Here is a 230686-nt window from a genome sequence, read left to right on the forward strand (position 1 = left end):
CAGTGGAAGGTGAATCAACATGCGACGCATTCCTGGAAGAATCAACTTAGGTAAAGGTGAATATGGGTAAAGCTCTTGTCATCGTTGAGTCCCCGGCAAAAGCCAAAACGATCAACAAGTATCTGGGTAATGACTACGTGGTGAAATCCAGCGTGGGTCATATCCGTGATTTGCCGACCAGTGGCTCAGCAGCTAAAAAGAGCGCCGACTCTACCTCCACCAAAACGGCTAAAAAGCCCAAAAAGGATGAACGTGGCGCTCTCGTCAACCGTATGGGGGTTGATCCGTGGCACAACTGGGATGCGCACTATGAAGTGCTGCCCGGTAAAGAGAAGGTCGTCTCTGAACTGAAACAGTTGGCGGAAAAAGCCGACCACATCTATCTCGCAACCGACCTTGACCGCGAAGGGGAAGCCATTGCATGGCACCTGCGGGAAGTGATCGGCGGCGATGACGCGCGCTACAGTCGCGTAGTCTTTAACGAAATAACCAAAAATGCCATTCGCCAGGCGTTTGAACAGCCGGGCGAGCTGAATATTAACAGGGTCAACGCCCAGCAAGCGCGCCGCTTTATGGACCGCGTGGTAGGCTATATGGTCTCGCCGCTGCTGTGGAAAAAGATCGCCCGTGGTTTGTCGGCAGGTCGCGTTCAGTCTGTCGCGGTCCGTCTGGTCGTTGAGCGCGAGCGCGAGATTAAAGCGTTTGTTCCGGAAGAGTTCTGGGAAATTGACGCTAATACGACGACGCCGTCTGGCGAGGCGCTACCGCTACAGGTCACGCATCAGAACGACAAGCCATTCCGGCCGGTAAATCGCGAGCAGACGCTTGCCGCCGTCAGCTTGTTGGAAAAAGCGCGCTATAGCGTACTGGAGCGTGAAGACAAACCGACCAGCAGCAAACCTGGCGCGCCGTTTATCACCTCCACGCTACAACAGGCGGCCAGCACCCGGCTGGGCTTTGGCGTGAAGAAAACCATGATGATGGCGCAGCGTCTGTATGAGGCGGGCTACATCACCTATATGCGTACAGACTCCACCAACCTGAGTCAGGATGCGGTCAACATGGTGCGTGGTTATATTGGCGATAATTTCGGCAAGAAATACCTGCCGGATAACCCGAACCAGTACGCCAGCAAAGAAAACTCTCAGGAAGCGCACGAAGCGATCCGTCCTTCCGACGTTGCTGTCATGGCGGAGTCGCTGAAAGACATGGAGGCTGACGCGCAGAAGTTGTATCAACTAATTTGGCGTCAGTTTGTCGCCTGTCAGATGACGCCAGCGCAATATGACTCTACTACGCTTACCGTTGGCGCAGGCGAATTCCGTCTGAAAGCGCGTGGGCGTATTTTGCGCTTTGACGGCTGGACAAAAGTGATGCCGGCGCTGCGTAAAGGCGATGAAGATCGCACATTGCCTGCCGTGAATAAGGGCGATGCGCTGACGCTAGTTGAATTGACGCCTGCTCAGCACTTTACTAAACCGCCAGCCCGGTTTAGCGAGGCTTCTCTGGTTAAAGAGCTTGAGAAGCGCGGTATTGGTCGTCCGTCTACCTATGCGTCGATTATCTCGACCATTCAGGATCGCGGCTATGTTCGCGTTGAAAACCGTCGCTTCTATGCGGAAAAAATGGGTGAAATCGTCACCGATCGGCTGGAAGAAAACTTCCGCGAATTGATGAACTACGATTTTACCGCGCAGATGGAAGATAGTCTGGATCAGGTTGCAAATCACCAGGCCGAGTGGAAAGCGGTGCTGGATAACTTCTTCAGCGATTTTACTCAGCAGCTCGATAAAGCCGAGAAAGATCCGGAAGAAGGGGGGATGCGTCCTAACCAGATGGTGCTGACCAGCATCGACTGTCCAACCTGTGGCCGTAAAATGGGAATTCGTACTGCCAGTACGGGGGTTTTCCTTGGATGTTCAGGTTATGCGCTTTCGCCGAAAGAGCGTTGTAAAACGACCATTAACCTGGTGCCGGAAAATGAAGTTCTGAACGTGCTGGAAGGCGACGACGCCGAAACCAACGCCCTGCGCGCCAAACGTCGCTGTCAGAAGTGCGGTACGGCGATGGACAGCTATCTGATCGATCCGAAGCGTAAATTGCATGTGTGTGGTAATAACCCGACCTGTGACGGCTACGAGATTGAAGAAGGCGAGTTCCGCATCAAAGGGTATGACGGCCCGATCGTTGAGTGTGAGAAATGTGGTTCCGAAATGCACCTGAAAATGGGGCGTTTTGGTAAGTACATGGCCTGTACTAACGACGAATGTAAAAATACCCGTAAGATCTTGCGTAACGGCGAAGTTGCGCCGCCGAAGGAAGATCCTGTTCCATTGCCGGAACTGCCGTGTGAAAAATCGGACGCGTACTTTGTGCTGCGCGATGGTGCCGCAGGGATATTCCTGGCGGCCAATACGTTCCCGAAATCACGCGAAACGCGCGCGCCATTAGTCGAGGAGCTATACCGGTTCCGCGATCGCCTGCCGGAAAAACTGCGTTATCTGGCGGATGCGCCGCAGCAGGATCCGGAAGGCAATAAAACCGTTGTTCGCTTTAGCCGCAAAACAAAACAGCAGTACGTTGCGGCGGAAAAAGACGGGAAGGCGACGGGATGGTCAGCGTTCTTCGTCGACGGCAAGTGGGTTGAAGGCAAGAAATAACCCCTGCCTGTCGTCACTATAGTCAAGCGGGCCGCGTAAGCGGCCCTTTTTTATATACCCTTCATATTTAAAGTGGCTTATGTGTTGGCTACGGATTACTCGGCCCATCCATGGGCTTCGTCCTGACGGGCCGTCGCACGCGACGTTCAAATCTGCTCCCGGCAGATTTGTCGCTCATCCCAGTCACCTTATGCTCCTGGGGACTCACTCTCTTGCCGCCTTTAAGCACTCGAATTATTTTGGGTATAGCGGCCTTATTATTTTCTCGCGCTGGCTATACAGTTCAGATATAAATGATATAGTGGTTATAGTTAACACCTTTTTTATTATTAAATCGTATTAGCAGCCCGATTAAGTCTGCAGATAAACGATGGCCTGATGGCGCTAATCTGGATGATGTATTATGAAATTGCAGCAGCTTCGTTACATTGTTGAAGTGGTTAATCATAACCTTAACGTCTCCTCTACCGCTGAGGGGTTGTATACTTCCCAGCCGGGGATCAGCAAGCAGGTTAGGATGCTGGAAGATGAGCTTGGCATCCAGATTTTCGCCCGCAGCGGTAAGCATCTGACTCAGGTGACGCCCGCAGGACAGGAGATTATTCGTATTGCGCGTGAGGTGCTTTCCAAAGTCGATGCCATTAAGTCGGTCGCCGGCGAGCACACCTGGCCGGATAAAGGCTCGCTCTATATTGCCACTACCCATACTCAGGCGCGTTACGCATTGCCAGGCGTGATTAAAGGCTTCATCGAGCGTTATCCGCGCGTTTCGCTGCATATGCACCAGGGGTCGCCAACGCAGATTGCGGAAGCGGTATCGAAAGGGAACGCCGATTTCGCGATTGCCACGGAAGCGCTGCATTTATATGACGATCTGGTGATGTTGCCATGCTATCACTGGAACCGTTCGATAGTGGTGACGCCGGATCATCCATTGGCGGCAACGTCTTCCGTAACGATTGAAGCGCTGGCGAAGTATCCGCTGGTGACGTATACCTTCGGCTTTACCGGGCGTTCCGAACTGGATACCGCTTTTAATCGCGCAGGGTTAACGCCGCGGATCGTCTTTACTGCAACCGATGCGGATGTGATTAAAACGTATGTCAGGTTGGGGCTGGGCGTTGGCGTCATTGCCAGCATGGCGGTCGATCCGCTTGCCGATCCTGATTTAGTGCGGATTGACGCGCACGATATTTTTAGCCACAGCACCACAAAAATTGGTTTTCGCCGTAGTACTTTTTTACGCAGCTATATGTACGATTTTATCCAGCGTTTTGCGCCGCATCTGACGCGTGATGTGGTGGATACGGCGGTGGCGTTGCGTTCTAATGAAGAAATTGAAGCGATGTTTCAGGATATAAAGCTGCCTGAAAAGTAATAGCACCGTCGGTTTGCGTCGTAGTGGCATGGCAGACAAAGCCGCTTTTTGCAATATCCCTCAAAGTATTACGGGTAATGATCAGCAAAATAGTGTTGAATTACCCGTCCCGCCAGTTTCTTTTTCCAAATAGTTATCTTGAGTCAAAAGATTGATTTATTCACTGGCAACGATTCGTAAATTGACTGGATTTTTGACTAAAGTTTATTTAGGATTTGTCTCATCTGATGATTAATTGTACCGATTGTTTGGTGCTGAAATGATAAGTGATACCGATAGCATGAGGTTAGTAATGCCTTCTGAAAACCAGGAACCGCGCCGCGACCCTGAGCTCAAACGTAAAGCATGGCTGGCGGTTTTTGTGGGTTCTGCGTTGTTCTGGGTAGTGGTAGCGCTTGTTATCTGGCATTGGTGGGGTTAAGTGAGCATTACGTCGGAACGCGAGCGCGTGGTCGCGCCCCCGATTCAATCTTGTGACGATGATAACACCCCGGATACGACCGTTTTCCGGTCTGTTCCGCAACACTGGACGCTCACACCGCAGCAGCGGGCATTTATTGATGCTTTTGCTGACGAGGTGTCACAAAAATAATATTCGTCTTTTTATTGGCGTTACTGTTTTATTAACGCTGTCTTATTACACCGCAGCAACCGTGTGCTGAGCGCCTCTCAGTATTGATTAAACACAGTTGGTGTCGCCTATGTTAACGTCAAATATAAAGTATTGGTCATGGACTGGCGCGTTTATATTATCGCTACTGTTCTGGGCCGAGTTAATCTGGATTGCCGTCTAATCTCGTCAAAGCCCGATAATGCGCTATTTATCGGGCTTTTTCATCTTCGCTCCTCGCCTGTTAGGTTTCTCCTCTTTTAGCAATTTGGGTTGTTATCAAAACGTTACATTTTGTTTGTGTTATCTTTAATACAACCCTGTGGAGAATCAGGGTAACGCAACCCTGTCATTTAAGGAGGAGCTATGTCGTCAACCCTACGAGAAGCCAGTAAGGATACATTGCAGGCCAAAGATAAAACGTATCATTACTACAGTCTGCCGCTGGCTGCCAAATCCCTGGGCGATATCGCCCGTTTGCCCAAATCACTTAAAGTGTTACTGGAAAACCTGTTGCGCTGGCAGGACGGCGAGTCTGTGACTGATGAAGATATTCAGGCGCTGGCCGGTTGGCTTAAAAATGCCCATGCCGATCGTGAAATTGCCTGGCGGCCCGCCCGTGTCCTGATGCAGGACTTTACCGGCGTGCCTGCCGTTGTCGACCTGGCGGCGATGCGTGAAGCCGTTAAACGCCTTGGCGGCGATACGTCGAAAGTGAACCCGTTATCGCCGGTTGATCTGGTTATTGACCACTCTGTGACGGTCGATCATTTCGGCGATGACGATGCGTTTGAAGAAAACGTGCGGCTGGAAATGGAACGTAACCATGAGCGTTATATGTTCCTGAAATGGGGAAAGCAGGCATTCAGCCGTTTCAGCGTGGTGCCGCCCGGAACTGGCATTTGCCATCAGGTTAACCTGGAATACCTGGGTAAAGCCGTCTGGAGCGAATTACAGGACGGGGAGTGGATTGCTTACCCGGACTCGCTGGTGGGGACTGACTCCCATACGACCATGATTAATGGTCTGGGCGTATTGGGGTGGGGCGTGGGCGGTATTGAAGCGGAAGCGGCGATGCTTGGTCAGCCCGTGTCGATGCTTATCCCGGATGTCGTCGGCTTTAAGTTAACCGGTAAACTTCGGGAGGGGATCACCGCCACTGACCTGGTGCTAACCGTCACGCAAATGCTGCGTAAGCATGGCGTCGTGGGTAAATTTGTTGAATTTTATGGTGATGGTCTGGATTCGCTGCCGTTGGCGGATCGCGCGACCATCGCTAATATGTCGCCGGAATATGGCGCCACCTGTGGTTTCTTCCCTATTGACGCCATCACCCTGGAATATATGCGATTAAGCGGACGTAGCGACGATCTGGTCGAGCTGGTTGAAACCTACGCGAAGGCGCAGGGAATGTGGCGTAATCCCGGAGACGAACCGGTATTTACCAGTACGCTGGAACTGGATATGGGCGATGTCGAGGCCAGCCTGGCCGGGCCGAAACGCCCGCAGGATCGCGTGGCGTTAGGCGATGTGCCGAAAGCCTTTGCCGCCAGCGCCGAGCTGGAGCTGAATACCGCGCAAAGAGATCGCCAGCCGGTTGACTATACGATGAACGGACAGCCATATCAGCTTCCGGATGGCGCTGTCGTCATTGCCGCCATCACCTCCTGTACGAATACCTCGAATCCCAGCGTGCTGATGGCGGCGGGATTACTGGCGAAAAAAGCAGTAACGCTGGGGTTGAAGCGCCAACCGTGGGTCAAGGCTTCTCTGGCGCCGGGGTCAAAAGTGGTATCTGACTATCTGGCGCAGGCCAAACTTACGCCTTATCTGGATGAGCTCGGTTTTAACCTGGTCGGTTATGGCTGTACGACCTGTATCGGGAACTCCGGTCCGTTGCCGGAGCCTATTGAGACCGCGATTAAAAAAGGCGATCTGACGGTAGGGGCCGTGCTTTCCGGTAACCGAAATTTTGAAGGGCGTATCCATCCGCTGGTGAAAACGAACTGGCTGGCGTCGCCGCCGCTGGTGGTGGCGTATGCGCTGGCCGGAAACATGAATATTAACCTCGCGACAGACCCGCTGGGGTACGATCGTAAAGGCGATCCGGTATACCTGAAGGATATCTGGCCTTCGGCGCAGGAAATTGCCCGCGCCGTTGAACTGGTATCATCGGATATGTTCCGTAAAGAGTATGCGGAAGTGTTTGAGGGCACGGAAGAATGGAAATCGATTCAGGTTGAATCGTCCGATACCTACGGCTGGCAGTCGGACTCAACCTATATTCGCCTGTCGCCTTTCTTTGATGAAATGCAGGCCCAGCCTGCGCCAGTCAAAGATATCCACGGCGCGCGTATCCTGGCGATGCTGGGGGATTCGGTAACGACCGACCATATTTCTCCGGCCGGCAGTATCAAGCCGGACAGTCCCGCCGGACGCTATCTGCAAAACCACGGCGTTGAGCGGAAGGATTTTAACTCCTATGGATCACGGCGCGGCAACCATGAAGTGATGATGCGCGGTACGTTCGCCAATATTCGTATTCGCAACGAAATGCTGCCCGGCGTCGAAGGTGGGATGACGCGGCATTTGCCGGGTACGGAAGCGATGTCGATTTATGATGCCGCGATGCTCTACCAGCGGGAAAAAACGCCGCTGGCGGTAATTGCCGGGAAAGAGTATGGGTCAGGATCGAGCCGTGACTGGGCGGCAAAAGGCCCGCGGCTGTTAGGTATTCGCGTGGTGATCGCCGAGTCGTTCGAACGTATCCACCGCTCAAACCTGATTGGGATGGGGATCCTGCCGCTGGAGTTTCCACAGGGCGTAACGCGTAAAACGCTGGGACTGACCGGGGAAGAGGTGATTGATATCGCGGATCTGCAAAATCTGCGCCCTGGCGCGACCATTCCGGTTATGTTAACGAGAGCGGACGGCAGCAAAGAAACGGTACCTTGTCGCTGTCGCATTGATACCGCCACCGAGCTGACTTACTACCAGAATGACGGCATATTGCACTATGTCATTAGAAATATGCTGAACTAAAGCCGTTTATCGGGCCTGCCGTAAACAGGCAGGCCCGCGCTTTAATACCGGTGGCTTACTTGCTTAGCAGGTGGCCCATTTTGGCCGCTTTAGTATCGAGATAATGCTCATTATTTGGATTACGACCCACAATGAGCGGAACGCGTTCCACGATATTAATTCCCGCCTCGGTCAGTATTTCGACTTTCTTCGGATTATTGGTCAGCAGGCGAACTTCATCCACGCCGAGTAATTTGAACATATCCGCGCACAGGGTGAAATCACGCTCATCGGCGGCAAAGCCGAGCTGATGATTGGCCTCCACCGTGTCATAGCCTTGATCCTGTAACGCATAAGCGCGAATTTTATTAAGCAGGCCGATATTGCGGCCTTCCTGACGGTGGTAAATCAGAATACCGCGTCCTTCTTCCGCAATATGCGTCAGCGCGGCTTCCAGTTGAAAACCACAGTCACAGCGCAGACTAAAAAGCGCGTCCCCGGTAAGACATTCGGAATGAACGCGAGCCAGTACCGGCGTTTTACCTGAAATATCGCCAAAAACCAGCGCGGCATGGTCGTGTCCGGTTGCCAGTTCTTCAAATCCCACCATCAGAAAGTCACCCAATGGGGTTGGCAGTTTGGCTTCTGCCACACGTTTAAGCTGCATGTATTTCTCCAGATTATGCTGACGCCTGCGGTGTCGTCGCCTGTTGGATTGTATCCCGCTATTTTGCCATAAGGCGGCGGTCATCACCTAATCACTACCACGTAATTGCTCAGGAATGGCACAAATTTGTCAATTTTCCAGTCCGGCGAGAATTTTCAGTTATGATTGTGATACTTACTTATAAAAGGAGCATCCATGCTTTCAATTGCGAAGCGCACCGCGGCAGGAGCCGCCCTGTTGCTTATCATGCCGCTTGCCGTATGGGTATCAGGCTGGCAGTGGCAGCCAGGACATCAGGTCTGGTGGCTAAAAACGCTATTCTGGATAACGGAAACCGTGACCAAACCCTGGGGCGTTATCACGCATGTGATTCTTTGTGGATGGTTCTTATGGTGCCTGCGATTTCGCCTGCGCGCCGCCATTATGCTGTTTGCGATTCTCGGTGGGGCGATTATCGTCGGGCAGGGCGTGAAGTCATGGGTAAAGGAGCGCGTACAGGAGCCGCGGCCATTTGTGGTCTGGCTTGAAAAAACGCACCATATTCCTGTCGATGAGTTCTACACTTTAAAGCGTACAGAACGCGGACATTTAGTGAAAGAGCAGTTGGCCGGGCAACAGAACATCCCCGTTTTCCTGCGTCAGCACTGGCAAAAAGAGACGGGCTTTGCGTTTCCCTCCGGACACACCATGTTTGCAGCGAGCTGGGCGCTTTTGGCCGTGGGTCTGTTATGGCCGCGCAGACGGACTTTCACTATCGCGTTTTTGTTAGTCTGGGCGACCGGCGTAATGGGCAGCCGTTTGCTTCTGGGAATGCACTGGCCGCGAGATTTAGTGGTCGCCACGCTTATCTCCTGGCTATTAGTTACCCTGGCGACCTGGCTGGCGCAGCGAATTTGCGGGCCGCTTATGCCGCCTCGTGAAGAAGCGCAAGAAATTGCTGAACGCGAGCAGGAAAGCTGACAACGGTTGATTTTCTGACTATTGCCCTTAAATCATCTGATGGCAGGCGCATTTCCATTTCGCGCGAGGCGGGAAAATGGTAATTTAGAAGGCTGGATGCGGTAAGTTGGACACGATTTATTCGCGTAAACCACATAACGGGAAGTAATGTGAAATATTTACTCATTTTCTTACTGGTATTGGCGATTTTTGTTATTTCGGTGACGCTGGGCGCGCAGAATGATCAACAGGTGACGTTTAACTACCTGCTGGCGCAAGGGGAGTATCGTATCTCCACGTTGCTTGCTGTGTTGTTCGCCGTCGGTTTTGCGATTGGCTGGCTGATTTGCGGCCTGTTCTGGCTGCGGGTCCGCGTTTCCCTTGCCCGCGCTGAGCGTAAAATTAAACGACTGGAAAACAAGCTCTCGCCAGCAACCGACGTTGCGGTCCCTGCCGATTCGTCGGTTGTAAAGGAATAATCATTTATGTTGGAGTTGTTATTTCTGCTGTTGCCTGTAGCCGCTGCCTATGGGTGGTATATGGGTCGCAGAAGTGCGCAACAAACAAAACAGGATGAAGCTAACCGCCTGTCGCGCGATTATGTCGCAGGGGTTAACTTCCTGCTGAGTAACCAACAAGATAAAGCGGTGGATCTGTTCCTCGATATGCTTAAAGAGGATACCGGCACCGTTGAGGCTCATCTCACTCTCGGTAATCTGTTTCGCTCACGAGGCGAAGTCGATCGCGCCATTCGTATTCATCAAACGCTCATGGAAAGCGCTTCATTGACCTATGAACAGCGTTTACTGGCTGTTCAGCAACTGGGGCGCGACTATATGGCCGCCGGTTTATATGACCGCGCGGAAGATATGTTTAACCAACTTACCGACGAAACGGAATTTCGCGTAGGCGCGTTACAGCAGCTCTTGCAAATCTATCAGCTAACCAGCGACTGGCAAAAGGCGATCGAAGTAGCAGAACGGCTGGTGAAACTAGGCAAAGATAAACAACGTATTGAAATCGCCCATTTTTACTGTGAGTTAGCGTTACAGCAGATGGGCAACGACGACATGGATCGCGCGATGGCGTTGCTGAAAAAAGGTGCCGCCGCAGATAAAAATAGCGCCCGGGTGTCTATCATGATGGGGCGCGTTTATATGGCGAGAGGGGATTACGCCAAAGCGGTCGAAAGCCTGCAACGTGTGATCGTTCAGGATAAAGAGCTGGTCAGCGAAACGCTGGAGATGCTGCAAACCTGTTATCAACAGCTCGGTAAAAATGCCGAGTGGGCGGAGTTTTTACGTCGCGCCGTTGAGGAGAATACCGGTGCTGGCGCTGAGTTAATGCTTGCCGATATTCTGGAAGCGCGTGAAGGTAGTGACGCTGCTCAAGTCTATATCACGCGTCAGCTACAGCGACATCCTACCATGCGGGTGTTCCATAAGCTGATGGATTACCATCTCAACGAGGCGGAAGAAGGGCGAGCGAAAGAAAGCCTGATGGTACTGCGTGATATGGTTGGCGAGCAGGTGCGCAGTAAACCGCGGTATCGTTGTCAGAAATGCGGTTTTACCGCCTATACCTTGTACTGGCACTGTCCGTCCTGCCGGGCATGGTCGACCATTAAACCTATTCGCGGACTTGATGGGCAGTAGTATATAAAAAAAGCTTCACTTTAGTTACAACATACTTAATGATGTAAAGCTAGAAACGACGCTGGCATCGGCGACCAGGGCTTATCAGGTTGTCAATCGAACCTGTTAATTTCCCTGCGCCGCAGGTAGAATGCACGCCGTTTATCCAATTTGCGCCACTTCCGGTGCCCATCATCAAGAAGGTCTGGTCATGACGTTTACTGCTTCATCTTCTTCCCGCGCTATTACTGAATCGCCTGTCGTTGTGGCGTTGGATTACCATGAACGCGATAAAGCCCTGGCGTTTGTCGATAAAATCGATCCTCGCGATTGTCGCTTAAAAGTGGGCAAAGAGATGTTCACGCTGTTTGGTCCACAGCTCGTTCGGGATCTCCAGCAACGTGGGTTTGATGTCTTTCTTGATCTAAAATTTCATGATATTCCTAACACCACGGCCCGGGCAGTCGCCGCAGCGGCAGACCTGGGCGTCTGGATGGTAAACGTTCACGCGTCTGGCGGGGCGAGAATGATGGCCGCAGCGCGCGACGCGCTGGCGCCATTCGGTAAAGATGCGCCGTTGCTCATTGCCGTGACCGTGTTGACCAGTATGGAAACCAGCGATCTGCGCGATCTGGGCGTGACGTTGTCACCGGCGGAACATGCGGAGCGGCTGGCGCGCCTGACGCAGCAATGCGGGCTGGATGGCGTGGTCTGTTCCGCTCAGGAAGCGGTCAGATTTAAACAGGTCTTTGGCGCTGCATTTAAGCTGGTGACGCCGGGCATTCGGCCCGCAGGCAGCGAGGCAGGCGATCAGCGACGCATTATGACGCCCGAACAGGCATTATCCGCCGGCGTCGACTATATGGTGATTGGCCGCCCGGTTACGCAATCGGTAGATCCGGCGCAAACGCTGAAGGATATTAACGCGTCACTGAAACGGGAGGCATAATGAGCGATTCCAATAGTCGTCTGGTTTATTCAACACAGACGGGGCGCATTGAAGAACCTAAAACGGCGCCGGTTCGTCCCAAAGGGGATGGTGTCGTTCGCATTCAGCGTCAAACCAGTGGCCGTAAAGGTAAAGGCGTATGTTTGATTACCGGTATCGAGATGCATGATGCGGAATTAACCAAACTGGCGGCTGAACTGAAGAAAAAATGCGGCTGCGGCGGGGCAGTAAAAGAAGGAATTATTGAAATTCAGGGTGATAAACGCGACTTGATAAAATCATTGCTGGAAGCTAAAGGAATGAAAGTAAAATTAGCTGGCGGCTAATGAAAACGCCACGGTTGTAAATTACCGTGGCGTGAAAGTCAACTTTGTCTATTTTTGTAATCCAGACCTGAAAAGAATAAACGTATTATTTTGAGCCGTTCAATATTTAAACGTCTGGATTATTTTCCAACCTGGTGACCAATCACGCCGCCGACCGCCGCGCCGCCCAGGGTGCCTAATGTACTGCCGTCCGTTAACACTGCGCCGCCTAACGCCCCCGCACCTGCGCCAATAGCCGTGTTGCGATCGCGCTTGGACCAGTTTGAGCAGGCGCTCAGAGACATTGCTACGGTGATTGCCAGCACAGCAGCGGCCATTTTTTTGCTCGTCATAAACATAATACTCTCTCCTGAATTAACGATTCACGGAATTAAGCTCACTATAACTATAGTTAAAATAAAACCTGTTAAGAGATTTTCCGTAAAACCTGATTGCGCAGGGGTATATCACGCAGGTGATAGTCACTTCCTGTTATTTCGCTAATATTAATTTTACGATGTTACGCTCGTTACAACAGGTAAATAGTCTTAATTGGGATGTCAGAAAAGTCTTAGAGAGAGGATGATTTGCCATAGGGCAAACCATCAGGAAATATTTTAAACGGATGAGCCAATAACATTGACTAGCAGCCCCGCATGTTCTAACTGCATTTGATCGCTGGCGGAAATTTTGGAATCCGTAATGACACGATGGAAGCGAGAGAGCGGGCCCAGGGGATAGGGATGCACACAGCCAAATTTGGAGCTGTCGGTGAGGACAATCGCTTCTGAGCCTTTTTCCAGAACAGCGTTAACCACATCCGATCGCATCATGTCGCGTCCGGTAAAACCGGTATCAGCCTGCCAGCCATCAATACCGATAAATGCTTTGCTGAAATGCACTTGATGGATAAACTGTCGCGTCAACGGCCCTACCATGCTTTCACTTTTTTTCTGATAGATTCCACCAAGGAGAATGACTTCGCAAGGGGTCTCTTTGAGCAGGTGCGCGATATAACTGCTCACGGTGATGATCGTGACATCTTTTTGTTCCGCCAGCGTCCGGGCCAATAGCGCATTGCTGCTGCCATTTTCAATAAAAACGGATTCCCCTGGACTGACCAGCGAGGCGGCGAACTCCGCCAGTCGGCGTTTTAGCGTGTAGTTCGTCATCATGCGAGTCTCTACGTCATCGCTCTCAAGCGAAACGGCGAAACCGTGCGCACGGCGTAAATAGCTCTGCTTTTCCAGGGTATTCAGATCCTGACGAATCGTGACTTCAGATACGCCGGTAATTTTCGCCAGTTCAGCAACGCTCATCTGGCCTTTATCAACCACCATTTGCAAAATTGATTGTTGTCGGGAGTTCATAGTATTAATTTTATTCGTTAAGAGGAGTCAACAGACAGTCAGAGAGCCGGGAAGGGCTAACGGCCATCCCGGACAAATAATCGCTATCAGATTTCCCAGGGCGACCCGGGAGCCTGGGATGGCGAGATACCGTCTTTAACCTGATCTAACAGCTCTGCTCTCAATATTTCAAGGTTATTGATGGCCGAGTGGTAATCGCCAGCAACAAGGATATCCAGCACGGTATCAATGCGTGCGGCAATTCGTTGTGCTTCGATATCAGACATGTTTGTCATCCTTAATGTCAGAAAAGGTTTCAATTCATGATGCAGAAATTAATCTGAAAAGAGAAGGGAAAAATAGGGCTATGCCTGTCTGCACAGGCTGTTCTCCCTATTATCGTCGCCATTAACGCATTTTTTTCGTCTGATAACGTTTGTACCAGCGTTCAAAAGAAACGGCGGGCATAGGTTTGGCGAATAAAAAGCCCTGTCGTTCATTGACGCCGTTTTTTGTCAGGAAGGCATCTTCTTTAGCATTTTCTACACCTTCGGCAATCACTTGTAAATTTAGCGCCTGAGCCACCGCGACAATCGCCCTAACCAGAGATTGCGACAGCGGTTGCTTATGGATATCTCTGACGAAAGCCTGATCCAGTTTAACGGCATCAATAGGGAACCGGGCGAGTTGAGAAAGCGAAGAATACCCGGTGCCAAAATCATCCAGATGAATCTGGGCGCCGAGCTGACTAAATTGCTGGATAACCGATAGCGCCAGCGTGTCGTTTTCGATCAGGCAGCTTTCCGTTAGCTCGACATCGATCGGGCAATACTCAAAATTCAGATCGTACAAAGCCTGTTTAAGCGCAGTAAAAAGCGTCTGGTCGGCCAGTTGTCGCGCCGAAAAGTTAACGGCTACGCGCAAGTTAATCCCTTTATCGCGCCATTTCGCAATCTGGCGAACCACATCCAGAATCACCCAGCGGCCCAGCGGGACGATGAGTCCTGACTCTTCGGCGTATGAGATGAACTCCAGCGGCGGAATTAATCCGCGTTCCGGCGATTGCCAGCGTACCAGCGCTTCCAGGCTACGTACTTCGCCGCGCCAGGTAATTTTGGGCTGATAGTGAATAAGTAACTGGTCGTTTTCCAGCGCTTTTCGCAGGTTTGTATCCAGCCAGTGATAGTCAAATACGCGCTGATTCATTTCCGGCGAAAAAACGCAGAACTGACCGCGGCCGCCTTCTTTGGCGTTATACATTGCGGTGTCGGCAGTGCGAATGAGACTTTCGCTGTCCTGTCCGTGCCGGGGGGCCAACGAAATGCCAATGGCGCATCCCGTGTAAACTTCAATGAGTCCAATACGAAACGGTTGCCGCAGACGGGTAAGAATTCGTGAGGCTACTGCTTCCAGCGCGGCCTGAGACGTATGGGCAGCGAGGACAATGAATTCATCTCCCCCCAGTCTGGCCAGCAATTGATCTTCCTCCAGACAACTCAACAGCGCCAGCGAAACGGCCTGTAGGAGCTGATCGCCAAACATATGCCCATAGGCGTCATTAATTTTCTTGAAATTATCCAGATCGAGATAAACGATACCCACCTGCGACTCCCCAGCCGAGGCAATAGCATGATTAATAAATTCATGAATAGCATTGCGATTGGGCAGGCCGGTGACGGTGTCTGTATTCGCCAGTATGCGTAAACGCTCCTGAGCCCGCCTTTCTTCGGTGATATCCGTGCCTGCGCAGATCAGGAAAATTTCGTTTTTTCCGCTGCCGTTATGGACGAATTTATTACGAAATAAGAACAGGCGTTGGCCTTTACGGGTCTTTATCCAGCGTTCGATTTCATAGGCATTGCCATTGCGAAAAAAATTCTCAATGTAGTGCCGGGAGGCAACCGCCTCCCGGCGACTCATAAATAATTTAAAGACGCTTTGACCAATTACATCTCGCTCTTTTAAGCCCGTGTACTCTTCGCATGACTGATTAAATCGACAGATTTTTCCCTGACTATCCAGTATCGCAATGACTGAGTTGGCTTCTGATACGATTTGCTCGGCAAAAGAGAGCTCCTGCGCCTGCGTTGGCGCGACGGCAGGCGTATCAGGCCAGGTTGCCAGGCTGCCAGCCCATTCACGGTTATTAATCTTACGGCCTACCAGGTGTACTACGGTAACCTGTTTTTCTATCAACAACGTTATCAGCAGACTGGACGTAATCGCCGTTATTTCCCGGATACGCCCGGCTTGCTCCGGCGATAGCTCGACCGTTTTTTCTGTATCCGTTTCACCTGTCGGGGAGAGATACAGCACGTTGCGGTTATCAGCCAGACGCCAGTGAGAGTGAAGGGGACTTAGCGCCGTTTGTTCCTGAATCTGTTTCATCATGCATACCATCCCATTTAAGCGCCAGGTGCCCGAAAAGAAAGGTTAGCCATGTTATAAATAAGGGTAATTATGGCTGAACGTATTGTTTTATCTATGTATTCATATGTAATCCAGATTCTGGAAAAAGCATAGTCGCCAGCTAAAAATAACAAGAAATGGGGCGCTTGAATAAGATTAAACGCAGAGCATGACGGAAGGGAGAAGAAGAAAAGAAACGGCCTTTGCCTTCTCAGCAAAGGCCGTTGAGCGAGCTAAGCGTGGTTACGCTGCCGGTCGGGCAATAATGCTGCGGGTTTCCATGCGAACTTCCGCAATAGTGACATCAATGACATCCGTCACTTTATAAACCGTCTCACCTTTAATCTGTACCGTACCGTTTTCCTGGCTGCATACCAGTTCATCGCGAACGGCGTGCAGGAACGGGGCAGGGATAAAGGCGATAGCGCCGTTATCGACCAGTCGCACACGCATACCACCGCGGCTGACGTCAATAATTTCTGCCGCGAAACGGGTATTTGTCCCCGCCTTATCGTTAAGGAAGCGTGCATATAACCAGTCGCCGACATCGCGCTCCGCCATACGGTTCAGGCGACGGCGTTCCGCCATTTGCTGGGTGATATCTTCCTGCGGACGCGCAATAGCTTCCCCCTTGATGACCGCTTTCAGCAGGCGATGGTTAATCATATCGCCATACTTACGGATGGGAGAAGTCCAGGTGGCGTAAGCCTCAAGACCAAGACCGAAATGCGGTCCCGGCTCGGTGCTGATTTCCGCAAAAGACTGGAAGCGACGAATGCGGCTGTCAAGGAAACCGGAGGGCTGCGCATCCAGTTCGCGACGCAGTTTACAGAAGCCTTCCAGCGTCAGCACCTCTTCGGCATCGACATGCAGACCATGCGTTTTCAGCAGTGCGGTCAGCGCGTCGGCATTCGCGGGATCGAAGCCCGTATGTACGTTGTAAATACCGAAACCGAGCTTATCGCGCAGTACGCGCGCGGCGCAAAGGTTAGCGGCGATCATCGACTCTTCTACGATACGGTTAGCGATACGGCGCGGTTCCGCCACAATATCCAATACTTCGCCTTTTTCGCCAAGCACAAAGCGATAATCCGGGCGGTCTTTAAAGACTAACGCATGATGATGACGCCACTCACTGCGGCTTAGACAAATACGGTGCAACAGACGAATCTGCTGGGCAATGCCTTCGTTATCCGGCTGCCAGGTGCCGTTATTTTCCAGCCAGTCGGAGACATTGTCGTACGCCAGCTTGGCCTTCGATTCGATCGTGGCCGCAAAAAAGGCGATATCATCGTCAATGGTGCCGTCTGCGGCGATTATCATGCGACAGGCGAGCGCCGGACGCACTTCGTTGGCGCGCAGCGAGCACAGATCGTCAGACAGCTCACGCGGCAGCATAGGAATATTGAAGCCCGGCAGGTAGTTGGTGAAGGCGCGAATTTTCGCGGCGTTATCCAGCTTACTGCCTTCGGCAATCCAGGCGGTAGGATCGGCGATAGCCACCGTAAGCTGGAGTCTGCCGTCCGCTAATTCCTCAGCATAAAGCGCGTCATCCATATCTTCAGTGCTGGCGCTATCGATAGTGACGAAATTCAGCGCGGTAAGATCCTGGCGCTCCAGCCCTTCGTCCAGCATCTCCGTCGCTACGCCGTTCGGCGCTTCTTTTTCCAGGTTGTGGCGGGCAAGCGTAACCCACCAGGGAACAAAGTGATCGTCGGCAAAGGTGATGTACTGCGTTAAATCGGCGTAAAACGAACGGTCGCCTTTAAGTGGATGGCGGCGCATTTCGGCAACCGCCCAGTCACCTTCTTTGAACTCATGCTGAACGCCGCGCGCGGCGCGGCAGGGAATCGCGTCTTTCAGCAACGGATGATCCGGCACGATGGACAGGCGGTCATTTTTACCCTGAACTTTTCCCACAAAGCGCGTCAGGAACGGTTCGATCAGTTCTTCCGGCTCGGCAGACTCCCGTTCTTTTTCCGTGTGGATGACCGCGACGATACGATCGCCATGCATCACTTTTTTCATCTGCGGCGGAGGAATGAAATAGCTTTTTTGCGCGTCAACCTCAAGGAAGCCAAAGCCTTTTTCCGTGGCTTTTACGACCCCTTCAGCGCGCGGCGTCTGGGAATGCAGTTGCTGTTTAAGCTGCGCTAGCAGCGGGTTGTCCTGAAACATATTCGTCTATTTTCGTAGCCAAAAGAGCGGCTGACAGTTTTACGCGATTCTGCCTGGCGCAGCAAGCGCTCTTTCTGTAATGGATGAGTTAATAGGTTTCGCCCAACGCGATTTTTAAACGATTTAACCATCCGCACACGCCGCACCAGCCTAACATATTAATGGCCTGCTCCGATGAAACTCCCCTGGTGAGTAGCGGGAAAAAATGCGCGGCGCTAAAGCGATCGGGCGCTCTGGTGAGCCATTGTATCGCCTGTGTCAGCGCAGGCTCAAGTTCCCAACGAGCGATGTCGTCGTCTTCCTGGCGTAACGTGATGACAGCGCGACGCCACGCGCCAGGTTGGGTTGCCTGTTCGTTAAAGCAGGCGGCGCTGCCGTTGATACGTGATGTGAGGAGCGTGATAAGTGGAAGTAAAGAGGGGGGCGACGCAGTGTGTAATGTGCTGGTCAGTATGCGTTCGAGTAACGCGAATGAAGACGGATCGCGCATGAGTACCGGCGCCATCATTTGGCATTGTGAAGACGAATATTGCCGCTGAACTTTGGTATGGGCGGGAGGATATTCTACCAGACTGGCGGCGGGCCGCCATATCGTCTGGGGGTTTTGAAACCGCGCGGCCCTGGCAAAGCGCTGCATCTCCTGGCCGGGCAGTTCGCGCACGGGCAGACGGCAAAACGCCTGAAATATCGCCGCTACCCGCGCCTGAAAACCGATAAACCCAATGATCTGATTGATGAGTACGGTATCCCGGGTGGTTAATCCCACCTCTGCAAGTTGTTCGCGGGCCCGCGTATTGATAACGGAGGGGGAGCCGGCAAGCTGACGAGCGTATTGCGTAATTTGCGCCAGCCGTTGATTGCTCTCTCTTGAGGCATCAGGGCCGGGTAGCGGCGCCAGACGCGCGGCATAATAGCGGCACAAACGCTGAACCCCAAATACCTGAGCGGCGGTCAGCGCGGTGCTCATACGTTCATAGGCGCTAAACGTATGAAGCCGGTCGTTGAGAACCGTGCGGGGAAATAAGACATCCGCCAACTGGCGAGCTGGCTTTAACCATGATTCAAAAGGCGTCAACGCGGTTTTTGCTACCGCTAAATCCAGTAAAAATCGATCGTTAACATACGCGGCTTCCGGCATCAGCGAAAGCGGGGTTTGTGACGACATAGTGGATTGTGTTTCATGATACCAGTGGCTTTTACCCGCTTTTCGGCATTGTTCCATAGGGTTTCCCGAGGATGAAATGGCGATCGATAATGATTCGGCGTCGGATCGTTTATGCTGGATTATCCTGGCGTATGCGGGAAAGGGATGAAAGATTGTTAGGTGATAACAAATATCAGAACGCTATATAACGAGATGAGTGGTGAGTGAGGGGAATGGGGCAGCACAGCCGTGCTGCCCGCTAATAAACTTAATGCGCTTATTTGAGTTCCAGTTCATTCATTGCCGCAATGCTGAACCCGCCGTCAACATGGACGACTTCGCCAGAAATGCCTGCCGAGAGATCGGAGCACAGAAACGCCGCTGAGTTACCCACATCTTCAATGGTCACGGTGCGACGAATTGGCGTAACGGCTTCACAATGCGCCAACATTTTACGGAAGTCTTTAATACCGGACGCCGCCAGCGTGCGGATTGGACCCGCAGAGATGGCGTTGACGCGAACCCCTTCCGGTCCCATAGCATTTGCCATATAACGCACGTTAGCTTCCAGAGAGGCTTTCGCCAGACCCATGACATTGTAGTTCGGGATGGCGCGCTCCGCTCCCAGATAAGACAAGGTCAACAGCGCAGAACCAGGATTCAGCATGGTGCGGCAGGCTTTCGCCATGGCAACAAAGCTGTAAGAGCTAATATCGTGAGCGATTTTAAAGCCTTCGCGGGTAACCGCATTAACATAATCGCCGTCCAGCTGATCGCCAGGCGCGAAACCGATCGAGTGTACGAAACCGTCAAATTTCGGCCAAACGTTACCCAGCTCTGCAAACATAGCGTCAATGCTGGCATCTTCAGCGACATCACACGGTAAAACGATGCTGGAACCCAGCTGGGCAGCAAATTCTTCTACGCGGCCTTTCAGTTTGTCGTTCTGGTAGGTGAACGCCAGTTCAGCTCCTTCGCGGTGCATCGCCTGTGCGATACCGTAGGCGATGGACAGTTTACTGGCCACGCCAGTGACCAGAATGCGCTTACCGGAAAGAAAACCCATAGCTTTAATCCTTATAGTCATTGCTTATTTTTTGCTTTTACGAACAATGGTTAACAGCAACTTTTCAACATTATTCGAAATTAGTCTGAAATTATATCCCACTCCTGACCCCGTGTGTCACGCTATTTTTCCGCCGCTATCTCCGGCAGGTGACGTTCTAAAACCACACGGTAACGAAGTCCCTGAGGATTTTGAGCACTCCCCAGGGCCAAGCTGGCAAATCAAAGAGTCTAATGGGACAGGCCCTACGCTGCAGTATACCAGCTGGTGTAAGGTTCGCCTCATCCAACCAGAGAGAGACACCGGGACGGATAGCAAGTACGCATAGCGATGCGCCTTCCACCAGACAAATAAAGGTTCTGTAGGAAGCCTGAATATTCATCCGAATGGTTTTCCTCACCTATTAACGATGTTATGGACATGTAACTTTAACCAGCAAATGCTTAACAAAAATAATTTCTTTTTTAGGCGCTGTAGGTTTTCTCTATTTATTGATACAGAGTAATACTGAATATGAAAAATTTTTGAAATCAGGTGATTACAGTAGTTACAAATCGGGTTTTTATATGTTTGCATGTGTATTATAATAAATTTTCAGAGGATGAGGCATATGCCGTTTACATTTCAGATCGGAAATCATAGTTGCCAGATATCAGAAAGGTATTTAAGAGATATCATTGATCATAAAAAAGAGCATGTTTTTTCAACGTATGAGAAATTCATAGATTTTTTCAGGAATATATTTACCAGGCGAAGTTTAATTTCTGATTATAAAGAGATATATGATCTACTGTGCCAAAAAAACGAGCGTCCCGATATTTCGAAGCCTTTCTCGCTACGACCATTTTCGAGGCGAGATGAAGACTGTACACGATGGCGCCCCCTTCTTGGATATATTAAACTTATTGATGCCTCCAGACCTGAAACAATGGATAAATACACTGTAGAGGTATTAGCACATCAAGAAAATATGTTACTACTACAGATGTTTTACGATGGAGTATTAGTGACCGAGACGGAGTGTTCTGAACATTGCGTCGATTTTTTAAAAGAAACGATGTTTAATTATAATAACGGGGAAATTACGCTTGCCGCTTTGGGTAATGATAATCTACCGCCGAGCGAGGCAGGTAGTAATGGAATCTATGAGGCTTTTGAGCAACGTTTGATAGACTTCCTGACCACGCCCGCCATGGCGTCTGGTGATGAGAGCGGCGCTACTGATCAGACGGATGCATCACAACCAGCGGCAATAGAGGCGTTTATTAACTCGTCGGAGTTTAAAAAAAATATTCGCATGCGTGATATTGAAAAAAATAAAATAGGTAGCGGAAGTTATGGGACAGTCTATCTGTTAAATGATGAGTTTGTTGTTAAGATTCCAATTAATGAGCGGGGAATAAAAGTGGATGTTAACTCTCCGGAACATCGTAATTGTCATCCTGATCGTGTCAGTAAGTATTTGAACATGGCCAATGGCGACAAGGATTTTTCTCGTTCGGCCATCATGAATATTAATGGTAAAGACGTTACGGTTTTAGTTTCAAAATATATTGAAGGTCAGGAGTTCGATATTGAAGATGAAGATAACTATAGAATGGCGGAGGCGCTTCTTGAATCCCGGGGGGTTTATATGCATGATATAGATAACTTAGGTAATATTCTGGTTAAAGAGGGGGTACTTTTCTTTGTGGATGGCGATCAAATCGTGCTGTCACAAGAATCCCGGCAACAGCGAAGCGTTTCCCTTGCAACAAGGCAACTGGAAGAGCAAATTAAGGCCCGTTACCTGATAAAATTAAAGCAGGCCGAGACCGAAGGAAATACTGAAGATATTGAATATTATAAGTCACTTATTACAGAGCTTGATGAGTTAATCGGAGAGGAAGAACAGACACCTGCGTCAGGAAGACGTTTTAAACTAGCCGCGCCGGAGGAAGGGACTCTTGTGGCTAAGGTATTAAAGGATGAATTAAAAAAATAGCATTTAGTTCCGTTCTTTTCTGCGAATCGCCGGGGCTCATTCGCTACAGATTTGCCGATCAATTATTGAGAGTTGCTATTCGTTTAAAAGTCGTTCGGGGGATCTGGACAGCCTGCAGCGGAGATGCAACTCGCAAGTGGATGAAATGCCTCGCGATGATGCAACAACATTAACTCGCCTTGATTTTTCCCCTCTACCTGGCAAGAAGACCCCGGCTTTACGGATGGTCTCTTGCCGTCGTATTAGCGTTGTTTGGCGTAGTATGTAAATTTCCTTATAGCAATAGAAGAACATTCTCAAAACATAAAATTAGCAAGTTATCATGAAGTTAACATATATTGTTTTTTTCGATCATTTTTTATATATTGATCGTTTTTATTGATTGATTTGCGTTAAAAGCGCATTATCAGGGAGTTAAGATCAAGTGGAGTGGTCACATGCGCTATTTTTTTATGGCAGAGCCGATAAGGGCAATGGAGGGGGATTTACTGGGTGTCGAAATCACTACCCATTTTGCATCGTCGCCCGCTCGTCCGCTACACCCTGAGTTTGTTATCTCGTCATGGGACAATTCGCAGAAGCGCCGTTTTCTGCTTGATCTGTTGCGGACAATCGCGGCCAAACATGGCTGGTTTCTACGCCACGGCCTGTTCTGTATCGTAAATATCGATCGGGGTATGGCGCAGCTTGTCCTTCAGGACAAAGATATTCGCGCATTACTACACGCCATGCTATTTGTGGAGCTGCAGGTCGCTGAACATTTTTCATGTCAAGATAACGTCTTAGTCGATCCTTTAATACACGCGCTTCATAAACAACCTAATCCATTATGGCTGGGCGACCTGGGCGTAGGGAACGCAACCGCTGCGCCATTAGTTTGCGGGTGTTTTAGCGGCGTAAAACTTGATCGCAGCTTTTTTGTCTCACAAATTGAAAAAATGACGTTTCCGCTGCTTGTCAAACATATCCGGCGTTATTGTGACAAGATCGTGGTGGGTGGCCAGGAAAACACACGCTATTTGCCAGTGTTAAAAACGGCAGGCATTTGGGCAACCCAGGGCACGTTATTTGCTTCCGTTGCGTTAGAAGAGGTTGAAACATTGCTGTTGGGCAGTCGCATGAACACCCTCAGAGAATCAAACTGAGGGTATTTGTTTCGCTTAGCGATCCTTTCGCCATGCGTCAGCGGTCAGCGCCTCGCCAAAATGGCCTGCGATTAAACGGCGGGTAAGCTCATGTAGCGGAGAGGCGAGCACATCGGCGGTGCTGCCGCGTTCAACCACTTCCCCCTGATGCATCACTAATACCTGATCGCTAATATGCTTCATCATGCCGATATGCTGCGTGACATAGATATAGGAGATGCCTTGTTTTTCCTGCAATTCAAGCATCAGATTGATGAGCTGCGAGCGCATGGACATATCAAGCGAAGCCAGCGCTTCGTCCGCGATAATGACTTTAGGGCGTAAAATCAGCGCGCGGGCCAGGCCCAGACGCTGTTTCTGCCCCGGTGCCAGCATATGCGGGTAGTAGCTCACGTGATCGGGCAATAGCCCCACCATACGCATCGTCTCGACAATCTGTTTGCGCCGCTGTTCCGGCTCCAGATCGGTATTAAGGCGCAGGGGGAAGTCAAGGATCTGCGAAATACGTTGACGTGGATTCAGTGACGTTGAGGGGTCCTGAAAAATCATTCGAATACGTTGGCTTCGAAACGAATAGTCGCCGTAATGCAGGGGATGATCGTCAATAAGAAGCTCGCCGCTGGTGGGTTCAATCATGCCGGCCAGCATCTTTGCCAGCGTGGATTTGCCGGAACCGTTTTCGCCAATAATGGCCAGAGTCTGACGCTCACGAAGCGTAAAGCTTAATGGTTTCACGGCGTCGACGGTCTGGCGGCGAAACCATCCTGTCCGGTAGCGAAAGGTTTTACTCAGGTTGCGCACTTCAAGCAGAGTTTCCACCATATCACTCTCTCTCCATATTCAGCGGAAAATGACAGGCATAGAGATGATTTTTCGCGCCGGTTAAGCGTGGCGTGATAATGCATTCTCGTTGCGCGTAAGGGCAGCGCGGCCCCAGACGACAACCTATCGGTAACTGCTCCAGTAGCGGGATCGCGCCCGGCAGCGTATTCAGACGGCTTTTATGCGGCATCGCGCTGCCAAAATCCGGAATCGCGCGGATAAGCGCCTGCGTATAAGGATGATGTGGCGTCGTCACCAGATCTTTACTTGGCGCGGTTTCTACCGTCTGGCCGCAGTATAAAACGTTGATTTTGTCAGCCCACTGACTCAGCATTTGCAGGTCGTGGCTAATCAACAGAATGGTGGTATTACTGTTTTGATTCAGTCGGGTCAGCAGGCGAAAAATTTGCGCCTGCGTCGTTGGTTCCATTGAGTTGGTGGGTTCATCAGCGATCAGGAGTCGCGGTTGATTCGCCAGCGCGATAGCGATCATGACTTTCTGACACTCGCCATCGGTCAGTTCATAGGGAAAACTGCGCATCGCGTCTTTATGATCTTTAATTCCCACCCGGTGCAGTAATTCAATAGCACGCCGTTTACGCCAGCCTAAACGCTGCCACCAGCGGCCTTTATAGGTCCAGGCGGGAATATTTTGCATTAGCTGGCGGCCGACGCGTTCGGAAGGATCAAGGCACGACTGCGGCTCCTGGAAGATCATCGACACATTATGCCCGACCAGCTTACGCCGTTCACGAGAGGAGAGGCGCAGCAGATCGATATCATCAAAACGCATACGGTCGGCAGTGACTCGCCAGTTGTCTTTCGCGACGCCGCAAATAGCTTTAGCAATCAAGCTCTTTCCGGAACCCGATTCACCTACCAGGCCGCGAATTTCGCCTTCGCTTAATGTCATACTGACGCGATCGACCGCTTTTACCCAACCTTCGCTGGTTTTAAATTCAATGGTGAGATTGCGGATATCCAGTAACGGCATTATTCCACCCCCGCAATAATCGCACGACGAATCCCATCTCCGAGCAGGTTTACCAGTAAAACACTGAGCGTTATCGCCGCGCCGGGTAGCATAACGGTCCACGGCGCGACATAGATTAGCTCCAGCGCATCTCCCAACATGGCGCCCCATTCAGGAGAGGGAAGCTGCGCGCCGAGATCTAAAAATCCCAGCGCGGCGATGTCCAGAATCGCCATCGACAGCGCCCGGGTAATTTCGGTGACCAGACCGGCGGTAATATTCGGTAAAATGGCGAACCACAGAATATTCAGCGTTGTCGCGCCATCCAGACGGGCGGCAATGACGTACTCTTTTTCCAGTTCATCATGCACCATGCTATAGACAGAACGTACCATTCGCGGCAACAGGGCCAGCCAGACGGCAAACATCGCGTGTGACAGATGTGGGCCGGCAAATGCCACGACGATAATCGCCAGCAAGAGCGAAGGGATGGAAAGCAGCGTGTCCAGAATATGGTTCAGTACGGCAGAGCGTAAACCGTGCGTCGCGCCTGCCACTACGCCGAGGACTAATCCACATAGCGTAGCCGCCAGCGTTACGATAAACGCGCCGCCGACCGTGGGCGCCGCGCCGCTTAACAGGCGGCTCAGCACATCGCGCCCCAGATCGTCAGTCCCCAGAAAAAAGGAGACTTCGCCATAGCGTGACCAGGAGGGCGGCAGTAGCTGATAGCCCAAAAATTGCTGATCGATACCATAGGGCGCGATCCAGCCGCCAAAAATACACAACAACGCCAGACCGGCGCATCCATACAGACCCACCATCGCAGGCGCGTCGCTATAAAATTTGCGCCAGGCAGTACGCAGGGTGCCTGGCGGGCGCTTTTCGCTGTAGACGCTATCGTAAGGCATATTTACTCGTTTTATTTTTGTTTACCATGCTTTATGTCTTTTGAAATTTTAAAACATTATCAATTAGTTATCGAGCGTTGGGGTTTTAATTTTGTGCACTTTGAGGTTATCAATTATGCAAAATGTGTAAACTAATGTGCATATCCTCTCATGGAGTGTACACATTGCTTGCCGATACAAAATTAAGAAAGGCTCCTGCAAAAAAAGAGACCAAATCAAGGTCATCTCAGACGCTCATGGTCTCAATGTCAGGCTCTCTACATCCGGCAGTATAACATTCTTTTACCGATACAGATGGAACGGGAACGCTGCTCAACTGACGATTGGCGATTATCCAACCATATCACTATCTCATGCCAGGGAACGCCGTCAGTACTTTAGATCATGGTTAACTGAGGGACTCGATCCTCGTCGCCAGATGGTACTGGAGAAGAAGAAAAAAACAGAAGCGTTAACCGTAAAAGAACATACGACTACTGGGAGAAGTTTTAGCACTGTACGGAATTTGGGCCAGGGTCATTAAGACCGACAGTGGCGGCTGGCGCCAGTTCGGAGTATGGCGCGATCAGGATGTTGCGGTATTAGTCTCTGGGAGGTTCACAATAAGACAGATCGGAATACTCCGGCATGGGGTGTTGCGTCTTAAACCGCTGCAGCGGGTCAGCAGGGGGAATTATATTTATTAGCTCAGATGTGAGCTGACAGTTACCGATTATTTATACAGTAACTGTCAGTTTACAATATCGCAAAAACATTAACAAAAATATAATTTTGATGATAACCCCTTGATCTACCCAAAAGTAATAGAGCTGAGTTTATGATTTAATCTATAGGACTTTCCAGCGTTACTCTTACGGACTTTCTTTTTACAGTGATAGTTGGCGGGATCGTCGTGCTTCTAAGATGTGTAAATGGGATTTCACCAGCATAAAATACACCAGCACCATGGTAACCAGAAACTTTGACATCTATGTAGCCTCTACTCCAGATCTCATTAGCAACCCTCTCTATAAAAGTATCACGTTCTCCAAACACCATTCGTTCAAAGAAACCAGCATTTCTATTCGCTTTATCTATGTCCTCCTTTTTAAAACTATTAGGCTCTCTTTTATCTGCGGAATAACAACTACTAATCCTTATATCCTTTATAACCTCTAAAACTTTATTAGCAACCAGAATATCAACCAGTTGTTTTGCAGAAAAAACAGAGTCGCCACTGGCTAGAACATTAGTGCCTGCTGCACCATGACCGGTAATATAGACCTTTTTAAACGCACTTAATGTGATCTCATCTAGTATGAGGTTTTCTTGCTGCCGTGCAACAATACCTACAGCTGCTCCGCAATTTACATCATTAGTGTATTGTTGCAGATCAATGTGACTCGAAAGAGTTTTATAATGAGTGCTGATTGTTTTTTCAAATTCGGACGCTGCGTCTTTACTTATAAAAACACCAGGATATAAGTGCTTCCCAGAAAAAACTCTGGATATTTGTTGTCCCAGCATATGCAGGCAAGCCGATTTGTTGAAGCCTTTCTCTCCCATTACTAACAAGAAACCACTTTTTTGCTCAACCTGTGAAATATTATAAGCAATATTAGCTACCCTAATAATATCTTTGGCTAGGTTAGTTGCGCCATTTCCGAAGTGGCAGTGCCGGGGGCTGTCCCTCTAATATTGAGAATCGCGGCAGAAATAGGTTTCATCATATTCACCTCTCATGTAGTGATAATGGTTATTATGTGATATTTACTTTTTAATATTTATTTGTTATCACTTACCTGCTGTCCAGTCAATATTAATACATGATTACGCCTATTTTTACATTAATTTTACTGGTGCGGGATTGTATGATCTTGTTATTACTCAACGTAAGCCTCTGTTTATATATAATAAAATTGGAGAAATCTGTTGACTGTATTTTATTTACATTAATATAAATATGCTATGAATTATTACGCATGCATAATCTAACGTTATTAGATGCTATATCCGTAACCGGGTCTGAGGTGAGCATGGCTAAATTACCGCGCCGTAAATGCAAAGTTTGCCGGGAATGGTTTTCTCCTGCTTACAGCAACGTTGTCTGGTGCTGTCCTGAACATGGCGCTATCTACGCGCTGGAACTGCGTGCCAGGCGTATCAGGGATAAATACCAGACGGATAAAGCCGAACGCCAGGCGAACGCCGCAGTTTAAGGATAGGCATTGTGTGATTACGGGGATTTTCGTGCCCGTAAACCAGGGAGGTTTGTTTTTCTAATTTTATCCAGCGAGACGTAAAGTATGACTGAGCTATGGTTAGCACTCGGTTTAACACATTAGGTGGTTTGCCTGATAGTTTCTGTGGGAGGGGGTATGATAAAAAAGTAATATTATTTTTAGTGTTTTTCTGATTATGCAAGTGCCGTTGGTTTTGTATATCGTGTTGACTCGAGACCTTCAGATGTGATTTTTCGGGATGGTTTTGCTTCGCACGGTAATAACAGGAATCTTCAGCAACATATAAGAGATGACTCCTGTGCATCCGGTAGTCGAGACAGTACTATATTGCGACTATCTCAGATATTAATGAGTCTTATAATATAGCACGATTATATTACTCCAGAGCAACATTTAGCGGCAGGTTGTACAGATACAGAATCCGTGCAGACAATAGTTTCTACAGCCTTCCGCCGTCTGTTGCTTATATTGAGTTATGTGGTATCCAGTTTGGTCATTTTGAGCGAGTGATGATGCGGTTACAAAGTGAGTATGTATCTGTAAATTCTATCCCAATTGAAAATATCCATGAAGCAGTTGAGCTTGTTTACGAGAGAAATGCAAGTATGGTAAATATTGTTGGAGTGGATTATGAAAAAGAAATTAAAGGTTCTGACTCTTGCTCTTGCGTCATTATCCAGTGTTTGTTATGCAGCTATGGCTGATTATGATACGTATGTGAGTAATGTTCAGATTAAAAACCTGTCTTATGGTGTGTATACGTCAGGGGATAAGGAAACTCAGTTTTTTTGTATCGAACTGAAGCGCGGGAGTGAGGCTATTAGTGTCAATGCCATGTGTAAAGTGGATGTGTACGGGAATCATAAACAGGGGTTTGATAACATGCTAAATATAGCAAAGTATTATTATACAACAGGGGGGGATGTAAGGATATATTATAAAGAGAATGTTTGGCGCGACCCCGATTTCAAAAGTGCATTCTCTTCCAGGGAATTAATTGCGATAACTACTTGTAGCTCATCAAGTTATTGTATGGGGCCTATGTTGACAAATTAAATGTTGCTGGGTATTAAACGCTCTAAAGAACAGGCTTAATCTTGTTGGTGAGACGGTCTGAACCTTTATCAGGTTCCTGTATGGCTGTAGCGATCTGTGGGGCAACGATATTTAGACTGTTTACTGGAGCGGATTTTGGGATTGTATTTTGAGCATTTGCGGGAACGTTGTTCGTGGCAACAATGCCGCAGATACTGTCACCCCAAAGCACTCCTTCAAGCTTCTGACAATTGTGGGTGGTTTGTTTGATGGAGTGCCTCTTAAGATTAGAACTCTCACCATAAAGGCTGCGCATTTACGTGGCCTTTTTCGTATTCAGCCTCACGGGAAACACTCACTACGCGCTTTGTTGGATAAATCCAGCCCGTGAAGCCTGCTCCTTTTAGTCAGGACGTTATCAGAAGGGGACACACTGGTTGTATGGAAGCTTGATCGCCTGGGTCACAGTATGCGTCATCTGGTCGTTCTGGTAGAAGAATTGCGCGAACGCGGCGTTAATTTCCACAGCCTGACCGACAGCAGCATAGACACGTCGACGCCAATGGGGCGATTCTTCTTTCATGTCATGGGCACACTCGATGAAATGGAACGTGAATTGATTGTGGAAAGAACCCGCGCTGGACTGGAAGCGACAAGGGAGAGGGGGTGTAATGGTGGCCGACGACCGAAACTAACATTGGAACAATAGGCGCAGGCCGGGCGTTTGATTGGGGCTGGCGTACCGCGACAGCAGGTAGCGATACGTAGTGAAACCCGGAGGCGCTGATACAGAAGATAAATCTCCGGCAATCATCATCGAAGCATGGACTGCCGGAGAAAGTAGAAAACAAAGTGTATATATTTGTGTACTAAAAAACGAACTTATCACAAAAATAAAAGCATAACTTTTTGATTTAATGATATTTTTATTGTTTCTTATCGTAAGGCATACCATTCCTTATGTTTCAGAGGGTTAGCCATAGCACCCAAAATATCGGAAATCACATTGACCACAATAACCAGCGACCCAATGACCATCACGCCAGCGGAAATAGCGGCATAGTCCTGCTGACGAATGGCGTGAATTAACCATCGTCCCAGCCCTGGCCAGCTGAAAACCATTTCGGTAATCATCGCCAGCGTTAACATGGTTGAAAACTGCAGGCCAAGACGGGGAATGACCGGCGGCAGCGCATTATGCAACACGTGACGGCGTAAAATCGTAAAGCGCGACAAGCCGCGCGTGGCCGCCGCTTTAACGTAGTTCTGATCGTAGACCTCAATAGTGCTGATTCGCATCAGGCGGATCACTTCTGTGGTCGGCGCGACGGAAAGCGTGAGCACCGGTAAAACCATATGTCGTATGGCGCTCATCACCATTTCATCGCGCCACGGCGAATCTGAAATCCAGGCGTCAATGATGGCGAAACCGGTAACCGGTTTAACTTCATAAAGTAGGTCAAATCGCCCGGATACCGGCAGCCACCCCAGCGTGAGCGAAAAGAACAGTGTGAGCAGAAGCGCCAGCCAGAAAACCGGAATTGAGAAACCTAATAGCGCCAGCGCGCTGATAAAACGATCCGGCCATTTGCTACGCGTCACGCCAGCCAGCATCCCGACCGGGATGCCGACCATCAGCGCAAAACCAAAGGCGAGAATGCACAGCTCCATCGTGGCGGGAAACACCTCTTTAAGCTGTTCGGAGATCAGTTGGCCGTTAATGCTGGACACGCCAAAGTCCCAGTGCAGCAGACCGTTGAACCAGAAAACCCAGGCATTCCATAATGATGCGCCTTGTAGCGGCGCGTGCGGCGTAAAATAGCTCAGGCTAAAGCCGATAAAGGTCAGGAAGAATAGCGTCACCAGCAACAGCAATAACCGACGCAGGGTGAAGATAATCATGGTTTTTTCACCTCTTCGTGTTTTTCGCGGGAGACGCCGGCAAAAGACGCATTGCCGAACGGGCTTAACACCAGCCCTTTAATATCGTAGCGGTAAGCCTGCAGGCGTAGTGATGATGCCAGCGGCAGTATCGGCAGCTCTTTCTCCAGGATATTCTGCGCTTCCTCATACGCTTCTATGCGCGAAGCCAACTGCTGCGACGACAGTGCTTTACGCAGCACGCTGTCAAATTCAGGGTTACACCAGTGGGCGAAATTGGTTTGCGAATTGATGGCCGCACAGCTTAACAGCGGTCTGAAAAAGCTATCCGGATCGTTGCTGTCCGTGGCCCAGCCGGATAAGGTCAGATCGTGATTCATATCCATCAGGCGCGCCTCCTGAAAACGACCTTCAACCGGCACAATGACCACTTTTACGCCAACCTGCGCCATATCTGCCTGAATAAGCTCCGCCGTTTTTAGCGGACTTGGGTTCCAGGCCTGAGAACTGGTCGGCACCCAGAGATGCAGCGTAAGATTCTCAATGCCCAGCGCTTTTAGCTGTTCGCGCGATTTTTCCGGATTGTACTCCGTAATTTTGGCATCGTTATCGTAAGCCCATGAGGCTCTCGGTAAAATGGAGGCTGCGGTTTCTGCCGTGCCGTAATAAATCGACTGCATCAGGCGCTGGTTGTTGATCGATAAGGCCAGCGCATGGCGCACTGCGGGATTATTCAACGGCGGCTTATCGGTGTTAAAGGCCAGATAGGCGATATTCATCCCCGGGCGCAACGTCAGGCGCAAACGCGGATCGTCGCGTAAAATAGTTAGCTGGCTGGCGGCGGGCCAGGCCAGAACATCGCATTCACCGGTCAGTAATTTTGATAAACGCCCGGTACCGCCGGAGCCTAAATCTACCACCACTTGCGGCATCAGCGGTTTGCCGCGCCAAAACCCATCGTGGCGCTGGAGACGAATAAACTGCCCGGCACGGTACTCCGAAAGCTGGAAAGGCCCGGTGCCGACCGGTTGGCGGTCTAGCAGTTCCTGACGATCTTTTCGGCTAAGCTGCGCGGCGTACTCAGCGGACATGACGGAAGCGTAGTGTGTAGCCAGATGCCATAAAAAGGAGGCGTCTGGCTGCGTCAGGCGAAACTCAACGGTGTTATTGTCCAGCTTACGCACGCTTTTTACATTGTCGGCGAACTGTAGGCTATCAAAGTAGGGGAAGCTACTGCCGTTAATGTTATGCCACGGATGTCGACGATCGAAAATCCGCTGAAAGGTAAAGACAACATCATCAGCATTGAGTTTTCGGGTCGGCGTAAACCAGGCGGTTTTTTGAAAGGAAACGTCGCGGCGCAGGTGAAAACGGTACGTTGCCCCGTTATCCAGCACTTCCCAGCTTTCTGCCAGCTCTGGGACTAAACGATAAGTATAGGGATCGACATCCAACAGGCGGTCATATAACTGGGCGGCCAGGGTATCGACGATGAGGCCGCTGCTCGCTTTTTGCGGATTAAAGGTGTTGACCTGCCCGCTGACACAATACACAAAGCCGCTATCGCGAATATCTGCACTCGCAGTTTGTTCGGGCGCAGTCGCAGCCGTAGCCTGACTACTCAGTAGACCCGCTATCACGATCAGAGACGATAAAACCAGGCGCATAATAGTTAAGTTTTTGAAGTTCAATTTGCAAAGTGTATCGCACTTCGGCCCGCCACGTAAAAATGTCGGTGGATAACTGGCGTAAATGTCGTCAATTAGCCGGAGAAATAGCTAAAGCTGATGCTTTTTAAGCAAGGCGCGAAACTGGTGGTAGGTGAGTGCCAGCAAATCGGCGGCTCGTTTCTGGTTAAATTTCGCCTGCTGTAAGCTACGTTGCAGCAGCGCTTTTTCCTGTTGTAGTTGAAACTCCCGCAACTTGAGCGGCAGGTCGGGCGTGGCGGTTGCCGATGGCAGGGCGGGCGCGGGCGGTTCGGCGGGATGGCGTTGAAAAGGATCGATAACAATTTCATCCAAAGGATGTTCACTGCTGCCGTGGCGATACACTGAACGTTCGACTACGTTTTTCAGCTCGCGGACATTACCCGGCCAGGCGTAATGCAACAACGTTTCTTTTGCCCGATCGGTAAAACCGGGAAATAAGGGCAGACGTAGTTCACGACACATCTGAATAGCAAAATGCTCGGCCATCAGCATGATATCGCTCTGGCGTTCGCGCAGCGGCGGCAGTTGTACAACATCAAAAGCCAGCCTGTCGAGCAGATCGGCACGAAATGTTCCTTCCTTTACCATGGCGGGTAAATCGGCATTGGTGGCGCATACTAATCGCACATTAACCTGTAACGGCTGGCTGCCGCCGACGCGCTCTAGCTCGCCATATTCAATCACCCGCAGCAGCTTTTCCTGGACCAGCATCGGCGCTGTCGCCAGTTCATCCAAAAACAGCGTGCCGCCATCGGCGCGTTCAAAGCGACCGGGATGACGTTTTTGCGCCCCGGTAAAAGCGCCCGCTTCATGACCAAACAGTTCGGAGTCCAGCAGATTTTCGTTAAGCGCCGCGCAGTTAAGCGAGATAAGCGGCCCCTGCCAGCGTGAAGAGAGATAGTGCAGGCGATTGGCGATAAGTTCTTTACCCGTACCGCGTTCGCCAATAATCAGCACTGGCTTATCCAGCGGCGCGAGCCGGGAGACTTGTTCCAGTACTTCAAGAAAACGGTTTGCCTCGCCGAGCAGGTTATCTTTAAATTCAGCCATGATGAAAATCGCCACTTGTTAGTGTTTTTCACCACTTTATCCTTTTTTGCTGGCGAGGTAAAACAAAAAAATTTCTTTATTATCAGTCACATGAAAAGTTGGCACGCAAATTGTATTAATCATGTAGCAGGGCATCGCCCGTTATCAGAACATTATGTGAGGATTGAATTATGGGTATTTTTTCTCGTTTTGCCGACATCGTGAACGCCAATATCAATGCGTTGTTGGAAAAAGCGGAAGATCCGCAGAAGCTGGTGCGCCTGATGATTCAGGAGATGGAAGATACGCTGGTGGAGGTTCGCTCGAACTCCGCGCGTGCTTTAGCGGAAAAGAAACAGTTATCCCGTCGTATTGAACAGGCCACGACTCAGCAGATCGAGTGGCAGGAAAAAGCGGAACTGGCTCTGCGCAAAGATAAAGACGATCTGGCGCGCGCCGCATTGATTGAAAAACAAAAGCTGACCGATTTAATTGCTACGCTTGAACAGGAAGTCACGCTGGTGGATGACACGCTGGCGCGCATGAAGAAAGAGATTGGCGAGCTGGAAAACAAACTCAGCGAAACACGCGCTCGCCAGCAGGCGCTGATGCTGCGTCATCAGGCGGCGAGTTCTTCCCGCGATGTCCGTCGTCAGCTTGACAGCGGCAAACTGGATGAAGCCATGGCGCGGTTTGAATCCTTTGAACGTCGTATCGATCAAATGGAAGCGGAAGCGGAAAGCCATCGTTTTGGTAAGCAGCAATCGCTGGACCAACAGTTTGCCAACCTGAAAGCCGATGATGAAATCAGCGAGCAGCTGGCGCAGTTGAAAGCCAAAATGAAGCAAGATAATCAATAATGACAATGGCGGCGCCGATACGCGCCGTCGCTCATCAGCTTTAGGTGTAAGGAGAACGCATGAGCGCGCTATTTCTGGCCATCCCGTTAACCATTTTTGTGTTGTTTGTGTTACCGATTTGGCTGTGGCTGCATTACAGCAACCGCGCCGGTCGGGGAGAACTTTCGCAAAGCGAGCAGCAACGCTTACTGCAACTCACAGACGATGCGCAACGTATGCGCGAGCGCATTCAGGCGCTGGAAGACATTCTTGATGCAGAGCATCCGAACTGGAGAGAGCGCTAATGGGTGGAATCAATCTTAATAAAAAACTATGGCGTATGCCGCAAAAGGGCATGGTACGTGGCGTTTGCGCCGGGATCGCCGACTACCTTGATGTACCGGTAAAACTGGTGCGTATTCTGGTCGTGCTGTCGATTTTCTTTGGGCTGGCGTTTTTTACCGTAGTGGCCTATATCGTTCTGTCTTTTGTACTGGACCCTATGCCGGATAATCTGGCCGCAGGCAAACCGCAGCCGACCAGCGGCGAACTGCTGGATACCGTAGACAGAGAGCTTGCCGCAGGCGAAAAGCGTTTGCGAGAAATGGAACGCTACGTCACGTCAGATACGTTCACACTGCGTAGTCGTTTCCGTCAACTGTAAGTGATATATCGGGAAGGTGAAGATGAATACTCGCTGGCAACGCGCCGGGCAGAAGGTGAAGCCCGGCTTCAAAATAGCAGGTAAGCTGGTTCTGTTGACCGCGTTACGCTACGGGCCTGCCGGCGTGGCGGGATGGGCGGTAAAATCCGTCGCCCGTCGTCCGCTAAAAATGTTGCTGGCGTTTGCGCTGGAGCCAGTACTTCGTAAGGTGGCGAATAAAATTTCGCAGCGTTACAAATAGCGAGTCTGGTCATAATATTTCGTTAAGCTCTGGCGTATAGTGTGTGCGAAATACATTACGTGTCAGGACGGAAGTATGTTGAAAAAAGGAATATTTGCGTTAGCGCTATTCGTAGCCATGCCGCTTTATGCCGCAGAATACTGGATAGATGTCCGCATTCCGGAACAATATCAGCGTGAGCATATTCAGGGCGCGATTAATATCCCATTGAAGGAGATTAAATCTCATATCGAAACGGTAGTTCCAGACAGGAACGATACGGTAAAGTTATATTGCAACTCCGGGCGACAGTCGGGCATGGCAAAACAAATGTTGCTTGATATGGGGTATACGCACGCGATGAATATGGGCGGCATCAGTCGTCTTGATATGCCGAAAGTAAAAAATAGATAATCTATTGCTCAATACTCATACTAACCGCGGCGCTTAATGCGCCGTTGTTGATCTCTCCGGGTAGTTGATAATAACGTTTTTGCACATATCTATAACGCAGGCTCGTTATTATTTTTTCTTCTCTTCAGGCTCAACAGGATGTCAATGAAGCGACTTAAAACTGAACTCAACGCGCTGGTCAATCGTGGGGTAGACAGGCATTTGCGTCTTGCCGTAACCGGGTTGAGCCGCAGCGGTAAAACAGCGTTTATCACGGCGATGGTTAACCAGTTGCTTAATGTCCACGCGGGCGCGCGCTTACCGTTGCTCAGCGCGGTACGCGAAGAACGCCTGCTTGGCGTAAAGCGCGTGCCTCAACGTGATTTTGGTATTCCCCGTTTTACCTACGACGAGGGGATACTTCAGCTTTATGGCAATCCTCCCGCATGGCCCACACCGACGCGCGGCGTCAGTGAGATTCGGCTGGCGTTGCGCTATCGCTCAAACGACTCGCTGCTGCGCCATTTTAAAGATACCTCGACATTGTATCTGGAGATTGTGGACTATCCAGGGGAATGGTTACTCGATCTGCCCATGCTGGCTCAGGATTATTTAAGCTGGTCCCGTCAGATGAACGGCTTGTTACAAGGACAACGCGCTGAGTGGGCCGCAAAATGGCGGCAACTTTGCGACGGGCTCGATCCGCTGGCGCCCGCCGATGAAAACCGGCTGGCGGAGATTGCCGCCGCCTGGACGGATTATTTGCATCAGTGTAAATCGCAGGGATTGCATTTTATTCAGCCTGGACGGTTTGTTTTGCCGGGCGATATGGCGGGTGCGCCAGCGTTGCAGTTTTTCCCGTGGCCGGATGTAGACGCCTTCGGCGAGTCAAAACTGGCGCAGGCGGATAAGCAGACCAACGCTGGAATGCTGCGCGAACGCTTTAACTACTATTGTGAAAAAGTGGTCAAGGGGTTCTACAAAAATCATTTTCTACGCTTTGATCGCCAGATTGTGCTGGTCGACTGTCTGCAACCGCTTAATAGCGGGCCGCAGGCGTTTAATGATATGCGTCTCGCTTTAACGCAGCTGATGCAAAGTTTTCACTATGGTCAGCGAACTCTGTTTCGCCGCCTGTTTTCGCCGGTGATTGACAAATTGCTGTTCGCCGCGACGAAAGCCGACCATGTCACCCTCGACCAACATGCCAATATGGTGGCCTTGCTCCAGCAGCTTATTCAGGATGCCTGGCAAAATGCCGCGTTTGAAGGCATTAGTATGGATTGCCTGGGGCTGGCGTCGGTACAGGCGACCACCAGCGGCGTGATTGAGGTCAACGGTGAAAAAATCCCGGCTTTACGTGGAAACCGTTTGAGTGACGGCGCGCCGTTAACCGTGTACCCCGGCGAAGTGCCTTCGCGTTTGCCGGGGCAAGCGTTTTGGGATAGTCAGGGTTTTCAGTTCGAAGCCTTTCGTCCGCAGGTGATGGATGTTGATAAACCGTTACCGCATATTCGTCTGGACGCTGCGCTGGAGTTTTTAATAGGAGATAAGCTGCGATGAGCGAACCGTTAAAACCGCGTATTGATTTTGCAGAACCGCTAAAGGAGGAACCTACGTCGGCCTTCAAAGCGCAGCAAACTTTCAGCGAAGCGGAGTCGCGTACATTTGCGCCTGCAGCTATCGATGAGCGCCCGGAAGACGAAGGCGTGGCAGAAGCGGCGGTCGATGCCGCGCTGCGTCCCAAACGCAGCCTGTGGCGTAAAATGGTGATGGGAGGGCTGGTGCTGTTTGGCGCGAGCGTGGTCGGGCAAGGCGTACAGTGGACAATGAATGCCTGGCAAACTCAGGACTGGGTCGCTTTAGGCGGCTGTGCCGCAGGCGCGCTGATCGTTGGCGCTGGCGTAGGATCGGTGGTCACGGAGTGGCGGCGATTATGGCGCTTGCGCCAGCGGGCGCATGAGCGGGATGAAGCGCGTGAACTGTTACATAGCCATAGCGTCGGGAAAGGTCGCGCATTTTGCGAAAAACTGGCGCAGCAGGCGGGGATTGATCAATCACATCCGGCATTACAACGTTGGTATGCCGCTATTCACGAAACGCAAAACGACAGGGAAATCGTCGGTTTGTATGCGCATCTGGTACAGCCGGTACTTGACGCGCAGGCGCGACGTGAGATTAGCCGTTTCGCCGCGGAATCGACTTTGATGATCGCCGTCAGCCCGTTAGCGTTGGTGGATATGGCGTTTATTGCCTGGCGTAATTTACGCCTGATTAACCGTATCGCAACGCTGTATGGCATTGAACTTGGTTATTACAGCCGCCTTCGTCTGTTCCGTCTGGTGTTGCTGAATATCGCGTTCGCGGGAGCCAGTGAGCTGGTGCGTGAAGTCGGTATGGACTGGATGTCTCAGGATCTGGCCGCACGCCTGTCCACGCGCGCGGCGCAGGGGATTGGCGCAGGTCTCCTTACTGCTCGACTGGGAATAAAAGCGATGGAGCTATGTCGGCCATTGCCGTGGATCGACAACGATAAACCACGTCTCGGTGATTTTCGTCGTCAGCTTATCGGTCAGCTAAAAGAGACGTTACAAAAGAGTAAGTCGTCGCCTGAGAAATGACTTTCCACAGGGCGCTGACTGCCTGGCTTTACGCCACAGCGCCCGTTTTTCCGTCATGCTGTCAATATTTGTTGACAGAATCCTTCCTGCCAGCCGAATAGTGGCTTATCATCTATTTAATGGTTCATTATTCAGGTGAAGGTTCCCATGCGTCTGGAAGTCTTTTGTGAAGACCGACTTGGTCTGACCCGCGAATTACTTGATTTACTGGTGTTACGTAGCATTGATTTACGCGGAATCGAGATTGATCCCATTGGGCGAATTTATCTTAATTTTGCTGAGCTGGAATTCACCGACTTCAGCAGCCTGATGGCCGAAATCCGCCGTATTTCCGGCGTAACGGATGTCCGTACCGTTCCCTGGATGCCGTCCGAACGTGAACATCTGGCCCTGAGCGCGCTGCTTGAGGCGTTGCCGGAGCCGGTGCTCTCATTGGATATGAAGAGTAAAGTGGAGATGGCGAACCCGGCGAGTTGTCAGCTTTTTGCCCAGATCCAGGAGCGAATGCGGCACCATACCGCCGCACAATTAATCAACGGCTTCAATTTTCAGCGCTGGCTGGACGGTAACCCGCAAAGCTCCCATAACGAACATGTCGTGATCAACGGGCAAAACTTCCTGATGGAGATTACGCCGGTACATTTACAAAACGAAAATGACGAATACGTGTTGACCGGGGCGGTCGTGATGTTGCGTTCCACGATTCGTATGGGGCAGCAGCTACAGAATTTGTCCACGCAGGATCTGAGCGCGTTTAGTCAGATTATTGCCGTGAGCGCAAAGATGAAGCACGTCGTTGAGCAGGCGCGCAAACTGGCGATGCTCAGCGCGCCGCTGCTGATTACCGGCGATACGGGAACCGGCAAAGATCTTTTCGCCTATGCCTGTCATCAGGCAAGCCCTCGTTCAGCGAAGCCGTATCTGGCGCTCAACTGCGCTTCAATCCCGGAAGATGCGGTAGAAAGCGAACTATTTGGCCATGCGCCGGAAGGTAAAAAAGGCTTTTTTGAACAGGCGAATGGCGGCTCGGTGCTGCTGGATGAAATTGGTGAAATGTCGCCGCGTATGCAGGCGAAGCTGCTACGTTTTCTCAATGATGGTACGTTCCGTCGCGTCGGCGAAGATCACGAAATTCATGTTGATGTCCGCGTTATCTGCGCCACGCAGAAAAATCTGGTGGAGCTGGTGCAAAAAGGACTGTTCCGCGAAGATCTCTATTATCGACTTAACGTTCTGACGCTTAATTTGCCGCCGTTGCGCGATTGTCCGCAGGATATTATGCCGTTGACCGAACTGTTCGTGGCGCGTTTTGCCGACGAACAGGGCGTTCCGCGACCGAAACTTTCTGCCGATCTGAGTACGGTCCTCACTCGTTACGGCTGGCCGGGTAACGTTCGCCAGCTTAAAAATGCGATTTACCGGGCGCTGACGCAACTGGAAGGGTATGAGCTGCGTCCGCAGGATATCCTGCTGCCTGACTACGATGCCGCGACGGTGGCAGTCGGCGAAGATGCGATGGAAGGTTCGCTGGATGACATTACCAGTCGTTTTGAACGTTCTGTCCTGACCCAGCTTTATCGTAGCTATCCGAGTACGCGTAAACTGGCGAAACGGTTGGGGGTATCGCATACAGCGATTGCCAATAAGCTGCGTGAATATGGTCTGAGCCAGAAGAAGGGTGAAGAGTAGAAAAAAAGAAGGCCTCTGGATAGAGGCCTTCTTGTGACAAAAGAGCACCGCCTGTAGCACTGACAAACGTAGCGCCAGCAGTCGCGGCTTATGCCTTCAGGACATTAAGCGCGGCGTCGTAATCCGGCTCGTGGGTGATTTCATCCACCAACTGGCTGAAAATAACGTTGTCGTTTTCGTCAAGCACGATGACTGCGCGCGCCGCCAAACCTTTCAGCGGGCCGTCAACGATTTCGACGCCGTAGTTTTTCAGAAACTCGTTATTACGCAGAGTGGAAAGCGTAATAACGTTGCTCAGGCCTTCCGCGCCGCAAAAACGCGACTGTGCAAAAGGCAGGTCAGCAGAAACGCACAATACGACGGTATTCTCCACTTCTGTGGCCAGTTGATTAAACTTACGAACTGATGCGGCGCATACGCCAGTATCAATGCTTGGGAAAATATTCAGCACTTTGCGTTTGCCTGCATATTGGCTGAGGGAAACGTCAGACAAATCTTTTGCGACAAGAGTAAAAGCCTGTGCTTTGCTACCAGCCTGCGGAATAACGTTGGCAACGGTGACCGGGTTACCCTGGAAATGTACAGTCTGTGACATAATTATGTTCCTATTTACTTATAGTTAACGTCGAAATCCAGTTTAAGTCATTATTCATTAACACGGCAAATACTATTTGTAGCAAGCCGCGTCCGGCGCTATCAGAGGGGAAGAGATGAGATCTGTTAAGGTATATGAGGAAACCTGGCCGTTGCATACGCCTTTCGTTATTGCGCGTGGTAGCCGAAGCGAAGCGCATGTTGTCGTTGTCGAACTGGAAGAAGAGGGCGTAAAAGGCATCGGGGAATGTACGCCATATCCACGTTATGGTGAAAGTGATGCCTCGGTCATGGCGCAAATCATGAGTATTGTGCCTCAGTTGGAAAACGGGCTGACTCGCGAAGCATTGCAGAAACTGTTGCCGGCAGGCGCGGCGCGCAACGCGGTGGATAGCGCCTTATGGGATTTGCAGGCCCGCCAGCGGCAGCAAAGCCTTGCCGGGCTGCTCGGCGTGACGCTGTCCCCGGTTTTTACTACCGCGCAAACGGTAGTGATAGGCACGCCGGAACAGATGGCAGCCAGTGCGGCGGCACTATGGGAAAAAGGGGCGACGTTGCTGAAAATCAAACTCGATGCTCGTCTGATTAGCGAACGTATGGTGGCGATCCGCGCGGCGGTGCCGGAGGCGACGCTCATTGTGGACGCCAATGAATCGTGGCGTCCGGAGGGGCTGGCGGCGCGTTGTCAGTTACTGGCGGATCTGAATGTCGCGATGCTGGAGCAGCCGCTGCCCGCGCAGGATGACGCCGCCCTGGAAAATTTTATTCATCCGTTGCCCATCTGTGCAGATGAGAGCTGCCATACTCGCAGTAGTCTGAAAGCCCTGACGGGGCGCTACGATATGATTAACATTAAGCTGGATAAAACCGGCGGTCTGACCGAGGCGCTGGCGCTGGCAACGGAGGCGCGGGAGCAAGGATTCGGCCTGATGCTGGGCTGTATGCTCTGTACATCAAGAGCGATTAGCGCCGCGCTGCCGCTTATGCCGCAGGTGAGCTTCGCCGATCTTGATGGCCCAACATGGCTGGCGGTTGATGTTGAGCCCGCGCTACGCTTTACGACGGGTCAACTCCATCTTTAGGATGCCAGCGGAGCAGATTCGACATAGCCAGCAGGTATTTTTCGCTGGCTTCATCGGCAGAAACAGGGGGAAACTCGGCGGTAATGCAGTGCAGGTTGAGGTCGGCGCACCAGCTGCCAAACGAACCGGGCGTTTCGTAACCAACGCTGGTCACCAGCGGCAACGCAAACGCATCGGCCAGCCACTCGCCTAGCTCGCTGCGACGTGGATCTTCAATGCAGGCTAGCGGATCGTGAAAAGAGACGACCCAGGCGGGTTGGAGTCGATGTATTAACTGGCAAAGCGCCTGGGTTTCCGGTTCTGAGCCGGGATGGTCGCCGGTTAGCAGCACGACATCACGCTCTTGCGCGCGGCTATTCCAGCGATAAACTGTTTCACCCGCTTTCCAGTTGGCGGCGGGAAAGTTACGGTTTAAATCAATGCCATTTGCATTTGCCCTTAATCCTAGTTGACAGCCATCAGGATTAACGGCAAGTACGACATGATGACGGCGAAGGGAAGGATTTAAGGTGCGTAACGCACAGGAGAGCGTCACCACGGATGAGGTTTCATCCCCGTGGGTGCCAGCCAGTATCAGGCCGCTTTCGCGATCGGCGGCAGGCGCCGGAAACCAGATTAGCGGTGCGCCTAGTAGCGAACGTCCATAATGTTCAGTGCCTGGCGGAAATGCGCCGCGCTCGGCACGGGGGCGGGTGACAGTCATACATGTTTCCCGAAGCTGAGACCAGTAGGGTAATCATCGTAGTGTTGTGTAAAACCCGCCGATTATCAAATGGTTTCTATTTACCCTCTTGTATGGCGCGATATCAACTTTCTGGCGGAAGATAATTGCATTTCTTTCTGCTGAAACAAATAATTACGTTGTCATTTAACTCATCTTTGAGGAACTTCTATGAGGCATTCTGTTTCAGTAACCTGTTGTGCGCTGTTGGTTAGCAGCTTTTCCCTGGCATATGCTGCGGATGTTCCCGGCGGAACGGTACTGGCAGAGAAACAAGAACTGGTGCGTCATATCAAAGATGAGCCCGCTTCGTTAGATCCAGCGAAAGCCGTTGGGCTGCCTGAAATTCAGGTGATCCGCGATCTGTTTGAAGGGCTGGTTAACCAGAACGAAAAGGGTGAAATTATCCCTGGCGTCGCCAGCCAGTGGAAGAGCAATGATAATCGTATCTGGACGTTTACGTTGCGGGATAATGCGCAATGGGCCGATGGAACGCCGGTGACCGCCCAGGATTTTGTCTATAGCTGGCAACGTCTCGTTGATCCCAAAACGCTTTCCCCCTTCGCCTGGTTTGCCGCTCTGGCTGGCATCACTAATGCGCAAGCCATTATCGACGGTAAAGCCACGCCGGATCAGCTTGGCGTCAGTGCCGTGGACGCGCACACTTTGCGTATTCAGCTTGACAAGCCGTTGCCCTGGTTTGCCAGTCTGACCGCCAGTTTTGCCTTTTATCCGGTCCAAAAAGCGAATGTTGAAAGCGGTAAAGACTGGATGAAGCCGGGAAAACTGATCGGCAATGGCGCGTATGTGCTTAAAGAGCGCGTGGTAAATGAAAAACTTGTGGTCGTGCCTAATACGCATTACTGGGATAACGCGAAAACGGTACTGCAAAAAGTGACATTTTTACCCATTAACCAGGAGTCGGCTGCGACGAAACGTTATCTTGCCGGTGATATTGATATCACCGAATCTTTCCCTAAAAATATGTACCAGAAATTATTGAAGGATATTCCAGGGCAAGTTTATACGCCGCCGCAATTAGGGACTTATTATTATGCGTTTAATACGCAGAAAGGGCCGACGGCGGATTCCCGCGTTCGTCTGGCGCTAAGTATGACCATTGATCGCCGTTTGATGGCGGAAAAAGTCTTAGGTACCGGTGAAAAACCGGCCTGGCATTTTACACCGGATGTCACGGCAGGATTTAAGCCCGATCCTTCACCGTTTGAACAAATGAGCCAGGAAGAACTTAATGCCCAGGCGAAAACATTGCTGCGTGCAGCAGGCTACGGATCGCAGAAGCCGCTTAAATTAACCCTGCTTTACAATACCTCAGAAAACCATCAGAAAATCGCGATTGCGGTGGCGTCAATGTGGAAGAAAAATCTGGGGGTGGATGTGAAATTGCAAAACCAGGAGTGGAAAACGTATATCGACAGCCGGAATACCGGTAATTTTGATGTTATTCGCGCCTCCTGGGTGGGTGATTACAACGAACCGTCGGCTTTCTTATCCTTATTAACGTCCACGCATACGGGGAATATTTCACGCTTTACTAATCCGACTTATGACAAAATCCTGACGCAAGCGACGATGGAAAATACCGCCGAAGCGCGTAACGCGGATTACAATGCAGCGGAGAAAATTTTAACGGAACAAGCGCCTATAGCGCCTATTTATCAGTATACCAATGGCCGGTTAATTAAACCGTGGGTAAAGGGATACCCCATTACTAACCCGGAAGATGTGGCCTATAGCCGTACGATGTATATCGTGAAGCACTGATGCGTACTGGTTACCTTTTGATGAAAGGTAACCACGCCCGCCGCCTGATGCCGCCGTTCTCATTGGTGTGTTTTCAGCCAGGCGGCAATATCCTGTGTCGGCAGATGATGTTGTGCATTCCAGGTGTCACTCATCGGCCACCACATACCGTCACCACGCGCAAAGGCGACGCGATAGCGCAGCATTGGGTCATGCGGATGTAAACGGAGCTGCTCCTGTAAGTCAGGTAGCGTCAATACGCCTCGGGTAAAAGTTTGCTGCGTCACGCGTTCGACCGTTTCCGCCAGTTTTGCATAAGAGGTCGTTTCCCCCGCGACAAAGACGACTTCGTTAGTGATACGCGGCTGATGCAGATAAATTTCAGTGGTCAGGCGACCAATATCCGCAGGCGACGTGACGGTGACCTGCATTTCCCATCCGCCGAGGGCATTGATGGTTTTTTTGGCTAAGTTGACCACATCAAAGGCCGGTTCGAAGAGAAAAGAGGTAAATATACCGGTTGAAACAATCACCCACTCTGTGACGTTTTGCTCGCGCAAAAGCGTCCTGACGTCATACTGTTCGTCCCACACCGGCTGGCCGCTGCCTTTGCCGACCACATCGTAATTCACGCCAAACTGCCAGGGGAAATAGCGCTTAACGCCCGCCTCCAGTACCGCGCGGGTGATTTTTATCTGGGTACCCGCACCGGCGACAAACCCCATACAATTGATGATCGTATCAAAACCGCGGAATTGATCTTTTAACGCTGCAACCGAACTGCCCGCGATGTCGACCGGGATAAACCGCGCACCGACATCTGCCAGTTGTTGATGAATGCTGGAACGTCGTTTGCTCTGTTTATCCCTGGATCGCCCTGACACAATAACGCTAACGGAACCATTACGCTGTGTGACCGCCGGAACCAACGACGCCAGCACTGACGCCCCCAGTTGTCCCGCGCCCAGCACCAATACTTTTTCACCTACCTGATTATTGGATTGTTTCATTTGCCCCTCTCTGTGTTGGTTCACCTGTAGATTAAAGATTACGTCAGGGTTCTGCGTTCGATAAGACGCCGAAGACGGGTTAGACTGTTCTGATAAATGGGATAATTGGCGGGGGGAAAATGGACAAGCTGGAAGCGATGCAGGTCTATGTTTGCGTAGTGGATACCCATAGTTTTATCAGAGCCGCCGAAGTGCTGGGCGTGCCGCGCTCAACGGTATCGCGGGTGGTTAAAGAACTGGAATCCTGGCTTAAGATTCAGCTTTTGCAACGTACAACCCGCAAACTTAGCGTGACCGCAGAGGGGCGGCGTTACTACGAAGAGTGCAAAAGAGTACTGGCAGATATCGCGGCCATGGAGTCGTCATTTCCCGGCCGGGCGGCACAACCCAAAGGGCGTTTTAAAGTAGGGATGCCGCAATCTCTCGCCCGGCATTGCATTATTCCCACGCTCCCGGCCTTTTTGCGCCAGTATCCGGAGCTGGAGCTGATACTTTGTTCCAGCGATAGCGTGGAGGATATTATCCTGCAAGGGTATGACTGCGTGATTCGGGCCGGCAGGATCGATGATTCCACCACGCTGGTTGCCCGTCCGCTCGCCAGCTTTAACTGGGTGATAGCAGCATCGCCCACTTACATTGAGCGTTACGGTAGCCCTGAAAATTTAGATGATCTGCAAAAACACCATGCGGTCGGCTACCTGAACCACCGCACTGGGCGTACCACCGACTGGTTTTTTACGCGTGAGGGGAAGGATTACGCGATGCGGGTGCAGGAGACGCTGGTTGTCGATGATACGGACGCTTATATTCAGGCCGGAATACAGGGGCTGGGGTTAATTCGCGTCGCCAGCTATCTGGTTGCGCCGTATCTGCACAGTGGGGCGCTGGTGACCTGCATGGACAACCATTCTTATGATTTGCCGCTTGCGCTGGTCTATCCGCAAAACAGGTTTCTGCCGCCTACGGTACGCGCTTTTTATGACTGGTGCAAAACGGCGCTGAGCCAGCCGGAGTCTCTTCGCTAAAAAATATTATTCCGGATATCGCATTGCCTGTTTAGAAAACTTTTTCACAGACGGTCAAAATGACGGTACTGGTTTTGACGCATAAGTAAAAGGCATTATCAAACAGGTGCTACACGGCGAGGATATAGCAAGCACTGAACGTTTGGATGCAATAAAAAATCTGTACAACTGTTATTAATGAACTTTTTGTATAAATATAATCGGATTTAACAATACTCATTGTACCTGTCTTTTGCTCTTATCATGGCGTCTTTACGACGAAAGGGTGCTTTAGCGTGGAATATTCAATATTAAGTAACAACCTTAAAATGCCTATGGTGGGTTTTGGTGTTTTTAAGGTAACCGACAAAGAAGAATGCCAGCAGTCAGTGTTAAGCGCTATTCGCAGCGGTTATCGTCTTATCGATACCGCTGCGGTATACGGCAATGAAGATGCCGTTGGTGACGCTGTTCGTGAAGCCATCGCGACAGGTCTGTGTACCCGTGAGGAGTTATTTATTACTTCTAAACTGTGGGTGCAAGATATGGCTAACTACGATCTGGCCAAAGCAGGTATTGACGCGTCGCTGAAAAAATCCGGGTTAGATTATTTTGATCTGTATTTATTGCATCAGGCCATGGGCGATTATTTTAGTGCGTGGCGCGCGCTGGAAGACGCTTATGAAGCCGGTAAACTAAAAGCCATTGGCGTATCCAACTTCTATGCGCATGTATTAGCCAACTTCTGTGAAACCGTCAGAATTACGCCAATGGTAAACCAGGTCGAATTGCATCCATACTTTGCACAACCCGCCGCGCTGGAAACCATGAAGCATTATAACGTTCAGCCTGAAGCGTGGGCGCCGTTAGGCGGCGGGAGACATAAACCGTATGAAAATGAAATGCTTGAAAGGATTGCCGATGCCCATCAAAAAACCATCGCTCAGGTTGTCCTGCGTTGGAACGTGCAGCGTGGCGTCACGGTTATTCCTAAATCCACTCGACAGGAACGTATTGAAGAGAACTTTACCATCTGGGATTTCTCACTAACGGATAACGAAATGGCTCAAATCAACACACTTGATTTAGGCTATGTTGGCGAAGCGGTGAAGCATTTTAATCCCGAATTTGTTCGCGGTTGTCTTGGCGTTAAAATCCACGATTGATCCCGGCGCTTGCGGATGTTTTCTCGCATGAACAGCTTCTAACACGGTTGCCGGAGCGTAGACGGCAACCGTATGATATTCGCCTGGCCGTCAGGCGCCGAAGGCACCATCGATGGTGTGCATCGCGCCGGTGACGAAAGAGGCTTCCGGACCGGCAAGCCATGCCACCATTCCAGCCACTTCTTCAGGTCTTCCGTGTCGTTTGATCGCCATGAAACTGTGCATCAGCTCTTTCATGGGGCCATCTTCCGGATTGATGTCGGTATCAATGGGGCCTGGCTGCACCACATTTATCGTAATCCCGCGGGGGCCAAAATCACGGGCCAGGCCGCGCGCCAGCCCTTGCAGGGCTGATTTACTGGCGGCGTACGCGGCCATTCCCGGTACGGGCATCCGATCGCCATTCACGGAACCGATAATAATAATGCGTCCACCTTCCGGCATGTTGCGGGCTGCTTCGACTGACGCATGGTAAGGTGCATGGATATTAATTCGGAACAAACGATCTATCGCATCGCTATCTTGTTCCAGCGCATCGCCGAAGAGAGCGATGCCCGCATTGACGACCAGAATATCCAGCGGTCCGTACTCACGCACGAGGCTGATGACGGCATCACGATCGGCGCTATCCGTCTGGATGGCGGTGCTACCGGTTTCTGCTGCCAGTTTTTCGGCGGCTTCACGCGATCCGGCGTAGCTGAAAACGACCGATGCGCCGTCAGCGCTAAAGCGTCGTACAATAGCCGCGCCGATACCACGACTTCCCCCTAAAACCAGTACAGATTTGTTGCGAAATAGCGTCATCAGGATGTCCTTTATGATATTGTAGTAACCACTACAATATGCGTAATGAAATCATGCCGTCAAGGAGTTATGTAGTAATGACTACAAAACATAGCCGAACGCCGGGTCGCCCTCGCCAGTTCGATCCGGAGCAAGCCATTGAAACCGCTCAACACTTATTTCATTCGCGCGGCTACGACGCGGTGAGCGTAGCGGATCTGACAAAAGCGTTCGGGATCAATCCTCCCAGTTTCTATGCGGCGTTTGGCAGCAAGCTGGGGCTGTATACCCGCGTATTAAAGCGTTACAGGATGACCGACGCGATTCCGCTCGGGGCGCTTCTGCGTCACGATCGCCCGACCGCGAAGTGCCTTATTGATGTGCTGATGGAAGCGGCAAGACGTTACGTTGCCGATCCTGATGCCACCGGATGTCTGGTTCTGGAGGGCGCTCATTGTAACGATAAACCGGCACGAGAGGCCGCCTGCGAGTTTTACATCGCTGCTGAAAACCTGATTCGCACTTATGTCGCCATGCGGTATCCGCAAGAGGCTGACCGGATGACTGACTTTATGGGGACGCTAATGGCGGGGCTTTCCGCCAAGGCGCGAGCGGGGTATAGCCTGGAGCGTCTTCAGGAGAGCGTACTTCTGGCTGGAGATGTGCTGGAGCGATTACTACCGGATTAACGCAGCGCATCAAAAAACCTGAGCCAATCAGTACGGGCAAACAGGGAGCAATAGCCCTAATCATCCATCTTGCCGTTGCGGTATTCGGTAAAGTACATCAAAAATAGAGGTGTCAGGGAAACGAGAGATGCAAAAATGTAGTCTTATTACGGTACTTAGCTTATCAGTGTTGATGCTAGCCGGATGTACAACGACCTATACCATGACGACCCGGACGGGAGAGATTATTGAAACGCAGGGTAAGCCGGAGGTTGACACCGCAACCGGAATGACGAAATACGCTGATGCTTATGGTTATCATCGCGTCATTAAAACCAGTGAAATAGTGCAGACGACAGAAGACGCATCGAAACTGGACTGGTAATGCGCTAAAGCAGTTGGGAGGCCGTGTCCTGTATGGGTACCGGACAGTTTCTGGGCCTGAATTGAATAGAGTGCCTGTATAGCCGAATTCCGGGTCTCAGCTTGATTTGTGTCGTCAGTTATTTGGTTGTTCCCTGTATATTGAAGGTAAACAGTACTCATGGCTAACGGTCTGTTTTGGATTGCTAACTATCCCGGATTCTGCGCGTTTTATTTAGTCACAACCGTGGTTAAGAATATTTTGGGTCAGACTTACACGCCGGGTATTAAGATAATCCGTCGCATAGAGAGCTTGATCGGCATCATTCGGTTCAAGAAGAAACGGCGTGACTTTAGGTATGAGATCAGCAAACAGGTTATATTGATCCACAGAGGCAAAATGCCGGGTAGCGCTGGCCCAGGGCATTCGCATCAGCTCTGCGTAAGAAGGGGATAGTTGAACAGGCAAATCAAATTCTTTCAGATTAGCAAGCATCTCCTTACTCATATAAAATGTGACCCTGTTTTGCGAAAAGGTGTTAAGCACTTCCTTCAGTCGTTTAACTTTTGCTTCTTTACTCATGCTATTATCAAAAAAACGTGGTGAAAGCATAATAGCAATCGATGCATTTGGTGAAATAACATTATGTAGTGGTTTCAGGGCTACAACAATCTGATCGTTTGTGAAGATACGCTGCGTACCAGAAGAGGTAGTATAGTTTCCACCCAGCCAGATCACATAATCCGTTGTTTTGAGGGGAAGCGCTTTTTCCGGTATATTACCCCTGTCAGGTGCCACCGTTTCAATTGCTAGTGAGTCTTGTCCCCAGACATTATTTATTTTAGAACTCAAAAAATTATATTCTGAAATGTTCCTTAGTTTTAGTAGAGTTATCTGTGAACGGGTAAAAAAGAGATTGAATCTCACTTTGTTCTGCAATTGCCGAAGTAATCTGAGCGTGTTCTGATCGATCAGATGAGTATACAGACCAACAGTTTTTCCGGAAAGTATTGCTGAGGCATTGTTCGCAAGAAGCATTTCTTTTATAGCTCCTTGCCCAATAATCAGTACGCAACTGTATTTTTCTGGTCTGATTTTATCTATGGGGATATCGGTAAGATTGACCAGGTCAGGAGTGCCATGCCGCCAATTATCATGAATGACTGTGGCTCCGGAGGCGTCTCCTCCGGCTCCCCTGGTGATAATAAGAGGAGGGGGGGTACTGGCATGTGCGATATACGAAAAACAAGCTACCATTGCTAGCGCTGAGTTTCTGATGGTTGTATACATATCGTCTGCCCTGATTTCGAAAATATGAATAATGTCTCCTCTTATAATGTACATCAAAAAGAGAACATTTTAATTAAACGTTATCTCAACGAGATAAAAGGTTAGCACAGGAAAGTATAGAGAGAATGTAATCATACCAACATTATAGATGTGGGAGCATGAAGGCCCCGCAAGCCGCCCGGCCAGCATACTCCCATTAATAGTTAAAGTATGGACTTTGCTTTTACCGTAAACTGTAGCCAATATGACCTGATCACTACACCGTACAGTACTGTCAGAAATCTGTCCACGGCGTCGCGTGCACGCAAGTTATTTTCTCAATCCTTTCAAAACGTTAACTTATTTAATAGTCACTTATTTTATCAGAATCAATACTGAGAGTTTTATTACCGCTCTGAAAAGAGAAGGCTTTTCAGATGAAATACGTGGATGGTACGAAGTCATTACAGTACAGGGATATAATAATAAAGATCGACAATGGATTCATTATTCTGTTGCTTTTGGACGGATGCCAAATGGAAGTATTCAATATCTTCTCCTTCTCTCCTGATAAGATTCAGTTTTGGCAATATACACATATATATTGTATTGGAAAATTGTTGATATTTTTCCTTATGACCAACGAAATGGAATTTTGCATATTTACCACATTTTATTACCCTCGACATGGGTATTTTGCCTCCATCGACGGAATTATGTTCCATACCAAAAAAACTGCTTACGGCGATGACCTGGTCATTGGTATTATCCGGCTTAAAAGACGAGAGACAATACACATTTTCGCCCCACGTTCTGAGCGTCTCATGAATGATTTTCCATTTTATAGGCGACGCTTTTTTAGGAAGGTCATTTGTTGCGATCTGATGAGATGTTTGAAATCCGAAAATTTCTTTTGACGTAAGCTGACAAATTTCGAACTGATAATGCTCATCACAGTCAAGCCAGTAGGGAGGCCGTAGGTTTCTGAGATCCCAGAAATCAGCCTTGCGATAGTTATTGGGATTGACACCAAATGTTTTTTTGAACTCTCGACTATAGGACTGCACTGAATCAAACCCCATTCTGAACGCGATATCTGTGACCGACTGAGAGGTCAGCTTTAGCAGAGTGGCGCTTCTGCTCAACTTGCGTTGTCTGATATATTTTCCGATAGAGACTCCACACTTTTCTTTAAAAAAATCCTGCAAACTCCTTCGCGAATAACCTGTTATAACAACCAGCTTTTCAATATCAATCCTCTCTTCAAGATTTTTTTCTATTTGCTCTAATACTGAGATTATTATGGCTTTTTTCATCATCATTCCTCTTTATTGAAGCCGAAAATATAAACATTTAAGGTATTTGACATACTGAGTTATTAAACTAGTGGGGTTGTTAGCTTTTCTGGCAAAACAAGAAATATTTAAATTGCTTGACGTTTTTGAATAAACTTTACACTTGGAGATCGGTTTTTGCCAGTAAAGCTAAGTAATTAGCATGGCGAAGGGCATAATTTCACAGGCGGTTAAAATGATTGAATAACCCTGAATTTTTAGCTCGTGAGATTATAAATCTCGTAATTATTTCTAATGATTTAATAAAAGGGAATTGTTTTGTACTTCAAAAAATCTTTATTAGCGTTAGCGATTTGTGCATCCGTGGTCTCAGTAGAGGCGGTGGCGAATACCAGAGCCAATGATATGGCTTCTTCTGCTACACCTGCTTCTGTTGGTCACCGTCCTGTGGCAACTACTAATGCAAAAAAGATAGAAGTGTCTGGGGAACTGACGACCGGTTCAACCCTCCAGATAGCAGATGTTTTTATTGAGGATGAGGATGGGGATCTCTTATCGCTGGATAAAATGAATAATGCCGACGATATTAAATGGTACCTGGTGGATAATGAGGCCGCCGATCCTTCTGGAACCCCGGCGGCAACCGGGACGGCTTTTACCATTCCTGCTGATGCAGGCGGTAAAAAAATTAAAATCGTTTACCGGATTAAGACGGCAACGGGGACGCCGGATAGTGCATTCTTGCCTGCCACTGTCTTATTAACTTCTTCATCTTCTGGCGTGGGCGGCGACTCCGCCGCAGACGGTACAATTTCTAATAAGCTACGTTCTGTCACTATCAATGTGGTGAATGAAAGTGGTAAACCGACTGATGAACTCAACGGTACCAATGACGCCAACACTCCAGTGGTGGGCGGCACCCTTGAAGCGGTACTGGAATGTGCCGCCACAGCGGCGGCTGAGTGTGAGGTCAGTAATTATAATTTTACCTGGCAGATGGCGGATGCCGGGACACCAGATAAGTTCACCGATCTGAATAATACTAACGCTGAAAAACATAAATATATTATTAAGGGAACTGAGCAGAATAAACTGTTCCGTGTCCACGTTACGCCTAAAACGACGAAAACCACGCCGGAGAATAAACGCGCTATCCGTCGCTGATGGTTATCGCTAAATAAACCTCTTATTTAAATACTCCCTCTGCCAGGCAGGGGGATATAGCAGGAGACAATAAAGTGGTTTTTTCTAAAAAACCCATTACTAAATATATAACCTGGGCCATTGTTACCAGTCAGATTCCACTCCCGGTCATCGCTGATAACGATAATGAAATTCAGTCGTGGATTGCGGGGACGGCATCGTCTATTTCTCCGCATCTGCAGGAGGGTACGCTGGAGGATTATGCCAAAGGAAAAATAAAGGCATTACCAGGGCAAGCCGCTAATCATCTGGTGAACGAGGGGATGAAGAGCGCTTTTCCGGAGATTATTTTCCGTGGTGGCGTCAATCTTGAAGATGGCGCGAAATATCGCTCATCAGAGTTCGATATGTTTATTCCCGTCCAGGAAACAACATCGTCTTTACTCTTTGGCCAGCTTGGCTTTCGCGACCACGACAGCAGCCGTTTCGATGGCCGCACCTATGTTAACGTTGGTGTGGGTTATCGCCAGGAGGTCAATGGATGGCTGCTCGGCGTCAATACGTTTCTGGATGCCGACATCCGTTATTCCCACTTACGTGGCGGCATTGGCGGGGAAGTCTATAAAGACAGTCTGGCCTTTTCCGGCAACTATTATTTCCCTCTCACCGGCTGGAAAACGTCAGCAGTTCATGTATTACATGATGAGCGTCCGGCATATGGCTTTGATCTGCGAACAAAAGGCACGCTTCCCGATTTTCCCTGGTTCAGTGGCGAGCTGACATATGAACAGTATTACGGGGATAAAGTTGATCTATTGGGTAACGGTACATTAAGCCGGAATCCCCGCGCCGCAGGTGCGGCGCTGGTCTGGAATCCTGTCCCCTTGCTTGAGGTCAGAGCAGGATATCGGGACGCCGGTAACGGCGGATCGCAGGCAGAGGGAGGTCTGAGAGTCAACTACTCCTTCGGTACGCCGTTACATGAACAGCTTGATTACCGCAACGTTGGGGCGCCGTCAAATACGACTAATCGGCGTGCCTTTGTCGATCGTAATTACGATATCGTCATGGCGTATCGGGAGCAGGCCAGTAAAATCCGCATTACGGCAATGCCAGTGTCAGGCCTGTCCGGGACGCTGGTGACATTAATGGCGACGGTAGATAGCCGTTACCCGATTGAGAAGGTTGAGTGGTCGGGTGATGCGGAGCTTCTCGCCGGGCTCCAGCTTCAGGGGAGTCTGGGCAGCGGCCTTATCCTTCCACAACTTCCGCTGACGGCGACCGACGGTCAGGAGTATAGCCTTTATTTAACGGTGACTGACAGCCGGGGTACTCGCGTGACCTCCGAGCGTATCCCGGTAAGGGTGACACAGGATGAGACCAGTTTCCGTTCCTGGATAAATGTTATCAATGACGATGTTCAGGTTGAGGATGGCAACTTTGTTGTCAGTACGCCGCTTCCCGCCGGAGAAGAGGGGAAGGTTATTGAGTGGCACTACGTGCGCGAGCGCTCTGAAGAGGAGTGGGCGTCGCTCAAACCACGTAATATTAAGTATCAATCAGATACGCCGGGTCTGGCATTTAAAGCGCTCGGTGGTAGAGAGCGTGACGGCCATTGGGTTGAACGGGTTCTGGTGACCCATATCGGCGATGATGCCCGCTCGCTCAAATTACATATTGAAGCAAGCGGACCAGACGATAAACATCCGGTGAAGGGTACCGTACTACTACAAGCGCAGTCAGACAGTATTGCGCAGAAGGTCACTTCTGTGGAGGTGCTTTTTACGCCGGGTACTGAAGAAGCCAACGGAAGCGTTACCGCGCCAGTCGTCGGAACGGAAATGCGAGCCAGAACGCTTTGTATAAATAACACGGACTGTACTGATGCGTTTAATTATCAGTGGGAAATCTCGGATGAAATGAAATCCTGGCAATCCGTACCGGGGGCGACAAAAGCCACCTGGCTTATCCCTTATAGCCTTAACGGGGAATCGCTACAGAATAAATATATTCGCGTCAGAATTATTTCTGATAAAGAAAATGCTAAGAGTTCTACCGCAGCATCTGATGCGAATTAATGTTTTAAAAAGGATCAACAGTGCGTATGTCGAAACATAATCTTATTATCTATAGCCTGCTTCTGGCGGCTGCGCCGATAAGCGTCTTGGCGGATTCGTCGACAACGTCCGCGGCAACCGTCGGGATGTTTTCTCCTCCTACGGCGCCGAGCGTTGGGCACAGGCCTAGTTCGCCGTTGAGTGATTATGGGTTGGAATTGAATGGGGATTATGGATATTTTGAATCATATATACCTATACCAGGCATGCTTTTAAAAGCAAGAATGGTTGGGAGAGTCAGTGATCTTGATTCTGAAAAATATCAAGCTAATGAAACGGCTACCACAGTATGTACGTATTATCGCGTTGAGAAAGATGACTCACAGCATGAGCTTCTACGTGAAAAGCCGTGTAAATATGAAATTGTTATCAGCGAGGATAATGTAGGTTCGAAGATAAGAATTGAGCATTATAACGAAACAGATATGGTCTCAGCACCAGGATATACGCCTGTGCCGATGGTTTCTGAACTCCATTCTATTGAAACAAAACGTATAGTTAAATTGAGTAAAGATTTATCTGTCATTAGTGCAGATAAATCTTTACTGATGCCAGGAGAGAGTGCTGTTGTGAAAATTATTGTTAAAGATATAAATAATAACCCCATATCTAATCTCAATCTCCAGTGTGGGCATTTTTCAACAGGAAGTTGGAATAGTCGATGCGATATCAAAGCCGGGGGTAATCCCGGAGAGTATCTTCAGACGGTAACTTATAACGGAGGTTCAAATGGAGAGTTGAAATTGACATATAAATATTTTGGGGAATTGATTAAAGATAAATTTACTATCTCCGGGACAATAAAAAAGTAGAGTAAAAACAGCAATGAATAATGGGTTGGCTTTTATTTCACTGCTCTTATTATGGATGTTGACTTGGTTCTTTAGTAGATTGCTAAATAATTATTATGGCTAAAATAATACAAACGTTAAAAGGAGAACTTTTTATGACACCAGCAACAACACAAGATTATATCTCATTGGGTCAGGAACACGCTGTCACCTTTGGCAAAACGCAGCTGACCCTCAAACCCGGTATACTGGCTGAAGGCAAACCATTACCCTGCACAAAGGGGCTGGTGAGCCATAATTTATTACCGGGTTACTGTATCCCGGGGATAAAAAAGCGGATTATTGTCGTCCCGTCACTGGATACGCCGGTTTGTGAATGGCAGGTAAAAGACTATAGTGACCGCCTTAAATCAGCGGGTAGCCACTCAAACCGGGCGGTATATGTGCTGAGTATGGATACGCCATTTGCTCAGGCCCGTTTTATTCGGGAACATGATATTCATCCCGGCATAACCTTTTTTTCTGACTACGCTTGCCGCCAGTTTTTGGATAATTCCGGGCTGAAAATTAATGAGCTCAGTATTTTTGCCAGAGCGTTGATAGAGTGCGATGAAAACAATGTGGTTACGCGTGTTAGTGTACCACGAGATATCACTCATCTTCCTGTTTACTAATCACTTATATCAGCACGCCCCTGCACAGAGAACCGAATAACCGGCAATGCAGGGGCGCAGGCATTCTCTTGTGTGCCCCCACATTTAATACATATACTATTGCATCACGCATAAGGAACTGAAAATGATGCCAGCGGATGGGGCAGGTTAACGTTATGGCACCCCTGAATTTCTGCAATAATCGTCTGGTAACCGGAAAGCCACTTATGACTTTGTGATTTGGCCTGCTGGTGCTGTAAATTATTTATCAATAGCTCCATTGATTCGCGGGTCTGCCAGTAATAATTATTAACCATTCTTCCGCTGGCGGCATCGGTATAGCTTTCCATCCCAATATAGCCATCAATAGACTGCGTATAGCGCTCAATCCAGCCATCCAGTTGATAAAACTCTTCGTCGTACTCTTTTTTTTCGAAAATAAAACTTGTCAGAAACAGCGACATGGTATTTCTCCTGTTACGCAATATCAATCAGACACCCATCAACGTGGATTCAAAACGTAAACCTGGCATCATTTTTTCAAGGCCGTCAGTCAGCATGTTTCCTGCCGCGTACAATTCATCAACCGGCATTTCCGGCAAGCTTTCAAGGATAAACCACATCGCTTTATCTGAAGCGCTTAGTCGGGTACGTACTCCCTGACGCCAGTTCCAGCGCCGACAGGTGACGCCTCTGTCATCGCGCCAGATAACTTCGCCCGGTTCTGGCGACTCGGTGACGGGTTGTCCTTCTTTCAGGGTATCAAATGTTTCACTTCCGTCTGCGAAAACCAGCCGCGGCGATCCACAATAAGCCGCGCTATTTTCGCCGCCTACCGGTACGGCATAGCGCAGGCTCACGGCGTTATAAAGATCAACGACCGGGTCCAGCGCCGCCATTGTTCCATCCTTCAACACGCGTTTTCGTAGCGCTTCAGCCGAGCAGGGGGTGCGCTTTGGTTTTGCGCCGAATGCTTTAAACACCGCATTCCAGGCGTCTATATGCGCCTGTGCCCACGCCGGTTGTCCGTTGATTACGGCCTGACAGGCCTCTTTTAACGCGATTTCTCCGACCTGCGCATCGCGAATCGGAGCGGCAATAACATTAATACTTAATGCACGAAAGCCGGGAGCGATACGGGCCAGTTCCGGGCTGATTGACGGTAACATAGAAGACATCGCATAATCCTGTAATGACTATTTTCTTCTATGATATCGACCAATGACCAAAAAAGTCAACTTATCGACCACGGCGGGCGCCGACGTCAGCACGATAAATGAAGCTGTTTCCCAACGTATCAAACAATTTCGTAGCCAAAAAAAGATGTCACTGGATGAGCTTGCGCGGCGTTCCGGCGTCAGTAAAGGAATGCTGGTGGAAATTGAAGGCTGTAAAGCCAATCCAAGCATTGCGCTGTTATGTAAGATCGCGGCGGCAATGGGAGTGTCCGTGGCGGATTTTGTCAACGTCGCCAGCGAGCCGATGGTCCATCTTATCGACCGGGATGCTATTCCGGTGTTGTGGCGCGGCGAGAAAGGCGGCAGCGCAAAACTGATGGCGGGAACCAGCGGGCCGGATATGCTGGAACTCTGGCAATGGATAATGCATCCTGGTGAACAGTTTGAATCGGCAGGGCATCCGGCAGACACCTGTGAATTACTGTTTGTTAATCAGGGAACACTGACATTAACAGTCAACGGTAGACGCTTTATTATTCGGGAGGGCTGCTCCGCTGTAGCCAGAACCGACATGCCTCATGCCTACGTTAATGACACTAATGAGGTGCTTGAATTTACCATGACGGTGAATGAAAAGAGCCGTTGATCACCGTAAGGCGCTAACAACCCGTCATCCGGACAGAGAAGCCTCGGTGCCCGATAAGCGTTATCGGGCACCGGCTATCTTTTATTTTGTCGCAGGCGCGGTCTCCGGGTCATCGATATAGAGCGTCTGGCTTGGGAAGGCGAAGTCAGCGCCGTTTTCCTGGACAATCGCAATAATTTTCAGGTAAACATCCTGCTGTACGGCAAGCCATTCCTGCCATACTGTTGTTTTGGTAAAGCAATACACCATAATATTCAGCGAAGAGTCGGCGAATTCATTAAAATAGACCAACAGCGTCTGTTTCTGATCGATATCTCTGTGCGCCTGCAACATGTTTCTGATAGCGTCAACAATGAGGCCAATTTTGTCGGCATCTTCGTAACGTAATCCAATAACCGTTTTTATTCGACGGTTGGTCATCCGTCCCGGATTCTCAACGCTAATGGATGAAAAGACGGAATTAGGCACGTACAACGGGCGGTGGTCGAATGTGTTAATTCGCGTAATTCGCCAGCCGATTTCGGCGACCGTACCTTCGATATTTCTGTCAGGAGAACGAATCCAGTCTCCGATACTGAAGGGGCGATCGAAATAGAGCATAATACCGGAGAAAAAATTGCTCAGGACATCTTTGCCCGCCATACCAACAGCGATACCGCCGATACCGCCAAAGGTCAGCAGACCGGACAGACTCATGCCAAAATGTTCGCCATACAATAAGACAATCGCGACAATAATGGTTATTTTTATGACCCGTGCCAGAATACGGGTACTGGTGACATCTCTACCTTTATTGACCTGTGCTTTTTCAAATTGGTTAATAATCAGGAAAAGTTTTATCGTCAGAATAAGCGCAATGAGCGAGGTGCAGATAAAATCAATGACCCCGGAAGAGATAAAACGCAAATTATAATCTTCAATAGCATTATTCAGGATGCTCCCGATGGTCCCAATAATAATCGCGTAAATAAAAAACTGTGCCGCATGGAACGTGAATCCTTTCTTCCACTGTACGTTACGGCTGAGCCAAAATCTCACGACCAGCAACGCCATGCCGCAACTGAAAAGTATCGCCAGATTAAATGCGTTTTTGAGAAAAAATTCAGTGAACATTATTGTTTTCCGCTCCTTCCTACGATAACAGCTCAGAATGACCTGATTAACAGGTATTTTACCCAGGATAAACGCGTAGATCATCGATAAGTAAAAAGAAGAAATAGTGCTATCAGCTTTAATCTCAGTAGTTTACTTTTTATGTAAATACAATGTCACGTTTTATAGGGCAGACATCGCGTGATTGTCATGATATTGTTGCTATCAGGTAACAAAGCCATCTGTAAAGGACAATACTATGATCATGATGAAGCTGAAATCGGCGAAGGGGAAAAAATTTCTGTTATGCCTGCTGGCAGTGTTTATCGTTGCGGCATCGGTGGTAACGCGCGCGACTATCGGCGGTGTGATTGAGCAATATCATATTCCACTGTCCGAGTGGACAAGCTCTATGTATGCCATTCAGTCGGCAATGATTTTCGTTTACAGTCTGGTGTTCACTATTCTGCTGGCGATTCCTTTGGGGATCTATTTCCTCGGCGGAGATGAGTAACAGGAATAGGGTATTGGCCGGATGGCAGCGCCATCCGGCAGGACGGAAGAGGGATTAATCGTCCTCGTCGTCCAGTTCAACCGGTGTTTGATATTCATCAGGCTTAATGACTAACAGGTCGCAGCGCAGATGGTCAATGACCTGTTCGGCCGTGTTCCCCAAAAACGCGGCCGAGAGTCCGGTACGTCCAACGGTGCCAAGCACAACGATCCCCGCCTGGAGATGTTCGGCAAGATCCGGGATAACTTCTTCCGGCAAGCCTTTTTCTACATGCGTAACTTTTTCATCGATGCTGAATTTCTGGCGCAGCGCTTTCATCGCCAGTAAATGCTGGCCTCTGATGGCGTCGTTATACACGCTGGGATCAAATTCCGGCAGCTCAATGGCGATATTGATTGGCGTAACGGGGTAGGCGCCGACCAGGTGTACTTCGGTATGATTAACCTGCTCCGCCAATTGTAAGGTCTCTTTTACCAGCTTTTCGTTGAGAGCATTGTGATAGGGCTCTTCGCTTGCCAGGTTCACGGCGACCAGGGCTTTGCCGCCTTCTGGCCACGGCTGATCTTTGACCATCCACACGGGGCTTGGGCATTTACGCAGCAAATGCCAGTCGGTAGGGGTAAAAATGACCGCTTCCAGTCGATCGTGCTGATGCGCCATTTTCAACACCAGATCGTGGCTGCCGGCGATAACCTCCTGGATGATGGCCTCAAAGGGACGATTGTGCCAGACCACTTTAATTTCAATGGGGACACCGGCTTCAAGATAATATTTCGCCTGCTCACGTATCCAGGCTGTGCGTTGACTTATTACGCCCTGACGCATTGCGGTGCGTTCGTCAGGAGAAAGCAGGGTCGTCATCTCATACGAGAAATCGTAAATAGGCAGGAAAGCTTTAATTTTGCCGCCAATCCGTTGATGCAAATAAACTGCTCGCCGTAATGCGGGTTGGTCGTCCTGATTGGGATCGATGACCACCAGCATATTTTGATACATAGCCATACAGGGTCTCCTTACAACTGTCATCGCAGTTTGTAACTAAAGAGTAACTCAAATATGGTGAATGAAACAGAGGAAGCGCTTCTGCCAGATCAATAAATGAGAAAAATTTAACGATATGGCAGAAGATAACATCAATGGTTTAGCTGACGTTTAAGCGACGTTGCGGGTATGACCGGCGGGGGCCGCCAGCGCATCGCTGTTTTCAATAGTAATATACTTACCTTTCACCGCCAGCATACCGCTTTTCTGGAAACGCCCCAGCAGACGGCTAATGGTTTCGACCGTTAAGCCAAGATAGTTGCCGATATCGCCGCGGGTCATCGTCAGGCGGAATTCACGCGGTGAAAAACCACGCTGCGCAAAGCGGCGGGACAGGTTGTAAATAAACGCAGCCAGACGTTCTTCGGCGTTCTTCTTCGACAATAACAGGATCATATCCTGATCGCCTTTAATTTCACCGCTCATCAGACGCATCATTTGCTGACGCAGGTTAGGCATTTTGCCGGACAGGTCATCCAGTGTCTCAAAGGGTATTTCACATACCATTGAGGTTTCCAGCGCCTGTGCAAAGCTCGGATGATGACCGCTGCCAATGGCGTCAAAACCCACCAGGTCGCCTGCTAAATGGAATCCAGTAATCTGCTCATCGCCTTGTTCGGTAATGGTGTAGCTCTTAATCGTTCCGGAGCGGATAGCATAGAGCGATTTCAATTCATCACCTGCTTTAAACAGAGTTTGCCCTTTCTGAATGGGCTTTTTGCGCTCGATGATATTATCAAGCTGATCAAGCTCATGCTCGTTAAGTGTGAACGGGATGCAAAGCTGGCTGATACTGCAATCCTGGCAATGGATAGCACAACCGCCAGACTGAATGCGCCGTATAATTCGCTTTTCCGGGATCATAGGTCTGCTCAAGCCGTAATTGATATTTGTCAATTTTAACATCTTTTTGGTGAGCGCGTAAGTCTGAGCTATCCCGGAGAAGGAATAATTCAAGTATAAGTTTGATGAATACTTTTATCTATTTGAAAATACGTAATTTATTTGTTGTCGCTTTACATAAAAGTGTGACCGATAAGGCACTTTTTGCCTGTATATTCATAATAAAAGATAGCCTTCATGGCGTAATAGCCACTCTTTTCGCTGCACGCCACCGGCGTATCCGGTCAGAGTGCCGTTACGCCCAATGACGCGATGGCAGGGAACAACAATACTGATGGGGTTAGCGCCATTCGCAGCACCGACTGCGCGTGCGGCGCCCGGTCGTCCCAGTTGCGCCGCCAGCTGACCATAGTGCATCACCTGCCCGCAGGGGATAGCGCGCAACGCCTGCCATACTTCCCGTTGAAAAGGTGTGCCCCCCGTTGCGGTTTCCAGGGTATCAATTACGGCGAGATTGCCTGCAAAATAATCTGCAAGCTTATCGCTGAGTCCACCGGGGTTAGTCGCAGAAAGGCGTTCATAGCCTTCGTGACGGTAGTGGATATTTAGCAGTTGCTCCATACGATCGCGGTACTGTTCCCACTCAATGGCCCGCAGTCGAAACTGCTCATCGCAAACCACCCATAACGGTCCTAATGGCGTGGCTATCTTCTCTTCAAGTAATCTCAGCATCCGTTCTCTCACATCGTCTTAATCTAACGTAAGAGACAAGATATCATGCCAGGAATACCCGCAACCATACTCCTTAAAAGATAGTCAGGGATAACACATTTAGCGCCAGTAATATCGTTGGCGGAGAAAAAGAGAGCCGGGCGAGGCGGTTAATTGCCTTACATTGTCGCTGTTATTGGAAATAACTGTAAACCGTTGTCGGTATAACAGGGCACGGTTATGATAACGGCAGTCGCAAAAACGCTGGAGGATGAACCATGAACCTTGACGATAAAGCGCTGTTTCTTGACGCCATGGAGGATGTCCAGCCGCTGAAACACCATACTGATGTACACTGGCAGCCAACGCGTAATCTTAAAACGCCCCAGCGTATCGACACGCTTCAGCTTGATAATTTCCTGACGACGGGCTTTCTGGATATTCTGCCGCTGAATGAACCGCTGGAATTTCGTCGGGAAGGATTGCAGCAGGGTGTCATCGACAAGTTACGCAGTGGGAAATACCCTCAGCAGGCCAGCCTCAATTTGTTACGCCAGCCGGTCGAAACGTGCCGAAAAATGCTGTTTCGTTTTATCCTGGAGGCGCAGAAAGAGGGGTTGCGTAATGTCCTGATCATTCATGGTAAAGGGCGAGAGGCGAAGTCGCATGCCAATATCGTCCGAAGCTATGTGGCCCGCTGGTTGACAGAGTTTGAGGATGTACAGGCTTATTGTTCGGCGCTACCGCACCATGGCGGTGTCGGGGCATGTTATGTCGCGTTACGTAAAACAGTGCAGGCTAAACAGGATAACTGGGAGCGCCATGCGAAGCGTAGTCGGTAAATCGTTGCCGCTGGCGAACAGGACCGCCAGCGCAAGCTCGCGCGAACCCGATTTTATGCCTGATATAACGCCTCATCCAAATGCTCAGGATTCTGCAAGAGAACGGGCGATAACGCTGTCCGCGGTAATAACACGCAGAAACAGTCATTCGCTTATTTAAGCGTCTATTAAAATATACTGGCTTTCGACTTAACTATTAAGCAGAAAATGGTGATAAGTACATCACTTGTCAATATGGATGGATGAATATCCTGGCATAGCGAATATAGGTAATTTTATCTGTTGCACTAAGGGAAATGGCGATGGTCTGGTATTGAATATGGAGAATGTCAAAGAAACGAATGGCAATAGATATCTGAAATGCTATAAAAATAAAACCTGTCTCCTATCCTGGTTGTAGGCCGTCAAAAATGTTGAGAAATATCAGCGTCAGGACATGCATTATTCTATTTATGGTATGTACGTTTCTTTTGGTGGATACTTTACAAATAGCTTTTCTGCACGATCTCCCTATTTTAATTACGTGTAATATCATTTATCTGATCTCGGCATTACTGCTTTGGTGGTATATGACCTGCTATCTGGTAGTGCCGATTAATACCGTGAAGAAAAGTATTGAAGAGGTCGCAGCAGGAAACTTGTCTATTCATATCTCCGAATTTGGCAATAATTGCGCCGGACGACTCATCCCCGGGATTAATAGCCTGTCGGAGAATATTTCCGCGCTGGTACGTGAAATCAGATCCTCTTCGCAAACGGCAATGACCCTTTCCGAACAACTGGCGGCGCGCAGTCTGTCGCTATCCGTAAAGACGGAACAGCAGTCGGCCTCGCTAATTCAAACTGCCGCCAGTATGGATGAAATGGCGGCGAGTACCAAAAACAATGCGGATAATACCCGAATGGCGAGCATACAGGCGGATTGTGCAACCCAATGCGCCCGTAAAGGCGGTGAATTAATGGTGCGGGTTACAGAAAATATGCGTTCTATTACCGACTGTGCCTCGCAGATGACGGAGATTATTTCATTGATTGACGGTATCGCATTCCAGACTAATATTCTGGCGCTTAACGCGGCGGTAGAGGCTGCGCGGGCGGGCGATCATGGAAAAGGTTTCTCCGTGGTGGCCGGGGAAGTGCGTAATCTGGCGCATCGTAGCGCCGAGGCGGCAAAAAGTATCAAGGCGCTGATCGACGTTACGCATGACAATGTGCGGCAGGGGGCCGCCATAGTGCAGGAGGCTGAAAAAAATATGCGGGAGATTGTTGGCGGCTCCGGGCAATTAAACGTGCTGATGAATGAAATTTCCACCACCACGCGGGAGCAGGAAAGGGGCATTAACCAGATAACCCTGGCGTTGAGCGATCTGGAAAGCGCAACCCATAGCAATGTCTTAATGGTTGAAGCGCTATCTGCTTCTTCGGATGTTTTAAAGGCGCAGGTGATCGAGTTACAGACTAAAACCGACAAATTTCGTTTAAGCCAGCCGGGTTACAGTGAACATGCGCTGACGCGCTCTCATGTATCATCTCTTTCGACCATCACCAGGCGCGGCCAGGCCTGATAATACATGTTTGGTAAGCGCCTGTTGCTAAGGCGCTTTTTCCGCACGTTCCCGTCATTCTTTTTGCGCAATGAGAAAATGAGAGATTGCTTAACCTTTCCCGAAAGCTAGACTAACGGCATGAGAGTTGTAACGTGGAGGCGCTGTGGAAGCCATTAAGGGATCGGATGTGAACGTGCCGGATGCCGTTTTCGCATGGCTACTGGATGGTCGTGGTGGAGTAAAACCGCTCGAAGATAATGATGTGATCGATAGTCAGCATCCCTGTTGGCTACATCTTAATTATACCCACCCGGACAGCGCCCGCTGGTTGGCTTCAACGCCTTTACTCCCCAATAACGTGCGTGATGCGCTGGCTGGTGAAAGCTCGCGCCCGCGCGTAAGTCGTTTGGGGGAAGGGACGCTCATTACGCTGCGCTGTATTAATGGCAGTACTGACGAACGCCCGGATCAATTAGTGGCAATGCGTTTATATATGGACGAGCGATTCATTGTGTCTACCCGTCAGCGAAAGGTTCTGGCGCTGGACGATGTGGTCAGTGATTTGCAGGAGGGCACCGGGCCCGTAGATTGCGGCGGCTGGTTAGTGGATGTGTGCGATGCGTTAACCGATCACGCCAGTGAATTTATTGAAGAGCTACACGATAAAATTATCGATCTGGAAGATAATCTTCTCGACCAGCAAATCCCACCGCGCGGTTTCCTCGCATTGCTACGTAAACAGCTAATTGTTATGCGTCGCTATATGGCGCCGCAGCGCGACGTCTATGCCCGGCTTGCGAGTGAACGGCTGCCGTGGATGAGCGACGATCACCGGCGCAGAATGCAGGATATCGCCGACAGGCTGGGAAGGGGGTTGGATGAAATTGACGCTTGTATCGCGCGTACTGGCATCATGGCGGATGAAATTGCCCAGGTGATGCAGGAGTCTCTGGCGCGCAGAACTTATACCATGTCGCTTATGGCGATGGTTTTTCTGCCCAGCACCTTTTTAACAGGGTTATTTGGCGTTAACCTGGGCGGTATTCCTGGCGGCGGATGGCGGTTCGGCTTTTCTCTGTTTTGTATTCTGTTAGTTGTCCTGATCGGTGGTGTTACTTTATGGTTGCATCGCAGTAAATGGTTGTAACAAAAGCGCTTTTCAGACCATTTCGTATGAAAAAACGCCGAGAAATTTGAGCGAAGTCAATAAACCATCTACCTATTCGGGGCAATATCTCTCTCGCAGGTGAATGCAACGTCAAGCGATGGGCGTTGCGCTCCATATTGTCTTACTTCCTTTTTTGAATTACTGCATAGCACAATTGATTCGTACGACGCCGACTTAGATTAGTCGGCTTTTTTTTGCCTGTAGAATATCTGCGTCTACCCTTTAAGAGTCTGAATGACATTCTGGAGGGTAATATGAGCTGTCTTTTGACCTTATTATATCTACACTCGTCCTTGTCGGACCCGATTCCCACTGACCCTGTTCCCATTCCTGAGCCGCTTCCCCGTCCTCAGCCGATGCCCGACCCGCCGCCGGACGAAGAACCGATTAAAATGTCGCATCAAACGCGCGGATCTGCGAGGATACGCGCCTGCTGACTATGAGTCGTTACCGCGAGAGTAAATTGTGACCGCTTTTTCAACCCTGAATGTTTTGCCCGCCGCCCAGCTCAATAACCTTACTGAGCTGGGCTATCTTGAGATGACGCCTGTTCAGGCCGCAGCATTACCCGTCATTCTGGCGGGAAATGATGTGCGTGTGCAGGCCAGGACCGGTAGCGGCAAAACGGCGGCGTTTGGTCTTGGGCTCTTGCATCGAATTGATGTCACTCTGTTCCAGACACAGGCATTAGTGCTGTGTCCGACGCGGGAGCTGGCGGATCAGGTTGCCGGAGAGTTACGTCGCCTGGCCCGTTTTCTGCCAAATACCAAAATTCTGACCTTGTGTGGCGGGCAACCCTTTGGCGCACAGCGCGACTCGCTTCAGCACGCTCCGCATATCATTGTCGCGACGCCGGGGCGCCTGCTGGATCATTTACAAAAAGAAACCGTATCGCTGGATGCGCTGCACATTCTGGTAATGGATGAAGCAGACCGAATGCTGGACATGGGATTCAGTGACGCCATTGATGAGGTGATCCGCTTTGCGCCTGAGACGCGCCAGACGTTATTGTTTTCAGCAACCTGGCCTGACGCCATTGCGGCGATTAGCGGTCGTGTACAGCAGCAGCCAATACGTATTGAAATCGATACGGTAGATGCGCTACCGGCTATCGAACAACAGTTCTTCGAAACGTCTGCGCATGAAAAAATTTCGCTGCTACAAACGTTGCTTAGCCAGCATCAGCCAGCGTCCTGCGTGGTGTTTTGCAATACCAAAAAAGATTGTCAGGCCGTTTGTGATGCGCTTAATGCGGTAGGACAAAGCGCGTTGGCGCTCCACGGCGATCTGGAACAACGCGACCGCGACCAGACGTTGGTGCGTTTTGCAAATGGCAGCGCGCGCATTCTGGTTGCCACCGACGTTGCCGCGCGAGGGTTAGATATTAAATCGCTCGAACTGGTGGTTAACTATGAGCTGGCCTGGGACCCGGAGGTGCATGTCCATCGTATTGGCCGTACGGCGCGCGCGGGAAGTAGCGGTCTGGCGATCAGTTTCTGCGCGCCGGAAGAGGCGCAGCGGGCAAATATTCTTTCAGAAATGCTGCAACTCAAACTGAACTGGCTGAATGCGCCCGCCCGGCAGTCGTTGCTCCCTCTGGCCGCAGAGATGGCTACCCTATGTATTGACGGCGGCAAAAAAGCGAAAATGCGTCCGGGAGATATTTTAGGCGCGCTGACCGGCGATATTGGATTAGACGGGGCGGATATCGGCAAAATTAACGTGCATCCCATGCACGTTTACGTCGCCGTACGTCAAGCAGTAGCGCAAAAAGCCTGGAAGCAGTTGCAAAACGGGAAGATCAAAGGCAAGTCATGCCGGGTACGGCTATTAAAATGATCGATAGTATGGCGTCTCAGCGGAGTGCTGAGACGCCTGCAGATTATTTCACTTCGATAACATCAAGCCGCAACGCCTCTAAGGAGGTGTCATCTTCTTCCGGCTGCCAGCCAGCGGGCTGCAAGGGAATCTCTTCACGATCGAACGCTAAATCGCCGCCGTCGACGACCTCGGAACCGTGAGTGATCCCTTTGAAATCGAACAGGTTAGTGTCACAAAGGTGAGACGGCACGACATTCTGCATGGCGCTAAACATCGTCTCGATCCGTCCAGGATAGCGTTTATCCCAGTCGCGTAGCATGTCGGCAATCACCTGGCGTTGCAGGTTGGGTTGCGAACCGCACAGATTACAAGGAATGATAGGAAAGGCTTTGGCCTCAGCAAAACGGATAATATCTTTCTCGCGGCAGTAAGCCAGCGGGCGGATCACGATATGTTTGCCGTCATCGCTCATCAGCTTCGGCGGCATCCCTTTCATTTTTCCGCCATAGAACATATTCAGAAACAGGGTTTGCAGAATATCGTCGCGATGGTGGCCCAGGGCGATTTTGGTCGCGCCCAATTCAGTCGCCGTACGATACAGGATACCCCGACGTAAACGCGAGCACAGCGAGCAGGTGGTTTTTCCTTCCGGAATCTTTTCTTTCACAATGCCATAGGTGTTTTCTTCGACGATTTTATATTCTACGCCCAGCTGCTCAAGGTAGGCTGGCAGGATATGCTCCGGAAAACCTGGCTGCTTTTGATCGAGGTTGACGGCGACCAGTGAAAAATTGATCGGAGCGCTTTGCTGCAAATTACGTAAAATTTCCAGCATCGTATAGCTATCTTTGCCGCCAGAAAGGCAAACCATAATGCGATCGCCTTCTTCAATCATATTAAAATCGGCAATCGCTTCGCCAACGTTACGGCGCAGGCGCTTTTGCAACTTGTTCAGGTTGTATTGTTCTTTCTTTGTATTCTTTTGAATTTCTTGCATTATTTCAGTTCTCTGGTACTAAATGGGGCAAATTGGGGGCAAACTTTGCAACTACGATAACCGCGCATTCAACATCGCTACCTGTTCGTCGTTCATGTCATCAATCCACATACCGTAAATTTCATACACCATCTGCGCAGTTTCATGCCCCATTTGGCCGGCTATAAATGCCGGGTTCGCTCCTGCCGTCAACAGCCAGCAGGCAAAAGTATGTCGCGTATGGTACGGATTACGGCGACGAATGCCAGCACGTTTTAATAGAGATAGTACCTTCGGATATTGTCAACTGTATACATCATGCAGCCAGGTCCGTTAAGAAGTGACGGGCTCAACTGAAATTCAGGCGCTGCTGCGTCCTGATGATGGTACGTTTCAAGTGGTTCCGTGGGGTGAACCGGGACAGGTGTAAAATGATATTCGGCACACCCTTTTTGCTCTTTTATTGGTGATATAAAATACGGTATCAGTATTTTATTATCTACTAAGATAGTGCAGAGTGTTTAATTATCGTTGGGTAAGATCAGTTTACCGTATACTATTTAAAATTTTCTTGCCTATTCTGGTGGTCGTATTGAATTAAAAATAGCCTGTTTCATATGTACAGTTCAGACAAATTATTTGCGATGAGAATTGCTACCTGATATCTACATCTTATGATGTATACCATAATTCTGGCTGGAGAACGTAATGCGTATAACAGTAAGTGATATATCAACCAGAGAATCACAGCAGACGGTACAGATACAAGCTATCAGAAGTTGGGATACCATACCGTACCTTTCAATGTTGGATGGACTTTATCAGGACGATATCTTTCATGAGCAAATATCTAATTTACCAGAAGAATATATTAAGCTGGATGAGATGGCCAAAGATGAAGAAAAGAACAGCTTAAATATTTATGAATTCTTCTTTGAGCCAACACATGAAATTATATGTGAAGAAATCCAATCAACATTGGATTTTTATTATTCAAATAGCGCAACCTTCCGTAGGCTGGTTAATTATAAAGTAGAGCGCAGTATCAATGACGATGTAGATACCAATAAATGCGAGGTAAAGATATCTCTAAATTACAGTTACGAAAATATTGATGGGGGGCGAGGATGTTTATCGCTTCCATTTGATCAAAACGGCTATCCAATTCCCCCTGACTTTCACAACTGTGTAAATGGAATCACATCAAAAAAATTGTTGTTAGATCTATTTCTAAAACATATTTTGCACGATCATTTAAATGCAAGCGGTGAAGTTGCAAACGTTTACGCTAATGTTATTTATAAAGAGATTGATCCCGCTGCAATTGCACATACATCGTCGTGTTTTTCTCAGGTAACGATGAGTGGTGAACATGAGCTATTTAATGTAGATAGCGTAACTGTTCCACCTAAAAGCACTGAGCAAATTATATTTGAGGGAAAGGAAATTCAAAGGGAAATTTTCTTATCTTCTCATAGCGGCAATCATTTTCAGCCAGTAATCATTCATAAAATGGACAGGAGTATTAAAAATATTGCAGTAACTAGTTTGTTATTATCATCAAGATTAGCAGTAACATCTGGTGATTATAGGATAAAAAATGGTAATTCAGAAGGTGAGAATGATTTTTTACCCGTTAAAGAATTACAAAGATATGAAAGGGCTCTCCCGGAGGATCATCCTGCCCCAAATACGGAGCCTCATCCGCTGGGTAAGGTGTTAGATGGTCTATTTGATCACTATACATCTGTTGCAGGAGGACACCTTGTCGCAGTACTCAAACTACTTGGAAAAGAACAAGAGGCAAATAGTTATAAAAGAGGCTATCATGAATTACTTGCATTTTCTCAAACTGGGCAGTGGACGCATGATGGAAGAGCTATTGCTGCTGAATATATGTTTAAAGGTCTTTTAGTTCATTTAAGTGATAAACTCATTATTCTCGGTGAGGGAAGTTTCGTTTCTTTTTTATCTTTTGTAAGAGAAAACATCCAACACCAATATAAAATATATGAGCTAATAGCGCGTGATATGCTGGTTCATCCTTTGCATTTCAGCACTGAGTCTGCACCACCCATGATAGACAGGCCTTTATGGACAATGGAAAGCCATTATACGAAAGTCCTGTATGAAAAGTTTCCTGACATTTCTGGTTCAAGCTTTGAGGTTTTCTATGGTAAGGAAGCTATTATTACAGCGTTAGAAATAGTATCTTTCGATAGACAAGAAAGAGGAAAGAGCGCTTTTAATAAAAAAAGGATGAGTCATCTTTATAAGCTAGTTCAATTAGTGATACACCATTTATCCAGCAATGGTGGTGATAGAGTATTGCTTAGCCCTGAAGGCATAAAAAATAATTTTATTATTATGCGCCATATTATTTTTTGGTGTGCAAAGATAACGGGGCCAATTAACGATAAAAAAATAAACGCAATAGCAAGAAAAATTGTGGTTAATAATAAATTTTCCAACGGTGTTAAATCAATACTTCCCAAAAGCAACGATCCTTTAATTTCGTTAATGAAAGCCGCGATCAATAAGCAGCTAAACTGGGCGGAGAAATATTATCGAGCAGAGACTCATATGAAGGAACATATGCAGGAGTGTGACATTTTAGGACTAATGGACACCAACAAAATGGTGCGAGAGGCCGTTATTGGGCTTATTCACGAGATCAGTGATATTGCGCAAAGCAGCTGGCTGACATTAGAAGAACAACATGAGAGACAGGCTCAGGCTCTCGAATCGTTCAAGGAGAAGCTTTCCTCCATGAATGGCGGGCAAGAATTCGTTTATGCATTTAATAAGATTATTCAGGAGGGGTTGGGAGGATTAATTGAGCTGAGTTTTGATCTTGATGATACTATACATCATCGCACAACTTCCTCATTAAGTCCGGCTGCAAGGGCAGGACTTCACCTCTTAGGAACGGTCTGGAATATTGTAATGGGTCTTGTCCCTGGTTTTAACGCTCTGGCTGGTACCAGCAGTATTCTTAACCGGGCTGTTGTGGAAAACTCTGCGGATGTATGCGGTTACGTACAGGATATTGTACGTATCGGTATGGAGGCTGTTCCTGTTGCTGGAGCGAAGTTCACAGAAAGAGCGGCAAATGCAAAGTATACGGGCCTCCGATTTGTTGAAGATAAAATACAAAGAGGTGTAGTACGGGCGCCGATTCAAAAGGGGAGTAATTATAAAACTATAGAGTCAATAGAAAATACAGATTTTATTTATCAAAAGAGTAGTCAGAAAGTTCTTGAGTTAGGTCCAGCAGGAAACGATGGGCTCTATCGCGCTACAGGTTTTGATAAACAAACGTATGGTTATTACAAACCGTCAGGAGAAGGCTTTTACAGAAAGCAAGCCTCATATCCACCGCTGTCATCGGAAGCGCCTAATACGATAAAATATGGCGACAGAGAGCTCGTTTTAACTAAAGAACCCGGTTCAGAAACGTATCGGGCAACCTATTCGGATAGCGGAAAAGATTCAGCCATGACATTTTACCGATCTTCTGATGGAAGATTTTATCAGGCGTCTGGGCTGAAAGGTGGGGGGCTTATTCGCCATATTGATAAGCCTTATTCAGAGTTAAGAGAAGGAGACGCGGGTTATGATGAAGAACTTCTGGATATTACGGATGATTCCCCCCTACTGGAAGACATACTGGCCTCCCTGTCAGAAGATTTATACCCTACATCAGAAGAAAATGTACAAGGTATTTATAAGAAATACCAGAGTGGGGATGCTGCAGCAGGGGAGACCGAAGTTGTATTATGCCGAGGTACAATAGGTCCGCAGGCTGAAAATATTGTTAGTTTTAAAACGGCAGGCGGTATTGAGGGGGGCGATGCAGAGGTATTGCCTGTCTCTGCTGAAATAGCCAAAGAGCAGGTTCGAAGTGGAAGAATCGTACCTGAATATACCACGGATCTTAGTGTTGCAGACAGGTTCAGCAGGGAGCATTATCTTATTATCGTTAGGGCAAAAGTCAAATATCTTACACGAGGTAGCGTCAGTGAAAGCGGCTGGGTTATGCCAAAAAAAACACCAGTGGACCCTGTTGGTATAATTGACAGGACATATGGTAAAGCAGAAAATACGGGGCAGGCAAACGCTTCTAAGTAATCATAAATCCTGAACAAGTTTATTGTTTTTATCTCTTGTGTATGAAAGATTGCTTTTATACTTTAAATAATTCGACTTGCAGGAAGGCGGCAAGCGAGCGGATCCCCAGGAGCTTACTCAAGTAAGTGACTGGGGTAAGGGAACACAGCCGCAGCACATGCAACTTGAAGTATGTTATGGCAAGATACGCAATGGTTCAAAAGCGTCTTTATTCTGTCATCCGTATTAATTAAGATGTCATCACGCTCAGAAAAATATCGGAACGAAGAGATGTATGACTAAAGAAGCTGTAATCTTTCTATTTATCGCCATCGTGGTAGAAGTTATCGCCACGATCTCATTAAAATTATCGGATAGTTTTACGCGTCTGGTACCGAGCCTCGTTACCATCATCGGATATTGTATCGCGTTCTGGTGCCTTACCATCCCAATGCGAACCATCCCTGCGGGTATCATTTATGCCATTTGGTCTGGGGTAGGGATTGTTCTTATTGGATTGATAGGATGGTTATTTCTCGGCCAAAAACTGGATATGCCGGCTATTATTGGCATGTTGCTTATCATCTGCGGCGTAATCGTAATCAATCTGTTTTCAAAAAGTGTCAGTCACTAGGCGATGATGATTGATTTGAGCCCGCACTCTCTTATGCGGGCTCGGGTATTTAGCGTACCACCAGTACGGAGCATTCCGCATGACGCACAACGGCTGCGGCGTTGGAACCCAACAGATAGGTAGTAATATCCGGGCGATGCGAGGCGATAATCACCATATCGGCCGGTAATTTTTTTGCCATTTCCAGAATCTTATCTTTAGGAGAGCCTTCTGCAACGTGAGCCTGCACGCGGTCCGCAGGAAGGTTGAATTTCTTGATAATCGCTTCCAGTTGAGATTTGGCTTCGGCTTTCAAATCGTCCATTGCGGGAAGCTCTGCTGAATAAGCCAGTCCCAGTGAAGCGTAATAGGGCAAAGACGGGATTACAGTCAAAAAGTGCACTTTAGCGTCGTCAATCTTTGCTTCAGCTTCAACATGCGAAATCACGCGTTGAGTTAATTCTGAATCTGAAATATCGATGGGTACAAGAATCGTTCTGTTCATAAAACCTCCTGTTTAAGTATCCACTGAAATTCTACTCCCTAAAGGCACTTTATGTACAATGACATACGTCACATTTTAGGTGCTGCTCCACGATACTCTGCGGGGACTACCTACAGGGGAGGGCGACGTAATATTACGCGTATTCCACGTAAATAATCAGCGAGTTGACGTTAAAACGTTATTTCTGCCTTGTCAGGAAAGACCTAAAAAGAGATGTTACCGTTTAATTCAATAATTAATGAAATAATTCGCAGTGAAATAGATATAATTTATACGAATGCTTTTGGGGGTATTATACGAAATAAAAATTATACAATATCATTCGGTTACGATATTCTACGCCTGTTATATGCCTTTATTGTCACATATTCATTTTGTCGCTGGGCCATTGCGTTAACCTTTGCTTTCCAGCGTATAAATTGACAAGCCCGAACGGATGTTCGGGCTTTTTTTGTTTCCAGGTTAATCCTTAGAATATTTTTTAATCTGCGCCGGGTTTTTCCGCTTTTCCTGCCAGCAAGGCAAGAAAATCATAGCGTTTTTGCAAATCCAATGCGGCATCTCGCCATAATTGTTCAGCTACTTCAGGCTGTTGCGCATTCAGGCGACGGAAACGCTGTTCATTAAGCAACGTTTCCGCAAGCGCATCTGACGGTGGCCGAGAGTCCAGAGCCAGCGGCGGTTTGCCTTCATCCGCACGGCGGGGATCAAAGCGGTATAACGGCCAGAAACCGGTCGCCGTTAACTGGCGCATCTGGTCATGGCTTAGCGCCAGATCGTAGCCATGTTCTTCACAGGGGCTATAGGCAATGATCAGCGACGGTCCTGGCCAGGCTTCGGCCTCCTGGATGGCTTTCACCGTCTGGTTTAACTGCGCGCCCAGCGAGATTTGCGCGACATAAACATGACCATACATCATCATGCTGACACCAAGATCTTTACGGGCTTTACGCTTGCCATGTTCGCCAAACTTAGTGACGGCGCCAAGCGGCGTCGCCTTTGACGCCTGGCCGCCAGTATTGGAGTAACACTGCGTATCCAGAACCAGAATATTGACATTCTCCGTCAGGCTTAACACATGGTCTAAACCGCCAAAGCCGATGTCGTATGCCCAACCATCGCCGCCAATCAGCCAGATTGATTTTTCTACCAGCGCATCAGCATCCTTTAACAGTTCCTCTGCGCCCGCAACCGATTTCAGATGTTGGCGTAATGCGGCGACCTGCTCACGCCGAACGTCAGGCGTTGCTTCGGCATGCAGCGCATCGTTTAATTCCGCCGGAATGCGATCGGCGAATTGCGCCAGTAAACGCATGACGCGCGCCCGGTGCTGATCCACGCTCAGACGGAAACCGAGACCAAATTCCGCGTTATCTTCAAATAACGAATTCGCCCATGCCGGGCCGCGTCCGTTGGCATCGGTGGTATAAGGCGTTGAGGGCAAATTACCGCCGTAAATAGAGGAACACCCCGTGGCGTTAGCGATTAACATTCTGTCGCCATATAACTGAGTCAGCAGTTTAATATACGGCGTTTCACCGCAGCCGGAACAGGCACCGGAATATTCAAACAGCGGTGTAATGAGCTGCGACGTGCGGATATCAATCCGTTCCAGTTTGCTGCGATCGATTTCCGGTAAGTCGAGGAAAAAGTCATAATTCACTTTCTCTTCTTCCACATGCTCAAGGCGCGACATCATGTTAATCGCCTTGATCTGTGGATTTTGCCGATCTTTAGCCGGGCAGACCTCTACGCATAAATTACAGCCAGTACAGTCTTCCGGCGCGACCTGCAGCACATATTTCTGGCCGCGCATATCGCGGGACTTCACGTCCAGCGAATGCAGACTGGCTGGCGCGTTCTCCATCGCCTGCGGGGAAACGACTTTCGCACGAATCGCCGAGTGAGGGCAGGCGGCGACGCAGTGATTACATTGTGTACACAGCTCCTCTTTCCAGACAGGAATCTCTTCGGCGATATTGCGCTTTTCCCAGCGGGTGGTGCCCATTGGCCATGTTCCGTCCGGCGGCAGGGCGGAAACAGGCAGTGCGTCGCCGAGGCCCGCCAACATGGCGGCGGTAACGGTTTTCACGAAATCCGGCGCGGCGTCGGAGACAACCGGCGGGCGATGCGCGCTGTGCGGATTAACCGCCTGCAACGGCACTTCCGCCAGCGATTCCTGCGCCAGAGCCAATGCCTGCCAGTTACGCTCAACCAGATCCTGACCTTTGCTGCTATAGCTTTTGGCAATCGCGCCCTGCAGCTCAACCAGGGCGCTATCGCCCGGAAGAATATGCGTCAGGTGGAAGAAAGCCATTTGCATGACGGTATTGATGCGGGCGCCAAGTCCACATTCGCGGGCGATTTTCGCCGCGTTAACCACGTAAAAACGCGCCTTTTTCTGATTCAACACCGCCTGAACTTCTTGCGGCAGACGCGACCAGACCTCGTCGGCGCTGTACGGCGTATTAAGCAGAAAGATACCGCCGGGCTTCAGACGCTCCGCCATCTGATATTTATCGATAAACTGTAATTGATGGCAGCCGACAAAATCCGCCTGAGCAATTAAGTAAGCGGAACGAATGGGTTTTTCGCTGACGCGCAGGTGCGATACCGTGAGCCCGCCAGCTTTTTTAGAGTCATAAACGAAATAACCTTGCGCATACCACGGCGTAGAATTACCGATAATTTTAATATTATTTTTCGTGGCGGATACGCTGCCGTCGCTTCCCAGACCGTAAAATAACGCTTCAAGTTTAGCGCTGCCGGGCAGGGTATTTTCCGGTAATGGCAGCGAGAGATTAGTGACGTCATCATAAATGCCCACTGTAAACCGTGGTTTGGGTTTCGCGCGGCTGAGTTCATTAAAGACCGCCAGTACGCACGCCGGGCCGAACTCTTTGGATGATAGCCCATAACGGCCGCCAATGGTGCGCGGCAACGTTTCGCGCTCGCCATTATTAAAGGCTTCCGCCAGTGCGGTCATCACGTCCAGATAAAGCGGCTCGGCCTGCGCGCCAGGCTCTTTGGTGCGATCCAGCACGGCGATAGCGCGAACGGTTTCCGGTAATGCCTGTAACAAATGTTTGGCGGAGAAGGGGCGGAACAGACGGACTTTCAGAACGCCGACCTTTTCTCCGCGTATCAGTAGCTCGTCCACGACCTCTTCGCAGGTGCCGAGGGCGGAGCCCATCATAATGATGACGCGTTCAGCCTGGGGATGGCCATAATATTCAAATGGCTGGTACTGACGGCCCGTAGCGTCGCCAAATGCCTTCATCGCCTCTTCAACATGATCATAAACGGCGTTGTACCACGGGTTGGTCGCTTCGCGAGACTGGAAGTAGGTGTCCGGATTCGCTGAAGTTCCACGAATCACCGGATGTTCCGGATTCAGCGCGCGGGCGCGGTGAGCGTCGATCTCCGCCTGCGGCATCAGGTTCAGAATGGTTTCATCCGTTAGCGGTATAATTTTGTTGATTTCATGCGATGTACGGAAGCCATCAAAAAAATGAATAAACGGAACGCGGCTTTTCAGCGTAGCCCTGTGCGCGATCAGCGCAAAATCCTGCGCTTCCTGAACGCTGGCGGCGCATAACATCGCGCAGCCTGTCTGGCGGACCGCCATCACATCGGAATGGTCGCCAAAAATAGAAAGCGCGTGTGTGGCGACGGTGCGCGCGGCAACGTGCAGTACAAACGGCGTGAGCTGCCCCGCCAGTTTATACAGCGTTGGAATCATCAGCAGCAGCCCCTGCGATGATGTAAATGACGTGGAAAGCGAACCGGTTTGTAACGCACCGTGAACGGCGGCGATCGCGCCGCCTTCCGACTGCATCTCTACCACACGCGGCGTATCGCCCCAGACATTTTTAAGCCCATTACCGGCCCAGGCATCCGCTTGTTCAGCCATTGTTGAACTGGGCGTAATCGGGTAAATGGCGATAACCTCGCTGGTACGGAACGCCACCGACGCTACCGCGCCATTACCGTCAATTGTTTGCATATGACACCCTTACATTGCGCAAAAAAGAGGGACACGCATAATCGTGAGCGCATCCTGTAGTTATCCTTTTATTTTAGCAAAGCCCTTCAAGCCCCATTTTCGCTTTTGTGTCCCTGGCGGGAGGAGAATGGCGATTTCTTGCCGAAAAGACGTAAAAAATTGCCAATAAATGTTAATGAAGCGCATAAATGCGCGCTTTGCCTCTCGACGCGTCAGTTTCTGCTGCCTATTATTTAGGGCGGTGTCGTTTGGATGAATAAACAGAGGGGAGAGAAATGCGCGCAGCGTTTTGGGTGGGATGTGCCGCGTTATTATTGTCGGCTTGCAGTAGCGAACCTGTTCAGCAGGCAACCGCGGCGCATGTTTCGCCAGGGATGAAAGCGGCGATGTCCAGCGCCGGCGAAGCGAATTGCGCTATGATTGGCGGTTCGCTTTCAGCGGCCCGGCAGCTTGATGGTTCAGTAATTGGTATGTGCGCGCTCCCCAACGGCAAACGTTGTAGCGAACAGTCGCTTGCCGCCGGAAGCTGCGGGAGTTATTAAGCGCGGCGTTTCGCCTGACGCGTATAACTTTTCACTTAATGGCTTAGTGCGCTAAATCTGCCAGTTTATACATTAGCGTTGTTTCTGCCGTCGCCAGCGTTAATTGGTTCGCGGTTAAATCGACCTGTGCGCCTTTGCTGAAGAGCTCGCTGAGGGTACCGTCCAGCGCATTAAGCTGCGGATCGGCGCACATCATTCGGGTCATCGCTAAATTTTTCACTTTTAATTCGCCGTCCGACAGTTTTCCTTCGCCGGTGAATTGATTGCACATTTTGCCAGATACCGTCATGTCCTCGCCAAAGCTGAGCTCCGGGCCGGTGACCGTTTTACCGTTTACGCTTTCCAGAACAAAGCGGTGGTGCTCCAGTTGCTCGCGTTTGACGGACACTTTTCCACTGCTCACGCACCCTGTGATTATGATGCTCAGGGCGACCAGCGTGACGATTTTCTTCATTGATATTCTCTGTAATCTGATAGTTAACACTGACTATAGTAATAATATGACCGGATAGATCTTCAGGGGTTATCCGAAAATGCTCCCCTGAGCGCAGGGGAGCGACAGGATTAGAACAGCGCGTTCGGGCAGGCTTCGCCCTTCTCAAGCTGGCTTAAGTTTTGTAGCGTGGTTTCAGAGATGCTGATCAGCGCTTCTGCGGTCAGGAATGCCTGGTGCCCCGTAAACAGTACGTTATGGCAGGCCGACAGACGGCGGAAAACATCATCCTGGATAACATCGTTTGACTTATCTTCAAAGAACAGGTCGCGTTCGTTTTCATACACATCCATCCCCAGCGAGCCGATTTTCTGATTCTTCAGAGCTTCGATAGCCGCCTGGGAATCAATCAGCGCGCCACGACTGGTATTAATGACCATAACGCCATTTTTCATTTGGTCGAATGCCGCATGGTTCAGTAAATGGTAGTTTTCCGGCGTGAGCGGGCAGTGCAGGGAAATGACATCCGATTCGGCAAACAACGTTTGCAGATCCACATACTCGACGCCGAGGTCAAGCGCGGCGGTGCTGGGATAGGGATCAAACGCCAGTAAACGCATTCCGAAGCCTTTCAGGATACGCAGCGCGGCGACGCCGATTTTACCGGTACCAATGACGCCAGCGGTTTTTCCGTGCATGGTAAAGCCGGTCAGTCCCTCAAGGGAAAAGTTAGCGTCGCGGGTGCGTTGATAAGCGCGGTGAATACGGCGGTTCAATGTCATCATCATGCCAATCGCATGTTCAGCGACGGCTTCCGGAGAATAAGCCGGCACGCGGACCACCTGCAAACCGAGCTCTTTAGCGGCATCCAGGTCGACATTATTAAATCCGGCGCAACGCAGCGCGATGTATTTCACGCCGTGTTTTTTCAGCTCTTCCAGTACCGGTCGGCTCCCGTCGTCATTCACGAAGATACAAACTGCCTCACATCCATTGGCGGTTTTCGCCGTTTTCTCGGTCAGCAGAAAATCAAAAAACTCCAGTTCAAAACCGAACGCTTCGTTCACTTGCTGTAGATATTTCTTGTCATACTGTTTGGTACTATAGACGGCGAGTTTCATATGACCTTCTCCAGTGATGTTAGAATCACACAAATATACTTAAAATTATCTTACAAAAAATCAAAAATAATTGATAGTCATACATATAATGAATAATTTTAGGTTATCATTCTCCACAACGCCTCAAATAGCCGGAGGGCGCCCCTGCAACATGCATAACGCATCACCCGCTTGCAACATGAACTATTAGGCTATGTACGGGCAATCATGCCAAAATAAAGAGATAGCCGACTGAATTTTTCGTTAAATCAGGAAATTAATGGCCCATGAAGGGTAAATATAAAGCCGCCCTTGCGCTACTGTTACTGCTGATTCTTGTCCCTCTGACGCTACTGATGACCCTCGGGCTGTGGGTTCCCACTCTGGCGGGAATTTGGCTACCCGTCGGTACCCGTATCGCTCTGGAACAAAGTCCACGCTTGACACGTCATGGGTTAGTGATTCCCGATCTTCGCTATCTGGTCAATGATTGTTCGTTAGCGCATATTACCCAGGCGGAACTGACGCATCCCAGCCGTTGGTTGCTGAATATTAAAAGCCTTAAACTGGATGCCGCGTGCCTGGCGAAACTGCCCGCTTCGGAAGCTTCTCCCGCCGCGCCGCGTACGCTGGCGCAGTGGCAGTCAATGCTGCCCAATACCTGGATTAACATTGATAATGTCATTCTCGCGCCCTGGCCGGAATGGCAGGGCAAGCTGGCGATCTCCATGACGCCGCTCATTCAGCAGATACGTTATCAGGGCGAAAAAGTAAAATTTCAAGGGCAGTTACGCGGTCAGGCATTGACGGTGAGCCAACTGGAGATCGCCGCGCTGGCCAACCAGCCTCCCGTTAGCCTGGCGGGGGAGTTTATGTTGCCGCTGGTACCGGATGGCCTGCCGGTCAGCGGTCATGCGGCAGCGACCTTGCGTCTGCCGCAGGAACCGTCGCTGGTGGATGCGGAACTGGAGTGGCGTGATAACGCCGGACAGCTCATCGTGATGGCGCGAGGTAATCCTGACCCGATTCTCGATCTCCCCTGGGCGGTAACGCGTCAGCGGCTTACCATCAGCGATGGCCGCTGGAACTGGCCATATCAGGGATTCCCCTTGAGCGGACGTCTGGCTTTTAATATCGATAACTGGCAAGCCGGGCCGGATAATGCGCGAGTCAGCGGACGCCTGAATATTCTGACCCAGGGCGATGCCGGTAAAGCGAACGCTGTACTGACTATCGGCCCGGGAAAACTCAGCATGGACAGCAGTGAGATGCCTCTACAGCTTACCGGCGAGGCTAAACAGAAGGATTTAATCTTTTATGCCGTATTGCCCGCTATGTTCCGCGGCAGTCTGGCCGATCCGCAGCTCACCTTTGCACCTGGCGCATTGCTACGCTCGCGCGGACGGGTGATTGATGCGTTAGATATTGATGAAATTCGTTGGCCGCTGGCGGGCGTTAAGGTGACGCCGCGCGGCGTTGATGGTCGATTACAGGCTATTTTACGGGCGCATGAAAATGAGATGGGCGATTTCGTTCTTCATCTTGATGGCCTGGCGAATGATTTTCTCCCTGATGCTGGTCGCTGGCGGTGGCGCTATTGGGGGCAAGGAAGCTTTACGCCAATGCGCGCCCGCTGGGATATTGCCGGACATGGCGAATGGCATGATAACACCATCAGGTTGACCAGTTTGTCCACCGGTTTTGATCAGTTGCACTATGGCGCAATGACTGTCACATCGCCAAGACTGGTGCTGAATAAACCCATTGTCTGGGTTCGCGACGCCACAACGCCGTCGCTACAGGGCGCGCTGTCTCTGGAGGCGGGAAAAACCGTATTTACCAGCGGGAGCGTGCTGCCGCCTTCTACCATTAATTTTAGCGTTGAAGGGCGCGAGCCAACCCTGTTCCAGTTTAAAGGCGACCTTCGGGCGGGGGCGATAGGACCGGTACGGCTGAATGGGCGCTGGGATGGCGAACGCCTTCGCGGACAGGCCTGGTGGCCGAAGCAGTCGCTTATCGTTTTCCAGCCGTTGCTTCCACCAAACTGGAAAATGACGCTGCGCGAAGGCTCACTGTATGCGCAGGTGGCTTTTTCCGCCGCACAGGGGCAGGGGTTTGAAGCTGGTGGACACGGCGTGTTAAAAGGCGGTAGCGCCTGGATGCCGGATAACAAAATCAACGGCGTCGATTTCATTCTGCCATTTCGCTTCCACAACGGCGCGTGGCAATTGGGGACGCGCGGGCCCGTCTCGCTGCGTATTGCCGGGATAGTCAACCAGGTCACGGCGAAAAATATCACCGCTGATTTACAGGGCGGTTATCCCTGGAGCGAGTCGAATCCATTACTGCTAAGCGATGTCAGCGTAGACGTGCTGGGCGGTCAAATCATTATGAAACAGTTGCGAATGCCGCAGCACGACCCGGCGCTTTTGCGGGTGCAAAATATTTCATCCAGCGAATTGATTAGCGCCATAAATCCAAAGCAATTCGCCATGTCTGGTCCGGTTAGCGGCGCGCTGCCGCTGTGGCTGAACAATGAAAAATGGATAATCAAAGATGGCTGGCTTACGAATCCCGGGCCAATGACGTTGCGCATCGATAAAGATACTGCGGATGCGGTGGTGAAGGATAATGTCACGGCAGGCTCGGCGATCAACTGGCTACGTTATATGGAGATTACGCATTCGTGGACGAAAATTAACGTTGATAACCTGGGCGTACTAACGATGCAGGCGGCCATTACCGGCAAAAGCCGGGTAGATGGTAAAACCGCGATCGTTAACTTGAACTATACCCATGAAGAAAATGTGTTTACGCTGTGGCGCAGTTTGCGTTTTGGCGACAATTTACAGGCATGGCTTGAACAAAATACAGCGTTGCCGCAACCTCCTTGCCGGAAAGACAAGGACTGTGAGGATAAATAATGAAAATGAGTATTGCCATGCTGTCAGCGCTTGCGTCATTTATCGTGGTGGGCTGCACGCCACGTATTGAAGTCGCCGCGCCGGAACAGCCGATTACCATCAACATGAATGTAAAGATCGAGCATGAAATACATATCAAAGTCGATAAAGACGTTGAAGAACTCCTGAAATCACGCAGCGATCTATTCTGAGGCCATAATGAAAAAGTATTTAATACTATGGGTGCTGACGCTGAGCTTGCTCACACCTTCTGTGTGGGCCTTAACCCTGGACGAAGCGCGCACGCAGGGCCGGGTCGGGGAAACGCTGAATGGCTATCTGGTGGCCTTAAAGAATGATGCCGAAACCCAGAAGCTGGTGCTTGATATCAATCATGCCCGCCGCGCCAGTTATCAGCAGTTAGCGGATAGCAATCATCTTCCCGTGGACGAGGTGGCGAAGATGGCAGGGCAAAAACTGGTTGAGCGTGCCAGGCCGGGAGAATATGTCCAGGGAATTAATGGCAAATGGATGCGTAAATAACCGCTTCCCGACAATTTTTTTACCGCAAAATGCATTTTTATATTGGTAATTTCTGAATATGAAGGTCGTATTTATATTAGGCGAACCGGAAGGCTATTTCTATACTGTTGGCTGGTATCACTATTCGCGAGAGTAACCAGGTATGACGTCTGAAAAGTTATCTGCTGCCTGCCATTGTGGCAGCGTCGTGTTTACCGTTCAACTTAGCGATGGCTTTCATACCGCCAGGCGCTGCAACTGTTCGTTTTGCCGGATGCGCGGAGCGGTGGCAGTGTCTGCGCCGCTATCGGGTATTAAAGTGCTAAAAGGGCAGGATAAGCTTACCGAATATCGCTTCAATACGGGCAAGGCGGTGCATTTTTTCTGTTCGGTATGCGGGATATATACTTTTCATCAACGTCGATCCAATCCCGATCAATATGGGGTCAATGTGGCGTGCATCGAAAATGTGTCGCCTTTTGATTTCGCCTGCGTTGAAGTCAATGATGGGGTAACGCATCCCAGCGATGGCGGCAGTAGCGGCGTGGTAGGATATTTGCGCTACGAACCGAAGAAGTCACCTCCCGTCGAAACGGGAGGCAAAAATATTTAAGCGGCCACTACGCTGTCAATCGCAGCTTTTGCATCGGCCTGAGCTTTAGCCGCCACTTCCGGCCCGTAGGCGATGCCTTCGGCAAAGACAAAATTCACGTCGGTAATACCGATAAAACCAAGGAACACTTTCAGGTAAGGCGCAATCAAATCCGTCGGGGTGTCTTTATGGATACCGCCGCGACTGGAGAGAACCACCGCGCGTTTACCGGTTACCAGACCTTCCGGGCCTTTTTCGGTATAGCGGAAAGTGATACCGGCGCGGGCAATCAGATCAAAGTAGTTTTTCAGCTGCGTCGGGATATTGAAATTGTACATCGGTGCCGCAATAACGATGACGTCGTGGGCTTTCAGTTCAGCAATGAGTTCATCAGACAGCGCCAGAGCGTCCTGTTGACGTGGCGTTAAAGGCGCATCGCCCGGACGCATCGCGCCCACCAGCTCGCCATCCAGCACCGGAACAGGGTTGGCCGCCAGATCGCGGACAGTAATTTCATCTGCGACGTGTTTTTCGCGCCATTGTTCAATAAAATAGTCAGTCAACTGACCAGACTGAGAGTACCCTGCCAGAATACTGGATTTAAGAACTAATACCTTGCTCATGGGTGTTTCCTTTTATGTGTTTGAAGGGGCGTGCCCCGTTGCTTGTTGACACTTTATTCACAAATATGTCGCAGGGATAGCGCAATATATCGAACCCTTTGTTCGAAATTATTGAACAACACAAAAAAAGCCCCAATGTGGTACTCTATACCTATCATTTAAAACGATTTTAAACAGGCAGAATGCTGCCCAAGAGCTTTATGACTGAACAATCTACGTTGACGCTTCAGGTGTTACAGCAGCGGCTGGATGCACTGATGCTGCGCGACAAACAGCGCTTTGCTCGCCGCCTGCATGGCGTAAAGAAAGTAAAAAATCCTGATGCGCAACAGGCTATTTTCCAGACGATGGCGAAAGAAATTGAACAGGCTGCGGCGCAGGTCGCTCTACGCGAAGCGGCGCGCCCCTCAATCACTTATCCGCAAAATTTACCTGTTAGCCAGAAAAAACAGGACATTCTGGAAGCGATCCGCGATCATCAGGTGGTGATCGTGGCAGGGGAAACCGGTTCCGGTAAAACCACCCAGTTGCCGAAAATTTGTATGGAACTGGGACGCGGAATTAAAGGACTTATTGGACATACTCAGCCGCGTCGCCTGGCGGCGCGCACCGTTGCTAACCGCATTGCCGAAGAGTTGCAAACGGAGCCTGGCGGCTGCATCGGCTATAAAGTTCGTTTCAGCGATCATGTCAGTAGCAACACCATGGTCAAACTGATGACGGACGGTATCCTGCTGGCGGAAATCCAGCAGGACAGGCTATTGATGCAGTATGACACCATCATTATTGATGAAGCGCATGAACGCAGTCTGAATATTGACTTCTTGCTCGGCTATTTGAAAGAGCTTCTGCCGCGTCGCCCCGATCTGAAAGTGATTATTACCTCTGCGACCATCGACCCGGAACGCTTCTCGCGCCACTTTAATAACGCGCCGATTATCGAAGTCTCTGGCCGAACGTATCCCGTAGAAGTTCGTTATCGCCCCATCGTGGAAGAGGCTGACGACACTGAACGCGATCAGCTACAGGCAATTTTCGACGCTGTTGATGAACTGGGGCGTGAAAGTCCCGGCGATATTCTGATTTTTATGAGCGGAGAGCGGGAAATCCGCGATACCGCCGACGCCCTGAACAAGCTGAACTTACGGCATACCGAAGTGTTGCCGCTGTATGCACGCTTGTCGAACAGCGAACAGAACCGCGTTTTCCAGTCGCACAGCGGACGCCGTATCGTGCTGGCGACTAACGTGGCGGAAACCTCGCTGACGGTGCCGGGTATCAAGTATGTGATCGATCCTGGCACTGCGCGCATCAGCCGCTACAGCTACCGCACTAAAGTGCAGCGCCTGCCGATTGAACCGATCTCACAGGCTTCCGCCAACCAGCGTAAAGGGCGTTGCGGACGCGTATCGGAAGGGATCTGCATTCGTCTGTATTCGGAAGATGACTTTTTGTCACGTCCGGAATTTACCGACCCGGAAATTCTACGTACCAACCTGGCGTCGGTTATTTTGCAGATGACCGCCCTGGGGCTGGGTGACATCGCTGCCTTCCCGTTTGTTGAAGCGCCGGATAAGCGCAATATTCAGGATGGCGTGCGTTTGTTGGAAGAGCTGGGGGCGATTACCGCCGACGAACAGCAAACGGCATATAAGCTGACGCCGCTAGGCCGACAATTATCTCAGCTGCCGGTCGACCCGCGCCTGGCGCGTATGGTTCTGGAAGCGCAAAAGCATGGCTGTGTGCGCGAAGCGATGATCATTACTTCCGCACTCTCTATTCAGGATCCGCGCGAGCGCCCAGTGGACAAGCAGCAGGCTTCCGATGAGAAACACCGGCGCTTCCATGATAAGGAGTCCGATTTTCTGGCGTTTGTTAACCTGTGGAATTACCTCGGCGAGCAACAAAAGGCCCTGTCGTCGAATCAATTCCGCCGTCTGTGTCGCACCGACTATCTGAACTATTTACGCGTGCGTGAGTGGCAGGATATCTATACCCAACTGCGTCAGGTGGTAAAAGAACTGGGGATTCCGGTAAACAGCGAACCCGCAGAATACCGGGAAATTCACGTTGCGTTGTTAACGGGGCTGTTGTCGCATATCGGGATGAAAGATGCCGATAAACAAGAGTACACCGGCGCGCGTAACGCCCGATTCTCTATTTTCCCCGGTTCCGGTTTATTCAAAAAACCGCCGAAATGGACAATGGTCGCAGAACTGGTGGAGACCAGCCGTTTGTGGGGGCGCATCGCTGCCCGCATTGAGCCAGAATGGGTGGAACCGGTAGCCCAGCACCTGATTAAACGTTCATATAGCGAACCGCACTGGGAGCGGGCGCAAGGCGCGGTGATGGCGACGGAAAAGGTTACTGTCTACGGTCTGCCGATTGTCGCCGCGCGCAAGGTGAATTACAGCCAGATTGACCCGGCGTTGTGTCGCGAGTTGTTCATCCGCCATGCGCTGGTGGAGGGGGACTGGCAAACCCGTCATGCCTTCTTCCGTGAGAATCTAAAATTGCGTGCGGAAGTCGAGGAACTTGAGCACAAATCTCGCCGCCGCGATATCCTGGTGGATGACGATACCCTGTTTGAGTTTTATGACCAGCGTATTAGCCATGACGTTATTTCCGCCCGCCACTTTGATAGTTGGTGGAAAAAAATCAGCCGCGAGACGCCGGATCTGCTCAACTTTGAAAAAAGTATGCTGATTAAAGAAGGCGCGGAAAAAATCAGCAAACTGGATTACCCGAACTTCTGGCACCAGGGCAATCTCAAGCTGCGTTTGAGCTATCAGTTTGAACCGGGCGCGGATGCTGACGGCGTGACCGTCCATATTCCGTTGCCGCTACTTAACCAGGTTGACGAGAGCGGTTTTGAATGGCAGATCCCAGGGCTGCGCCGTGAATTAGTTATTGCGCTGATTAAATCGTTGCCAAAACCGGTACGTCGCAACTTTGTTCCGGCGCCAAACTATGCTGAAGCGTTTTTAGGTCGCGTAACGCCGCTGGAGCTGCCGCTGCTGGACGCTCTGGAGCGTGAACTGCGCCGGATGACCGGCGTCACGGTCGACCGGGAAGACTGGCATTGGGATCAGGTGCCCGAGCATCTGAAAATCACGTTTCGCGTGGTGAATGACAAAAACAAGAAACTGCAGGAAGGGCGTTCGCTCGCCGAGCTTAAAAATGCGCTGAAAGGCAAAGTGCAGGAGACGCTCTCGGCGGTGGCGGATGACGGCATCGAGCAGAGCGGGCTGCATATCTGGAGTTTCGGCGAGCTGCCGGAAAGCTACGAACAGAAACGCGGTAATTATAAAGTGAAGGCGTGGCCGGCGTTAGTGGATGAGCGTGACAGCGTCGCTATCAAATTGTTTGATAATCCGCTGGAACAACAACAGGCGATGTGGTGCGGTTTACGCCGTCTGCTGTTGCTCAACATTCCTTCACCGATTAAGTATCTGCATGAGAAATTGCCGAATAAAGCCAAGCTGGGGCTGTACTTTAACCCGTACGGCAAAGTACTGGAGTTGATTGATGACTGTATTGCCTGCGGGGTAGATAAACTGATAGATGCCAACGGCGGACCGGTGTGGAGCGAAGCAGGTTTCACCGCGCTGCACGAAAAGGTACGCGCCGAGCTGAATGATACTGTGGTGGATATCGCGAAGCAGGTTGAGCGGATCCTGACGACCGTATTCAATATCAATAAGCGTCTGAAAGGGCGGGTGGATATGAGCATGGCGTTGGGGCTTTCCGATATCAAGGCGCAGATGAGCGGTCTGGTATACCGTGGTTTTGTGACTGGCAACGGCTTTAAACGTCTCGGCGATACGCTGCGTTATCTGCAGGCAATTGAAAAGCGGCTGGAGAAACTGGCTGTCGATCCGCACCGCGATCGGGCGCAAATGCTGAAAGTCGAAAGCGTCCAGCAGGCGTGGCAACAATGGATAAATAAATTGCCTCCAGCGCGTCGCGAAGATGATGATGTTAAAGAGATCCGTTGGATGATTGAAGAACTGCGTGTCAGTTATTTCGCGCAACAGCTCGGTACGCCTTATCCTATTTCCGATAAGCGTATTTTACAGGCCATGGATCAGATTACGGCCTAAAAAGCCAGGCGACGACGTCTTTCAAAGAGATCCGGTACAAGTTCGGAACAAAAAGGAGGAATTATGAATACAACGCCATTTCCGGCGCTCTCTGCGGAAACATTGCTGGCGGTGAATACCGTCGGACAGTGGCTGGCGCAAAATGATTTTTCCGGCGAACAACCTTATTCGTCGGATTGCGTCGTCCTGGCGGGCAATGCGGTGATCCCCACTATCGACGCGGCCTGTCGCATCGCCAAAGCGCAAGGCGTTCCTTTACTGATTAGCGGCGGTATAGGCCATTCGACGCCGTTTTTGTACGCCGTGATTGCCCGGCATCCGCGCTACCACACTATTCGCACAAGCGGACGCGCTGAAGCCGCTATCCTCGCGGATATCGCGAACCAGTTCTGGCATATTCCGGCTGAGAAAATTTGGCTGGAAGATCGGTCAACTAATTGCGGCGAAAATGCCCGTTTCTCCTGCGCACTGATCCGTCAGGCGAAAGAAAACATTAACACGGCTATCGTTGTGCAAGACCCCACCATGCAGCGGCGCACAATCGCGGCGTTTCGGCGCGTGACAAACGACGACACCGATGCGCCACGCTGGCTGAGTTTTCCTGGCTTTGTTCCGGTACTGCGCCACCTTAATGACGGTACACGTTTTGCCAATGTTGAAGAGGGCATCTGGACGGTGGAGCGTTATCTGTCTCTGATTGCCGGCGAGCTGCCACGTTTGCGTGACGATGAAACAGGGTATGGACCGCGTGGTAAAGATTTTATCATTCACGTTGATATCCCACGTGATATTGAAAACGCATGGCAGGTATTGCAGGCAGATACTACGCTGCGCAGTGCGTTAGAACAGAGAGCTTTACGCTAAAAATCGCCCGTTTGCGAGGGTGAACGGGCAAGTGCGACCACCATCTCATAAATTTGATGAATTATTTATAAAAGCTGGTTATGTTGTCGCTTTACGGTTTTCATTCAGGACGCGCTATGGGCAATAAGTATTCCGGCCTGCAAATTGGTATTCACTGGTTAGTCTTTTTTCTGGTTATTGTGGCTTACGCCGCGATGGAGCTACGCGGTTTTGCGCCGCGTAGTTATCGGCCCTGGTTTAATATGACGCACGTTTCATGTGGTATCACTATTTTGCTTTTAATGGTGGCACGCTTGTTTATTCGGCTGAAATATCCCACGCCGCCCATTGTTCCTCGTCCAAAACCGATGATGACCGGAATGGCGCATTTAGGACATCTGGTGATTTACCTGTTATTTATCGTGCTGCCTGTTATTGGTCTGGTCATGATGTATAACCGCGGCAATCCTTGGGTCGCATTTGGCATTACTATGCCCCATGCCGCCGAAGCTAACTTTGAACGCGTAGATATGCTGAAATCCTGGCACGTCACGCTGGCGAATCTGGGCTATTTTGTTATTGGACTTCATGCCATCGCTGCTTTGATGCATCACTATTTCTGGAAAGACAATACGCTGTTACGGATGATGCCGCGTAAGCGTGACTGACCGTCCTGTATGACGTTTGTCGCAGGCGGGGTTAACCGCTTTAGGCAAACAAGGCATCTATCAGAGGGGATGGCGTATTCCATACAGAAAACGCCTGCGTCTAACCAGGACCCGTGACGCAGGCGAAGGAGGACGGGTCTACATCGGAAGCGGGTATTATACTTATTTGTATGACAAATAAAATAAGCAATTGCTATTCCGTAATCCAATGTTTAATCAACGGGTTAAACCCACATGATCGCGCTGCCCGACCGCTCGGGAGTGCCTACACTTACGATGAACGTGGCGTAGTGGCGGAAAATAGCGCAACGGCGCCATGTTGCTCCAAAGTCACCTTAGCAAAATGTTCGTCCAACACGCTGCGTAACGTATCGGCTGAATCATTGGTATTACTGAATATTCCTTTCTTGTTATAAACAGCCATCAATTTCTTGCCAAAAGCATTGTGAGGAACCTCTTTGCCCAGAATCGTGGCACCAAAAAGTGTGCCGCCGGGTTTAAGCGCCATACCGGCATTTTTAATTGCCTTCGCTTTTGTTGTCATCTCACCAGGTAAGCAGTGCAGAAGATAGTACATCGAAACGGAATCGAAGCGCCCGTGCCAGTCCGCCGGGAACGTGTCGAAAACATCGTGTTGTAGTGTGGCGCAGATTTTTGTATTACCCACTCGGCTGGCGGCTATTTTCAGGCTATCCGGATTTAAATCCATCAGCGAAATGGCATGAGTCGCAGGTGCATGCTTCAGGTAATAACCTGTACCTACGCCAATATCCAGGTGAGTCTCGCCCATGTGATGCAGGAAGAAAGGAAGTAGTCGCGTATCAGTAGGGCACTTCCAGGCATATTTGTTTGAGATATTGAGTACCCACCAGTCATATAAGCTAAGCGTGAATGGGTTATAGACTTTTGCGCCTGATTGTTGTGTATGCTTCATTGTTCTCTCACTAAATAATTTCGCGCTGGAATTAAAACAACGAAGCAATCGTTAGGCAAGCATTAATCAGGTGAGTGAGTAATTTAATGCGACGAATAAAGGCGATATTATGAGTTAAGCGGTTATCTTAAAGAAGATAGAGGATAATAATAGCTGGCAAATGAATTGGACAGTTATATTATTATAAGCTGATAATTAATAATCGTTAATATACACATATTAAGCCCTATGATAATAGCATGCAATTAAATGCAGGAGGAACAATATTTATTCATACATATAAAGCGATTATTGCACATTAATTGATATTTTAAATGTTACGATGAGATAGCCATCTTGATTTAATATCACCTACCCGGAGGCGATATGATTGAGGTTTTTGAAGCGTTTGGCTGGACCTTACTTTTAGGCGGTCTGGCAGTGGCAGTACTGTTTATCACTGCACTGGATAAAAAACGGTAATCATTGCATTTGACGCGTCTGTTGAGTCGGTATTACAAATAATTGTACCTGAAATCTACCACTTCTGAAGTTTGCGATATTTTGCCATTCTGACGGCAAGGGGTAATCCTGACTGAAGTTACCGCCGCTTATCAACCAGACACGATGGTGACTTTTTGAAAGCGTTGCCAGAGTATCAATATATGTCTGATCGGCTTGCGCATAAAACAGTGAACCAAAGCCATAGGCATTCGGTCTGCCTGATGTTCCGTGTGCGTTAGGCGGTGTATAAAGAAATGTACGATAATCTCGCTTATTATAATACACATAACTTAAATAATCGAACATTTTACTGACTACCACGGCATCATTAGGCTGGTGACGGGTATTAATATAGTTTACCAGTGGTTTAAACTCGTCTATGTGCTCAGGGTTATTATGATATGAACCATAGCCGAATAATAAGGTGAATAAGATAAACCAGAAGCCACAAACCGCTTTTTTTGCGCGGGTAAGTAATACCGCGAGCAGGGGAGGAATGCTCAGCGATGAGAAGAAGAAATAACGATCGATAAATAACGGCATCCACCAGGAAATGATGAAGACCAGCATTACAGGGATGACCAGATTACAAAATAATATCAGCTGATATCTTTCATATTCTCCGTTGTATAAAGATATTCGCCCCACAGTACCGATAAAACCTCCCACAGCCAGCCACAGAATGAACGACGGAAAACCCTGTCCGTTGTTTCCGGTAAAAAATGCCAGTACATCGCAGGCAGGTCACGCCATGTTACGGGGGGAATCCAACCGATATCATTACCGGCTCTCAACTGCGCCAGATGAGTCAGTAAATTAAACAATACGGGCAACCAGGGGAGATAAGCGACAGCAATCGCCAGGTTAGCAAACCACCAGCCAGGAAGTTTAAGGTAGCAGGCCGTTTTATGGCTTTGGCAGGATAATATTGTTACTGCGATCCAGTGGGCAATAAGTGCAAATAGGGTGAAATAATGGGTGTAAAAGCTGAACGTCATAAGTAAAGCATACGCGACAAGATAGCGATTATGGGTGGGTGTTTTTATCCACATCATCAATGCTAACGCGGCTGCGAGCGTTAGCATTCCCATTAACGCGTACATGCGCGTTTCTTGACTGTAATGGACTGCCATCGGCATCAGGGCGGCAAACCATCCTGCCAATAAGGCTGTACGCTCATTTGCCAGCCATCGCGTAAGCGCGATAACCAGCACAACTGTCAGGATCCCAAAGAGTAGACTGAGAGAGCGTACCGCTGCAATGCTATCACCCCATAATATGATCCAGCCATGCAGTAACAGATAATAAAGCGGGGGATGCACGTCAAAAGCGGCATGGAAGAGCAGATTATCTACGCTATGTCGACTAATCAGCACGCTGGACGCTTCGTCACACCAAAGGTAGCGGTCAGTTATAAACAGCAACCGTATAAGGACGGAGAATATGACAATGAGACAAACATGATATTTATACTTTATTTTTCTTAACCCATCGCCGGGCTGCCATATTGATAGTTGTGGTAGCGCCATAATATCCTCAATGGAGTAAGACTTAGACCAGAATGGACACCTAACGCAATAATGAAGGTTAAAATATTAACCAACACTAAATAAAAATAACTTTGATAATGTCAGCGATGAATTAATCAGAATAGTGCAGTGCAACTCAGTAATCCTGACCGTAATGGCGAAGCAGTCTATGCTCTAAAAACCGGGTCAAACCGACAATAAAGGTAACGCCAATAAGGTACACTATGGCGGCAAAAAGGTAAGCATGGAAGAATTTAAAGCTGGTTGCAGCAACCTCCTGAATTCGCGCGAAAAACTCAGTATATTGGATAAGAAAAACGATGGTGCTGTCTTTAAGGTTATTAATCACCTGATTCGTTAAGGCTGGAATGGAAGACAGCAATACCTGAGGCAGTATAATCCACAAAAAGACCTGCCGTTTGTTCAACCCCTGAACGACTGCGGCCTCCGTTTCATATTTATTCAATGCGTTATAGGCCGTTGTCATGTACGCGGCATTATATGCGCCGACGTTTAAAGTAAACCCTGTAACCGCCACGGTAAAAGAGGACAGGTGAATGCCAGATTGAGGTAAACCATAATAGATAACAAACAGAATAAGAATGAGTGGCGTACCGATAAAGAAATCCATGTACAGTCGAGTTATGGCTTTTACCACGGGGCGATGGCTCAGGCTCAGAAAGAAAATAATAATTCCCCACAAAAAACCGGTGATGGAAACAATCAGCGCAAGTTTACAGGTTTCTTTAATACCGTCCACAACAAGTGGCAGTTGTTCAGTCAGGTCATTAAAGAAGAGAGACCAGCCAGCGATCATCGTTGTGCCTCGCTAAAAAAACAGTGGATATCTGGATCCGTTTCTCGTAAAGCAAGATCGGTAAAAGCGCCTTCTGCACGAATTTTGCCATGATTAAGAAACGTTACGTTATCGCTTAGTAATCTGGCGAGGCGAATATCATGAGTGACGCATAATATAGTGACGCCATTGTCGTGAAGTTGCTTGATCAACATTCCGACTTCACGAGTCATGAGCGGATCAAGCGCAGACGTCGGCTCATCAAAAATAATGAGTTCTGGGTCGGTGACCATTGTTCGGGCCAGGGCGACGCGCTGTTGCTGGCCGCCCGATAATTGCGAAGGGTATTTCGCGCTATGCGAGGCCATATCAAGTTTTTGTAGCTCATGTAAGGCTTTCTCCCGGGCTAGTTGTCCCGGCATGCCAAACACTTTACATAGGGCAAGGGTAATGTTATCCATAACGTTAAGATGGCGATACAAAGCGTAATTCTGGAAGACACAACCAACTTTTTTTCTGAACTCAAGAATAGTAAATTCCTTGTCATAAATATTTCTCCCGTGAAAATAAATATCACCATAATCAGGCTCTTCTAATCGAAGCAGACAGCGTAAAAGCGTCGTTTTTCCACAACCCGATGGCCCCATGACTACTTTCATGTCTCCCGATTGAATTTTCAGACTAACCGTATCAAGAACCTTTTTTCCTGAATATTCCTTACTTATCTCTTTTAGTTCCAGTAAAGCCATGAGTATCACCTCTATTTTTATGCTTCAACTGATGCGATATTTTTTCTCAAACACTCCGGCCAGAAGAGTAAAAAATTTATAAATAATGAAATATAATACACCGGCAAGAGTATAAATCTGTAACCCGTTCAGCGTGATGGCTGTCAGTGACATTGCCTGCTTCGTTATTTCAGCGATACCTACAGTATAAGCAAAGGGCGTCGCTTTTAATACAGAAGAAAACTCATTGATAATACCGGGCACAGAAAATCGCAACATCTGTGGCAACTCAATATTTAATATAATCTGTAATTGACGCATTCCTGCTACTTTCGCTACCGTGATTTCGAATGGCTCAACTAATTTAAGCGCCCCTCTGAACACCTCGGCAAGATAACTCCCGCTGATTAAGCCGACGCTGAGGTTCATGGCTACCAGAGGTGAAACATATATGCCAATCGATGGCAATCCAAAATAAACAAGAAAAACAGCAATAAGTATTGGAATTCCCCGAAGAATAAAGACCAGTACGTCGAGTATCTTCTGTAGTGGAAGGGGGGATAGTCGCCGTAATACGGCGACTGTAAGCCCGGTAAAAAACGCTGAGAGAAAACAGGTAAAGGTTACAAGCAGCGTATTACCAATCCCTTCCAATAGGAAATAAAAGATAGCCAGCATATTACCTGATGACATAGCTTACTATTTCATCCAGCTATCGACGATGCCAGATATTTTTTGTGGCCCTTGCTCTTTAAGCCATAAGTTAAAATCATCGCGCACGGGAGAGCCTTTCTTAAAGGCAATGCCAAGCTGATCAACATTCTTGAAAACATAACGACTTTCTATCGGCATCTTTTTCTTATTTTTGAAGGTAAAATAAACCGGCTCTTCTATAAAAGCCAGATCAAGATTACCATTTTTTAGATCAGCCATCGTCTCATTATATGTTGGATATAATTTTACTTTACTTAACGAGTAGTATCCTTTGGGCTCCAGATCGTTTTTGATAAGGTCGGAGTAAGCCATTCCTCGAGGGTATCCAATAGAATATTGATTTAATTCATTGAGGTTATTGAGCGTTATTTTATGATTAGCCATACTGACCAGATAAAAAGAGTTGATGTAATAAGGTTCAGAAAAATCAATAACTTTCTTACGTTTATCTGTGATTGAAATTCCCGAAAATGCGACATCTGCCTGACCACTCGCCACTGCGCCAAGCATTCCATCCCAGGCATATTCGGTGATGTTTAGCTTACAATGCCGTGACTGACAGTAAGACGAAAAAAGCTCCAGATCTATCCCCTGCAATTTGCCATCAGCACTTTTAAATAACATAGGGGGAGAGGCCGGTGATACTGCGACATTGAGTGTTTTCCCTTCAACGATGCTATCAGCAAAAGCTGAAGACGACATTATTCCCAACACTATCATCGATAAGCCAATTTTTTTGAATAACATGCTATCTATTTCCTGTAGTAAGGTAATGTGTATTATAAATTAAGCATTAGGGCGTGAACCTGACATTTGCAGGCGTAAAGTACTTAACGTTATGTATTCCATCGCTGTTAACTAATTTAATCAGGAGGTTTGACAGGAATCATCAAAGGGAATGGATTGAATATACCATGAGATATCAACTGGATATGAGTGCAGCGACCCCATGAAAGGTGAAAATGTAAAAATACCATAGACATTAGTATACTGGACATAGTTTATGCTCCATTTACGCATACATATTTACATGATAAGCAGATAAATGCTTCAGTGACGGTGTATTTAATGTCTCTAAGTATCATCTTGCCACTCTATCCAGGGCCAATATAAAGACTTATCTTTGCTTGTCAAATACATTTTCTGAGCTAATTTGATTTGCGTGCTATCTATATTTGCAAGCATATAAATTATTTATCCTATGAACAAACGACAACAAATCAGGAGTTCTGACGATGTTGTTATGTTTATCAAAACGTTAACTTGTTTTAATCGACAATAATCTTAATTCAGAAATATCTTAATATATGCGGTTGTCGAGATAAAATTCTCAAATTAACATCGTACATCTTATGTAATAAATATAAATACGATAAATAAATCCAAAACTGAGACTGCCAACCGGATAACAAACAGCAATAAAGAGGGCTCTTCATTAAGTTATCCTGGCAATGGTTAAGGTGGTAACATTTTTGGTGGCTTTACCCATTTTAATCGTGTTCACAACACGTTAATTACCTTATGATTACCATGGTAATTAAAAATGAATCCTCGATGACTCGATGACTCGTTGGCTGAATGAAAAGAAAATTCTACATCACATAGGCGCATGTATCGCGTATAATGGGCTCCGATGTCCCTAATCATTGCTATGACATAATAATATGTATCTTAACCGCTTTTGTTATTTACTCCTGATCTCCGCTGCGGTCGGAAGCATTTTTACATCGCATCCCGTCGCGATGTGGTTCCTGCTCGCCAACGTGCTAACGCTGGCGATCTACGGTATAGACAAAACGGCGGCACGTAAAACCTGGCGCAGAGTGCCGGAATCCACTTTGTTGGTGTTTGGGGTTGTCGGTGGGTGGCCTGGTGCGATTGTTGGTCAACAACTCTTCCGTCATAAAACGCAAAAGCAGCCATTCAAAACATACTTTATCGTCAGTGTGATAGTGAGTATTGTAGTTACGGTGGCGATCTATCGACTCTATCCATTTTTGTCCTACTGAACATAGAGTATGGATCACTTATTGACCAACCGGCAGCAAAGACAACCTCATATTTTCATGCCACCGGCACTATGATATTGAGCGGTGTTTTGCTCAAGGCGTACCGCAGCCGATGGAACATTATTCAGTGGAATAATGATGAGCTATAAAACTTTCTAACATTGTGGCAAAACAATGATGGACTTCTTGGGTTGGATGGACAAAGTCATTGAAGACGTATTGCGGACATATATCCAGCTGAGGGTCTTTAGCCCCGGGAACATGTACATAGCCGTGGTGAGTATAAGGGTTTTCCGTATCATAACCAATATTACTGGCCACCTCCATTATCATCTTAAATGCATCGGCAGTCTCGAAATAGCATATTTTGTGCTGGGGATATTTTTCTTTTAATTCTTCAACATTAGTTTTTAGCAGGGCATTGTGAGCGGTGCTTTCATCCTTAAGTTTTCTTTTTTCATCAGAATGTTTGCCATAGGGCGTCAAAGACAAATCGGGAATCCCCATGACTAAAACATTATTAACTCCACCGGAAATTATTTTTTCAATATCATCAATTTGTTGCTCAACGACCATCATTACATTATCTTTGTGTAGTGTCATATAGTCATTAGCCCCCAATAAAAATATCGCCAGGTCCTGGTGAGAAGGGGTGTAAGATGCGACTTGTCTGTCCGTATTTGATACAAAGTCACCGAGGCAATTAAAGCAGGAATACCTTGCCGATGTACTTCCCCCTTCAGCAAAATTAAGCATCTCTTTACCTAAGAAGTGTGGAGATGATAAAAACTCAGTCCAGGTAAATCCATTAGTAAACCTTCCGCCAAAGTATTGACCATAGGAGGGTAAGATATGATGTGTTTTTTCAAACATACGCCCCATGGAGTCAGATAAACTGTCGCCAAAAAATACCAGTCTGGTAATATCACCTAAAGAAATATTTTTTGGCTTGGGATGTAATCTATTGATTTCTTTGGCAAGACCAAAAGCTTCCGGATGACATTCAACCTCAATAGATAAAATATTTTCACCATTATCATCTTTAATAATCAACTTATCGGCGTGTTCCTGTGATTCTATAATAAACTGTTCTTTACATCCCTGAGACGCTAAGGCTCGAAGTTTGATGTAGGCTCCGCGAACCTGTACCGGTGTTAGATTCAGTTCCTGATAGTGGTAAAGTTTAAAGATACATTCGAGCGCCTCTGCATGGTAAGTGGTGAAGAAATATGCTTTGATTTTCTCCCATAAACTTAATTCCGGAGGGCGTGCGCTTTCTTTTATTACATTAAATCTTTCAGCACTGATAGATGATGTGAAATAACCCTGTCCAACACTCAATGGCATAGTGTCCTCCTTACTAATTAATCACGCTTTAGCAAAACATTAATTAACAAATATTAGCAAGAAAAGTAATCAGGTAAATGGTGTATATAGAATTGCGCTTCTTTTACAGTTTGTCGCCGCCAAAAAAACACATGCAATATTTATTATTTTTCAACGAAGTAAATATATCATCAACAACGTGAGGTTAATGCCGGGTACATATTATCTGACTGCTATCATTATTGACTGTGCGTCTGGTTAAGGCAAACCTCTAAAAAAAGTAGCCACTCCTGATTTTAGTGTGCTGGCGTGGGTATGAGCTGGCTTGATACTCAGGAAAATTAGGTAAGCTTATCATCAAGCTATTATTTCCAAGGGGGTGGTGTTTTATATAACGTGTTGATTTCTATTTTCATATTAAATATTTCTTAAGTGAGTTAACTATAATGAGTGATGATTCAATTATTAAAAACTCTTCAATGCTTTTGGCCTATTTAGGTGGTCTGGGATGGGGGAGCGCCTATTTTTATGGCTGGGGCGTCTCCGCGTACTATGGTTTCCCGTGGTGGTATGTAGGCGTCGGCCCTGACAACATTGCCCGAAGTCTATTCCATGCGATTAGCCTGATGGCTATATTCATAATAGCGTGGGGAGTGGGTATTCTATTATTTTTTTTAGTAAAGCAAAAAGCACGTATTCACGACCTTAGCTTCTTACGCCTTTTTTTGGCAGCGGTTTTGTTCTTTATTCCAATTGTTATCGAGTTTTCTCTCTTAACAGAATCGTTTTTGTGGGAGCTTTTTTTTATCATTTTACTGGTGGCTTTATGCCTATCGGTGGGGATGCGCTTTTATAGTAAATTGATGCCAGTGATTTGTTTTACGCAACTCAGTTGGGTGCGAAGACATTGTTTCACTATAGTTATGATTGGTTTTATTATATATTTTTTTATATTTTCTTTTTTTGTTGGGATCTATAAGCCACAATTAAAGAAAGAATACGAAATGATATTGTATGATGGAGGCTGGTACTACGTCCTGGCCAGGTATCATGATAGTTTTATTTTGTCGAAATCCTTTACTAAAAATAACAATAGATTTATTATTTTTAGACCAGAAGATGGACACTCTTATGAAATTACCCTGGTAAAAGTCAGACTTTAATAAAATACTGGCTGGCAAGAGCGTGAAATGACGCCAGAGCTTCCCATGGCAGAGATTAGAGAAAGAACTGAGCGCCCATATCTGTAGGCTGTGGAATAGCAATGCCGGGAAGGGCATGGCATGACACTTTATCTGACATTACCATCTGAGTGGCAGTTTAGCAGATGTTTCAGGCCAAACCCAAGTTGAATTGGACCGCTCAGAAGCCGATTACCTACATAACAAATCCTGGCCGCAAGCTTATGCTGTGGGCGGAATATACGACCGCTATTATCCAGATTGGCTGTTAACTTATTTATTTTCCCAAAGTAGCCTATAACAGGGCTCCCTGAGGCATTGGCTAGCATCTGTGCATTGGAAAAACAGCTTCCATTTGCACTATAGCAACTTATAAAGTTTATTGCCTCATGAGAGTTGCTAATATGGCGGATTGATTTGAAAAGTGATGATGACTGACTTGCACCGGAACCGTACCGATTTTCATGTTGAACAACAAAAGGAGCACCATGTTTACAAATCGAAATAGGCATGGATTATTACCTGAGATTGATTTCAAATTAACAATAATGATGACGCTTTTGGGTATTAAAAATCTTTCAAATAACGCTCATTTGATTTTTTGTCCACTATTAACTAAGTCTGGAAAGACACAAGATTGAGATATTTTCGCTACCCGTCGGCGGTGTATCGCAGTTGTGATGTTACGTTCTTACAAGACTGACATCTGCATATCATAACCTTTATTCATTACCACCTGGTGAGTAAATAAAAACTATTAAGCAAATATTTACTTCTGGGTAATGGGACTGGATTTACCGGCATTACCTCTGTGCCCCAGTCGGGCAGAACATTGCAGCTTAGAAAGAAAGCTTTGGTGTTTATTGTCTGTGGCCTGAAAAAGTTCCCATGAGCTGAATATGCTGAATGTGAACTGATTCTTGATGGTCTATGCCGGAAATCTATAAGCTATTGATTTTTATATTGTGTGTAATTTTACAATTACATAAACATAAAATTCTGATAGTATACCCCCCTATAGTATATGGAGGTCGAATGCCGCATTCACCTGAAGATAAAAAACGTATCCTTACCCGTGTTCGTCGCATACGCGGGCAGGTCGAAGCGCTGGAGCGGGCGCTTGAGTCTGGCGAACCTTGTCTGGCGATTCTGCAACAGATTGCCGCCGTGCGCGGCGCTTCTAATGGCCTGATGAGTGAAATGGTTGAGATCCATCTGAAAGATGAGCTGGTCAGCGGGGAAACTACGCCAGATCAGCGCGCGGTTCGGATGGCGGAAATCGGCCATCTTCTTCGCGCTTATCTAAAATAACAATTTCCCTCACCGTAACAGGAAGAGATATATGAAATCACGTGCAGCAGTTGCTTTTGGTCCCGGTCAGCCGCTAAAAATTGTCGAGATTGACGTTGCGCCGCCGAAAAAAGGCGAAGTTCTGGTCAAAATCACCCATACCGGCGTTTGCCATACCGATGCTTTTACCCTTTCCGGCGATGATCCGGAAGGCGTATTCCCGGCAGTACTGGGTCACGAAGGCGGCGGCGTGGTAGTTGAGGTCGGCGAGGGGGTCACCAGCCTGAAACCCGGCGACCATGTTATTCCACTGTACACGGCGGAATGCGGCGAGTGTAAGTTCTGTAAGTCCGGTAAAACTAACCTTTGTCAGGCCGTACGCGCCACTCAGGGAAAAGGGCTGATGCCGGATGGCACTACCCGCTTTTCTTATAACGGCGAACCCGTTTATCACTATATGGGAACCAGCACGTTCAGCGAATATACCGTTTGCGCGGAAATTTCTCTGGCGAAAGTGAACCCGCAGGCGCCGCTGGATAAAGTGTGTCTGTTGGGCTGCGGTGTGACGACTGGTATTGGCGCCGTCCATAACACCGCTAAAGTGAAAGCGGGCGACACCGTTGCCGTTTTTGGTCTAGGCGGTATTGGGCTGGCGGTTATTCAGGGCGCGGTTCAGGCTAAAGCCGGGCGTATTTTAGCTATCGACACGAATCCGGAAAAATTTACGCTGGCGGGCGAAATGGGGGCCACGGACTTTATTAATCCGAATGATTACGACAAACCGATCCAGGACGTTATTGTTGAGCTTACTGATGGCGGCGTAGATTTCAGTTTTGAATGTATCGGCAACGTTAACGTGATGCGAGCGGCGCTGGAATGTTGTCATAAAGGCTGGGGCGAAAGCATTATTATTGGCGTAGCGGGGGCAGGGCAGGAAATCAAAACCCGTCCCTTCCAGCTAGTGACTGGTCGCGTCTGGCGTGGCTCCGCTTTTGGCGGCGTGAAAGGGCGCACGCAGCTGCCAGGGATGGTCGAAGATGCGATGAACGGTAAAATCCGTTTAGATCCTTTTATTACTCACCGCCTGCCGCTGGAGCAGATTAACGATGCCTTTGAACTGATGCATCAGGGTAAATCCATCCGTACTGTTATCCACTTTAGCGATAACTGATTCATCCGCCAGCGGATTTTCCGCTGGCGCTTTTCTGAATTTTCTGGAATGAATGTTGTGAAAATGTGACGAAGGCGATGCTTTTCGCGGTAAGCAAACGTCATGAAGTGCCGATGACTATCTAACGGGCGTGTTTTACGCATAAAACTTACAAGAGAGTCGACGGTCATGGGCAACACATTTTCGATGCAAGCCTCGCATAAACTGGGCTTCCTGCATCATATTCGGCTGGTTCCGCTGTTTTCCTCCATTCTCGGTGGCATCCTTCTTCTTTTTGCTTTGAGCGCCGGGCTGGCAGGCTATTTTCTGTTACAGGCCGATCGCGATCAGCGTGATGTCACGGACGAGATTCAGGTACGGATGGGATTATCCAACAGCGCTAACCACTTACGTACCGCACGTATCAATATGATCCACGCTGGCGCGGCGAGCCGGATTGCTGAAATGGATGAAATGAAAGCCAATATTGCCGCTGCGGAAACGCGGATCAAGCAGTCTCAGGACGGCTTTAACGCTTATATGTCCAGAACGGTGAAAACACCCGCCGATGATGCATTGGATAACGAGTTAAACGCCCGTTACACCGCCTATATCAACGGCCTGCAACCGATGCTGAAATTTGCCAAAAATGGCATGTTCGAAGCGATCATTAATCATGAAAACGAGCAGGCAAAACAACTGGATGCCGCATATAACCATATCCTGTTGAAAGCGATTGAACTGCGCACCGAGCGGGCGAGACTACTTAGCGAGCAGGCTTACCAACGTACCCGGCTCGGTATGATGTTTATGATTGGCGCATTTACGTTGGCGCTGGTATTGACGTTAATGACCTTCATGGTGCTGCGTCGCACGGTGATACAACCCTTGCAGCAGTCTGCGTCACGTATCGAACGCATTGCGGCGGGCGATCTGACCATGGCTGACGAGCCCACAGGACGCAGTGAAATTGGTCGTCTGAGTCATCATCTTCAGCAGATGCAGCATGCGTTGCAACAAACGGTAGGGGCGGTGCGTCAGGGGGCGGAGGAAATTTATCGAGGCACCAGCGAAATTACCGCCGGTAATACGGATTTATCTTCTCGTACTGAACAGCAGGCTGCCGCCATTGAACAAACCGCGGCCAGTATGGAACAGTTGACGGCAACCGTTAAGCAGAATGCGGATAATGCGCATCACGCCAGCAAACTGGCGGAAGATGCTTCCGGTAAAGCCAGTCGCGGAGGCCAGATGGTTTCCGGGGTCGTACAAACGATGGGGAATATTTCCACCAGCTCGAAAAAAATCTCGGAAATTACCGCCGTCATTAACAGTATCGCTTTCCAGACCAACATACTGGCGCTGAACGCGGCGGTCGAGGCGGCACGTGCCGGGGAACAAGGACGCGGTTTTGCGGTGGTCGCCAGTGAGGTTCGTACCCTCGCCAGTCGCAGCGCGCAGGCGGCAAAAGAGATTGAAGGCTTGATCGGCGCATCGGTCAGCCTGATTGAACAAGGATCTGAAGAGGTTATCGCTGCGGGGAGCACCATGAATGAGATTGTGGATGCCGTCAAACGCGTCACCGATATTATGCTCGATATCGCGGCAGCCTCTGATGAGCAAAGTCGCGGTATTGTTCAGGTCAGTCAGGCGATTTCTGAGATGGACAAGGTTACGCAACAAAACGCGTCGCTGGTAGAAGAGGCGTCCGCGGCGGCAGCTTCGCTTGAAGAACAGGCTGCCCGTTTGACGCAAGCCGTTGATGCGTTTCGTTTACAGGATACTGGCGCGACGATGCGATCATCCTTCCTTTAGTAAGCGTCGCGCCAGCGGGCTATTTTAGCCGCGGGCGCGGTTAATGTCCGACAGCCGCTATCACAGCGGCATCGATTTACGGATCGCCGCAATCAGCATTTGCGCCCCGGTTGAGAGCGGGATATCAACTCGCGTAAGAATACCTATCGGTTCGCCCGCGCTCTGGGTCGGCACGGGTAATGAGACCAGCGTTGCCTGGCGAAGATCTTCTTTAACCGCGCCAGAGGGGACGAACCAGACGTAATCGTAATCTACGGTAAGTTGTCGTGATAACGATGCGGATAGCGTTTCGATACATCCGGCAGGCATTTTACACCCCTGGCTTTGCAACAGGGCTTCCGCATTCTGGCGCGGTACCGTGCCTTTTGGCGAGACGACTACCGGCCATTCCATAACCCGACTGAGCGTGATCGTCTCCTGTAACAGGGGATGACCGGGGCGTACCACTAATTTAAGCGATTCTAAAAACAGCAGTTCGTAATTTAAACCGCCCATTAATTCCGGGTCTGACATGCGGCCAATACCCAGATCGATCTCGCCTGACTTGAGACCCGCAAGCAACATCGTATTGTTCATGGTCGCGACCTGTAACGAGGTCGATTTTTGCTGTTGATGGAACCGCCCAATAGCCGCCGGGAGTATACCCAGCGCAGCGGTGGGGAGCGCGCCAACACGCACCACATCGGCGCTGGCGTCCTCTTTGCGATTCAGCGCCTGCCCGGCGGTATTCAATGCATCTAATACTTTTACCGCATGAGTCAAAAATTGTTCGCCAGGAACCGTTAATTGCGCGCCCAGTCGCCCGCGTTCGAACAGACGGGTTCCGGTGAGTTGTTCCAGTTCGTTCAGCGTTTTAGAAAGCGCTGGCTGGCTCAGGTTAAGGGTTTCAGCCGCGCGCCCCAGCGTTCCCTGTTGCGCAACGGCGACAAATGTATGAAGGTGGCGCAACCGAATGCGCTGACTAAACAGACCATTTTTTTCCATAAGCGATGTTAAAAACAGAGCCGTGCGGGTGACAAGTAAAGTTGTTTGTTTTTGATAACCTGATAGCAAAATATTATTAACATTTTACCATTTCAAGTTACAACTGTTTTATTTTACTGATGATTCAACTGCCGTTAAGCGTGTTAAGCCGCGATCTGGTCGGGGATACGCCAGCTCATGTCAATCTGTTCTGCATAATGAATTCAGACCGGATCACACTTTATAAATTCTTCTCCCCGGAATGGATGAGGTTTTCTACACTCCAGGTAACATTCACTGGAGGCATGACATTATGGCGAACACCATCACGGCAGATGAGATTCGGGAACACTTTTCGCAGGCAATGTCGGCAATGTACCAGCAGGAAGTTCCGCAGTACGGTACGTTACTGGAACTTGTGGCTGACGTGAATCTGGCGGTGCTGGAAAATAATCCCAAACTGCATGAGCAGTTGGCTAATGCCGATGAACTGGCGCGATTGAACGTGGAACGACATGGCGCCATTCGTGTTGGCACCGCAGAAGAACTTTCTACCTTGCGTCGGATATTCGCCATCATGGGGATGTACCCAGTAAGTTATTACGATCTCTCTCAGGCGGGCGTGCCTGTGCACTCCACGGCATTTCGTCCCATTGACGAGGCTTCGCTCTCGCGTAATCCTTTTCGCATGTTCACTTCGCTATTACGCCTGGAGCTCATTGAAAACGCGGCATTACGCCAGCGGGCGGCGGAAATCTTATCGCAGCGGGATATTTTTACATCGCGCTGCCGACAATTGCTGGATGAGTACGACGAGCAGGGCGGTTTTAGCGCTGCTCAGGCCGAAGAGTTCGTCCGTGAAACGCTGGAGACTTTTCGCTGGCATCGTCAGGCTACCGTTGATGAAGAAACGTACCTCAGCCTGCATCGTGAGCATCGTTTAATTGCCGACGTGGTCTGTTTCCCGGGATGTCACATTAACCATCTGACGCCGCGTACTCTGGATATCGACCGGGTACAGGCCATGATGCCGGAGTGCGGCATTACGCCTAAAACTCTTATCGAAGGTCCGCCTCGCCGCGAAGTGCCTATTCTGTTGCGGCAAACCAGTTTCAAAGCACTGGAAGAGCAGGTGCTCTTCGTTGATGAAAAGCAGGGTACGCACACGGCGCGCTTCGGCGAAATTGAGCAACGTGGCGTCGCGCTGACGCCAAAAGGTCGTCGATTATATGACGAACTGTTGCACAAGGCGGGAACGGGTAAGGATAACTTCACGCATCAACTCCATTTGCGGGAGGTCTTTAACGCCTTTCCGGATAGCGAATTTCTGCTTCGCCAGCAGGGGCTTGCCTGGTTCCGCTATCGCTTAACGCCTTCCGGCGAGGCGCATCGTCAGGCGATCCATCCTGGCGACGATCCGCAGCCGCTTATTGAGCGCGGTTGGGTGATCGCGCAGCCGATTACCTATGAAGATTTTCTTCCGGTCAGCGCAGCCGGCATTTTTCAGTCGAATTTGGGAAATGAAACGCTGGCCAGAAGCCACGGCAATGCCAGCCGCGACGCCTTTGAACAGGCGCTGGGATGTGCAGTACGGGATGAATTTTCGTTATATCAGGAAGCGGAAGAACGCAGTAAACGCCGTTGCGGTCTGCTTTAAAAGCGGTAAGCTTCACAGGCTGTGAGGATACTGTAAAAGGAAGGCGTTATGTTGAATCCCTCCATCCCACTGGTGGAGACGCGTCACGGTAAAATCGTGGGCGTCGTACAGGAAGAAATCCATATCTGGCGCGGTATACCTTATGCCGCGCCGCCAACAGGGGAGCTACGCTGGCGTGCGCCGCAGCCTGTTACAGCCTGGCAGGATGTGCGCCAGGCGGATTGTTTCTCCTGCGCCAGTTGGCAGGATATTACCTGGTGTCGCGAACTCGGCGGCGGCGATCCGGGAAATTTTTCCGAAGACTGTCTCTATCTGAACGTCTGGGCTCCCGCCGTACGTCATGAACCGTTGCCGGTCATGGTCTGGCTACACGGCGGCGGTTACACCATTGGCGCGGGGAGTTTGCCGCCCTATGACGGACATGCGCTGGCGAAGCGCGGCGCGATCGTGGTGACGGTCAATTATCGGCTTGGCCATCTGGGCTTTTTCGCGCATCCGGCGCTGGAAGGCGGAGAGGCGGAGTGTATTCATAATTTCGCTTTACTCGATCAAATCGCTGCGCTGCGTTGGGTGCAGGACAATATTGCCGCATTTGGCGGCGATACGCAGAATGTGACGTTATTTGGCGAATCCGCCGGCGCCCGCAGCGTGCTGTCGTTGATGGCTTCGCCGTTGGCGAAGGGGCTTTTTCATAAAGCGATTATTCAGAGTGGTTATACGCTGCCGGATACGCCCCGCGATGTGGCGCTAAAAAAAGGCGTTGCGCTGGCAGAACATCTTGGTTTAGCCAATGCCACTGCCGAACAGCTACGCGCTTTACCGGCAGAGACGTTTTGGCCGCTGGACGAGCCTTTTAAAATTGCGCCGACGCCGATTTCCGGCGACGTCGTGCTGCCGCATCCGATGCTGGAAACCTTCTTTGCGGCGAAACAGCATCCCATACCGGTGATGATCGGCTCGAATAGCGATGAAGCCAGCGTATTGGCAGTTTTTGGCGTCGATATTGCCGGTCAAATTCAAAAAATGCGCCGTGAGCGGCGTGTTGGCCTGGGGTTAATCCGGCTGCTTTATCCTGGAGTGAAAGGCGACGAAGCACTAGGGCGGCAGGTCTGTCGGGATATGGTATTTACCACGTTGGGTTATGTCGTCATGCAAGCGCAGCAGCGGATCGGCGAACCGTGCTGGCGTTACTGGTTTGATTATGTCGCCGAAGCGGAGCATAACACCTACGCGAATGGTGCCTGTCATGGCAATGAAATACCGTATGTATTCGATACGTTAACGCGGGCTGAGCCCACATGCCATTATGTGAATGAGAATGACCTGGCCTTTGCCTCGCAGGTGGCGGATTACTGGGTGAATTTCGCTCGTCATGCCAGCCGCACGCGCGACGTGCTGCACGGCCCGGTTCGCTGGCCCGCCAGCATTCGGGGGCGAGATCGTCTGTTGCGGATTGGGCTGAACAAACTTGCCGGTTTTAAAGTGGAAAACCGCTTTATGCGTGCGCGTCTGGCGCTGTTTAAACGAGTCATGAAACATCACGTTAGTCTGGAATAAACTTTTCATAACCTGAAGAATGCTGCGTGAGGTTTACATCCGATTAGGTCGGTTCTTATCGACATAAAATATTTACGCTTTTGCACAGTTTCCAGGCGACCAACAATTGGATTATTAATGAATTTTGTCTAGAGTGAGCGGTCAGAAACGGGCACATTCTTGCTGCTGAAAAAACCAGCGCGGGACCATTCACAAGACCAGAAGGACTCATTTTCAGGTATGAATCGTAGACGATTTATTAAAGGTTCAATGGCAATGGCCGCCGTGTGCGGTTCCAGCGGTATTGCTTCACTCTTTTCTCAGGCGGCGTTTGCCGCAGAATCCGATATTGCGGATGGTAAAATTGTCCGTTTTGATTTTGCTGGTCTGCAATCAATGGCCCAGGCGTTAGCGAAAAAGCCCTGGGGCGGCGCGCCGGGCCCCTTGCCGGATACGCTCGCCAATCTGACGCCGCAGGCCTATAACAGCATTCAGTATGACGCGGCGCATTCACTCTGGAACGGTGTTGCCAACCGGCAGCTCGATATTCAGTTTTTCCACGTAGGGATGGGCTTTCGTCGTCGCGTACGCATGTTTTCCGTTGATACGACGACGCATCTTGCTCGCGAGATTCATTTTCGCCCGGAACTGTTTAAATACAACGATGCCGGCGTCGATACGACGCAACTGGAAGGGCAGAGCGATCTCGGTTTCGCCGGTTTCCGTGTCTTTAAAGCGCCGGAACTGGCGCGGCGCGATGTCGTCTCCTTCCTGGGCGCCAGTTATTTCCGGGCGGTAGATGATACTTATCAGTATGGCCTGTCGGCTCGCGGGCTGGCGATAGATACCTATACTGACGGTCAGGAAGAGTTCCCTGACTTCACCGCATTCTGGTTTGACACCGCCAAGCCGGGCGATACTACGTTTACCGTTTACGCTCTGCTGGACAGCGCCAGCGTGACGGGCGCGTATAAATTTGTGATCCATTGCGAAAAATCGCAGGTGATCATGGATGTAGAAAACCATCTCTACGCCCGTAAAGATATTAAGCAACTTGGCATTGCGCCGATGACCAGTATGTTTAGCTGTGGGAATAATGAACGCCGGGTATGCGACACCATTCATCCGCAAATTCACGACTCCGATCGGCTGGCGATGTGGCGGGGTAACGGCGAGTGGATTTGCCGCCCGCTGAATAATCCGCAGAAATTGCAGTTCAATGCATATATGGACGATAACCCGAAAGGGTTCGGCCTGCTGCAACTCGATCGCGATTTCTCGCATTATCAGGATGTGATGGGCTGGTACAACAAACGTCCGAGCCTGTGGGTGGAGCCGCGCAGTAAGTGGGGGAAAGGCGCGGTTAGCCTGATGGAGATCCCAACCACTGGCGAAACTCTGGATAATGTGGTCTGTTTCTGGCAGCCGGAAAAAGCGATCAAAGCCGGGGATGCGCTGGCGTTCCATTATCGTTTGTACTGGAGCGCGCAGCCGCCGGTACAATCGCCGCTTGCACGGGTCATGGCGACCCGTACAGGGATGGGCGGATTTCCCGAAGGTTGGGCACCGGGCGAACATTACCCGGATAAATGGGCGCGCCGTTTTGCTATTGATTTTGTCGGCGGCGATCTGAAAGCGGCCGCGCCAAAAGGCATTGAGCCGGTAATTACGCTCTCCAGTGGCGAGGCGAAGCAGATTGAGATCCTCTACGTAGAGCCTTTCGACGGTTATCGTATCCAGTTTGACTGGTATCCGACCTCGGATTCTACGGCACCGGTGGATATGCGTATGTTCCTGCGCTGCCAGGGGGAGGCTATCAGCGAAACATGGCTGTATCAGTATTTCCCGCCCGCGCCGGATAAGCGTCGTTATGTCGACGATCGTATCATGCGTTAGTCAGTTTGCCTTCTGTACCGCCACAAGGGCGGTACAGGTTGCGGAAATTGCCCTGGCATAAACCCATTCGTGAGCCGCTGTTTTTGTGACACGGCCTTTCCATCGTTCTATTTTTGCAACAGTCCTTCCTGTTTATCCCTCTCGATCCTGCGGACAGGGAACATTAAGATAGCTTCACCTTATTTAAGATATAAAGTGAATATAATGAAAAAGAGTTTTCTTGGTGCTGTCCTGTCTCTGGGTTTATTAAGTGCTGCTCATGCAGATGTATATAAATTTGATAATATGCATACTAATGCGGTATTTAATATCGATCATTTCCAGACCTCAACCAATCATGGCGGGTTTTATGCTATTAGCGGCGAACTGAAATATCAGCCGGAAAAGCAAGTCGCAGAGATGCGTGTGGCGATTCCTGTGAGCGCCTTAAATACCGGGGTGGATGCGTTTGATAACCATATCCGCAGTAGTGATATTCTGGATGCGGAAAAATATCCAGAAATAGTATTTAAATCGACAAAATGGCATTTTGAAGATAATAAACCGGTTTCTATTGACGGTTTGCTAACAATGAAGGGAGTAACTAAGCCCGTTACCTTAACCACCACCAAGTTTGGCTGTTATATGAGCCCGATATTCAAGGCGCAGGTTTGCGGTGGTGATTTTGTCACGCAAATAGATCGCACCCAGTGGGGTGTAGATTATCTGGTCGATATGGGGATGACGAAAGTTGTCGATATAAAAATCCAGGCAGAAGCGGTTAAGCAATAAAAGGAATAATGATGAAAACTCATCACCTCATTCGGGTAGTGGCCTCGCTGGCGATGTTGGCAACGTCAGGCCTGGCTTATGCTGAAGAGTACAAAGCCAGCACGGACGAAAAAGCAATAAAAATGACGAACGTAGCCTCTCTGGAAGCGCGCGTTCAGGCCAGAATGGAGAAAGGGGCATTTGGTTATATTCGCGGTGGAGCCGAAGATGAGAATAACCTTCGCAGCAACACCGAAAGCTTTGACAAAAAATATATTATGCCGCGCATATTACAGGGCATTGAGTTAAAAGAGATCGATTTATCAACGCAGCTACTGGGTATTCCGCTTAAAACGCCTATAATCCAGGCACCGATGGCAGCGCAGGGCCTGGCCCACGCCTCCGGAGAGTTGGCGACGGCGAAAGGCATGGCGCAGGTCGGTTCGATTTTCTCGTTGAGCACTTATGGCAACAAGACCATCGAAGAGGTGGCTAACGTTTCCGGGAAAAATCCGTTCTTCTTCCAGCTTTATATGAGTAAGAATAATCAGTTTAACGAATTTATTCTTGCACAAGCGGTAAAGCATGGCGCTAAAGCGATTATTCTGACCGTAGATTCGCCTGTCGGTGGTTATCGGGAAGAAGATATTAAAAATAACTTCCAGTTCCCGTTGGGCTTTGCAAACCTGGAAATGTTCGCCAGAAAAAATGACGATGGTTCAAAAACCGGCAAAGGGGCAGGGATAAGTGAAATTTACGCGCAGGCTAAACAAGCCTTTACGCCGGAGGATATTGCCTATGTACATCGTATTTCCGGTCTGCCGGTTATCGTAAAAGGCATTCAGTCGCCGGAGGATGCTGAAATTGCTATCCAGGCCGGGGCCGCAGGAATATGGGTTTCTAACCATGGTGGCCGTCAATTAGACAGCGGGCCGTCCTCATTCGATATGCTTCCTGCGATTGCAAAAGTTGTCAACAAGCGAGTGCCTGTTATTTTTGACAGTGGAGTACGCCGTGGTTCGCACGTATTCAAAGCGTTAGCCAGCGGAGCGGATATTGTGGCGGTTGGCCGGCCTGTATTATACGGTCTTAATCTTGGCGGCACTCAGGGTGTGGCATCAGTGATTGAACAGCTAAACAAAGAGCTGACAATTAACATGATGTTGGGTGGCGCCAGGAATATTGAACAAGTGAAAACGACACGCTTGTTAACTGAAAAAGAGCTGCCCCGGTAATATAAAGGTCGGGTACTATACCCGACCTTTTCCTGTATGATTTCCCTCAACAACGCTTCCGGTAGAAAATGACGCGCTCTGTTTCCTCAAATCCTAACGCCTGGTGAACTTTCTGGGAAATTGTATTTTCCGGCGAGGTATCGGAGGCCATTTCCCGACACCCTTTATTCGTTCCCCATCGTTGCACCGCTGCAATCAATTGTTTCGCTACGCCGCGTTGACGGAATGAGGGGAGAACAAAAATACCTTCAAGGAAAGCCACGGGCGAACTGTCACAGCCATTGACATAATCGTGGCGGATTGAGGCATCCGCAAAGCCAATCGCCACCCCGTCTGCCATCGCAACAAATGATGCCAAATGATCGGCTTGCAGGATTTCTTCGCCGTCTGCCAGATGGGCGTCATCCGGGTGACCGGGCCAGAGCTGTTTTCGCAATCCGCGCCAGTGCTCCAGATGGGTTCTGTTCATTTGCCTGATGTCCATTAGCGCGCTCCTGATGAGGGGTCTGACATGATGAGACGGCATCCCGCCTGCTGATAACGTCGCGCGATAGCAGACGGGAGCGCACTGTCGCTAAGAATGGTAGTAATACAGGACAGCGTCGCCACCGCATGGGGTTCTACAGTATCAAACTTTGAGTGATCGGCCATCAATATGACCTCGCGTGAGCGCTGAATAATGCGCGTTTTAACGCCCACTTCAAACATGGTAGCGTTGGTGATGCCCGTTTCAATCGACAGCGCATCGCAGGAGATAAAGGCGCGTTCAACGGCAAAGGCGTTAATCATCTCCAGCGCCAGACTCTCGCCCACCGAAAAGTAGCCGGGGCGGATCAGTCCGCCGATAATGTAGCTCTCTACGTGTGGGAAGCCACCCAGTTCATTAGCGATTTTGATGTCATTGCAAATGACTTTTACTTTGGCGTCGACCAGACATTTTGCCAGTTCCAGACAGGTGGAGCCGGAGTCGAGAAAAAAGCAGTCTCCATCCTTGATGAACGTGCGGGCGAGGGCGGCGATTTCGCGTTTCGCCTCGCTTTGTAACGTTCGCTTAACGTCGAAAACATATTCTTTATCTTCCGTACTGTCGTCGAAGTCAATACAACCATGGCCGCGAACCATACCGGGATAACGGCTGGCGATATAGTGAAAATCCCGGCGCACGGTTGCCTCTGCATAGCCAAAAAGCTCAATAGCTTGCTGTGTTGAGAGGTGCCTGTGTTGCCAAAGGTAATGCAACATCTGTTTGATACGGTCAGGGCGCTGTTGGCTCATCAGCATATGACTCCTTTATAGCGCGGTGAATTGTGACAACGTCACATCATAGTTCGCCGTCGTGAATAACGCCCGGCCAATCACCAGATGCTGTGCGCCTGCGGCGGCAAGCAGCCGTGCGGCGCGAAGTGTAATACCGCCGTCCGCCCAGCATTCCGCAGCAGGGAAATGCTCTCTGCTCTGGCTCACTTTTTCACACATCGTGGCGATAAATTGCTGCCCGCGCCCGTCGGGTTCGCTGGTCATGATCATCAGCGCATCCAGTTGCAATGCCAGATAACGATAAGGCAATAGCGGCGTTGCCGGGTTAAGCGCCAGTCCTGCTTTCGCCCCGATAGCGCGAATATCCGCCAGAATCTCCGAGGGGTTTTGCACGCTTTCGACATGAATGAAAATCCAGCCGGGGCGAATAGCTGCAAGCCAGGGTAACCAGCGTTGCGGTGATGAGACCATCAGGTGAAATGAGAGCGGATGGCGAGTGTGTTGTGCGACTGCCTGAATGGTTTTCATACCGAAGGTAATATTGTTGATGAAACTGGTATCTTCGATATCCAGATGCAGTGAGCCGAGAGGCGCATCGTGTAAAGCGGTCAACGCCTCGGCATAGCGCAGCGGATCGGCGGAGGCCAGTGAAGGGTGCAGGATCATCGAAACCTCCATCAGCGCAATGCGGTTAATTGCGCGAAAAGCGCGGCGTCATTTGGCGCATCTTGCAGCATCGCGACGCTTTCCGGCGAGTCGAGCCACTGGCTGATGCGTTGAATGGTGCGAATATGTGCTTCGGCATCCGTGGCGCTGGCGCAAAGCAACAGCCAGATGGGATCGCAATCCGCATTGCCGAAAGCGACCGGCGTTGCTAACGTAGTGACGCTGATTTGATTATGGTTGGCGCCTTGCTCTGGTCTGGCATGGGGCAGCGCAATCCCCGGCGCGATAAGATAATATGGCCCCCATTTAAGGGTGTTCTCAATAATACCGTCCAGGTAGCAGGGGGCCGCCGCGCCGAAGGTAATCAGCGGACGAACGGCGATATCCAGCGCGTGTCGCCAGTCGCTGGCATGGCGTTGCGCCTGAACCCACTTAACATCATTAATCATCGATCGTTGACTCCTTGCCGGTTCGGGTTACTCTGGAACCGATCCCCGGCGTGTCTTTTGGCGAAGGCGACGGAGATCGGCAGAAGAGTTATCGCTCTCTGCAGGGGATAAGCGTTTTGCTTATCCCCATTTTATTGTCGGATATGGCGTACTTTCTCCATAAACTTCGCCACGCGCGCCTGGTCGACAAAGTTGGCGAAGACGCCGTCTTTTTTAAACGTGGTTGCCGTTACGCATCCGTCGGCAATGCAGAGCTGCTCCTCAACGTTTTCCAGACACACCCCGGTATTCGCCAGCACGACCGTGTCGGGAACGGTCTCTTTTACCCGCTTCAGTATGGCGCTATCCGTGCGGGCACCCGCCGTCAGGCCTGAGACGCACAGGGCATCGGGGTTATTGTTAAATACGGTCGATTTCGCAATTGAACAGACATCGCGGTTTCCCAGATACACCGCCGCTTCCGGAACGATGTTAAACAGCGTTTTCACGTGGCCTGCGCCGATGCGATGCTGATGGCGAATGGTTTCGCCGACATTCGTATCCCAGACGCCAAAATCGCTGGCGTAAGCGCCGGTGAAAATTTCGCGGATAAATTTTGCGTCGGTCGCCATCGCTAAATCAAACGAGGCCACAGGGTCCCACAACACGTTTACCCCAAACGGTACGCGGATTTCACTCATTAACTGACCGATGATTCTTGCCATCGCGGTGGTCGTTTCCGGTCTGACTTTCGTTAAATAAGGCAGACTAAATTCGTTGGAGAACATCACCGCATCCACGCCGCCATTTTGTAGCGCCATTAAATCGTCATGGGCGCGGTCAATTACCCAGTTCATGCCTTTCCTGGTATCGAACCCGGGATCGCCCGGCAGCGCCCGTAAATGGCACATGGCGATAACGGCTTTTTCTGTTCCTATTACCTCTTTTAGCCAACTCATTCTGGGTTGCTCCTTATTCCGGTAGTTCACGTTTACGTAAGACAAGTATGATGCTGGCAACAATGCCGACCACAATCACCACGCCAATCATGCCCAGCGACATCAATTCAGATATTGACCAGCCAAACATATTTCCCACCGACAGCGCGGTAATTTGCGCGTTTTCAGCGGCGAAGCTAAAGCCGCCTTTGAGCGCCATATCGGTAAAGTACGGTGCGAACTGGGTGGCGATCAGCAGAACGGTAATCATGACAATGATGCCGCTGAGCAGAGTACGAATCAGATCGCCGCGATGAATAACCGTGGCCATGCAGATAAAAAACGGCGCAACCGGTAAATCAGCCAGCGGCAGGACTTTATTGCCCGGCAGTATGCTCGCCAGAATTAACATGATGGGAATTAACAGCAGTCCAACCGCGATGGTGGTCGGGTGGCCTAACGTCACTGCGGTATCCAGACCGATAAAGACTTCGCGCCCTTTAAAGTGTTTCTGGAAGAACTTACGCGCGCCGTCGGAAATGGGCATTAATCCCTCAACGATAAGGCGAATCATGCGCGGAAACAGCACCATAATCGCCGCCACGGTAATCATTAAGGTTGCGCACCCTTTAAAGCCTTCGCCTGCGGCAAGTCCGAAGATCAGCCCGAGAACAACGCCAATGATCACCGGGTCGCCGACCATCCCATACCGTTTTTGGATCTCCTGAGCGTCAATATTGCGTCCTTTCATAAACGGTATTTTTTCGTATATCGCATCCAGCAATACGAACAACGGCACGGAACTGGAGCCATACCCTTGCGGAATAGAAATCCCTTCCAGACCCACAATGTTCTGTACCCGTTTCGCCGTCCAGTCGGCCATTTTCAACGACAAGGCGGCGTGGCAAATCGCGCCCAGTACGCCATAAATCAGACTGCCGGTCATCAACTGGACGACCGTTCCGGTAATGGCGTAGTGCCAGTAGTTATAAATATCAACGTTCATGGTTTTGGTCAGACGAGTCACCAACATACCGACGTTGAGCAGAAAGATAACGGGAATGATCATAGCGCCGATGGCCGTCGCATAGCCGACGCCGGACGCGGGCCCGGCGCCGACGTCAAACACATGCAGCGTCAGGCCAAAACGCTCAATCATCACTTTAATCGGCGGACTGAGACTGTCGATCGCCATGACGATCACCAACCCCATGCCGACAAAACCGATGCCGACCGTCACCCCGGCTTTCACCGCCTGCAGCCAGGGAATACGAAAGATTAAGCCGATGATAATCATAATGATGGGCACAAAGACGGTGCCGCCGAGAGACAGGATGTAATCAAACATAATGCCCCCTTTATTGTGTTAACAGCGCCTTGATTTCTTGTTTTAATGCGTCGTCGTTGATGCCTGTCAGCAGGGCGGCGCCGTTGAGCGTCGGGATGCCATAGTCACTGTGCGTACGCATGGACGTTACGATGAGATCCATACCGTTACAGTTCAACGGGATCTCATTCAGACAACATTGCGCCGTGGTTGCCGCAATGCCTTGCTCCGCCAGAAAGTCCTGCAGTTTTTGTGCAATCATGGTTGATGTCGACATGCCGGTACCACATGCCACAAGGATCTTTTTCATCATGGTCGTGCCTCTTGTGTAGCGCCTGTTTCAGGCTCAATGGGAAACTGTTCTGGCGACATATTGGCCAGCGCAGTCAGTAAACGGATACAATCAGCCAGGTCGCGCAGGCTGGCGACTTCGGCTGGCGAGTGGGTATAGCGGCAGGGAATAGAAAGACTGGCGCAGGGAATACCGTCCAGTTCAACCTGAATGTAGCCGGTTTCGGTGATGACGCCTGGCGCGACTTCTCGCTGTACGGGAATATTATTTTCGTGCGCGGTGGTCTCCAGCATCCGCAGCAAACGCGGCGGCGTAATCAGTCCCGCCAACGTACCGCGTCCGTGATAGTTCAGACAGGTGATGCCGACGCCGTGGTTGACCCGCACATCTGAGTAATCCTGCAGGTCAGGCGTGTCGCAGGATGGGGTGATATCAATACCAATCGCCAGGTCGGGGCGCACGCGTCGTAAAACGGGAATAATACCGCGAATATTGAACTCTTCCTGTACCGACGCGACCAGGAATACCGCGATATCAAGCGGTGTGGAGGCGAGGGCCTCGGCGACGCCCAGTAGCGCCGTACACCCCAGCCTGTCATCCAGCGCCTTACTGCATACCAGGTCGTTGCCCAGACAGTGCGGCGGGTTGTAAAGGGTTACTGGCGTCCCCACCTGAATACCCATTCGTTCGGCATCCGCTTTATCTTTTGCGCCGATATCAATCCAGAGTTTATCGAGCGCGGGTGGCTGGGTGCGCTCGTCACCCTTCGCGAAGTGATATGCTTTAATACCGATACAGCCCATGATATCGCCTGAACGTCCGGCAAGCGTCACAATCGAACCGGGCATAGTAATTTGCGCCGGGCCGCCCACGCGTTCAAAACGTAAAAAACCGGAGGGTTCGATCTTGCGTACCATAAAACCCACTTCATCCATATGCGCAAAAATCATCAGGCGAAGCGCGTCGGATTTATCGCTGCCATAACGGGCGACGACATTGCCCAAGCGATCCCGCCAGACGTCTTTGGCCTGCTGTTCAAACGCGTGCTGCATAACGTTTGCAATACTGCTTTCATGTCCTGAAATCCCGTTTAGCCGCAGTAAAGAAAAAAGCGTTTCCTGCACAGAAAAGGTCATTGGCGTCTCCGTGGTGATAAAACAATCAGTCGTTGAGCGTTTTATAGGCGGAGAATGGTTGGATAAGTGTGAAATGTGTCACGCGGAAATACGCTAAATAGGGCCAATAAAAAATAATGTGATGGCGATACAATAAAAACGCTCATATCACCTGCGGGTTATCGGTAAACCAGGCTATTTATGTGATCACGACCAACAACGAAGAAGGGCAACGCGATGGTGGAAATTATTCCTGTTAGCACGACGCTGGAACTGCAAGCGGCAGATGAAAGTCATGTTCCGGCGCTGCACCAACTGGTACTCAAAAACAAAACGTGGCTACAACAGTCGCTCGACTGGCCGCAATATGTCACGTCGCAGGAGGAAACGCGTAAGCATGTGCAGGGTAATATACTGTTGCACCAGCGTGGTTACGCCAAAATGTACCTGATTTTCTGCCAGAATGAGATGGCGGGCGTACTCTCATTTAATGCCATCGAACCGATAAACAAAGCCGCCTATATCGGTTACTGGTTGGATGAGTCCCTCCAGGGACAAGGGATAATGTCGCAATCATTACAGGCGCTGATGACACATTATGCCCGGCGCGGCGATATTCGGCGCTTCGTCATTAAATGCCGCGTTGATAATCAGGCCAGTAATGCGGTCGCACGGCGCAACCATTTTACGCTGGAAGGCTGTATGAAACAGGCAGAGTATCTTAACGGCGGCTATCACGACGTTAATATGTATGCCCGCATTATTGATACGGATTAAAGGGAACCGACTAAGGGGGTACGCGTAATACGATCCTCGCCATTGATCACTTTTGGGCCGCGCAGGTGAATAGTATTGCCGTCAAACGCTATCACCGCCGCCCGTCCGCTAATCTCGACCTGGTGCTCAATCAGAATTTCGCCCTGGATACAGGCATGGCCTTCAATCAGCACGTGGTCGTCCAGTAAAATCGGGCCTCCGCGTACCTCTGCATGTCCGCCTACCAGCACATGATGTTTTAACACACAGTTGCCTTCGATTAACGCATGTTCCGCTACCTGCGAGCTGTAGCGAAGGGTAGGGATAGCATCTTCCTCTGTGCCTGCGATAACCCGCGCATGGCCATAGACTTTGGCGCAGTCACAGATCCAGACATTATTGTCTTTGTTGCCTTCGATGAGCGCGAAATCAAAGACCTCCGCCCGGTGCTCAATAAAAGCGTGTGTGATAGTGGCGTCGCCATAAAGCTGTACCTGATGGACAATCCGCGAATGGTTCAGGGTGGCGCGATCGTAAATTTGTAAAATCTGCGCATGTTCATGCGTTAGTCCCTGAACGGCGAGAATTTCTGACTGGTTTAACACGCGGGCATCGCCATAAATCGCACACTCTCCGCGCACGGAAGAGGACTGAATGGTGACGTTGTCACTTATCCGTGCGCCATCGCTGATATCAGCGCGATCAATCCAGACGTTATCGCCTATTCGCACGTTATTGTAGAGCGTGCACGGCTGCGTGATACGCGCATTACCCGTAATTTCCGTGCCCGCAAAGGCCATCGCGTTTTCATCATAAATCCAGCAATCCCCCTGTTGTGACAGCACATTATCGGCATCAACCCAGCCGCCGGAGGTTCCGGCTTTAACATCGTTAAAATCCGTTACGGCAATAACTTGTCGTAATAAGACGCTTTTCTTCTCACCGTCTACCTGATAAGTAAAAGCACGAGGTTCTTCACTCAGTCGATATTTGGTCATAGGGAAATTCCGTGTGAACGATTAAGATAACCGTAGCAAAGGTACTGGCGAAACAACCAGAAATTCCATAAAATGCATTTAAAATATACTTTATAAATTAAACAAAATGCGTAATCACAAGCAGAGCGATCGTGTGCTCAATCTGCCTGCGGGCTATTTTGGCATCGTCCTTGGCACTATCGGTATGGGATTCGCCTGGCGTTATGCCAGCCAGATATGGGCAATAAGCCACTGGCCCGGCGACATCATGGTGATCCTGGCGATGATTATTTGGGCACTCTTGACCCTGGCGTTCCTTAGCCGTCTGGTGCGCTTTCCCCATAGCGTGATGGCTGAAGTGCGACATCCGGTAATGAGCAGTTTTGTCAGCCTGTTTCCCGCCACCACGATGCTGGTCGCGATCGGCTTCGTTCCCTGGTATCGCCCGTTGGCCGTTGCGCTATTCAGCGTGGGGGCCGTCATACAACTGGCGTATGCCGCATGGCAGACGGCGGGACTTTGGCGCGGAGCGCATCCGGAAGAAGCGACAACCCCGGGGCTTTATCTGCCCACGGTAGCGAATAATTTTATCAGCGCCATGGCCTGTGGAGCGCTCGGCTACAATGATGCCGGACTGGTGTTTTTAGGCGCAGGCGTTTTTTCGTGGTTAAGTCTGGAACCGGTTATTTTGCAGCGACTGCGTAGCTGCGGCGAATTACCGGCGGTGCTGCGTACGTCGTTGGGTATCCAACTGGCGCCCGCGCTGGTCGCCTGTAGCGCCTGGCTGAGCGTCAATGGCGGGGAGGGCGACACGCTGGCGAAAATGTTATTCGGCTACGGTCTGTTACAGCTTTTATTTATGCTGCGATTAATGCCCTGGTATTTATCACAACCGTTTAATGCTTCTTTCTGGAGTTTTTCGTTCGGCGTTTCCGCGCTGGCGACCACGGGGTTACATCTTGGTCACGGTAGTGAATCAGGGCTTTTCCATATTCTGGCCGTCCCGCTGTTTATTTTCACTAACGCTATTATCGCCTTATTGCTGGTTCGTACATTTCTATTGCTGGTGCAGGGGACGTTGCTTATTCGCACTGAGCGCGCTGCATTGTTGAAAACGGAGGAAAAAAATGACCGTTCGTGACGAAAATTACTTTACTGAGAAATACGGATTAACCCGCACGCATTCGGATGTGCTGGCGGCGGCAAAGGTTGTCGCGCCAGGCCGAACGCTGGATTTGGGATGTGGCAATGGCCGCAATAGTCTGTATCTGGCCGTGAACGGTTATGACGTTACCGCGTGGGATAAAAATCCGGCCAGTATGGCTAACCTTGAGCGTATTAAAGCGGCAGAAGGGCTGGATAATCTGCAAACCGACCTTGTCGATCTGAATACATTGACCTTTGACGGCGAGTACGATTTTATTCTCTCGACGGTGGTTATGATGTTTCTTGAGGCGCAAACCATTCCCGGTTTAATTGCCAATATGCAACGCTGCACAAAACCCGGCGGGTATAATTTGATTGTTGCGGCAATGGATACGCCGGATTTTCCCTGTACGGTGGGATTCCCGTTTGCTTTTAAAGAAGGCGAATTACACCGCTATTACGAAGGATGGGACATGCTGAAATACAACGAAGATGTCGGCGAGCTTCACCGCACGGACGAAAACGGCAACCGTATCAAACTGCGCTTTGCTACGATGCTGGCGAGAAAACCGGCCTGACCGATGCAAGTTCTGTAAGTCTCGCTGCGTTCGGCATTTTTTTGTCGGACGCCGCGTTCAAATTGTGCTGTCGTTACCATTTTTAGTGCATCCAGAATGATTTCGTTTTGCTATTATTTCCTTTGCATCATTGCGAAGACTAAAGGGATCGTTTCATGCGTACTCATACTTTATTTAAAGTTGCAGTGCTTACTGGCTTGCTGGCGTTATCCGGCTGTGCGTCCAAAGTCACACAGCCGGATAAGTATTCTGGATTCTTAAAAAATTATTCGGACCTGCAGGAAACTACCTCCGCCACGGGAAAACCGGTGTTGCGCTGGGTAGATCCACATTTCAATGACTCTAACTATGACAATATTGTTTACAATCCGATAACGTACTATCCCGTCCCCAAGCCAACGACCCAGGTCGGGCAGCAAGTTCTTGATAAACTGCTGGCTTATACGAACAGTAAAGTAAAATCAGCAATTGAACAGCGCAAACCGCTGGTCACGACGCCAGGGCCGCGCAGTTTGATTTTCCGCGGGGCGATTACGGGCGTGGATACCAGCAAAGAAGGGCTACAATTCTATGAGGTAATCCCTGTAGCGCTGATTGTGGCGGGCACGCAAATGGCGACGGGCCACCGAACCATGGATACCCACCTTTATTTTGAGGGTGAGCTGATAGATGCCGCGACCAACAAGCCGGTCGTCAAGGTAGTGCGCCAGGGTGAAGGTCAAGACCTGAGTAATTCCAGTACGCCAATGGCGTTTGAGACGTTGAAACAGGTCGTGGATGATATGGCGACGGATACCTCTATGTTTGACGTTAACAAAAAATAGTTCTGCGGCGCCATCGCAAGATGGCGCAAACCCCGGCAGATTAGCGGTCGCCATCAGCCAGACAACGATGGGCGGCGCGTTCTCGTTAATACAGCGTAGCCTATCCCGCCAGCGATCAACCCCCAGAATGCCGATCCGATGCCCATCAGCGTTAGCCCGCTGGCGGTGACGAGAAATGCGATAACTGCCGCGTCACGCTCATTTTCGTGAGTAAGCGCCTGATACAGGCTACCGCTAATCGTACTTAACAGTGCCAGACCAGCCAGCATTTGCACCCAGCTAACCGGCAGGGCGACCATCAGCGCGGTTATCGAACCGCCAAACCACCCGGCAAGTAAATAAAAAACGCCTGCGGCGGCGGCCGCTAACCAGCGACGCGTTGGATCGGGGTGCGCGTCCGGGCTTTGACAAATGGCGGCTGTAATGGCGGCAATGCAGATAGAATAAACGCCAAATGGCGAAAGCAGCAGCGCCAGCAATCCGGTAAAAATCATTAACGGAGAGACAGGAAGCTGATAGCCAGACGCCTTCATTGTGGCGACGCCGGGGGCGTTTTGCGATGCCATCGTCACCAGAAAGAGCGGTACCGCGACGCTCAGGCTTTGCGCGAATGAAAAGTGGGGGGGAACGAAGGTGGGCCACACCGGCGCGAAATGAATACCGCTCATCGCCACCTTACCCTGGATGAGCGCCACCGTTATTCCCATCACCATGGCAGCAATAACGGCATAGCGGGGAGCGAATACTTTAAAGAGTAGCCACGCCAATAGCATACCGCCGCACATGACAAACTCTCCGTTGAGCGTCCCGAACGCCTGCAGGCCGAAGCGTAGCAGTATTCCCGCCAGCATTGCGGCGGCAAGAGAATGGGGGATTATCCGCATCAAACGCGCAAACAATCCCGTGACGCCGCACAGCACAATCAGGGCATTGGCGACAATGAATATGCCCACCGCGTCTGGCAACGATAATCCCTGAAGCCCTGTTACCAACAGAGCGGCACCAGGCGTTGACCAGGCGGTTAAAACCGGCGCACGATACCACAAGGTTAACGTTAGTGTGCTTATGCCCATGGCTATACCGAGGGCGGTCATCCAGCCGGCGATCTCTGCGGGTGTTGCGCCAGCGGCGAGCGCCGCCTGCCAGATAATGGCGGCGGAACTTGCATAGCCGACCAGAACGGCGACCAGACCAGATAATACAGTAGGTAACGGCAGTGATAACAGACGCATGATCGCCTCTTGTGCGTTATAACGGTCAGTCAATGTAGCATTGTGCGTTATAGCGTACAAGTGATACGCTATGGCCTTACAGGGGGGAAAAATGGATAACCTGACACACTATCTGGCGACCACGTTAAGAACGCTACGCCATCAGCGAGGCTGGAGTTTATCGCGTCTGGCGGAGATCTCCGGCGTCTCAAAAGCCATGTTGGGGCAGATAGAGCGTAATGAATCCAGCCCGACAGTCGCAACGCTGTGGAAAATTGCGACGGGCCTGAACGTTCCATTCTCAATGTTTATTTCGCCTCCGCAGGCCGAATTTCCTCCGACCTTCGATCCCCAGCAGCAAGCGATGGTAATCACACCGCTGTTTCCGTGGGACCCTGAACTCTGTTTTGACTATTTTTCCCTATTGCTGGCGCCAGGCGCGGTCAGCGAATCAACGCCGCATAAAACCGGCGTTATCGAACATGTGGTGGTGATGCAGGGTCGGCTGGACATGTGTACTGGTGGGGTATGGCAAACCATAGACGCCGGTAAAGGTTTGCGTTTTGCCGGTGATATGGCGCATACCTATCGCAACAGTAGTGACCAGACGGTTCATTTTCACTCGCTGATCCATTACCCGCGTGATTAAGCGGGAAAACTATTTCGTTAGTTTGCGCTTCTGACTACAATAGCCGCCATTTCGCTGCTATTGGATAAGAAAGACTGTATGCGCCAGCAACCTCACTATCTCGAATTGTTAAGTCCGGCCCGTGACGCCGCAATTGCTCGCGAAGCGATTTTGCATGGCGCAGATGCCGTCTACATCGGCGGACCCGGTTTTGGCGCGCGTCATAACGCCAGTAACAGTCTGCGCGATATCGCCGATCTGGTCCCGTTTGCTCACCGTTACGGCGCCCGGATTTTTGTCACGCTGAATACTATCCTGCATGATGATGAGCTGGAGCCCGCGCAGCGGTTAATCATCGATTTGTACAACACCGGGGTGGATGCGCTGATTGTGCAGGATATGGGCATTCTGGAGCTGGATATCCCGCCGATTGAGCTTCACGCCAGTACACAGTGTGATATTCGTAGTGTGGAAAAAGCGAAGTTTCTTGCCGATGTCGGTTTTTCACAGATTGTACTGGCGCGCGAGCTTAATTTGAGTCAGATAGCGGCTATTCATCAGGCTACTGACGCCACGATTGAGTTCTTCATTCATGGCGCGCTGTGTGTCGCTTATTCTGGGCAGTGTTATATCTCTCATGCGCAAACCGGGCGCAGCGCCAATCGGGGCGACTGTTCGCAAGCCTGTCGTTTACCGTATACGTTAAAAGACGATCAGGGGCGGGTGGTCTCTTACGAAAAACATTTGCTATCGATGAAAGATAACGACCAAACGGCTAACCTCGGCGCGTTGATCGATGCAGGTGTACGTTCCTTCAAGATTGAAGGGCGCTACAAAGACATGAGCTATGTCAAAAACATCACCGCGCATTATCGTCAGATGCTGGACGCGATTATCGAGCAACGTGGCGATCTGGCGCGTGCGTCGGTTGGTCGGACCGAGCACTTTTTTGTTCCCTCCACGGAGAAAACCTTCCACCGCGGCAGCACCGACTATTTTGTTAACGCGCGGAAAGGCGATATTGGCGCATTTGATTCACCAAAATTTATTGGCTTGCCGGTAGGCGAGGTGCTGAATGTGGCGAAGGATTATCTCGATGTAGAAGCTACGGAGCCGTTGGCGAATGGCGATGGTCTGAACGTGTTGATTAAGCGTGAAGTGGTGGGTTTTCGCGCCAATACGGTGGAGAAAACCGGTCATAACCGCTACCGCGTTTGGCCAAATGATATGCCTGCCGACCTGCATAAAGTCCGTCCGCATCATCCGTTGAATCGTAATCTGGATCATAACTGGCAGCAAGCGCTGACAAAAACCTCCAGTGAGCGCCGTGTGGCGGTTGATATCATGCTGGGCGGCTGGCAGGAACAGCTTATTCTGACGCTGACCAGTGAAGACGGTGTCTGCATCACGCATACGCTTGACGGGGTATTTGAGGAAGCCAATAACTCTGAAAAAGCGTTGAATAACCTAACAGCCGGACTGGCGAAGCTGGGACAGACGCCTTACTACGCACGTGATATGCAGGTGACATTACCGGCGGCGTTGTTCGTGCCAAATAGCCTGCTCAATCAGTTCCGTCGGGAGGCGATTGATATGCTTGACGCGGCGCGGCTGGCCCATTATCAACGAGGTCGTCGGAAACCCGTGGCGCAGCCTGCGCCGGTCTATCCGCAAACGCATCTCAGCTTTCTCGCTAATGTCTACAACCACAAAGCGCGGGAATTTTATCACCGTTACGGCGTACAATTGATTGATGCGGCCTATGAGGCGCATCAGGAGAAGGGCGAGGTACCGGTCATGATCACCAAACACTGCCTGCGTTTTGCGTTCAACCTTTGTCCTAAGCAGGCGAAAGGAAATATTAAGAGCTGGAAAGCCACGCCGATGCAGTTGGTGCATGGCGATGAGGTACTGACGCTAAAATTCGACTGCCGCCCTTGCGAAATGCATGTCATTGGCAAAATTAAAAACCATATCTTAAAAATGCCCCAGCCCGGCAGCGTTGTCGCTTCAGTGAGCCCTGAAGCGCTGATGAAAACGCTGCCGAAGCGCAGGGGCGTTTAATTAACGAAAATAGCTCTCTGGTTTGCGCGATTTCTGCCAGTTGTGGTGCTCGCGCAAGCCTTCCGCTGATTCTTCCGCTGCCGCCCGTAATTCATCGCTGTCGGCTTCGTGTCTAAGCTGGTGCCCTCCCGTCGCAAACCATACGAATGCGTGGTCTTGCTGTTTCGCCAGTAACTGGCCTGAAAACAGCGCACAGGTCAGTAAAACTACTGATAACGTTTTTGTAAACATCATACCACCTTCCAGTTACGTCGTGAGGCTATGATGCCAATAATTTCTTTGAGTTATTATTCAACACTTCAAATTAGCGAAAACAGTTTGTCAATAAGTGCGATAAGTTGTATGAGAAAATATACTTAATACTCAGTATCTCAATTATAAAAATAATGAGCCAATTCGCTCCATAGTAAATCCATTATTCCATGGAAGTATATATTTAAAGTTATTGTATTAGATGGTTTTGGTATTGCCAGGGGATTGTAAACCATACTATTTATGGTGTGGTCAACGCTGGTGATGAGCCACATTTTTTGTTGTTTCAACGAGTGAAGATAAATCTTCAGAAAAAAGGCTGTTATGAACTTGTAGCGCTACATATTCAGCAAGATCGTTTAAACATAGCAGGCCATGAGAGGAACTTTCTTCCAGCATATTCATTAGTATCTCATTCTTAAACAAACATGAATAAACAATTTGAGTAACTGAGCTTTGTGCATAATTTGGTTCAAATGTTGCATTCTTTAAGTTAGTATCCTCAATAACCTTTGCGGCTATTTTGTTTTTGATAGCGTCGTCAATAGGTGGTAGATCTGCCTGGGTGATGCCCAGACTAATCCTGGAGGAGATGGCGGCTTTTCTTTCCTGTTCCTTCCAGTCACATAAATTACCCTTTTCTGCCATGGCGATAAGCGTCTCTTTTATATTTTTTAGGTCAACGGAAAATGTTATACCACCGGATAGCGAGAGTAGTAACCGCTCAGGGAACAAGCAACATAGCTCTTCACAAACATAAGTGCTAGTTTTTATATTAATATCAGAATATCTTTTCAGGTGGGCAGACTGAGTATCAACACAGAGTACTGTTCTATTCATTATATCATAATAGTAGTGATCCTGACGTATCACAATGCATAACGGAATATCTTCGCCATCTTTAATGCAGAGATTTGTATATTGATACTCACCATCTTTATAGTGCTGAAAATGGAATTTTTCTTTGCATGACGGTGATGATAATTCATATAACTTGCAAAATAAATCAAATAAACGTTGTGCGTCAGGCGGAGAGGCAACATCACATAATTCCTTTATATATTGATCGGCAGCGGATCTTCGCGTGCTACAGAAAAAATCTTTAATCTTTTCCCATAGTAACGTAAAGAAGGAGCGTTGAGAGATGGCACTTTGAGAAAACATCTCACTCTTTAAAAACCCTCTCCCGATAGTAATTGGCATAATTTAGACCACAAGTGATTATAAATACTTCATTACTGGAATAGGTGGTATTCAAAATATTATCCCATGTTGCCCATCGGTTTGCCTATCGGTGAAACACCTGATTTTTGCTTTGTCCTGAACGTTCAAATTGACCCGTAGTTTTAGTCATGCCCACGCCTCCTGGACATGAAGTATGTCAGGTAAAACGAATGAAACTAAAACGGTTTTCTTAATTTTCACATCATCATGTACCATAAGTAATGATTAATTACACGCTATATTATTTTTAGATAAAGTAAATTGTTGCTCAACCGTGTAGAAATTTTCTTATAAGAAGTTAAACTGAAAGTATTATTAGGCTAACAACAATGAGATATTTAGCGGTAGGGCAGAAGGCCAATACTGATAGCACTTATGATATAAATGCCTTACTCTTTAGTTTCTGTCTTAATTATATTTGTTGTAACGATTAGCTGACGGATTTATTTCCAGTTGGGCGATAAAATTATAAAAACCTGCGAGGAGGCTCAAAATGAAGAAATCAGATGGTGAAATTCACGAAAAGACAGCATCCTGGGGCATTTTGCAGTCAGAATGGCTAAGAAAATGTGGACGGCTATTATTGCTGTTACTTTACCGTTTCGTTATCGGATGGGCTTTTTTTCAGTTACTCGCCATGATCGTGGCAGGGATATTTTTGTTAGGCGTCTTATTATTTCATCCCATAATATTTGTACAGACTATCGCAATCACTGAGAAGTTAAATCATGCTTCGCTTGATTTATGGCATATCCTTAAGTTATGCCTATGGCATTACGGTATCATCGCAGGGTTTATTTTTATGGCGGAGTGTACGTTAAGTAAAAGTATACGGCAGGTTCAGCGCTTGTCCAAAAAGTTTGGGGCACAGGATTTTTCTTCACGCCCCTGATCCGCCGCTGCAACCTGCGTTCTTACTGAATAATGACTATGACCAGCAGACCGAATTATCTCGGTTCGAAGGGGATTCTATGTGTTTGAACAACTGCGGTGAATCGTAATTTCAGATGCATTATCGCCGACAATTGACGCGTTCCTCACTAATTGCCTTCCTGACTATATAGTGGTCTTATCTTTGGCGAAACAATGTTATTTAGTTATGGAAGGCGACAACAACTGTACTACTGCTTATCAAATAACCTTTCTGGTCAGGTAGACTCGCCTTCGTCAAAACACATCGTTATCTGTGCTCCTGGGACTCATTCCCTTGCCGCCTTTAAGCAACTCGAATTATTTTGGGTATAGAACAGGCGGCGTCATGGTCATATAAGCAAAATATAACCTCTCCGTTTGTAATAAGGCACAGATTACAGGGGGGAATGATGTTTATTTTAACCATCTGTTTAAGCGCTGTCCGCTAATCTGTACCTGCTCAAATACATAATCACCCCTGTGACTCTCGCGAGGTGTAACATATGGTAAAATGCGTATCTTCTTTCCTCCTGTTCAGCCTGTTTTCCATTCAGGCAATGTCAGCTGAAAACCATATTGATCTCCACCAGCCAAAAGACTTTGTCGATATTACTACGGTCGCCCCCGACGTACAGGTAGACATGCGATACTTCACTTCCCATAACTTTATTGGTCGCCCCATTAAAGGCTATAACGCGCCTGTTTGCCTGTTAACACGACCAGCCGCGAACGCAGTGAAGCAGGTCGCCGATCGTTTACGTCCCTTCGGACTTACCTTGAAAATATATGATTGCTACCGTCCGCAAAGCGCAGTGAACGACTTTATCGCGTGGGCCAAAGATCCTTCTCAAAACCAAATGAAAAACGAATTTTATCCGCTGGTAGAGAAAAAGCGTCTGTTTGAGGAAGGTTATCTTGCCGCCAGATCCGGCCACAGTCGGGGAAGTACGCTTGATCTAACGATTGTTCCACTCGACAGTAAAATACCGATATACCATCCCGGACGACCACTGGTGAATTGTACTGCGTCCGCGGCACAACGCTCGCCAGATAATAGTCTGGATTTTGGTACCGGCTTTGACTGTTTTAGTCCGTTATCCCATCCCGATAATGCCATGCTTACCGCTCAGCAACGCGCAAATAGGTTGTTATTACAAACATTGATGCGTGATGCGGGCTTTACGCCACTGGATACTGAATGGTGGCACTTCTCCCTTACTCATGAACCATACCCGAACACCTGGTTTGACTTTCCCGTTAAGCAGAGACCCTGAAACGGCGTTTTGTTGCGAAATCTAATCATTACGCCTGTTGGAAAGCACCATAACAGTTAGCAAATCGTTGTTAATTTTAACAACTGATATACACTGCGGTTGCCACCTGCAAGCAGCGCTCAATGAGAACGAATAATGAAAAAATATCAACGTCTGGCGGAGCAAATTAGAGAACAAATCGCCTCTGGCGTTTGGCAGCCCGGCGATCGATTACCCTCGCTGAGGGAGCAGGTCGCCAGTAGCGGCATGAGTTTTATGACTGTCGGTCATGCGTACCAGTTGCTGGAAAGTCAGGGACGGATTATCGCCCGTCCGCAATCCGGTTATTATGTCGCGCCGCATCCGGTTTGTCGGTCAGTCGCGACGGCAGCGCACGTTATTCGGGATGAAGCCGTAGATATCAATACCTATATTTTTGAGATGCTGCAGGCCAGCCGTGATACCTCAGTGGTGCCTTTTGCTTCAGCGTTTCCCGATCCGCGTCTGTTTCCCTTGCCGCAATTGAACCGATCTCTGGCGCAGGTCAGTAAAACCGCGACGGCAATGAGCGTCATCGAAAATTTGCCGCCAGGTAATGCAGAATTGCGCTATGCAATAGCACGCCGTTACGCGCAGCAGGGGATTACCGTTTCTCCTGACGAGATCGTCATTACCGCTGGCGCGCTGGAAGCGTTGAATCTTAGTTTACAAGCAGTGACGGCGCCGGGAGACTGGGTGGTGGTGGAGAACCCCTGTTTCTACGGTGCGCTACAGGCCCTGGAGCGATTGCGCCTGAAAGCGTTGTCGATACCCACCGATGTTAAAGAAGGTATCGATCTTATGGCGCTGGAACAGGCGTTACAGGAATATCCGGTGAAAGCGTGCTGGTTAATGACCAACAGCCAGAATCCGTTAGGGTTCACGCTGAGTGCTGAGAAAAAAGCGCGGCTGGTTGCGTTACTCACGCACCATAACGTGATGCTAATTGAAGACGATGTTTATAGCGAACTCTACTTTGGCCGCGAGAAACCCCTGCCCGCCAAAGCATGGGATCGCGACGATACCGTGTTGCATTGTTCGTCTTTTTCCAAATGTCTGGTTCCCGGTTTTCGCATTGGCTGGGTTGCGGGAGGAAGCCATGCCAGACAAATTCAGCGTTTGCAGTTAATGAGCACATTATCCACCAGTTCCCCCATGCAATTGGCGTTAGTGGATTATCTCTCGACACGTCGATATGACGCGCATCTGCGCCGATTGCGAAGGCAGCTTGCCGAACGTAAACAGCAAGCCTGGCAAACCCTTTTGCGCCATCTCCCGGCGGAAGTAAAAATTCACCATAACGATAGCGGTTATTTTCTTTGGCTGGAGCTACCTGAGCAGCTTGATGCCGGTGAACTTAGCGCCAAAGCGCTTGAACACCTTATCAGTATCGCGCCGGGGAAAATGTTTTCAACGTCCGGCGCCTGGACGCGTTTCTTTCGTTTTAACACCGCATGGCATTGGGGAGAACGGGAAGAACAGGCCGTAAAACAGCTTGGCAGCCTGATTCGCGAGATGCTGAGCGCTAAAAGCCTTGTGTGAGGTGGAATGCGTGTCAGCTCACAACCTGACTAAATTTCCCGAGTGTGCCGGGTGAGCATCTGGCGCGCCGTCTATTTTTAGGAAAGCGGCGGCCCGTTCGCCGGAAATCGGTTAATGACGATATGGGAAAATGCTATGCAATATCAATTACTGATTAATGGCGTGCTGGTGGACGGCGAGGGAGAAAGGCAGTCTGTTTATAACCCGGCGACAGGCGAGGTCATACTTGAGATTGCGGAAGCGTCGCCCGCGCAGGTTGACGCCGCAGTGCTGGCCGCCGATAGCGCGTTTGCCGAATGGGGGCAGACCACACCCAAAGCACGGGCGGAATGTCTGTTAAAACTGGCGGACAGCATCGAGCAAAACGCCCTTGAGTTCGCCCGGCTTGAATCGCACAACTGCGGTAAGCCTTTGCACTGCGTAATTAATGATGAAATTCCGGCAATCGTGGATGTCTTTCGCTTTTTTGCTGGCGCGGCCCGTTGTTTGAGTGGGCTGGCGGCGGGCGAATATCTGGAAGGGCATACGTCGATGATCCGCCGGGATCCGATTGGCGTGGTTGCCTCTATCGCGCCGTGGAATTATCCGCTCATGATGGCGGCCTGGAAGCTGGCGGCAGGTAACTGCGTGGTGATTAAGCCTTCTGAAATCACGCCGCTGACGGCGCTTAAACTTGCCGCGCTGGCGAAGGATATCTTTCCGCCGGGGGTGCTCAATGTCCTGTTCGGACGAGGGCAAACTGTTGGCGATGTATTGACCGGCCATGAAAAAGTACGCATGGTCTCTTTAACCGGTTCTATCGCGACCGGGGAGCATATTCTGCGCCATACTGCGCCAGCGATAAAACGTACGCATATGGAACTCGGTGGTAAAGCCCCGGTAATTGTTTTTGATGACGCCGATCTGGATGCGGTGGCGCAGGGCGTCCGGACTTTTGGTTTCTATAATGCCGGACAGGATTGTACTGCGGCGTGCCGTATATACGCGCAGCGCGGTATCTATGATGCGCTGGTCGAAAAGCTAGGGAACGCGGTGAGCAGCCTGAAAATAGGCGCGCCGGAGGATGAGTCGACAGAGCTGGGGCCGTTAAGTTCGCTGGCGCACCTGAAGCGCGTCACAGCGGCTGTAGAGGAGGCGAAGGCCCTCAGCCATATCCGTGTGATTACTGGCGGAAGTCAAACGGAAGGTAAAGGTTACTATTTCGCTCCGACGTTGCTGGCAGACGCAAAACAGGAAGATGCCATCGTGCAACGCGAGGTCTTCGGCCCGGTGGTCAGTATAACCGTCTTTGATGATGAAGATCAGGTTCTGAGGTGGGCCAACGATTCTCGCTATGGTCTGGCATCCTCCGTCTGGACTCAGGACGTCGGGCGGGCGCACCGGCTTAGCGCCAGATTGCAGTATGGCTGTACCTGGATTAATACCCATTTCATGTTGGTTAGCGAGATGCCGCATGGAGGGCAAAAACAGTCGGGATACGGCAAAGATATGTCATTGTATGGTCTGGAAGACTACACTCTTGTCCGCCACATCATGGTTAAGCATTAAGGATCATTTACTGTTCAGAAAAATCATGAAAAAATAGGCGGGTGTTGGCGGAGAGGGGGACCTCCCCGCCAACATGCGCAGCAAGTACTCAAAGGTTGAACACCTCAAGCAAACCAGCCGAATCTCAACGAGATCAGACCCAAAAGTCCTGCAGCAGCAAAGACATTAATCAGCACGACGGTTTTACTGGAAACATTCATTTTCGCCACCTTTCATCATAACCCCTATGGGTATAGTACGGGTTGGCGAGATCCGCAATAATACGTAAACAGGATATTCTGTGAGCGGAGCCGTGCATTGAGAACGTTTTGCTGTTAAGGCTGATAAACCTTGATGTGTGTCGAATAAAAAGAGCATATTGCGCGCGTTTTTTCCTCTGGTTGGCGCGGATGCCTGATATGACCCTCTTTCAAAAGATATTAATTTTTTACGCCGTCATGGCGGTGATATCATCCCTGATCACCTGGTTTTTGACTCATGACAAAAAACGAATTCGTTTCCTGAGCGCCTTTTTGGTTGGCGCGACATGGCCGATAAGTTTCCCCGTCGCGTTGCTGTTTTCGCTTTTCTGACCTCAAGCCCGATACAGGTTACCGGGCATGGTTTTTCCGCCAGGTCAGGCTATCAGGGCAATTAATTGCTCTCTGTCTACGTCGGTAACGTCCTGCGGATGCCGATATCCTGCGTTCTCATTGGCCAGGGTATACAGCGCAACAAGCCAGTCATAGACATAGCGGCTGGCGGCGTGAACGGGCTGTTCGTCAAGCTTTGTTAGACGCAACATTGTCGAACGCGACGTTGCGGCGAAAATGGCTGCGCCTTTCTGAACGCGGCTGGCCGGGCGTTGGGCCTCCTCGATATTTGTGTAGCCGAGCCAGGCGATGAAGTTACCAATGATGGCATGAAGCTGCGCGCCGCTCACCTCCTCGCGCTGCATGGTTTTCTGTAACTGCTGAGGTAAACCGAGGCGATAGCTGGCGGTAATTAAAATCTCCGCCACGGCGTTGAGCATCTGCGGTTCCAGACCCAGACGCTGCGCATTATCCCGGCAGTGGGCCCACTGGCGCAGATGATTGATCCACATTTTGTGCGCCTGGTAGCCTGTTTCATGACCTTCTGACGCTGAAGCGCGCGTTGGTTCGTCGGCAAAGAGATCGATCGCGTCATTAAATAAACCGCTGACCTGTTCTTCTCGCGACTGTCGGGTGCGCAGCAACGCTTCGAAGTTCTGTACCGGCGGTAACAGCCCGGCCAGCAGGTCGCCATGTCTGGCGGCCTGGGCCTGAAGACGCCGGATCACGGTTTCAACCGGTAGCTGCGCGTCATCAAACATCGGTAACAGATCGCGCACGCGGCCTCGCAGTTGTTCGCGTAACGCCTGTAAGCGCGCCTGTCGCTGTGGTGCCGATGTCGCCTGCGATAACCATTCCACCAAACGCTGCATACTGTGTTTATCCAGCGCCTGCAGCGTTCCCCAATGCACGCCAGGTTTACCCATCAACTGCTGGACGGCTTCATCCAGATTTTGCTGGGTGGCAAAACGGGCATCCTGTGGAGTAATAGCCCAGACGACGCCCGGTAACGCTGATTCATGCTGCGGCTGCGTGGCGTTAACCCACTCCAGTAAGTGACGGGCGGCGGTGGGCGTTTGCGAGCGAGATGCCAGAGCATTGCAAATCACCAGAACATCGGGCTGTACCTGTTGACGGTAATGGGCCAGCATCCAGCCTAATTTCGCCCGCCATAACGGATGAGGATGACTGTCTGGCGCGACCGGAATATCCAGTAAATCAACATTATCCAGTACGCTGTTTTCAACGGTTAGCACCAGTTCGCGGGTAAGCAGCGCCAGAGAATCAAGCGAAAGGCTGACCGCATTGAGCAGTCGGCCTTCCTTAACCGGATGCACCACCACATCGCTTTGCGTATCGCTGGCGGTTAGCGCCATTTGCGTCAGGAAGTTTTCCGCCGGTAAGCCAAAATGATCGACCAGCAGGCTGAGCGGCGCCGCCAGTTCCCCGGCATGGCTGGTTTGTTGCAACATATGCGCCAGCGCCAGCCATTGCTGGGTGATCTCCGGTTGCTCTCCCCACAGTAATGCCCAGGCGTGCGCCCGTGTCGTGAGATCCAGCGCAGGCAAGAGCGAGGCAAAGTGTTGCCATGTCGCATCATCAATATGTTGTCTGGCGGACGGAAGACAAGAGCGCCAGAAACTCGCGATGGTCGCGACCTCTTCAGCGGTAACGCCGGGGACGGGCTGCGGTTGGCGAAGCGATTGCCATTTCTCCAGGCGTGATGTGATAATGGATTTTTCGACCTGGCGACAAATGTGGGACGAGCTGGTCCAGGCAATAAAGATCTGCACCAGTTCGGCTTCACTGATCAAGCGCAGGCGCAACGGCCAGCCGTTCTCGTTTGAAAAAATGTCGCGCGTAAAGCGAATAGCCATATTCGCTGGCGCATGACCCGGATTGATGTGGCTGAAATAATCATAGTCACGGTCCGGCGTGATAATTTCCAGCTTGCCATTCTCGTTACCGCATAGCGTCGTTAGCAGATGCGCTTTTGCGGATTGCGCATACCCGTACAGACCTACGCAGCCATGTGATGCGCAGGCGGCGTTAAGCGCTGACTCATCCGCCGCGGCAAGCGTAAGTTGCGCCAGCAGAGCGTCGGCTTCATCATCCAGCCGCGTTGCGTAACGGCGCGTGTTGTTAACCCACTCGATAACAGCCTGGGTGGCGTTTAACGGTTTTGTCATTTCAGGTATACACTCCCGCTATCTATCCAGTAGTGGCTGCCGCTGTGGCGACGGTCAGCCAGCGTATTCAATTTTAATGTCAGCGCATCGGCGGCGACCGGCGTCCCGTCCTGGAGCCAGGCATCACTTAATATGAACGATTCCGGGGCGCTATCTTTGCTACTGCCGCGTAATTTCAGTCGCACATTCAGTACACCGTCGCCAGCGATGGTTTTCGCCAGTTCGGCGGAGTTAATGCTCAGGCAATAGAGTGGGGTTGCAGGCCAGCGACTGTTCGCCAGTTGACGGAAGCCCAACGTCACGTTGCCGCGTAGCGGAAAATGCAGGCGAGCGTCCAGCGTTGCGCCGGGTTTATCCAAATCGATCTCGTGATACCAGATATTTTCATCGCGAAGCGTATTAACGGTATTATCCAGTACGCCGAGATAACGCACAGTCGAATACGCACCGATATCAGCCGCTTTAAAATTGAATCGCGGCAGACGTAAGTCCAGCGCCAGGCTGCATAACATCGCGCCCACCGCAGCAGTGGATTTTGGATTGCCGATACGCCCTTGCTGACTGAAGGGATACCATTCATGTACCTGATACTTATCCATCCACACAATGCGATTAACCGGCACCGGTTGTAAGTGCCGGATGAGCGCCTGTACGCCGGGTAAACAGGTCGGTCTCCCCGTCACCAGCAAGATATCGCAGTGATAGTGGGAGATCGCTTCGCAGACCGCATGAAGCGGCGTTGTCAGCGTAAACTGACCGGCCAGCAGAGCCTCCTGAAGCTGGCTAAACTGGATTTGCAACGGCACATTGAATATATCAAATGTCGGCGAACCAGACGGTAAGGCATGATCGATCGCCTGCTGGATATAGTTCATCACGTTGCTTGTTGGGCGGCGGATCAGCAGATCGCCAAATGTCGCGTGTAAACCAGCAAACGGATCGTTAATGTCGCTTTGCTCCCAGGCGGAAAGTACCGCATGGCCCAGCGGCATAAATAATTGCAGCGCCGTTTGCTGGCGCAAAATGGCCTGAGTATCAATTCGTCCCGAATCGCCAAATAAGGTCGCCAGCAGGGCGGCGGCATCCGTAACGCCTGCCCGTTGCAACGCCGTTTGCAGGGAAGGGAGTACGCAACGCTGAATGATATCCAATAGCAGATCGTCCCCGGCGACTTTAAAACCTTCGCGAAACAGGAGGTGAGGCGTAATTTTTACATTGGCCCCCACGCCGTCATCTAACTGATAGTGAACGATCGCCATATCCGTCGTGCCGCCGCCGATATCAATCGATGCCACGCGCAACGCGCGTCCGGGGACGACGCCGGGTTCAGGTTGGCGATCCGGTCTGGCGAGTGCATTAAAAAAGGATTCGGTACGCCCGGCGTAATGCGAAATGGCTTCGTTATAAAGCCATACCAGTTGGCCACAACTTGCTTCGTCCCATTCCATCTGTATTTCTGGTACCGGCACCACGCTTTTTTCACGCTGCTTAGGCGTGGTGAAATCCTCATCCTGCGGATGCCAGCCCATAGCTTTCCAGACCAGCGCCAGCGCTTCAAACATTCGCTGGCGGAAAATTTCTCGCTCCTGTTTCGGCATAGCGGAAGGCAGCGTTAAAATCAGGGTGCGTAGCTGGCGCGGCGAGGCGGGAAAGCCGAGTCGCAGCCGGGTGGCGACGCTGTTAATTTGCCCCAGCGCCTGAGCCAGAATTTCGCACAACATATGCGTCATCAAGGTGCTACGGCTGTATTGCGGCGAAAAAACCGGTAGCCTTTCTTCATGCGGCAGGCGGAATAACGGCTGTCCGTCGTCGTTCATCAGATTCATCAGCGGAAACGCGGTGGCAAGCGGTTCGCGCTGCGTTTTACCGTGGATCTGACTAAAACGCCAGTCCTGCAAGGCGGGGGTTTCATCCCACAGGTAGCGGCGCGGGCTGGAGATACCGCTGCTGCCTTCGGTGCCCACACGCTGCATAGCAAGGGCGCGAGCCTCGTCGCCCACACGCACAATGGAAGGCCAGACAAAGGCGTCGTCTCGTCCGCTTTCGACAGAAAAGTGTTGCTTGCCAAAGCGCGCTTCCGAGAATTCCACCCGGCTGGTAAATAAAGGATCGTTCAGATACTGCGGCTCGCTTAAAGAACGCACCTGAAGCTCTGCCGTCTGGCGTAACCCGTCATTCGCATCGCCATGATCCTCGATCAAGACGCCGCAGGTATGCGTATTGCCGACATCCAGAATCAGATCGACCGGGATTGCGGGCGTGCTTAACGTATGTGTCACAAACTTTACTTCCGGCACCGTAAGCTGTTCGCCTAACAGCGTCAGTAAATTCAACCAGTGCGCCTGATACTCAAAGCTACGCAGCGCTTGTTGTATGGCCTGTTCCGAACGGTTTTCCACCTGTGAGGCATACTGAAGAAACGACTCGCGCAGCCAGCCGTCAATCCATGTCTGGTCAAGAAAATCGGCAACTTCTTCATCGCGCCAGGCGAGCGCAAAACGTGTGCCATTGAGCAGATCGTTTTCGCAAGGCGCCAACGCCGCAGGCATATTTTTGGCCAGTTGACTGTCGAAGGCGAGGGTGATGCGGTGTGTGTTTCCGGCGCTATCTGGCTCGCTGAGTTTACGTACCTGAATGCGCGCCCAGTTATCCGGCCCGTCAATAAAGGTACGCGGCGGATTAAAACGCAGGAACGGCAGGGGGAGCCAGATTCCGTCGAGTACATCCAGAGAATAGTGCAGCGTCTGAGTGCTTTCCGGTTTCACGACTTCGGGTTGGCCGCCAGCACGTCCTGGCAACGTGTAGCGCCCGCTGGTCAGATCAAAATCGAGGCGCAGTAGCGGGCCGTTTGCCGTTTTGCGCACAAAACGTCCGTAGTGGGCCGACTCTTGCGGCGTTAAGCCAAAATCAAGAAACTGGACGCCGCTGTTTGCAATGAGCGTGACGCTCTGTTTGTAATCACACAGATTGACCAACATAAAATCAGGCACCTATCTTTTTAAACGTCAACGGAATTGCCGCGTGGTCGCCATAACGGGCGGTACAGGTTGCGACGTCATTGACGCCTGCTTTACAGGTAATTTCCGGCATCGGATAACGTGAACCGTCGGTGCAGCGCGCATTGCCGCGACTTTTAATCATCAGCTCGCCCGTTTGATGCAGACCAGAGAAAATTTCCGCCCGACAAACCACGTTATCGCCATGTACTACGCGCGCGATACCTTTGTTATTTTGGATCTGATAACGCAGAGAGGGCGGCTTGCCGGTAATCGGATCTTTGACATCCACGCTGACCCGCCAGCTACCGTTTAAAAAGCGCGTGGTTCCAAGCTTCATCTGCGTACTGTCCATCACCAGCGCGTCTTTGGGGATAGCGGCAATAATAACAGGCGCTTCCGGCAACGGCGCCGCTTTGGGGGCGGGCGTCACCTCAGCGCGATGCAGCGGCAAATGCGCGGTGAGTTCAGGCAATGGGGTAACGTCAGTTTTCGCGGTAGCGACAGGCGCGGCGCGAACAGGAGAGGACCCGTCAACGGATGAAGATGGCCAGAAAAAAGGCGTGGCGACGGCGGCGATAACCACGGCAGCGACAGGTAAGCTCCACAGCGGTAGGCGGCGAGCTCTTTTCGCCTCAGCAACCGGGATGGGTGTGGCCGGCTTCGGCTCGCTAACGATAACGGGCGGCGCAACAGGTTCCTCCGGCATTTTCGGCGGCTCAATGACAGACGTTAACAAGGGTTCATCCGCCTGACTAAACGCCGCCTCTACCAGCGGCTTTTCTTCGGGCTCCGGCTCCGGCTCGACCAGAGGGATGTCGGGGATTGCCTCGGTTATCCGCAGGCAGTCCAGCACATCATCGCGTGTATTTTCGTTGAGATTAACGAATCCCCAGAAGGTGATAACCGGTTTGCCGTTAACCAGGAAAACATGATTTTCGCCGGGAAATTGCGTCGCTTTCTCAAGTAGCGATCCAAATAGCTGAAGCGCTGTTTTACCGGATTGCAGACTTTTGCGACTGAGTGCAGCCGCGCTTTCAAAAGTGCTGGCTAAATAACGTAAAGCCCGAGAACGTGTCTCTTCGTCAGCCGCTTTCCACGCTATCGCCTGACCTTCAATCGGCGAATACCAGTCAACCCGATCGCCATTATCGTTAAGTTGCGGAATCGCCAGACAGTCAACCATCGCCTGCTGTTTACGCAGACGAAGCGTTTCGCGAATTTGCAATGCTGATTCAAATACGGCCTGACCGCCGCCGCCCACGGCCTGATAATCATCCAGATTGCCGCTGCGCAAGAGAGATTTTGCCACGTTGTTATCCCTTAGACTTCTTCACGCGTCTACTTTACGGGGTCTATACGCAAGCAAACGGCGGAAGAAAGGCAAAAAGGCGCGAATTCTCGGTCTATTAAGCCCCGTGTTTTCACTTGACGTAAGTTAAATCAGGAGGGCGGCGGCGAATTACCGCATCGGGCGACAATAACGCGTATAATAGGCGAATCATGCTGTTACAGAATAAAGAGTAGGAGAGCTTATGTCGCACCTGGAGGAAGTGAGCGCCCGCGTGGATGCCGCCATTGCGGAGAGCGTAATTGCCCATATGAATGAATTGCTGATTGCCTTGAGCGATGACGCTGAATTACGTCGCGAAGATCGTTATGTGCAGCAGCAGCGTTTACGCACGGCTATCGCGCATCACGGCAGGCAATATCAAGAAGATCGGGACGCGCGCCGCGAGCAGCTCACCAAAGGCGGCACGATCCTGTAACCCATTAAAACTGGCGCTTCGCAATCAGCCATGCGCCAATGACCAGCAACAGCGCGCCGAACGCCGGCCCGACCATTGCGCGTAACGTGACGCCGTGGCTACGCGCGATATCCAGCACCAGTCCGCCGATTAACTGGCTGGCGACCAGTACCGCGATAGTCGTCGCGGCGCCAACGTTCTGATACCCGCTAATGCTGGCAAATACAAAAAATGACCCCAGCAGACCGGGGATCAATGTCCACCAGCGCACGCTGGCGACCAGCTCGCCGAAGCCCGCAGCACCTTGCTTAAACCACAATATCGTCACAAATAAAACGATCCCTACCAGCGAGTTCAACAGCATAGCGATCAGAATCGTCGATGATGTCTGCGTAATACGCACCATAATACTGTTTTGTACCACCAGCCCGACGCCGGCGGCGATCAAAAAGATAAGCGTCAGCGACTGGTTCATCAGCAGGCGTCCGGCGCGGCGTGTTCATCAAGCTGGAGCTGCATAAACGTAAGATCTAACCAACGGCCAAATTTTACGCCGACCTGCGGCATTTGCGCGGTAACGGTAAATCCCAGCGAATGATGCAGGCGTATCGAGGCGGCATTCTGTGACTCAATACCGGCCACCATCACATGCTTGCCGCAGCGTCGGGCTTCGTCGATCAGTCTGCTGAGCAGTTTTCGCCCCAGTCCTTTCCCCTGGTGCGCCGGATGAACATAAACCGAGTGCTCGACGGTATAGCGAAAACCGTCGAAACTGCGCCAGTCGCCAAATGATGCATAGCCAGTCACCACGCCATTTTCTTCGCTTACCAGCACCGGATAGCCCAGCAATTGACGGGCCTCATACCAGGCAAGGCGGTTATCCGTATCGACCGTCCGATCGTTCCAGATGGCCGCAGTATGTAATACCGCATGGTTATAGATTTCGGTAATCGCGGCGCAGTCTGCTTTATCGGCAAAGCGAATCGTCATAGGGAACCCCAGGGAATGTTTACGATAGTGTTAGAAATACTATTGAAGGCGGCATAAATCAACGAATTAGCGCAAGAATTCATGTTTAGCGAGGAGGGGAAGAAAGTCGTTCATAAAAGCGCACAGCCTGATATCTGAGAGTGTTTAACTCCCTCAGAAAGCTAATGTTCGACTATTATTGATGGATTATGCCAGGCATGAGGAGAATAGAATGAAGCAACAGACCAACCGAAATCGTCGTTGGGTTTTGGCCTCGCGTCCCCACGGCGCGCCGCAGATGGATAACTTCCGCCTCGAAGAAGATGACGTCGCGACGCCCGGTGAAGGGCAGGTGCTATTGCGTACCGTTTTTTTATCACTCGACCCTTATATGCGTGGCCGCATGAGCGATGAACCCTCTTATGCGCCGCCTGTTGAACCTGGCTGCGTTATGGTTGGCGGTACGGTTAGTCGCGTTGTCGCGTCAAACCATCCTGATTACCGACCAGACGAATGGGTGTTGAGTTACAATGGTTGGCAGGATTATGACATTTCAGATGGCGAAGGGTTGGTAAAGCTGGGTGATAATCCGCAACATCCTTCCTGGTCGCTGGGGATTTTAGGAATGCCGGGGTTTACCGCCTATATGGGGTTACTGGATATCGGCCAGCCGAAAGAGGGCGAAACGCTGGTTGTCGCCGCCGCCACCGGCCCCGTAGGCGCAACGGTTGGGCAAATTGGCAAGCTGAAGGGCTGCCGGGTCGTGGGTATTGCTGGCGGCGCGGAAAAATGCCGTCATGCGACAGACGTTTTGGGATTTGATCTGTGCCTTGATCATCACGCTGATAATTTCCCACAACAGCTTGCGCAGGCCTGCCCGCAGGGTATCGATATCTATTATGAGAATGTCGGTGGTAAAGTCTTTGACGCCGTCTTACCGCTACTGAATACGTCGGCGCGGATTCCGCTCTGCGGTCTGGTCAGCGGCTACAATGCGACAGCGTTGCCGGACGGTCCAGACAGACTGCCTCTGCTGATGGCAACATTACTTAAAAAGCGTATTCGCCTGCAAGGTTTTATCATCAACCAGGACTATGGTCACCGGATACATGAGTTTCAGCAAGAAATGGGGCGTTGGATAAAAGAAGGGAAAATACATTACCGGGAGCAGATTACTGATGGGCTGGAAAATGCGCCAGAAGCGTTTATGGGGCTGCTGGCGGGGAAGAACTTTGGCAAAGTCGTGATACGTTTAGCGGACGATGCGTAAAGAAAAAATGGCGGCATTATGTCGCCATAAAAATGTGCAAATTTTAAAATTCCGGCTTTACTTATATTCATCATTCAGATCGCGGTGGGGCAGCTTATCTCCCTCAGCGGCCTGAACCGGTCAAAAATCTCGATACATGAAGGAATGACGGAGATAAAACGGTTGCCATAAAGAAACCTGTATTGTTGTAAAAGATGAGAATATCACGCAAGTAAATTATCACTTTTATTTATTTGGCCGTTCAGGCCTGGATTATCTTTTTTACAATTAAGTTCCGAAACTTCTTCGGGACTCGATTGCGATGTTGTTCTGCCAAGAGGTGAAGGAAGGAAAATGCCGGGTACGGAAAAAACACAACATATAAGCCTGACCACACAGGTTGAAAATCGGTTAAAGCATCAATTGTCTATTGGCGCATTAAAACCAGGCGCAAGGCTTATCACTAAAAATATCGCTCAAGAGTTAGGCGTCAGTATTACGCCGGTGCGTGAGGCTCTGTTAAGGCTGGTCTCTTCCAGTGCTTTGGCGGTGGCGCCAGCACAGGCGTTTATGGTGCCGGAGATCTCGCTGGAAAGTTTGCTGGAAATTAATACGATTCGTACTGCCCTGGAGGAGATGGCGGTGGTCGCCGCTGCGGGTAAGATTACTCCGGATCGCGAGCAGACGCTGAATGCGCTATTAGATGAATTTCAACAGGCGCTGGAAAGTGGCGTTATGGAGAAAATTCTTTTGGCCAACCGCGCATTCCGCTTTGAGATCTACCACTACGCGGATATGCCAACGCTGTATGCCATGATCGAGCAATTATGGGTACGCCTGGGGCCAAGCCTGCATTTTTTATATGATAATTTTAAACTTGATGATTATCAAAACGGCGTTAATCTGTACAGAAAATTGCTTAATGCGTTAGTGACTGGTGATAAAGAAGCCAGTCGCCACTGCCTACAGAACGTTTTGCAACAAAACGTAGCGACGATTAAAAATCAGTACTTCATGTAACTATGACTTATCAATAGCGGGGATTCCCCGCTATTGCCGGATATTTGCCGGATATTTATTCAAATTGCCATGCCAGATTAATCCCCACGCCATAGTTACGCCCTGGCGCTGGCTCATAATATCGGCCATTAGATTCATTAACGATCACTGAACCGATATATTCTTTATCAAATAGATTATCTACCCGCCCAAAAATATCGACGGTAAGCTGACTGTAATTAAATTTATACCCTGTATTTAGTCCAACAACGGTATACGAAGGCGCTTTGGCGGTATTTTCATCATTGGCCATGATATCGCCCATATAGCGAACGTCTGTTCCGGCGTACCACCCCTCATCCGGGATAAAACCTAATGAGGCGAATCCCATATTACGGGCGATGCCGGGCATCCGGTTTCCATCACAGTTTTGCCCCTGACAAACGTTACTGCGATAGGTCGCATCCAGCCAGGTCCATGATGCTTTCACCCGCCAGTCGCCGGCGAAGCGCTGGTCCAACGAGAGTTCTGCGCCCTGGCGGCGTGTTTTGCCCGCGTTTTTGTAGGTAGTGCGTCCTCCCATACTGCTGGCGACGACAATTTCATCATCGGTATCGGTTTGAAATAACGCGGCGGTCAACAAGCCATTGCCAATCCGCGTTTTACTGCCGACTTCCACCGTATCATTGGTCGACGGTTTGAGGTCAAAGTTGAACCCACTTTGGCCGTCAGCGCGATAAGAAAGCTCATTGATTGTGGGAGTTTCAAATCCGCGACCGGCAGCAAGATAGAGATTCCAGGCGTCAGTTAACGCATATTTTAGCGATCCGGCGGGTAGCCAGTGGTGATAGCTGGCGTCGCCGCTGTCATCGCCATTGCCGGGCGCGATATAGTGATCGTTAGAATCGAACCACACGGAACTGTAGCGCACGCCAGCATCCAGCGAGAGTTTTTGCGTAAGCTGCCACTGGGTTTGCAGATAAGGATCGACATTCCACATCAGGTTACGCTCATCCCGGCGTAAATCGCCTTTATGCCCAAACTCAGGGGTGCCGTTGTTGAGACGGAAGTTATTGTAACCCTTGCGGTTTTCGCTCATGTTTTCATAGTTTACTCCGCCAGTGAAGGTGACCGGCACACCTAATTCTCCCCGGTGAGTCCAGCGGGAATCAATGCCCTGATAGTGGCGTTGCAGTGTAATTACGCCGCCAGCCTGAGCTGGTTTTAGCTGTGCCACCAGGGGAATAGACTGGTATTGCGTGGTTTCCCGCTCTCCGGCGTAGGCCATCACGCTGATATCATCCTGCGCGCTGAGCTGACGTTCATAACGCAATCCTGCCTGAGTTTGTTTGATGGTTTTACGCGTATTGTACTGTTCAGCGCGCGGCGCCTGTTGCGGATCGGCTTTCCATTCAGATTCGGTAAGTCCGCCGGGATCGTCCGCCTTAATGTCCACACTATTAAAAATCAGCGAGAGTTTACTGACATCGTCAAGGCGAACGCCCAGTTTGGCATTAGCCAGATTTTTTCGCGCACCGCTGTGATCGCGGTAGCCGTGGGTGGTGAAACGGGTAGTCGATACCGTGTAATCCACGTCGCCTAGCTGTGTGCCGTCACCCATCGCGCCCGTGGCTTTTAGCCCATAGCGCCAGCTTCCATAACTGCCGTAGTAGCTGCTGGCCTCAAGGGTAGGCGGCTGTTTGCCGGTTTCGGTGGTGACATTTATCACGCCGCCGGAAGCATTGCCGTATAGCGCTGAGAAAGGGCCGCGTAACACTTCAACGTCTTGTATGCTGTTAATATCAATATTCGAAATCTGGCCTTGCCCATCCGGCATGGTGGCGGGAATGCCATCAACATACAGACGAATGCCGCGCACGCCAAAGGCGGAACGCGAGCCAAATCCGCGGATAGAGATTTGCAGATCCTGCGCGTAGTTCTGCCGGTTTTGCACCTGCAATCCCGGGACGCTGGTTAAAGACTCAGATAAATTGACGCGCGGCGTCGCCAGACGCATGTCTTCTCCCTCAATGACGCTAACGGCGGCAGGTGTATCCAGTTCGGATACGGTTTGCGGCGTTGCGGTGACTATCATGGTTTGTTCATTGGGCGCGCTGGCGGCCTGAAGGACCGGGGAGAAGGTCAGAGGCAATAAGAGGGCGGGATAAAGTCGCTGTCTAACGGAAATAATTTTCATGAAAATGCCGGATAAATGTAAGCGTATCAATGGAAAACGTGACATTAAGGGTAGTCAATATGTAAAGTTTTGAAATTTTAATCGCACATTAAGTTAAGAAAATGTGCGGTATTTAAGAGCCATGACATTCGCAGGCGAGGAAAAGCTCCACTTTCTGATAAATAATGATTATTATTCTCAACTTATAATAAGTGCGGAACGAAGATCCCGCGCAGCGAAGTAGTGTGAAGCAGCTATACACGTTTTTATCAAAGGGAGTCGTCATGCACTTACGTCATCTTTTTTCGCCGCGCCTGCGTGGTTCTTTATTGTTAGGTTCGCTCCTCGTCGCATCCTCATTTAGCACGCTGGCGGCGGAAGACATGCTGCGTAAAGCGGTAGGCAAAGGCGCTTATGAGATGGCCTGGAGTCAGCAAGAAAACGCGCTCTGGCTGGCTACATCGCAAAGCCGTAAACTGGATAAAGGCGGCGTAGTTTATCGTCTCGACCCGGTGACGCTGGAAATCACGCAAGCGATTCATAACGATCTCAAGCCGTTCGGCGCCACCATCAATGCCGCGACCCAAACGCTGTGGTTTGGCAATACCATTAACAGCGCTGTTACCGCGATTGATGCCAAAACGGGTGATGTAAAAGGTCGTCTGGTACTTGATGCGCGCAAACGTACTGAAGAGGTTCGTCCGTTACAGCCCCGTGAGCTGGTTGCCGATGCGGCGACCAACACGATCTACATTAGCGGTGTTGGTAAAGAGAGTGCTATTTGGGTAGTGGATGGCGAAACCATCAAACTGAAAACGACGATCGAAAATACCGGCAAAATGAGTACGGGTCTGGCGCTCGACAGTAAAGCGCAACGCCTGTACACCACCAATGCGGATGGCGAATTTATCACCATCGATACCGCCAGCAATAAAATTCTCAGTCGTAAGAAGTTGCTGGATGACGGTAAAGAACACTTCTTTATTAACCTGAGTCTCGATACCGCAGGTCATCGTGCGTTTATCACCGACTCGAAGGCGACTGAGGTTCTGGTTGTCGATACCCGTAATGGCAATATTCTTGCCAAAATCGGGGCGCCTGCCTCTTTGGCCGTCCTGTATAATCCGACACGTAACGAGGCGTATGTGACGCATCGTCAGGCAGGGCAGGTCAGCGTGATCGATGCGAAGACCTATAACGTTGTTAAAACGTTCGATACGCCGACGTACCCGAATAGCCTGGCGCTATCGGCAGACGGTAAAACGCTCTACGTCAGCGTGAAGCAGAAATCGACACGTGAACAGGAAGCGACGCAGCCGGATGATGTTATTCGCATTGCTCTGTAAATAGGGTATGGAGGGGGAAACCCCTCCAGTCATCTCTTTAAACGCACCGATACGCCTCGTTACACCCCGCCGATAGCCTGATGATTCTGTGAGAATTACACTGCCTTTTTGCTGTAGTTAACTCATTATATTCACGAGGAAAATATGAAAAAGTTATTTATATGCTCAGGTTTGGGCATGATGTTTTTTATGCTTGCGGGTTGCACAACCAACTATGTAATGACGACGAAGAATGGGCAAACGATCGTAACTCAGGGTAAGCCGCAGTTAGATAAAGAGACGGGGATGACCAGTTATACCGATCAGGAAGGCAACCAGCGGGAAATTAACAGCAATGATGTGGCGCAGTTGATTAAGGCTGACTAAGCATTGGGCGCGATGGGCAACGCGCATTAAACCCGGCAGGCCTGGGGCTGCCGGGGAAGGGGAATGTTATGTCGCTGCTTCTTCTTTCAATACGACATTCTCTGTCGAATCCGCCGTTACTGGCGCAGTTCGATGGATCTCCGCCACGCGACGTCGCACGCCAAACCAGCCGGCAACCAGCAGAATGGCGATCAGCGGCAACGAGGCGATAGTGTAAGTTCCATTCGGGTAGTCAAACGCCATGAGTACCAGCACGCTTAGTAAAAACAGCAGCGTTAGCCAGGAGGTAAAAGGCGCGCCGGGCAGTTTAAAACTGACGTCTGCGGCTTTGCCTTCTTTTATCGCCTGGCGTAAACGCATCTGGCACACCATGATAAACGCCCACGACGCGATAATGCCGAGCGAGGCAAAATTAAGAACGATCTCAAACACGCGGGAGGGGACCAGGTAATTCAGGAACACGCCGACCACGTAAACCACCAGAGTCGCCAGAATACCCGCATAGGGCACATGCTGACGGCTCATTTTCGCCATGAATTTCGGCGCGGAACCCCCCATCGACATTGAACGTAAAATTCTCCCCGTACAGTAAAGCCCGGAGTTCAGGCTGGAAAGCGCGGCGGTTAACACCACGATATTCATAATACTGCCGATATAAGGCACGCCAAGTTTAGAAAAGAAGGTGACAAACGGACTTTGCCCCGCCTGGTAGGCGTTCCACGGCAGCAGCAAAACCAGCAATACGACCGATCCTACATAGAAAAGACCAATACGCCAGATCACGCTATTGATGGCTTTTGGCACCATCGTCTGTGGATCTTTGCACTCCCCAGCGGCGGTACCGACCAGTTCAATCGAAGCAAAAGCGAACACCACGCCCTGAATCAGTACCAGCGCGGGCAACAGGCCGTGCGGGAAAAAGCCGCCATTATCTGTAATCAGGTGAAAACCGGTGGCATTACCCTCAAGCGGTTGACCGGTACCGAGAAAAATCGTGCCTACCACCAGGAAGATAACAATGGCGAGTACTTTTATCAGCGCGAACCAGAACTCCATTTCGGCAAACCATTTTACGCCGATCATGTTCATGGTACCGACAATGGTTAGCGCGCCGAGCGCGAACACCCATTGCGGAACGTCGCCAAATGCGCCCCAGTAGTGCATATATAACGCCACTGCGGTGATATCGACGATCCCGGTCATCGCCCAGTTAATAAAGTACATCCAGCCTGCGACGTAGGCCGCTTTTTCACCCAAAAATTCACGGGCGTAGGAGACGAAGCTCCCGCTGGAAGGGCGATGCAATACCAGTTCGCCCAGCGCGCGTAAAATGAAAAAAGAAAAAATGCCGCATATTAGATAGACCAGCGCCAGTGCCGGTCCGGCCATTTGCAATCGGGCGCCTGCACCTAAAAATAAACCGGTGCCAATCGCGCCGCCGATAGCAATCATCTGAACCTGACGATTCCCCATCGCTTTGTGATACCCCTCTTCATGGGCGTTCAGCCAGCGTCGTTTCGCCGCATGTTGTTCTGCGGCGTGCGTAGTCTGTGTTTTCATTACGTTACCTGTTATAGCCTGTCCTGACAGAAAAATTCCTTATGCCGCGACGGGCGCTCACCAATCGATTGCCTGCAATGGCGAATGCCGCTTTTCCCTGATTCTGTGACAGGGATAAAACCGCCGGCGGAGCATCCTACCTGCAATTGTTAAATGACGCAAAACATACGGGAAGAACAAAATGAGGATGTCGAGTTTATTTGTGTGGTCAGATGTGGTGCGGTGTGGTCACGATTCAGCCAGATAAGACGCCAGCACAAATCCGCAGTGATTACTTTGCGCAATAATTAATCAGGGTTAATCCTTGGTGGGATTTATGGTCATAGATATAACCTCGAACGATAAACCACCTGACGATATTGCAGCAGCATCAGATAAGGCCGTTGCGCCTGTTATTCTCATTTTCTCCTGAAAATATATGCCTTTGAGCAATTTTGTTGATTGACATATCGTCATAATGAGAGAGGAGTAGGACATATAAAGCTATTGAGCAAAATTTGAAGGAGCAGGATATGCCACATACATCAGTTTCTACCTATGCCAGAGCTTTATCAGGAAATAAGCTACCTCATGTTGCTGCAGGAGATTATGAAAATAAATTATCAACAAAAATCATGAAAGGCATCTTGTATGTGCTTACCGCAGGATTAGCCTACGGATTTACAAGAGTAATTGAACATTATTGCAATGTTACGCCTAAAGTTGCGGAGTTCTGTGCCAATGCAGGGAATATCCATGATCACCTTGCTGATGCTGTATGTGATGGACTGTATGCTATAGATGTCGAGCTTTCTGATGGTCGGAGGTTAATATTCGAACAACTCTCGCTGATAGCTGGAGGTAAGCCAATCGTCAGGATATCGGATGGCGAACATTCCGTTGAGGTTGAGGGAACCTTTGAAGATATTTGTATGAGACTGGAAGAGGGCTTTTTAGAAGCGCCAGCGTACTATCATTATGATATTGATAAAGACCATAAAACCGTCAGAGAACGAATAGCAGCATATAATGCCTTACCTCAGGCATTAGGCGCCATTCCGAGTTTAAAATATTATACCGATCGGGCCAGCGACATGCCGGAGGCGAAAGCGCAACGGGCGGCCGACATAAAAGAGCGTTACCGTAACTATTTGGACACTTATTAAAAAGCGTTTATGTTTAGCCAGTTTTGTTAGAAATCAGACTCGCTGAGCTGGCGTTAAAAATTTTAACACGCCGCTATTTTGGCGGCGTGTCGCAAAGAGATTCTCAGAACCCGACTTCCGTTTGTAGGCCAAAATCCCACGTACCTCCGGCGCTGTAGCCGGCCTGTCTTATTTTTTTCAAAAGTATCCAACGCTATTCCACGGATAGGGTATCCTGTTGCGCAGCGATATCCGCCTCAGCCTGTGTGCCGAACGCAAGCATTAATGTTAATGGAAGCCTCAGATGACCTCTTTTTTACATGCTTATTTTACGCGATTACATTGTCAGCCGTTGGGGGTTCCTACGGTTGAAGCGCTCAGAACGCTTCACTTAGCGCACAACTGCGCGATTCCTTTTGAAAATCTGGATGTGCTACTGCCTCGTGAAATACAGCTCGATGAGACGGCATTAGAGGAGAAACTGCTTTATGCCCGACGCGGTGGATACTGTTTTGAACTGAATGGCCTGTTTGAACGTGCGTTACGCGACATCGGTTTTAACGTCCGAAGCTTATTGGGGCGGGTCATTCTGTCTCATCCCGCCAGTTTACCGCCGCGCACGCACCGTTTGCTGCTGGTTGATATTGAGGACGAGCAGTGGATCGCGGACGTGGGGTTTGGCGGCCAAACGCTAACCGCGCCGCTTCGTCTGCAGGCTGAAATTGCTCAGCAAACGCCGCATGGCGAATACCGCCTGATGCAGGAGGGGAGCACATGGATTTTACAATTCCGCCACCATGAGCACTGGCAGTCGATGTACTGTTTTGATCTGGCGGTGCAGCAGCAGAGCGATCATGTGATGGGCAATTTCTGGTCGGCTCACTGGCCGCAATCCCATTTTCGTCATCATTTGTTGATGTGCCGCCATTTGCCTGATGGCGGCAAGCTGACATTAACGAATTTCCACTTCACGCGTTACCACCAGGGACATGCCGTTGAACAGGTCAATGTACCGGATGTACCGTCGTTGTATCAGTTACTTCAGCAGCAGTTTGGTCTCGGCGTAAATGATGTAAAGCACGGTTTTACCGAGGCGGAGCTGGCCGCGGTAATGGCTGCATTTGATACCCATCCGGAGGCGGGAAAATAATTTTTTGCCGTGAGGATTTGCGGGCCAGACAAAGATTAAAAAGTAATGGCCCATTCGGCATGAAACAGAATGACCGCCTGGCCGGAGATGGTGACGTTTTCCGGCTGGTTATCGCGAATGGTGACGGTAACATCAACAGTACCCTCTTTGCCTAAAGCGCGCCCCTGATGGCCTTGAATCTGCAGCGTTTTACCGTCATGCGCCATCAGGCCATGATGGACGAGCCATGCTCCCATCGGGCCATTGGCGTTTCCCGTTACCGGATCTTCCACAATCCCTATCGCCGGAGAAAACATTCGCCCATCGGTTTCGTTTTTTCCCGGACGAATCTGGAAAGGAAAAAAGCCGTTACAGCCAATTTGCTGGCTGATTGCCGTCAGGGCTGCCAGATTCGGAGAAAGGGCATCAATATCAACGTCTGGTTTGAGCAGGATCATCACTTTTGCATGTCCTGTTGAAGCCACCTGAATCGGCGCTCCCGGCACGATATCATCTTCAGTCAGGTTCAACGCGGTGATGATGGCAGCCCGAATCTCTCCGACTAGCGGTGGTTCAAAAGAGGGCTGACCTTGTTCCAGCGTGATGCGATAGTCGTTGTGTTCGGCATGAATTTCAACGCGATGACGGCCCGCTAACGAGGTTTGCCAGACGGTGGTGTTTCCCAACCCCAGTACCGTTGCCCGAACATAATGCGCGGCCACGGTGGCATGACCACAGATGGGGACTTCTACTGTCGGTGTAAAGTAGCGTATGCGCACATCACTCTCTTCGCTTTTTAGCAAAAAGGCGGTTTCCGAGTGACGAAGTTCACGGGCAATCAGCTGCATCTGTGCGTCGCTTAGCGTATCCGCATGTAAGACAACGCCAGCAGAGTTGCCGCGAAAAGGTTCGCTGGTGAAGGCGTCAACATGGTAAATCTGCGGTTTCATTGATGTTCTCCTTTGGCTGAAGAATCATCATAGCCTGTGCGCTGCCGAATGACGACGCCCATGTGTTTTCTTTGCCCGGTAAGCGTACGCCCCGGGCAAAGAGAATTAGCGGCGGGTACGAACAATCTGGTAGCGACGGGTGAAATACTCAAACGGCGCGCTCCAGACATGAACCAGACGGGTGAACGGGAAGAGCAGGAAAATAGTCATTCCCAGCACCAGATGAACGCGGAAAACAAACGCCACACCGTTCAGCATTTCCGAAGACCCGCCGCGGAAGGTGACTATACTTTGCGCCCAGCCCACCAACTTCATCATTTCGCTGCCATCCGGATATTGCGCCGAAAACGGAATGGTGCTCAGGCCAAGCAGGCACTGAATCAGCAAAATGCTCATGATGATAATATCAGGTGTAGTGGATGTCGCCCGCACACGCTGATTGGTCAGACGACGCCACAGTAATCCCGCGCCGCCGATCAACGTTAATACGCCGCACACGCCGCCGAGGATCATCGCCATCTGCTGTTTTACCGCAATCGGCAGGAACCAGGCATACATCCAGTGTGGCGTCAGCATCCCGAACAGATGGCCAAAAAAGATCCCCAGAATGCCAATATGGAACAAATTCGACCATATCACCATCCCGCGCTTATCCAGCATCTGGCTGGACGACGCGCGCCAGGTATATTGTCCGTAGTCATAGCGCAGCCAACTGCCGAGGAAGAATACCGTGGCGCAAATATAGGGGTAGATGTCGTAAAAAAAGACGTTCAGGTACTGTATCATTTCGGGCCTCCCGCGCTGACATCGACGTACTGCGGCGCCGCGTCCTGGCTAAAGCGTCGTTGATAATGGTGTAACGGTGAACTGTCACAGGTCGTAGCGTTATCTTCGATAAACTTCACCTGTTCTTCTTCCCAGACGGCATCCAGTGCCTGACGGGTATCATCCCGCGATTCCTGAACAATCTGTTTGGTGACACTGTCACTTGTAAGCGTACTGCCCGCCAGCGTCAGCAGGGCGTCAAACAGTTGATACCACGGCGCTCCTCGCTGTTTCAGACGACCGCCCAGCAGCGCCAGAATAGGGGCAATATTCTGTAATCCCTCGCGCGCTTCCGCTTCCGGCAACACGCTTAAGTACTCCAGATAGAGCGGCAGGTGATCCGGCAGTTCGCGGCAGTTGAGCTGCAGGCCCACGGTTTCATACTGGCTTAACAAATCGACCATCGCCTGGCCGCGATCGCGGGACTCCGCATGAACATGCTCGAATAACAGCAATGAAGTGGCGCGCCCGCGGTCAAACACTTCGCACCATTCTGCTTGTTTATCCAGTAACGGCGCATAAAGCAGCTCGCGAGTGAAGTTGGCCAGCATTGGCGCATCGTGTTGGATAAGGGCAAGCGCTTCATCCCGACATTCCCACAACTCGTCGTCCGGATACTCCATCAACAGGCCAATCGCTTTGAGGATTTGCATTATTCCCCCTCCGCTTTATCACGTACTTCGGTGATATTGATGGCATCAATACGGCTACTGTTGAACAGGTTGAATTTGGTATCCGAGCCGTGACAACCGTCGCCAAAAGTAAAGCCGCAGCCGTTGCGCTCCGGAAAGGCGTCGCGCGCCATTTCCCGGTGGCTGGTGGGAATGACAAAACGATCTTCATAATTGGCAATCGCCAGGTAGCGATACATCTCTTCAACCTGTTGTACGCTCAGACCCACTTCGTCAATCGCGCGGGTATCCGTCACGCCTTCAACCGTCTGCGAGCGCATGTAGTGGCGCATCGCCATCATCCGCTTTAGCGCCCGAATGACCGGACCGGTATCGCCCGCGCTGAGCATATTGGCCAGGTACTGGACTGGAATACGCAGCGTCTCCACCGCCGGCAGAATATTGCCATTGTGCGGCAACCCGCCCGCGTCGGCGTATGACTGGATGGGCGACAGCGGCGGTACGTACCAGACCATCGGCAGGGTACGGTATTCCGGGTGCAGCGGAAGCGCCAGCTTCCAGTCCATCGCCATTTTGTACACCGGCGACCGTTGGGCGGCGTCGATGACGTTTTGCGGGATGCCCTGTTTAAGCGCCTCTTCGATGACCGCCGGATCGTGCGGATTGAGAAACACATCGCACTGACGTTCATACAAATCTGTCTCGTGTTCGGTACTGGCCGCTTCTTCAATCCTGTCGGCGTCGTAGAGCAGAACGCCAAGATAACGAATGCGCCCGACGCAGGTTTCCGAACAAACGGTCGGCTGGCCGGATTCAATACGTGGATAGCAAAATATGCACTTCTCAGACTTGCCGCTCTTCCAGTTAAAGTAGATTTTTTTGTACGGGCAGCCGCTGATACACAAACGCCAGCCCCGGCATTTATCCTGGTCGATTAGCACGATGCCGTCTTCTTCACGCTTATAAATAGCGCCACTTGGGCAGGTGGCGACACAACTGGGGTTGAGGCAGTGTTCGCACAGGCGCGGCAGGTACATCATGAAGGTGTTTTCGAACTGACCGTACATCTCCTTTTGTATGTTGTCGAAGTTACGGTCGCGGGCGCGTTTTTCAAACTCGCCGCCGAGCAGCTCTTCCCAGTTTGGCCCCCAGATCACCTTGTCCATCCGTTTTCCGTCAATCAGTGAACGAGGACGGGCGGTGGGCTGATGCTTACTCTCCGGCGCATTATGTAAATGCTGATAATCGAAGGTAAAGGGTTCATAGTAATCATCGATTTGCGGAATCACCGGGTTGGCGAAAATTTTGCTAATTACCCCCATTTTGCCGCCCAGACGGGGCCTTATCTTGCCATTAACATCACGAACCCAACCGCCTTGCCACTCCTGCTGGTCTTCCCAGTTTTTGGGATAGCCGATACCCGGTTTAGTTTCGACGTTATTGAACCATGCGTATTCCATCCCTTCACGTCCGGTCCAGACGTTTTTACAGGTGACGGAGCAGGTGTGACAGCCAATACACTTATCGAGATTCAGTACCATCCCAACCTGTGAGCGTATTTTCATTTTTTCGCCTCCTGTACCTGATCCCGGCCCTCATCATCCAGCCAGTTAATGTTTTTCATTTTCCTGATCATGATGAATTCATCGCGATTCGAACCCACGGTTCCGTAATAGTTGAAGCCGTAAGCCAGTTGCGCATAGCCGCCGATCATATGCGTCGGTTTTGGACAGACCCGGGTCACGGAGTTATGGATCCCGCCGCGCATCCCGGTCACTTCCGAGCCCGGAATGTTCATAATCCGCTCCTGGGCGTGGTACATCATGGTCATACCCGGCGGAACGCGCTGGCTGACCACCGCACGAGCGGTAAGAGCGCCATTAGCGTTGAAGGCTTCAATCCAGTCGTTATCTTCAATACCCAATTCACGGGCATCGGCTTCGCTGATCCAGACAATCGGCCCGCCGCGCGACAAGGTCAGCATCAGCAGGTTTTCGCTGTAGGTGGAGTGAATTCCCCATTTCTGGTGCGGCGTCAGGAAGTTAAGCGCTTTTTCCGGGAAACCGTTGGGCGGAATTTCTCGCATTTCGCTGACGCTGCGGGTATCAATCGGCGGACGATATGCCACCAGGCTTTCGCCAAAAGCGCGCATCCACGCATGATCCTGATAGAGTTGTTGCCGCCCCGACAACGTGCGCCACGGGATCAGTTCATGTACGTTGGTATATCCGGCGTTATAAGAGACATGCTCGCTTTCCAGTCCTGACCAGGTCGGGCTGGAGATAATTTTGCGTGGTTGCGCCTGGATATCACGAAAGCGAATTTTCTCATCTTCTTTATTGATGGCCAGATGGGTGTGCTCGCGCCCGGTCATCTCGCCCAGCGCCTGCCAGGCTTTCACCGCCACCTGGCCGTTAGTTTCCGGCGCTAAGGCAAGAATCACTTCCGAAGCATCCAGCGCGGTGTCGATCCGCGGACGTCCTTTCGCCGGACCATCGTGTTTGGTGTAATTGAGCTTACCGAGGAAATCGACTTCATCTTGCGTATTCCAGGCAATCCCCTTACCGCCGTTGCCTAATTTATCCAGCAGGGGACCCAGCGAGGTAAAACGTTCATAGGTGGCCGGATAATCGCGTTCAACCACGACGATATTGGGGGCGGTTTTTCCCGGAATAAGTTCGCACTCGCCTTTACGCCAGTCGAGAATATCAAATGGCTGCGCCAGTTCCGCCGGGGAATCATGCTGGAGCGGGTGTAACACCACATCGGTTTCCTGTCCGAGGTGTCCGACACACACCTCAGAAAAGACGCTGGCGATACCTTTGTAGATTTCCCAGTCGCTTTTGGATTCCCAGGCAGGATCGACCGCGGCGGAAAGGGGGTGGATAAACGGATGCATATCCGAGGTATTCATATCGTCTTTTTCATACCAGGTGGCGGTCGGCAAAACGATATCGGAAAACAGACAGGTACTGGACATACGGAAATCAAGCGTGACCAACAGATCGAGCTTGCCCTCAATCGCGGCGGACTGCCATTCCACCTCTTCAGGCTTAATTCCTTCGCTGGAACCCAGCGCTTCGCCCTGGATACCGCTGTCGGTGCCCAGCAGATATTTGAGCATGTACTCATGACCTTTCCCGGAGGAGCCGAGCAGGTTAGAGCGCCAGACAAATAAATTTCGCGGGTGATTATGACCACTGTCAGGCTGTTCGCAGGCAAAACGGATAGCGCCTGATTTCAACGCCTGCACGGTATAATCCGCCGCAGACAGCCCGGCTTTATCGGCGCTCGCTTTCACGCTGAGCGGGTTAAGATTAAGCTGCGGTGCCGAGGGTAGCCAGCCCATACGTTCCGCGCGCACGTTGAAATCGATCAGGTGTCCGGAAAATTTAGCCGGATCGGCCAACGGCGACAGCAACTCTTGCGCAGTCAGTTTTTCATAGCGCCACTGGCTGGCATGGTTGTAGAAAAACGAGGTACTGTTCATCTGACGCGGCGGGCGATTCCAGTCCAGCGCGAAGGCCAGCGGCAGCCAGCCGGTTTGCGGCCGCAGCTTCTCCTGGCCGACATAGTGCGCCCAGCCGCCGCCAGTTTGTCCAACACAGCCGCAGAACACCAGCATGTTAATCATCCCACGGTAATTCATATCCATGTGATACCAGTGATTCACTCCCGCGCCGAGGATGATCATCGAACGACCGTGAGTTTTATGAGCGGTCTCGGCAAATTCACGCGCAATAGTTTCGATATGTCGACGCGGCACGCCGGTAATCTGTTCGCCCCAGGCCGGCGTGTAGGCTTTTACGTCGTTATAATTATTGGCGCTATGGCAGTCATCCAGACCACGATCCAGCCCATAATTGGCCAGCACCAGATCGTAAACGCTGACGACCATCCGCTCGCTACCGTCCGCCAGAGCCAGGCGTTTCACCGGTAACTTACGTACCAGCACCGGTTCCTGCCGCACGCTGCGAAAATGTGGGTTTTCGTTACCGCCAAAATAGGGGAAGGCGACACCCGCCACATCATCATGCTGACCGAGTAAAGAGAGCGACAGTTCAGTTTCGACGCCCGCCGCCACCGCTTCCAGGTTCCATTTTCCCTTTTCTCCCCAGCGAAAACCGATAGAACCATTGGGCGCGACCAGTTCGCCCGTACTGTTGAGCGCGACGGTTTTCCATTCCGGATTATTGGCTTCTCCCAGTCCATCCACCAGATCCGACGCGCGCATCATACGCCCCGGTACATAACTGCCGTCTGCGTGCTCATCCAACAGGACCAGCATCGGCATGTCGGTATAACGGCGGCAATAGTTAAGAAAATAGTCGCTGGGATTATCGAGATGAAACTCTTTCAAAATGACGTGACCCATGGCCATCGCCAGCGCACTGTCTGTACCTTGCTTTGGCGCCAGCCACTGATCGCACAGTTTAGCGACTTCGGAATAGTCCGGGGTGATGGCGATTGTCTTGGTGCCTTTGTAGCGCACTTCGGTAAAGAAGTGGGCGTCCGGGGTACGCGTCTGCGGCACGTTAGAGCCCCAGGCAATAATGTAGGCTGAGTTATACCAGTCGGCGGACTCCGGCACGTCAGTCTGCTCGCCCCAGGTCATTGGCGACGCGGGCGGAAGATCGCAATACCAGTCATAGAAGCTCAGACAAGTACCGCCAAGCAATGACAGATAACGTGTTCCGGCGGCGTAAGAAACCATCGACATCGCCGGAATAGGTGAAAACCCCGCCACACGATCCGGTCCATAGGTTTTGATTGTCCAGACGTTAGCAGCGGCAATGAGCTGATTCAGCTCTTTCCAGTTCGAACGAATAAAGCCGCCATGTCCGCGCACCTGTTTGTAACTTTGGCATTTTTGCGGGTCGTTCATTATAGATTCCCATGCCAGTACCGGATCGCTGTGCCGGGAAAGGGCCTCGCGCCACAGTTCTATCAGCCGCTTACGCACCAGAGGGTATTTCAGACGGTTGGCGCTATAGAGATACCAGGAGTAGCTGGCGCCGCGCGGGCAGCCGCGCGGTTCATGGTTCGGTAAATCGGGACGCGTGCGCGGGTAGTCGGTTTGCTGGGTTTCCCACGTCACCAGACCGTTTTTGACATAAATTTTCCAGCTACAGGAGCCCGTGCAGTTGACGCCGTGGGTTGAGCGCACGATCTTATCAAACTGCCAGCGCTGGCGATAACTGTCTTCCCAGTCGCGGTTGGTATACATCACCTGACCATGGCCGTCGGCAAAGGTATCGCCTTTTTGTTTAAAGTAACGAAAGCGATCCAACAGTTTACTCATGACATTTCTCCTGCTTCGATAAATTTTCCGCCATCCTGTCGATTTGGCGTTAAACCATTGCCGGATGGCCGTCCTACAGGTATGTATGTTGTTATTGTTGTTTAGGCTTACGACGCCCGTAGACCAGCCAGGTCAGCAGGACGCAAGCGATGTAAAACAGCAAAAAGATTTTCATGGCGCCCACCGGCGAGCCGGTCAATGCCAAAGAGGTGCCAAACGCTTTTGGAATAAAGAAGCCGCCCACAGCGCCAATAGCGGAGATAAACCCGAGCGCGGCGGCGGTATCCGTCACCGCTTCGCGCTGCGCCTGCTCATCGCTCCCGCCGCGCAGTTTGACGTTGTAGAGCGTGATCTGACGAAAGATCACCGCAATCATCTGGAAGGTAGAACCGCTGCCGAGACCCGCTGTCAAAAACAGGCCCATAAAAACAAGATAGAACGCGCTAAAGCTGCCTGCGCCGGATCCTGGCAGCGTGAGGAATAGCAGGGCGGTAAACAGCGCCATAAAGATAAAATTAATGAGCGTTACGCGAACGCCGCCGAATTTATCGGAGATCACGCCGCCTGCCGATCGCGCCAGCGCGCCGATAAAGGGGCCAAAGAACGCCAGTTGCAGAATGTTTACGTCGGGAAATTGCGTTTTGGCGAGCATGGCGAAACCTGCGGAAAAGCCGATGAATGACCCGAATGTCGCCAGGTACAGCAGGCTAAGCAGCCACAGGTGCAGGCGTTTTAGCACCGGCAATTGCGAGGCGACAGACGCTTTTGAACTGCCGATATCGTTCATACCAAACCAGGCGGCAAGTGTCGCGACAGCCAGTAACGGCACCCAGATCCAGGCGGCGTTAGTGAGGGCGAGCAGGGAGCCATCAGGTTGCGGTACGCCCCGGACGCCTAAAAAAGTAAATATCGGCAGAAAAATAACCAGCGGCGCAATCAACTGCATCACACTGACGCCAAGATTTCCCAAGCCGCCGTTAATACCCAACGCGCTACCTTGTCTGGCTTTTGGAAAGAAAAAACTGATGTTGCCCATACTGGACGCGAAGTTTGCCCCCGCAAAACCGCACAACAGAGCGATGAGCATAAATACCCCGAAAGGGGTGGCGGGATTTTGCACGGCGAATCCCAGCCAGGCGCAGGGAATAATCAATATTACGGTGCTTAATACGGTCCATTTACGGCCACCAAACAGTGGCACCATAAAGGAGTAGGGAACGCGTAATATTGCGCCGGAAAGAGAAGGTAATGCGGTTAATAAAAAGAGTTGGTCGGTGGTAAAATTAAATCCAATTTTATTGAGGTTGACGGCAACAGCGCTAAACAACATCCAGACGCAAAATGCCAGGAGCAAACAACTTACTGAAATCCATAAGTTTCTTCTGGCGATGCCTTTCCCTTTATTCTCCCAGAAGGCTGGATTTTCGGGCCGCCAGTCACTCAAGAGATAACGGTTATAATTCTCGTTTTGTCGTGTCATTTTACCCCTCACATGCGCATATCATTTGAAAAAACACACAAAAAAGAGACAGAGCGTCACGCGCTCTTTTGAGAACTTATTGAAGTTTTTTTAGAATATTGAGTGAAAGAATAGATAAAAAACCAGGCCAGCGCGGCGCGAAGAGGAGATATGATGTTTCTTAATTGTTACTATTTGTAAACTAAAAGTGATTTTTATTAAATTATTTGTAACTTTACGCAAAGAGTTCAAGCGTAATCATCCGATCCAGATGGTATTTAAACGCGGGATCGGCCATTTCCGGAATACCCAGCACATACATACCGTCCAGCCCGCACACCAGTGCGATAAGCCGCCAGGCGATATCCGTGGCGTTAGCAGTAAACGTAAATTCTCCTGCCTGTTTGCCCTGCTCAATAATTGTGACCGTTTCCTCATGCCACATCTGCATCGTAAGGAGATAAGCATCTCTGATGTGCGGATCCCGGTCGGCCAGAATTTGCGCCTCTCGCCACAATTTTATGTAAGGCTCAAAGCCGCCGTCTTCGCTACCCAACATAGCGTGAAGCCGTGCACGCCAGGTGGCGGGCGGCGGAACTTGCCCGGCATCAAGCAGGGTGCGGATCAAATGGACAAAGGCCAGCGCTTTGAGCTCGCCCGCCGAGCTGAAGTGGTGATGCACCTGGCCGGCGGCGACATCGGCTTCTGATGCGATTCGTCGCACCGTCATGGCGGTAAACCCCTCTGCCAGCGCCACGCGCATCGCCGCTTGCAGGATCACTTCGCGGCGTTCATCCCGGTTAAGGTAACTCATATTTTCCCCACATTAGCCAATGCGCGCAGTGTAACAAAAAGCTGGACATTCGTTCAACTTACCGTAGGATCCTGAAGCTGGACAAGCGTCCAAATTTGAGTTTTTGAAGGGAGAGTTATGTTTCGTCAGTGGTTAACGTTAGTCATTATTGTGCTGGTCTATATTCCTGTCGCCATTGATGCCACGGTCTTGCATGTCGCCGCCCCGACACTGAGTATGACACTGGCGGCCAGCGGCAACGAGCTGCTGTGGATCATTGATATTTATTCTTTGGTTATGGCTGGCATGGTGTTGCCGATGGGCGCGCTTGGCGATCGTATCGGTTTTAAACGCCTGCTGATGCTGGGCGGGACGCTCTTTGGCCTGGCGTCACTGGCGGCAGCGTTTTCGCATACCGCCAGTTGGCTTATTGCCACCAGGGTATTACTGGCTATTGGCGCGGCGATGATTGTACCGGCGACGCTGGCCGGGATACGCGCCACCTTTTGTGAAGAGAAGCATCGCAACATGGCGCTGGGCGTCTGGGCAGCGGTAGGTTCGGGCGGAGCGGCGTTTGGGCCGCTCATCGGCGGCATCTTATTAGAGCATTTTTACTGGGGATCGGTTTTCCTGATCAACGTGCCGATTGTGCTGGTCGTCATGGGCTTAACCGCCCGCTATGTTCCTCGCCAGGCGGGCCGTCGCGATCAACCGCTCAATCTTGGCCATGCGGTGATGCTGATTGTTGCTATTTTGCTGTTAGTCTATAGCGCTAAAACCGCGCTGAAAGGGCATCTGTCGCTGTGGGTCATCTCGTTTACCCTGCTTACCGGCGCGTTGCTCCTGGGACTCTTTATCCGCACACAGCTTGCGGCATCGCGTCCGATGATTGATATGCGACTATTTACCCATCGCATTATCCTGAGCGGCGTCGTGATGGCGATGACCGCGATGATCACTCTGGTGGGTTTTGAGCTGCTGATGGCGCAAGAGCTGCAGTTTGTTCACGGGCTATCGCCTTATGAGGCCGGGGTATATATGCTGCCGGTGATGGTCGCCAGTGGATTCAGCGGGCCGATTGCGGGCGTGCTGGTCTCGCGTCTGGGACTACGGCTGGTCGCGACGGGCGGCATGGCGTTAAGCGCGCTGAGTTTTTATGGCCTGGCGATGACGGATTTCAGCACCCAACAATGGCAGGCCTGGGGGCTGATGGCGCTGCTGGGATTTAGCGCCGCCAGCGCATTGCTGGCTTCCACGTCGGCAATTATGGCCGCTGCGCCGGCAGAAAAAGCGGCGGCGGCCGGCGCGATCGAAACGATGGCTTATGAACTGGGCGCGGGACTGGGCATCGCCATTTTCGGTCTGTTGTTAAGCCGTAGCTTCTCCGCGTCTATCCGTCTGCCTGCCGGGCTTGAGGCGCAAGAGATTGCCAGAGCGTCATCTTCAATGGGGGAAGCCGTGCAGTTGGCGAATAGCCTGCCGCCCACGCTGGGGCAGGCAATACTGGACGCCGCCAGACAGGCCTTTATCTGGTCGCATAGTGTGGCGTTAAGCAGCGCCGGGAGTATGCTTCTTTTGCTGGCGGTAGGGATGTGGTTCAGCCTGGCAAAAGCCCAACGCCGATAACATAACGCCTGATGAGATAAGCGCTTAATGCGCTAGCTGGCAGGGGGAGTCCATTTCCTCAACCTCTTTACCGCTGAGGCGTGCGTATTGCCCCGTCAGTCGCCAGAAAGCAGGCTGGGTTTCGGTATAAATTTCCGCAGCCAGAATCAGCCGACGGCGATCAACTTCGTTCAGTTCCAGTAAGGTCCAGGGAATAAAATAGCGATCGGTATCGGTAAGCCGAAACCACAGCGGACACCCGCAGCCGGAACAGAAGTAGCGTTCGCCGCGCGAAGAGGATGAAAAGTATGGCGGTTCCGGGGAAAAGGGGGATAGCTGTGGTTGCCCGCAGGCTTCCAGATACATGGCTATTCCACCCGACCATTTTTGACACAGCGTACAATGGCAGGCATAGACATCCAGCATTTCGACGTCAACGGTAAAATGGCTCTGTCCACAAAGACAACGACCAGTGAACGTCTGCACGGCATACTCCTTATGACCGAGTCTACATCAAGAGAAAAAGCCAGCCCTGAAAGGACTGGCTTTGTATTCAGACTACAACAAAATTAGAACTGGTAGTTCAGACCAACAGCAACGATGTTGTCGGTAGACACTTTAGCCGCTTTGGTGAAGTCGCTGTCGTCCAGCAGGTTGATTTTGTAATCAACGAAGGTGGACATGTTTTTGTTGAAGTAGTAGGTAGCACCGACATCGATGTACTCAACCAGATCCTGGTCGCCGTAAGTACCCAGGTTTTTACCTTTGGATTTCAGGTAAGCGATGGACGGACGCAGACCGAAGTCGAACTGATACTGAGCAACCGCTTCGAAGTTCTGGGTTTTATTCGCGATAAACGCATCACCCGCTGCATCTTCACCGAAGGTGGTCATGTTCAGCGTTTCGGAGTAGGTGGTCGCCAGGTAGATGTTGTTCGCATCATATTTCAGACCAGCAGCCCAGACTTCAGCGTTTTTACCCGCAGCATTCAGGTTGCTCGCTGCTTTCACCTGGTTGTTAGTACGGTCAGACTTCGCATAGGCTGCACCTACGCCAAAACCTTCGTACTCATACGTTGCGGACAGACCGAAACCGTCGCCGTTAGACTCGTATGCGCCGTCACGGTCGTTTTTGCCCTGGTACTGCGCGGCAAAGTTCAGACCTTCAACCAGGCCAAAGAAGTCAGTGTTACGGTAGGTGGCAACACCAGTAGTACGGCCAGTCATGAAGACGTCAGTCTGAGTCCAGGTATCGCCACCAAACTCTGGCAGAACGTCGGTCCATGCGCCGATGTCGTAAGCAACGCCGTAGTTACGACCGTAGTCGAAAGAACCGTAGTCAGCGAATTTCAGACCAGCAAACGCCAGACGGGTTTTGTCTTTGTCAGCGCCCTGGCTTTCAGTACGGTTGCCTTTGAATTCATATTCCCACTGGCCAAAACCGGTTAACTGATCGTTGATCTGCGTTTCGCCTTTAAAGCCCAGACGCGCGTAAGTTTTGTCACCATCACTTCCGTTATCATCAGAGAAATAATGCTGAGCGTGAACTTTACCGTACAGATCCAGTTTATTGCCGTCTTTGTTATATACCTCGGCTGCATTTACAACGCCTGCTGCCAACAGGGAAGTCACTGCCACTGCCACTAACTTAAGTTTCATTTTAATAATCCTTATAATTTTCTTAGCGCGTTTCCTCAACCATTGTTAAACGAGGCGTTTGTCAATGGCAGACTATTTTTAAATGACGGAGTGGCATAAGTTCAATAATAAGTTTCATAAGATTACAAATTATTTTAATTTGTGTGATCGAGATCTCCTTAATACATTTGAGAGTATTAATTCAAATAGGGACTGTCTAATAAGATATATTTTCGGAGGGGACTATTGGGCTGTTTATGGTTTTATTTTTGGTAGTAACGACTGATTATTATATGCACTAATACAGTTGCCAGCTAGCGTTAATTATATATTTGTTAATAAAATTATATCATCACATTAACATATTTAACGATTTTATAAAATCCGTATTTTTTACCAGCGCATCCTGGTATGGCGCAGGGGGAGCACGTGAAAATGAAAAATCGTCAAATACACACAGGCGATAGATAAAAGCGTAGTTGTGTTATGAAGAGTGTCAAGGTGCAGCGGGTCGATTTAATATCAACATCGGCCCGCCCGTCGCTATTAGCGCCGCCGCGTTGCCAGCCAACAAAGTAGCGAACCTACGCAAACCATGACTGCGCCTTGCCAGAAGGAGAATGACAGTGGTGAGCTGAGTAACAGCGCTGCCAGAGCAGAGGACATGACGGGGGTAAAATAGGACCCTACGGCCATGATAGTCACATTGCCATGAAGTATGCCCACATTCCATGCGGCGTAGGCAAACCCTAACGTTAATGCCGCGGTAAAAAGTTTAGCAATCACCGGTAGGCTAAATATCATGGCAGGTTGCGGCGTAAGAAAATAGTGGAACCACAGCGCCACGGCGGTGAGTAACACAAAGACGGTGATACCGTTAAAACCACGCGCATATTTATTGGTGACCGTGCAGTATGTCGCCCATATAAACGCCCCAAGAAATGCCAGTAAATAACTTAGCGGACTGGTGGCGACATTGCTGATAATTTCTCCTGGATTAAGACCATTCTCGCCCCCCAGAACCCAGCAAACGCCAGTAAGTGCAATAAGCAATCCAGGCACAATAAGCCAGTTAGTTTTTTGCCCGTTAAAAAGAATGGCAAACAGAATGGTCAGGCTGGGCCATAAATAGTTAACCATGCCGACTTCGATAGCCTGATGGCGAGTGGCGGCATAACCGAGAGAAAGCGCCAGGCATATTTCATAACTGACAAACAGTACGCTGCCTGCGATGAGGTATCGCCCCGGGAAACGGCGGATATCAGGTAATCCGACGGTAAAAATCAGCAGCAGGCCGCTTAATGAATAGATCATGGCTGCGCCGCCTACCGGTCCGAGACCTTCGCTGACGCCGCGAATTAACCCAACCATCGTGCTCCACAGAACGATGGCAACAAGCCCTATTAGCGTTGCTTTTTGTGATGTCATGCTTTGTGACTGTCCTGAATACCGCGCAAAATAAACTGCCACTTATAGCACTTTTTCCGAGGGCGATGCCATGCAGTGTCATTTTTTAGTACCTCCCTGGAGTTATTGCAGTTTAAAAATAGGGCTATTTAATAGCGGAACCGTTTCAATATTGATTTGACGCAAAAAAGTTATCGATTTTGCTGTTAGTTTCCTCGCGAAGTTATACACGCATCCTGGACTGAGGTTTTGCTGCAGTTCGAAGGAGGCGTGCATCCGTGGAAAAAAGAGGAAAGCAATGGACGTCAGCCGCAGACAATTTTTTAAAATCTGCGCGGGCGGTATGGCGGGAACAACGGTGGCCGCACTGGGTTTTACCCCTAAAATGGCCCTGGCTCAGGCGCGAAACTATAAGCTGTTGCGCGCAAAAGAGATCCGTAACTCCTGCACATACTGTTCCGTAGGTTGCGGGCTATTAATGTATAGCCTGGGAGATGGGGCAAAAAACGCGAAAGAAGCGATTTACCATATTGAAGGCGACCCGGATCATCCGGTAAGCCGTGGCGCGCTGTGCCCGAAAGGGGCCGGTTTGCTGGACTATGTTCACAGTGAAGATCGCCTACGCTATCCGGAATACCGCGCGCCGGGTTCCGACAAGTGGCAGCGCATTAGCTGGGATGACGCTTTTACTCGTATTGCTAAATTAATGAAAGCCGACCGCGACGCCAACTTTATTGAAAAGAACGAGCAGGGCGTCACGGTTAACCGCTGGCTCTCTACCGGAATGCTGTGCGCCTCGGCGGCCAGCAATGAAACGGGTATGCTGACGCAGAAGTTTGCGCGTTCTCTCGGTATGCTGGCGGTAGATAACCAGGCGCGCGTCTGACACGGACCAACGGTAGCAAGTCTTGCTCCAACATTTGGTCGCGGTGCGATGACCAACCACTGGGTGGATATTAAAAACGCCAACGTCGTGATGGTGATGGGCGGCAATGCCGCAGAAGCGCATCCGGTGGGTTTCCGCTGGGCGATGGAAGCGAAAAACAATAACGATGCGACGCTGATTGTCGTTGATCCACGCTTTACGCGTACGGCGTCGGTGGCGGATATCTATGCGCCAATACGTTCCGGTACAGACATTACCTTTCTGTCCGGCGTTTTGCTGTACCTGATCGAAAATAACAAAATCAACGCTGAATACGTTAAGCATTACACCAACGCCAGCCTGCTGGTGCGGGATGATTTTGCCTTTGATGACGGTCTTTTCAGCGGCTATGACGCCCAAAAGCGCCAGTACGATAAATCCTCCTGGAACTACCAGTTCGATGAAAACGGCTATGCCAAACGTGATGAAACGTTGACGCACCCACGCTGTGTGTGGAATCTGCTGAAGCAGCACGTTTCGCGCTATACGCCGGACGTTGTGGAAAACATTTGCGGTACGCCGAAAGCGGACTTCCTGAAGGTGTGTGAGGTGTTGGCCTCTACCAGCGCTCCGGATCGCACTACCACCTTCCTGTATGCGCTGGGCTGGACGCAACATACCGTCGGGGCGCAGAACATCCGTACCATGGCGATGATCCAGTTGCTGCTCGGCAATATGGGGATGGCTGGCGGCGGTGTGAACGCCTTGCGCGGCCACTCTAATATTCAGGGCTTAACGGATTTAGGACTGCTCTCCACCAGCCTGCCGGGTTACCTGACGCTACCGTCAGAAAAACAGGCCGATCTGCAAACTTATCTGGCCGCGAATACCCCCAAAGCGACGCTGGCCGATCAGGTCAACTACTGGGGTAATTATCCTAAGTTCTTCGTCAGCCTGATGAAATCTTTCTATGGCGATGCGGCGCAGAAAGAGAATGACTGGGGTTTTGCCTGGCTGCCTAAGTGGGATCAGTCCTATGACGTGATCAAATATTTCAACATGATGGATAGCGGGAAAGTCACCGGCTATTTCTGTCAGGGCTTTAACCCGGTGGCGTCCTTCCCGGACAAAAACAAAGTGGTGCAAAGCTTAAGCAAATTGAAGTATCTGGTCGTTATCGATCCGCTGGTGACTGAAACGTCAACATTCTGGCAGAACCACGGCGAATCTAACGATGTCGATCCGACAACGATTCAGACCGAAGTCTTCCGTCTGCCGTCTACCTGTTTTGCAGAAGAGGATGGCTCTATCGCTAACTCCGGTCGCTGGCTACAGTGGCACTGGAAGGGTCAGGACGCGCCGGGCGAAGCGCGTAACGACGGCGAGATTCTGGCCGGTATTTACCATCGTCTGCGTGAAATGTATCGCGCAGAAGGCGGTAAAGGCGCCGAGCCACTATTGAAGATGAGCTGGAACTACAAGCAGCCGGATGAACCGCATTCGGAAGAAGTGGCGAAAGAGAACAACGGCTATGCGCTGGAAGATCTCTATGACGCCAACGGTACACTGCTTGCCAGGAAAGGCCAGTTGTTGAGCAGTTTTGCATTACTGCGCGATGACGGTACGACATCCTCCTCCTGCTGGATTTATACCGGTAGCTGGACGGAGCAGGGCAACCAGATGTCCAGACGTGATAACGCCGACCCGTCAGGGCTTGGCAATACACTGGGTTGGGCGTGGGCGTGGCCGCTAAACCGTCGCGTATTGTATAACCGCGCTTCGGCGGATCCGCAGGGTAAACCGTGGGATCCAAAACGGATGCTGATCCAGTGGAACGGCGCGAAGTGGACAGGGAACGATATTCCGGACTTTAACAACGCGGCGCCGGGGAGCGGGACCAATCCGTTTATCATGCAGCCGGAAGGGCTGGGACGTCTGTTTGCTATTGATAAGATGGCGGAAGGACCGTTCCCTGAGCACTACGAGCCGATGGAAACGCCGCTGGGCACTAACCCGCTGCACCCGAATGTGGTCTCGAACCCGGCGGCGCGTCTGTATGAAGAAGATGCGCTGCGCATGGGTAAGAAGGAGCAGTTTCCGTACGTGGGCACGACTTACCGCCTCACAGAGCATTTCCATACCTGGACCAAACATGCGCTACTTAACGCTATCGCTCAGCCGGAACAGTTTGTGGAGATCAGTGAGACGCTGGCGGCAGCGAAAGGTATTGCTAACGGCGACTATGTGAAGGTGAGCAGTAAACGCGGGTTTATTCGCGCGGTCGCGGTGGTAACTCGTCGTCTTCGCACCCTGCATGTCAACGGTCAGCAGGTTGAAACGGTGGGGATCCCGATTCACTGGGGCTTTGAGGGTGTCGCGCGCAAAGGCTATATCGCCAATACTCTGACGCCAAATGTCGGTGATGCCAACTCGCAAACGCCGGAATACAAAGCGTTTTTAGTTAACATCGAGAAGGCGTAAGGGAGGCGAACATATGTCTATGGAAACGCAGGACATTATTAAACGGTCCGCAACAAACGCCATCACGCCGCCTCCGCAGGCGCGTGATTACAAAGCCGAAGTCGCGAAACTGATCGACGTCTCCTCCTGTGTCGGCTGTAAAGCCTGCCAGGTAGCCTGTTCTGAATGGAACGATATTCGCGATAACGTTGGTCATTGTGTCGGGGTGTACGATAACCCTGCCGATCTCAGCGCCAAGTCCTGGACGGTGATGCGCTTTACCGAAACCGAGCAGAACGGCAAGCTGGAGTGGCTGATTCGTAAAGATGGTTGTATGCACTGTGAAGATCCAGGCTGTCTTAAAGCCTGTCCATCTGCCGGGGCTATCATCCAGTACGCGAACGGGATTGTTGATTTTCAATCTGAACACTGTATCGGCTGTGGTTACTGTATCGCCGGGTGTCCGTTTAATATTCCGCGCCTCAACAAAGAGGACAACCGCGTTTATAAATGTACGCTCTGCGTCGATCGCGTCAGCGTGGGCCAGGAACCGGCCTGCGTCAAAACTTGTCCGACCGGGGCTATTCACTTCGGCACCAAAAAAGAGATGCTGGAACTGGGTGAGCAACGCGTGGAGAAGTTAAAAGCGCGTGGCTTTGAACATGCCGGTATCTACAACCCGCAGGGCGTCGGCGGTACGCACGTCATGTATGTGCTGCACCATGCCAACCAGCCGGAGTTGTACCACGGCTTGCCGAAAGATCCGCAGATCGATACCTCAATCAATCTGTGGAAAGGGGCGCTAAAACCGCTGGCCGCAGCGGGCTTTATCGCCACTTTCGCCGGTCTGATTTACCACTACATCGGTATTGGCCCGAATAAAGAAACGGACGACGATGAGGAGGATCATCATGAGTAAGTCGAAAATGATTGTGCGCACGAAATTTGTCGACCGCGCCTGTCACTGGACGGTGGTGATCTGCTTCTTCCTGGTAGCGCTGTCGGGGATTTCGTTTTTCTTCCCGACGCTACAATGGCTGACGCAAACCTTTGGCACGCCGCAGATGGGACGTATTTTGCACCCGTTCTTCGGTATTGCCATTTTCATCGCTCTGATGTTTATGTTCGTGCGTTTCGTCCACCACAACATCCCGGATAAAAAAGATATTCCGTGGCTGAAAAATATTGTCGAAGTATTGAAAGGCAATGAGCATAAGGTGGCGGATGTCGGCAAATACAATGCCGGACAGAAGATGATGTTCTGGTCCATTATGAGCATGATTTTTGTGCTGCTGGTGACTGGCGTGATTATCTGGCGTCCGTATTTCGCGCAGTATTTCCCCATGCAGGTGGTGCGTTATAGCCTGTTAATTCATGCGGCGGCGGGCATTATTTTAATGCACGCGATCCTCATCCATATGTATATGGCATTTTGGGTGAAAGGCTCGATTAAAGGCATGATCGAAGGGAAGGTCAGCCGTCGCTGGGCGAAGAAACATCATCCACGCTGGTATCGTGAAATCGAGAAGGCGGAAGCAAAAAAAGAGAGCGAAAAAGGTATTCAGTAATTCTTTCGCGATCTGATAAACAAGGCGCTATCCTCGTAGCGCCTTGTTTTCATCTGCGGCCTGTTATCAAACCTACTCAGACGACCGCAGCAAATCGTTTAACGACGGAAATCGATGACCATACGGCCACGAATTTGTCCCTGTTCCATCTCTTTAAAAATAGCGTTGATATCTTCAAGCGGACGTAAAGCGACTTTTGGCACGACTTTTCCTTCCGCCGCGAACTGGAAGGCTTCGGTCAGATCCTGGCGTGTCCCCACCAACGAACCGACAACCTGAATGCCATCCAGCACCAGGCGAGGGATATCAAGGTTCATGGCTTCTGGCGGCAGTCCGACTGCCACCACGCGGCCTCCGGCGCGAACGGCATCTACTGCGGAATTAAACGCCGCCTTAGCGACCGCGGTAACCACCGCTGCGTGCGCGCCACCGGTTTTTTCCTGCACAATTTTAGCCGCATCTTCCGTACGTGAATTAATGGTCAGATCTGCGCCCATTTCCTCGGCCAGTTTCAGCTGTCCATCATTGACATCAATGGCGATCACTTTCGCATTGAAAACGTTTTTCGCGTACTGCAAGGCCAGATTACCCAGACCGCCCAGACCGTAGATGGCAATCCACTGGCCAGGTTTAATATGAGAAATCTTCACCGCTTTATACGTGGTAACGCCCGCGCAGGTAATACTACTTGCCGCCGCAGAGTCCAGACCTTCCGGTACTTTCACCGCATAATCCGCGACGACAATACACTCTTCGGCCATGCCGCCATCTACCGTGTAACCGGCATTTTTCACGTTGCGGCATAAGGTTTCATTGCCCGTATTGCAATACTCACAGTGTCCGCATCCTTCATAAAACCACGCGACACTCGCGCGATCGCCGGGTTTCAGCGAGGTGACACCAGGACCGACTTCCGCCACGACGCCAATGCCTTCGTGTCCCAGGATGACGCCGGTTTTGTCACCGAAATCTCCGTTTTTCACGTGTAGATCGGTATGGCATACGCCGCAGCACTCCATTTTTAGCAAAGCTTCACCGTGGCGAAGGGGACGCAGCGTTTTCTCAGTAACATCAACCTGATGATCTTGTGTGACAACAGCAGCTTTCATAACCTTCTCCTTTTCTTAATAGTGAACTGCATAGCAGGTAATAGCAGGTAATAGCAGGTAAGGTGCTATTACCTCTTTAGGATTAATATTTCTGATGAGTTATGCAAGGCGGCAGAAATACAATGTAATAGTTTAGCCAGGATTATCCTGATAAATCCCCGTTCAATACATAAAGGTGGCTAATATTAGTAGCTTGACAAATAAGCAGGGAAAGGAACTCAGGGGTGTCGACAGACTCACCAAAACTAAAGAAGACAGAGATATCCGGCGGCATTCACCGCCGGGTACGTATTAAATGGAAGTCCGACGGTAGTCGCGGTATTCCGGTTTCCAGAAGTTATCGTCAATCGCCTGTTGCAGCGCTTCCGCAGAGGTTTTCACCGCTACACCTTGCTGCTGCGCCATTTTGCCTACGGCAAAAGCGATAGCGCGCGACACGACCTGGATATCTTTAAGCGCTGGCAACACTAATCCTTCGCCGTTATTGACCAGCGGAGAATGTTTCGCCAGCGTCTCACTGGCTGACATCAGCATTTCATCAGTAATGCGCGATGCGCCGGAAGCGATAACCCCCAGACCGATGCCGGGGAAAATATAGGCGTTATTACATTGTGCGATCGGATAAATCTTATCTTTCCAGATGACCGGCGAGAATGGGCTGCCGGTTGCCACCAGCGCGTTGCCTTCCGTCCAGGCGATAATGTCCTGTGGCGTGGCCTCCACGCGAGAGGTGGGATTAGAGAGCGGCATGACGATTGGGCGAGGGCAATGCTTATGCATCTCGCGGATGATCTCTTCAGTAAAGAGCCCGGTCTGGCCGGAAACCCCGATCAGAATATCCGGCTTCACGTTACGCACCACATCCAGCAGCGACAGCACGTCATTTTCGGTATCCCAGTGCTGGAGATTGTCGCATTTCTGCACCAGTTTTGCCTGGAACGGCAATAAATTAGGCATCCGGTCCGTCAACAGGCCGAAGCGATCGACCATAAAAACGTTCTGTCGAGCGGCATCTTCGCTTAAACCTTCACGCTGAGTCTGCGCGATGATCTGTTCAGCAATTCCACATCCGGCGGAACCCGCGCCGAGGAAAACGATTTTCTGCTCGCTAAGCTGACTGCCGGCAGCGCGGCTGGCGGCGATCAACGTACCGACGGTCACGGCTGCGGTGCCCTGAATATCATCGTTAAAGGAGCAAATCTCATCACGATAGCGCGTCAACAGCGGCATTGCGTTTTTCTGCGCGAAATCTTCGAACTGTAGCAGGATATCTGGCCAGCGCTGCTTAACGGCCTGAATAAACTCGTCGACAAACGCATAATACTCATCGTCGGTAATGCGCGGATGACGCCAGCCCATGTAAAGCGGATCGTTGAGTAACTGTTGATTGTTGGTGCCGACATCCAGCACAACGGGAAGGGTATAGGCCGGACTAATGCCGCCGCAGGCGGTGTATAATGACAGCTTACCGATAGGGATCCCCATCCCGCCGATGCCCTGATCGCCAAGCCCCAGAATCCGCTCGCCATCCGTCACCACAATAACTTTAATGTTGTGGTTAGGCACATTCTGCAAAATGTCGTCCATATTGTGACGGTTCGGATAAGAGATAAATACGCCGCGCGCCCGGCGATAAATCTCAGAGAAACGCTCACAGGCCGCGCCCACGGTCGGGGTATAGATAACCGGCATCATCTCTTCAAGATGGTTTTGCACCAGTCGATAAAAGAGCGTTTCGTTGGTATCCTGGATGTTACGCAGGTAAATATGCTTATCGATTTCTGTTTTAAACCCCTGATACTGGAGCCAGGCGCGTTCGGCCTGTTCTTCAATCGACTCGACGACCTCCGGCAGCAGTCCTGACAAATTGAAGTTGCGGCGCTCTTCTACGCTAAAAGCGCTGCCTTTGTTTAACAGGGGGAATTCCAGCAATACAGGGCCAGCGTAAGGGATATAAAGGGAACGTGCTTTCTTGGTTGTAGTTTCCATGTTACTCACTCTTTTTCGAATAACTGTCCCTGGCACCGTCGTTTATCATCATATATTGCCTTCCACCAGGGAACCGACCCTGAGTATAAAGCATTGTGAGACGTTAAGGTCATTCCTATAAACAAAAACACCATTGCAGATGCAATGGTGTTTAACGTCATTTCAGGACTGTACGATTACTTTTGGCTATCGGCGCGGCGCTTTCTGCCGGTTGGGTTATTCACCACGCTGCTGGTGTCGCCTTCAGTAACAACCTTACGCTGGTTGGAAATTCTGTAATCCAGTCCAAGTATATGACGAGCCTGACGGTTCGATTTCATGTTAACTCCTCAATCCTGTTGCTAGTTTTAAGGACAAATTCGCTTACGCGAAAGAAACGTAACCCCTAAGGTTGCCGATACAGCATAGCAGGTTTTACAGAGTCGGGTGCTGCCCGCTTACCACATAGTTGATGGTCTGCTGGTAGATGTCACTGAGGATGTCATTGTCGGAAGCCTCAACCCATTTGGTCAGCTCCATTAAAATATCATCTTCAGTGACAACGCCTAACTCCGCGCGTAATCCTTGTTCAATCGCGTTGACCAGGGCCGGTTGTGCTGCTGAGGTATTTGCTGAGTGATAAGTAAACATATAATGCCTCCGTGAACATGTATTTATTTAGTACGGCTCGCAGAAAATTAATTCGTATTCAGCATGGCAAATATTTTTGCGGCTGTGGTTAAGATTAGTCCTGGAGTTATTTTAACGCAAGGCGGAACTCTAATTGTTTACCCCAGAAGAAAATATATTACGTTTGCCAATTACATATCCTCATACAAATAGTGGTCAATTAATATACATTTAAAAGGCTACTTATTGTGATTTTTATCTTCTATTACAACGAGATAAGACAAATCTTAATTTGAATAAAAATATACATAGTGGAATACGCTTCCGGAAGAAAACGTAAGGATAAAAGGAGGGATATATTCTTTAAAGAAAGGGAGGCCTGTTGATTTAATATCCATCACTGAAAAAGCATACAACTATTTTCTATATCTGAAGTGCGGGTAATTGACAACATGCTACATCCATCGGCATGGACAACGCAGATTAGCAGCATGGTCTATACTTTATTTTTTGAGCCAACAGGAGAGCAAAAATGACAATCCATAAGAAAGGTCAGGCACACTGGGAAGGCGACATCAAACGGGGTAAAGGTACTGTATCAACAGAAAGCGGCGTGCTTAATCAACAACCGTATGGATTCAATACCCGGTTCGAAGGCGCGCAGGGAACCAACCCGGAAGAGTTAATTGGCGCCGCACATGCGGCCTGTTTCTCCATGGCACTATCACTCATGCTGGGAGAGGCTGGATTTACGCCGACATCCATTGACACCACCGCTGACGTATCGCTTGATAAGGTGGAGGCGGGCTTCGCCATTACCAAAATTGCGCTACAAAGCAAAGTCGCGGTAGCAGATATTGATGCTTCAACTTTCGATCAAATCATCCAGAAAGCAAAAGCCGGGTGCCCGGTATCGCAGGTTCTGAATGCGGAAATCACCCTCGACTACCAGCTTAACGCCTGATAACTCCGCCAGCCCGGTAACGACTCTTGTTTATCGGGCTGTTGAATATCGCTTTTTCTCCCTCTCTCATTTTCTTCACGCTATCGGGCGTTAAAAGTACACGGAGCGAATGAAAAAGTATCAGACGTCAGGAACCTCGAGAAGCGTCTTCTTACCGTGTCTTTGTTGGTATTCATTACAGGTGTTAATCATTTTCTTTGCAGCTCCTTTTAGTAAAGAAAGCATTAAATCATCATAATCAACGTAGAATCTGGTTGTTTCGGTTTCCGTTTTTATCTCCCCAATTGCTGCTATTTCAGTGGCTAATTTCAATTTTGCCGCATCGATATCTTTATTCGCTTGTTTCACTGTAGCCGATAAGCTAGTAAAGAAATTTTGCACTGCTTTTAGCCTGTTATTCAATTCTGGAATCAATTTCCCTTCAATCACGCCCGCAGCAATAGAATAGGAAATAATTAATCCAAATGGACCGGCGACTATGCCTGCAGCAGCACCGGCATAAGCTTCCTTACGAATTCTATCCACCTGTGACTGGAAATAACTACTTTTTTCCGAGAAATCATTGGTTAACTGGCTATCTAATGCCAGCAGTTTTCCGGAAGCGTTGTTGAAACTTTGTGAACTTGCCAGGAGAGATTTTTGCGCTTCATTCAGTTTATTGACGCCATCATCTAATATCCTGATGAGAATATCTTTCTGGGCTGATGCTTTTTTCTCATTATATTCATCAAATAGTAAAATATACGCTGAGAGTAATTGCGTCACGACACCACACCATTCATAAACAGTTTGTGTCGCTTCAAAATACTTGTCCTGGCTGTCCATAAGCAAAACTTTAATATCACCAACTAAAACAGAAGCTGCCTGCGAGTACTCCTGTTTAAAACGGCTTAACTCTTTTATGGTTTCATCAAAGGTCTTCCAGGGGATGACCTGGTCGAGGTATTTGTTATAAAGATCTAATGCCCCATCTGCGGTTTCGATCGCGCTTTTAACTACCTCTACAGTTTGTTCTGCAAATATTCCGGTCATGATCATTTGCCTCTTTAAATATATAAATTGCAATTAAGCTATTGTTTTATAACTTATTTCTACCTATTACCTCCAGACAGCTTTTGTAGCTTAAGTTAACATTCCAGAAGCTGGAAATACTGCCAGCTTCCTGCTTATCTACGCAGGGTACGATTACTCTGCTGCATTTTCTCCAGAATACGACCAAAAGAAACTGTTTTGCTTCCTACTTTCACCATCCCATCTTCCGGTAAGTAGCTAAATTTGACGTACAGTATATTGTTGCTGGTTTTATCTTTTGGCTTCATAGCCAAAATAGCTTGCTGTAATGCCTTTAGGTCGGCGGGGATTCCCACCGCATCGGTGATATCGGTACCGGGCACAAATTTCGATACCTGATCAACAGTTTGAGTCAATATATCTTGCAGCGGAAATAAGCCGGTAAAACGTTGTTTGGGTTTATATTTTGTCACTCCCATATAAATGTCAGGTAGACCTTTAATGTGGTTTTCAATACTGCGAGTTTTATTTTGCAACATAAATTCGCTAATCTCTACCGGAGAGCCGATCAATACCAGCGGTTTCACTCCTGCACCTTTTTCGGAAAAGAGATAGTTGTTATTGCTGCTTTTTACTGCTTTCTGCAATTCGCCACGATCCATGATTAAGCTGTAATATTTACCCTCTTTCACAACAGGTTTGGGTTCACGCCACATATTGATATCGCTAGCTTGTGCTAAACTGGATGCCATCATGTAACCGAAAAACGCCAATGTTACGGATAGTTTCATTAACTTTACCTTTTAATTAGCCAAAAAAAATAGCACTCGTAAAAAGTATAAAGCCGTGGTTACAACAAAACTTAAACGTCGCTCACTTCACCGATAAGCATTTATTTATCTTAATAATGTAAATTACCCTTCCAATAATGCCTGAATTATTACCCTTTGGATTCAACTGTTTGCAGTTATAGTGCTAAATAACAATAAATCTACTGGAAGTATACAGTTTGTGTACGAAAGGTGTTTTTTATGATTACGGAAACCTGAAATTGTCCGACTATCTGTAAATGCTATGAAATTGTATTGTAGATCCGATTGCGCCCGGTGCTGATGACTACCGGGGCAATAGTGGTTGGTTTAGCCCTGATAGGGTTCGCCAGCGGCGTAGACGCCGCAAGCCGTTTTGGCCAGGGCTGGTGGTTGCCTCCGGAATGCTGACAGGCAATCTGTTTACGATGTTTGTTCTGCCCACCGTTTGTGTCTGGCTGGCGCGATTGCGACAGCATGTCAGAGCGAAGTTCTCTTTCATCAGCTCAACGTAGTGCATACCACGTCATTTGCTATTGTCGTGGTCTACTTTTTCGCCCTAAAATCTGCTCGCCATGTTGCTTTATTCATCAAACATCAAAATCAGTCAACGTAAATATCAATAATAGCCATATCACGGAGGGTGATCTTTATTCCTGAGAGAGGAGGGGTATTATTTTCTGCGTTCTACATTAACGGGTTAACGCGCAGATGTAGAGGTTATTTATATAATTATTGGAGCAACAACAATGAATAAATTCTCCCTTGCTACAGCAGGTATTATCGTGGCAGCGCTGGTAACCAGTGTTAGCGTGAATGCGGCAACAGATACTACTAAAACAAACGTTACGCCTAAAGGTATGAGCTGCCAGGAGTTTGTTGACCTCAATCCGCAGACGATGGCGCCAGTCGCTTTCTGGGTGCTGAATGAAGATGAAGATTTTAAAGGCGGGGACTACGTTGATTTCCAGGAAACTGAGACGACAGCAGTGCCGCTAGCCGTTGAGCTTTGTAAGAAAAACCCGCAGAGTGAATTAAGCAAAATAAAAGACGAAATCAAGAAAGAACTCTCAAAATAAGAGTAAACTGATATCAAAACCCGGCCTGTGTGTCGGGTTTTACTATTTGTGACACCGTCACAAATAACATCTTCCATTTCTTCTACCAATCACGTGGTATTGCACTATTTTCATTAGAGCCCTTTCACTATATGGAGACCTAATGAAAATTTTACCGCTGGCACTCTTTATCATTCCTTTTCTGGCCGGATGTGGCGCCAATAATACGCCGCCGCAAACGCCTATTCCCGGGGAAAAAACATCTGCCAAATTACGTACCCTGGAAACAGGCGCGGCGGCTATTCAATCCAGACCACCTGTCGATGCCATCAGTACCTACCTTGACGGGTTCCATTTTTATAGCGGTGATAAAAACGGACAGATGGAAGCGCACCATTACGTTACCGTCCTGAACGAAGATGTCATGCAGGCGGTGATTTACGACGGCAATACGAAAAACGCGCGCCTGATGGGGGTGGAGTACATTATCAGCGAAAGTTTATTTAAAACGCTTCCTCCCGAGGAGAAAAAACTGTGGCACAGCCACCAGTACGAGGTGAAATCCGGTAGCCTGGTGGCGCCTGGCTTACCGCAGGTCGCTGATAAGGCGTTGATGAGTAAGATTGTTAATACCTATGGCAAGACCTGGCACACCTGGCATACCGACCGGGATAAAACCCTGCCAATGGGTATCCCTGCGCTGATGATGGGCTTTACTGGCGACGGGCAGCTTGACCCCGCGCTGCTGGCCGATCGGGATCGCCGTCTGGGAATTGATACCCAGGCCATTAAACGCGAGCGGCAGAATCTGCCTGAACATCCCGTTATCAAGGGGGCTAACGCCTGGGAGCAGGGGGAGGTTATCCAGCTACAGCGTGCTCAGGGCTCTGGCGAACACGGGCGAGGCGATACCGCGCACTTCGGTACATCTGAGCAATCCCGACAATAATTCCACGGTTTTACACGCAGATACGAAAAAGAATGCCTGTTAAGTGACAGTGTCACGTAAAGATTAGCCCCATAGTCTATGCTTGTTCTTCGGATGTTGTAGAGGTTATGGGTTAAACGGAGCGACAAATGAGTTCAAAAATTTTTTGCAAAAGCTGGGGGGCTGAATATATCGCCGCTGATGTTGTCCGCTTTCGTCTTTGGGCCACCGGTCAGCAAAAGGTTATGCTCAGGCTTGCGGGTAAAGACCAGGAAATGCAGGCGAGCGGTGACGGCTGGTTTACGCTGGACGTCTCCGGGGTGACGCCAGGTACGGAGTATAATTTTGTACTCAGCGATGGCATGGTGCTCCCCGATCCGGCTTCCCGCGCCCAAAAAACTGACGTCAACGGTCCGTCATATGTGGTTGATCCAGGCAGCTACGCGTGGCGCAACACCGGGTGGAAAGGTAGCCGTTGGGAGCAGGCCGTGGTGTACGAGATGCATACAGGCACGTTCACTCCGGAAGGCACCTTCCGCGCCGCAATAGCGAAGCTGCCTTATCTCGCTGAACTCGGCGTTACCGTTATTGAAGTGATGCCCGTTGCGCAATTTGGCGGCGAACGCGGCTGGGGCTATGACGGCGTACTGCTTTACGCGCCGCATTCAGCCTATGGGACGCCGGATGATTTCAAAGCGTTTATTGACGCCGCGCATGGGTATGGTCTTTCCGTCGTCCTGGATATTGTGCTGAACCATTTCGGCCCGGAGGGAAATTATTTACCGCTATTGGCGCCGGCGTTTTTCCACAAAGAGCGCATGACGCCGTGGGGAAATGGTATCGCCTATGATGTCGACGCCGTGCGGCGCTATATCATCGAGGCGCCGTTATACTGGCTGACAGAATACCATCTCGACGGCTTACGCTTTGACGCTATCGATCAGATTGAGGACAGTAGCGCCAGGCATGTGCTGGTTGAAATCGCACAACGTATTCGGGAAGACATTACCGACAGACCCATTCATCTGACCACCGAAGATAGCCGCAATATTATTTCTCTGCATCCCCGTGATCAGGGTGGCAATGCGCCGCTGTTTACCGCCGAATGGAATGACGATTTTCATAATGCCGTCCACGTTTTTGCGACCGGAGAGACCCAGGCCTACTACAACGATTTTGCTGATGCCCCGGAAAAACACCTCGCAAGAGCGCTGGCCGAAGGATTCGCTTATCAGGGAGAAATTTCACCACAAACCGGCGAACCTCGCGGCGTAAAAAGTACCGGACAACCCCCGGTCGCCTTTGTGGATTTTATTCAGAATCACGATCAAGTCGGTAACCGCGCCCAGGGCGACAGACTGATAACCCTTGCGGGAGCTGAACGAACAAAAGTATTGCTCGCCACGTTGCTGCTTTCACCGCATATTCCGCTGCTTTTTATGGGCGAAGAGTATGGCGAAAGCCGTCCTTTTCTTTTTTTTACCGATTTCCATGGGGATTTAGCCCGCGCCGTTCGTGAAGGTCGCGCAAAAGAGTTTGCCGATCATGCAGGGGAAAATGTTCCGGACCCGAATGCGCCAGAGACCTTTCAACGCTCAAAACTTAACTGGAAGCAACAGCACAGTGAAGAGGGTAAAGCGTGGCTGGCGTTTACCCGCGAACTACTGCTTTTGCGCCAGAAGCATATCGTACCGCTGTTGTCCGCTGCCCGTGAGAGCTCAGGAACGGTATTGCAAACCGCGCCCGGGTTTATTGCCGTTAGCTGGCGTTTTCCGGGAGGAACACTGTCACTGGCGCTGAATATTAGCGCCACGACGGTATTACTGCCCGATTTACCGGGTAAGACTCTCTTCGCCTGGCCGAATGAATCCACCGGGTCGCTTTCCCAACATTCTCTTATTGTCCGCTTAGCCCAGGGAGAGTCTGCATCATGATCCCAACTGCAACGTATCGCCTTCAGTTTCGCAATGGCATGACCTTCGATCGCGCTGCGGCGCTGGTGCCTTATCTTAAAAATCTGGGTATCAGCCATCTTTATGCCTCACCCATCTTTACCGCCACCAAAGCGTCAACGCATGGTTATGATGTCACCGATGCGAATGAGATTGAGCCTTCTATTGGCGGGCGCGAAGGATTTGAAAGACTGGTGGCCGAACTTAAAGCGCAAGGTCTGGGATTGATCATCGATATTGTGCCTAATCACATGGCCAGCTCGCTAGAAAACGCCTGGTGGCGCGACGTGCTTGAATATGGCAAGGAGAGCCGTTACGCGCGCCATTTCGATATTGACTGGTCGCGCCGACTGACGCTGCCTTTTTTAGGCGACACGTTTGACGCCGTGCTGGAAAACGGAGAAATTGCGATCAAGCCCGATCCCGCTACGGGTAAACCCGCGTTCGCCTATTATGATAACTATTATCCGCTTGCGCCGGCGACATGGCAGGGGCGCGAGGCCGAAATACTGGCGCTTACCGATAAAGCCGCTATTGCTGATTTGCATGAGCGCCAGCCGTGGAAATTAATGTCCTGGCGCGATGCTGCTCGCTCGCTTTCATTTCGGCGTTTCTTTGAGGTCACAGGGCTGGTAGGAATGCGGGTGGAAGATAAAACCGTCTTCGACGATACACATCGGCTGATTCTGGAGCTGGTCAGAACGGGGGCGGTTGACGGTTTACGTATCGATCATATCGACGGCCTTGCCGATCCGAAAGCCTATCTTGCGCGTTTACGTCAGGAAGTGGGGCCGGCGTGCTATATCACCGTGGAAAAAATTCTCGCTAAAGGCGAGCAACTTCCTGATGACTGGCCGGTTTCCGGCACCACAGGCTATGAATTTATCGCCTCGCTGGCGGAGGTGCTGGTTGACGATGAGCAGATAGACAATCTGCGCCAGGCTTACGAGACCGTTAAAGGCGCGCCAGTGGATATGCGGGCGGAATTACGGGCAGCTAAATTGCTGATGGTCGATCGCAATTTCGAGGGGGAATTTACCCGGCTGCTCGCGCTTGCGCTGTCGATTGCCAGCGAGCTACAGATCGCACAGGAAGAGAGCGTCGTTCGGCAGGCGTTACGCGAGTTATTAATTGCCTTTCCCGTATATCGCACTTACGGCACGGCAGAAGGGCTACCGCCGACCGATATTTGCCTGTTACATCGTATTGTGGAACGGGTAAAGACGCTTGAAAACCCTCCGCAGCCAGAAGCGCTTACATTTCTGAGCCGCCTTCTTACCGGCGATGTTCCCACCTCCAGCCTGGAGGAGGCGACACAGTTTCGCGTTCGGTTCCAACAACTCACCGGTCCGCTGATGGCGAAATCGGTAGAGGATACGCTTTTCTTTCGTCAAAACATGGGACTGGCGTTAAATGAAGTCGGCGCCGAGCCCGTCACGCATCACTTCTCCATTGAACGCTTTCACCATGAGATGAAAACCCGACAGGCGCGACAGCCTGACGCGTTATCCGGTACGTCGACCCACGATACCAAGCGAGGCGAGGATGCGCGAGCACGGCTGTATACGCTTACCGAAGCGCCGGAACAGTGGAGCGAATGCCTTGCCCGCTGGCGGCAGATGAACCAGACCCATGTCAAATTTTTGAATGATGGCACTGCGCCAAAATCGGCGGATACGTGGATGTTATATCAGGCGCTGACCGGCGTCTGGCCCCCGATGCTACAACCACAGGACGAAAAAGGTTTAAACGCGCTGAAAATACGCTTTGAAGCCTTTGTGGAGAAAGCGCTACGCGAAGCGAAGCTACGTACCGATTGGGTGGACAGTAATGAGGCTTACGAAACGGCAATGCTTGATTACGCCCGTTATTTACTGGCGCCGGATAATCAGACATTTTTGCAGGATTTTTATCGTTCCTTGCAACCCTTCATCCGCGCAGGGCTGGTTAACAGCCTGACGCAGACCGTTATCAAATTAACCGCGCCGGGAGTACCTGATATCTATCAGGGAAGCGAGGCGTTGAATTTTAGCCTTGTCGATCCCGACAACCGCCGCGAACCGGATTTCGCCACGCTGGCGCAGCAGTTAGACCAGCTAACGCCGGGAGTTTTCTCGTGCGAAGAGAGTTGGCTGAACGGGCAGGTGAATCAGTATGCCACCGCCGCCTTACTGCGTCTGCGTCAGCAGAATCATGATCTCTTCCGTTTTGGCGACTATATACCGCTGCGGGCTGTTGGTCAGCGTGCCGACAAAGTCATCGCTTACGCCAGAGCCAATCATGATGATGCGCTGATTGTTGTTGCGCCCCGACTGGTGTTCGCCGAATGTGACGGCTTATTGTCACAATCGCATAGCGGTTTCTGGGCAGGAACCGACATTATTATACCCGGACAGCTTAATCAGCATCGTTATCGCAATGTGCTTACCCGGGAGAGGTTAATGCCTGGTGAACGCCTGTCGTTGGCCTCACATCAGGGCGGCGTACTGGTTTTAATGAGCGACTGAGTTTATGTGTTGATGTGCCGTGACAGGACAACGTTTACCGTGGGTGGAGAAAGAGAATGACAACAAACAGGGCTTTTGAAATCAGATCAGGATACAGCCATACGCTTGGCGCGAATTATGACGGCGAAGGCGTGAATTTCGCTATTTTTTCCGCCCATGCGGAACGCGTCGAGCTTTGTCTTTACGACCCGAGCGGGGAGCATGAAATCGCTCGTCTGGAGTTACCGGAGTATACCGACGAAATATGGCACGGCTATGTCCCGAAGTTGCAGCCCGGCGCGCTGTATGGGTACCGCGTTTACGGTCCTTATGACCCGGAAAATGGTCATCGTTTTAACCCCAATAAGCTGCTTATTGACCCTTATGCCCGTGAGCTGGTGGGCGATATTCAGTGGAACGATGCGCATTTCGCGTATCAATTACTTCATGACGATAAAGATTTGACCTTTGATGACCAGGATAGCGCGCCATTTACGCCTAAATGCCGGGTGATTGATCCGGCTGAGGCGAATTGGGAGGATAGACAACGGCCTTCCATACCGTGGTCGAACGCCATTATTTATGAAACGCATGTAAAAGGCTTTACCCAGCTTAATTCCGCGATCCCTGAGCCTATACGCGGTACGTTTGAGGGCATGGGGCATAAAGCCAGCGTGGATTACATTAAAAGTCTGGGGATTACCTCCGTCGAGCTTTTACCCGTTCACTGGTTCCCGGACGATCAGCATCTGCTCGATAAAGGACTGAAAAATTTCTGGGGATACAACTCGCTGGGCTTTTTTGCACCGGCGACGCGCTACTATGGTCCAAAAGGTATTCAGGGATTCCGCGATATGGTGCGCGCTTTCCATGATGCCGGCATCGAAGTGATACTGGATGTGGTCTATAACCATACGGCAGAAGGGAATGAGCTTGGTCCCACGCTGTCATTTAAAGGTATCGATAACTTCTCTTACTATCGCACCATGCCCGATCAGCATCGCTATTACATTAACGATACAGGGACAGGTAATACCGTCAATACCTCTCATCCACGGGTACTGCAAATGGTGATGGATTCGCTTCGCTATTGGGCGGAGTCAATGCATGTCGACGGCTTTCGTTTTGATTTGGGCACCATTCTTGGTCGTGAGCCGGAAGGCTTTGATCAGAGAGGCGGCTTTTTTGATGCGGTAACGCAAGACCCGGTACTGGCAAAACTGAAACTGATTGGCGAACCCTGGGATATCGGACCGGGCGGCTATCAGGTTGGCGGTTTTCCACCAGGGTGGGGCGAATGGAATGATAAATACCGCGATACGGTGCGCGAATACTGGAAAGGTGACAACGTCACAAATGATTTCGCTGCACGCCTGCTGGGTTCCGGCGATCTCTATGATTTGCGCGGCCGTCGCCCCTGGTCAAGCGTTAACTTTATTACTGCCCATGACGGCTTCACGCTGAACGATCTGGTGTCTTATAACGACAAACATAATGAAGCCAATGGCGAAGATAATAATGACGGGCATAATGATAACCGCTCCTGTAACTATGGCGCAGAAGGGCCAACCGACGACGAGGGCATCAATGCGATACGCGAGCAACAGAAACGTAATTTCCTGACCACCTTGCTTTTCTCGCACGGCACGCCGATGTTATTAGCGGGCGATGAGTTTGGCCGCAGTCAGATGGGCAATAACAATGGCTACTGTCAGGACAGTGAAATATCGTGGGTCCACTGGGATAATTTGCCGGAAACCGCCAATGCGCTACGGGAGTTTACCCGTCATCTGATTCAACTGCGCGCCACGCAACCGTTGCTGCGCCGGGAGAGCTGGCGTGACGGTCTGGAGATCCGCTGGTTTAACGCCGGCGGAGGGGCGCAGCAATCCGAACAATGGGATGAGGGATCGACGATAGGCGTATGTATTAGTCGACCCGATCTTCAGCCGGAAGCGGGGATCTGGCACGACGCCTTACTGCTTTTCAATCCGTTTGAAGGCAGCGTACCGTTCCGTATTCCGATGTGGGGAGAAGGCGGCTGGGTACTTGAACTGACGACTGCCGATAACGCGCAGCAGGGAATGCGGATTACCGAAGAAATGGATTTCGATCTGGCCGGGCGCAGCATCGTGTTATTCAGACGCCCCTGATAGTGAAACCGCGCTCCGGACCCAACCGGCCTTGATGGCCGGTTTTTTTACTGGCGCTCAGGCGATATCATGCCGCAGAAATAACACCGTTGTCAGTTTATCGCCCGAAAAATTCATCCGCCTGTTGGTATTCCTTTAATTGTCTTCACCGATATTCGCTTCAGGCCGTCTATTGCCATTTCAAGGTAGGTACGTGGACATCCCAGATTTAAACGGATAAATCCGCTGCCCGCCGGGCCAAAGCCGCTGCCCATTGAAGGAGCAATACCCGCGACATCCGCCATTACCCATTTTAGCTGTTCGTCATCCAGTCCCAGTTTTTTACAATCCATCCATAATAAATAGGTTCCCTGCGCCGGGACAATTCTTGCCCAGGGAAGGTGCTCTGTCGCTTGTTCAACAAACCAGCGGCGGTTTTCCGCCAGGTAATCCAGTAGCGAATCCAGCCACTGTCTGCTTTCATTCCATGCGGTAGTCGCCGCCTGAACGGAGAGGGCGTTAAAGACGTCCAGCCCATGAGCGTCCAGACGAGACAGAAAACGCTGGCGAAGCGTAGGATCGGGAATGAGAAAATTAGAAATTCGCAACGACGATAAGCCAAATGTTTTGCTGGCCGCAGTGGCGGAGATGACCCGTTTATGCCAGCGCTCCCCTAAATGCAGTACCGAGGTAAAGGTTTCGCCGGGCAGCAATAGATCGGCCCATATTTCATCCGAGATGAGAGTGACATCATAAGCTTCACATAATAAAAGCAGTTGCTCCAGCTCGTTGGCCGACCAGCAACGCCCGGTTGGATTATGTGGATTACACAAAATCATCAGCGGAGGGCGCTCATGGCGAAACAGCCTTTCCAGTTGGCAAAAATCCATCTGGTAGCCATCGTCCGGCGACTCGCTAAGGGGATTCTCCAGCAGTTTTCTACCATTAAGCGTGATTATTTTGGCGAAGGAGCCATAGTATGGCCCCTGTACCACTACGCCGTCGCCTGGATGCGTCAACATTTGCACTAAGAGCGCCAACCCTGGTACGACGCCTTCCACGCTGCATACCCATTCTTGTTTTAACGTGAGCTGGTGGCGTGATGAAAACCAGTGAAGCAGGGCGTTAAAATAGGCCTCATCGCGTTCGCTATAGCCAAATACGCCGTGCTCGATTCGCTGATGCAATGCCGCCTGAACCTCAGGCGGGCAGGCAAAATCGAAATCAGAAACCCACATCGGCAGCAGTTTTCCAGCGCCGTCGCCAAAGTGACGCTCAATAAAATCCCACTTTACCGAACCAGTATTGTTGCGATTGATAATCTGGTTAAAATCCATCTTGTTTCCTTATTATTTCGTCACTGACGCTTGCGGCGACTTTTCTGAAGCGGAGGCAGTTCTGGCAATACCAATTCCGCTAAAACCATAAATTAATGCGAAGAAGATCGCCGCATAGCACTGGATAGCCCAGGGCAGAAGATCAAGCGTGCTAACGCCCAGCGTGGTCGCCATGTAGACACCAGCCGAGGTCTACGGCAGGAGAGGTTCGATAACGGTACCGGCATCTTCTATCGTCCGTGAAAGGTTTTTAGTATCCAGCCCCATACGACGATAGGCATCTTTAAACAGTTCGGCGGGAACTAACAATGCCAGTTTACCGTCGCTGGTCGCTCCTGTGACCAAAATTGTGGTGCCGATAGTGGCGGCAATGAGCTGACCAACGCTATGAATAATAGTCAGCAGCCGGTTAATGATGATCGTTAACGCGCCGGTTAACGTTAGCGCTCCGGCAAATGAAAAAGCGCAGAAAACTAACAGTATTGTTCCCATCATCGAGAACATTCCGCCCCGGTTTAGCAGGCGCGGAACATCGGCCACGACACCTTCAGCGCCTTGTGGGAACATGGCGATATCAAATCCATCAATGAAAGCGTCCAGTCCCTGTTTGATGCTCAGTCCCTGCATGATGACGCCGAGGAATAAGGCAAGTACGCAGGCGCTTAACATTAATGGGATGACAGGCTTCTTGCGAATTGCGCCCCACAGTACGATCACCGGCGGCAAAATAAGAACAATATTAAAATGGTATAGCGACTCCAGCGAGTGGATGATGTCCGTAACGCGCTGCGGCGTGGCCACCTCGCCCAGCATATTACTGTGTCCGGCGATAAGATAAACCACGGCGGCAAGCAGGAAACTTGGCAGGGTCGTCCAAAGTAAATGCTGAATATGCTCAAACAGAGTAGTGTCTGCGACAATCGCGGCAAAGTTAGTCGAGTCGGACAACGGTGAGATTTTGTCGCCGAAATAAGCGCCAGAAACGACGGCGCCAGCTGCTGCTGCAAGAGACACGTCCAGCCCGGCGGCAACCCCCATTAACGCAACGCCAACCGTCCCGGCGGATCCCCACGATGTACCGGTACAGACGGAGACCACGCTGGTTAAAAAGAAGGCTGCAATCAAAATATATTCCGGGCTTATGAGTTTTAGCCCCCAGTACACCATGTAGGGAATGGTGCCACTAAACATCCAGGTGCCAATCAAACCGCCCACGCAGATCAGGATCATGATAACCGGCATTGCTTTAGCCAGCTTATCCACCACTGAGTTGATGATGTCTTCCCAACAGTATCCTTGCCACCATGCAATGCCTGCCGCTACCGCCGCAGAGCACAGAAGGAGCGGTTCGATACGTAGCCCCATGATGCCGTAACCGATAATCAACAATAACAACATGGAGATGACTGGGATTAGCGCTAAACCCAATGACAGCGTTTTCTTCTTGTTTTGTGATGCACTCATAATGGAGCTCCGGTCAGTAAGGTAGCTCAAGGGTAGGGGGATACGCTTCTCACTACTGTGATCCATTACTTTCGTCCATGTAACCGATTACATGAGAAGGGTTAATTTGATAGTCATCACAGTTTTTACTGTTGACGACGCATTCATCGTGAAAAATAGGGCGCGACAGAATCGCGGATCACCAGTTCGGCATTGAAATGATTGCTGCTGGGCGGCGGCGTAATGCCCCGGTATAACTGTATCGCCAGTTGCGCGGCACAACGCGCCATTTGTTCGACCGGATAATGCATTGTTGTTAACGCCGGATAAAGATACCGGGCCAGCACCACATCATCAAAGCCGACAATAGAGAGCTGTTGCGGAAGCTGAACGCCGCGTTGATGAAGAATACGCATAATGCCAGCGGCCATCACATCGTTAAACGTGACCGCAGCCGTAAGGGGAAGCCCGCTATTGATAAGTTGATGCGCGGCCCGCTCGCCGCCTTCTTCGTTAAACGGAACGCTAATCACCCAGCGAGGGTCTGGAGAAATACCATATTCTTCCAGCGCCTGACGGTAACCATCAAGGCGTTCCTGACGATCGATAATTGGCAAGTCAGATGTCACACAGGCAATGCGCCGATGCCCGTTCGCCAGGAGATATCGGGTCGCTTCCCTGGCGGCGCTGCGATTTTCCAGCCAGATACACCGGTTGGCCATACCGGCGATATAACGATTAACAACAACCAGCGCTGGAAAGTGGGCTGCGTAGCGCAGCAGCTCTTTATCCGGTAATCGGCTGGCGTGTACAACAATAGCCTCACAGCCTTGATTAACCAGAAAATCCAGTCCCGCTTTTTCCATTTCTTCGTCGTGGCCGCCGCTACATACCATCAAGCGATACTGCTGCTTACGAGAAACATCTTCTACGCCGCGAGCAAGGCGGGCAAAAAAAGGATCGGCCAGATTGCCGGTTAACAATCCGAGCATATCGCCGCTGCGTTTCGCCAGCGCGATAGCGGCGGCATTCCGGCGATAATTGAGATCGCGCATGGCTTTCTCTACACGTTCGCGCGTGACGGGTTCAACCCACGCGGTCTGGTTAATGACGCGTGATACAGTCGCGGTTGATACACCGGCCATGGATGCAACATCCTTTATTGTCGCCATGTTAAGCTCATATTTGTTCGTTTAAAGGGTATCAAAGCCATTGATTATCATGTTACGTGGAAATCAGTGCAATCACTGCGGCGCAGCCTGAATTAGCCATTAAGAACTCAAAGAAAAAAAGATCTCATCCGGATTAATTTTTGCAGGAACAGCCACGTTAGGTATAGCTTCTCTTGCCATGCCGCAACTGACATTACTTTCAGCAGCAACGGGAATTACCGAATACTATACCCGCCTGACCGTGTCACTGGGCTGTACTCCCCTCAGTGTCATGCCGGAAGAAATTCGGCTTTGCTGATAAGCACAGCGGCTTGTCCGGTGGTGAGCCGGTAGTCACAGGGTAGGGGAGGAATACAGCCTATGGCGTTTCAATGTCTGAAAACACTACCACATCTTGTGTCAGAGGGCCGCTGCGCGCCAGGCCGTTTCGCAAAGTTCGATTATTTTTGCAGTGTTCTGCCCTTAACAAATGGCCAGCTCGTTCACGACCTCAGCTACGCTCTTGATGCTGCGGATATTTCCGATGCCCGTGCCCAGCGCAATGTATCCTTCATCTGTATTACCTTCCAGCATGCCGATACGCAACCCGCGTAAACCTCCCATCGTCTGGGCCAGTTCTTCATTGCTTGCACCAGCTTTATCCATCGACACGAGCTTGTCAGCCAGCTTGCCAGGAAGTGAGCGGTAGTAATCTGGCAGGGTACGGAAAAGCAGCAAATCCAGGCCGTTAGCATTAATGATTTTATCCTTTACTGACTGCGGCACACGGCTTTCTTCTGTCCCAATAAACACCGAACCAGCAAAGACACCCTCTGCTCCCAGCGCATGGGCAGCACGGGCGGTACGACTATCGGTAATCCCGCCTGCAGCCATGACGGGAACACTCTTCACCGAGTCCGCAATCAGCGGCACGATCGAAAAGGTGCCAAGCGCGGTGCCAGGCAATGTGCCACCTTCATCAAAACCTGTTGCAACAATAATGTCGGCGCCGGCTTTTTCCGCTAAACGTGTATTTTCAGGTGTCGGATTAATATCGCGGTAAATAATTGCAATACCCGACGCTTTTAGTTCATTAAACAGCGAAGTGATAATAGCTCCTTCTCCGTAACCGGTATAAACAACAGCTTTTACTCCCTCTTCCTTTATTACCTGTAGGATAGGCGGAGTCCAGATGTCGTTTTCAGGGGTTGGAATAAGGTTCACCCCGAATGGTTTTTCGGTAAGTTTTTTGGTTTTACGAATTTCTTCACGCATTTTTTCTGCTGTTTCATCAGGCGTTGATACAGCAGTTTCCGCTGTTAAGCCCGCATTTGGGCCAAGCACACCCAAACCACCGGCGTTGCTTACGGCTGCAACCAGTCTTGCATCGGTAAGCCAGGACAATGGGCCTTGTATAACAGGTTTTTCGATACCCAGAATCTGGCAGATACGGTTGTACTTCATGACGTAATCTCCTTCGAACAAATTTTCAGCCAGCCTTTTAGGCGACTGTGGTAGTTAATTAATCTGAAGAAGATCTTAAGCCTCTTTATTGTTACGAAAAACTATCCAGTCTTTAAAACAGAATTACTGATAAAGTAACAATAGCCAGGTCGGATATGCACGAAAGAGCGTTATCAGAGATGTGCATCCGGACCAAAAACCTCGCACAGCCAGTCGATGAATACACGAACTTTAGGTGCCAGATACCGACGATCCGGGTAAAGCAGTGAAACCGGTTTTGGCGGGGGCGGGAAATCAGTGAGGATCTCTGTCAGCTCTCCACTGGCAATAAAGGGTGCAAGCGACGGACGCAATCCGTGTAGAATTCCCAACCCCGCCAGCCCACATGAAAGAAACGCTTCTGAATTGTCTACCAGGATGCTGGAGGGTACTTTTATTGACGCAATACTGCCATCAACCGTGAATTTCCACTCCATTATCTGCAGGCTGTGATTACTGAAAAAATTTACAGCCCGGTGGGACTTCATCAGCTCATCGATAGAGTGCGGCGTGCCATGCTTCGCAAGATAAGATGGCGCAGCACAAGTCACCATGGCTGCCGTTCCCAGACGTCTGGCAACAAAACTGGAGTCATTAAGCTCACCAAGTCGGATGACGCAGTCCACACGCTCGGCAATCAAATCAATCTTGCGATCGGACGTGCCAAGTACAATCTCAATATCCGGGTATCGGTTCTGAAAATCTCCAAGAGCCGGAATGATGACTGTCCGGGCGAGCGTAATAGGGACGTCAAGGCGCAGGCGGCCTTTCGGCGGTTGCGTGCGGGAAAATAATCGCCGGACGTCGTCCAGCTCGCTTAGAAGCGACAGGCAACGCTGGTAAAACTCTTCCCCTTCATCCGTCATACTGACCTGTCGTGTTGTGCGATGCAGGAGCTTAACGCCCAGATCATGTTCCAGATTCTGAACGGCGCGGGTAACAGCAGGGCGGTGCAGCTCAAGCACCTCCGCCGCGCGGATAAAGCTCCCTTGCTCTACCACATTGACATAAATATTCATGGCTTCCAGCATATTCAGCTGCATCTGTTCTCAGTCCTCAACCATTATTTGTGTCGAAGGGGGAAGCTCCTTATAACATTCCTGTCTGCTGGAACATATCCCTTTGTGAGCTGATTGTTTTATCTGGAGTAACATACTGCTATCGATACATGACTTTTACCGGGTGGTTGAGGTAAGACATGTCATTTGTAAAATCGCTACCAATTCTTCGCAACCTTTTTGGATGTTCGGCGGCGTCGTATACAAAAACAAACAGGCCAGGCGATACGGTTACGCATGTGCAGGTCATGCCAGGCGCGACGCTAAAATACGAGCCGATTATGTTTGACCGCCGCCAGTGTAGGTGGCGAGTGTGAATGCAAGACATTGGCAGACAGTGAATAATCAAACCTCGTGAAATGAGGTTCCCATTAATTTTTTAGCCCATGTCAGCGCAGCGCAGGAAAATTGCCCGTCGTCTGGAAAAAAGCCCGTTATTAAAACGGGAACTGTCGGAAATGGCTGTTGAGTCCTACGGCGATGCCGTGTTATCTGCAGCGCGTGAAACAGGCCTTGATGAAAAGAGTTTTCCGTCTGAAATGCCGTGGGCGCTCGCTGATACGCTGTGCGACGATTTCATCCTGGACTGACACACTGACAATGACGAACCGAACACAATAGCCGGTTTTTTTATGCCTGAGCGGCGTGTGCTGCGTGAAATCGTGTGCAGGATAGCGGGTGCAAATCAACAGAATTCGCTCAGCGTCACGGCAGGGAAGGGATCAAACTTATGGGCCAGAAGTTTTTTGACATGCACGAATCCAGCCGCCTTAACATGTCTTTTAAATGTTCTGGTGCATTTAACATAATATACATTATGCGCATTAGAATAGCAGAGGGCGAAAAGCAGCCCCCCAGCGTGAATCAGTCATACAACCAGCGACCAGACCTGGCAGACGCAATGAGCATACCTATCGTGAACTCCGGCACCTGAGGAATATCGTTTTTGCGAAACGGATTAAGCAAATGCTTTAGCGGTGGTTCTGGCGGATAGTATGTTGTGATCGAGAAATTCCCTTTATCTACATTGAATGTCGTAAAAAAATCATCCATCAATGCCAGTGCTTCATCATCTTCCAACCGTAAATCTGAATCCAAATCTGTTGACGGTGTCAGTTCTTTTTTCTTAAAGAGGTAAATTCCATCATGGCTTCTTACCAGTTCATAAATCCGCTGTTCAAGAGCATCACTTACCATATTTTATCGCTTCCTCTGGCAATACGGTTGTAATCCCTGCCTGTACGATATGCAATCTGCGACACGTCAGAGGCCAGAATAATCCATCCGACTGTTCAGCAAGGCCACCAAGTAAAATAATATCACCATCTGCAAGGCTGACTTCGGTTGTTACATCACGCTTGATAAGGGTTGGCGAGTTATTAACGCCGGTTTCAGTGGTCACAAGTTAGGTTCTGGACATCTGAACTTAGCCTTGAAAAAACCGTCAGCTGCCCGCATCACTGACCGGGCTGGAGCTGAATCCCCTTCGTGAAGGATGCTTTTATTAGTACTATTAAAGGTGCTATATTTAGTCATCAACCAGGAGGTAAATTATGGCATTTCAAATTTTAACGACTACTGCAGCAAGCATTACAGAACTGAAACGTGATCCAATGGGAACTTTCAATGCCGGAGATGGCGCTCCAGTTGCCATTCTTAACCGTAATGAACCGGCTTTCTACTGTGTGCCTCCGGCACTTTATGCTCATCTTATGGATATTCTTGAGGATGAAGAACTCGGTCGTATTATCGATGAGCGTGCGAATGAACGCGTCATTGAGGTCAACATTGATGACTTATAAGCTGGCATTTAACGAATCAGCACTAAAAGAGTGGAAAAAACTGGGTCATACCATACAGGAACAGTTTAAAAAAAAGCTAAGGGAACGGCTTGAAAACCCTCGGGTTCCGGCTTCTCAATTACATGGAAGAAAGGATCAGTACAAAATTAAGCTGCGTGGTGCAGGATACAGACTGGTGTACAGCGTCGAAGATGAAATTATCACGGTAACTGTCATTGGTGTTGGAAAGCGTGAAAATGATGCCGTCTACAAAGTGACACAACACAGAAGCTAATCACTCAGGAAATGCTCTCTTTCCCCGTCAAGCGATACGACAAACAGGCTCAGTTCTTTTATGTGACTGCACCTTGACATATGTCACGTATATGAAACTATGGCCTACGTTGTGTATGGTAGGCAGTCACACAGACGGCACGCCGGAGTCTGATTTTCAAAAACAAGTGAGGCTTGCTTTTGAAAACCTGAAAGCAACACTGACTGCAGCAGGATGCACATTCGATGACATAGTGGATGTCACCACATTCCATACCGATCCAGAGCAACAACTTAACGACGTTATGGCGGTGAAACAGAAGATATTTGCCCATCCCCCTTATCCTAACTGGACCGCTGTTGGCGTTACCTGGCTGGCCGGCTTTGATTTCGAAATAAAGGTTATTGCCCGAATCCCCTGATGCTTATTCTCGGTAAAACCGGTAGCATTATGTGTACCGGTTTTATTTTATTCATCCCTGCCCTTCATCCTGTATGATTAACATGCAATCACCAAACATATCGAACTGACATGACTGGATATCTTCTGAGGCATAGGCCTTCATGAGTAGATCAACCCCAGCAAACTGACCGGTTAACACCATATGCGTCGTTTTTGGCTGATGTAAGTTCGTTAGCAGGCAGTCAACCACTTTCAGTTGATAGCCTGGATGTATATAAAGTTCAGTCCAGCCAGAACTTGCTTTGAGGCAATTGTGCTCCCTCGAATACGCGGATTCCAGGCATCGTGTAACGGTAGTTCCTACGGCAAAAATACGTCCGCCATTTTGCTTCGCAGTATTAATGATATCCGCTGTTGCTTGCGGAACCTCGTAGTATTCTTCGTTGATAGTCACTTCCTCTACACATTTTGTTTGTATTTTTCTGTTGGACAACATTTCTGTTGATGCAACATGTAAAGTGATGAAGGATATTAACCCACCTTTATCTTTGATTTTTTGGATAAGATCCCAGGTAAAATGAATGCCGGCAGAAGGTATTTCCAAAGAACCATACTTTTTAGAAAAAACGGAACGGTAAGCATCTGGATATTTATAAAACAAGCTGGAGTCCACATACTCATCAAGACGCTCACCATGACTGGCCAAATAGCAAATTAAGGCCTCATGATTTTCCACGACGGCTCGGTACTGGCTCTCTTCGCTAAACTTTTGCTCTATCTTAATGGAAATTTCAGGGTTATCAACCAAATAGAAAACATCATTCGCGTTAAGCCTTTCTTTTAAAAGTCCGGAAATAATTACTCTATTATTTGGTAAAAATCCCTCTAAAACAATTTTAATTAACCTATTCTGTCTTGTTTTACAGATAAACATATGGTTTATTATAGTACTGTCGTTAAAACAGATTACATCACCTTCTTTGATATAATCTGTTACTTTACTAAAGTCTACCTTATGAATTTCCCCTTTACTCCGGTTGAGGACAAGCATTTTACACTTTTCCCTGTATGAATCATTGGCTATCCAATGAGGTCTGAGTGGGATAGTCATCTGATCGGTAATGCGAAAATCATATTTTTCGGTAAGCATATATTTACCCTTTGAAAAACCATTGATACGGCGATTGTTATATAGCCGTATTCTGCAGTATACGTTAGCCTTTCAAAGGGTGAAAATTAACTCGATAAATGTTGTTGTTATATTTACTTTGCTGGCTATTTAATCAATGTCAGATACCGATATTAACCTGGACGATCGGATTTGACCGCCCTTTTCTTTTGCTTATTCCGGCATTGGAGCATCGCTATCCATTGCATCGGCAAACTTTTGCATTAACCGAACAAAGACATCAAGTTCATCCTGAGGCCAGTCTTTAAAAACAACTTTGCCCATTTGCTCTCGCGCAGCGTCTATACGCTCCGTCATCGCCTTTCCTGTCCGGGAAATAACGGCCTCGCGTATACGACGATCGATGGCATTATGCTGCCGTATTATCAACCCCAGCTTCTCCAGTTTGGCGACCTGTCGGCTTACCGTCGTATAATCACGACCGGCACGTTCGGCTAACTCAACAACGCCAATCGGCCCTAAACGTTCGATACTAATAAGGATCGAAAATAGCGCACGATCGAGTTGAATCCCCGCCTCTGCAATTAATTTCTCATCATTACGAGGCCGGTTAAGCGCGCTCACCACGCGAATCAACGCACTGTGAAGCACCTTCATTTGCTCGGAAATATGTGTATCTTGCACATTTTTATTTTCTGACATAGCATGCCTCCTCTTATGTGCATAATACACATATCGGAGAGACGATGACAAGATACACCACTACAGATGTACTGATCTGCGGCGCTGGCGTTACCGGGCTTACTTTAGCCATCGAACTGGCGCGTCACGGGGTCTCATTTCGCCTGATTGAGAAAAGAACGACGCCTTTTATCGGCTCCCGCGGTAAAGGTATTCAGCCGCGAACGCAAGAAATCTTCGAGGATCTTGGAATACTCAATAAAGTGGTCGCCGCCGGCGGGCTCTATCCCCGATTACGAACCTATCGTCACGACGGAAGCTATGTAGATTCAGTTATTGCGCATCATACAAAACCGACCCACGCCGAACCCTACCATCTGCCATTGATGGTTCCACAGAACGTGACAGAAACGATTATGCGGGAGCAATTAAAAGCATGGGGACATCGGGTAGAGTTCGGCTGCGAGTTACGACATTTTGCGCAAACCCCACGCACGGTCACCGCGTATGTTGCCGGGCCGGCTGGAGAAGAGGTCATCATCGCGCATTATTTGATAGGCGCGGATGGCGGCGGAAGCTTTGTCAGAAAAAAATTAGGCGTCAGCTTCCCCGGTCATACGTTGGGAATCCATGCGCTTGTGGCTGACGCTTCACTTTCCGGTCTGAACCGGGATGTATGGCACCATTTTAACGATGGCGATATGGCGCGGATGATAACGATTTGCCCTCTCGCCGGCACGCAGCTCTTTCAAATCCAGGCGTTGTTGGCCCCGGACGACTCGCAGAATTTCTCAGCCGACGTGCTCACGGCTTTTCTTACTGAGCGAATCGGGCGGACGGATGTTCGCATCCATTCGATTCCCTGGGTATCGAAGTACCAGATGAATGCGCGCATAGCGGAACATTACCGTGTGGGTAAGGTATTTTTAGCCGGTGATGCCGCTCATGTGCATCCGCCGACGGGTGGGCAAGGGTTAAATACCAGCATCCAGGATGCCTATAACCTGGGATGGAAAATGGCAGCCTCGCTGCGGGGCGCAGGAGAAGAGCTTCTCGATAGCTATGAACAGGAACGCCGCCCGGTAGCCGAATCACTGCTCCACCTTTCTACCCGATTACTTGACTCTCAAAAACAGGGTGGCATCAAACGAGAACGCGACGTTCAACAACTTGACATCCAGTATACCGACTCCCCCTTAGCCCACACGTTGCCCGAACGTCAGCATGGGTTACAAGCGGGAGAAAGAGCGCCGGATGCTCCTCTTTTGGGTGCCGGCGGCCAATCATTACGATTATTTCAGTTACTCCAGGGTCCGGACTGGAATCTGTTGGCCTACGAAACCCACGGTAAGGTCATCGATGCGCGGCGAAATCTGCGTATTCATCACATTGGCGAGCAGGACGAGCTCATCGATACCCTGGGGCACTTCCGGGAGTCCTATCATCTGGCGCCGGGTCAATGCGTGTTGATTCGACCCGATGGCTATGTCGGCGCATTCTTTCACGGCAAACAGAGCAACGATATTGAAAATTATCTCTCTCGTTTTTCCATAGGGATTAAAGATGAATACTAATGTCTATGAGAACACCGACAGCGAAACTATCACTCCGCTCAACAAGCGGCGTATTTTGCCTGTTTTCCTGCTTGTCGGCCTTTACGCCGCCAGTACAGCGGCTGTAATGTCAGTACTGCCTTTTTATATCCGCGAGATGGGCGGTTCGCCGCTTATCATTGGAATCATCATCGCCACTGAGGCTTTTAGCCAATTTTGTGCGGCGCCCCTGATTGGCCACCTTTCCGATCGCGTTGGCCGCAAGCGAATACTGATTGTCACGCTGACTATTGCGGCGATAAGTTTACTATTACTCGCCAACGCGCAATGTATCCTGTTTATCCTGCTCGCCCGCACGCTTTTTGGCATTAGCGCCGGGAATTTGTCAGCCGCCGCAGCCTATATTGCCGATTGTACGCACGTCAGAAATCGGTGCCAGGCAATCGGTATCCTCACAGGCTGCATTGGTTTAGGCGGTATTGTCGGGGCAGGCGTTTCAGGGTGGCTATCGCGTATCAGTCTGAGCGCGCCGATCTACGCCGCCTTTATACTTGTCCTTGGGTCTGCCCTGGTCGCGATTTGGGGGTTAAAAGACCCGTCCACAACATCACGTACCGCAGATAAAATAGCGGCGTTCTCTGCCCGCGCTATTTTAAAGATGCCAGTCCTTCGCGTCTTAATCATCGTAATGCTTTGTCATTTCTTCGCCTATGGCATGTACTCTTCACAATTACCTGTTTTTCTTTCTGACACCTTCATCTGGAATGGGCTTCCCTTTGGGCCAAAAGCGTTAAGCTACCTGTTAATGGCGGACGGGGTTATTAATATTTTCGTTCAGCTATTTCTGTTAGGTTGGGTGAGCCAATATTTTTCGGAGCGAAAGCTAATTATTCTAATCTTCGCCCTTCTTTGTACTGGATTTCTCACTGCGGGTATCGCCACGACCATACCAGTGCTTATTTTTGCTATCGTTTGTATTAGTATCGCTGATGCGCTAGCCAAACCCACTTATCTTGCCGCCTTGTCCGTCCATGTATCGCCTGCCCGACAAGGTATCGTCATCGGAACGGCGCAGGCATTAATCGCAATCGCTGATTTTATATCCCCTGTATTGGGCGGATTTGTCCTGGGTTATGCCCTGTATGGTGTCTGGATCGGTATAGCTATCTCTGTCGCCATTATTGGTCTGGTGACGGCAATGATTTACCTTTCAAAAAGTTCAGTGCTAATAGCGAAACCAGAAACAGAATAATGTGACAACGTCACAAGCACTATTACTCCTTTCTTCCCTTATTTATCAAAAGTATTGTACTTATATTGAATGTTTAAGAGGTATTTATGGAAATTATGCTGGTTGGCATTTGCCCTTGTAAAGCGCGGGGAAAGCATGAAAAAAATATATCTCGTTGTTATCGTACTGTTTTTTATTTCTACAAAAGTTTATACACTACTTCATAACAACATCTTCTTTTGTCGAAACAGCCCGGAGTGTGATTTGTCTCATGTTCTCCCCGACTACCGGGAGAAGATTTCAGGCACACCGCTAAAATATACCTTGATTAGTACAGCTCCATTAGCACAGGTTGTAGTCAGACACTATGAATTATTATCGCAACACTGGTCGCCAGATGACATGGTAACCCCTGCGCAATGGCGACATAACGTTGATATTTATATCCCTGAAACGGCAAAAGAGCACCATGCTTTGGTGGTTGTAAACAACGGAATTAATTATGATAAAGGCGTACAAATCACTGGTAAACCCGGTGATTTCCCCCAGGAAACACTGGCAAGCATCGCCCGTGATACGAATACCATCGTAATATCAGTGAGTGATATACCTAACCAATATTTAACCTTTCAGGATGATAAAAAACCACTGAAAGAGGACGAGAGCGTTTCCCGAAGCTGGGCATTATTTATGGAAGCGCCGGAGCAACGTGAGTTAATGCCCTTAAATATTCCTATGGTCACTGCCCTATCGCAAGCGATGAGATTAGCAAAAAAGGAGTTAACGCAATGGAATATAAATTCCTTTATCATTACAGGTATTTCAAAGCGTGGGTGGACTACCTGGTTGTCAGCTATTGCCGATCCTGATGTTGAAGCAATTGTTCCCTTCGCCATTGATCTACTTGATATTGATGCTTCACTTGAGCATATTTATCAATCATACGGTGGAAATTGGCCCATTACATTCTACCCCTACTACCAGCAAGGCATAGATGAGAAAATAAAATCCCCCACATTTACCCAGCTAAGGCAAATAATAGATCCGTTAAGATATCTCAACACTATTTATCAACCCCGCCTTGCAATACCGAAATATATTATTAATGCAAGCGGCGATGATTTTTTCGTACCAGACAATACTCGCTTTTATTATAGCAAACTCCCTGGCGTAAAATCATTACGTATAGTGCCTAATATGAACCACTACTCAATTAACCAGTTCGCTGAAGAAAGCCTCGTTCCTTTTATTAATAGGTTTCAAAGTAAAAAAACATTACCACAGTTGATCGGCCTTATTCACCACCATCTTCTTACGGTCTATTTCTCAGAAGCGCCGGTAAAAGTCGTTCGCTGGACAGCCAACAATCCAAATGCGCGTGATTTCCGTTATGCCTGTGGCATCCGTTATCAGCCGCTTACAATAGATATTCCCGCCAACAATAAGATCAGTATTACGTTAAATGAACCGAAGACAGGTTGGGAAGCTACCTATATCGAAGCCACTTTTAATGATGGCTATGTCGCCACGAGTCAGGTTTATATTACGCCCGATGAAAAATACCCACAGACAGCACCACCTTCCGTTAACGCCACATGTCAAACGTTACCGGGGCGTGGATTAGGGGAAAACGATAGCCCCGATTGAATTTTCAAGTAATTGTCTGATTTTAAATAATTTTATCCATCACGCTTGCGATGGATAAAAATCCTCTGCGATAAATTTTTGTTATATTGATCACGTTCTAACCACAAGAGAGGTGATTTGAAAATAACCTTAAAATATTGTGGTCAGGCCGCTAGACCACAATAAGAGGATTAATCATGAAAAGAAAAACAATGGGATGGCTTATCGTTTTTCTTCTATTTATAGTTTACATGCTCAACTATATGGATCGTTCAGCATTGTCGATAACTGCCCCCTTGATCGAAAAGGAGTTAGGATTTAACGCCGCGGAGATGGGAATGATCTTCAGCGCATTTTTTATCGGATACGCCCTGTTTAATTTTATTGGTGGCTGGGCCAGCGATAAAGTTGGGCCAAAAACGGTTTTTCTCATCGCAGCGTTACTATGGTCTGTATTTTGTGGCTTAACTGGTTTAGTCACCGGATTGTGGACAATGCTTATCGTGCGCGTTCTTTTCGGTATGGCTGAAGGACCGGTCAGCGCTGCCGGAAATAAAATCATCAATAACTGGATTTCCCGAAAGGAGTCTGCCACGGCGATCGGAATTTTTAGCGCCGGTTCCCCGCTCGGCGGCGCGGTGTCCGGGCCGATAGTGGGCCTGCTGGCGTTATCCTTAGGCTGGCGCCCCGCATTTGGCATTATTTTCTTATTTGGCCTGGTCTGGGTACTACTGTGGTACTTTATCGTTAGCGATAAGCCAACAATGAGTAAACGCCTGGCGCCGGAAGAACGCATTGATTTTGAAAATCATGAGGACGTTATTTTATCTGATGATGGCCGGGCTACGCCTTCACTCGGCTATTACATGAAACAACCAATGGTATGGGCAACAACTCTGGCTTTTTTCAGCTACAACTATATTCTTTTTTTCTTCCTGACCTGGTTCCCAAGTTACCTGAACCATTCGTTACATCTCGATATTAAAGAAATTAGTATCGCCACGGTAATTCCCTGGGTCATCGGCGCCATTGGTATGGTGCTCGGCGGCGTCTGTTCTGATGTAATTTATCGGATTACCGGTAATGCTCTGCTCTCACGTCGACTTATTCTGGGCGTATGTCTGGCAGGCGCAGCGGTATGTGTTGCCGTTTCCGGTACTGTTAGCACTATTGGTAGCGCAATTACGCTCATGTCAGTTTCACTCTTCCTGCTCTATTTAACGGGCCCAATTTATTGGGCGGTTATTCAGGATGTTGTTCATAAAGATAAGGTAGGGAGCGTCGGCGGAGCCATGCATGGCCTGGCTAATATATCCGGCATTATCGGTCCGCTTGTCACCGGTTTTATCGTTCAATTTAGCGGTAAATATGACTATGCGTTCTATCTGGCTGGTGCTATCGCTATCGTTTCAAGCCTGTTGGTCTTCGTGTTTGTAAAAAGTAAAGGATTCAAAGCCAATGAAAGTCAAAGCTGTGTTCATTAATAAGCCTGGTGAAGTTGAAACCCGCTGGGTGGATTATCCCCATAAGAAAGAAAATGAAGTATTAATTAAGGTTGATGCTGCAGGCATTTGCGGATCGGATATCGGGGCTTTTCGTGGAACGAACCCACTTGTTACTTACCCAAGAATTATTGGGCATGAAGTGACCGGAATTGTTCTTCAGGAAGGTACCGGAATGCCGGACAATATTAAAAAAGGCGACCACGTGATTGTTGACCCCTATATTTATTGTGGTCACTGCTACCCTTGCTCTGTCGGCAGAACTAACTGTTGTGAAAATTTAAACGTCATTGGCGTGCATGTCGATGGCGCAATGCAGGAGGTGGTGACTCATCCCGCACATTTAATTCATAAAATACCAGATAATGTGCCTTCTGAAATGGCGCCGCTGGCAGAACCGCTGACCATCGCTCTGCACGCGCTGCATCGGGCAAACGTTAAGGCCGGGGAATATGTTGCCATCATCGGCGCGGGGGCCATTGGTCTTATGGCGGCATTAAGCGCGCGTCATTACAAGGCAACGCCTATTCTGATTGATATTGTGGAAGAAAGGTTACGCTATGCGCAAAAGCTTGGCGTTCCCTATGTGCTGAACGCCGCTGACGATCAGGTTATCGACGCTATTAAAAATATCACCCACGGCACCATGGCGCAGGTCGTGATAGAAGCTTCCGGCGCAAATAGCGCTATTCGAAATACGCTTGATTTAGCATCGTTTGCTGGTCGTATTTCGTTTACCGGATGGCCAAAACAGGAAACGTCGCTGCCGACGAACCTGATCACCTATAAAGAACTGGATTTACGCGGCTCCCGCACCAGTGCCGGTGAATTTGATGAGGCATTACGTATGCTGTCTACGCTGGAGATTAATCCACAAGATGTTGTCAGTAAGATCGTCAATCTTGATGAGATCCCTGATGCAGTTAAAGAGCTTGATCGCTATCCGGAGCGCTACTTAAAGATTAATGCTGTTTTCCATTGAGTTACGGCGAGTTCTACCGCATGGCATGACCGCCATGCGGTGTTATTCATCGACAAACTTAGCCGCCGACAATCTTTCTCACATAGCGTAAATGTTCCAGAGATCCCTCATAGGCGCTGTCAGCATCAGACTGGCGCATCGCATCCACTATCGCTTTATGCTGTTTGTTGAGATTAAGTAAAACATTTCTGTCTCCAGACTGCTCATCAAGCCCGGCATAAGGGATATTAATCCGTTGTTCCCATAACATACGGGACATATCGAACAACACCCGGTTACGGCTGGCCTCAGAGATCGCAAGGTGAAATTCTTTATCCAGCGAGTAAAAGCCGTGGACGTTATTATCGTTAATGGCTTGATCCATACGATGATAAATCGCCTCTATTTGGTTGATGACGTCAACGTTATCGTTTTGTGCGGCTAAGCGCGCACAATGGCTATCGACCAGCTCGCGAGTAGAGAGAATTTCTTCGATGGTATAGTCGCTGGCAAGGTGTTTTTTATCTGAAACGATAACCCCATTACCGGACTGAATCACGATCCATCCGGAGATCTCCAGTACAATAAGGGCTTCTCGCAAGGAGGCGCGGCTCACGCCAAGCTGTTTTGCCAGTTCGCGTTCTGGCGGTAAAAAAGTTCCCGGGGGAAAAATATTATCATTGATCAGCTTAATGATGAGGTTGGCTATCTTCTGATAGAGCCTCTCCTGCCTGACCTCAGGTATAACCATGCGCCCTCCAATCCATATCCAGGGGATTTTGAATGGATTTAGCATACCATCCTGGCGCTGGTGATCGTGATAATTAATTACCGTGCATGATAAAGAGAAGCAACCGCCGGTAGCCTCCATTACCTTCGCCGAGACTACCGGGGAAACTAAACCGAGATGAGCTATTTATCCTTTGACGTTGATTTTCTCGAACACGGGCGCTGTCGCGTTCTTAAACTGAGAAAGAGACCAGGTTTTATAGTTGATATCATTGTAGCCGCGCACCATCATCTCACCGTGCGTTAAGTCAGACAGCGTTGTCCAGACCGTATATTCTGAGACCGGTTTGCGGGTGGCGTTGCCTTCCCCTTCACTCCCCATATAATCAACCGTAATATTTTTCGGACGATCGAAACGGCTCATAATATGCGCAAGCGTATTCATTGCATCGTGGGCGGATGTCGCTTGCGGCGCATATGTGGTGTAATAAACGCCGCGTATAAAACGGGAAACCGACGTATCGGACGATGGCAAGTCTGCAATAGCAATCCCGCTATCAGGCTGCATCACTTTTATCCCGCCCAGTGTGCCTGAAGAGCGGTCCACATTGGTTAATTGCGTATAGTTATTCAGATTTGTCAGATGCCAGGGGAATGCGGGACCATTTGTCATCACGCGAGTGGGATTGTCATAGACATGGAATTTGCCATTTTCCACTTCAACGACAATGCTTCCTCCTTTCTTGTCGTAAAACGCATAATGAAATGGCGATTTCAGATCGCCAAACCGATGCAGTTCCGGTGACCAGAATTTACCCTCTTTTATTGCCTGTTTTACCTCGCCGACAGTAGCAAAACGGGCCAGCGCCCATTCTCCCAACGAGGTGACAGGAATTGCCTGTTTATATTCACTCGCGGGCAATGGCGGCAACTGCGCATTCATGATCATGTTTTCACTAAATGACAATCCCGCGCTATTCATGCCTTCAAGTATGTCTCTGCTATCGCCATCAGTGATGGTGGAAGTAATGGCCAGTATCGGATATTTCGCCTGATAGCTCACTCCCTGACTGCCATCCGGCGTTTTTTTATCAAACTGTGTTCCCGCCGGATAATACGTTAACCATGAGGGTAAATCCTGCATATATTCCAGCGTACGTCCATGAAAAACATCGCCTTGTTTATCCTGAATAGCAAGGGTTGTGCAGGCCTGTGCAGCCAGGGCGTATGAAAACAACGCCGGAGCGATAAATAACATTGCTTTACTTTTTTTCATCATGCTCTCCTTGTTTGTAAAATGGATTGGATGAATATATTAAATTAAACCTATCAATGGTTATGCAGCACGTAATTAATTGTGATCTTATTTTACAAGCTAATAAATTTAACTGACGGGTTTAAAGGAGAGTTAAACACAGCGAACTAATATGAAACGCGTTATCCGTGTGACCATTTAAAAAAATCCCATCATGTTATAAATAAATCTTATCAACATTAAGAGATACCATCACAACGCTATATTTACTCCACATCACCAATAACATTAAATTAATTTATGTTTTTGAGTAATGTGAGTAGCACACATGTAATCGGTTGTTACGAATTAGAAACATAATTGCTACTAAAACACGTTGAGAAAGACAAGAAATGCAACATATGATGCCCACACTAACTATAGTGGTTTGGGATAAACGTTATGCAAACACAAGATACATTTTATCAAGTTATGCGTAGACACGGCGTGACAAGGCGTAGCTTCCTCAAGTTTTGCAGCCTTACCGCAACGTCTTTAGGCCTGAGCAGTTCGATGATTCCTCAGATAGCTTATGCCCTGGAGAATAAACCGCGTACGCCAGTGATATGGCTGCATGGTCTTGAATGTACCTGTTGTACCGAATCTTTCATTCGCTCTGCGCACCCGTTGGCAAAAGATGCCATTCTGTCGCTCATTTCCCTGGATTATGACGACACCATTATGGCCGCCGCAGGGCAACAAGCCGAGCAGGCGTTGGCGGATGTGATGCGCGAGTACAAAGGAAATTATATCGTTGCCGTGGAAGGTAACGCGCCGCTGAATGAAGATGGGATGTTTTGCATACTGGCTGGTGAGCCGTTCCTGGAGAAGTTAAAACGCGTCAGCGCGGATGCTAAAGCGATTATCGCCTGGGGGTCCTGCGCATCATGGGGCTGCGTGCAGGCAGCCCGTCCCAACCCAACTAAAGCCACGCCGGTTCACAAATTAATTACCGATAAACCCATTATTAAAGTGCCAGGCTGCCCACCTATACCTGAAGTGATGTCCGCCGTTATCACCTATATGCTGGCATTTGATCGCATCCCTCCCCTTGATCGTCTTGGACGACCAAAAATGTTTTATGGCCAGCGAATTCATGACAAATGTTACCGACGCGCGCATTTCGATGCCGGTCAGTTTGTGGAAGCGTGGGATGACGAAGGCGCCAGAAAAGGGTATTGCCTGTACAAGATGGGCTGTAAAGGCCCGACCACTTATAACGCCTGTTCAACCGTTCGCTGGAATGATGGCGTGTCTTTTCCTATCCAGTCAGGTCATGGATGCCTCGGATGTTCGGAAGATGGATTCTGGGATTACGGTTCTTTTTACAGCCGGGCAACGGGCATTCCGCAAACCGGCATTGAGGCTACCGCCGATAAAATCGGAATGGGCGTTGCTGGCGTCGCGGGCGCTGCCGCCATCGCTCACGCCACGGTGAGCGCCATAAAACATGCCCGCAATAAAAACAACACGTCATCAGAAAACGCTCCGGAAGAGAAAAAATAATTATGGCATATCCTTATCAGACTCAGGGTTTTACGCTGGACAATAGCGGACGGCGAATTGTGGTCGATCCGGTTACTCGCATCGAAGGGCATATGCGTTGCGAAGTGAATATCGACAGTAATAATGTCATTACTAACGCCGTGTCGACCGGCACCATGTGGCGCGGCCTGGAGGTTATCCTGAAAGGTCGCGATCCGCGAGACGCCTGGGCATTCGTTGAACGCATTTGCGGCGTCTGCACCGGTACACACGCTCTGACCTCAATCCGTGCCGTAGAAAATGCGCTGGGAATCGCGATTCCGGACAACGCAAACTGTATCCGTAATATGATGCAGGCTACGCTACACGTTCACGATCACTTGGTGCATTTTTATCATCTGCACGCGCTGGACTGGGTTGATGTGGTTGCCGCCCTGAAAGCCGACCCGCATCAGACCTCCGCCATCGCGCAAAGCCTTTCCGCATGGCCGCTATCCTCGCCGGGATATTTCCGCGATTTGCAAAATCGACTGAAGCGGTTTATCGAGTCCGGTCAACTTGGCCCTTTCCGTAATGGCTACTGGGGACATCCGGCGATGAAACTTCCGCCGGAAGCCAATTTGCTGGCGGTCGCCCACTATCTTGAAGCACTCGATTTTCAAAAAGAGATCGTAAAAATTCACACCGTTTTCGGTGGTAAAAACCCGCATCCTAACTGGCTGGTGGGCGGCGTTCCTTGCGCCATCAACCTTGACGAAACGGGCGCGGTCGGCGCAGTGAATATGGAACGCCTGAACCTTGTCAGTTCCATCATCCAAAAAGCTCGCCAGTTCTGCGAACAGGTTTATCTTCCGGACGTCTTGCTGATTGCCAGTTATTACAAAGACTGGGCAAAAATCGGCGGCGGGTTATCGAGCATGAACCTGCTGGCTTATGGCGAGTTTCCGGATAACCCTAACGATTATTCCGCCAGTAATCTTCTGCTTCCGCGTGGGGCTATCATTAACGGTCGTTTCGACGAAATTCATCCTGTCGATTTAACCGCCCCCGATGAGATTCAGGAGTTTGTTACTCACTCCTGGTATACCTATGGTAACGGCAATAACGATAAGGGCCTGCATCCTTGGGATGGTCTGACCGAACCGCAACTGGTCATGGGCGAACACTATAAAGGCACAAAAACCTTTATCGAACAGGTGGATGAGTCCGCTAAATATTCATGGATTAAATCGCCGCGCTGGAAGGGACATGCGATGGAGGTAGGTCCGCTGGCGCGTTATCTGATTGGATATCATCAAAATAAACCGGAATTTAAAGAACCCGTGGATCAACTGCTTAGTGTATTAAAGCTGCCTAAAGAAGCGCTCTTTTCTACATTAGGGCGTACTGCCGCGCGTGCGCTGGAATCCGTATGGGCAGGCAATACGCTGCAATATTTCTTCGATCGTCTGATGCGTAACCTCAAGTCCGGCGATACGGCGACGGCAAACGTCACGCTCTGGGAACCCGATACCTGGCCTACATCGACAAAAGGCGTTGGTTTCAGCGAGGCGCCGCGCGGCGCGCTGGGGCACTGGATAAAAATTGAAAATCAGAAAATCGACAGCTATCAGTGTGTGGTACCGACAACCTGGAATGCCGGGCCACGTGACGATAAAGGTCAAATTGGCGCGTACGAAGCGGCGTTAATGGGGACTAAACTCGCCGTTCCCGATCAACCATTGGAGATTTTACGTACTCTGCACAGCTTCGATCCCTGCCTGGCCTGCTCCACCCATGTTATTGATAATCATGGAGGGGAGCTGGTCAGGGTTCAGGTACGATGACGACGATTCGGAGGTCTCAATGCATCTCAAAGAAATAACCAGCCAGGGGTACTATATCTATGAAGCGCCGGTCCGTTTATGGCACTGGATCACGGCGTTATCCATTGTCGTCCTGGCTGTTACAGGATATTTCATTGGCCACCCCCTGCCATCGATTCAAGGTGAAGCGACCTTTATGTTTTGGATGGGCTGGATACGACTGATCCATTTTACCACGGCGTATATTTTTACTGTCGCGCTGCTGTTTCGTATTTACTGGGCATGTGTCGGCAATGAGTACGCCAGGGAGATGTTTCTGGTTCCGTTCTGGCGCCGCGCCTGGCGCAAAGGCGTTATCAGCGAAATCCGCTGGTATTTTTTCCTCGAAAAAGAGGCCCATCGTTACTATGGACATAATCCGGTAGCGGGACTGGCGGTAATGTTCTATTTCTGGATGTCCGTACTGATGGTGTGTAGCGGCTTTGCGCTCTATGGCGAAGGACTTGGAACAGACAGTTGGGCGTATCAATGGTTTGGCTGGATGATTCGCCTGACTGGCAACGATAGCCTCGCGCTGCATTTCTGGCACCGGCTGGGCATGTGGTTCATTATCGCCTTCGTCATTGCGCATGTTTATACCGCTATCCGCGAAGACATTATGAGCCGACAAAGCGTGATTTCCGTCATGATAAGCGGCTGGCGCTGGTTCAGGTGATAACAATGGCAGAAGTAACAATCTTAGGGCTTGGCAACCTGCTTTGGGCAGATGAAGGGTTCGGCGTCAGAGCGGCGGAAAAGCTGTTTGAACAGTATGCCGATAACGAGAAAGTTGACGTTGTTGATGGCGGTACGCAGGGGCTGGCGCTGCTGCCCTGGCTGCAACAGACCGAAAAACTGTTAATCATGGATGCTATCGATTTTGGTATGGCGCCAGGTTCGCTGGCGATGTTTCGTGATGAACAGGTTCCCGCCTATCTGACGGCGAAAAAACTCAGTTTACATCAGACCAGTTTTTCTGAAGTGCTGGCATTGCTGCAATTAACCGACGGCCAGTTATCGGAGATTGTGCTGATTGGCGTGCAGCCGGAATGTCTGGATGACTATGGCGGGAGTCTTACGCCGCAGGTAAAGGCGCAACTGATGCCTGCGGTCTGTCTCGCGCAGGAAGTGCTGGCGCAATGGGGTATCACCGCCTCTTCAGCGGCCTTGCCCACTGAAAGGCTCAATCATTACAGCCTGTGTATGGAACGCTACGAAGATGAACGGCCAGATGCGCAAAGCGCCTGCCGGGTCGGCGATATTCGGGTGCTACAGAGAGAGAAATCATAATGTGTATCGGCGTTCCTGTGCAGGTTATTTCACCCGGTCAGTGGTTCGCCAAATGCCGCGACCGACACGGCGAGCTTATCGACGTTGATATTCGGCTTGTGGCTCCCCCCTTAGCAGGCGCATGGCTGCTGACATTTGGCGGCGCAGCACGACGAGAAATGGACGAAGCGGAAGCCGCTGAGGTACTGGCGGCGCTGGACTCGCTGGAACAGGCCATGCTTACGCAAAGCGATCCGCTGACCGGTTTTGCCGATTTATTGTCTCGCACGCCTGAATTACCGGAGCATTTAAAAAAATGACTATCTCACCCCAAAATCCTGTTTGTCCACTGGCGGATAAAGGCTTTCTGGTTACCGATGCGCAAACGCTCCCGTCGTTGATTAATGCGCATCCGACTCTGCTGGTTTTGCTGCAAAGCGACCCCAACAAACATCCGGAAGTCGCCGACAGTTGGGTCATTATCCCGGAGATCCTCAAGCAATTTCCGGCGACGTCTTATACCGCGGCATTTGCGGATAGCGAACAGAGTGATCTGATCGCCCGGGAGTATCGCATTCTGAAATATCCGGCGCTGCTTTTCTTTCGCCAGCACCGTTTTGTCGGCAGTCTGGCGGGATTATATAGCTGGCAAGAATACTCTCAGCGGGTGGCCGCATTGCTGACCACACCGGGCTATCGTCAGGATATTCCCGTTATCACGCAATAGAATGAAAGGTAACACACGTGAATCATTCCAGAACTATTCCAGTCGTTAATATTGCCGGACCAGGCTCGCAGCCAGAAGAGGAAGACTTTAACTTTCTTCCTATCCCCGCCGGCATTAATCTACCACTGACGCCGGTTTTACCGGAACAGGCGTTGCCCGCTGAGCTTCGTGTTGCCAGACACATCCTGACTACGCTTATTCGCGATATGGATAACCCGGTGGCAACGCTCCCATTTCCCCTGAGCTATAAGCTGAATGCCACTGAGCAACAGAATAGCGGTTTGTTGGATCAACTGCTCGGCGAAGGTGAAATCTCCGCCCGGGTACTATTATCCGATGGAAAAGAACAGCGTATTCAGGAGACGGTTTTTACGGGTGTCTGGCGTGTGCGTGAATATAACGCTGACCAGCAACGGGTTGCCGATGAAATTATCATTGGCCCGATCCCGGAGAGCATCTGGCAGACGCATCCGCAGCCGACGATTACGCCAGAATTGCCGCCACAACCGGCGGGACTGATGAATGGCGCCTTTATCGCGCATGAAATAGCCGAGCGCGTAAAACAGCCGGTAAAAGAGCCGCATATCATTAACTTAACGCTGTTGCCAGTAAACGATGCCGATCGCGAGTATCTGGAGCATTTTTTAGGCGAAGGCTGTAGCGCTATTTTTTCACGCGGATATGGTAAATGCCGGATTGTAAGCACGCATTTTCCCGGCGTATGGCGGGTCAATTATTTCAATGATATGAACACATTACTGCAAGATATGATTGAGATAGCAGACATTCCTGATATCGCCGTTGCAGGCATCGACGATATCGAAGATGCCTACGCGGGGCTAAAAAATACGTTGGAATGGCTGAAAGAATACCCGGTCACAGAAAATGAGCCAGTGGTGCGCATGGAGTGCAAAGTATGTTGGTGGGTTTACGACCCTGCGCTGGGCGATGACGTATGGCAAATTCCACCCGGCGTGCCCTTCAGCCAGTTACCTGATTACTGGTGCTGTCCGGTTTGCGAAACCAGTAAGTCCGGGTTTATGGTGATCGATGAAGGTAATAATTCGTGCAAAGATTGACCGTCTATTCTCACCCGCTACGGATTATCTGGCAGGAGGCGCCGATCGGTCGTTTGTTACAGGGCGCAACGCCGGTATACGCAAAAACGCTTATTTCACGTTTGTTTACGTTGTGCGCTCAGGCGCACAGCGCAGCGGCGGCTTTACTGTTGTTTCCTGAAGAGAAGCCAGATATGCAGGCCGCACAACAAGAGCTGGCGCGAGAAACGCTCCGTCGCGCGTTGACCGACTGGCTCCCCCTGTTTAGCCACCGACAGGCAACCGCTGAAGAATGGGCGTTGTTACGTCGCGGAGAGTTATCCCCGCTGGCAAGCACAATCTTTTTTGACGATGATCCTCAGACCTGGCTTGCCGCTGGCGTAAAGGGCTGGGAAGCCTGGTTTTTGCAAGAGCGTTCTGAAACCGCCCGCTGGCTGGCGACATTACAGAATATCATTACACCTACACTACCGATGGCGTCATCCCCGGACCATACGTTAATAACCCCTGGTCCCCTGGATGTCTCGCCTCTGGCTATCGAATATCCGCTACTGTCAGCCTGTTGTCTTAGCGGAAAAATGACTGCGCTACGTCTGCTGGCCCGCTGCGTTACGCTCGCCCGAAGTTTGAGCGCCCTTCCTACCCTGCGCTGGAATCGTTTTGATGATGGCGAATGGAAAATAGCAGTAGTGGAAACCGCGCGAGGATGGTTAGTTCATCAGGCCAGACTGACGACGTCAGGCAATATTCTTGATTACCGTATTATCTCGCCTACCACACGTCACGCCCAATCTGACGGCGTCATTGCTCGCGAACTGGCCACTATTCCACTCTCATTGTGGTCGCAACAGTTACAGGTAATTGATCCTTGTGTCGCCGTAAATATTGTTGAATGAAGGAGCTGGCCCATGCATGAATTAGCCCTGGCGCAAAATATTATCGAATTGCTGGAGGAGCAGGCAGTAAATCACCAGTTCAGCAAGGTAAAGCAAGTCTGGCTGGAGATTGGCGTTATGGCCTGTGTTGAGGTGCCGGCGCTGCATTTTGGCCTGGACGTCGCCGCTCGTCATACCCTTGCTGACAATGCGCGTTTCCACATTACTATCGCACCGGCGCAAGGTTGGTGTCTGTCCTGTAATCAACCCTTCACCTCTCAAACGTCCACACTCTGTTGCCCCTTTTGTCATTCAGGTAAAGTGCAGATAGATGACAGTAGCAGAATGCGCATTCGCGAGATCGAAGTCGAATAGCCAATGAATAGTCAATAAAAAAGGACGCCAGAAGCGTCCTGAAATAATAAAAGAATAAATTAACAATAATAAAGGTTAAGCAGTGACACAGTTTTGGGAAAAGGAGGGTATCCCTAAACTGCCTTAATCAGCAAGTTTTATCAAAACTCGTAGACTAAGCCGAGCGCCACGGTGTTGTCTGTATTAGGATTCGATGGGTTGCCATCTTTTAGCAGATTGATTTTGTAGTCAACATACGCGGACATATTTTTATTGAAGTAGTAATAGGAACCCACATCAATATATTTCACAAGGTCGAACGAACCCAGTCCATCAACATCATTGGCTCTGGATTGCAGGAACGCCAGTGACGGGCGTAAGCCATTATCAAATTGATATTGCCCTACCATTTCCCAGTTATCGGTTTTATGTGCAAAGCCGCCCAATGTATCGCCCATATAGGTCATATCATAAGTACGGGTATAGTTTGCCGCCAGGTAAATATTATTGGCATCATACTTCACGCCGCCAGTCCAGGCTTCAGCACGGTCGCCATTGTCGTATTTATCTTGCGTCATCTGATCAAGCGTGCGTTTGGAACTGGTATAGGCTGCCCCCAGGCTCACCCCCATGCCCAAATCATATGTCGCTGATGCCCCGAAACCATCGCCATTCTGGTACGCGATACTTTTTCTGGCATTATTACTTAAAGGATCGCCTTCTTTCGACAGGCCGTCATTTTTACCCTGATACTGCAACGCAATATTCAGACCATCAACCAGACCAAAGAAATCATTATTGCGATAAGTCAGAACGCCATTCGCGCGTCCGGTCATAAAATTATCGGAAGCTTCATACGAATCATTACCAAATTCAGGCAGTACGTCAGTCCATGAACCAATGTCGTATAACACGCCATAGTTACGACCATAATCAACAGACCCCATATCGGCAAATGCCAAACCAGCAAAACCGAGACGCGTCCAGCTTTGCGGGGAACCGCTGGAGTCACCATCTTCCGGACGATTGGCGTTGACCTGATACTCCCACTGTCCAAAACCGGTTAGTTGATCGGTAATTTGAGTTTCGCCTTTAATACCCATACGGATATAAGATTGATCGCCATCCGTACTATGATTACTGGAAAAATAATGCAGGCCGTCGACCTTGCCATACAAATCCAGTTTATTGCCATCCTTGTTATAGATTTCTGCTGCGTTGGCGGCTCCAGCCATCATTACGGCTGCGGCTACCGCAGATAACACCACTACTTTTTTCATTTTATATGCCTTATTTGTCTTATTTTTGGACTTTCCGCAAAACCTGCTCGCGGAACTGTCCAGGACAATATCACTAACAATTACCGTGCGTTAAGTTTCAAAGTGTAATATTAGCTTGCTATGTATTAGTGATGTTAAAATGCAAGTTAAGCATGACTACATCAATGATATGCCCTGTTTTCTGCTGTAATAACAAGGGGGTTACCCGTAGAGAACTGGCTTACGGTCGGGGATGCCAGGGCGAGAATGGCACTGAACACTCGGCTGACATTCGGTAAGACGGAATCATAATCAAGTCAGTTGAGGCCACAGCCCTTCTTATTTTTGTGTATAATTTGTTACGTTTGCATTTATTTTTAAATTAGCGTTATGAAAATATCAGTACTACTGAAATAGCACTTCTTCGCTTCGTGTATTTTTACTATGGTTAATTATCACATAGCGCAAACGGTCATTTGTGTATCACTATTCATAAGATTAACTATTTACCAGCGGTAATAAATACAAAAACAAATCAAGGGACAACAACAATACTGAAACTCTAAATGTTGATATTTTGAGTCATGCCGTTACAAACAAATACGATATTCTTAATTGCACTACTCCCTTTTCGGGGTAATTTTATAGAAGGATGTTTTTTATTGTTCGTGAGCCATGCTCCTTTAGTATAAAGGTGAACGTAACAGGAAAGATAAAGCGTCTCAAAAACAGACCATATGGGTATAACTATTATGCAAAAAACGTCACTATTGTTTTCGGCCGCCGCAATAACGTTAACTCTGATGGCGTCATCGGCATCAGCGGCAACGCCAACCGCCGCACAAAATGAAGCTACGTCGACCGTTAAACAAGAAATTACAGAAGGTATTAACCGCTACCTTTATTCAATAGATAAGGCAGACCCAACGTTAGGCAAGCAGCTCTTTTATGTTTCACCGGAAACCAGTTTTATTCATCCACGCGGTCACGAACGCGGATGGTCGCAGATCGCTGAAAATTTTTATGGCACCACTATGGGTAAAACCTTCAGCAAACGCACATTAAAACTGGACGCTCCCCCTGCTATTCATGTGTATGGCAATGCCGCCGTTGCAGAGTTCGACTGGCATTTTACCGCGGTACGCCGTGATAATGGGCAGACTCAACACACGGCAGGCCGCGAAAGCCAGGTGTGGGCGAAGATACCAAACACAGGATGGCGAATCGTTCATGTCCACTACTCCGGTCCAGCCAAAACCGGCGTTGGAGAAGGCTATTAAGCTTTGCTCTTCAGGTTATGGCGCAGATGAACATTCTGCGCCAGTTAAGACGATCTCAGGTCAGTTGATAGTGCTTATCCGGTATCCGTTTTGCCGGAATATCCCTTTCATCATTCATTTGCAGTAAATCGATTTCTATCGCATTGCATATCGCATCCAGCGGTAAATCATTATTTTCAGTACCGAACGGATCTTCCAACTCTTCCGCCAACGCATCCAGCGCGATAAACGTATAAGAAATAAGCACCGAAATAAACGGCGTCATATAGTGCAGATCAACCACCAGTGCAAATGGCAACATAATGCAGAAAAGATAAACCGTACGATGCAAAATTAACGTATAGGCAAAAGGCACCGGCGTGTTGGCGATGCGTTCACAGCCGGCCAACACTGACGACATATCATTTAAACGGTTGTTGAGGCTATGAAATAAAATATCGGAAAGCTTTCCGCTGCGGCGGCGAATCGCCAGCCACTCTCCCATCAGCAATAAGATACGATTAGCGGGCGAATGGGAAGCGACAACTTTCTGTAACGCCTCCTGGTCAAGATAGTTGCTCAAAACTTGCGTCTGAGGCTGTCGACGCAATGTCATACGTAAACAGTGGGCAAAAGCGATTTGTAACCGAACAAAATCCTCGATACCGCGTTCATCAGGTAAGGTTGTTTTCACCTCACGCAATATTGAGCGTGAAGCGATCATCAACTGCCCCCACAAATGTCGGGCTTCAACGTAACGCGCATAACAGGCATTATTGCGAAACCCCAGAAAAATGGCGATAGCGACGCCCAGTATGCTAAACGGCGCAAGGGTAAACTTAATACCCAGCATTGTGTACCAGGGCAGCATGATAATAACGGCGATAGAAAGAAGAAAGTTAAGGAGTAGTCGTGAAAAGATTTTAGATAACACGGAACCATGCCAGACAAATATCAGGCGAATCCAGTGCTGTTGTGGTCTAACGATCATGATTATCTTCAGCAGGTGAAAAAGCACTGTCATTAAACGTGATCCAGATCAAGGTTGCAAGCTTCTGGTGATACACGGATCCCCTGCCCTGTAGAACATTTTTTTGCACAGTGCTGACAGGGGTTGAAAAAAAAACAATCAACTGTATGTTGTAACTAAATATGCGCTTCAGCGCATGAGATATATGACGGTCAACGGCTGCTATCAGTGGTATGAGGGTAATTTATCAGGGAAAGCGTCAGCAACGACGCGCTGCCCTACCGCTGATTCATTTGTATGACCAGCCAGTAATGGATAACGCTGACAATATACTGTTGCTGCGCTTCGCTCAGAGGTTCTCCCTGAGGTATCTGGTGCCACTTCGCCAGGCACCCGCGACAGCAGGTTGCCGTCGCATGTTGCGCGATAAATACCGGATGGCCCCGCATCGGCGTTTGCTTACCATCATTCGCCGGGTGAGCTGGCGCCAGTCGCTGGGCGATAAAATCGGCGGCGTGTTTATCAATTACCTCCGCGCCTTTATCCCAGCAATATTGTCTTTCTTTTATCCCGAGACGAAAACGCGAACGAAATGTCGATCGCGCCAGGCGGGCAAAGAGCGGTTCAAGCGCATTCATCAGTATACCGAACGTCCTAACGTTTGTGTTAATTGCTCAAGCGCGGCGATACCTGCCAGAGAGTTTCCTGCAGGATCCAGCTCCGGACTCCAGACGGCAATCGCCATTTCATGCGGCACGATGGCGACAATACCGCCGCCCACGCCGGATTTAGCGGGCAATCCCACCCGCCAGGCAAACTCTCCGGCATTCTGGTACATCCCGCTGGTCGCCATTAGCGCATTAATCTGCCGGGCCTGCATGGGGGTAACTACCGGCTCGTCGAGATGAAACGCCTCGCCCTGATTCGCCAGAAAGACAAACGTCCTCGCCAGTTCCATGCAGCTCATTTTCAACGCACAGTAGTGGAAGTAATTTTGCAACACGGTAGGCACATCATGATGAAAATTACCGAATGATTTCATCAGCCAGGCAATCGCGGCGTTACGGGCGGAATGCTCAAATTCAGAGCGCGCGACCGTAGCGTCATACGTAATATCCGATACGCCGCAAAGCGCGCGCACAACTTCCAGCATCCGCTGACGCGGCGCGCTAAGCCGCCCTTGCAACATGTCGCATACCACCAGCGCGCCCGCATTAATAAATGGATTACGCGGGATGCCTTGTTCCATCTCTAACTGAACCAACGAATTGAATGGCGAGCCGGAAGGATCTTTTCCGACGCGCTGCCAGATCTCCTCTTCCGGATAATGACGCATCGCCACCACCAGACTGAGCACTTTCGAAATAGACTGAATAGAGAAGCGTTCGTGCGCATCGCCCGCCTGATAATGCTGCCCGTCCACGGTACAAATCGCTATCCCCAGCTTTGAACCCTCGACGGACGCTAATGCCGGAATATAGTCAGCGACTTTGCCCTGGCCAATGAGGGGGCGAACGCGCTGTAAAATCGTCTCTAAAATTGCATTATCCATGGCCCTGGCCACAACATGCTCCTTGCTCGCAGGTCTGAAAAGGCCTGCGAGTATAGCAGAGGGCGCCACGCGACGTCAGGGCGATTAGACGCGGTTCTTCCAGACGGTCTGCACATTACAAAATTCGTGTAAACCAAAGTGCGAAAGCTCGCGACCGAAGCCGCTTTTCTTCACCCCGCCGAATGCCACACGCGCATCGCTGGCGCTGTACCCATTAATGAATACCCCGCCGCACTCAAGACGCGCCGCCATCTCCTCGGCCAGCGTATCGTCGGCGGTAAAGATCGTCGCCGACAGGCCAAACTCACTGTCATTCGCCAGCGCGAGGGCGTGCGCCGCATCTTTTGCAACGGTAATGGCGGCAACAGGCCCAAAAAGTTCCTGACGAAATGCCGTCATGTCAGGTGTGACATCCGCCAGAACGGTCGCGGCATAATAGTTGCCCTCCCCGGCGATTTTCTCCCCGCCCAACAGTAACCGTGCGCCTTCGGCGACGGAAGCCTGCACCTGTTGATGGAGTTCATCACGCAAATCAAAGCGCGCCATCGGCCCCAGGTCATTCTCTTCAACCAGAGGATCACCCATCTTTAATGCTGCGGCAGCCGCCACAAAACGATCGGTAAACGCCTGCGCAATGCCCTCTTCGACAATAAAACGTTTGGCGGCGGCGCAGACTTGTCCGGTGTTTTGATAGCGTCCTGCAACCGCGGCTTTTACCGCCAGTTCGAGATCGGCATCATTGAGTACAATAAACGGATCCGAGCCACCCAGTTCCAGTACGCACTTTTTCAGCGCCGCCCCAGCCTGAGCACCAATCGCCGCGCCGGCGCGCACGCTACCGGTCACCGTCACCGCCGCGATTCGCGGATCGTTAATCATCTGACTCACGCCCTCATTATTGGCGTTCACCCATCCATAGACGCCAGCAGGAGTACCGGCTTCCGTCAAGATTCGGGCTATCATCTGCGCGCAACCCGTGACATTGGGCGCATGTTTTAACAAGTAGCTATTCCCCGCCAACAGTATCGGCACTGCCCCGCGTAACACCTGCCATAAAGGAAAATTCCACGGCATTATCGCCAGAATGACGCCCAGCGGACGGTATTCAATCACCGCCTGCTGATTTTCTACCAGCGTAGGCTCAGGATTCAGCATTGCCGGGCCATGTTCCGCATACCAGTCGCATAACGCGGCGGATTTCGTCACTTCCGCACGCGCCTGCTTTATGGGTTTACCCATTTCACGCGTAATACATTGCGCCATCTCTTCTGCATGAGCGCGAAGCGCCTGACCAATATCACGTAATGTTTGCGCCCGTTGCGCTACCGATGTCATTTTCCACTTTTTGAAACCGCTCGCCGCCAGACTCAGCGCATGTTCAATCTCTTGCGCGTTAGCCCAGGGCATTGCCGCCAGCGTCTGGCCGGTCGCAGGATTCACGGATAACGCCTGTGTTGCAGTCATCATGGTCATGTTCTTTCTCTCGTTATCAGGGGAGTTGTACCATCATGACGCCCTTTACCCTTTCTGAAAAATGAATAATATTAACCAGACTATTCACGAATTGAGAAAACCATGGACCTGACGCAACTGGAAATGTTTAACGCTGTCGCTCTGACGGGCAGCATTACGCAGGCGGCGGCAAAAGTGCACCGCGTTCCGTCCAACCTGACCACGCGTATCCGCCAGCTTGAAGCCGACCTGGGCGTCTCTCTGTTTATTCGCGAAAACCAGCGACTCAGGCTGTCACCAGCCGGGCATAACTTTTTACGTTACAGCCAGCAGATCCTGGCGCTGGTCGATGAAGCCCGCATGGTGGTTGCCGGAGAGGAACCGCAAGGACTGTTTTCACTCGGCGCGTTAGAAAGTACTGCCGCCGTACGTATCCCCGCGCTGCTGGCGGGTTATAACCAGCGTTACCCTAAAATTCAGTTCGCGTTAACGACCGGTCCTTCCGGCGCCATGCTGGATGGCGTGCTCGAGGGAAAGCTGAACGCCGCCTTTATTGATGGCCCGCTAATGCATCCGGGGCTGGAAGGTATACCGGCTTACCAGGAAGAGATGATGATCGTCGCGCCACACGGCCATTCCGTCGTTTCGCGGGCCAGCGAGGTGAATGGTTATAACATCTATGCTTTTCGCGCCAACTGTTCTTACCGACGGCATTTCGAAAGCTGGTTTCATGCCGATGGCGCGACCCCCGGTACGATTCACGAAATGGAGTCATATCATGGAATGTTGGCGTGCGTAATTGCCGGCGCAGGTATTGCGCTGATGCCAGCAAGTATGCTCAACAGTATGCCAGGACATCATCAGGTGGAAGCCTGGCCGTTGGCGGAGAAGTGGCGCTGGCTTAACACCTGGCTAATGTGGCGGCGCGGGGCGATGACGCGTCAGCTTGAGGCCTTTATCGAGTTACTTAACGCCCAACTGGCGAGCGTCGACTGAAGACGAAACGGCCTGCGAAGTAAATGAGAAGCAGGTCACAAAATGATTGTCTTTTCGCCAGTAAACGTTTTAAGATCGCGGTCTCACCTTCTCGCAACTAACCCGAAATATTTTTATGACAATCAATCCAGTTTCCCGCAAGGTCGCGTGGCTACGGGTAGTTACGCTTGCTATTGCCGCTTTTATTTTCAATACCACAGAATTTGTGCCGGTTGGTTTGCTATCAGACATTGCTGAAAGCTTTCATATGCAAACCGCGCAGGTCGGCATCATGCTAACCATTTACGCCTGGGTAGTTGCCGTCATGTCGCTGCCTTTTATGCTTCTTACCAGTCAAATGGAGCGCCGTAAGCTACTCATTTGTCTGTTTGTTTTGTTTATTGCCAGCCATGTGCTCTCCTTTCTGGCATGGAACTTTACCGTGCTGGTCATTAGCCGTATTGGCATCGCTTTCGCCCACGCTATTTTCTGGTCGATAACCGCCTCGCTGGCGATCCGCCTGGCCCCTGCCGGGAAACGCGCTCAGGCATTAAGTCTGATAGCGACCGGCACCGCGTTGGCCATGGTGCTTGGGCTGCCGATAGGTCGCGTTGTTGGTCAGTATTTTGGCTGGCGCACCACCTTTTTTGCCATCGGCATGGGCGCATTAATTACGCTGCTATGTCTGATTAAGCTTCTACCGAAATTGCCGAGCGAGCATTCCGGCTCACTAAAAAGTTTACCTTTGCTATTCCGGCGCCCGGCGCTGATGAGCCTCTATGTACTGACCGTCGTTGTGGTGACTGCGCATTACACCGCTTATAGCTATATTGAACCGTTCGTTCAGAATGTCGCCGGGCTCAGTGCGAATTTTGCTACCGTCCTGTTACTGATCCTCGGCGGCGCCGGGATCATCGGCAGCCTTGTGTTTGGTAAACTGGGTAATCGCCATGCCTCGTCGCTCGTCAGTATCGCTATTGCCCTGCTGGTTATCTGTCTGCTTCTGCTGCTGCCTGCGGCGAATAGCGAAGCGCATCTGGCCATACTGAGCATTTTCTGGGGCATCGCGATTATGGTGATAGGGCTCGGTATGCAGGTGAAAGTACTGGCGCTGGCCCCGGACGCGACCGATGTCGCAATGGCGCTATTTTCAGGCATCTTTAATATTGGTATTGGCGCTGGCGCGCTGGTAGGCAATCAGGTGAGTTTGCACTGGTCAATGTCGGCCATCGGCTATATTGGCGCTATACCCGCCTGTGCCGCGCTGGTATGGGCTGTGCTCATATTCCGCAAATGGCCAGTGACGCTGGAAGAACAACCGCATTAAGACATTCGTCTGCCGGGAACAGGTTTCCGGCAGACGAAAATGCGCCTTAGTGGTACGTTTTAATAATTTCCAACACGCCGTTGATAATAAATTGCACGCCCATACACACCAGCAGGAATCCCATTAAGCGGGAGATCGCTTCAATCCCCCCTTTCCCCACCAGCCGCATAATAGCGCCAGAACTGCGTAAGCATCCCCACAGGATCACCGCCACGGCAAGAAAAATAATCGGCGGCGCGACCATAATGACCCAGTCGGGAAACTCGCCGCCATGACGCACCGTGGAAGCGGAACTGATGATCATTGCGATGGTCCCCGGTCCTGCGGTGCTTGGCATAGCCAGTGGAACAAACGCAATATTGGCCGTCGGTTCGTCTGCCAGCTCCTCCGATTTGCTTTTCGCTTCCGGCGACTCATGCGCCTTCTGCTGCGGGAAAAGCATTCTGAAGCCGATAAACGCCACGATTAACCCCCCGGCGATCCGTAGCCCTGGAATCGAAATACCGAAGGTGTTCATGACTAACTGCCCGGCATAGTACGCCACCATCATAATAGCGAAGACATAAACCGAAGCCATATAGGACTGCCGGTTGCGTTCCGCACTATTCATATTGCCCGCAAGGCCAAGAAACAGCGCCACGGTGGTTAGCGGATTGGCTAACGGGAGCAGTACGACCAGCCCCAATCCAATCGCTTTAAACAAATCCATCATAATACTATCTCTTACCCATCAGCGTTTCATGAACCGGAAGTATAAAGTGAAATTGCCCAGGCGCGCCATTTCGCCAGTGTGCAAATTAATATCCTCTACAACATATAACCTGTAATTATCAATTAGTTACAAGTTATCACAACACAATACTCCGGACGCCTTTTAGCAAATCGTGGCATCGGTCAATTCATTTAGTTGACTTATACTTGCCTGGGCAATAGTATCTGACGAAATTAATTACTTGCCGGGGCAACCATTTTGAAAAGCACCAGTGATCTGTTCAATGAAATCATTCCGCTGGGTCGCTTGATCTACATGGTAAATCAAAAAAAAGATCGCCTGTTAAATAACTATTTATCCCCGCTGGATATCACCGCAACACAGTTTAAAGTGCTGTGCTCGATACGCTGCGCGGGATGTATTACCCCGGTTGAACTTAAAAAAGTGCTGTCTGTCGATCTCGGCGCATTGACGCGGATGCTCGATCGCCTGCTGTGCAAAGGCTGGATCGAAAGACTGCCGAATCCTAATGACAAACGCGGCGTACTGGTGAAGCTAACGCCGGACGGCGCGGCAATTTGTGAGCAATGTCATCAACGACCAGGGCAAGACCTGCATCAGGAATTAACAAAAAACTTAACGGCGGACGAAGTGGCAACGCTTGAGTATTTGCTCAAGAAAATTCTGCCGTAGACAAAAAAGAGGTATGACGATGTCCAGACGCAACACTGACGCTATTACTATTCATAGCATTTTGGACTGGATCGAGGATAACCTGGAGTCGCCGCTCTCACTGGAAAAAGTGTCTGAGCGTTCAGGATATTCCAAATGGCACCTGCAACGGATGTTTAAAAAAGAGACCGGTCATTCATTAGGCCAATACATTCGCAGCCGTAAAATGACGGAAATCGCGCAAAAATTAAAAGAGAGCAACGAGCCCATTCTCTATCTGGCGGAACGCTATGGCTTTGAGTCACAGCAAACATTGACCCGGACGTTCAAAAACTATTTTGATGTGCCGCCACACAAATACCGGATCACCAATATGCATGGCGAATCACGGTATATGCTGCCGCTGAACCATGGCAACTACTAGTTTGTTTATGCGCCACGCGAAGAGCACCATGAAAATGCTGTTTCCCGCCCTGCCGGGTCTGTTACTTATCGCCTCCGGATATGGCATTGCAGAACAAACTTTGTTACCTGTGGCGCAAAATAGCCGCGATGTGATGCTGCTGCCCTGTGTGGGCGATCCGCCAAATGACCTTCACCCCGTGAGCGTGAACAGCGATAAGTCAGATGAATTAGGCGTGCCCTATTATAACGACCAACACCTTTAACCTCTTTGCCCCGTTTTGCGGGGCATTTTTTTAGTACCGTCTGGCGATGACAAGTCCGCCGCTATCACCTCGCGGTATGGTCTGAAATTAGCGTTTGTCTTCTTAGTAACATAATGCCTCATCCCCGGACGCGCGCAGTACGGCGCACACGAAATCCAAACACATTGATATAGAGTCCAGCCATAATCAGTACTGCGCCCGCAAGCTGCATCCCGGTCAACGTTTCCCCGAGTAACACCGCAGCGCTCGCCAGCCCGACTACCGGCACCAGCAATGATAACGGCGCCACGCGCCAGGTCTCATAGCGCCCCAGTAACGTGCCCCAGATGCCGTAGCCAAGTATAGTGGCGACAAAAGCCAGATAAAGCAGCGACAATATCGTCGTCATATCGATGGTAATAAGGCTTTGCGTAATGTGATCCGCCCCCTCCAGTAGCAGCGATGACAGCAGGAACGGCAGGATCGGGATCAGCGCGCTCCAGACCACCAGCGACATCACCGCCGGGCGCGGACTATGTTGCATAATTTTTTTATTAAAGATATTGCCGCAGGCCCAGCTAAATGCCGCCGCCAGAGTCAGCATAAATCCCGACATCGCTATATGCTGTCCGTTGAGACTGGCTTCAATCAATACCAGTACACCTATGATCGCCAGGGCGATCCCCGCCAACTGCTTACGTTGTAACCGCTCGCTAAAAACAAACGCCCCCAATGCCATGGTAAAAAAGGCCTGCGCCTGTAATACCAACGACGCCAGTCCTGCGGGCATACCAAACTTTATCGCGCAAAAGAGAAAGGCGAACTGCCCAAAGCTTATCGTCAGCCCATAGCCCAGCAACAGCGTAAGCGGGACTTTAGGCCGGGCGACAAAGAAAATTGCCGGAAACGCCACCAGTAAAAATCGTAATCCTGCCAGCAATAATGGCGGCATATGGTGCAGGCCTACTTTGATGACAACAAAATTGAGCCCCCATACGACAACCACCAGTAACGCCAAAAAACCGTCTTTACGCGACATCATCGGCCCCTGTCATTATTAAAATTTTGTAAAAAGGTAAGTTATCGGAAATCAGTGCGCCATAACAGGACTTTTCTTTTTACCGTGAGCATGGCATTGAACAACACACGATGGGCAAAATCCTGCGTTATGGTATGTTAAGACTACGCTATAGCGTATAGACATCATGCTTTTGCGGGCACGGTAGATTAAAACGTCCCGATACGTAACCTCCATTTCAGGCAGGAAAAATGAATCCAGGATTGAGACGTTCGACGTTGGCTCTACTCGCCTCATCGCTGTTATTGACAATTGGACGCGGCGCCACGCTCCCCTTTATGACCATCTATCTTAACCGTCAGTACGGTTTAGGCGTGGATCTGATTGGCTACGCGCTGACCAGCGCGTTAACGATTGGCGTCATTTTTAGTCTTGGCTTTGGGATTCTGGCGGACAAGTTTGATAAAAAGCGCTACATGTTACTCGCGATTATCGCCTTCGCCTGCGGATTTATCGCCATCCCAATGGTGCATAATGTCGTACTGGTTGTCCTGCTTTTTGCGCTTATTAACTGCGCCTATTCGGTTTTTTCTACCGTCCTGAAGGCCTGGTTCGCCGATAATCTCACCGCGACAACAAAAACACGGATTTTTTCGCTCAACTATACCGTACTCAATATCGGCTGGACGGTTGGCCCGCCGCTCGGCACGCTGCTGGTGATGCAAAGCATCAATTTACCCTTCTGGCTTGCCGCTATCTGTTCCGCATTTCCGCTGGTCTTTATTCAGGTATGGGTGACACATTCGGTTGCCGCCAGCGAGGGGAAAAATGCCGCTATCTGGTCTCCCTCCGTTCTGCTGCGCGACAAAGCATTATTGTGGTTTACGCTTTCGGCATTTCTGGCCTCCTTTGTGGGGGGCGCCTTTGCGTCCTGTATTTCACAGTACGTTATGGTCGTTGCCGATAGCGGCTTCGCGGAAAAAGTGGTAGCCGTCGTCCTGCCGGTTAATGCGATTATTGTGGTCAGTTTGCAATACGCCGTGGGCCGTCGACTTACCGCCGTCAATATTCGACCAATGATGACGACCGGCACCGTCTTTTTTATCGCTGGGCTCATCGGATTTATTTTTTCAGGCGACAATCTGTTTTTTTGGGGGCTTTCAGCGGCAGTATTCACGATTGGCGAAATTATTTATGCCCCCGGCGAATATATGTTAATTGACAACATTGCGCCTGCCGGGATGAAAGCCAGCTATTTTTCAGCGCAATCGTTGGGCTGGCTGGGTGCGGCGGTAAACCCGCTGGCCAGCGGCGTCATCCTGACGACGCTTCCCGCCTGGTCGCTTTTCGTTGTCCTGATAATCGCCATTGTGTTCGCCTGGGCACTGATGTTAAAAGGAATGCGGATTACCCCTACGCAACAGGCTATCACCTGTTAATTATCTGCAGCCAGTGATGTGCGCAGTTTCTGGCGCACCGGGTTAACCCTATATATTGCAGGCTAATTATCTGCTGTCGCTGCGGTAATTCAGGAATATTCCTGGGCGCTGACGAAAATATTCTAATGCTTTACCCTTCCAGTAAAATAAATACGCAATTCAGACTTTGCTTAAGTATAAATTAGTACTATAGTCTGTACGAGGTTTTTTAAAAAAAGAGGATGCACGCTAAAATAAGGAGAAACGAGATGTTAGGCAGTATTAACCTTTTTATCGTTGTATTAGGAATTATTTTATTTTCCGGATTTCTGGCCGCCTGGTTCAGTCACAAATGGGATGATTAATGAACGGAGATAATCCCTCGCAGAGCCGGCCCCTTGCTGCATCGTTGCGCAAGGGGCCGCTTTTGTCTGGATGGCAGGCAAAAAAAACCGCCGGTTCACCAGCGGTAAATGCTTGCATGGATAGATTTGTGTTTTGCTTATACGCTACCGGGCAAATTCTTGCGAGGATAACGGATCGCTAACGACTGTAGCACCGTCAATATCAATGAAGCTTAAACGATACGCAACCAGACCTGAATAAGACATTATGGGACCTTTTGTCCCCCAGGGGCTTTTACAAGACCCATGGTATCAGGCCAGCCGCGTACCCCGTATGGCTGACCTGGAGATTGTCGGTAAGCGCGCGTTATTTTTGCAGTCGGTTCACGCGAACAAGCGGTTCCTTCGCTTTCTTGTCCAGACTACCGTTAATGTTGATCATTTGATCCGGCTGAACTTCCCGCCCATCAAATACGGCGGAAGGAATTATCACGTTAATCTCGCCGGATTTATCACGAAATACATAGCGATCGTCGCCTTTATGATCAATAAGGTTGCCGCGCAGCGAAACGGTCGCGCCATCATGCAGGGTTTTTGCCTGTTCGATGGTCATTTTTTCTGCATCATCCGTACCGCGATAACCATCCTCAATAGCATGAGGCGGCGGCGGTGCCACGTCTTTTTTTAATCCCCCTTGATCATCCGCTAGCGCGTAAGGCATTATCAGCAAACTTAAAAATGCAGCCACCGGTAGTTTCATGCTCTCTCCTTAATAACGTCTATTTGACGTATTAAGTCTGGCCGCTATTTTTAGTTTTTACAAACATGAATTTACCCGCAGGATATTAAGCAATAAAATCAACCCATCCGGATTAATATGCAACCGATATCAGCGCCGGTGAGCACGAAAGCGTAACGGCGTAATAGTTAACTCGCCACATCGCTGAAGTCATATGCATCAACGTCTTGATAGCAATTCAGAATAATCGGCTTTATTTTTTGAGGATAATGGCCTTACGCATAATCAATGACAGTTATCGCCGTAAGAAAGTAAGCAAGTTATGCAACAACGGGTTTGTTGGTAACTGGATAAAATAATCATTCACTGACAATGTCATAAAATAAATATGCCATACTTGAGAAGAACGAACAGATTTCATTTGTCTCTGTAACGGAAAAATAAACGATGAGATTAGAACAGCACGATATTGTCACCCTTGATGAAGCCGAAACCGTCGATAGCCTGACAAAAAAACTTGGTGATTTACTGGTTAACCAGAAACTCCGTCTGACCACTGCAGAATCCTGCACTGGCGGGAAACTGGCTTCAGCATTGTGCGCAGCAGAAGATACGCCCTCATTTTACGGTGTGGGTTATGTCACCTTTACTGATGAAGCCAAAGCAAAAATCTTGCGCGTACAACGCCACAGTCTTGCCGAACATACCGCCGTCAGCGAAGCGGTCGTTACTGAAATGGCACAGGGCGCTAAGGATCAGGCTGAGGTCAATATCAGCATAGCGATCAGCGGCTATGGCGGTCCGGAAGGCGGCGAAGATGGCACGCCGGCGGGCACCGTTTGGTTTGCCTGGAATATTAACAATACAACTTTTACAAGCCGACAACATTTCAACGGAGATTGTCAGGAAGTATTGGAAAAATGCGTACGCTTCGCCCTCGCTGAATTGCTTTTTCTGTTAACGAAGAAAGCATAAAAAATAATTTCATCTGACCGGTCAGAATAACTCACGGTCAGAATAAAAAAAATGCGAGCCTATGGCCCGCATCGTATGCGCAATATTTCAGAATATATTTACGAAATATCAGGAGTAAAATTAATTGCCGGATTTCCGTCCGCCACTGTGGCTATTCTGGCCACCTTTTTTACCCGCTTCAGATGCACGCTGTGGGTCGTTTTTAAAGTTCCCACCGCTATGCTGGCCGCCTTTACGACCTGCTTCTGAGGCTTTCTCTTTATCTTCTGCAAAATTACCGGAACCGCCGCGATGTTCTGCCATAATATAATCCTCATGATGATGTTGCGTTTTAAATATGATATGTCTTCTCATATCATGTGATACAGTTCTAAATCTAGTCGCCCTGTGCGCAGTGTCAAATTCATTTCTGCATTATTTACATAATGCCACTGCATGGCGGAAAATATATTTTCTGAAAACGTTAATAGCGAAGCGGTAATAAATCTTTGGCAATCAAGCCACCACAGGAAAATAAGTAGAAAAATCCGAATGCACGCCCTCTTTATATTCAGACAATTTAACCCCATAAATTTAACTGGCTGTCATCAGAAGTGCAGGATTCATTTTCAGGCGGTTGTTCGACAGTGCCGAACAACCGTATCAGCTTAGCGATCGAGCCCACGATATTGTAACATGGGGTCAATATGCGGTTCATGTCCACGCCAGGCTGAATAAAGCGTTTCTAAATCAGTACTATTCCCCCGGGAAAGGATAGCATCACGAAAACGCTGCCCGTTTTCACGCGTCAGGCCGCCCTGCTCTACAAACCATTGATAACCGTCATCCGCTAACATTTGCGTCCACAGGTAGGCGTAGTATCCCGCTGCGTAGCCGCCGCCGAAGATATGGGCAAAATAACTGCTGCGATAGCGGGGCGGCACTGCCGGTAAATCAAGATGCTCGGCGGCCAGCGCCTGCTGCTCGAACTCAGCGACAGACTGCTCTGCTACGCTCTCCTCCAGCATATGCCAGCGCATATCCAGCAATGCGGCGCCGAGCAATTCAGTCATATCGTAACCTTTATTAAATAAACTCGCCTTGCGCATTTTTTCCTGTAAATCAGCAGGCATTTTTTCACCGCTGTCGACATGACGCGCGTAGCGTTCGAACACACGCGGATGGCTCGCCCAATGCTCATTAATCTGGGAGGGAAACTCAACAAAGTCGCGGGGCGTATTGGTACCTGAAAGCGTGGCATAGCGTTGGACGGCAAACAAACCATGTAACGTATGACCAAACTCATGGAAGAGCGTAATAACGTCGTCCCAAAGCAGTAATGCAGGCTGCCCATCAACCGGTTTCTG

The 230686-nt window shown here is 49.9% G+C and carries 210 protein-coding genes and 15 pseudogenes (1 of these 225 only partly in view); 121 read left to right on the forward strand and 104 right to left on the reverse strand.

The window, feature by feature from the left end; translation table 11 throughout:
• The first annotated feature begins 62 nt into the window (after positions 1 to 62).
• The 6 genes from topA (at position 63) to acnA (ending at position 7690) form a co-directional block, all read left to right on the forward strand.
• Complete coding sequence (gene topA, locus ACLJPE_RS02670; RefSeq protein WP_000513595.1) at positions 63 to 2660, forward strand: type I DNA topoisomerase; 2598 nt, start codon at positions 63 to 65, stop codon at positions 2658 to 2660.
• 403 nt (positions 2661 to 3063) lie between these two features.
• The gene (gene cysB / locus ACLJPE_RS02675; protein ID WP_000776232.1) at positions 3064 to 4038 is read left to right on the forward strand and encodes an HTH-type transcriptional regulator CysB; all 975 of its coding nucleotides are present in this window, start codon (positions 3064 to 3066) and stop codon (positions 4036 to 4038) included.
• Positions 4039 to 4318: 280 nt separating this feature from the next.
• Complete coding sequence (locus tag ACLJPE_RS02680) at positions 4319 to 4459, forward strand: YmiA family putative membrane protein (protein ID WP_213083417.1); 141 nt, start codon at positions 4319 to 4321, stop codon at positions 4457 to 4459.
• The gene (locus tag ACLJPE_RS02685; protein WP_000029025.1) at positions 4460 to 4630 is read left to right on the forward strand and encodes a hypothetical protein; all 171 of its coding nucleotides are present in this window, start codon (positions 4460 to 4462) and stop codon (positions 4628 to 4630) included.
• A 109-nt stretch (positions 4631 to 4739) separates the two neighbouring features.
• Positions 4740 to 4832: a small membrane protein YmiC gene (ymiC, locus tag ACLJPE_RS02690; RefSeq protein WP_223148964.1), complete on the forward strand. Its 93-nt coding sequence runs from the start codon at positions 4740 to 4742 to the stop codon at positions 4830 to 4832.
• Between the two features lie 182 nt (positions 4833 to 5014).
• Positions 5015 to 7690 (forward strand): aconitate hydratase AcnA, encoded by a 2676-nt coding sequence (acnA, locus tag ACLJPE_RS02695; RefSeq protein WP_039514086.1) that lies wholly within the window; start codon positions 5015 to 5017, stop codon positions 7688 to 7690.
• A 55-nt stretch (positions 7691 to 7745) separates the two neighbouring features.
• Here the strand turns inward: acnA and ribA are convergent, their stop codons facing one another.
• Positions 7746 to 8336 (reverse strand): GTP cyclohydrolase II, encoded by a 591-nt coding sequence (gene ribA / locus ACLJPE_RS02700; protein ID WP_001176284.1) that lies wholly within the window; start codon positions 8334 to 8336, stop codon positions 7746 to 7748.
• A 195-nt stretch (positions 8337 to 8531) separates the two neighbouring features.
• Between ribA and pgpB the strand changes: the two genes are divergently transcribed.
• The 5 genes from pgpB to yciH all read left to right on the forward strand — a co-directional run bounded on the left by pgpB (position 8532) and on the right by yciH (position 12184).
• Positions 8532 to 9296 (forward strand): phosphatidylglycerophosphatase B, encoded by a 765-nt coding sequence (gene pgpB, locus ACLJPE_RS02705; RefSeq protein WP_000948636.1) that lies wholly within the window; start codon positions 8532 to 8534, stop codon positions 9294 to 9296.
• Positions 9297 to 9445: 149 nt separating this feature from the next.
• Positions 9446 to 9754: a LapA family protein gene (locus ACLJPE_RS02710; protein WP_000876301.1), complete on the forward strand. Its 309-nt coding sequence runs from the start codon at positions 9446 to 9448 to the stop codon at positions 9752 to 9754.
• 6 nt (positions 9755 to 9760) lie between these two features.
• On the forward strand, positions 9761 to 10930 hold the full coding sequence (gene lapB, locus ACLJPE_RS02715) for a lipopolysaccharide assembly protein LapB (protein WP_000891378.1): 1170 nt from the start codon (positions 9761 to 9763) through the stop codon (positions 10928 to 10930).
• 190 nt (positions 10931 to 11120) lie between these two features.
• Complete coding sequence (gene pyrF, locus ACLJPE_RS02720; protein ID WP_023197679.1) at positions 11121 to 11858, forward strand: orotidine-5'-phosphate decarboxylase; 738 nt, start codon at positions 11121 to 11123, stop codon at positions 11856 to 11858.
• Positions 11858 to 12184: a stress response translation initiation inhibitor YciH gene (gene yciH, locus ACLJPE_RS02725; RefSeq protein ID WP_001285203.1), complete on the forward strand. Its 327-nt coding sequence runs from the start codon at positions 11858 to 11860 to the stop codon at positions 12182 to 12184. Before pyrF ends, yciH begins: the two co-directional genes overlap by 1 nt.
• A gap of 119 nt (positions 12185 to 12303) precedes the next feature.
• On the opposite strand, the gene osmB is transcribed toward yciH, so the two are convergent.
• The 9 genes and pseudogenes from osmB to ACLJPE_RS02770 form a co-directional block, all read right to left on the reverse strand.
• Positions 12304 to 12522 (reverse strand): osmotically-inducible lipoprotein OsmB, encoded by a 219-nt coding sequence (gene osmB / locus ACLJPE_RS02730; protein ID WP_000481166.1) that lies wholly within the window; start codon positions 12520 to 12522, stop codon positions 12304 to 12306.
• A 258-nt stretch (positions 12523 to 12780) separates the two neighbouring features.
• On the reverse strand, positions 12781 to 13533 hold the full coding sequence (locus ACLJPE_RS02735; RefSeq protein WP_001088593.1) for a DNA-binding transcriptional regulator YciT: 753 nt from the start codon (positions 13531 to 13533) through the stop codon (positions 12781 to 12783).
• 86 nt (positions 13534 to 13619) lie between these two features.
• On the reverse strand, positions 13620 to 13799 hold the full coding sequence (locus ACLJPE_RS02740; protein ID WP_001279854.1) for a hypothetical protein: 180 nt from the start codon (positions 13797 to 13799) through the stop codon (positions 13620 to 13622).
• 121 nt (positions 13800 to 13920) lie between these two features.
• Positions 13921 to 15903, reverse strand: a complete 1983-nt coding sequence (gene pdeR, locus ACLJPE_RS02745) for a cyclic di-GMP phosphodiesterase (RefSeq protein ID WP_000977609.1) — start codon at positions 15901 to 15903, stop codon at positions 13921 to 13923.
• 261 nt (positions 15904 to 16164) lie between these two features.
• Positions 16165 to 18099, reverse strand: a complete 1935-nt coding sequence (locus tag ACLJPE_RS02750) for an exoribonuclease II (protein ID WP_000485043.1) — start codon at positions 18097 to 18099, stop codon at positions 16165 to 16167.
• Positions 18100 to 18343: 244 nt separating this feature from the next.
• Positions 18344 to 19321: pseudogene (locus tag ACLJPE_RS02755) on the reverse strand (CMD domain-containing protein); the annotation flags it as partial.
• A 199-nt stretch (positions 19322 to 19520) separates the two neighbouring features.
• Positions 19521 to 20309, reverse strand: coding sequence for an enoyl-ACP reductase FabI (gene fabI / locus ACLJPE_RS02760; protein ID WP_000506501.1), 789 nt, complete (start codon positions 20307 to 20309; stop codon positions 19521 to 19523).
• A gap of 117 nt (positions 20310 to 20426) precedes the next feature.
• A pseudogene (locus ACLJPE_RS02765) lies at positions 20427 to 20731 on the reverse strand (hypothetical protein).
• Positions 20706 to 20885, reverse strand: coding sequence for a hypothetical protein (locus ACLJPE_RS02770; RefSeq protein WP_031601759.1), 180 nt, complete (start codon positions 20883 to 20885; stop codon positions 20706 to 20708). The pseudogene ACLJPE_RS02765 and the gene ACLJPE_RS02770 overlap by 26 nt, the downstream one beginning before the upstream one ends.
• Before the next feature lie 34 nt (positions 20886 to 20919).
• On the opposite strand from ACLJPE_RS02770, the gene steC reads away from it, so the two are divergent.
• Both steC and ACLJPE_RS02780 read left to right on the forward strand, forming a co-directional pair.
• A complete protein-coding gene (steC, locus tag ACLJPE_RS02775) occupies positions 20920 to 22293 on the forward strand; it encodes an SPI-2 type III secretion system effector kinase SteC (RefSeq protein WP_039514092.1) in 1374 nt (457 codons plus the stop codon).
• A gap of 437 nt (positions 22294 to 22730) precedes the next feature.
• Positions 22731 to 23438, forward strand: coding sequence for an EAL domain-containing protein (locus ACLJPE_RS02780; protein WP_001268410.1), 708 nt, complete (start codon positions 22731 to 22733; stop codon positions 23436 to 23438).
• A gap of 15 nt (positions 23439 to 23453) precedes the next feature.
• On the opposite strand, the gene sapF is transcribed toward ACLJPE_RS02780, so the two are convergent.
• The 3 genes from sapF to sapC are packed head-to-tail and all read right to left on the reverse strand — an operon-like array spanning position 23454 to position 26144.
• Positions 23454 to 24260, reverse strand: coding sequence for a peptide ABC transporter ATP-binding protein SapF (gene sapF / locus ACLJPE_RS02785; RefSeq protein ID WP_000230462.1), 807 nt, complete (start codon positions 24258 to 24260; stop codon positions 23454 to 23456).
• A 1-nt stretch (position 24261) separates the two neighbouring features.
• Positions 24262 to 25254 carry a peptide ABC transporter ATP-binding protein SapD gene (gene sapD / locus ACLJPE_RS02790; protein WP_001128869.1) on the reverse strand — a complete coding sequence of 331 codons (993 nt, stop codon included), beginning with the start codon at positions 25252 to 25254 and terminating at the stop codon, positions 24262 to 24264.
• A complete protein-coding gene (gene sapC, locus ACLJPE_RS02795) occupies positions 25254 to 26144 on the reverse strand; it encodes a peptide ABC transporter permease SapC (RefSeq protein WP_001146150.1) in 891 nt (296 codons plus the stop codon). Before sapC ends, sapD begins: the two co-directional genes overlap by 1 nt.
• Positions 26145 to 26278: 134 nt before the next feature.
• On the opposite strand from sapC, the pseudogene ACLJPE_RS02800 reads away from it, so the two are divergent.
• Positions 26279 to 26633: pseudogene (locus ACLJPE_RS02800) on the forward strand (Arm DNA-binding domain-containing protein); the annotation flags it as partial.
• A gap of 333 nt (positions 26634 to 26966) precedes the next feature.
• Here the strand turns inward: ACLJPE_RS02800 and ACLJPE_RS02805 are convergent.
• Positions 26967 to 27689 (reverse strand): hypothetical protein, encoded by a 723-nt coding sequence (locus ACLJPE_RS02805; protein ID WP_001605114.1) that lies wholly within the window; start codon positions 27687 to 27689, stop codon positions 26967 to 26969.
• A gap of 470 nt (positions 27690 to 28159) precedes the next feature.
• Between ACLJPE_RS02805 and ACLJPE_RS02810 the strand changes: the two genes are divergently transcribed.
• The 5 genes and pseudogenes from ACLJPE_RS02810 to ACLJPE_RS02830 form a co-directional block, all read left to right on the forward strand.
• Positions 28160 to 28342 (forward strand): recombination protein NinG, encoded by a 183-nt coding sequence (locus tag ACLJPE_RS02810; protein ID WP_001096568.1) that lies wholly within the window; start codon positions 28160 to 28162, stop codon positions 28340 to 28342.
• A 131-nt stretch (positions 28343 to 28473) separates the two neighbouring features.
• A pseudogene (locus ACLJPE_RS02815) lies at positions 28474 to 28977 on the forward strand (pertussis toxin-like subunit ArtA); the annotation flags it as partial.
• Positions 28978 to 28996: 19 nt separating this feature from the next.
• A complete protein-coding gene (locus ACLJPE_RS02820; protein WP_000727928.1) occupies positions 28997 to 29422 on the forward strand; it encodes a subtilase family AB5 toxin binding subunit in 426 nt (141 codons plus the stop codon).
• An 80-nt stretch (positions 29423 to 29502) separates the two neighbouring features.
• Positions 29503 to 29646 (forward strand): annotated as a pseudogene (locus ACLJPE_RS02825) (holin); the annotation flags it as partial.
• Positions 29647 to 29804: 158 nt separating this feature from the next.
• Positions 29805 to 30107, forward strand: a pseudogene (locus ACLJPE_RS02830) (recombinase family protein); the annotation flags it as partial.
• A gap of 230 nt (positions 30108 to 30337) precedes the next feature.
• Here the strand turns inward: ACLJPE_RS02830 and sapB are convergent.
• From sapB to pspF, 3 genes are all read right to left on the reverse strand, one after another.
• Complete coding sequence (gene sapB / locus ACLJPE_RS02835; protein ID WP_000583298.1) at positions 30338 to 31303, reverse strand: peptide ABC transporter permease SapB; 966 nt, start codon at positions 31301 to 31303, stop codon at positions 30338 to 30340.
• Positions 31300 to 32949 carry a peptide ABC transporter substrate-binding protein SapA gene (gene sapA, locus ACLJPE_RS02840; protein ID WP_001241628.1) on the reverse strand — a complete coding sequence of 550 codons (1650 nt, stop codon included), beginning with the start codon at positions 32947 to 32949 and terminating at the stop codon, positions 31300 to 31302. Before sapA ends, sapB begins: the two co-directional genes overlap by 4 nt.
• A 111-nt stretch (positions 32950 to 33060) precedes the next feature.
• Positions 33061 to 34041, reverse strand: a complete 981-nt coding sequence (pspF, locus tag ACLJPE_RS02845) for a phage shock protein operon transcriptional activator (RefSeq protein WP_001543112.1) — start codon at positions 34039 to 34041, stop codon at positions 33061 to 33063.
• 170 nt (positions 34042 to 34211) lie between these two features.
• Here pspF and pspA point away from each other — a divergent pair, with 170 nt between their 5' ends.
• From pspA to tyrR, 8 genes are all read left to right on the forward strand, one after another.
• Entirely contained in the window at positions 34212 to 34880 is a 669-nt protein-coding gene (pspA, locus tag ACLJPE_RS02850; RefSeq protein WP_000511005.1) for a phage shock protein PspA, read from the forward strand.
• A gap of 59 nt (positions 34881 to 34939) precedes the next feature.
• The gene (gene pspB, locus ACLJPE_RS02855; RefSeq protein WP_001274953.1) at positions 34940 to 35164 is read left to right on the forward strand and encodes an envelope stress response membrane protein PspB; all 225 of its coding nucleotides are present in this window, start codon (positions 34940 to 34942) and stop codon (positions 35162 to 35164) included.
• Positions 35164 to 35523, forward strand: coding sequence for an envelope stress response membrane protein PspC (gene pspC / locus ACLJPE_RS02860; protein WP_000508938.1), 360 nt, complete (start codon positions 35164 to 35166; stop codon positions 35521 to 35523). Before pspB ends, pspC begins: the two co-directional genes overlap by 1 nt.
• Positions 35524 to 35545: 22 nt before the next feature.
• Complete coding sequence (gene pspD / locus ACLJPE_RS02865; RefSeq protein ID WP_001097608.1) at positions 35546 to 35764, forward strand: phage shock protein PspD; 219 nt, start codon at positions 35546 to 35548, stop codon at positions 35762 to 35764.
• A 75-nt stretch (positions 35765 to 35839) separates the two neighbouring features.
• Positions 35840 to 36157, forward strand: coding sequence for a thiosulfate sulfurtransferase PspE (gene pspE, locus ACLJPE_RS02870; RefSeq protein ID WP_000913433.1), 318 nt, complete (start codon positions 35840 to 35842; stop codon positions 36155 to 36157).
• 144 nt (positions 36158 to 36301) lie between these two features.
• Positions 36302 to 37699 (forward strand): YcjX family protein, encoded by a 1398-nt coding sequence (locus ACLJPE_RS02875; RefSeq protein WP_000825860.1) that lies wholly within the window; start codon positions 36302 to 36304, stop codon positions 37697 to 37699.
• Positions 37696 to 38757 carry a YcjF family protein gene (locus tag ACLJPE_RS02880; RefSeq protein ID WP_039514100.1) on the forward strand — a complete coding sequence of 354 codons (1062 nt, stop codon included), beginning with the start codon at positions 37696 to 37698 and terminating at the stop codon, positions 38755 to 38757. The genes ACLJPE_RS02875 and ACLJPE_RS02880 overlap by 4 nt, the downstream gene beginning before the upstream one ends.
• Before the next feature lie 147 nt (positions 38758 to 38904).
• Positions 38905 to 40446: a transcriptional regulator TyrR gene (gene tyrR / locus ACLJPE_RS02885; RefSeq protein WP_001235483.1), complete on the forward strand. Its 1542-nt coding sequence runs from the start codon at positions 38905 to 38907 to the stop codon at positions 40444 to 40446.
• A gap of 88 nt (positions 40447 to 40534) precedes the next feature.
• Here tyrR and tpx read toward each other — a convergent pair whose 3' ends face one another.
• On the reverse strand, positions 40535 to 41041 hold the full coding sequence (gene tpx / locus ACLJPE_RS02890) for a thiol peroxidase (protein WP_000084401.1): 507 nt from the start codon (positions 41039 to 41041) through the stop codon (positions 40535 to 40537).
• A 115-nt stretch (positions 41042 to 41156) separates the two neighbouring features.
• Between tpx and ycjG the strand changes: the two genes are divergently transcribed.
• Positions 41157 to 42122, forward strand: a complete 966-nt coding sequence (ycjG, locus tag ACLJPE_RS02895) for an L-Ala-D/L-Glu epimerase (RefSeq protein WP_001258075.1) — start codon at positions 41157 to 41159, stop codon at positions 42120 to 42122.
• On the opposite strand, the gene mpaA is transcribed toward ycjG, so the two are convergent.
• A complete protein-coding gene (gene mpaA, locus ACLJPE_RS02900) occupies positions 42097 to 42825 on the reverse strand; it encodes a murein tripeptide amidase MpaA (protein ID WP_000219104.1) in 729 nt (242 codons plus the stop codon). The genes ycjG and mpaA overlap by 26 nt on opposite strands.
• Before the next feature lie 189 nt (positions 42826 to 43014).
• Between mpaA and ACLJPE_RS02905 the strand changes: the two genes are divergently transcribed.
• A complete protein-coding gene (locus ACLJPE_RS02905; protein WP_001216560.1) occupies positions 43015 to 44628 on the forward strand; it encodes an ABC transporter substrate-binding protein in 1614 nt (537 codons plus the stop codon).
• 59 nt (positions 44629 to 44687) lie between these two features.
• Here ACLJPE_RS02905 and ACLJPE_RS02910 read toward each other — a convergent pair whose 3' ends face one another.
• Positions 44688 to 45617: an aromatic alcohol reductase gene (locus ACLJPE_RS02910; RefSeq protein WP_023232788.1), complete on the reverse strand. Its 930-nt coding sequence runs from the start codon at positions 45615 to 45617 to the stop codon at positions 44688 to 44690.
• A 119-nt stretch (positions 45618 to 45736) separates the two neighbouring features.
• Between ACLJPE_RS02910 and ACLJPE_RS02915 the strand changes: the two genes are divergently transcribed.
• Entirely contained in the window at positions 45737 to 46642 is a 906-nt protein-coding gene (locus ACLJPE_RS02915) for a LysR family transcriptional regulator (protein WP_000359206.1), read from the forward strand.
• 275 nt (positions 46643 to 46917) lie between these two features.
• Complete coding sequence (locus ACLJPE_RS02920; RefSeq protein WP_000456769.1) at positions 46918 to 47787, forward strand: aldo/keto reductase; 870 nt, start codon at positions 46918 to 46920, stop codon at positions 47785 to 47787.
• 90 nt (positions 47788 to 47877) lie between these two features.
• Here the strand turns inward: ACLJPE_RS02920 and bdcA are convergent, their stop codons facing one another.
• The gene (gene bdcA, locus ACLJPE_RS02925; RefSeq protein ID WP_023214952.1) at positions 47878 to 48591 is read right to left on the reverse strand and encodes an SDR family oxidoreductase; all 714 of its coding nucleotides are present in this window, start codon (positions 48589 to 48591) and stop codon (positions 47878 to 47880) included.
• A gap of 77 nt (positions 48592 to 48668) precedes the next feature.
• On the opposite strand from bdcA, the gene ACLJPE_RS02930 reads away from it, so the two are divergent.
• Positions 48669 to 49259, forward strand: a complete 591-nt coding sequence (locus ACLJPE_RS02930) for a TetR/AcrR family transcriptional regulator (protein ID WP_000208475.1) — start codon at positions 48669 to 48671, stop codon at positions 49257 to 49259.
• Between the two features lie 127 nt (positions 49260 to 49386).
• Positions 49387 to 49623: a YgdI/YgdR family lipoprotein gene (locus tag ACLJPE_RS02935; protein ID WP_023232790.1), complete on the forward strand. Its 237-nt coding sequence runs from the start codon at positions 49387 to 49389 to the stop codon at positions 49621 to 49623.
• A 213-nt stretch (positions 49624 to 49836) separates the two neighbouring features.
• Here the strand turns inward: ACLJPE_RS02935 and ACLJPE_RS02940 are convergent, their stop codons facing one another.
• Together ACLJPE_RS02940 and ACLJPE_RS02945 are read right to left on the reverse strand one after the other, a co-directional pair.
• The gene (locus ACLJPE_RS02940) at positions 49837 to 50946 is read right to left on the reverse strand and encodes a hypothetical protein (protein ID WP_023232791.1); all 1110 of its coding nucleotides are present in this window, start codon (positions 50944 to 50946) and stop codon (positions 49837 to 49839) included.
• Positions 50947 to 51335: 389 nt separating this feature from the next.
• The gene (locus tag ACLJPE_RS02945; RefSeq protein ID WP_077915479.1) at positions 51336 to 52193 is read right to left on the reverse strand and encodes a GyrI-like domain-containing protein; all 858 of its coding nucleotides are present in this window, start codon (positions 52191 to 52193) and stop codon (positions 51336 to 51338) included.
• Between the two features lie 291 nt (positions 52194 to 52484).
• On the opposite strand from ACLJPE_RS02945, the gene zirU reads away from it, so the two are divergent.
• The 4 genes from zirU to ACLJPE_RS02965 all read left to right on the forward strand — a co-directional run bounded on the left by zirU (position 52485) and on the right by ACLJPE_RS02965 (position 56891).
• Positions 52485 to 53330 (forward strand): two-partner-like secretion system exoprotein ZirU, encoded by an 846-nt coding sequence (gene zirU / locus ACLJPE_RS02950; protein ID WP_023232793.1) that lies wholly within the window; start codon positions 52485 to 52487, stop codon positions 53328 to 53330.
• 74 nt (positions 53331 to 53404) lie between these two features.
• Positions 53405 to 55387: a two-partner secretion translocator ZirT gene (zirT, locus tag ACLJPE_RS02955; protein ID WP_023232794.1), complete on the forward strand. Its 1983-nt coding sequence runs from the start codon at positions 53405 to 53407 to the stop codon at positions 55385 to 55387.
• A 26-nt stretch (positions 55388 to 55413) separates the two neighbouring features.
• Positions 55414 to 56238: a ZirS family two-partner secretion-like system exoprotein gene (locus ACLJPE_RS02960; RefSeq protein WP_023217377.1), complete on the forward strand. Its 825-nt coding sequence runs from the start codon at positions 55414 to 55416 to the stop codon at positions 56236 to 56238.
• A gap of 95 nt (positions 56239 to 56333) precedes the next feature.
• Positions 56334 to 56891 (forward strand): redoxin family protein, encoded by a 558-nt coding sequence (locus tag ACLJPE_RS02965; RefSeq protein ID WP_001062618.1) that lies wholly within the window; start codon positions 56334 to 56336, stop codon positions 56889 to 56891.
• 104 nt (positions 56892 to 56995) lie between these two features.
• On the opposite strand, the gene ACLJPE_RS02970 is transcribed toward ACLJPE_RS02965, so the two are convergent.
• The gene (locus ACLJPE_RS02970) at positions 56996 to 57334 is read right to left on the reverse strand and encodes an antibiotic biosynthesis monooxygenase family protein (protein ID WP_000051812.1); all 339 of its coding nucleotides are present in this window, start codon (positions 57332 to 57334) and stop codon (positions 56996 to 56998) included.
• 27 nt (positions 57335 to 57361) lie between these two features.
• Positions 57362 to 58048, reverse strand: a complete 687-nt coding sequence (locus ACLJPE_RS02975) for a B3/4 domain-containing protein (RefSeq protein ID WP_000097247.1) — start codon at positions 58046 to 58048, stop codon at positions 57362 to 57364.
• Between the two features lie 43 nt (positions 58049 to 58091).
• Here ACLJPE_RS02975 and ACLJPE_RS02980 point away from each other — a divergent pair, with 43 nt between their 5' ends.
• Complete coding sequence (locus ACLJPE_RS02980; RefSeq protein WP_000163368.1) at positions 58092 to 58694, forward strand: helix-turn-helix domain-containing protein; 603 nt, start codon at positions 58092 to 58094, stop codon at positions 58692 to 58694.
• An 81-nt stretch (positions 58695 to 58775) separates the two neighbouring features.
• Here ACLJPE_RS02980 and ACLJPE_RS02985 read toward each other — a convergent pair whose 3' ends face one another.
• A complete protein-coding gene (locus ACLJPE_RS02985; protein ID WP_000493666.1) occupies positions 58776 to 59807 on the reverse strand; it encodes a mechanosensitive ion channel family protein in 1032 nt (343 codons plus the stop codon).
• Positions 59808 to 60045: 238 nt separating this feature from the next.
• On the opposite strand from ACLJPE_RS02985, the gene ACLJPE_RS02990 reads away from it, so the two are divergent.
• Positions 60046 to 60300, forward strand: a complete 255-nt coding sequence (locus tag ACLJPE_RS02990) for a DUF2534 family protein (protein WP_000605645.1) — start codon at positions 60046 to 60048, stop codon at positions 60298 to 60300.
• A gap of 54 nt (positions 60301 to 60354) precedes the next feature.
• On the opposite strand, the gene uspE is transcribed toward ACLJPE_RS02990, so the two are convergent.
• From uspE to ogt, 3 genes are all read right to left on the reverse strand, one after another.
• Complete coding sequence (gene uspE / locus ACLJPE_RS02995) at positions 60355 to 61302, reverse strand: universal stress protein UspE (protein WP_001262138.1); 948 nt, start codon at positions 61300 to 61302, stop codon at positions 60355 to 60357.
• A gap of 150 nt (positions 61303 to 61452) precedes the next feature.
• The gene (fnr, locus tag ACLJPE_RS03000; protein WP_139380087.1) at positions 61453 to 62205 is read right to left on the reverse strand and encodes a fumarate/nitrate reduction transcriptional regulator Fnr; all 753 of its coding nucleotides are present in this window, start codon (positions 62203 to 62205) and stop codon (positions 61453 to 61455) included.
• Between the two features lie 195 nt (positions 62206 to 62400).
• Positions 62401 to 62916, reverse strand: coding sequence for a methylated-DNA--[protein]-cysteine S-methyltransferase (gene ogt, locus ACLJPE_RS03005; RefSeq protein ID WP_000945034.1), 516 nt, complete (start codon positions 62914 to 62916; stop codon positions 62401 to 62403).
• 257 nt (positions 62917 to 63173) lie between these two features.
• Here ogt and smrA point away from each other — a divergent pair, with 257 nt between their 5' ends.
• From smrA to dbpA, 4 genes are all read left to right on the forward strand, one after another.
• Positions 63174 to 63737 (forward strand): DNA endonuclease SmrA, encoded by a 564-nt coding sequence (smrA, locus tag ACLJPE_RS03010; protein WP_001046796.1) that lies wholly within the window; start codon positions 63174 to 63176, stop codon positions 63735 to 63737.
• Positions 63738 to 64147: 410 nt separating this feature from the next.
• Positions 64148 to 65302: a methyl-accepting chemotaxis protein gene (locus ACLJPE_RS03015; RefSeq protein WP_000945610.1), complete on the forward strand. Its 1155-nt coding sequence runs from the start codon at positions 64148 to 64150 to the stop codon at positions 65300 to 65302.
• A 145-nt stretch (positions 65303 to 65447) separates the two neighbouring features.
• Positions 65448 to 66431 carry a zinc transporter ZntB gene (zntB, locus tag ACLJPE_RS03020; protein WP_000387370.1) on the forward strand — a complete coding sequence of 328 codons (984 nt, stop codon included), beginning with the start codon at positions 65448 to 65450 and terminating at the stop codon, positions 66429 to 66431.
• A gap of 486 nt (positions 66432 to 66917) precedes the next feature.
• Positions 66918 to 68291, forward strand: coding sequence for an ATP-dependent RNA helicase DbpA (gene dbpA / locus ACLJPE_RS03025; protein ID WP_000123694.1), 1374 nt, complete (start codon positions 66918 to 66920; stop codon positions 68289 to 68291).
• A gap of 43 nt (positions 68292 to 68334) precedes the next feature.
• On the opposite strand, the gene ttcA is transcribed toward dbpA, so the two are convergent.
• Both ttcA and ACLJPE_RS03035 read right to left on the reverse strand, forming a co-directional pair.
• Positions 68335 to 69270: a tRNA 2-thiocytidine(32) synthetase TtcA gene (gene ttcA / locus ACLJPE_RS03030; RefSeq protein ID WP_001156210.1), complete on the reverse strand. Its 936-nt coding sequence runs from the start codon at positions 69268 to 69270 to the stop codon at positions 68335 to 68337.
• 51 nt (positions 69271 to 69321) lie between these two features.
• Positions 69322 to 69528, reverse strand: a pseudogene (locus ACLJPE_RS03035) (tyrosine-type recombinase/integrase); the annotation flags it as partial.
• Positions 69529 to 69957: 429 nt separating this feature from the next.
• Here ACLJPE_RS03035 and ACLJPE_RS03040 point away from each other — a divergent pair.
• Complete coding sequence (locus ACLJPE_RS03040; RefSeq protein ID WP_001223394.1) at positions 69958 to 73380, forward strand: DUF4765 family protein; 3423 nt, start codon at positions 69958 to 69960, stop codon at positions 73378 to 73380.
• Positions 73381 to 73654: 274 nt separating this feature from the next.
• A complete protein-coding gene (locus ACLJPE_RS03045) occupies positions 73655 to 73993 on the forward strand; it encodes an SMR family transporter (protein WP_000159240.1) in 339 nt (112 codons plus the stop codon).
• A 49-nt stretch (positions 73994 to 74042) separates the two neighbouring features.
• Here the strand turns inward: ACLJPE_RS03045 and uspF are convergent, their stop codons facing one another.
• From uspF to ACLJPE_RS03060, 3 genes are all read right to left on the reverse strand, one after another.
• On the reverse strand, positions 74043 to 74477 hold the full coding sequence (gene uspF / locus ACLJPE_RS03050; protein WP_001082296.1) for a universal stress protein UspF: 435 nt from the start codon (positions 74475 to 74477) through the stop codon (positions 74043 to 74045).
• A gap of 481 nt (positions 74478 to 74958) precedes the next feature.
• Positions 74959 to 78483, reverse strand: a complete 3525-nt coding sequence (gene nifJ, locus ACLJPE_RS03055; RefSeq protein WP_001193251.1) for a pyruvate:ferredoxin (flavodoxin) oxidoreductase — start codon at positions 78481 to 78483, stop codon at positions 74959 to 74961.
• Between the two features lie 60 nt (positions 78484 to 78543).
• On the reverse strand, positions 78544 to 78855 hold the full coding sequence (locus ACLJPE_RS03060) for a hypothetical protein (RefSeq protein ID WP_031601775.1): 312 nt from the start codon (positions 78853 to 78855) through the stop codon (positions 78544 to 78546).
• Here ACLJPE_RS03060 and ACLJPE_RS03065 point away from each other — a divergent pair.
• On the forward strand, positions 78759 to 79025 hold the full coding sequence (locus tag ACLJPE_RS03065) for a DUF333 domain-containing protein (protein WP_001200680.1): 267 nt from the start codon (positions 78759 to 78761) through the stop codon (positions 79023 to 79025). The genes ACLJPE_RS03060 and ACLJPE_RS03065 overlap by 97 nt on opposite strands.
• A 43-nt stretch (positions 79026 to 79068) precedes the next feature.
• Here ACLJPE_RS03065 and hslJ read toward each other — a convergent pair whose 3' ends face one another.
• Both hslJ and ldhA read right to left on the reverse strand, forming a co-directional pair.
• The gene (hslJ, locus tag ACLJPE_RS03070) at positions 79069 to 79479 is read right to left on the reverse strand and encodes a heat shock protein HslJ (protein ID WP_000725238.1); all 411 of its coding nucleotides are present in this window, start codon (positions 79477 to 79479) and stop codon (positions 79069 to 79071) included.
• Between the two features lie 110 nt (positions 79480 to 79589).
• Positions 79590 to 80579 (reverse strand): D-lactate dehydrogenase, encoded by a 990-nt coding sequence (gene ldhA / locus ACLJPE_RS03075; protein WP_000762206.1) that lies wholly within the window; start codon positions 80577 to 80579, stop codon positions 79590 to 79592.
• Between the two features lie 266 nt (positions 80580 to 80845).
• Here ldhA and ACLJPE_RS03080 point away from each other — a divergent pair, with 266 nt between their 5' ends.
• The 4 genes from ACLJPE_RS03080 to ACLJPE_RS03095 all read left to right on the forward strand — a co-directional run bounded on the left by ACLJPE_RS03080 (position 80846) and on the right by ACLJPE_RS03095 (position 84596).
• Complete coding sequence (locus ACLJPE_RS03080) at positions 80846 to 83482, forward strand: YdbH family protein (protein WP_023233340.1); 2637 nt, start codon at positions 80846 to 80848, stop codon at positions 83480 to 83482.
• Positions 83482 to 83673 (forward strand): YnbE family lipoprotein, encoded by a 192-nt coding sequence (locus tag ACLJPE_RS03085; protein WP_000784063.1) that lies wholly within the window; start codon positions 83482 to 83484, stop codon positions 83671 to 83673. The genes ACLJPE_RS03080 and ACLJPE_RS03085 overlap by 1 nt, the downstream gene beginning before the upstream one ends.
• Positions 83674 to 83680: 7 nt before the next feature.
• The gene (locus ACLJPE_RS03090; RefSeq protein ID WP_000760345.1) at positions 83681 to 84004 is read left to right on the forward strand and encodes a YdbL family protein; all 324 of its coding nucleotides are present in this window, start codon (positions 83681 to 83683) and stop codon (positions 84002 to 84004) included.
• 142 nt (positions 84005 to 84146) lie between these two features.
• Positions 84147 to 84596 carry a GFA family protein gene (locus ACLJPE_RS03095; protein WP_001518898.1) on the forward strand — a complete coding sequence of 150 codons (450 nt, stop codon included), beginning with the start codon at positions 84147 to 84149 and terminating at the stop codon, positions 84594 to 84596.
• On the opposite strand, the gene azoR is transcribed toward ACLJPE_RS03095, so the two are convergent.
• Positions 84593 to 85198 carry an FMN-dependent NADH-azoreductase gene (azoR, locus tag ACLJPE_RS03100; RefSeq protein WP_000048924.1) on the reverse strand — a complete coding sequence of 202 codons (606 nt, stop codon included), beginning with the start codon at positions 85196 to 85198 and terminating at the stop codon, positions 84593 to 84595. The genes ACLJPE_RS03095 and azoR overlap by 4 nt on opposite strands.
• Positions 85199 to 85398: 200 nt before the next feature.
• Here azoR and hrpA point away from each other — a divergent pair, with 200 nt between their 5' ends.
• The 3 genes from hrpA (at position 85399) to cybB (ending at position 90812) form a co-directional block, all read left to right on the forward strand.
• Positions 85399 to 89301: an ATP-dependent RNA helicase HrpA gene (gene hrpA, locus ACLJPE_RS03105; protein ID WP_001550139.1), complete on the forward strand. Its 3903-nt coding sequence runs from the start codon at positions 85399 to 85401 to the stop codon at positions 89299 to 89301.
• Positions 89302 to 89364: 63 nt separating this feature from the next.
• Entirely contained in the window at positions 89365 to 90165 is an 801-nt protein-coding gene (locus ACLJPE_RS03110) for a YdcF family protein (protein WP_001098497.1), read from the forward strand.
• 116 nt (positions 90166 to 90281) lie between these two features.
• Entirely contained in the window at positions 90282 to 90812 is a 531-nt protein-coding gene (cybB, locus tag ACLJPE_RS03115; RefSeq protein ID WP_000527275.1) for a cytochrome b561, read from the forward strand.
• Between the two features lie 271 nt (positions 90813 to 91083).
• Here cybB and ACLJPE_RS03120 read toward each other — a convergent pair whose 3' ends face one another.
• The 6 genes and pseudogenes from ACLJPE_RS03120 to ACLJPE_RS03145 form a co-directional block, all read right to left on the reverse strand.
• On the reverse strand, positions 91084 to 91746 hold the full coding sequence (locus ACLJPE_RS03120) for a class I SAM-dependent methyltransferase (RefSeq protein WP_023233339.1): 663 nt from the start codon (positions 91744 to 91746) through the stop codon (positions 91084 to 91086).
• Between the two features lie 462 nt (positions 91747 to 92208).
• Positions 92209 to 93758: pseudogene (locus ACLJPE_RS03125) on the reverse strand (glycosyltransferase family 39 protein).
• Positions 93759 to 93894: 136 nt separating this feature from the next.
• Complete coding sequence (locus tag ACLJPE_RS03130) at positions 93895 to 94575, reverse strand: amino acid ABC transporter permease (protein WP_000560165.1); 681 nt, start codon at positions 94573 to 94575, stop codon at positions 93895 to 93897.
• Positions 94572 to 95303: an amino acid ABC transporter ATP-binding protein gene (locus tag ACLJPE_RS03135; protein ID WP_001185901.1), complete on the reverse strand. Its 732-nt coding sequence runs from the start codon at positions 95301 to 95303 to the stop codon at positions 94572 to 94574. The genes ACLJPE_RS03130 and ACLJPE_RS03135 overlap by 4 nt, the downstream gene beginning before the upstream one ends.
• Before the next feature lie 24 nt (positions 95304 to 95327).
• Positions 95328 to 95975, reverse strand: a complete 648-nt coding sequence (locus tag ACLJPE_RS03140; RefSeq protein ID WP_024155164.1) for an amino acid ABC transporter permease — start codon at positions 95973 to 95975, stop codon at positions 95328 to 95330.
• A 6-nt stretch (positions 95976 to 95981) separates the two neighbouring features.
• Positions 95982 to 96743: a transporter substrate-binding domain-containing protein gene (locus ACLJPE_RS03145; protein WP_001629378.1), complete on the reverse strand. Its 762-nt coding sequence runs from the start codon at positions 96741 to 96743 to the stop codon at positions 95982 to 95984.
• 917 nt (positions 96744 to 97660) lie between these two features.
• Between ACLJPE_RS03145 and ACLJPE_RS03150 the strand changes: the two genes are divergently transcribed.
• Complete coding sequence (locus ACLJPE_RS03150) at positions 97661 to 98005, forward strand: DUF1294 domain-containing protein (RefSeq protein WP_000281190.1); 345 nt, start codon at positions 97661 to 97663, stop codon at positions 98003 to 98005.
• Positions 98006 to 98125: 120 nt separating this feature from the next.
• On the opposite strand, the gene sseJ is transcribed toward ACLJPE_RS03150, so the two are convergent.
• The gene (gene sseJ / locus ACLJPE_RS03155) at positions 98126 to 99352 is read right to left on the reverse strand and encodes an SPI-2 type III secretion system effector SseJ (RefSeq protein ID WP_001131418.1); all 1227 of its coding nucleotides are present in this window, start codon (positions 99350 to 99352) and stop codon (positions 98126 to 98128) included.
• 425 nt (positions 99353 to 99777) lie between these two features.
• Between sseJ and ACLJPE_RS03160 the strand changes: the two genes are divergently transcribed.
• The gene (locus tag ACLJPE_RS03160; protein WP_001527697.1) at positions 99778 to 100494 is read left to right on the forward strand and encodes a hypothetical protein; all 717 of its coding nucleotides are present in this window, start codon (positions 99778 to 99780) and stop codon (positions 100492 to 100494) included.
• Between the two features lie 128 nt (positions 100495 to 100622).
• Here the strand turns inward: ACLJPE_RS03160 and ACLJPE_RS03165 are convergent, their stop codons facing one another.
• Positions 100623 to 101024, reverse strand: a complete 402-nt coding sequence (locus ACLJPE_RS03165) for an effector protein (RefSeq protein ID WP_077905323.1) — start codon at positions 101022 to 101024, stop codon at positions 100623 to 100625.
• Positions 101025 to 101547: 523 nt separating this feature from the next.
• Here ACLJPE_RS03165 and ACLJPE_RS03170 point away from each other — a divergent pair.
• From ACLJPE_RS03170 to ACLJPE_RS03180, 3 genes are all read left to right on the forward strand, one after another.
• On the forward strand, positions 101548 to 101823 hold the full coding sequence (locus ACLJPE_RS03170) for a metal/formaldehyde-sensitive transcriptional repressor (protein WP_001120770.1): 276 nt from the start codon (positions 101548 to 101550) through the stop codon (positions 101821 to 101823).
• A 31-nt stretch (positions 101824 to 101854) separates the two neighbouring features.
• Positions 101855 to 102973, forward strand: a complete 1119-nt coding sequence (locus tag ACLJPE_RS03175) for an S-(hydroxymethyl)glutathione dehydrogenase/class III alcohol dehydrogenase (RefSeq protein ID WP_000842138.1) — start codon at positions 101855 to 101857, stop codon at positions 102971 to 102973.
• A gap of 168 nt (positions 102974 to 103141) precedes the next feature.
• Complete coding sequence (locus ACLJPE_RS03180; protein WP_031569135.1) at positions 103142 to 104767, forward strand: methyl-accepting chemotaxis protein; 1626 nt, start codon at positions 103142 to 103144, stop codon at positions 104765 to 104767.
• A gap of 60 nt (positions 104768 to 104827) precedes the next feature.
• On the opposite strand, the gene ACLJPE_RS03185 is transcribed toward ACLJPE_RS03180, so the two are convergent.
• Positions 104828 to 105751 carry a LysR substrate-binding domain-containing protein gene (locus ACLJPE_RS03185; protein WP_000414259.1) on the reverse strand — a complete coding sequence of 308 codons (924 nt, stop codon included), beginning with the start codon at positions 105749 to 105751 and terminating at the stop codon, positions 104828 to 104830.
• A 292-nt stretch (positions 105752 to 106043) separates the two neighbouring features.
• Here ACLJPE_RS03185 and ACLJPE_RS03190 point away from each other — a divergent pair, with 292 nt between their 5' ends.
• The 5 genes from ACLJPE_RS03190 (at position 106044) to ACLJPE_RS03210 (ending at position 112804) form a co-directional block, all read left to right on the forward strand.
• Positions 106044 to 107387, forward strand: a complete 1344-nt coding sequence (locus ACLJPE_RS03190) for a VOC family protein (RefSeq protein ID WP_000024089.1) — start codon at positions 106044 to 106046, stop codon at positions 107385 to 107387.
• 48 nt (positions 107388 to 107435) lie between these two features.
• The gene (locus ACLJPE_RS03195; RefSeq protein WP_039514118.1) at positions 107436 to 108944 is read left to right on the forward strand and encodes a carboxylesterase/lipase family protein; all 1509 of its coding nucleotides are present in this window, start codon (positions 107436 to 107438) and stop codon (positions 108942 to 108944) included.
• A 219-nt stretch (positions 108945 to 109163) separates the two neighbouring features.
• Positions 109164 to 110819 carry a glucan biosynthesis protein D gene (locus ACLJPE_RS03200; protein WP_023136772.1) on the forward strand — a complete coding sequence of 552 codons (1656 nt, stop codon included), beginning with the start codon at positions 109164 to 109166 and terminating at the stop codon, positions 110817 to 110819.
• 195 nt (positions 110820 to 111014) lie between these two features.
• Positions 111015 to 111590 (forward strand): YceI family protein, encoded by a 576-nt coding sequence (locus ACLJPE_RS03205; RefSeq protein WP_072102624.1) that lies wholly within the window; start codon positions 111015 to 111017, stop codon positions 111588 to 111590.
• An 11-nt stretch (positions 111591 to 111601) separates the two neighbouring features.
• Positions 111602 to 112804, forward strand: coding sequence for a lactate oxidase (locus ACLJPE_RS03210; RefSeq protein ID WP_039514128.1), 1203 nt, complete (start codon positions 111602 to 111604; stop codon positions 112802 to 112804).
• Between the two features lie 46 nt (positions 112805 to 112850).
• On the opposite strand, the gene aac(6') is transcribed toward ACLJPE_RS03210, so the two are convergent.
• The 8 genes from aac(6') to ACLJPE_RS03250 form a co-directional block, all read right to left on the reverse strand.
• Positions 112851 to 113288: a cryptic aminoglycoside N-acetyltransferase AAC(6')-Iy/Iaa gene (aac(6'), locus tag ACLJPE_RS03215; protein ID WP_039514130.1), complete on the reverse strand. Its 438-nt coding sequence runs from the start codon at positions 113286 to 113288 to the stop codon at positions 112851 to 112853.
• On the reverse strand, positions 113288 to 114079 hold the full coding sequence (locus tag ACLJPE_RS03220) for a DeoR/GlpR family DNA-binding transcription regulator (RefSeq protein ID WP_001670738.1): 792 nt from the start codon (positions 114077 to 114079) through the stop codon (positions 113288 to 113290). Before ACLJPE_RS03220 ends, aac(6') begins: the two co-directional genes overlap by 1 nt.
• Positions 114080 to 114094: 15 nt before the next feature.
• Entirely contained in the window at positions 114095 to 114727 is a 633-nt protein-coding gene (locus ACLJPE_RS03225) for a ribulose-phosphate 3 epimerase family protein (protein WP_039514132.1), read from the reverse strand.
• Positions 114728 to 114738: 11 nt separating this feature from the next.
• A complete protein-coding gene (gene sgcA / locus ACLJPE_RS03230; protein ID WP_000606454.1) occupies positions 114739 to 115176 on the reverse strand; it encodes an SgcA family PTS sugar transporter subunit IIA in 438 nt (145 codons plus the stop codon).
• Positions 115177 to 115307: 131 nt separating this feature from the next.
• A complete protein-coding gene (gene sgcQ / locus ACLJPE_RS03235; RefSeq protein ID WP_000118619.1) occupies positions 115308 to 116114 on the reverse strand; it encodes a BtpA family protein SgcQ in 807 nt (268 codons plus the stop codon).
• 13 nt (positions 116115 to 116127) lie between these two features.
• Positions 116128 to 117441, reverse strand: coding sequence for a PTS sugar transporter subunit IIC SgcC (gene sgcC / locus ACLJPE_RS03240; RefSeq protein WP_000460835.1), 1314 nt, complete (start codon positions 117439 to 117441; stop codon positions 116128 to 116130).
• 10 nt (positions 117442 to 117451) lie between these two features.
• Positions 117452 to 117733, reverse strand: a complete 282-nt coding sequence (gene sgcB / locus ACLJPE_RS03245) for a PTS sugar transporter subunit IIB SgcB (protein WP_000976132.1) — start codon at positions 117731 to 117733, stop codon at positions 117452 to 117454.
• Positions 117730 to 118848, reverse strand: coding sequence for a M42 family metallopeptidase (locus tag ACLJPE_RS03250; RefSeq protein WP_000144623.1), 1119 nt, complete (start codon positions 118846 to 118848; stop codon positions 117730 to 117732). Before ACLJPE_RS03250 ends, sgcB begins: the two co-directional genes overlap by 4 nt.
• Before the next feature lie 216 nt (positions 118849 to 119064).
• On the opposite strand from ACLJPE_RS03250, the gene rimL reads away from it, so the two are divergent.
• Positions 119065 to 119604: a 50S ribosomal protein L7/L12-serine acetyltransferase gene (gene rimL, locus ACLJPE_RS03255; RefSeq protein WP_039514136.1), complete on the forward strand. Its 540-nt coding sequence runs from the start codon at positions 119065 to 119067 to the stop codon at positions 119602 to 119604.
• Here the strand turns inward: rimL and ydcK are convergent.
• On the reverse strand, positions 119601 to 120581 hold the full coding sequence (gene ydcK, locus ACLJPE_RS03260; RefSeq protein ID WP_039514139.1) for a YdcK family protein: 981 nt from the start codon (positions 120579 to 120581) through the stop codon (positions 119601 to 119603). The two genes, rimL and ydcK, sit on opposite strands and share 4 nt — an antisense overlap.
• Positions 120582 to 120687: 106 nt before the next feature.
• Here ydcK and tehA point away from each other — a divergent pair, with 106 nt between their 5' ends.
• The 3 genes from tehA to ACLJPE_RS03275 all read left to right on the forward strand — a co-directional run bounded on the left by tehA (position 120688) and on the right by ACLJPE_RS03275 (position 123108).
• On the forward strand, positions 120688 to 121701 hold the full coding sequence (gene tehA, locus ACLJPE_RS03265) for a dicarboxylate transporter/tellurite-resistance protein TehA (RefSeq protein WP_001644365.1): 1014 nt from the start codon (positions 120688 to 120690) through the stop codon (positions 121699 to 121701).
• Entirely contained in the window at positions 121688 to 122284 is a 597-nt protein-coding gene (gene tehB / locus ACLJPE_RS03270) for a tellurite resistance methyltransferase TehB (protein ID WP_039514143.1), read from the forward strand. Before tehA ends, tehB begins: the two co-directional genes overlap by 14 nt.
• A 155-nt stretch (positions 122285 to 122439) precedes the next feature.
• On the forward strand, positions 122440 to 123108 hold the full coding sequence (locus ACLJPE_RS03275; protein ID WP_001259021.1) for a DUF3313 domain-containing protein: 669 nt from the start codon (positions 122440 to 122442) through the stop codon (positions 123106 to 123108).
• A gap of 53 nt (positions 123109 to 123161) precedes the next feature.
• On the opposite strand, the gene ACLJPE_RS03280 is transcribed toward ACLJPE_RS03275, so the two are convergent.
• A complete protein-coding gene (locus tag ACLJPE_RS03280; protein ID WP_001238500.1) occupies positions 123162 to 124340 on the reverse strand; it encodes a benzoate/H(+) symporter BenE family transporter in 1179 nt (392 codons plus the stop codon).
• A 91-nt stretch (positions 124341 to 124431) separates the two neighbouring features.
• Here ACLJPE_RS03280 and ACLJPE_RS03285 point away from each other — a divergent pair, with 91 nt between their 5' ends.
• Positions 124432 to 124968: a helix-turn-helix domain-containing protein gene (locus ACLJPE_RS03285; protein ID WP_000369551.1), complete on the forward strand. Its 537-nt coding sequence runs from the start codon at positions 124432 to 124434 to the stop codon at positions 124966 to 124968.
• Between the two features lie 78 nt (positions 124969 to 125046).
• Positions 125047 to 127011 (forward strand): peptidase U32 family protein, encoded by a 1965-nt coding sequence (locus ACLJPE_RS03290; RefSeq protein ID WP_001249739.1) that lies wholly within the window; start codon positions 125047 to 125049, stop codon positions 127009 to 127011.
• Here the strand turns inward: ACLJPE_RS03290 and ACLJPE_RS03295 are convergent, their stop codons facing one another.
• Together ACLJPE_RS03295 and sifB are read right to left on the reverse strand one after the other, a co-directional pair.
• On the reverse strand, positions 127012 to 127242 hold the full coding sequence (locus ACLJPE_RS03295) for a YncJ family protein (protein ID WP_001537894.1): 231 nt from the start codon (positions 127240 to 127242) through the stop codon (positions 127012 to 127014). It abuts the gene before it with no gap.
• Between the two features lie 273 nt (positions 127243 to 127515).
• Entirely contained in the window at positions 127516 to 128466 is a 951-nt protein-coding gene (gene sifB, locus ACLJPE_RS03300) for an SPI-2 type III secretion system effector SifB (RefSeq protein WP_001122935.1), read from the reverse strand.
• Between the two features lie 514 nt (positions 128467 to 128980).
• On the opposite strand from sifB, the gene ACLJPE_RS03305 reads away from it, so the two are divergent.
• From ACLJPE_RS03305 to patD, 5 genes and pseudogenes are all read left to right on the forward strand, one after another.
• The gene (locus tag ACLJPE_RS03305) at positions 128981 to 129379 is read left to right on the forward strand and encodes a hypothetical protein (protein WP_000747901.1); all 399 of its coding nucleotides are present in this window, start codon (positions 128981 to 128983) and stop codon (positions 129377 to 129379) included.
• A 32-nt stretch (positions 129380 to 129411) separates the two neighbouring features.
• Positions 129412 to 129643 (forward strand): annotated as a pseudogene (locus ACLJPE_RS03310) (hypothetical protein).
• Positions 129644 to 129902: 259 nt separating this feature from the next.
• A complete protein-coding gene (locus ACLJPE_RS03315) occupies positions 129903 to 130673 on the forward strand; it encodes a M15 family metallopeptidase (RefSeq protein WP_000237708.1) in 771 nt (256 codons plus the stop codon).
• Between the two features lie 135 nt (positions 130674 to 130808).
• The gene (gene ycdR / locus ACLJPE_RS03320; RefSeq protein ID WP_000760688.1) at positions 130809 to 132233 is read left to right on the forward strand and encodes a GntR family transcriptional regulator YdcR; all 1425 of its coding nucleotides are present in this window, start codon (positions 130809 to 130811) and stop codon (positions 132231 to 132233) included.
• A 114-nt stretch (positions 132234 to 132347) separates the two neighbouring features.
• Positions 132348 to 133781: an aminobutyraldehyde dehydrogenase gene (patD, locus tag ACLJPE_RS03325; RefSeq protein WP_410966011.1), complete on the forward strand. Its 1434-nt coding sequence runs from the start codon at positions 132348 to 132350 to the stop codon at positions 133779 to 133781.
• 104 nt (positions 133782 to 133885) lie between these two features.
• Here patD and yncL read toward each other — a convergent pair whose 3' ends face one another.
• Entirely contained in the window at positions 133886 to 133981 is a 96-nt protein-coding gene (yncL, locus tag ACLJPE_RS03330) for a stress response membrane protein YncL (RefSeq protein ID WP_001103198.1), read from the reverse strand.
• Positions 133982 to 134179: 198 nt separating this feature from the next.
• On the opposite strand from yncL, the gene ACLJPE_RS03335 reads away from it, so the two are divergent.
• Positions 134180 to 134353, forward strand: a complete 174-nt coding sequence (locus ACLJPE_RS03335) for a GhoT/OrtT family toxin (RefSeq protein ID WP_000171943.1) — start codon at positions 134180 to 134182, stop codon at positions 134351 to 134353.
• Positions 134354 to 134397: 44 nt separating this feature from the next.
• Here the strand turns inward: ACLJPE_RS03335 and srfC are convergent, their stop codons facing one another.
• From srfC to srfA, 3 genes are read right to left on the reverse strand one after another with little or no spacing between them, the layout of a single operon-like run.
• Entirely contained in the window at positions 134398 to 136542 is a 2145-nt protein-coding gene (srfC, locus tag ACLJPE_RS03340) for a virulence-associated effector SrfC (protein WP_039514145.1), read from the reverse strand.
• A complete protein-coding gene (locus ACLJPE_RS03345) occupies positions 136539 to 139520 on the reverse strand; it encodes a virulence factor SrfB (protein WP_000960830.1) in 2982 nt (993 codons plus the stop codon). Before ACLJPE_RS03345 ends, srfC begins: the two co-directional genes overlap by 4 nt.
• A 4-nt stretch (positions 139521 to 139524) precedes the next feature.
• Positions 139525 to 140850, reverse strand: a complete 1326-nt coding sequence (srfA, locus tag ACLJPE_RS03350; protein ID WP_039514149.1) for a virulence-associated effector SrfA — start codon at positions 140848 to 140850, stop codon at positions 139525 to 139527.
• A 223-nt stretch (positions 140851 to 141073) separates the two neighbouring features.
• On the opposite strand from srfA, the gene ACLJPE_RS03355 reads away from it, so the two are divergent.
• Positions 141074 to 141307, forward strand: a complete 234-nt coding sequence (locus ACLJPE_RS03355; RefSeq protein WP_000018720.1) for a YdcY family protein — start codon at positions 141074 to 141076, stop codon at positions 141305 to 141307.
• Between the two features lie 4 nt (positions 141308 to 141311).
• Here ACLJPE_RS03355 and ACLJPE_RS03360 read toward each other — a convergent pair whose 3' ends face one another.
• Positions 141312 to 141761, reverse strand: coding sequence for a DMT family transporter (locus ACLJPE_RS03360; protein ID WP_001527761.1), 450 nt, complete (start codon positions 141759 to 141761; stop codon positions 141312 to 141314).
• The gene (mddA, locus tag ACLJPE_RS03365; RefSeq protein WP_000155373.1) at positions 141761 to 142276 is read right to left on the reverse strand and encodes an L-methionine sulfoximine/L-methionine sulfone acetyltransferase; all 516 of its coding nucleotides are present in this window, start codon (positions 142274 to 142276) and stop codon (positions 141761 to 141763) included. The genes ACLJPE_RS03360 and mddA overlap by 1 nt, the downstream gene beginning before the upstream one ends.
• Positions 142277 to 142487: 211 nt before the next feature.
• Here mddA and ACLJPE_RS03370 point away from each other — a divergent pair, with 211 nt between their 5' ends.
• Together ACLJPE_RS03370 and mcbR are read left to right on the forward strand one after the other, a co-directional pair.
• A complete protein-coding gene (locus ACLJPE_RS03370; RefSeq protein WP_001517827.1) occupies positions 142488 to 143525 on the forward strand; it encodes an NADP-dependent oxidoreductase in 1038 nt (345 codons plus the stop codon).
• Between the two features lie 333 nt (positions 143526 to 143858).
• Complete coding sequence (mcbR, locus tag ACLJPE_RS03375; protein WP_001119592.1) at positions 143859 to 144524, forward strand: colanic acid/biofilm transcriptional regulator McbR; 666 nt, start codon at positions 143859 to 143861, stop codon at positions 144522 to 144524.
• Positions 144525 to 144579: 55 nt separating this feature from the next.
• Here the strand turns inward: mcbR and pqqU are convergent, their stop codons facing one another.
• Positions 144580 to 146700, reverse strand: coding sequence for a TonB-dependent receptor PqqU (gene pqqU, locus ACLJPE_RS03380; RefSeq protein WP_039514154.1), 2121 nt, complete (start codon positions 146698 to 146700; stop codon positions 144580 to 144582).
• 263 nt (positions 146701 to 146963) lie between these two features.
• Between pqqU and ACLJPE_RS03385 the strand changes: the two genes are divergently transcribed.
• Positions 146964 to 148025: a YncE family protein gene (locus tag ACLJPE_RS03385; protein ID WP_000550639.1), complete on the forward strand. Its 1062-nt coding sequence runs from the start codon at positions 146964 to 146966 to the stop codon at positions 148023 to 148025.
• Between the two features lie 144 nt (positions 148026 to 148169).
• Positions 148170 to 148391, forward strand: a complete 222-nt coding sequence (locus ACLJPE_RS03390) for a YgdI/YgdR family lipoprotein (protein ID WP_000732362.1) — start codon at positions 148170 to 148172, stop codon at positions 148389 to 148391.
• A 66-nt stretch (positions 148392 to 148457) separates the two neighbouring features.
• On the opposite strand, the gene ansP is transcribed toward ACLJPE_RS03390, so the two are convergent.
• Complete coding sequence (ansP, locus tag ACLJPE_RS03395; RefSeq protein ID WP_000857110.1) at positions 148458 to 149951, reverse strand: L-asparagine permease; 1494 nt, start codon at positions 149949 to 149951, stop codon at positions 148458 to 148460.
• Positions 149952 to 150463: 512 nt separating this feature from the next.
• On the opposite strand from ansP, the gene ACLJPE_RS03400 reads away from it, so the two are divergent.
• Entirely contained in the window at positions 150464 to 151096 is a 633-nt protein-coding gene (locus ACLJPE_RS03400; protein WP_001120856.1) for a hypothetical protein, read from the forward strand.
• A 283-nt stretch (positions 151097 to 151379) separates the two neighbouring features.
• Positions 151380 to 152225, forward strand: a complete 846-nt coding sequence (nhoA, locus tag ACLJPE_RS03405) for an N-hydroxyarylamine O-acetyltransferase (RefSeq protein ID WP_000200323.1) — start codon at positions 151380 to 151382, stop codon at positions 152223 to 152225.
• Positions 152226 to 152260: 35 nt separating this feature from the next.
• Here the strand turns inward: nhoA and ACLJPE_RS03410 are convergent, their stop codons facing one another.
• The 7 genes from ACLJPE_RS03410 to ACLJPE_RS03440 all read right to left on the reverse strand — a co-directional run bounded on the left by ACLJPE_RS03410 (position 152261) and on the right by ACLJPE_RS03440 (position 162186).
• Positions 152261 to 153154, reverse strand: coding sequence for a PhzF family isomerase (locus ACLJPE_RS03410; protein ID WP_000804298.1), 894 nt, complete (start codon positions 153152 to 153154; stop codon positions 152261 to 152263).
• Positions 153155 to 153259: 105 nt separating this feature from the next.
• Positions 153260 to 153940 carry a respiratory nitrate reductase subunit gamma gene (narI, locus tag ACLJPE_RS03415; protein ID WP_000617103.1) on the reverse strand — a complete coding sequence of 227 codons (681 nt, stop codon included), beginning with the start codon at positions 153938 to 153940 and terminating at the stop codon, positions 153260 to 153262.
• Positions 153937 to 154632, reverse strand: a complete 696-nt coding sequence (gene narW, locus ACLJPE_RS03420; protein WP_001166290.1) for a nitrate reductase molybdenum cofactor assembly chaperone — start codon at positions 154630 to 154632, stop codon at positions 153937 to 153939. Before narW ends, narI begins: the two co-directional genes overlap by 4 nt.
• Positions 154632 to 156176 (reverse strand): nitrate reductase subunit beta, encoded by a 1545-nt coding sequence (narH, locus tag ACLJPE_RS03425; protein WP_000702595.1) that lies wholly within the window; start codon positions 156174 to 156176, stop codon positions 154632 to 154634. Before narH ends, narW begins: the two co-directional genes overlap by 1 nt.
• Positions 156173 to 159913, reverse strand: a complete 3741-nt coding sequence (locus ACLJPE_RS03430; RefSeq protein ID WP_000040411.1) for a nitrate reductase subunit alpha — start codon at positions 159911 to 159913, stop codon at positions 156173 to 156175. Before ACLJPE_RS03430 ends, narH begins: the two co-directional genes overlap by 4 nt.
• A 91-nt stretch (positions 159914 to 160004) precedes the next feature.
• Positions 160005 to 161393 (reverse strand): NarK family nitrate/nitrite MFS transporter, encoded by a 1389-nt coding sequence (locus tag ACLJPE_RS03435; protein WP_000198255.1) that lies wholly within the window; start codon positions 161391 to 161393, stop codon positions 160005 to 160007.
• 214 nt (positions 161394 to 161607) lie between these two features.
• Complete coding sequence (locus tag ACLJPE_RS03440) at positions 161608 to 162186, reverse strand: TetR family transcriptional regulator (protein WP_000121049.1); 579 nt, start codon at positions 162184 to 162186, stop codon at positions 161608 to 161610.
• Between the two features lie 117 nt (positions 162187 to 162303).
• Between ACLJPE_RS03440 and smvA the strand changes: the two genes are divergently transcribed.
• Entirely contained in the window at positions 162304 to 163791 is a 1488-nt protein-coding gene (gene smvA, locus ACLJPE_RS03445) for a methyl viologen efflux MFS transporter SmvA (RefSeq protein ID WP_039514158.1), read from the forward strand.
• A 24-nt stretch (positions 163792 to 163815) separates the two neighbouring features.
• Here the strand turns inward: smvA and ACLJPE_RS03450 are convergent, their stop codons facing one another.
• The 3 genes from ACLJPE_RS03450 to yddG all read right to left on the reverse strand — a co-directional run bounded on the left by ACLJPE_RS03450 (position 163816) and on the right by yddG (position 166835).
• Positions 163816 to 164196: a GFA family protein gene (locus ACLJPE_RS03450; RefSeq protein WP_077905327.1), complete on the reverse strand. Its 381-nt coding sequence runs from the start codon at positions 164194 to 164196 to the stop codon at positions 163816 to 163818.
• Positions 164197 to 164339: 143 nt separating this feature from the next.
• Positions 164340 to 165428, reverse strand: coding sequence for a porin OmpD (gene ompD, locus ACLJPE_RS03455; protein ID WP_000769035.1), 1089 nt, complete (start codon positions 165426 to 165428; stop codon positions 164340 to 164342).
• A 525-nt stretch (positions 165429 to 165953) separates the two neighbouring features.
• On the reverse strand, positions 165954 to 166835 hold the full coding sequence (gene yddG / locus ACLJPE_RS03460) for an aromatic amino acid efflux DMT transporter YddG (RefSeq protein ID WP_000203795.1): 882 nt from the start codon (positions 166833 to 166835) through the stop codon (positions 165954 to 165956).
• A gap of 277 nt (positions 166836 to 167112) precedes the next feature.
• Here yddG and fdnG point away from each other — a divergent pair, with 277 nt between their 5' ends.
• From fdnG to fdnI, 3 genes are read left to right on the forward strand one after another with little or no spacing between them, the layout of a single operon-like run.
• Positions 167113 to 170160, forward strand: a complete 3048-nt coding sequence (fdnG, locus tag ACLJPE_RS03465; RefSeq protein ID WP_001574320.1) for a formate dehydrogenase-N subunit alpha — start codon at positions 167113 to 167115, stop codon at positions 170158 to 170160.
• Between the two features lie 13 nt (positions 170161 to 170173).
• Positions 170174 to 171058 carry a formate dehydrogenase subunit beta gene (gene fdxH / locus ACLJPE_RS03470; RefSeq protein ID WP_000061599.1) on the forward strand — a complete coding sequence of 295 codons (885 nt, stop codon included), beginning with the start codon at positions 170174 to 170176 and terminating at the stop codon, positions 171056 to 171058.
• Positions 171051 to 171707, forward strand: coding sequence for a formate dehydrogenase-N subunit gamma (fdnI, locus tag ACLJPE_RS03475; RefSeq protein WP_000045658.1), 657 nt, complete (start codon positions 171051 to 171053; stop codon positions 171705 to 171707). The genes fdxH and fdnI overlap by 8 nt, the downstream gene beginning before the upstream one ends.
• Positions 171708 to 171805: 98 nt before the next feature.
• Here the strand turns inward: fdnI and adhP are convergent, their stop codons facing one another.
• The 4 genes from adhP to bdm form a co-directional block, all read right to left on the reverse strand.
• Complete coding sequence (adhP, locus tag ACLJPE_RS03480; RefSeq protein WP_000642446.1) at positions 171806 to 172816, reverse strand: alcohol dehydrogenase AdhP; 1011 nt, start codon at positions 172814 to 172816, stop codon at positions 171806 to 171808.
• 291 nt (positions 172817 to 173107) lie between these two features.
• The gene (locus ACLJPE_RS03485; protein WP_000450509.1) at positions 173108 to 174805 is read right to left on the reverse strand and encodes an NAD-dependent malic enzyme; all 1698 of its coding nucleotides are present in this window, start codon (positions 174803 to 174805) and stop codon (positions 173108 to 173110) included.
• A 176-nt stretch (positions 174806 to 174981) separates the two neighbouring features.
• The gene (gene sra, locus ACLJPE_RS03490) at positions 174982 to 175125 is read right to left on the reverse strand and encodes a stationary-phase-induced ribosome-associated protein (protein ID WP_000841559.1); all 144 of its coding nucleotides are present in this window, start codon (positions 175123 to 175125) and stop codon (positions 174982 to 174984) included.
• Between the two features lie 94 nt (positions 175126 to 175219).
• Complete coding sequence (gene bdm, locus ACLJPE_RS03495) at positions 175220 to 175435, reverse strand: biofilm-dependent modulation protein (protein WP_000495700.1); 216 nt, start codon at positions 175433 to 175435, stop codon at positions 175220 to 175222.
• Positions 175436 to 175946: 511 nt separating this feature from the next.
• Here bdm and ACLJPE_RS03500 point away from each other — a divergent pair.
• Positions 175947 to 176378 (forward strand): OsmC family protein, encoded by a 432-nt coding sequence (locus ACLJPE_RS03500; protein WP_000152297.1) that lies wholly within the window; start codon positions 175947 to 175949, stop codon positions 176376 to 176378.
• Between the two features lie 120 nt (positions 176379 to 176498).
• Here ACLJPE_RS03500 and hlyE read toward each other — a convergent pair whose 3' ends face one another.
• Positions 176499 to 177410, reverse strand: coding sequence for a hemolysin HlyE (hlyE, locus tag ACLJPE_RS03505; RefSeq protein WP_001545517.1), 912 nt, complete (start codon positions 177408 to 177410; stop codon positions 176499 to 176501).
• Positions 177411 to 177544: 134 nt separating this feature from the next.
• Positions 177545 to 178180: a hypothetical protein gene (locus tag ACLJPE_RS03510; protein WP_000778346.1), complete on the reverse strand. Its 636-nt coding sequence runs from the start codon at positions 178178 to 178180 to the stop codon at positions 177545 to 177547.
• Between the two features lie 300 nt (positions 178181 to 178480).
• Between ACLJPE_RS03510 and ACLJPE_RS03515 the strand changes: the two are divergent.
• The 6 genes and pseudogenes from ACLJPE_RS03515 to glgX form a co-directional block, all read left to right on the forward strand.
• Positions 178481 to 178713 (forward strand): annotated as a pseudogene (locus ACLJPE_RS03515) (efflux RND transporter permease subunit); the annotation flags it as partial.
• A gap of 234 nt (positions 178714 to 178947) precedes the next feature.
• A complete protein-coding gene (gene hdeB / locus ACLJPE_RS03520) occupies positions 178948 to 179277 on the forward strand; it encodes an acid-activated periplasmic chaperone HdeB (RefSeq protein WP_001032161.1) in 330 nt (109 codons plus the stop codon).
• A 142-nt stretch (positions 179278 to 179419) separates the two neighbouring features.
• Positions 179420 to 180205, forward strand: a complete 786-nt coding sequence (locus tag ACLJPE_RS03525) for an OBAP family protein (RefSeq protein WP_052893992.1) — start codon at positions 179420 to 179422, stop codon at positions 180203 to 180205.
• 128 nt (positions 180206 to 180333) lie between these two features.
• Entirely contained in the window at positions 180334 to 182118 is a 1785-nt protein-coding gene (gene treZ / locus ACLJPE_RS03530; protein ID WP_000095555.1) for a malto-oligosyltrehalose trehalohydrolase, read from the forward strand.
• The gene (treY, locus tag ACLJPE_RS03535; RefSeq protein ID WP_000613138.1) at positions 182115 to 184643 is read left to right on the forward strand and encodes a malto-oligosyltrehalose synthase; all 2529 of its coding nucleotides are present in this window, start codon (positions 182115 to 182117) and stop codon (positions 184641 to 184643) included. The genes treZ and treY overlap by 4 nt, the downstream gene beginning before the upstream one ends.
• 56 nt (positions 184644 to 184699) lie before the next feature.
• Positions 184700 to 186775 carry a glycogen debranching protein GlgX gene (gene glgX, locus ACLJPE_RS03540; protein ID WP_000210589.1) on the forward strand — a complete coding sequence of 692 codons (2076 nt, stop codon included), beginning with the start codon at positions 184700 to 184702 and terminating at the stop codon, positions 186773 to 186775.
• 113 nt (positions 186776 to 186888) lie between these two features.
• On the opposite strand, the gene ACLJPE_RS03545 is transcribed toward glgX, so the two are convergent.
• The 3 genes and pseudogenes from ACLJPE_RS03545 to ACLJPE_RS03555 all read right to left on the reverse strand — a co-directional run bounded on the left by ACLJPE_RS03545 (position 186889) and on the right by ACLJPE_RS03555 (position 190706).
• Positions 186889 to 188091 (reverse strand): MalY/PatB family protein, encoded by a 1203-nt coding sequence (locus ACLJPE_RS03545; RefSeq protein WP_000347156.1) that lies wholly within the window; start codon positions 188089 to 188091, stop codon positions 186889 to 186891.
• A gap of 12 nt (positions 188092 to 188103) precedes the next feature.
• Positions 188104 to 189555, reverse strand: a pseudogene (gene nhaC / locus ACLJPE_RS03550) (Na+/H+ antiporter NhaC).
• 143 nt (positions 189556 to 189698) lie between these two features.
• Complete coding sequence (locus ACLJPE_RS03555) at positions 189699 to 190706, reverse strand: LacI family DNA-binding transcriptional regulator (RefSeq protein ID WP_000201083.1); 1008 nt, start codon at positions 190704 to 190706, stop codon at positions 189699 to 189701.
• Between the two features lie 89 nt (positions 190707 to 190795).
• Here ACLJPE_RS03555 and ACLJPE_RS03560 point away from each other — a divergent pair.
• Positions 190796 to 190923 (forward strand): annotated as a pseudogene (locus tag ACLJPE_RS03560) (hypothetical protein); the annotation flags it as partial.
• Between the two features lie 245 nt (positions 190924 to 191168).
• Here the strand turns inward: ACLJPE_RS03560 and ACLJPE_RS03565 are convergent.
• A complete protein-coding gene (locus ACLJPE_RS03565) occupies positions 191169 to 192149 on the reverse strand; it encodes an NAD(P)H-dependent flavin oxidoreductase (RefSeq protein ID WP_000876799.1) in 981 nt (326 codons plus the stop codon).
• Between the two features lie 173 nt (positions 192150 to 192322).
• Positions 192323 to 193231 (reverse strand): LysR family transcriptional regulator, encoded by a 909-nt coding sequence (locus ACLJPE_RS03570; RefSeq protein ID WP_001176638.1) that lies wholly within the window; start codon positions 193229 to 193231, stop codon positions 192323 to 192325.
• Between the two features lie 401 nt (positions 193232 to 193632).
• On the opposite strand from ACLJPE_RS03570, the gene ACLJPE_RS03575 reads away from it, so the two are divergent.
• A complete protein-coding gene (locus tag ACLJPE_RS03575; RefSeq protein WP_001276024.1) occupies positions 193633 to 193836 on the forward strand; it encodes a DUF29 family protein in 204 nt (67 codons plus the stop codon).
• Positions 193837 to 194110: 274 nt separating this feature from the next.
• On the opposite strand, the gene ACLJPE_RS03580 is transcribed toward ACLJPE_RS03575, so the two are convergent.
• From ACLJPE_RS03580 to ACLJPE_RS03590, 3 genes and pseudogenes are all read right to left on the reverse strand, one after another.
• Positions 194111 to 194443, reverse strand: coding sequence for a DUF1493 family protein (locus ACLJPE_RS03580; protein WP_000253078.1), 333 nt, complete (start codon positions 194441 to 194443; stop codon positions 194111 to 194113).
• Positions 194437 to 194535: pseudogene (locus tag ACLJPE_RS03585) on the reverse strand (STM2901 family protein); the annotation flags it as partial. The gene ACLJPE_RS03580 and the pseudogene ACLJPE_RS03585, both read right to left, overlap by 7 nt.
• Positions 194529 to 194648 (reverse strand): annotated as a pseudogene (locus ACLJPE_RS03590) (type II and III secretion system); the annotation flags it as partial. The pseudogenes ACLJPE_RS03590 and ACLJPE_RS03585, both read right to left, overlap by 7 nt.
• Positions 194649 to 194799: 151 nt before the next feature.
• Between ACLJPE_RS03590 and ACLJPE_RS03595 the strand changes: the two are divergent.
• The 3 genes and pseudogenes from ACLJPE_RS03595 to ACLJPE_RS03605 all read left to right on the forward strand — a co-directional run.
• Positions 194800 to 195048 carry a type II toxin-antitoxin system Phd/YefM family antitoxin gene (locus ACLJPE_RS03595; RefSeq protein ID WP_000885424.1) on the forward strand — a complete coding sequence of 83 codons (249 nt, stop codon included), beginning with the start codon at positions 194800 to 194802 and terminating at the stop codon, positions 195046 to 195048.
• Positions 195038 to 195322, forward strand: coding sequence for a type II toxin-antitoxin system RelE family toxin (locus ACLJPE_RS03600; RefSeq protein WP_000221344.1), 285 nt, complete (start codon positions 195038 to 195040; stop codon positions 195320 to 195322). The genes ACLJPE_RS03595 and ACLJPE_RS03600 overlap by 11 nt, the downstream gene beginning before the upstream one ends.
• A 118-nt stretch (positions 195323 to 195440) precedes the next feature.
• A pseudogene (locus ACLJPE_RS03605) lies at positions 195441 to 195722 on the forward strand (RidA family protein); the annotation flags it as partial.
• A gap of 51 nt (positions 195723 to 195773) precedes the next feature.
• Here ACLJPE_RS03605 and ACLJPE_RS03610 read toward each other — a convergent pair.
• Together ACLJPE_RS03610 and ACLJPE_RS03615 are read right to left on the reverse strand one after the other, a co-directional pair.
• Positions 195774 to 196853, reverse strand: a complete 1080-nt coding sequence (locus ACLJPE_RS03610) for an S-adenosylmethionine:tRNA ribosyltransferase-isomerase (protein ID WP_000954692.1) — start codon at positions 196851 to 196853, stop codon at positions 195774 to 195776.
• 192 nt (positions 196854 to 197045) lie between these two features.
• Complete coding sequence (locus ACLJPE_RS03615) at positions 197046 to 197534, reverse strand: MarR family winged helix-turn-helix transcriptional regulator (protein ID WP_001293645.1); 489 nt, start codon at positions 197532 to 197534, stop codon at positions 197046 to 197048.
• A 44-nt stretch (positions 197535 to 197578) separates the two neighbouring features.
• Between ACLJPE_RS03615 and ACLJPE_RS03620 the strand changes: the two genes are divergently transcribed.
• The 5 genes from ACLJPE_RS03620 (at position 197579) to ACLJPE_RS03640 (ending at position 204407) form a co-directional block, all read left to right on the forward strand.
• A complete protein-coding gene (locus tag ACLJPE_RS03620) occupies positions 197579 to 199087 on the forward strand; it encodes an FAD-dependent oxidoreductase (protein WP_000199418.1) in 1509 nt (502 codons plus the stop codon).
• A complete protein-coding gene (locus ACLJPE_RS03625) occupies positions 199077 to 200318 on the forward strand; it encodes an MFS transporter (RefSeq protein ID WP_001095741.1) in 1242 nt (413 codons plus the stop codon). The genes ACLJPE_RS03620 and ACLJPE_RS03625 overlap by 11 nt, the downstream gene beginning before the upstream one ends.
• A 69-nt stretch (positions 200319 to 200387) precedes the next feature.
• On the forward strand, positions 200388 to 201944 hold the full coding sequence (locus ACLJPE_RS03630) for a PhoPQ-activated pathogenicity-related family protein (RefSeq protein WP_000476907.1): 1557 nt from the start codon (positions 200388 to 200390) through the stop codon (positions 201942 to 201944).
• A gap of 176 nt (positions 201945 to 202120) precedes the next feature.
• Positions 202121 to 203407, forward strand: a complete 1287-nt coding sequence (locus ACLJPE_RS03635) for an MFS transporter (protein ID WP_000824240.1) — start codon at positions 202121 to 202123, stop codon at positions 203405 to 203407.
• Positions 203382 to 204407, forward strand: a complete 1026-nt coding sequence (locus ACLJPE_RS03640; RefSeq protein ID WP_039514170.1) for a zinc-binding alcohol dehydrogenase family protein — start codon at positions 203382 to 203384, stop codon at positions 204405 to 204407. The genes ACLJPE_RS03635 and ACLJPE_RS03640 overlap by 26 nt, the downstream gene beginning before the upstream one ends.
• Before the next feature lie 58 nt (positions 204408 to 204465).
• Here the strand turns inward: ACLJPE_RS03640 and ACLJPE_RS03645 are convergent, their stop codons facing one another.
• Together ACLJPE_RS03645 and ACLJPE_RS03650 are read right to left on the reverse strand one after the other, a co-directional pair.
• Positions 204466 to 205257 carry a FadR/GntR family transcriptional regulator gene (locus ACLJPE_RS03645; RefSeq protein ID WP_000388417.1) on the reverse strand — a complete coding sequence of 264 codons (792 nt, stop codon included), beginning with the start codon at positions 205255 to 205257 and terminating at the stop codon, positions 204466 to 204468.
• A gap of 45 nt (positions 205258 to 205302) precedes the next feature.
• Positions 205303 to 206394 carry a choloylglycine hydrolase family protein gene (locus tag ACLJPE_RS03650; RefSeq protein ID WP_000976505.1) on the reverse strand — a complete coding sequence of 364 codons (1092 nt, stop codon included), beginning with the start codon at positions 206392 to 206394 and terminating at the stop codon, positions 205303 to 205305.
• A gap of 417 nt (positions 206395 to 206811) precedes the next feature.
• Here ACLJPE_RS03650 and ACLJPE_RS03655 point away from each other — a divergent pair, with 417 nt between their 5' ends.
• Genes ACLJPE_RS03655 through hypA form a run of 9 tightly spaced genes read left to right on the forward strand, consistent with a single transcriptional unit; the run spans position 206812 to position 214042 of the window.
• Complete coding sequence (locus ACLJPE_RS03655; RefSeq protein ID WP_001194450.1) at positions 206812 to 207915, forward strand: hydrogenase small subunit; 1104 nt, start codon at positions 206812 to 206814, stop codon at positions 207913 to 207915.
• A 2-nt stretch (positions 207916 to 207917) separates the two neighbouring features.
• Positions 207918 to 209720, forward strand: coding sequence for a nickel-dependent hydrogenase large subunit (locus ACLJPE_RS03660; RefSeq protein WP_000331201.1), 1803 nt, complete (start codon positions 207918 to 207920; stop codon positions 209718 to 209720).
• Complete coding sequence (gene cybH / locus ACLJPE_RS03665; protein WP_000924455.1) at positions 209671 to 210414, forward strand: Ni/Fe-hydrogenase, b-type cytochrome subunit; 744 nt, start codon at positions 209671 to 209673, stop codon at positions 210412 to 210414. Before ACLJPE_RS03660 ends, cybH begins: the two co-directional genes overlap by 50 nt.
• A 5-nt stretch (positions 210415 to 210419) precedes the next feature.
• Positions 210420 to 211028 carry a HyaD/HybD family hydrogenase maturation endopeptidase gene (hybD, locus tag ACLJPE_RS03670; RefSeq protein WP_000852658.1) on the forward strand — a complete coding sequence of 203 codons (609 nt, stop codon included), beginning with the start codon at positions 210420 to 210422 and terminating at the stop codon, positions 211026 to 211028.
• Positions 211028 to 211327 (forward strand): HypC/HybG/HupF family hydrogenase formation chaperone, encoded by a 300-nt coding sequence (hypC, locus tag ACLJPE_RS03675; protein ID WP_000334904.1) that lies wholly within the window; start codon positions 211028 to 211030, stop codon positions 211325 to 211327. The genes hybD and hypC overlap by 1 nt, the downstream gene beginning before the upstream one ends.
• Positions 211324 to 211734: a hydrogenase gene (locus ACLJPE_RS03680; RefSeq protein WP_000155977.1), complete on the forward strand. Its 411-nt coding sequence runs from the start codon at positions 211324 to 211326 to the stop codon at positions 211732 to 211734. Before hypC ends, ACLJPE_RS03680 begins: the two co-directional genes overlap by 4 nt.
• Positions 211735 to 211751: 17 nt before the next feature.
• Complete coding sequence (locus ACLJPE_RS03685; RefSeq protein WP_001016749.1) at positions 211752 to 212813, forward strand: hydrogenase expression/formation C-terminal domain-containing protein; 1062 nt, start codon at positions 211752 to 211754, stop codon at positions 212811 to 212813.
• Positions 212801 to 213688, forward strand: a complete 888-nt coding sequence (locus ACLJPE_RS03690; protein ID WP_001189395.1) for a hypothetical protein — start codon at positions 212801 to 212803, stop codon at positions 213686 to 213688. Before ACLJPE_RS03685 ends, ACLJPE_RS03690 begins: the two co-directional genes overlap by 13 nt.
• A 12-nt stretch (positions 213689 to 213700) precedes the next feature.
• Positions 213701 to 214042: a hydrogenase maturation nickel metallochaperone HypA gene (gene hypA, locus ACLJPE_RS03695; RefSeq protein WP_000544772.1), complete on the forward strand. Its 342-nt coding sequence runs from the start codon at positions 213701 to 213703 to the stop codon at positions 214040 to 214042.
• A gap of 140 nt (positions 214043 to 214182) precedes the next feature.
• Here hypA and ompC read toward each other — a convergent pair whose 3' ends face one another.
• Positions 214183 to 215301, reverse strand: a complete 1119-nt coding sequence (gene ompC, locus ACLJPE_RS03700; RefSeq protein WP_000758335.1) for a porin OmpC — start codon at positions 215299 to 215301, stop codon at positions 214183 to 214185.
• A 716-nt stretch (positions 215302 to 216017) separates the two neighbouring features.
• Here ompC and ACLJPE_RS03705 point away from each other — a divergent pair.
• Positions 216018 to 216560 carry a YybH family protein gene (locus tag ACLJPE_RS03705; protein WP_000513120.1) on the forward strand — a complete coding sequence of 181 codons (543 nt, stop codon included), beginning with the start codon at positions 216018 to 216020 and terminating at the stop codon, positions 216558 to 216560.
• A 55-nt stretch (positions 216561 to 216615) separates the two neighbouring features.
• Here the strand turns inward: ACLJPE_RS03705 and ACLJPE_RS03710 are convergent, their stop codons facing one another.
• The 4 genes from ACLJPE_RS03710 to sad all read right to left on the reverse strand — a co-directional run bounded on the left by ACLJPE_RS03710 (position 216616) and on the right by sad (position 220534).
• A complete protein-coding gene (locus ACLJPE_RS03710; protein ID WP_015405950.1) occupies positions 216616 to 217530 on the reverse strand; it encodes a bestrophin family protein in 915 nt (304 codons plus the stop codon).
• A 257-nt stretch (positions 217531 to 217787) separates the two neighbouring features.
• Positions 217788 to 218147, reverse strand: a complete 360-nt coding sequence (locus tag ACLJPE_RS03715; protein ID WP_000992449.1) for a DUF4186 domain-containing protein — start codon at positions 218145 to 218147, stop codon at positions 217788 to 217790.
• A complete protein-coding gene (glsB, locus tag ACLJPE_RS03720; RefSeq protein WP_000090081.1) occupies positions 218147 to 219073 on the reverse strand; it encodes a glutaminase B in 927 nt (308 codons plus the stop codon). The genes ACLJPE_RS03715 and glsB overlap by 1 nt, the downstream gene beginning before the upstream one ends.
• A gap of 72 nt (positions 219074 to 219145) precedes the next feature.
• The gene (gene sad / locus ACLJPE_RS03725) at positions 219146 to 220534 is read right to left on the reverse strand and encodes a succinate-semialdehyde dehydrogenase (protein ID WP_023233323.1); all 1389 of its coding nucleotides are present in this window, start codon (positions 220532 to 220534) and stop codon (positions 219146 to 219148) included.
• A 102-nt stretch (positions 220535 to 220636) separates the two neighbouring features.
• On the opposite strand from sad, the gene ptrR reads away from it, so the two are divergent.
• Positions 220637 to 221509: a putrescine utilization regulator PtrR gene (ptrR, locus tag ACLJPE_RS03730; protein ID WP_000366539.1), complete on the forward strand. Its 873-nt coding sequence runs from the start codon at positions 220637 to 220639 to the stop codon at positions 221507 to 221509.
• A 115-nt stretch (positions 221510 to 221624) separates the two neighbouring features.
• The gene (locus ACLJPE_RS03735; protein ID WP_000154613.1) at positions 221625 to 222815 is read left to right on the forward strand and encodes a sugar transporter; all 1191 of its coding nucleotides are present in this window, start codon (positions 221625 to 221627) and stop codon (positions 222813 to 222815) included.
• A gap of 46 nt (positions 222816 to 222861) precedes the next feature.
• Here ACLJPE_RS03735 and ACLJPE_RS03740 read toward each other — a convergent pair whose 3' ends face one another.
• Positions 222862 to 223527, reverse strand: a complete 666-nt coding sequence (locus tag ACLJPE_RS03740) for a MarC family NAAT transporter (protein ID WP_000968968.1) — start codon at positions 223525 to 223527, stop codon at positions 222862 to 222864.
• Positions 223528 to 223785: 258 nt separating this feature from the next.
• Between ACLJPE_RS03740 and marR the strand changes: the two genes are divergently transcribed.
• From marR to marB, 3 genes are read left to right on the forward strand one after another with little or no spacing between them, the layout of a single operon-like run.
• Entirely contained in the window at positions 223786 to 224220 is a 435-nt protein-coding gene (marR, locus tag ACLJPE_RS03745) for a multiple antibiotic resistance transcriptional regulator MarR (RefSeq protein ID WP_000843434.1), read from the forward strand.
• 19 nt (positions 224221 to 224239) lie between these two features.
• Positions 224240 to 224623 carry an MDR efflux pump AcrAB transcriptional activator MarA gene (gene marA / locus ACLJPE_RS03750; RefSeq protein WP_000091194.1) on the forward strand — a complete coding sequence of 128 codons (384 nt, stop codon included), beginning with the start codon at positions 224240 to 224242 and terminating at the stop codon, positions 224621 to 224623.
• A 28-nt stretch (positions 224624 to 224651) separates the two neighbouring features.
• The gene (marB, locus tag ACLJPE_RS03755; protein ID WP_000783049.1) at positions 224652 to 224867 is read left to right on the forward strand and encodes a multiple antibiotic resistance protein MarB; all 216 of its coding nucleotides are present in this window, start codon (positions 224652 to 224654) and stop codon (positions 224865 to 224867) included.
• Positions 224868 to 224985: 118 nt separating this feature from the next.
• Here marB and eamA read toward each other — a convergent pair whose 3' ends face one another.
• Positions 224986 to 225888, reverse strand: a complete 903-nt coding sequence (gene eamA / locus ACLJPE_RS03760; protein WP_000987753.1) for an O-acetylserine/cysteine exporter — start codon at positions 225886 to 225888, stop codon at positions 224986 to 224988.
• Between the two features lie 227 nt (positions 225889 to 226115).
• On the opposite strand from eamA, the gene ydeE reads away from it, so the two are divergent.
• Both ydeE and mgtS read left to right on the forward strand, forming a co-directional pair.
• The gene (gene ydeE, locus ACLJPE_RS03765) at positions 226116 to 227303 is read left to right on the forward strand and encodes an efflux MFS transporter YdeE (RefSeq protein WP_039514176.1); all 1188 of its coding nucleotides are present in this window, start codon (positions 226116 to 226118) and stop codon (positions 227301 to 227303) included.
• A gap of 248 nt (positions 227304 to 227551) precedes the next feature.
• Positions 227552 to 227647, forward strand: a complete 96-nt coding sequence (mgtS, locus tag ACLJPE_RS03770) for a protein MgtS (RefSeq protein ID WP_000901531.1) — start codon at positions 227552 to 227554, stop codon at positions 227645 to 227647.
• Positions 227648 to 227993: 346 nt separating this feature from the next.
• Here the strand turns inward: mgtS and ACLJPE_RS03775 are convergent, their stop codons facing one another.
• Positions 227994 to 228386, reverse strand: a complete 393-nt coding sequence (locus tag ACLJPE_RS03775; protein WP_000775494.1) for a YdeI family stress tolerance OB fold protein — start codon at positions 228384 to 228386, stop codon at positions 227994 to 227996.
• 426 nt (positions 228387 to 228812) lie between these two features.
• On the opposite strand from ACLJPE_RS03775, the gene ACLJPE_RS03780 reads away from it, so the two are divergent.
• Complete coding sequence (locus ACLJPE_RS03780; protein ID WP_001235362.1) at positions 228813 to 229340, forward strand: 2-oxo-tetronate isomerase; 528 nt, start codon at positions 228813 to 228815, stop codon at positions 229338 to 229340.
• A 120-nt stretch (positions 229341 to 229460) separates the two neighbouring features.
• On the opposite strand, the gene ACLJPE_RS03785 is transcribed toward ACLJPE_RS03780, so the two are convergent.
• Together ACLJPE_RS03785 and dcp are read right to left on the reverse strand one after the other, a co-directional pair.
• Entirely contained in the window at positions 229461 to 229643 is a 183-nt protein-coding gene (locus tag ACLJPE_RS03785) for a general stress protein (protein ID WP_000807642.1), read from the reverse strand.
• Positions 229644 to 229987: 344 nt separating this feature from the next.
• Positions 229988 to 230686, reverse strand: partial view of a peptidyl-dipeptidase Dcp gene (gene dcp / locus ACLJPE_RS03790; RefSeq protein ID WP_000106258.1) — the 3' portion only. It continues 1344 nt past the right edge of the window; only the last 699 of its 2043 coding nucleotides appear in the window; its start codon lies off the right edge, out of view; it ends in the stop codon at positions 229988 to 229990.

This window comes from Salmonella sp. SAL04196 (genome assembly GCF_046550835.1).
GTDB lineage: Bacteria > Pseudomonadota > Gammaproteobacteria > Enterobacterales > Enterobacteriaceae > Salmonella > Salmonella enterica.

What these genes read in the sequence shown, in the direction of transcription:
- topA (WP_000513595.1), top strand. Translation starts at nt 63, where the DNA reads ATGGGTAAAGCTCTTGTCATCGTTGAGTCCCCGGCAAAAGCCAAAACG.
- cysB (WP_000776232.1), top strand. Translation starts at nt 3,064, where the DNA reads ATGAAATTGCAGCAGCTTCGTTACATTGTTGAAGTGGTTAATCATAAC.
- ACLJPE_RS02680 (WP_213083417.1), top strand. Translation starts at nt 4,319, where the DNA reads ATGAGGTTAGTAATGCCTTCTGAAAACCAGGAACCGCGCCGCGACCCT.
- ymiC (WP_223148964.1), top strand. Translation starts at nt 4,740, where the DNA reads ATGTTAACGTCAAATATAAAGTATTGGTCATGGACTGGCGCGTTTATA.
- acnA (WP_039514086.1), top strand. Translation starts at nt 5,015, where the DNA reads ATGTCGTCAACCCTACGAGAAGCCAGTAAGGATACATTGCAGGCCAAA.
- ribA (WP_001176284.1), bottom strand. Translation starts at nt 8,336, where the DNA reads ATGCAGCTTAAACGTGTGGCAGAAGCCAAACTGCCAACCCCATTGGGT.
- pgpB (WP_000948636.1), top strand. Translation starts at nt 8,532, where the DNA reads ATGCTTTCAATTGCGAAGCGCACCGCGGCAGGAGCCGCCCTGTTGCTT.
- lapB (WP_000891378.1), top strand. Translation starts at nt 9,761, where the DNA reads ATGTTGGAGTTGTTATTTCTGCTGTTGCCTGTAGCCGCTGCCTATGGG.
- pyrF (WP_023197679.1), top strand. Translation starts at nt 11,121, where the DNA reads ATGACGTTTACTGCTTCATCTTCTTCCCGCGCTATTACTGAATCGCCT.
- yciH (WP_001285203.1), top strand. Translation starts at nt 11,858, where the DNA reads ATGAGCGATTCCAATAGTCGTCTGGTTTATTCAACACAGACGGGGCGC.
- osmB (WP_000481166.1), bottom strand. Translation starts at nt 12,522, where the DNA reads ATGTTTATGACGAGCAAAAAAATGGCCGCTGCTGTGCTGGCAATCACC.
- ACLJPE_RS02735 (WP_001088593.1), bottom strand. Translation starts at nt 13,533, where the DNA reads ATGAACTCCCGACAACAATCAATTTTGCAAATGGTGGTTGATAAAGGC.
- ACLJPE_RS02740 (WP_001279854.1), bottom strand. Translation starts at nt 13,799, where the DNA reads ATGTCTGATATCGAAGCACAACGAATTGCCGCACGCATTGATACCGTG.
- pdeR (WP_000977609.1), bottom strand. Translation starts at nt 15,903, where the DNA reads ATGATGAAACAGATTCAGGAACAAACGGCGCTAAGTCCCCTTCACTCT.
- ACLJPE_RS02750 (WP_000485043.1), bottom strand. Translation starts at nt 18,099, where the DNA reads ATGTTTCAGGACAACCCGCTGCTAGCGCAGCTTAAACAGCAACTGCAT.
- fabI (WP_000506501.1), bottom strand. Translation starts at nt 20,309, where the DNA reads ATGGGTTTTCTTTCCGGTAAGCGCATTCTGGTCACTGGCGTGGCCAGT.
- ACLJPE_RS02770 (WP_031601759.1), bottom strand. Translation starts at nt 20,885, where the DNA reads ATGCAAACATATAAAAACCCGATTTGTAACTACTGTAATCACCTGATT.
- steC (WP_039514092.1), top strand. Translation starts at nt 20,920, where the DNA reads ATGCCGTTTACATTTCAGATCGGAAATCATAGTTGCCAGATATCAGAA.
- ACLJPE_RS02780 (WP_001268410.1), top strand. Translation starts at nt 22,731, where the DNA reads ATGCGCTATTTTTTTATGGCAGAGCCGATAAGGGCAATGGAGGGGGAT.
- sapF (WP_000230462.1), bottom strand. Translation starts at nt 24,260, where the DNA reads ATGGTGGAAACTCTGCTTGAAGTGCGCAACCTGAGTAAAACCTTTCGC.
- sapD (WP_001128869.1), bottom strand. Translation starts at nt 25,254, where the DNA reads ATGCCGTTACTGGATATCCGCAATCTCACCATTGAATTTAAAACCAGC.
- sapC (WP_001146150.1), bottom strand. Translation starts at nt 26,144, where the DNA reads ATGCCTTACGATAGCGTCTACAGCGAAAAGCGCCCGCCAGGCACCCTG.
- ACLJPE_RS02805 (WP_001605114.1), bottom strand. Translation starts at nt 27,689, where the DNA reads ATGGGAGAGAAAGGCTTCAACAAATCGGCTTGCCTGCATATGCTGGGA.
- ACLJPE_RS02810 (WP_001096568.1), top strand. Translation starts at nt 28,160, where the DNA reads ATGGCTAAATTACCGCGCCGTAAATGCAAAGTTTGCCGGGAATGGTTT.
- ACLJPE_RS02820 (WP_000727928.1), top strand. Translation starts at nt 28,997, where the DNA reads ATGAAAAAGAAATTAAAGGTTCTGACTCTTGCTCTTGCGTCATTATCC.
- sapB (WP_000583298.1), bottom strand. Translation starts at nt 31,303, where the DNA reads ATGATTATCTTCACCCTGCGTCGGTTATTGCTGTTGCTGGTGACGCTA.
- sapA (WP_001241628.1), bottom strand. Translation starts at nt 32,949, where the DNA reads ATGCGCCTGGTTTTATCGTCTCTGATCGTGATAGCGGGTCTACTGAGT.
- pspF (WP_001543112.1), bottom strand. Translation starts at nt 34,041, where the DNA reads ATGGCTGAATTTAAAGATAACCTGCTCGGCGAGGCAAACCGTTTTCTT.
- pspA (WP_000511005.1), top strand. Translation starts at nt 34,212, where the DNA reads ATGGGTATTTTTTCTCGTTTTGCCGACATCGTGAACGCCAATATCAAT.
- pspB (WP_001274953.1), top strand. Translation starts at nt 34,940, where the DNA reads ATGAGCGCGCTATTTCTGGCCATCCCGTTAACCATTTTTGTGTTGTTT.
- pspC (WP_000508938.1), top strand. Translation starts at nt 35,164, where the DNA reads ATGGGTGGAATCAATCTTAATAAAAAACTATGGCGTATGCCGCAAAAG.
- pspD (WP_001097608.1), top strand. Translation starts at nt 35,546, where the DNA reads ATGAATACTCGCTGGCAACGCGCCGGGCAGAAGGTGAAGCCCGGCTTC.
- pspE (WP_000913433.1), top strand. Translation starts at nt 35,840, where the DNA reads ATGTTGAAAAAAGGAATATTTGCGTTAGCGCTATTCGTAGCCATGCCG.
- ACLJPE_RS02875 (WP_000825860.1), top strand. Translation starts at nt 36,302, where the DNA reads ATGAAGCGACTTAAAACTGAACTCAACGCGCTGGTCAATCGTGGGGTA.
- ACLJPE_RS02880 (WP_039514100.1), top strand. Translation starts at nt 37,696, where the DNA reads ATGAGCGAACCGTTAAAACCGCGTATTGATTTTGCAGAACCGCTAAAG.
- tyrR (WP_001235483.1), top strand. Translation starts at nt 38,905, where the DNA reads ATGCGTCTGGAAGTCTTTTGTGAAGACCGACTTGGTCTGACCCGCGAA.
- tpx (WP_000084401.1), bottom strand. Translation starts at nt 41,041, where the DNA reads ATGTCACAGACTGTACATTTCCAGGGTAACCCGGTCACCGTTGCCAAC.
- ycjG (WP_001258075.1), top strand. Translation starts at nt 41,157, where the DNA reads ATGAGATCTGTTAAGGTATATGAGGAAACCTGGCCGTTGCATACGCCT.
- mpaA (WP_000219104.1), bottom strand. Translation starts at nt 42,825, where the DNA reads ATGACTGTCACCCGCCCCCGTGCCGAGCGCGGCGCATTTCCGCCAGGC.
- ACLJPE_RS02905 (WP_001216560.1), top strand. Translation starts at nt 43,015, where the DNA reads ATGAGGCATTCTGTTTCAGTAACCTGTTGTGCGCTGTTGGTTAGCAGC.
- ACLJPE_RS02910 (WP_023232788.1), bottom strand. Translation starts at nt 45,617, where the DNA reads ATGAAACAATCCAATAATCAGGTAGGTGAAAAAGTATTGGTGCTGGGC.
- ACLJPE_RS02915 (WP_000359206.1), top strand. Translation starts at nt 45,737, where the DNA reads ATGGACAAGCTGGAAGCGATGCAGGTCTATGTTTGCGTAGTGGATACC.
- bdcA (WP_023214952.1), bottom strand. Translation starts at nt 48,591, where the DNA reads ATGACGCTATTTCGCAACAAATCTGTACTGGTTTTAGGGGGAAGTCGT.
- ACLJPE_RS02930 (WP_000208475.1), top strand. Translation starts at nt 48,669, where the DNA reads ATGACTACAAAACATAGCCGAACGCCGGGTCGCCCTCGCCAGTTCGAT.
- ACLJPE_RS02935 (WP_023232790.1), top strand. Translation starts at nt 49,387, where the DNA reads ATGCAAAAATGTAGTCTTATTACGGTACTTAGCTTATCAGTGTTGATG.
- ACLJPE_RS02940 (WP_023232791.1), bottom strand. Translation starts at nt 50,946, where the DNA reads ATGTACATTATAAGAGGAGACATTATTCATATTTTCGAAATCAGGGCA.
- ACLJPE_RS02945 (WP_077915479.1), bottom strand. Translation starts at nt 52,193, where the DNA reads ATGATGATGAAAAAAGCCATAATAATCTCAGTATTAGAGCAAATAGAA.
- ACLJPE_RS02960 (WP_023217377.1), top strand. Translation starts at nt 55,414, where the DNA reads ATGTCGAAACATAATCTTATTATCTATAGCCTGCTTCTGGCGGCTGCG.
- ACLJPE_RS02965 (WP_001062618.1), top strand. Translation starts at nt 56,334, where the DNA reads ATGGCTAAAATAATACAAACGTTAAAAGGAGAACTTTTTATGACACCA.
- ACLJPE_RS02970 (WP_000051812.1), bottom strand. Translation starts at nt 57,334, where the DNA reads ATGTCGCTGTTTCTGACAAGTTTTATTTTCGAAAAAAAAGAGTACGAC.
- ACLJPE_RS02975 (WP_000097247.1), bottom strand. Translation starts at nt 58,048, where the DNA reads ATGTCTTCTATGTTACCGTCAATCAGCCCGGAACTGGCCCGTATCGCT.
- ACLJPE_RS02980 (WP_000163368.1), top strand. Translation starts at nt 58,092, where the DNA reads ATGACCAAAAAAGTCAACTTATCGACCACGGCGGGCGCCGACGTCAGC.
- ACLJPE_RS02985 (WP_000493666.1), bottom strand. Translation starts at nt 59,807, where the DNA reads ATGTTCACTGAATTTTTTCTCAAAAACGCATTTAATCTGGCGATACTT.
- ACLJPE_RS02990 (WP_000605645.1), top strand. Translation starts at nt 60,046, where the DNA reads ATGATCATGATGAAGCTGAAATCGGCGAAGGGGAAAAAATTTCTGTTA.
- uspE (WP_001262138.1), bottom strand. Translation starts at nt 61,302, where the DNA reads ATGGCTATGTATCAAAATATGCTGGTGGTCATCGATCCCAATCAGGAC.
- fnr (WP_139380087.1), bottom strand. Translation starts at nt 62,205, where the DNA reads ATGATCCCGGAAAAGCGAATTATACGGCGCATTCAGTCTGGCGGTTGT.
- ogt (WP_000945034.1), bottom strand. Translation starts at nt 62,916, where the DNA reads ATGCTGAGATTACTTGAAGAGAAGATAGCCACGCCATTAGGACCGTTA.
- smrA (WP_001046796.1), top strand. Translation starts at nt 63,174, where the DNA reads ATGAACCTTGACGATAAAGCGCTGTTTCTTGACGCCATGGAGGATGTC.
- ACLJPE_RS03015 (WP_000945610.1), top strand. Translation starts at nt 64,148, where the DNA reads ATGTTGAGAAATATCAGCGTCAGGACATGCATTATTCTATTTATGGTA.
- ttcA (WP_001156210.1), bottom strand. Translation starts at nt 69,270, where the DNA reads ATGCAAGAAATTCAAAAGAATACAAAGAAAGAACAATACAACCTGAAC.
- ACLJPE_RS03040 (WP_001223394.1), top strand. Translation starts at nt 69,958, where the DNA reads ATGCGTATAACAGTAAGTGATATATCAACCAGAGAATCACAGCAGACG.
- ACLJPE_RS03045 (WP_000159240.1), top strand. Translation starts at nt 73,655, where the DNA reads ATGACTAAAGAAGCTGTAATCTTTCTATTTATCGCCATCGTGGTAGAA.
- uspF (WP_001082296.1), bottom strand. Translation starts at nt 74,477, where the DNA reads ATGAACAGAACGATTCTTGTACCCATCGATATTTCAGATTCAGAATTA.
- nifJ (WP_001193251.1), bottom strand. Translation starts at nt 78,483, where the DNA reads ATGCAAACAATTGACGGTAATGGCGCGGTAGCGTCGGTGGCGTTCCGT.
- ACLJPE_RS03065 (WP_001200680.1), top strand. Translation starts at nt 78,759, where the DNA reads ATGCGCGCAGCGTTTTGGGTGGGATGTGCCGCGTTATTATTGTCGGCT.
- hslJ (WP_000725238.1), bottom strand. Translation starts at nt 79,479, where the DNA reads ATGAAGAAAATCGTCACGCTGGTCGCCCTGAGCATCATAATCACAGGG.
- ldhA (WP_000762206.1), bottom strand. Translation starts at nt 80,579, where the DNA reads ATGAAACTCGCCGTCTATAGTACCAAACAGTATGACAAGAAATATCTA.
- ACLJPE_RS03080 (WP_023233340.1), top strand. Translation starts at nt 80,846, where the DNA reads ATGAAGGGTAAATATAAAGCCGCCCTTGCGCTACTGTTACTGCTGATT.
- ACLJPE_RS03085 (WP_000784063.1), top strand. Translation starts at nt 83,482, where the DNA reads ATGAAAATGAGTATTGCCATGCTGTCAGCGCTTGCGTCATTTATCGTG.
- ACLJPE_RS03090 (WP_000760345.1), top strand. Translation starts at nt 83,681, where the DNA reads ATGAAAAAGTATTTAATACTATGGGTGCTGACGCTGAGCTTGCTCACA.
- ACLJPE_RS03095 (WP_001518898.1), top strand. Translation starts at nt 84,147, where the DNA reads ATGACGTCTGAAAAGTTATCTGCTGCCTGCCATTGTGGCAGCGTCGTG.
- azoR (WP_000048924.1), bottom strand. Translation starts at nt 85,198, where the DNA reads ATGAGCAAGGTATTAGTTCTTAAATCCAGTATTCTGGCAGGGTACTCT.
- hrpA (WP_001550139.1), top strand. Translation starts at nt 85,399, where the DNA reads ATGACTGAACAATCTACGTTGACGCTTCAGGTGTTACAGCAGCGGCTG.
- ACLJPE_RS03110 (WP_001098497.1), top strand. Translation starts at nt 89,365, where the DNA reads ATGAATACAACGCCATTTCCGGCGCTCTCTGCGGAAACATTGCTGGCG.
- cybB (WP_000527275.1), top strand. Translation starts at nt 90,282, where the DNA reads ATGGGCAATAAGTATTCCGGCCTGCAAATTGGTATTCACTGGTTAGTC.
- ACLJPE_RS03120 (WP_023233339.1), bottom strand. Translation starts at nt 91,746, where the DNA reads ATGAAGCATACACAACAATCAGGCGCAAAAGTCTATAACCCATTCACG.
- ACLJPE_RS03130 (WP_000560165.1), bottom strand. Translation starts at nt 94,575, where the DNA reads ATGATCGCTGGCTGGTCTCTCTTCTTTAATGACCTGACTGAACAACTG.
- ACLJPE_RS03135 (WP_001185901.1), bottom strand. Translation starts at nt 95,303, where the DNA reads ATGGCTTTACTGGAACTAAAAGAGATAAGTAAGGAATATTCAGGAAAA.
- ACLJPE_RS03140 (WP_024155164.1), bottom strand. Translation starts at nt 95,975, where the DNA reads ATGTCATCAGGTAATATGCTGGCTATCTTTTATTTCCTATTGGAAGGG.
- ACLJPE_RS03145 (WP_001629378.1), bottom strand. Translation starts at nt 96,743, where the DNA reads ATGTTATTCAAAAAAATTGGCTTATCGATGATAGTGTTGGGAATAATG.
- ACLJPE_RS03150 (WP_000281190.1), top strand. Translation starts at nt 97,661, where the DNA reads ATGTATCTTAACCGCTTTTGTTATTTACTCCTGATCTCCGCTGCGGTC.
- sseJ (WP_001131418.1), bottom strand. Translation starts at nt 99,352, where the DNA reads ATGCCATTGAGTGTTGGACAGGGTTATTTCACATCATCTATCAGTGCT.
- ACLJPE_RS03160 (WP_001527697.1), top strand. Translation starts at nt 99,778, where the DNA reads ATGAGTGATGATTCAATTATTAAAAACTCTTCAATGCTTTTGGCCTAT.
- ACLJPE_RS03165 (WP_077905323.1), bottom strand. Translation starts at nt 101,024, where the DNA reads ATGCCTATTTCGATTTGTAAACATGGTGCTCCTTTTGTTGTTCAACAT.
- ACLJPE_RS03170 (WP_001120770.1), top strand. Translation starts at nt 101,548, where the DNA reads ATGCCGCATTCACCTGAAGATAAAAAACGTATCCTTACCCGTGTTCGT.
- ACLJPE_RS03175 (WP_000842138.1), top strand. Translation starts at nt 101,855, where the DNA reads ATGAAATCACGTGCAGCAGTTGCTTTTGGTCCCGGTCAGCCGCTAAAA.
- ACLJPE_RS03180 (WP_031569135.1), top strand. Translation starts at nt 103,142, where the DNA reads ATGGGCAACACATTTTCGATGCAAGCCTCGCATAAACTGGGCTTCCTG.
- ACLJPE_RS03185 (WP_000414259.1), bottom strand. Translation starts at nt 105,751, where the DNA reads ATGGAAAAAAATGGTCTGTTTAGTCAGCGCATTCGGTTGCGCCACCTT.
- ACLJPE_RS03190 (WP_000024089.1), top strand. Translation starts at nt 106,044, where the DNA reads ATGGCGAACACCATCACGGCAGATGAGATTCGGGAACACTTTTCGCAG.
- ACLJPE_RS03195 (WP_039514118.1), top strand. Translation starts at nt 107,436, where the DNA reads ATGTTGAATCCCTCCATCCCACTGGTGGAGACGCGTCACGGTAAAATC.
- ACLJPE_RS03200 (WP_023136772.1), top strand. Translation starts at nt 109,164, where the DNA reads ATGAATCGTAGACGATTTATTAAAGGTTCAATGGCAATGGCCGCCGTG.
- ACLJPE_RS03210 (WP_039514128.1), top strand. Translation starts at nt 111,602, where the DNA reads ATGAAAACTCATCACCTCATTCGGGTAGTGGCCTCGCTGGCGATGTTG.
- ACLJPE_RS03220 (WP_001670738.1), bottom strand. Translation starts at nt 114,079, where the DNA reads ATGAGCCAACAGCGCCCTGACCGTATCAAACAGATGTTGCATTACCTT.
- ACLJPE_RS03225 (WP_039514132.1), bottom strand. Translation starts at nt 114,727, where the DNA reads ATGATCCTGCACCCTTCACTGGCCTCCGCCGATCCGCTGCGCTATGCC.
- sgcA (WP_000606454.1), bottom strand. Translation starts at nt 115,176, where the DNA reads ATGATTAATGATGTTAAGTGGGTTCAGGCGCAACGCCATGCCAGCGAC.
- sgcQ (WP_000118619.1), bottom strand. Translation starts at nt 116,114, where the DNA reads ATGAGTTGGCTAAAAGAGGTAATAGGAACAGAAAAAGCCGTTATCGCC.
- sgcC (WP_000460835.1), bottom strand. Translation starts at nt 117,441, where the DNA reads ATGTTTGATTACATCCTGTCTCTCGGCGGCACCGTCTTTGTGCCCATC.
- sgcB (WP_000976132.1), bottom strand. Translation starts at nt 117,733, where the DNA reads ATGATGAAAAAGATCCTTGTGGCATGTGGTACCGGCATGTCGACATCA.
- ACLJPE_RS03250 (WP_000144623.1), bottom strand. Translation starts at nt 118,848, where the DNA reads ATGACCTTTTCTGTGCAGGAAACGCTTTTTTCTTTACTGCGGCTAAAC.
- rimL (WP_039514136.1), top strand. Translation starts at nt 119,065, where the DNA reads ATGGTGGAAATTATTCCTGTTAGCACGACGCTGGAACTGCAAGCGGCA.
- ydcK (WP_039514139.1), bottom strand. Translation starts at nt 120,581, where the DNA reads ATGACCAAATATCGACTGAGTGAAGAACCTCGTGCTTTTACTTATCAG.
- tehA (WP_001644365.1), top strand. Translation starts at nt 120,688, where the DNA reads ATGCGTAATCACAAGCAGAGCGATCGTGTGCTCAATCTGCCTGCGGGC.
- tehB (WP_039514143.1), top strand. Translation starts at nt 121,688, where the DNA reads ATGACCGTTCGTGACGAAAATTACTTTACTGAGAAATACGGATTAACC.
- ACLJPE_RS03275 (WP_001259021.1), top strand. Translation starts at nt 122,440, where the DNA reads ATGCGTACTCATACTTTATTTAAAGTTGCAGTGCTTACTGGCTTGCTG.
- ACLJPE_RS03280 (WP_001238500.1), bottom strand. Translation starts at nt 124,340, where the DNA reads ATGCGTCTGTTATCACTGCCGTTACCTACTGTATTATCTGGTCTGGTC.
- ACLJPE_RS03285 (WP_000369551.1), top strand. Translation starts at nt 124,432, where the DNA reads ATGGATAACCTGACACACTATCTGGCGACCACGTTAAGAACGCTACGC.
- ACLJPE_RS03290 (WP_001249739.1), top strand. Translation starts at nt 125,047, where the DNA reads ATGCGCCAGCAACCTCACTATCTCGAATTGTTAAGTCCGGCCCGTGAC.
- ACLJPE_RS03295 (WP_001537894.1), bottom strand. Translation starts at nt 127,242, where the DNA reads ATGTTTACAAAAACGTTATCAGTAGTTTTACTGACCTGTGCGCTGTTT.
- sifB (WP_001122935.1), bottom strand. Translation starts at nt 128,466, where the DNA reads ATGCCAATTACTATCGGGAGAGGGTTTTTAAAGAGTGAGATGTTTTCT.
- ACLJPE_RS03305 (WP_000747901.1), top strand. Translation starts at nt 128,981, where the DNA reads ATGAAGAAATCAGATGGTGAAATTCACGAAAAGACAGCATCCTGGGGC.
- ACLJPE_RS03315 (WP_000237708.1), top strand. Translation starts at nt 129,903, where the DNA reads ATGGTAAAATGCGTATCTTCTTTCCTCCTGTTCAGCCTGTTTTCCATT.
- ycdR (WP_000760688.1), top strand. Translation starts at nt 130,809, where the DNA reads ATGAAAAAATATCAACGTCTGGCGGAGCAAATTAGAGAACAAATCGCC.
- patD (WP_410966011.1), top strand. Translation starts at nt 132,348, where the DNA reads ATGACGATATGGGAAAATGCTATGCAATATCAATTACTGATTAATGGC.
- yncL (WP_001103198.1), bottom strand. Translation starts at nt 133,981, where the DNA reads ATGAATGTTTCCAGTAAAACCGTCGTGCTGATTAATGTCTTTGCTGCT.
- ACLJPE_RS03335 (WP_000171943.1), top strand. Translation starts at nt 134,180, where the DNA reads ATGACCCTCTTTCAAAAGATATTAATTTTTTACGCCGTCATGGCGGTG.
- srfC (WP_039514145.1), bottom strand. Translation starts at nt 136,542, where the DNA reads ATGACAAAACCGTTAAACGCCACCCAGGCTGTTATCGAGTGGGTTAAC.
- ACLJPE_RS03345 (WP_000960830.1), bottom strand. Translation starts at nt 139,520, where the DNA reads ATGTTGGTCAATCTGTGTGATTACAAACAGAGCGTCACGCTCATTGCA.
- ACLJPE_RS03355 (WP_000018720.1), top strand. Translation starts at nt 141,074, where the DNA reads ATGTCGCACCTGGAGGAAGTGAGCGCCCGCGTGGATGCCGCCATTGCG.
- ACLJPE_RS03360 (WP_001527761.1), bottom strand. Translation starts at nt 141,761, where the DNA reads ATGAACCAGTCGCTGACGCTTATCTTTTTGATCGCCGCCGGCGTCGGG.
- mddA (WP_000155373.1), bottom strand. Translation starts at nt 142,276, where the DNA reads ATGACGATTCGCTTTGCCGATAAAGCAGACTGCGCCGCGATTACCGAA.
- ACLJPE_RS03370 (WP_001517827.1), top strand. Translation starts at nt 142,488, where the DNA reads ATGAAGCAACAGACCAACCGAAATCGTCGTTGGGTTTTGGCCTCGCGT.
- mcbR (WP_001119592.1), top strand. Translation starts at nt 143,859, where the DNA reads ATGCCGGGTACGGAAAAAACACAACATATAAGCCTGACCACACAGGTT.
- pqqU (WP_039514154.1), bottom strand. Translation starts at nt 146,700, where the DNA reads ATGAAAATTATTTCCGTTAGACAGCGACTTTATCCCGCCCTCTTATTG.
- ACLJPE_RS03385 (WP_000550639.1), top strand. Translation starts at nt 146,964, where the DNA reads ATGCACTTACGTCATCTTTTTTCGCCGCGCCTGCGTGGTTCTTTATTG.
- ACLJPE_RS03390 (WP_000732362.1), top strand. Translation starts at nt 148,170, where the DNA reads ATGAAAAAGTTATTTATATGCTCAGGTTTGGGCATGATGTTTTTTATG.
- ansP (WP_000857110.1), bottom strand. Translation starts at nt 149,951, where the DNA reads ATGAAAACACAGACTACGCACGCCGCAGAACAACATGCGGCGAAACGA.
- ACLJPE_RS03400 (WP_001120856.1), top strand. Translation starts at nt 150,464, where the DNA reads ATGCCACATACATCAGTTTCTACCTATGCCAGAGCTTTATCAGGAAAT.
- nhoA (WP_000200323.1), top strand. Translation starts at nt 151,380, where the DNA reads ATGACCTCTTTTTTACATGCTTATTTTACGCGATTACATTGTCAGCCG.
- ACLJPE_RS03410 (WP_000804298.1), bottom strand. Translation starts at nt 153,154, where the DNA reads ATGAAACCGCAGATTTACCATGTTGACGCCTTCACCAGCGAACCTTTT.
- narI (WP_000617103.1), bottom strand. Translation starts at nt 153,940, where the DNA reads ATGATACAGTACCTGAACGTCTTTTTTTACGACATCTACCCCTATATT.
- narW (WP_001166290.1), bottom strand. Translation starts at nt 154,632, where the DNA reads ATGCAAATCCTCAAAGCGATTGGCCTGTTGATGGAGTATCCGGACGAC.
- narH (WP_000702595.1), bottom strand. Translation starts at nt 156,176, where the DNA reads ATGAAAATACGCTCACAGGTTGGGATGGTACTGAATCTCGATAAGTGT.
- ACLJPE_RS03430 (WP_000040411.1), bottom strand. Translation starts at nt 159,913, where the DNA reads ATGAGTAAACTGTTGGATCGCTTTCGTTACTTTAAACAAAAAGGCGAT.
- ACLJPE_RS03435 (WP_000198255.1), bottom strand. Translation starts at nt 161,393, where the DNA reads ATGACACGACAAAACGAGAATTATAACCGTTATCTCTTGAGTGACTGG.
- ACLJPE_RS03440 (WP_000121049.1), bottom strand. Translation starts at nt 162,186, where the DNA reads ATGAGTTACCTTAACCGGGATGAACGCCGCGAAGTGATCCTGCAAGCG.
- smvA (WP_039514158.1), top strand. Translation starts at nt 162,304, where the DNA reads ATGTTTCGTCAGTGGTTAACGTTAGTCATTATTGTGCTGGTCTATATT.
- ACLJPE_RS03450 (WP_077905327.1), bottom strand. Translation starts at nt 164,196, where the DNA reads ATGCTGGATGTCTATGCCTGCCATTGTACGCTGTGTCAAAAATGGTCG.
- ompD (WP_000769035.1), bottom strand. Translation starts at nt 165,428, where the DNA reads ATGAAACTTAAGTTAGTGGCAGTGGCAGTGACTTCCCTGTTGGCAGCA.
- yddG (WP_000203795.1), bottom strand. Translation starts at nt 166,835, where the DNA reads ATGACATCACAAAAAGCAACGCTAATAGGGCTTGTTGCCATCGTTCTG.
- fdxH (WP_000061599.1), top strand. Translation starts at nt 170,174, where the DNA reads ATGTCTATGGAAACGCAGGACATTATTAAACGGTCCGCAACAAACGCC.
- fdnI (WP_000045658.1), top strand. Translation starts at nt 171,051, where the DNA reads ATGAGTAAGTCGAAAATGATTGTGCGCACGAAATTTGTCGACCGCGCC.
- adhP (WP_000642446.1), bottom strand. Translation starts at nt 172,816, where the DNA reads ATGAAAGCTGCTGTTGTCACACAAGATCATCAGGTTGATGTTACTGAG.
- ACLJPE_RS03485 (WP_000450509.1), bottom strand. Translation starts at nt 174,805, where the DNA reads ATGGAAACTACAACCAAGAAAGCACGTTCCCTTTATATCCCTTACGCT.
- sra (WP_000841559.1), bottom strand. Translation starts at nt 175,125, where the DNA reads ATGAAATCGAACCGTCAGGCTCGTCATATACTTGGACTGGATTACAGA.
- bdm (WP_000495700.1), bottom strand. Translation starts at nt 175,435, where the DNA reads ATGTTTACTTATCACTCAGCAAATACCTCAGCAGCACAACCGGCCCTG.
- ACLJPE_RS03500 (WP_000152297.1), top strand. Translation starts at nt 175,947, where the DNA reads ATGACAATCCATAAGAAAGGTCAGGCACACTGGGAAGGCGACATCAAA.
- hlyE (WP_001545517.1), bottom strand. Translation starts at nt 177,410, where the DNA reads ATGACCGGAATATTTGCAGAACAAACTGTAGAGGTAGTTAAAAGCGCG.
- ACLJPE_RS03510 (WP_000778346.1), bottom strand. Translation starts at nt 178,180, where the DNA reads ATGAAACTATCCGTAACATTGGCGTTTTTCGGTTACATGATGGCATCC.
- hdeB (WP_001032161.1), top strand. Translation starts at nt 178,948, where the DNA reads ATGAATAAATTCTCCCTTGCTACAGCAGGTATTATCGTGGCAGCGCTG.
- ACLJPE_RS03525 (WP_052893992.1), top strand. Translation starts at nt 179,420, where the DNA reads ATGAAAATTTTACCGCTGGCACTCTTTATCATTCCTTTTCTGGCCGGA.
- treZ (WP_000095555.1), top strand. Translation starts at nt 180,334, where the DNA reads ATGAGTTCAAAAATTTTTTGCAAAAGCTGGGGGGCTGAATATATCGCC.
- treY (WP_000613138.1), top strand. Translation starts at nt 182,115, where the DNA reads ATGATCCCAACTGCAACGTATCGCCTTCAGTTTCGCAATGGCATGACC.
- glgX (WP_000210589.1), top strand. Translation starts at nt 184,700, where the DNA reads ATGACAACAAACAGGGCTTTTGAAATCAGATCAGGATACAGCCATACG.
- ACLJPE_RS03545 (WP_000347156.1), bottom strand. Translation starts at nt 188,091, where the DNA reads ATGGATTTTAACCAGATTATCAATCGCAACAATACTGGTTCGGTAAAG.
- ACLJPE_RS03555 (WP_000201083.1), bottom strand. Translation starts at nt 190,706, where the DNA reads ATGGCGACAATAAAGGATGTTGCATCCATGGCCGGTGTATCAACCGCG.
- ACLJPE_RS03565 (WP_000876799.1), bottom strand. Translation starts at nt 192,149, where the DNA reads ATGAAGTACAACCGTATCTGCCAGATTCTGGGTATCGAAAAACCTGTT.
- ACLJPE_RS03570 (WP_001176638.1), bottom strand. Translation starts at nt 193,231, where the DNA reads ATGCAGCTGAATATGCTGGAAGCCATGAATATTTATGTCAATGTGGTA.
- ACLJPE_RS03575 (WP_001276024.1), top strand. Translation starts at nt 193,633, where the DNA reads ATGTCAGCGCAGCGCAGGAAAATTGCCCGTCGTCTGGAAAAAAGCCCG.
- ACLJPE_RS03580 (WP_000253078.1), bottom strand. Translation starts at nt 194,443, where the DNA reads ATGGTAAGTGATGCTCTTGAACAGCGGATTTATGAACTGGTAAGAAGC.
- ACLJPE_RS03595 (WP_000885424.1), top strand. Translation starts at nt 194,800, where the DNA reads ATGGCATTTCAAATTTTAACGACTACTGCAGCAAGCATTACAGAACTG.
- ACLJPE_RS03600 (WP_000221344.1), top strand. Translation starts at nt 195,038, where the DNA reads ATGACTTATAAGCTGGCATTTAACGAATCAGCACTAAAAGAGTGGAAA.
- ACLJPE_RS03610 (WP_000954692.1), bottom strand. Translation starts at nt 196,853, where the DNA reads ATGCTTACCGAAAAATATGATTTTCGCATTACCGATCAGATGACTATC.
- ACLJPE_RS03615 (WP_001293645.1), bottom strand. Translation starts at nt 197,534, where the DNA reads ATGTCAGAAAATAAAAATGTGCAAGATACACATATTTCCGAGCAAATG.
- ACLJPE_RS03620 (WP_000199418.1), top strand. Translation starts at nt 197,579, where the DNA reads ATGACAAGATACACCACTACAGATGTACTGATCTGCGGCGCTGGCGTT.
- ACLJPE_RS03625 (WP_001095741.1), top strand. Translation starts at nt 199,077, where the DNA reads ATGAATACTAATGTCTATGAGAACACCGACAGCGAAACTATCACTCCG.
- ACLJPE_RS03630 (WP_000476907.1), top strand. Translation starts at nt 200,388, where the DNA reads ATGTTTAAGAGGTATTTATGGAAATTATGCTGGTTGGCATTTGCCCTT.
- ACLJPE_RS03635 (WP_000824240.1), top strand. Translation starts at nt 202,121, where the DNA reads ATGAAAAGAAAAACAATGGGATGGCTTATCGTTTTTCTTCTATTTATA.
- ACLJPE_RS03640 (WP_039514170.1), top strand. Translation starts at nt 203,382, where the DNA reads ATGAAAGTCAAAGCTGTGTTCATTAATAAGCCTGGTGAAGTTGAAACC.
- ACLJPE_RS03645 (WP_000388417.1), bottom strand. Translation starts at nt 205,257, where the DNA reads ATGGAGGCTACCGGCGGTTGCTTCTCTTTATCATGCACGGTAATTAAT.
- ACLJPE_RS03650 (WP_000976505.1), bottom strand. Translation starts at nt 206,394, where the DNA reads ATGATGAAAAAAAGTAAAGCAATGTTATTTATCGCTCCGGCGTTGTTT.
- ACLJPE_RS03655 (WP_001194450.1), top strand. Translation starts at nt 206,812, where the DNA reads ATGCAAACACAAGATACATTTTATCAAGTTATGCGTAGACACGGCGTG.
- ACLJPE_RS03660 (WP_000331201.1), top strand. Translation starts at nt 207,918, where the DNA reads ATGGCATATCCTTATCAGACTCAGGGTTTTACGCTGGACAATAGCGGA.
- cybH (WP_000924455.1), top strand. Translation starts at nt 209,671, where the DNA reads ATGTTATTGATAATCATGGAGGGGAGCTGGTCAGGGTTCAGGTACGAT.
- hybD (WP_000852658.1), top strand. Translation starts at nt 210,420, where the DNA reads ATGGCAGAAGTAACAATCTTAGGGCTTGGCAACCTGCTTTGGGCAGAT.
- hypC (WP_000334904.1), top strand. Translation starts at nt 211,028, where the DNA reads ATGTGTATCGGCGTTCCTGTGCAGGTTATTTCACCCGGTCAGTGGTTC.
- ACLJPE_RS03680 (WP_000155977.1), top strand. Translation starts at nt 211,324, where the DNA reads ATGACTATCTCACCCCAAAATCCTGTTTGTCCACTGGCGGATAAAGGC.
- hypA (WP_000544772.1), top strand. Translation starts at nt 213,701, where the DNA reads ATGCATGAATTAGCCCTGGCGCAAAATATTATCGAATTGCTGGAGGAG.
- ompC (WP_000758335.1), bottom strand. Translation starts at nt 215,301, where the DNA reads ATGAAAAAAGTAGTGGTGTTATCTGCGGTAGCCGCAGCCGTAATGATG.
- ACLJPE_RS03705 (WP_000513120.1), top strand. Translation starts at nt 216,018, where the DNA reads ATGGGTATAACTATTATGCAAAAAACGTCACTATTGTTTTCGGCCGCC.
- ACLJPE_RS03710 (WP_015405950.1), bottom strand. Translation starts at nt 217,530, where the DNA reads ATGATCGTTAGACCACAACAGCACTGGATTCGCCTGATATTTGTCTGG.
- ACLJPE_RS03715 (WP_000992449.1), bottom strand. Translation starts at nt 218,147, where the DNA reads ATGAATGCGCTTGAACCGCTCTTTGCCCGCCTGGCGCGATCGACATTT.
- sad (WP_023233323.1), bottom strand. Translation starts at nt 220,534, where the DNA reads ATGACCATGATGACTGCAACACAGGCGTTATCCGTGAATCCTGCGACC.
- ptrR (WP_000366539.1), top strand. Translation starts at nt 220,637, where the DNA reads ATGGACCTGACGCAACTGGAAATGTTTAACGCTGTCGCTCTGACGGGC.
- ACLJPE_RS03735 (WP_000154613.1), top strand. Translation starts at nt 221,625, where the DNA reads ATGACAATCAATCCAGTTTCCCGCAAGGTCGCGTGGCTACGGGTAGTT.
- ACLJPE_RS03740 (WP_000968968.1), bottom strand. Translation starts at nt 223,527, where the DNA reads ATGATGGATTTGTTTAAAGCGATTGGATTGGGGCTGGTCGTACTGCTC.
- marA (WP_000091194.1), top strand. Translation starts at nt 224,240, where the DNA reads ATGTCCAGACGCAACACTGACGCTATTACTATTCATAGCATTTTGGAC.
- marB (WP_000783049.1), top strand. Translation starts at nt 224,652, where the DNA reads ATGAAAATGCTGTTTCCCGCCCTGCCGGGTCTGTTACTTATCGCCTCC.
- eamA (WP_000987753.1), bottom strand. Translation starts at nt 225,888, where the DNA reads ATGATGTCGCGTAAAGACGGTTTTTTGGCGTTACTGGTGGTTGTCGTA.
- ydeE (WP_039514176.1), top strand. Translation starts at nt 226,116, where the DNA reads ATGAATCCAGGATTGAGACGTTCGACGTTGGCTCTACTCGCCTCATCG.
- mgtS (WP_000901531.1), top strand. Translation starts at nt 227,552, where the DNA reads ATGTTAGGCAGTATTAACCTTTTTATCGTTGTATTAGGAATTATTTTA.
- ACLJPE_RS03775 (WP_000775494.1), bottom strand. Translation starts at nt 228,386, where the DNA reads ATGAAACTACCGGTGGCTGCATTTTTAAGTTTGCTGATAATGCCTTAC.
- ACLJPE_RS03780 (WP_001235362.1), top strand. Translation starts at nt 228,813, where the DNA reads ATGAGATTAGAACAGCACGATATTGTCACCCTTGATGAAGCCGAAACC.
- ACLJPE_RS03785 (WP_000807642.1), bottom strand. Translation starts at nt 229,643, where the DNA reads ATGGCAGAACATCGCGGCGGTTCCGGTAATTTTGCAGAAGATAAAGAG.